General features: G+C 70.4%; 192 protein-coding genes, 1 tRNA gene and 1 pseudogene (1 of these 194 running past the window's edge). 84 read left to right on the forward strand and 110 right to left on the reverse strand.

The window, feature by feature from the left end; all coding sequences use genetic code 11:
* Nucleotides 1–551: 551 nt before the first annotated feature.
* The 5 genes from AC1DCT_RS07995 to tyrS all read right to left on the reverse strand — a co-directional run bounded on the left by AC1DCT_RS07995 (nucleotide 552) and on the right by tyrS (nucleotide 5,104).
* Nucleotides 552–1,352, reverse strand: a complete 801-nt coding sequence (locus tag AC1DCT_RS07995; protein WP_441976790.1) for a DUF4184 family protein — start codon at nucleotides 1,350–1,352, stop codon at nucleotides 552–554.
* Nucleotides 1,353–1,381: 29 nt separating this feature from the next.
* On the reverse strand, nucleotides 1,382–2,170 hold the full coding sequence (locus tag AC1DCT_RS08000; RefSeq protein ID WP_441976791.1) for an amino acid ABC transporter ATP-binding protein: 789 nt from the start codon (nucleotides 2,168–2,170) through the stop codon (nucleotides 1,382–1,384).
* Nucleotides 2,157–2,822: an amino acid ABC transporter permease gene (locus AC1DCT_RS08005; protein WP_440734103.1), complete on the reverse strand. Its 666-nt coding sequence runs from the start codon at nucleotides 2,820–2,822 to the stop codon at nucleotides 2,157–2,159. Before AC1DCT_RS08005 ends, AC1DCT_RS08000 begins: the two co-directional genes overlap by 14 nt.
* Before the next feature lie 8 nt (nucleotides 2,823–2,830).
* Entirely contained in the window at nucleotides 2,831–3,655 is an 825-nt protein-coding gene (locus AC1DCT_RS08010; protein WP_477428459.1) for a transporter substrate-binding domain-containing protein, read from the reverse strand.
* Nucleotides 3,656–3,802: 147 nt separating this feature from the next.
* Entirely contained in the window at nucleotides 3,803–5,104 is a 1,302-nt protein-coding gene (gene tyrS / locus AC1DCT_RS08015) for a tyrosine--tRNA ligase (protein ID WP_477231172.1), read from the reverse strand.
* Between the two features lie 115 nt (nucleotides 5,105–5,219).
* Between tyrS and AC1DCT_RS08020 the strand changes: the two genes are divergently transcribed.
* The 3 genes from AC1DCT_RS08020 (at nucleotide 5,220) to AC1DCT_RS08030 (ending at nucleotide 7,229) form a co-directional block, all read left to right on the forward strand.
* The gene (locus AC1DCT_RS08020) at nucleotides 5,220–5,825 is read left to right on the forward strand and encodes a hypothetical protein (RefSeq protein WP_441976794.1); all 606 of its coding nucleotides are present in this window, start codon (nucleotides 5,220–5,222) and stop codon (nucleotides 5,823–5,825) included.
* A 79-nt stretch (nucleotides 5,826–5,904) separates the two neighbouring features.
* Nucleotides 5,905–6,630 carry a YcnI family copper-binding membrane protein gene (locus AC1DCT_RS08025; RefSeq protein WP_440734107.1) on the forward strand — a complete coding sequence of 242 codons (726 nt, stop codon included), beginning with the start codon at nucleotides 5,905–5,907 and terminating at the stop codon, nucleotides 6,628–6,630.
* A complete protein-coding gene (locus tag AC1DCT_RS08030; RefSeq protein WP_441976795.1) occupies nucleotides 6,627–7,229 on the forward strand; it encodes a copper resistance CopC family protein in 603 nt (200 codons plus the stop codon). The genes AC1DCT_RS08025 and AC1DCT_RS08030 overlap by 4 nt, the downstream gene beginning before the upstream one ends.
* A 78-nt stretch (nucleotides 7,230–7,307) precedes the next feature.
* On the opposite strand, the gene AC1DCT_RS08035 is transcribed toward AC1DCT_RS08030, so the two are convergent.
* The 4 genes from AC1DCT_RS08035 to AC1DCT_RS08050 all read right to left on the reverse strand — a co-directional run bounded on the left by AC1DCT_RS08035 (nucleotide 7,308) and on the right by AC1DCT_RS08050 (nucleotide 11,343).
* Nucleotides 7,308–8,375 carry a hypothetical protein gene (locus tag AC1DCT_RS08035; protein WP_477428460.1) on the reverse strand — a complete coding sequence of 356 codons (1,068 nt, stop codon included), beginning with the start codon at nucleotides 8,373–8,375 and terminating at the stop codon, nucleotides 7,308–7,310.
* 47 nt (nucleotides 8,376–8,422) lie between these two features.
* Nucleotides 8,423–8,644, reverse strand: coding sequence for a hypothetical protein (locus AC1DCT_RS08040; protein WP_440734110.1), 222 nt, complete (start codon nucleotides 8,642–8,644; stop codon nucleotides 8,423–8,425).
* Between the two features lie 128 nt (nucleotides 8,645–8,772).
* Complete coding sequence (locus AC1DCT_RS08045) at nucleotides 8,773–9,597, reverse strand: hypothetical protein (protein ID WP_477428461.1); 825 nt, start codon at nucleotides 9,595–9,597, stop codon at nucleotides 8,773–8,775.
* A 273-nt stretch (nucleotides 9,598–9,870) separates the two neighbouring features.
* On the reverse strand, nucleotides 9,871–11,343 hold the full coding sequence (locus AC1DCT_RS08050; protein ID WP_440734112.1) for an APC family permease: 1,473 nt from the start codon (nucleotides 11,341–11,343) through the stop codon (nucleotides 9,871–9,873).
* Nucleotides 11,344–11,626: 283 nt separating this feature from the next.
* Here AC1DCT_RS08050 and AC1DCT_RS08055 point away from each other — a divergent pair, with 283 nt between their 5' ends.
* On the forward strand, nucleotides 11,627–12,442 hold the full coding sequence (locus AC1DCT_RS08055) for a nuclease-related domain-containing protein (RefSeq protein WP_477428463.1): 816 nt from the start codon (nucleotides 11,627–11,629) through the stop codon (nucleotides 12,440–12,442).
* Between the two features lie 25 nt (nucleotides 12,443–12,467).
* On the opposite strand, the gene AC1DCT_RS08060 is transcribed toward AC1DCT_RS08055, so the two are convergent.
* The 12 genes from AC1DCT_RS08060 to AC1DCT_RS08115 form a co-directional block, all read right to left on the reverse strand.
* Nucleotides 12,468–13,103 (reverse strand): LysE family translocator, encoded by a 636-nt coding sequence (locus AC1DCT_RS08060; RefSeq protein ID WP_477428465.1) that lies wholly within the window; start codon nucleotides 13,101–13,103, stop codon nucleotides 12,468–12,470.
* Between the two features lie 77 nt (nucleotides 13,104–13,180).
* Nucleotides 13,181–14,386: a multiple monosaccharide ABC transporter permease gene (mmsB, locus tag AC1DCT_RS08065; protein WP_477428467.1), complete on the reverse strand. Its 1,206-nt coding sequence runs from the start codon at nucleotides 14,384–14,386 to the stop codon at nucleotides 13,181–13,183.
* Complete coding sequence (gene mmsA / locus AC1DCT_RS08070; protein ID WP_477428469.1) at nucleotides 14,383–15,924, reverse strand: multiple monosaccharide ABC transporter ATP-binding protein; 1,542 nt, start codon at nucleotides 15,922–15,924, stop codon at nucleotides 14,383–14,385. Before mmsA ends, mmsB (AC1DCT_RS08065) begins: the two co-directional genes overlap by 4 nt.
* A 68-nt stretch (nucleotides 15,925–15,992) precedes the next feature.
* Nucleotides 15,993–17,120 carry a multiple monosaccharide ABC transporter substrate-binding protein gene (gene chvE / locus AC1DCT_RS08075; RefSeq protein ID WP_440734117.1) on the reverse strand — a complete coding sequence of 376 codons (1,128 nt, stop codon included), beginning with the start codon at nucleotides 17,118–17,120 and terminating at the stop codon, nucleotides 15,993–15,995.
* 362 nt (nucleotides 17,121–17,482) lie between these two features.
* On the reverse strand, nucleotides 17,483–18,526 hold the full coding sequence (locus AC1DCT_RS08080; RefSeq protein ID WP_477428471.1) for a LacI family DNA-binding transcriptional regulator: 1,044 nt from the start codon (nucleotides 18,524–18,526) through the stop codon (nucleotides 17,483–17,485).
* Nucleotides 18,527–18,709: 183 nt separating this feature from the next.
* Nucleotides 18,710–20,647: a potassium transporter Kup gene (locus tag AC1DCT_RS08085; protein WP_477428472.1), complete on the reverse strand. Its 1,938-nt coding sequence runs from the start codon at nucleotides 20,645–20,647 to the stop codon at nucleotides 18,710–18,712.
* A 205-nt stretch (nucleotides 20,648–20,852) separates the two neighbouring features.
* Nucleotides 20,853–23,708, reverse strand: coding sequence for an immune inhibitor A domain-containing protein (locus AC1DCT_RS08090; protein WP_477428474.1), 2,856 nt, complete (start codon nucleotides 23,706–23,708; stop codon nucleotides 20,853–20,855).
* 320 nt (nucleotides 23,709–24,028) lie between these two features.
* On the reverse strand, nucleotides 24,029–24,529 hold the full coding sequence (locus AC1DCT_RS08095; protein ID WP_477231163.1) for a hypothetical protein: 501 nt from the start codon (nucleotides 24,527–24,529) through the stop codon (nucleotides 24,029–24,031).
* A 197-nt stretch (nucleotides 24,530–24,726) separates the two neighbouring features.
* Complete coding sequence (locus AC1DCT_RS08100) at nucleotides 24,727–25,425, reverse strand: alpha/beta fold hydrolase (RefSeq protein ID WP_477231162.1); 699 nt, start codon at nucleotides 25,423–25,425, stop codon at nucleotides 24,727–24,729.
* Nucleotides 25,426–25,507: 82 nt separating this feature from the next.
* Nucleotides 25,508–25,598 (reverse strand) — tRNA-Ser (locus AC1DCT_RS08105).
* Nucleotides 25,599–25,676: 78 nt separating this feature from the next.
* The gene (locus AC1DCT_RS08110; RefSeq protein ID WP_477428476.1) at nucleotides 25,677–26,729 is read right to left on the reverse strand and encodes a hypothetical protein; all 1,053 of its coding nucleotides are present in this window, start codon (nucleotides 26,727–26,729) and stop codon (nucleotides 25,677–25,679) included.
* A gap of 123 nt (nucleotides 26,730–26,852) precedes the next feature.
* Nucleotides 26,853–27,608 carry a DeoR/GlpR family DNA-binding transcription regulator gene (locus tag AC1DCT_RS08115; protein WP_441976812.1) on the reverse strand — a complete coding sequence of 252 codons (756 nt, stop codon included), beginning with the start codon at nucleotides 27,606–27,608 and terminating at the stop codon, nucleotides 26,853–26,855.
* Nucleotides 27,609–27,655: 47 nt separating this feature from the next.
* On the opposite strand from AC1DCT_RS08115, the gene AC1DCT_RS08120 reads away from it, so the two are divergent.
* Entirely contained in the window at nucleotides 27,656–28,027 is a 372-nt protein-coding gene (locus AC1DCT_RS08120) for a DUF4406 domain-containing protein (protein WP_477428478.1), read from the forward strand.
* Nucleotides 28,028–28,082: 55 nt separating this feature from the next.
* Here the strand turns inward: AC1DCT_RS08120 and cydC are convergent, their stop codons facing one another.
* From cydC to AC1DCT_RS08160, 8 genes and pseudogenes are all read right to left on the reverse strand, one after another.
* Nucleotides 28,083–29,753, reverse strand: coding sequence for a thiol reductant ABC exporter subunit CydC (gene cydC, locus AC1DCT_RS08125; protein WP_477429633.1), 1,671 nt, complete (start codon nucleotides 29,751–29,753; stop codon nucleotides 28,083–28,085).
* Nucleotides 29,754–30,044: 291 nt separating this feature from the next.
* Nucleotides 30,045–31,721: pseudogene (cydD, locus tag AC1DCT_RS08130) on the reverse strand (thiol reductant ABC exporter subunit CydD); the annotation flags it as partial.
* Nucleotides 31,722–31,860: 139 nt separating this feature from the next.
* Nucleotides 31,861–32,892 carry a cytochrome d ubiquinol oxidase subunit II gene (cydB, locus tag AC1DCT_RS08135; RefSeq protein ID WP_477231159.1) on the reverse strand — a complete coding sequence of 344 codons (1,032 nt, stop codon included), beginning with the start codon at nucleotides 32,890–32,892 and terminating at the stop codon, nucleotides 31,861–31,863.
* 14 nt (nucleotides 32,893–32,906) lie between these two features.
* Nucleotides 32,907–34,319, reverse strand: a complete 1,413-nt coding sequence (locus AC1DCT_RS08140) for a cytochrome ubiquinol oxidase subunit I (RefSeq protein WP_477428480.1) — start codon at nucleotides 34,317–34,319, stop codon at nucleotides 32,907–32,909.
* Nucleotides 34,306–35,046 carry a helix-turn-helix transcriptional regulator gene (locus AC1DCT_RS08145; protein ID WP_477428482.1) on the reverse strand — a complete coding sequence of 247 codons (741 nt, stop codon included), beginning with the start codon at nucleotides 35,044–35,046 and terminating at the stop codon, nucleotides 34,306–34,308. Before AC1DCT_RS08145 ends, AC1DCT_RS08140 begins: the two co-directional genes overlap by 14 nt.
* Before the next feature lie 191 nt (nucleotides 35,047–35,237).
* A complete protein-coding gene (locus AC1DCT_RS08150) occupies nucleotides 35,238–35,510 on the reverse strand; it encodes a DUF6457 domain-containing protein (RefSeq protein ID WP_477428484.1) in 273 nt (90 codons plus the stop codon).
* Nucleotides 35,510–36,325: a molybdenum cofactor guanylyltransferase gene (mobA, locus tag AC1DCT_RS08155; RefSeq protein WP_477428485.1), complete on the reverse strand. Its 816-nt coding sequence runs from the start codon at nucleotides 36,323–36,325 to the stop codon at nucleotides 35,510–35,512. Before mobA ends, AC1DCT_RS08150 begins: the two co-directional genes overlap by 1 nt.
* A 5-nt stretch (nucleotides 36,326–36,330) precedes the next feature.
* Nucleotides 36,331–37,563 (reverse strand): molybdopterin molybdotransferase MoeA, encoded by a 1,233-nt coding sequence (locus AC1DCT_RS08160; RefSeq protein WP_477231155.1) that lies wholly within the window; start codon nucleotides 37,561–37,563, stop codon nucleotides 36,331–36,333.
* Between the two features lie 117 nt (nucleotides 37,564–37,680).
* Here AC1DCT_RS08160 and radA point away from each other — a divergent pair, with 117 nt between their 5' ends.
* Entirely contained in the window at nucleotides 37,681–39,048 is a 1,368-nt protein-coding gene (gene radA / locus AC1DCT_RS08165; RefSeq protein ID WP_477428487.1) for a DNA repair protein RadA, read from the forward strand.
* A gap of 67 nt (nucleotides 39,049–39,115) precedes the next feature.
* On the opposite strand, the gene AC1DCT_RS08170 is transcribed toward radA, so the two are convergent.
* From AC1DCT_RS08170 to AC1DCT_RS08180, 3 genes are all read right to left on the reverse strand, one after another.
* Complete coding sequence (locus tag AC1DCT_RS08170) at nucleotides 39,116–39,526, reverse strand: dehydrogenase (RefSeq protein WP_477428489.1); 411 nt, start codon at nucleotides 39,524–39,526, stop codon at nucleotides 39,116–39,118.
* 229 nt (nucleotides 39,527–39,755) lie between these two features.
* Entirely contained in the window at nucleotides 39,756–40,430 is a 675-nt protein-coding gene (locus tag AC1DCT_RS08175) for a hypothetical protein (RefSeq protein WP_441976820.1), read from the reverse strand.
* A 9-nt stretch (nucleotides 40,431–40,439) separates the two neighbouring features.
* Complete coding sequence (locus AC1DCT_RS08180) at nucleotides 40,440–40,943, reverse strand: amino-acid N-acetyltransferase (RefSeq protein ID WP_441976821.1); 504 nt, start codon at nucleotides 40,941–40,943, stop codon at nucleotides 40,440–40,442.
* Between the two features lie 291 nt (nucleotides 40,944–41,234).
* Between AC1DCT_RS08180 and AC1DCT_RS08185 the strand changes: the two genes are divergently transcribed.
* The gene (locus AC1DCT_RS08185) at nucleotides 41,235–41,492 is read left to right on the forward strand and encodes a hypothetical protein (protein WP_440734141.1); all 258 of its coding nucleotides are present in this window, start codon (nucleotides 41,235–41,237) and stop codon (nucleotides 41,490–41,492) included.
* Nucleotides 41,493–41,579: 87 nt separating this feature from the next.
* On the opposite strand, the gene AC1DCT_RS08190 is transcribed toward AC1DCT_RS08185, so the two are convergent.
* Both AC1DCT_RS08190 and AC1DCT_RS08195 read right to left on the reverse strand, forming a co-directional pair.
* Entirely contained in the window at nucleotides 41,580–44,108 is a 2,529-nt protein-coding gene (locus tag AC1DCT_RS08190; protein WP_477231134.1) for an ATP-dependent Clp protease ATP-binding subunit, read from the reverse strand.
* Between the two features lie 223 nt (nucleotides 44,109–44,331).
* Nucleotides 44,332–45,513 (reverse strand): low temperature requirement protein A, encoded by a 1,182-nt coding sequence (locus AC1DCT_RS08195; RefSeq protein ID WP_477428491.1) that lies wholly within the window; start codon nucleotides 45,511–45,513, stop codon nucleotides 44,332–44,334.
* 180 nt (nucleotides 45,514–45,693) lie between these two features.
* Here AC1DCT_RS08195 and AC1DCT_RS08200 point away from each other — a divergent pair, with 180 nt between their 5' ends.
* Nucleotides 45,694–46,335 carry a hypothetical protein gene (locus tag AC1DCT_RS08200; protein WP_477428492.1) on the forward strand — a complete coding sequence of 214 codons (642 nt, stop codon included), beginning with the start codon at nucleotides 45,694–45,696 and terminating at the stop codon, nucleotides 46,333–46,335.
* Nucleotides 46,332–46,571, forward strand: a complete 240-nt coding sequence (locus AC1DCT_RS08205; RefSeq protein ID WP_441976825.1) for a helix-turn-helix domain-containing protein — start codon at nucleotides 46,332–46,334, stop codon at nucleotides 46,569–46,571. Before AC1DCT_RS08200 ends, AC1DCT_RS08205 begins: the two co-directional genes overlap by 4 nt.
* Nucleotides 46,572–46,674: 103 nt before the next feature.
* Here AC1DCT_RS08205 and AC1DCT_RS08210 read toward each other — a convergent pair whose 3' ends face one another.
* The gene (locus AC1DCT_RS08210; RefSeq protein WP_441976826.1) at nucleotides 46,675–47,079 is read right to left on the reverse strand and encodes a YbjQ family protein; all 405 of its coding nucleotides are present in this window, start codon (nucleotides 47,077–47,079) and stop codon (nucleotides 46,675–46,677) included.
* Nucleotides 47,080–47,259: 180 nt separating this feature from the next.
* Between AC1DCT_RS08210 and AC1DCT_RS08215 the strand changes: the two genes are divergently transcribed.
* From AC1DCT_RS08215 to AC1DCT_RS08230, 4 genes are all read left to right on the forward strand, one after another.
* Nucleotides 47,260–48,516 carry an LCP family protein gene (locus tag AC1DCT_RS08215; RefSeq protein ID WP_477231131.1) on the forward strand — a complete coding sequence of 419 codons (1,257 nt, stop codon included), beginning with the start codon at nucleotides 47,260–47,262 and terminating at the stop codon, nucleotides 48,514–48,516.
* A gap of 421 nt (nucleotides 48,517–48,937) precedes the next feature.
* A complete protein-coding gene (locus AC1DCT_RS08220) occupies nucleotides 48,938–49,621 on the forward strand; it encodes a hypothetical protein (protein WP_477231130.1) in 684 nt (227 codons plus the stop codon).
* Between the two features lie 174 nt (nucleotides 49,622–49,795).
* Nucleotides 49,796–50,416, forward strand: a complete 621-nt coding sequence (locus AC1DCT_RS08225; RefSeq protein ID WP_477231129.1) for a VOC family protein — start codon at nucleotides 49,796–49,798, stop codon at nucleotides 50,414–50,416.
* Between the two features lie 282 nt (nucleotides 50,417–50,698).
* The gene (locus AC1DCT_RS08230) at nucleotides 50,699–52,135 is read left to right on the forward strand and encodes a dicarboxylate/amino acid:cation symporter (RefSeq protein WP_477428494.1); all 1,437 of its coding nucleotides are present in this window, start codon (nucleotides 50,699–50,701) and stop codon (nucleotides 52,133–52,135) included.
* A gap of 121 nt (nucleotides 52,136–52,256) precedes the next feature.
* Here AC1DCT_RS08230 and AC1DCT_RS08235 read toward each other — a convergent pair whose 3' ends face one another.
* Complete coding sequence (locus AC1DCT_RS08235) at nucleotides 52,257–52,598, reverse strand: MerR family transcriptional regulator (RefSeq protein WP_441976831.1); 342 nt, start codon at nucleotides 52,596–52,598, stop codon at nucleotides 52,257–52,259.
* 117 nt (nucleotides 52,599–52,715) lie between these two features.
* Between AC1DCT_RS08235 and AC1DCT_RS08240 the strand changes: the two genes are divergently transcribed.
* Nucleotides 52,716–53,138, forward strand: a complete 423-nt coding sequence (locus tag AC1DCT_RS08240) for an Hsp20/alpha crystallin family protein (protein WP_440734160.1) — start codon at nucleotides 52,716–52,718, stop codon at nucleotides 53,136–53,138.
* A 28-nt stretch (nucleotides 53,139–53,166) separates the two neighbouring features.
* Entirely contained in the window at nucleotides 53,167–53,382 is a 216-nt protein-coding gene (locus AC1DCT_RS08245) for a DUF2795 domain-containing protein (protein WP_477231127.1), read from the forward strand.
* Nucleotides 53,383–53,453: 71 nt separating this feature from the next.
* Here the strand turns inward: AC1DCT_RS08245 and AC1DCT_RS08250 are convergent, their stop codons facing one another.
* Nucleotides 53,454–55,193, reverse strand: a complete 1,740-nt coding sequence (locus tag AC1DCT_RS08250) for a cation:proton antiporter (protein ID WP_477428496.1) — start codon at nucleotides 55,191–55,193, stop codon at nucleotides 53,454–53,456.
* Between the two features lie 67 nt (nucleotides 55,194–55,260).
* Complete coding sequence (locus AC1DCT_RS08255; protein ID WP_477231126.1) at nucleotides 55,261–55,908, reverse strand: phosphoribosyltransferase; 648 nt, start codon at nucleotides 55,906–55,908, stop codon at nucleotides 55,261–55,263.
* A 224-nt stretch (nucleotides 55,909–56,132) separates the two neighbouring features.
* Between AC1DCT_RS08255 and AC1DCT_RS08260 the strand changes: the two genes are divergently transcribed.
* Entirely contained in the window at nucleotides 56,133–57,176 is a 1,044-nt protein-coding gene (locus AC1DCT_RS08260) for an LLM class flavin-dependent oxidoreductase (RefSeq protein ID WP_477428498.1), read from the forward strand.
* A gap of 374 nt (nucleotides 57,177–57,550) precedes the next feature.
* On the opposite strand, the gene pheA is transcribed toward AC1DCT_RS08260, so the two are convergent.
* Complete coding sequence (gene pheA / locus AC1DCT_RS08265) at nucleotides 57,551–58,528, reverse strand: prephenate dehydratase (RefSeq protein ID WP_477428500.1); 978 nt, start codon at nucleotides 58,526–58,528, stop codon at nucleotides 57,551–57,553.
* Between the two features lie 81 nt (nucleotides 58,529–58,609).
* On the opposite strand from pheA, the gene pgm reads away from it, so the two are divergent.
* Nucleotides 58,610–60,253 carry a phosphoglucomutase (alpha-D-glucose-1,6-bisphosphate-dependent) gene (gene pgm, locus AC1DCT_RS08270; RefSeq protein ID WP_477428502.1) on the forward strand — a complete coding sequence of 548 codons (1,644 nt, stop codon included), beginning with the start codon at nucleotides 58,610–58,612 and terminating at the stop codon, nucleotides 60,251–60,253.
* A 129-nt stretch (nucleotides 60,254–60,382) separates the two neighbouring features.
* Here the strand turns inward: pgm and AC1DCT_RS08275 are convergent, their stop codons facing one another.
* The 3 genes from AC1DCT_RS08275 to AC1DCT_RS08285 form a co-directional block, all read right to left on the reverse strand.
* A complete protein-coding gene (locus tag AC1DCT_RS08275) occupies nucleotides 60,383–60,919 on the reverse strand; it encodes a gluconokinase (protein ID WP_477231122.1) in 537 nt (178 codons plus the stop codon).
* Nucleotides 60,909–62,147, reverse strand: coding sequence for a D-mannonate dehydratase ManD (manD, locus tag AC1DCT_RS08280; RefSeq protein ID WP_441976838.1), 1,239 nt, complete (start codon nucleotides 62,145–62,147; stop codon nucleotides 60,909–60,911). The genes AC1DCT_RS08275 and manD overlap by 11 nt, the downstream gene beginning before the upstream one ends.
* Before the next feature lie 182 nt (nucleotides 62,148–62,329).
* Nucleotides 62,330–63,376: a LacI family DNA-binding transcriptional regulator gene (locus AC1DCT_RS08285; RefSeq protein ID WP_440734168.1), complete on the reverse strand. Its 1,047-nt coding sequence runs from the start codon at nucleotides 63,374–63,376 to the stop codon at nucleotides 62,330–62,332.
* 289 nt (nucleotides 63,377–63,665) lie between these two features.
* Here AC1DCT_RS08285 and uxaC point away from each other — a divergent pair, with 289 nt between their 5' ends.
* Nucleotides 63,666–65,078, forward strand: a complete 1,413-nt coding sequence (gene uxaC, locus AC1DCT_RS08290; protein ID WP_441976937.1) for a glucuronate isomerase — start codon at nucleotides 63,666–63,668, stop codon at nucleotides 65,076–65,078.
* Complete coding sequence (locus tag AC1DCT_RS08295) at nucleotides 65,075–66,439, forward strand: mannitol dehydrogenase family protein (protein WP_477428505.1); 1,365 nt, start codon at nucleotides 65,075–65,077, stop codon at nucleotides 66,437–66,439. The genes uxaC and AC1DCT_RS08295 overlap by 4 nt, the downstream gene beginning before the upstream one ends.
* 24 nt (nucleotides 66,440–66,463) lie before the next feature.
* Here AC1DCT_RS08295 and AC1DCT_RS08300 read toward each other — a convergent pair whose 3' ends face one another.
* Together AC1DCT_RS08300 and AC1DCT_RS08305 are read right to left on the reverse strand one after the other, a co-directional pair.
* Nucleotides 66,464–67,570, reverse strand: a complete 1,107-nt coding sequence (locus AC1DCT_RS08300) for a LacI family DNA-binding transcriptional regulator (protein WP_477428507.1) — start codon at nucleotides 67,568–67,570, stop codon at nucleotides 66,464–66,466.
* Between the two features lie 130 nt (nucleotides 67,571–67,700).
* Nucleotides 67,701–68,702, reverse strand: a complete 1,002-nt coding sequence (locus AC1DCT_RS08305; protein WP_477428508.1) for a hydroxyacid dehydrogenase — start codon at nucleotides 68,700–68,702, stop codon at nucleotides 67,701–67,703.
* A gap of 130 nt (nucleotides 68,703–68,832) precedes the next feature.
* Between AC1DCT_RS08305 and AC1DCT_RS08310 the strand changes: the two genes are divergently transcribed.
* The 5 genes from AC1DCT_RS08310 to AC1DCT_RS08330 all read left to right on the forward strand — a co-directional run bounded on the left by AC1DCT_RS08310 (nucleotide 68,833) and on the right by AC1DCT_RS08330 (nucleotide 75,672).
* Complete coding sequence (locus tag AC1DCT_RS08310; protein ID WP_477428510.1) at nucleotides 68,833–70,170, forward strand: sugar ABC transporter substrate-binding protein; 1,338 nt, start codon at nucleotides 68,833–68,835, stop codon at nucleotides 70,168–70,170.
* Nucleotides 70,167–71,135, forward strand: coding sequence for a carbohydrate ABC transporter permease (locus tag AC1DCT_RS08315; protein ID WP_440734173.1), 969 nt, complete (start codon nucleotides 70,167–70,169; stop codon nucleotides 71,133–71,135). The genes AC1DCT_RS08310 and AC1DCT_RS08315 overlap by 4 nt, the downstream gene beginning before the upstream one ends.
* Nucleotides 71,132–71,998: a carbohydrate ABC transporter permease gene (locus tag AC1DCT_RS08320; RefSeq protein ID WP_440734174.1), complete on the forward strand. Its 867-nt coding sequence runs from the start codon at nucleotides 71,132–71,134 to the stop codon at nucleotides 71,996–71,998. Before AC1DCT_RS08315 ends, AC1DCT_RS08320 begins: the two co-directional genes overlap by 4 nt.
* Before the next feature lie 2 nt (nucleotides 71,999–72,000).
* The gene (locus AC1DCT_RS08325; RefSeq protein ID WP_477428512.1) at nucleotides 72,001–74,091 is read left to right on the forward strand and encodes an alpha-L-fucosidase; all 2,091 of its coding nucleotides are present in this window, start codon (nucleotides 72,001–72,003) and stop codon (nucleotides 74,089–74,091) included.
* 114 nt (nucleotides 74,092–74,205) lie between these two features.
* Nucleotides 74,206–75,672, forward strand: a complete 1,467-nt coding sequence (locus AC1DCT_RS08330) for a chondroitinase-B domain-containing protein (RefSeq protein WP_477230344.1) — start codon at nucleotides 74,206–74,208, stop codon at nucleotides 75,670–75,672.
* A 215-nt stretch (nucleotides 75,673–75,887) separates the two neighbouring features.
* Here the strand turns inward: AC1DCT_RS08330 and AC1DCT_RS08335 are convergent, their stop codons facing one another.
* From AC1DCT_RS08335 to AC1DCT_RS08360, 6 genes are all read right to left on the reverse strand, one after another.
* A complete protein-coding gene (locus AC1DCT_RS08335) occupies nucleotides 75,888–77,420 on the reverse strand; it encodes a polysaccharide lyase 6 family protein (protein ID WP_477428514.1) in 1,533 nt (510 codons plus the stop codon).
* 220 nt (nucleotides 77,421–77,640) lie between these two features.
* Nucleotides 77,641–78,393: a sugar phosphate isomerase/epimerase family protein gene (locus AC1DCT_RS08340; RefSeq protein WP_477428516.1), complete on the reverse strand. Its 753-nt coding sequence runs from the start codon at nucleotides 78,391–78,393 to the stop codon at nucleotides 77,641–77,643.
* A 257-nt stretch (nucleotides 78,394–78,650) separates the two neighbouring features.
* Nucleotides 78,651–79,517 (reverse strand): sugar phosphate isomerase/epimerase family protein, encoded by an 867-nt coding sequence (locus tag AC1DCT_RS08345; protein WP_477428518.1) that lies wholly within the window; start codon nucleotides 79,515–79,517, stop codon nucleotides 78,651–78,653.
* A complete protein-coding gene (locus AC1DCT_RS08350; protein WP_477428520.1) occupies nucleotides 79,514–80,836 on the reverse strand; it encodes a dihydrodipicolinate synthase family protein in 1,323 nt (440 codons plus the stop codon). Before AC1DCT_RS08350 ends, AC1DCT_RS08345 begins: the two co-directional genes overlap by 4 nt.
* A gap of 8 nt (nucleotides 80,837–80,844) precedes the next feature.
* Nucleotides 80,845–81,987, reverse strand: a complete 1,143-nt coding sequence (locus tag AC1DCT_RS08355; RefSeq protein WP_477429635.1) for a Gfo/Idh/MocA family protein — start codon at nucleotides 81,985–81,987, stop codon at nucleotides 80,845–80,847.
* Nucleotides 81,988–82,746: 759 nt separating this feature from the next.
* Entirely contained in the window at nucleotides 82,747–83,703 is a 957-nt protein-coding gene (locus AC1DCT_RS08360; RefSeq protein WP_477429637.1) for a LacI family DNA-binding transcriptional regulator, read from the reverse strand.
* Between the two features lie 187 nt (nucleotides 83,704–83,890).
* Between AC1DCT_RS08360 and galT the strand changes: the two genes are divergently transcribed.
* From galT to galE, 3 genes are all read left to right on the forward strand, one after another.
* Nucleotides 83,891–85,171 (forward strand): galactose-1-phosphate uridylyltransferase, encoded by a 1,281-nt coding sequence (galT, locus tag AC1DCT_RS08365; RefSeq protein ID WP_477428521.1) that lies wholly within the window; start codon nucleotides 83,891–83,893, stop codon nucleotides 85,169–85,171.
* 182 nt (nucleotides 85,172–85,353) lie between these two features.
* Nucleotides 85,354–86,499 (forward strand): galactokinase, encoded by a 1,146-nt coding sequence (galK, locus tag AC1DCT_RS08370; RefSeq protein ID WP_441976940.1) that lies wholly within the window; start codon nucleotides 85,354–85,356, stop codon nucleotides 86,497–86,499.
* A gap of 247 nt (nucleotides 86,500–86,746) precedes the next feature.
* A complete protein-coding gene (gene galE / locus AC1DCT_RS08375; protein WP_441976851.1) occupies nucleotides 86,747–87,724 on the forward strand; it encodes a UDP-glucose 4-epimerase GalE in 978 nt (325 codons plus the stop codon).
* Nucleotides 87,725–87,946: 222 nt separating this feature from the next.
* On the opposite strand, the gene AC1DCT_RS08380 is transcribed toward galE, so the two are convergent.
* Entirely contained in the window at nucleotides 87,947–90,214 is a 2,268-nt protein-coding gene (locus tag AC1DCT_RS08380; protein WP_477428523.1) for a glycoside hydrolase family 3 C-terminal domain-containing protein, read from the reverse strand.
* Nucleotides 90,215–90,338: 124 nt separating this feature from the next.
* Between AC1DCT_RS08380 and AC1DCT_RS08385 the strand changes: the two genes are divergently transcribed.
* Nucleotides 90,339–90,959: a TetR/AcrR family transcriptional regulator gene (locus tag AC1DCT_RS08385; RefSeq protein WP_477428525.1), complete on the forward strand. Its 621-nt coding sequence runs from the start codon at nucleotides 90,339–90,341 to the stop codon at nucleotides 90,957–90,959.
* On the opposite strand, the gene AC1DCT_RS08390 is transcribed toward AC1DCT_RS08385, so the two are convergent.
* Together AC1DCT_RS08390 and AC1DCT_RS08395 are read right to left on the reverse strand one after the other, a co-directional pair.
* Complete coding sequence (locus AC1DCT_RS08390; RefSeq protein ID WP_477428527.1) at nucleotides 90,913–92,475, reverse strand: carboxylesterase/lipase family protein; 1,563 nt, start codon at nucleotides 92,473–92,475, stop codon at nucleotides 90,913–90,915. The genes AC1DCT_RS08385 and AC1DCT_RS08390 overlap by 47 nt on opposite strands.
* Before the next feature lie 81 nt (nucleotides 92,476–92,556).
* A complete protein-coding gene (locus AC1DCT_RS08395) occupies nucleotides 92,557–93,864 on the reverse strand; it encodes an MFS transporter (RefSeq protein ID WP_477428529.1) in 1,308 nt (435 codons plus the stop codon).
* Nucleotides 93,865–94,030: 166 nt separating this feature from the next.
* On the opposite strand from AC1DCT_RS08395, the gene AC1DCT_RS08400 reads away from it, so the two are divergent.
* Both AC1DCT_RS08400 and AC1DCT_RS08405 read left to right on the forward strand, forming a co-directional pair.
* Nucleotides 94,031–94,597, forward strand: a complete 567-nt coding sequence (locus AC1DCT_RS08400; RefSeq protein WP_477428531.1) for a TetR/AcrR family transcriptional regulator — start codon at nucleotides 94,031–94,033, stop codon at nucleotides 94,595–94,597.
* Nucleotides 94,598–94,764: 167 nt separating this feature from the next.
* Nucleotides 94,765–96,240, forward strand: coding sequence for a carboxylesterase/lipase family protein (locus AC1DCT_RS08405; protein ID WP_477428533.1), 1,476 nt, complete (start codon nucleotides 94,765–94,767; stop codon nucleotides 96,238–96,240).
* A 418-nt stretch (nucleotides 96,241–96,658) separates the two neighbouring features.
* Here the strand turns inward: AC1DCT_RS08405 and AC1DCT_RS08410 are convergent, their stop codons facing one another.
* Nucleotides 96,659–100,135 (reverse strand): bifunctional proline dehydrogenase/L-glutamate gamma-semialdehyde dehydrogenase, encoded by a 3,477-nt coding sequence (locus tag AC1DCT_RS08410; protein WP_477428535.1) that lies wholly within the window; start codon nucleotides 100,133–100,135, stop codon nucleotides 96,659–96,661.
* A 144-nt stretch (nucleotides 100,136–100,279) separates the two neighbouring features.
* Here AC1DCT_RS08410 and AC1DCT_RS08415 point away from each other — a divergent pair, with 144 nt between their 5' ends.
* Complete coding sequence (locus AC1DCT_RS08415) at nucleotides 100,280–101,176, forward strand: LysR family transcriptional regulator (protein ID WP_440734191.1); 897 nt, start codon at nucleotides 100,280–100,282, stop codon at nucleotides 101,174–101,176.
* A 102-nt stretch (nucleotides 101,177–101,278) separates the two neighbouring features.
* Entirely contained in the window at nucleotides 101,279–103,021 is a 1,743-nt protein-coding gene (locus tag AC1DCT_RS08420; RefSeq protein ID WP_477428537.1) for a PHP domain-containing protein, read from the forward strand.
* A 172-nt stretch (nucleotides 103,022–103,193) separates the two neighbouring features.
* Here the strand turns inward: AC1DCT_RS08420 and AC1DCT_RS08425 are convergent, their stop codons facing one another.
* The 8 genes from AC1DCT_RS08425 to AC1DCT_RS08460 form a co-directional block, all read right to left on the reverse strand.
* A complete protein-coding gene (locus AC1DCT_RS08425) occupies nucleotides 103,194–104,684 on the reverse strand; it encodes a sodium:solute symporter family protein (protein ID WP_477429639.1) in 1,491 nt (496 codons plus the stop codon).
* Between the two features lie 105 nt (nucleotides 104,685–104,789).
* Complete coding sequence (locus AC1DCT_RS08430; RefSeq protein ID WP_477428539.1) at nucleotides 104,790–106,457, reverse strand: thiamine pyrophosphate-binding protein; 1,668 nt, start codon at nucleotides 106,455–106,457, stop codon at nucleotides 104,790–104,792.
* The gene (gene speB / locus AC1DCT_RS08435; protein WP_441976861.1) at nucleotides 106,454–107,425 is read right to left on the reverse strand and encodes an agmatinase; all 972 of its coding nucleotides are present in this window, start codon (nucleotides 107,423–107,425) and stop codon (nucleotides 106,454–106,456) included. The genes AC1DCT_RS08430 and speB overlap by 4 nt, the downstream gene beginning before the upstream one ends.
* A 194-nt stretch (nucleotides 107,426–107,619) precedes the next feature.
* Nucleotides 107,620–108,195, reverse strand: coding sequence for a helix-turn-helix domain-containing protein (locus AC1DCT_RS08440; RefSeq protein ID WP_477428541.1), 576 nt, complete (start codon nucleotides 108,193–108,195; stop codon nucleotides 107,620–107,622).
* Between the two features lie 36 nt (nucleotides 108,196–108,231).
* Nucleotides 108,232–109,308, reverse strand: a complete 1,077-nt coding sequence (locus AC1DCT_RS08445; protein WP_477428543.1) for a DNA-methyltransferase — start codon at nucleotides 109,306–109,308, stop codon at nucleotides 108,232–108,234.
* Complete coding sequence (locus tag AC1DCT_RS08450) at nucleotides 109,305–110,354, reverse strand: lipoate--protein ligase family protein (protein WP_440734196.1); 1,050 nt, start codon at nucleotides 110,352–110,354, stop codon at nucleotides 109,305–109,307. The genes AC1DCT_RS08445 and AC1DCT_RS08450 overlap by 4 nt, the downstream gene beginning before the upstream one ends.
* A gap of 41 nt (nucleotides 110,355–110,395) precedes the next feature.
* A complete protein-coding gene (locus AC1DCT_RS08455) occupies nucleotides 110,396–111,265 on the reverse strand; it encodes an alpha/beta fold hydrolase (protein WP_477428545.1) in 870 nt (289 codons plus the stop codon).
* 115 nt (nucleotides 111,266–111,380) lie between these two features.
* The gene (locus tag AC1DCT_RS08460; RefSeq protein WP_477428547.1) at nucleotides 111,381–112,124 is read right to left on the reverse strand and encodes a copper homeostasis protein CutC; all 744 of its coding nucleotides are present in this window, start codon (nucleotides 112,122–112,124) and stop codon (nucleotides 111,381–111,383) included.
* Between the two features lie 118 nt (nucleotides 112,125–112,242).
* On the opposite strand from AC1DCT_RS08460, the gene AC1DCT_RS08465 reads away from it, so the two are divergent.
* The 7 genes from AC1DCT_RS08465 (at nucleotide 112,243) to AC1DCT_RS08495 (ending at nucleotide 120,431) form a co-directional block, all read left to right on the forward strand.
* Complete coding sequence (locus AC1DCT_RS08465; protein WP_440734199.1) at nucleotides 112,243–112,689, forward strand: MarR family winged helix-turn-helix transcriptional regulator; 447 nt, start codon at nucleotides 112,243–112,245, stop codon at nucleotides 112,687–112,689.
* Between the two features lie 5 nt (nucleotides 112,690–112,694).
* Complete coding sequence (locus AC1DCT_RS08470) at nucleotides 112,695–114,083, forward strand: MFS transporter (RefSeq protein ID WP_441976943.1); 1,389 nt, start codon at nucleotides 112,695–112,697, stop codon at nucleotides 114,081–114,083.
* Nucleotides 114,080–115,324 (forward strand): multidrug effflux MFS transporter, encoded by a 1,245-nt coding sequence (locus AC1DCT_RS08475; protein ID WP_440734200.1) that lies wholly within the window; start codon nucleotides 114,080–114,082, stop codon nucleotides 115,322–115,324. The genes AC1DCT_RS08470 and AC1DCT_RS08475 overlap by 4 nt, the downstream gene beginning before the upstream one ends.
* A gap of 177 nt (nucleotides 115,325–115,501) precedes the next feature.
* On the forward strand, nucleotides 115,502–117,151 hold the full coding sequence (locus tag AC1DCT_RS08480; RefSeq protein WP_477428549.1) for a molybdopterin-dependent oxidoreductase: 1,650 nt from the start codon (nucleotides 115,502–115,504) through the stop codon (nucleotides 117,149–117,151).
* Nucleotides 117,152–117,344: 193 nt separating this feature from the next.
* Complete coding sequence (locus tag AC1DCT_RS08485; RefSeq protein WP_477428550.1) at nucleotides 117,345–118,331, forward strand: ABC transporter ATP-binding protein; 987 nt, start codon at nucleotides 117,345–117,347, stop codon at nucleotides 118,329–118,331.
* Nucleotides 118,331–119,941: an ABC transporter permease gene (locus AC1DCT_RS08490; protein WP_477428552.1), complete on the forward strand. Its 1,611-nt coding sequence runs from the start codon at nucleotides 118,331–118,333 to the stop codon at nucleotides 119,939–119,941. The genes AC1DCT_RS08485 and AC1DCT_RS08490 overlap by 1 nt, the downstream gene beginning before the upstream one ends.
* Nucleotides 119,942–119,948: 7 nt before the next feature.
* Nucleotides 119,949–120,431 carry a GbsR/MarR family transcriptional regulator gene (locus AC1DCT_RS08495; protein ID WP_477230321.1) on the forward strand — a complete coding sequence of 161 codons (483 nt, stop codon included), beginning with the start codon at nucleotides 119,949–119,951 and terminating at the stop codon, nucleotides 120,429–120,431.
* A gap of 153 nt (nucleotides 120,432–120,584) precedes the next feature.
* Here the strand turns inward: AC1DCT_RS08495 and rocD are convergent, their stop codons facing one another.
* From rocD to AC1DCT_RS08510, 3 genes are all read right to left on the reverse strand, one after another.
* Nucleotides 120,585–121,826: an ornithine--oxo-acid transaminase gene (gene rocD / locus AC1DCT_RS08500; RefSeq protein ID WP_477428554.1), complete on the reverse strand. Its 1,242-nt coding sequence runs from the start codon at nucleotides 121,824–121,826 to the stop codon at nucleotides 120,585–120,587.
* Nucleotides 121,826–122,698 carry a dimethylargininase gene (ddaH, locus tag AC1DCT_RS08505; protein WP_440734206.1) on the reverse strand — a complete coding sequence of 291 codons (873 nt, stop codon included), beginning with the start codon at nucleotides 122,696–122,698 and terminating at the stop codon, nucleotides 121,826–121,828. The genes rocD and ddaH overlap by 1 nt, the downstream gene beginning before the upstream one ends.
* A 161-nt stretch (nucleotides 122,699–122,859) precedes the next feature.
* Nucleotides 122,860–126,777, reverse strand: coding sequence for a proline dehydrogenase family protein (locus tag AC1DCT_RS08510; protein WP_477428556.1), 3,918 nt, complete (start codon nucleotides 126,775–126,777; stop codon nucleotides 122,860–122,862).
* Nucleotides 126,778–126,898: 121 nt separating this feature from the next.
* Here AC1DCT_RS08510 and AC1DCT_RS08515 point away from each other — a divergent pair, with 121 nt between their 5' ends.
* Genes AC1DCT_RS08515 through AC1DCT_RS08525 form a run of 3 tightly spaced genes read left to right on the forward strand, consistent with a single transcriptional unit; the run spans nucleotide 126,899 to nucleotide 128,765 of the window.
* Entirely contained in the window at nucleotides 126,899–127,588 is a 690-nt protein-coding gene (locus AC1DCT_RS08515) for a hypothetical protein (RefSeq protein WP_477428558.1), read from the forward strand.
* Nucleotides 127,585–128,202 (forward strand): DUF4352 domain-containing protein, encoded by a 618-nt coding sequence (locus tag AC1DCT_RS08520; protein ID WP_477428560.1) that lies wholly within the window; start codon nucleotides 127,585–127,587, stop codon nucleotides 128,200–128,202. Before AC1DCT_RS08515 ends, AC1DCT_RS08520 begins: the two co-directional genes overlap by 4 nt.
* A complete protein-coding gene (locus AC1DCT_RS08525) occupies nucleotides 128,199–128,765 on the forward strand; it encodes a hypothetical protein (RefSeq protein ID WP_477428561.1) in 567 nt (188 codons plus the stop codon). Before AC1DCT_RS08520 ends, AC1DCT_RS08525 begins: the two co-directional genes overlap by 4 nt.
* A gap of 18 nt (nucleotides 128,766–128,783) precedes the next feature.
* Here the strand turns inward: AC1DCT_RS08525 and AC1DCT_RS08530 are convergent, their stop codons facing one another.
* The gene (locus AC1DCT_RS08530) at nucleotides 128,784–130,166 is read right to left on the reverse strand and encodes a hypothetical protein (protein ID WP_441976876.1); all 1,383 of its coding nucleotides are present in this window, start codon (nucleotides 130,164–130,166) and stop codon (nucleotides 128,784–128,786) included.
* A gap of 76 nt (nucleotides 130,167–130,242) precedes the next feature.
* On the reverse strand, nucleotides 130,243–130,806 hold the full coding sequence (locus AC1DCT_RS08535; protein WP_477230314.1) for an acyl-CoA thioesterase: 564 nt from the start codon (nucleotides 130,804–130,806) through the stop codon (nucleotides 130,243–130,245).
* A 141-nt stretch (nucleotides 130,807–130,947) separates the two neighbouring features.
* Between AC1DCT_RS08535 and AC1DCT_RS08540 the strand changes: the two genes are divergently transcribed.
* Nucleotides 130,948–131,454: a GNAT family N-acetyltransferase gene (locus AC1DCT_RS08540; protein ID WP_440734213.1), complete on the forward strand. Its 507-nt coding sequence runs from the start codon at nucleotides 130,948–130,950 to the stop codon at nucleotides 131,452–131,454.
* Between the two features lie 252 nt (nucleotides 131,455–131,706).
* On the opposite strand, the gene AC1DCT_RS08545 is transcribed toward AC1DCT_RS08540, so the two are convergent.
* The 3 genes from AC1DCT_RS08545 to AC1DCT_RS08555 are packed head-to-tail and all read right to left on the reverse strand — an operon-like array spanning nucleotide 131,707 to nucleotide 135,238.
* Nucleotides 131,707–133,476: a cytochrome b/b6 domain-containing protein gene (locus tag AC1DCT_RS08545; RefSeq protein ID WP_477428563.1), complete on the reverse strand. Its 1,770-nt coding sequence runs from the start codon at nucleotides 133,474–133,476 to the stop codon at nucleotides 131,707–131,709.
* 2 nt (nucleotides 133,477–133,478) lie between these two features.
* Nucleotides 133,479–134,459: an electron transfer flavoprotein subunit alpha/FixB family protein gene (locus AC1DCT_RS08550; RefSeq protein WP_441976879.1), complete on the reverse strand. Its 981-nt coding sequence runs from the start codon at nucleotides 134,457–134,459 to the stop codon at nucleotides 133,479–133,481.
* Nucleotides 134,460–134,461: 2 nt separating this feature from the next.
* On the reverse strand, nucleotides 134,462–135,238 hold the full coding sequence (locus AC1DCT_RS08555; protein ID WP_477428565.1) for an electron transfer flavoprotein subunit beta/FixA family protein: 777 nt from the start codon (nucleotides 135,236–135,238) through the stop codon (nucleotides 134,462–134,464).
* Between the two features lie 220 nt (nucleotides 135,239–135,458).
* Here AC1DCT_RS08555 and AC1DCT_RS08560 point away from each other — a divergent pair, with 220 nt between their 5' ends.
* The 5 genes from AC1DCT_RS08560 to AC1DCT_RS08580 all read left to right on the forward strand — a co-directional run bounded on the left by AC1DCT_RS08560 (nucleotide 135,459) and on the right by AC1DCT_RS08580 (nucleotide 138,108).
* Nucleotides 135,459–135,995 (forward strand): MarR family winged helix-turn-helix transcriptional regulator, encoded by a 537-nt coding sequence (locus AC1DCT_RS08560; RefSeq protein ID WP_477230311.1) that lies wholly within the window; start codon nucleotides 135,459–135,461, stop codon nucleotides 135,993–135,995.
* The gene (locus AC1DCT_RS08565; RefSeq protein WP_477230310.1) at nucleotides 135,995–136,483 is read left to right on the forward strand and encodes an SRPBCC family protein; all 489 of its coding nucleotides are present in this window, start codon (nucleotides 135,995–135,997) and stop codon (nucleotides 136,481–136,483) included. The genes AC1DCT_RS08560 and AC1DCT_RS08565 overlap by 1 nt, the downstream gene beginning before the upstream one ends.
* A 10-nt stretch (nucleotides 136,484–136,493) precedes the next feature.
* On the forward strand, nucleotides 136,494–136,934 hold the full coding sequence (locus tag AC1DCT_RS08570; protein WP_477428567.1) for a YdeI/OmpD-associated family protein: 441 nt from the start codon (nucleotides 136,494–136,496) through the stop codon (nucleotides 136,932–136,934).
* Between the two features lie 260 nt (nucleotides 136,935–137,194).
* On the forward strand, nucleotides 137,195–137,644 hold the full coding sequence (locus AC1DCT_RS08575; RefSeq protein WP_441976883.1) for a MarR family winged helix-turn-helix transcriptional regulator: 450 nt from the start codon (nucleotides 137,195–137,197) through the stop codon (nucleotides 137,642–137,644).
* Nucleotides 137,645–137,685: 41 nt separating this feature from the next.
* Nucleotides 137,686–138,108 (forward strand): organic hydroperoxide resistance protein, encoded by a 423-nt coding sequence (locus AC1DCT_RS08580; protein ID WP_440734221.1) that lies wholly within the window; start codon nucleotides 137,686–137,688, stop codon nucleotides 138,106–138,108.
* Between the two features lie 48 nt (nucleotides 138,109–138,156).
* On the opposite strand, the gene AC1DCT_RS08585 is transcribed toward AC1DCT_RS08580, so the two are convergent.
* From AC1DCT_RS08585 to AC1DCT_RS08645, 13 genes are all read right to left on the reverse strand, one after another.
* Nucleotides 138,157–138,693: a putative immunity protein gene (locus AC1DCT_RS08585; protein ID WP_477230307.1), complete on the reverse strand. Its 537-nt coding sequence runs from the start codon at nucleotides 138,691–138,693 to the stop codon at nucleotides 138,157–138,159.
* A 5-nt stretch (nucleotides 138,694–138,698) separates the two neighbouring features.
* The gene (locus tag AC1DCT_RS08590; protein ID WP_477230306.1) at nucleotides 138,699–139,481 is read right to left on the reverse strand and encodes an enoyl-CoA hydratase-related protein; all 783 of its coding nucleotides are present in this window, start codon (nucleotides 139,479–139,481) and stop codon (nucleotides 138,699–138,701) included.
* Nucleotides 139,482–139,665: 184 nt separating this feature from the next.
* Nucleotides 139,666–140,550 carry a 3-hydroxyisobutyrate dehydrogenase gene (gene mmsB / locus AC1DCT_RS08595; RefSeq protein ID WP_477428568.1) on the reverse strand — a complete coding sequence of 295 codons (885 nt, stop codon included), beginning with the start codon at nucleotides 140,548–140,550 and terminating at the stop codon, nucleotides 139,666–139,668.
* A complete protein-coding gene (locus AC1DCT_RS08600; protein ID WP_477428570.1) occupies nucleotides 140,547–141,773 on the reverse strand; it encodes an acyl-CoA dehydrogenase family protein in 1,227 nt (408 codons plus the stop codon). The genes mmsB (AC1DCT_RS08595) and AC1DCT_RS08600 overlap by 4 nt, the downstream gene beginning before the upstream one ends.
* A gap of 68 nt (nucleotides 141,774–141,841) precedes the next feature.
* A complete protein-coding gene (locus AC1DCT_RS08605) occupies nucleotides 141,842–143,344 on the reverse strand; it encodes a CoA-acylating methylmalonate-semialdehyde dehydrogenase (protein WP_477428571.1) in 1,503 nt (500 codons plus the stop codon).
* A gap of 303 nt (nucleotides 143,345–143,647) precedes the next feature.
* Nucleotides 143,648–145,219 carry a hypothetical protein gene (locus tag AC1DCT_RS08610; RefSeq protein ID WP_477428573.1) on the reverse strand — a complete coding sequence of 524 codons (1,572 nt, stop codon included), beginning with the start codon at nucleotides 145,217–145,219 and terminating at the stop codon, nucleotides 143,648–143,650.
* A 97-nt stretch (nucleotides 145,220–145,316) separates the two neighbouring features.
* Nucleotides 145,317–146,273, reverse strand: coding sequence for an aldose 1-epimerase family protein (locus tag AC1DCT_RS08615; RefSeq protein ID WP_441976890.1), 957 nt, complete (start codon nucleotides 146,271–146,273; stop codon nucleotides 145,317–145,319).
* 2 nt (nucleotides 146,274–146,275) lie between these two features.
* A complete protein-coding gene (gene araA / locus AC1DCT_RS08620; RefSeq protein ID WP_477428575.1) occupies nucleotides 146,276–147,793 on the reverse strand; it encodes an L-arabinose isomerase in 1,518 nt (505 codons plus the stop codon).
* A 98-nt stretch (nucleotides 147,794–147,891) separates the two neighbouring features.
* Nucleotides 147,892–149,487: a xylulokinase gene (locus tag AC1DCT_RS08625; RefSeq protein WP_477428577.1), complete on the reverse strand. Its 1,596-nt coding sequence runs from the start codon at nucleotides 149,485–149,487 to the stop codon at nucleotides 147,892–147,894.
* The gene (locus tag AC1DCT_RS08630) at nucleotides 149,484–150,206 is read right to left on the reverse strand and encodes an L-ribulose-5-phosphate 4-epimerase (protein ID WP_440734230.1); all 723 of its coding nucleotides are present in this window, start codon (nucleotides 150,204–150,206) and stop codon (nucleotides 149,484–149,486) included. The genes AC1DCT_RS08625 and AC1DCT_RS08630 overlap by 4 nt, the downstream gene beginning before the upstream one ends.
* Nucleotides 150,207–150,661: 455 nt before the next feature.
* Nucleotides 150,662–151,612 carry a hypothetical protein gene (locus AC1DCT_RS08635; protein WP_477428579.1) on the reverse strand — a complete coding sequence of 317 codons (951 nt, stop codon included), beginning with the start codon at nucleotides 151,610–151,612 and terminating at the stop codon, nucleotides 150,662–150,664.
* 263 nt (nucleotides 151,613–151,875) lie between these two features.
* Entirely contained in the window at nucleotides 151,876–152,928 is a 1,053-nt protein-coding gene (locus AC1DCT_RS08640) for a LacI family DNA-binding transcriptional regulator (RefSeq protein WP_477428580.1), read from the reverse strand.
* A 226-nt stretch (nucleotides 152,929–153,154) separates the two neighbouring features.
* Nucleotides 153,155–154,402 (reverse strand): FAD-binding protein, encoded by a 1,248-nt coding sequence (locus AC1DCT_RS08645; RefSeq protein WP_477428581.1) that lies wholly within the window; start codon nucleotides 154,400–154,402, stop codon nucleotides 153,155–153,157.
* A 79-nt stretch (nucleotides 154,403–154,481) separates the two neighbouring features.
* Between AC1DCT_RS08645 and AC1DCT_RS08650 the strand changes: the two genes are divergently transcribed.
* From AC1DCT_RS08650 to arfA, 5 genes are all read left to right on the forward strand, one after another.
* A complete protein-coding gene (locus AC1DCT_RS08650; protein WP_477428583.1) occupies nucleotides 154,482–155,528 on the forward strand; it encodes a LacI family DNA-binding transcriptional regulator in 1,047 nt (348 codons plus the stop codon).
* A 174-nt stretch (nucleotides 155,529–155,702) separates the two neighbouring features.
* Nucleotides 155,703–157,037, forward strand: a complete 1,335-nt coding sequence (locus tag AC1DCT_RS08655) for an extracellular solute-binding protein (protein WP_477230295.1) — start codon at nucleotides 155,703–155,705, stop codon at nucleotides 157,035–157,037.
* The gene (locus AC1DCT_RS08660) at nucleotides 157,034–157,987 is read left to right on the forward strand and encodes a carbohydrate ABC transporter permease (RefSeq protein WP_440734236.1); all 954 of its coding nucleotides are present in this window, start codon (nucleotides 157,034–157,036) and stop codon (nucleotides 157,985–157,987) included. Before AC1DCT_RS08655 ends, AC1DCT_RS08660 begins: the two co-directional genes overlap by 4 nt.
* Entirely contained in the window at nucleotides 157,984–158,880 is an 897-nt protein-coding gene (locus AC1DCT_RS08665) for a carbohydrate ABC transporter permease (RefSeq protein ID WP_440734237.1), read from the forward strand. The genes AC1DCT_RS08660 and AC1DCT_RS08665 overlap by 4 nt, the downstream gene beginning before the upstream one ends.
* Before the next feature lie 20 nt (nucleotides 158,881–158,900).
* Nucleotides 158,901–160,436, forward strand: coding sequence for an arabinosylfuranosidase ArfA (gene arfA / locus AC1DCT_RS08670; RefSeq protein WP_477230294.1), 1,536 nt, complete (start codon nucleotides 158,901–158,903; stop codon nucleotides 160,434–160,436).
* Between the two features lie 230 nt (nucleotides 160,437–160,666).
* On the opposite strand, the gene AC1DCT_RS08675 is transcribed toward arfA, so the two are convergent.
* Genes AC1DCT_RS08675 through AC1DCT_RS08700 form a run of 6 tightly spaced genes read right to left on the reverse strand, consistent with a single transcriptional unit; the run spans nucleotide 160,667 to nucleotide 169,067 of the window.
* Nucleotides 160,667–161,827 (reverse strand): ROK family transcriptional regulator, encoded by a 1,161-nt coding sequence (locus AC1DCT_RS08675; RefSeq protein ID WP_441976901.1) that lies wholly within the window; start codon nucleotides 161,825–161,827, stop codon nucleotides 160,667–160,669.
* 37 nt (nucleotides 161,828–161,864) lie between these two features.
* Complete coding sequence (locus AC1DCT_RS08680) at nucleotides 161,865–163,433, reverse strand: glycoside hydrolase family 43 protein (RefSeq protein ID WP_477230292.1); 1,569 nt, start codon at nucleotides 163,431–163,433, stop codon at nucleotides 161,865–161,867.
* Complete coding sequence (locus AC1DCT_RS08685; protein ID WP_477428585.1) at nucleotides 163,430–165,868, reverse strand: beta-xylosidase/alpha-l-arabinosidase; 2,439 nt, start codon at nucleotides 165,866–165,868, stop codon at nucleotides 163,430–163,432. The genes AC1DCT_RS08680 and AC1DCT_RS08685 overlap by 4 nt, the downstream gene beginning before the upstream one ends.
* Nucleotides 165,869–165,870: 2 nt before the next feature.
* On the reverse strand, nucleotides 165,871–166,761 hold the full coding sequence (locus AC1DCT_RS08690; RefSeq protein ID WP_440734242.1) for a carbohydrate ABC transporter permease: 891 nt from the start codon (nucleotides 166,759–166,761) through the stop codon (nucleotides 165,871–165,873).
* Nucleotides 166,758–167,747 (reverse strand): carbohydrate ABC transporter permease, encoded by a 990-nt coding sequence (locus tag AC1DCT_RS08695; protein WP_440734432.1) that lies wholly within the window; start codon nucleotides 167,745–167,747, stop codon nucleotides 166,758–166,760. Before AC1DCT_RS08695 ends, AC1DCT_RS08690 begins: the two co-directional genes overlap by 4 nt.
* 27 nt (nucleotides 167,748–167,774) lie before the next feature.
* A complete protein-coding gene (locus tag AC1DCT_RS08700; RefSeq protein ID WP_477428587.1) occupies nucleotides 167,775–169,067 on the reverse strand; it encodes an extracellular solute-binding protein in 1,293 nt (430 codons plus the stop codon).
* Nucleotides 169,068–169,215: 148 nt separating this feature from the next.
* Between AC1DCT_RS08700 and AC1DCT_RS08705 the strand changes: the two genes are divergently transcribed.
* The 5 genes from AC1DCT_RS08705 (at nucleotide 169,216) to AC1DCT_RS08725 (ending at nucleotide 174,764) form a co-directional block, all read left to right on the forward strand.
* Nucleotides 169,216–170,211 carry a LacI family DNA-binding transcriptional regulator gene (locus AC1DCT_RS08705; protein ID WP_441976905.1) on the forward strand — a complete coding sequence of 332 codons (996 nt, stop codon included), beginning with the start codon at nucleotides 169,216–169,218 and terminating at the stop codon, nucleotides 170,209–170,211.
* Between the two features lie 289 nt (nucleotides 170,212–170,500).
* Nucleotides 170,501–171,691 carry a xylose isomerase gene (gene xylA / locus AC1DCT_RS08710; protein ID WP_440734245.1) on the forward strand — a complete coding sequence of 397 codons (1,191 nt, stop codon included), beginning with the start codon at nucleotides 170,501–170,503 and terminating at the stop codon, nucleotides 171,689–171,691.
* Nucleotide 171,692: 1 nt separating this feature from the next.
* Entirely contained in the window at nucleotides 171,693–173,030 is a 1,338-nt protein-coding gene (xylB, locus tag AC1DCT_RS08715) for a xylulokinase (protein ID WP_477428589.1), read from the forward strand.
* A gap of 10 nt (nucleotides 173,031–173,040) precedes the next feature.
* Complete coding sequence (locus AC1DCT_RS08720; protein ID WP_477428591.1) at nucleotides 173,041–174,006, forward strand: acetylxylan esterase; 966 nt, start codon at nucleotides 173,041–173,043, stop codon at nucleotides 174,004–174,006.
* Nucleotides 174,007–174,167: 161 nt separating this feature from the next.
* Entirely contained in the window at nucleotides 174,168–174,764 is a 597-nt protein-coding gene (locus AC1DCT_RS08725) for an antibiotic biosynthesis monooxygenase (protein ID WP_477428593.1), read from the forward strand.
* A gap of 82 nt (nucleotides 174,765–174,846) precedes the next feature.
* Here AC1DCT_RS08725 and AC1DCT_RS08730 read toward each other — a convergent pair whose 3' ends face one another.
* The 5 genes from AC1DCT_RS08730 to AC1DCT_RS08750 form a co-directional block, all read right to left on the reverse strand.
* Entirely contained in the window at nucleotides 174,847–175,980 is a 1,134-nt protein-coding gene (locus AC1DCT_RS08730) for a bifunctional 2-methylcitrate synthase/citrate synthase (RefSeq protein ID WP_477428595.1), read from the reverse strand.
* Nucleotides 175,981–176,098: 118 nt separating this feature from the next.
* Nucleotides 176,099–177,010, reverse strand: coding sequence for a methylisocitrate lyase (gene prpB, locus AC1DCT_RS08735; protein ID WP_477428597.1), 912 nt, complete (start codon nucleotides 177,008–177,010; stop codon nucleotides 176,099–176,101).
* Complete coding sequence (locus tag AC1DCT_RS08740; protein WP_477428599.1) at nucleotides 177,010–178,536, reverse strand: MmgE/PrpD family protein; 1,527 nt, start codon at nucleotides 178,534–178,536, stop codon at nucleotides 177,010–177,012. The genes prpB and AC1DCT_RS08740 overlap by 1 nt, the downstream gene beginning before the upstream one ends.
* Entirely contained in the window at nucleotides 178,533–179,213 is a 681-nt protein-coding gene (locus tag AC1DCT_RS08745; RefSeq protein WP_477429640.1) for a GntR family transcriptional regulator, read from the reverse strand. Before AC1DCT_RS08745 ends, AC1DCT_RS08740 begins: the two co-directional genes overlap by 4 nt.
* A 96-nt stretch (nucleotides 179,214–179,309) precedes the next feature.
* Nucleotides 179,310–180,290 (reverse strand): EamA family transporter, encoded by a 981-nt coding sequence (locus tag AC1DCT_RS08750; protein ID WP_477428601.1) that lies wholly within the window; start codon nucleotides 180,288–180,290, stop codon nucleotides 179,310–179,312.
* A gap of 39 nt (nucleotides 180,291–180,329) precedes the next feature.
* Here AC1DCT_RS08750 and AC1DCT_RS08755 point away from each other — a divergent pair, with 39 nt between their 5' ends.
* The 8 genes from AC1DCT_RS08755 to AC1DCT_RS08790 all read left to right on the forward strand — a co-directional run bounded on the left by AC1DCT_RS08755 (nucleotide 180,330) and on the right by AC1DCT_RS08790 (nucleotide 188,833).
* A complete protein-coding gene (locus AC1DCT_RS08755) occupies nucleotides 180,330–180,866 on the forward strand; it encodes a CGNR zinc finger domain-containing protein (protein ID WP_440734253.1) in 537 nt (178 codons plus the stop codon).
* A 135-nt stretch (nucleotides 180,867–181,001) separates the two neighbouring features.
* Nucleotides 181,002–182,279: an ABC transporter substrate-binding protein gene (locus AC1DCT_RS08760; protein ID WP_477428602.1), complete on the forward strand. Its 1,278-nt coding sequence runs from the start codon at nucleotides 181,002–181,004 to the stop codon at nucleotides 182,277–182,279.
* Nucleotides 182,280–182,376: 97 nt separating this feature from the next.
* Nucleotides 182,377–183,315 (forward strand): carbohydrate ABC transporter permease, encoded by a 939-nt coding sequence (locus AC1DCT_RS08765; RefSeq protein ID WP_477428604.1) that lies wholly within the window; start codon nucleotides 182,377–182,379, stop codon nucleotides 183,313–183,315.
* Nucleotides 183,315–184,229 carry a carbohydrate ABC transporter permease gene (locus AC1DCT_RS08770; protein ID WP_477428606.1) on the forward strand — a complete coding sequence of 305 codons (915 nt, stop codon included), beginning with the start codon at nucleotides 183,315–183,317 and terminating at the stop codon, nucleotides 184,227–184,229. Before AC1DCT_RS08765 ends, AC1DCT_RS08770 begins: the two co-directional genes overlap by 1 nt.
* Nucleotides 184,230–184,231: 2 nt before the next feature.
* Nucleotides 184,232–186,175, forward strand: coding sequence for a DUF8034 domain-containing protein (locus AC1DCT_RS08775; protein ID WP_477428608.1), 1,944 nt, complete (start codon nucleotides 184,232–184,234; stop codon nucleotides 186,173–186,175).
* Entirely contained in the window at nucleotides 186,172–186,954 is a 783-nt protein-coding gene (locus tag AC1DCT_RS08780; RefSeq protein ID WP_477428610.1) for an RraA family protein, read from the forward strand. The genes AC1DCT_RS08775 and AC1DCT_RS08780 overlap by 4 nt, the downstream gene beginning before the upstream one ends.
* Nucleotides 186,924–187,952 (forward strand): aldo/keto reductase, encoded by a 1,029-nt coding sequence (locus AC1DCT_RS08785; RefSeq protein WP_477428612.1) that lies wholly within the window; start codon nucleotides 186,924–186,926, stop codon nucleotides 187,950–187,952. The genes AC1DCT_RS08780 and AC1DCT_RS08785 overlap by 31 nt, the downstream gene beginning before the upstream one ends.
* Nucleotides 187,952–188,833 carry an amidohydrolase family protein gene (locus tag AC1DCT_RS08790; protein ID WP_477428613.1) on the forward strand — a complete coding sequence of 294 codons (882 nt, stop codon included), beginning with the start codon at nucleotides 187,952–187,954 and terminating at the stop codon, nucleotides 188,831–188,833. The genes AC1DCT_RS08785 and AC1DCT_RS08790 overlap by 1 nt, the downstream gene beginning before the upstream one ends.
* 22 nt (nucleotides 188,834–188,855) lie before the next feature.
* Here AC1DCT_RS08790 and AC1DCT_RS08795 read toward each other — a convergent pair whose 3' ends face one another.
* From AC1DCT_RS08795 to AC1DCT_RS08805, 3 genes are read right to left on the reverse strand one after another with little or no spacing between them, the layout of a single operon-like run.
* Complete coding sequence (locus tag AC1DCT_RS08795; RefSeq protein ID WP_477428615.1) at nucleotides 188,856–189,509, reverse strand: GntR family transcriptional regulator; 654 nt, start codon at nucleotides 189,507–189,509, stop codon at nucleotides 188,856–188,858.
* A 19-nt stretch (nucleotides 189,510–189,528) separates the two neighbouring features.
* Nucleotides 189,529–190,134, reverse strand: a complete 606-nt coding sequence (locus AC1DCT_RS08800) for an SGNH/GDSL hydrolase family protein (RefSeq protein ID WP_477428617.1) — start codon at nucleotides 190,132–190,134, stop codon at nucleotides 189,529–189,531.
* A complete protein-coding gene (locus AC1DCT_RS08805; RefSeq protein WP_477428619.1) occupies nucleotides 190,125–194,201 on the reverse strand; it encodes an Ig-like domain-containing protein in 4,077 nt (1,358 codons plus the stop codon). The genes AC1DCT_RS08800 and AC1DCT_RS08805 overlap by 10 nt, the downstream gene beginning before the upstream one ends.
* A gap of 394 nt (nucleotides 194,202–194,595) precedes the next feature.
* Between AC1DCT_RS08805 and AC1DCT_RS08810 the strand changes: the two genes are divergently transcribed.
* The 6 genes from AC1DCT_RS08810 (at nucleotide 194,596) to AC1DCT_RS08835 (ending at nucleotide 202,853) form a co-directional block, all read left to right on the forward strand.
* On the forward strand, nucleotides 194,596–195,450 hold the full coding sequence (locus AC1DCT_RS08810; RefSeq protein WP_477428621.1) for a carbohydrate ABC transporter permease: 855 nt from the start codon (nucleotides 194,596–194,598) through the stop codon (nucleotides 195,448–195,450).
* Nucleotides 195,447–196,346 (forward strand): carbohydrate ABC transporter permease, encoded by a 900-nt coding sequence (locus tag AC1DCT_RS08815; protein ID WP_477428623.1) that lies wholly within the window; start codon nucleotides 195,447–195,449, stop codon nucleotides 196,344–196,346. The genes AC1DCT_RS08810 and AC1DCT_RS08815 overlap by 4 nt, the downstream gene beginning before the upstream one ends.
* Before the next feature lie 45 nt (nucleotides 196,347–196,391).
* Nucleotides 196,392–197,708, forward strand: a complete 1,317-nt coding sequence (locus AC1DCT_RS08820; RefSeq protein WP_477428624.1) for an extracellular solute-binding protein — start codon at nucleotides 196,392–196,394, stop codon at nucleotides 197,706–197,708.
* A gap of 7 nt (nucleotides 197,709–197,715) precedes the next feature.
* On the forward strand, nucleotides 197,716–199,530 hold the full coding sequence (locus AC1DCT_RS08825; protein ID WP_477428626.1) for a BNR-4 repeat-containing protein: 1,815 nt from the start codon (nucleotides 197,716–197,718) through the stop codon (nucleotides 199,528–199,530).
* 84 nt (nucleotides 199,531–199,614) lie between these two features.
* The gene (locus tag AC1DCT_RS08830) at nucleotides 199,615–201,876 is read left to right on the forward strand and encodes an FAD-dependent oxidoreductase (RefSeq protein WP_477428628.1); all 2,262 of its coding nucleotides are present in this window, start codon (nucleotides 199,615–199,617) and stop codon (nucleotides 201,874–201,876) included.
* A 68-nt stretch (nucleotides 201,877–201,944) separates the two neighbouring features.
* A complete protein-coding gene (locus AC1DCT_RS08835) occupies nucleotides 201,945–202,853 on the forward strand; it encodes a LacI family DNA-binding transcriptional regulator (RefSeq protein ID WP_477428630.1) in 909 nt (302 codons plus the stop codon).
* 11 nt (nucleotides 202,854–202,864) lie between these two features.
* Here the strand turns inward: AC1DCT_RS08835 and AC1DCT_RS08840 are convergent, their stop codons facing one another.
* Complete coding sequence (locus tag AC1DCT_RS08840; protein WP_477428632.1) at nucleotides 202,865–203,644, reverse strand: DeoR/GlpR family DNA-binding transcription regulator; 780 nt, start codon at nucleotides 203,642–203,644, stop codon at nucleotides 202,865–202,867.
* Nucleotides 203,645–203,844: 200 nt separating this feature from the next.
* Here AC1DCT_RS08840 and AC1DCT_RS08845 point away from each other — a divergent pair, with 200 nt between their 5' ends.
* Nucleotides 203,845–204,831, forward strand: a complete 987-nt coding sequence (locus AC1DCT_RS08845) for an acetylxylan esterase (protein WP_477428633.1) — start codon at nucleotides 203,845–203,847, stop codon at nucleotides 204,829–204,831.
* A gap of 79 nt (nucleotides 204,832–204,910) precedes the next feature.
* Here AC1DCT_RS08845 and AC1DCT_RS08850 read toward each other — a convergent pair whose 3' ends face one another.
* Nucleotides 204,911–206,029, reverse strand: coding sequence for an ABC-2 transporter permease (locus AC1DCT_RS08850; protein WP_477428635.1), 1,119 nt, complete (start codon nucleotides 206,027–206,029; stop codon nucleotides 204,911–204,913).
* Nucleotides 206,030–206,128: 99 nt separating this feature from the next.
* On the opposite strand from AC1DCT_RS08850, the gene AC1DCT_RS08855 reads away from it, so the two are divergent.
* Entirely contained in the window at nucleotides 206,129–206,599 is a 471-nt protein-coding gene (locus AC1DCT_RS08855) for a MarR family winged helix-turn-helix transcriptional regulator (protein ID WP_477428637.1), read from the forward strand.
* 159 nt (nucleotides 206,600–206,758) lie between these two features.
* On the opposite strand, the gene AC1DCT_RS08860 is transcribed toward AC1DCT_RS08855, so the two are convergent.
* Nucleotides 206,759–207,271, reverse strand: coding sequence for a VOC family protein (locus AC1DCT_RS08860; RefSeq protein WP_477428639.1), 513 nt, complete (start codon nucleotides 207,269–207,271; stop codon nucleotides 206,759–206,761).
* Between the two features lie 117 nt (nucleotides 207,272–207,388).
* Between AC1DCT_RS08860 and cds1 the strand changes: the two genes are divergently transcribed.
* Both cds1 and AC1DCT_RS08870 read left to right on the forward strand, forming a co-directional pair.
* Nucleotides 207,389–208,456, forward strand: coding sequence for an L-cysteine desulfhydrase Cds1 (gene cds1 / locus AC1DCT_RS08865; RefSeq protein WP_441976929.1), 1,068 nt, complete (start codon nucleotides 207,389–207,391; stop codon nucleotides 208,454–208,456).
* Nucleotides 208,457–208,602: 146 nt separating this feature from the next.
* Nucleotides 208,603–209,112 carry a glycine cleavage system transcriptional repressor gene (locus AC1DCT_RS08870; protein ID WP_441976930.1) on the forward strand — a complete coding sequence of 170 codons (510 nt, stop codon included), beginning with the start codon at nucleotides 208,603–208,605 and terminating at the stop codon, nucleotides 209,110–209,112.
* 220 nt (nucleotides 209,113–209,332) lie between these two features.
* Here AC1DCT_RS08870 and AC1DCT_RS08875 read toward each other — a convergent pair whose 3' ends face one another.
* Both AC1DCT_RS08875 and AC1DCT_RS08880 read right to left on the reverse strand, forming a co-directional pair.
* Nucleotides 209,333–210,346 (reverse strand): aldo/keto reductase family protein, encoded by a 1,014-nt coding sequence (locus AC1DCT_RS08875; RefSeq protein WP_440734258.1) that lies wholly within the window; start codon nucleotides 210,344–210,346, stop codon nucleotides 209,333–209,335.
* 80 nt (nucleotides 210,347–210,426) lie between these two features.
* Complete coding sequence (locus tag AC1DCT_RS08880) at nucleotides 210,427–211,104, reverse strand: FadR/GntR family transcriptional regulator (RefSeq protein WP_440734259.1); 678 nt, start codon at nucleotides 211,102–211,104, stop codon at nucleotides 210,427–210,429.
* A gap of 169 nt (nucleotides 211,105–211,273) precedes the next feature.
* Here AC1DCT_RS08880 and AC1DCT_RS08885 point away from each other — a divergent pair, with 169 nt between their 5' ends.
* From AC1DCT_RS08885 to AC1DCT_RS08900, 4 genes are all read left to right on the forward strand, one after another.
* Entirely contained in the window at nucleotides 211,274–212,491 is a 1,218-nt protein-coding gene (locus tag AC1DCT_RS08885; protein WP_477428641.1) for an aminotransferase class V-fold PLP-dependent enzyme, read from the forward strand.
* 76 nt (nucleotides 212,492–212,567) lie between these two features.
* On the forward strand, nucleotides 212,568–213,881 hold the full coding sequence (locus AC1DCT_RS08890) for an ABC transporter substrate-binding protein (protein ID WP_477428643.1): 1,314 nt from the start codon (nucleotides 212,568–212,570) through the stop codon (nucleotides 213,879–213,881).
* Nucleotides 213,882–213,885: 4 nt separating this feature from the next.
* On the forward strand, nucleotides 213,886–214,866 hold the full coding sequence (locus tag AC1DCT_RS08895; protein WP_441976934.1) for a carbohydrate ABC transporter permease: 981 nt from the start codon (nucleotides 213,886–213,888) through the stop codon (nucleotides 214,864–214,866).
* On the forward strand, nucleotides 214,863–215,756 hold the full coding sequence (locus AC1DCT_RS08900) for a carbohydrate ABC transporter permease (RefSeq protein WP_440734263.1): 894 nt from the start codon (nucleotides 214,863–214,865) through the stop codon (nucleotides 215,754–215,756). The genes AC1DCT_RS08895 and AC1DCT_RS08900 overlap by 4 nt, the downstream gene beginning before the upstream one ends.
* Nucleotides 215,757–215,810: 54 nt before the next feature.
* Here AC1DCT_RS08900 and AC1DCT_RS08905 read toward each other — a convergent pair whose 3' ends face one another.
* Together AC1DCT_RS08905 and AC1DCT_RS08910 are read right to left on the reverse strand one after the other, a co-directional pair.
* Nucleotides 215,811–217,739, reverse strand: coding sequence for a DUF4407 domain-containing protein (locus tag AC1DCT_RS08905; RefSeq protein ID WP_477428644.1), 1,929 nt, complete (start codon nucleotides 217,737–217,739; stop codon nucleotides 215,811–215,813).
* A gap of 115 nt (nucleotides 217,740–217,854) precedes the next feature.
* Nucleotides 217,855–218,628: a 3-hydroxybutyrate dehydrogenase gene (locus AC1DCT_RS08910; protein ID WP_441978079.1), complete on the reverse strand. Its 774-nt coding sequence runs from the start codon at nucleotides 218,626–218,628 to the stop codon at nucleotides 217,855–217,857.
* A gap of 62 nt (nucleotides 218,629–218,690) precedes the next feature.
* On the opposite strand from AC1DCT_RS08910, the gene AC1DCT_RS08915 reads away from it, so the two are divergent.
* A complete protein-coding gene (locus AC1DCT_RS08915; protein ID WP_477230278.1) occupies nucleotides 218,691–219,602 on the forward strand; it encodes a LysR family transcriptional regulator in 912 nt (303 codons plus the stop codon).
* 101 nt (nucleotides 219,603–219,703) lie between these two features.
* The gene (locus tag AC1DCT_RS08920; RefSeq protein WP_477428646.1) at nucleotides 219,704–220,180 is read left to right on the forward strand and encodes a SixA phosphatase family protein; all 477 of its coding nucleotides are present in this window, start codon (nucleotides 219,704–219,706) and stop codon (nucleotides 220,178–220,180) included.
* Between the two features lie 106 nt (nucleotides 220,181–220,286).
* Here AC1DCT_RS08920 and rlmN read toward each other — a convergent pair whose 3' ends face one another.
* Nucleotides 220,287–221,540 carry a dual-specificity RNA methyltransferase RlmN gene (rlmN, locus tag AC1DCT_RS08925; RefSeq protein WP_441978076.1) on the reverse strand — a complete coding sequence of 418 codons (1,254 nt, stop codon included), beginning with the start codon at nucleotides 221,538–221,540 and terminating at the stop codon, nucleotides 220,287–220,289.
* Nucleotides 221,541–221,614: 74 nt separating this feature from the next.
* Here rlmN and AC1DCT_RS08930 point away from each other — a divergent pair, with 74 nt between their 5' ends.
* A complete protein-coding gene (locus AC1DCT_RS08930) occupies nucleotides 221,615–222,187 on the forward strand; it encodes a ribosomal protein L7/L12 (protein WP_477428647.1) in 573 nt (190 codons plus the stop codon).
* 34 nt (nucleotides 222,188–222,221) lie between these two features.
* On the opposite strand, the gene AC1DCT_RS08935 is transcribed toward AC1DCT_RS08930, so the two are convergent.
* Nucleotides 222,222–223,610 carry an NAD(P)/FAD-dependent oxidoreductase gene (locus AC1DCT_RS08935; protein WP_477428649.1) on the reverse strand — a complete coding sequence of 463 codons (1,389 nt, stop codon included), beginning with the start codon at nucleotides 223,608–223,610 and terminating at the stop codon, nucleotides 222,222–222,224.
* 232 nt (nucleotides 223,611–223,842) lie between these two features.
* Entirely contained in the window at nucleotides 223,843–224,559 is a 717-nt protein-coding gene (locus tag AC1DCT_RS08940; protein ID WP_477428651.1) for a hypothetical protein, read from the reverse strand.
* Between the two features lie 343 nt (nucleotides 224,560–224,902).
* On the opposite strand from AC1DCT_RS08940, the gene AC1DCT_RS08945 reads away from it, so the two are divergent.
* A complete protein-coding gene (locus AC1DCT_RS08945) occupies nucleotides 224,903–225,493 on the forward strand; it encodes an ankyrin repeat domain-containing protein (RefSeq protein ID WP_441978072.1) in 591 nt (196 codons plus the stop codon).
* Nucleotides 225,494–225,600: 107 nt separating this feature from the next.
* Here AC1DCT_RS08945 and AC1DCT_RS08950 read toward each other — a convergent pair whose 3' ends face one another.
* From AC1DCT_RS08950 to AC1DCT_RS08960, 3 genes are all read right to left on the reverse strand, one after another.
* Complete coding sequence (locus tag AC1DCT_RS08950) at nucleotides 225,601–226,443, reverse strand: SDR family oxidoreductase (RefSeq protein ID WP_477428653.1); 843 nt, start codon at nucleotides 226,441–226,443, stop codon at nucleotides 225,601–225,603.
* 118 nt (nucleotides 226,444–226,561) lie between these two features.
* Nucleotides 226,562–227,323: an SDR family NAD(P)-dependent oxidoreductase gene (locus AC1DCT_RS08955; RefSeq protein ID WP_477428655.1), complete on the reverse strand. Its 762-nt coding sequence runs from the start codon at nucleotides 227,321–227,323 to the stop codon at nucleotides 226,562–226,564.
* A gap of 240 nt (nucleotides 227,324–227,563) precedes the next feature.
* Nucleotides 227,564–227,615, reverse strand: partial view of a DUF7218 family protein gene (locus AC1DCT_RS08960; RefSeq protein ID WP_440734275.1) — the final stretch only. 209 nt of this gene lie beyond the right edge of the window; the window shows 52 of its 261 coding nt (coding positions 210–261); its start codon lies beyond the right edge, outside the window; it ends in the stop codon at nucleotides 227,564–227,566.

A 227,615-nucleotide genomic window follows, 5' to 3' on the forward strand; every position in this document is an offset into this window, starting at 1 on the left:
ATCATTGCTGACTTCATCCGAATGCCAACCCCAAAGGGTTGGTCTTTGATCCAAAGGAATTTCTCAACCAGCCCAAAAAGGACTGGACGAGGAATAAATTGGCATTTGACAAGTGCACGCTGTTGAGTTCTCAAGGATCGGATGCTCCTGCGTTCCGGCCTCTCGGCCTTCCCTTCAGGGCAACTTCTCTATCTTATCCGTGTCACTCAGGCTGTCAAATCGACACGCCGTGAGGTTCAGAACCGGATCCGTTATCTCGTTTCCGAGGCAACTTCTCTAGCTTATCCCTCCCGGCCAGCTTGTCAAATCGACGATCCTGGCGGACGGTCACCCTCTCAAACGCACGCGCTTGAGCCCCGCCGCAGGGAGAACCTGCGAAGAGGAACCGACTTCCGGAGAAGAAGGTGGGTGATGTTCGTCGCTTGGGGAGTCAGGCCTTCCGGCCCTTCGCTCTACCGCTTGGGGCGAACAAGTAATAAGTTACGCGGATCCCCGGGTTCCGGCAAATCGGGGCGCCTTCTCGGGCGTGTCGTCCATCGTTCCGCACCTGTTCACCGCGATTCCACGCCGACGACAGGCGCCGTGTCCCTCGCGCGCACGAGCCTGATCGCCAGAACCAGGGCGAGGGTGAGCACTCCCCAGAGCCCGCACGCGAGCGGAAGCGTGCGATACGCCAGGTGCTGCACGGTGAACTCCTCGGTGAGCGGGCCGTAGACGGCGAGCCCAAGGGCGACCGCAGCGACCAGCATGACCGGAAGCGACAGCCACCAGGTCAGCCGGACTGCGAGCGGCACCGGATCGACGGGGGCCGGCACGCGGCCGCGCAGCCAGAGCGCGCCGGCGACCAGCAGAACGATGACACCGCCCACCCCGGAGACGTACTGCAGCCACTTGTACCCGAGCAGCGGCCCCCAGTGCTCGCCGAGGACGGGAAGCAGTGCAGTACCGGCCCTACCCTCATGCGTGAACGCGTCCCACAGGATGTGCGAAGCCACGCCCAATGCGAGAGCGAGCACGAGAAGGAGCACTCGCGCGACGGATCCGAAGGTCTCCCCGAGAGCAGCGCGCGCTCCCCCGTCCCACTCCTGCGGAAGGCGTGCGCCGAGGAACCGCGGCGCGAGGAGACGGCAGGCCGGCCGCAGCACCAGCCGCCACACGAGGAGCAGCACCAGCGCGAGGAGCACGGTGACCGGCAGCCAGCGCAAGTCGTGCGTCACCGAGTAGTCGACGATCAGGCCACGGGTGAACAGGGGCAGGTCGGGCGCCATCGCGCCGATCGCGATCGCCGCGGGTACCAGCGGCGTGCGGACGAACGGCAGGGCGACGATCGCGTGGCTGGGTGTGAACGGCATGCCCCGACGGTACCCGGCGGGGCGGGGCGTCACTCGTAAGGGCGGAGGATCCGATCCAGGAAGCGGCGCGTGCGCTCGTGCACCGGTGCGGTGAACACCTGGGACGGAGCGCCCCGCTCGACGACGACGCCGCCATCCATGAACAGCACCTGATCGGCGACCTGCCGCGCGAAGCCGAGCTCGTGCGTCACGATGACCATCGTCCAGCCTTCGGCGACGAGCTCCGAGATCACGCTCAGCACCTCGCCGACGAGCTCGGGGTCCAGCGCGCTCGTCGGCTCGTCGAAGAGCAGCAGGTCGGGCTTCAGCGCCAGTGCACGCACGATCCCGACGCGCTGCTGCTGCCCCCCGGAGAGCTGGAACGGGTAGGCATCGCGTTTGTCCGCCAGGCCCACGCGGTCGAGCAGGGCGAGCGCATCCTCCGTGGCCTGCGGCTTCGGCACGCCCTGCACCTGCACCGGGCCCTCCATGACGTTCTGCAGCACCGTCATGTGCGGGAAGAGATTGTGGTGCTGGAACACCATCGCGGAGCGGTCACGCAGCGCGAGCCGCGACCGCTCCGCAGCACGTCGGTCACCCGGGGCGGCGAAATCGACGACCGGACCGCCGTCGAACGCCACCACTCCTGCGTCCGGGGTCTCCAGGCCGTTGAGCGAGCGCAGCACCGTGGTCTTGCCCGAGCCGCTGGGCCCGATGAGCGCCACCACCTCGCCGCGTTGCACCTCGAGGTCGATGCCGGTGAGCACCTCGTGGGCGCCGAACGCCTTGGTCAGGCCGGTCGCGCGCAGGAGAGGCGTGCGTGGATCAGTGTGCGACATAGCGGTCCAGCCTCTTCTCGACCATGCCCTGCGCGCCGGACAGCACGAGGCAGAACAGCCAGTACACGAGCGCCGCCTCCAGATACAGCAGCATGACCTCCTGGCTGGCTGCCGAGATGCGCTGGGCGACGCGGAACAGCTCGGTGACCAGGATCAGCGAGGCCAGCGAGGTGTCCTTCACGAGCGAGATGAATGTGTTGGAGAGCGGAGGCACGGAGACCCGTGCGGCCTGCGGGAGGATGATCCGGCGCAGGGTGCGCCCTCTCGACATCCCGATCGTGTAGCCCGCCTCCCACTGCCCGACCGGCACCGAGAGGATCGCCGCACGGATGATCTCGGCCGCGTATCCGCCGACGTTGAGCGAGAAGGCCGCGATCGCCGACGGCCACGGATCGATCACGATCCCGACCGCTCCCAGACCGTAGAAGATCACGAAGAGCTGCACGAGCAGGGGCGTTCCCCGGATCACCGACACATAGCCTCGGGCGATCCCCGAGAGGACCCGCGACTCGGACAGGCGCATCAGTGCGATGAGCAGCGCGAGCACCAGGCCGATCGCGAACGAGGCGAGGGCCAGCGGAATCGTTCCGCTGATCCCGCCCCAGACGATCGGCCAGAAGGAGGTCAGGAAGAGGTGCAGCCCGTCGGGCATGGCCGGTGCTACTTCGAGACGTCTTCGCCGAAGTACTTCTTGCCGAGCTTCGCGAGCGTGCCGTCGGATGCGAGCTTCGCGAGGGCTCCATCGACGGCCTTCACGAGCGCGTCCTTCTTCTTGGTGAACGCGAATGCGCTCTGGGTCGGATCCGTCTCGGCCGCCACGGCGAGCTTCGCGTCAGGGTGCTGCTTGACGTAGTCGAGGTAGGTGAGCTTGTCGTTGACCGTGGCCTGCACCCGGCCCTGCTCGAGGAGCGCGACGGCCTGAGCCCAGCCTTCGACCGACTCGACGTTCGCGCCCGCGTCCTCAGCGAGCTTGTAGAAGTTGCTCGTCAGCGACTGCGCCGTGGTCTTGCCCTTGAGATCGGCGAAGGTCTTGACCGACGTGTCGCCCTTCTTCACCACCACCACGCTCGGCGAGACGGTGTAGGGCGTGGAGAACAGATACTTCGCCTGACGCTCCGGGTTGATCGAGACCTGGTTGCCGATGACGTCGAAGCGGCCGGCTTCGAGGCCCGCGAAGATCCCGTCCCACTGCGTCTCCTGGAACTCGACCTTGAGGCCGAGCTCCTTGCCGACCGCCTGCGCGACCTCGACGTCGTAGCCGACGAGGTCACCGGATCCGCCATCCGCGTGGTAGGTGAACGGGCTGTAGGTGCCCTCGGTCGCGACCGTCAGCGTGCCGGGCTTGACGAGTCCGTACGACGCGCTGTCCGCGCCGGCGGTCGCCGTGGGCTTCCCGGTCGCGCCGCCCGAGCAGGCGGCGAGCGTCAGGACGAGAGCGGACGCAGCGAGGCCGACGGCGATCCGGGCGATGCGACGGTGAGACATGAGGACTCCGTTTCAGAGTTGACGTGCGTGCGGGAAGGGTGCGCCCGCGGATCCGAGTGGATCACGTTCGTGCGGTCGCCGCGAACTCCATGTCCGCGTGTGTCATGCCACACGGGCGAAGAGCCGCGGCGAACCGGGTGCCGGTGCTCAGGCGGGCAGCAGGCCCGCGAGCGTCTTCTTGCCGCGGCGCAGCACCGAGACGCCGCCGGGCAGTCCGAGCGGCACGGTCGCCTCGTCGGACTCGACCCGCTCGCCGTCGACGGAGACGCCGCCCTGCGCGATGGCCCGGCGCGCCTCGGAGGCGCTGGAGACCAGCCCGGTCGCGACGAGCGCGTCCACGACCGAAGAGCCGGCGGCCACCCGCGCGTTCGGCAGCTCTTCGAGGGCCGTGCGCAGAGTCGCGGCGTCGAGCGCGGAGAGGTCGCCCTGCCCGAACAGCGCCTCGGATGCGGCGATGACCGCGGCGGTCGCGTCGACGCCGTGCACCGTGGCGACGACCTCGAGCGCGAGGCGCTTCTGGGCGGCCCGCCGGAACGGCTCGGCCTCGACCAGAGCCGCGTACTCCTCGATCTCGGCCCGGGTGAGGAACGTGAAGACCTTGAGACGGTCGATCACGTCGGCATCCGCTGTGCTGAGCCAGAACTGGTACATCCGGTAGGGGCTGCACATCTCGGCGTCCAGCCAGATCGCGTTGCCCTCGCTCTTGCCGAACTTGGTGCCGTCGCTGTTCGTGATCAGCGGCGTGCCGATCGCGTGCGCCGAGACTCCCTCCACGCGGTGGATGAGATCCGTGCCGCTGGTGAGGTTGCCCCACTGGTCGCTCCCGCCGGTCTGCAGCACGCAGCCGTACTGGCGGTAGAGCTCGAGGAAGTCGAGGCCCTGCAGGATCTGGTAGCTGAACTCGGTGTAGCTGATGCCGGCGTCGGAGTTCAGGCGCGCGGCGACCGCGTCCTTCTTCAGCATGGTGCCGACGCGGTAGTGCTTGCCGATCTCGCGCAGGAAGTCGATGGCGCTCATCGGCGCCGTCCAGTCGAGGTTGTTCACGATCCGCGCCGCGTTGTCGCCCTCGAAGCTGAGGTAGCGCTCGACCTGCGCACGCAGGCGCCCGACCCACTCCTCGACCGTCTCGCGCGTGTTCAGCGTGCGCTCCGCCGTCGGGCGGGGGTCGCCGATGAGGCCCGTGGATCCGCCCACGAGTCCGAGCGGCTTGTGCCCGGCGAGCTGGATGCGGCGCAACGTGAGCAGCTGCACGAGGTTGCCGAGGTGCAGGCTCGGTGCGGTCGGGTCGAAGCCGCAGTAATACGTGATCGCGGGCCCGGCGAGAAGGGCGCGCAGCGCCTCGGGATCCGTGGACACGTGGACGAGGCCGCGCCAGACCAGCTCATCCCACACGTTCTCGAACGTGGGGTCGATGGCCGGTGCCGCGGTCGTCAGGGATGGGTTCGACACCGGATCAGGGTATCAGCGCGGATCCGCAGGGCTTTCCCGCGGGGTTCCGCAGGGCTTCCCGCTCCGATCTGTAGGGCTTTCCTCATTGACCTGGAGCTCCGGATACGCTGGAGGGGTGTTGGGAACGCGCGCGGGTCGCACGATCCGGGGCCTCATCGCCGCCCTGGTCGCGACGTTCGTCGCCTCCGTCTCCCACTCCACCGCCGACGGCGCGCCCGCTCCCCTGATCGGGATGGTGCTGGCGCTGCTGTTCGCCGCGCCGGTGTGCATCGCCCTCGCCGGCCGCCGACTGAGCTGGATCCGCCTGTCGATCGCGGTCGGGCTGAGCCAGATCGCGTTCCACGGCCTGCTGCTCATCGGCGTCGGATCCGGATCCGGGTCGGTCGCCGCCGGCATCGGCGCGCACGTGCACGGCGCGGAGCTCGCGAACGTCCTCGGCTCGACCGCCGTCGACGCCGGCCACACCCTGCATCTGCAGCCCGCGATGTGGGTCGCTCACGCGATCGCCGCACTGCTCACCGTGCTGGCGCTCGGCCGCGGAGAGCAGGCGCTGCGCGCCCTGCTCGACCTCACCGGCTGGAACCTCATCGCGCGGTTGCTCACCGCGGCGCCGGTACCGGCGCATCGTATTCCGACCGCACCGCGCAGGGTCACCCCGACGCTGCGCTCTCGCTTCGTCCTGACCGTCGTGTCGAGGAGGGGTCCGCCGCTCGCGGCCTGACCTCCCTTCATCCGCACCTCCGACGGGCCGCCCTCCCGCGCGCCCGTGGTGCACTCACGACCTCAGAAAGAACGAATCCATGCGAAACACCACTGCTTCCCGCGTCCTCGTCGGCCTCGCCGCCGGCGCCGTGCTCGCCCTCGCCGCCCCGCTGGCGGCCTCAGCCCATGTGACTGCGACCCCGAACCAGGCCGAGGCCGGATCCTGGACGTATGTCACGTTCCGGGTTCCGAACGAGTCCGCGACAGCCAGCACCGTCAAGATCCAGATCCACCTGCCCGCCGACACCCCGTTCACGAGCGTCAGCTACCAGCCCACCGCGGGGTGGACCGGCGACGCGGCAAAGACCGCGCTGTCCAAGCCGGTGAAGGTCGAGGGCAACACCATCAGCGAGGCCACCACGGAGGTCACGTTCACGGCCGACGCCGGTGGGATCGCGCCCGGGCAGTTCCAGACGTTCACGCTGTCGCTCGGCCCCGTGCCGGACACCGGCCACATCGTGATCCCTGCTACGCAGACCTACTCCGACGGCAAGGTCGTCGAGTGGTCGGCCACACCCGAGCAGGTGAAGAAGGACGACACCCTCGAGCCCGCCCCCGTGGTGTGGGTGAACGACGCTCCCCCGGCCGATCACCACGGCGGGACCGCGGCCGCGACGAACGCACCGGTGGCATCGGCGGAGACACCCGGCGACAGTCAGGGCGGTCTCGCGCTGGGTCTCAGCATCGCCGCGCTCGTGATCGCCGCCGGCGGCGCGCTGCTCGGCGGCTTCGCCCTGGGCCGGCGCAAGAAGGACGCCGCATGAGTCTGCGCCACCGGCTCACCGTGCTCGCGGCCTCGATCGGCGTGGGGCTGGCTCTCGCGACCGCCGGAGCCACGGCGGCGAGCGCGCACGACACGCTCGAGAACACGGATCCGGCCCAGGGGTCGACCGTCAAGAGCCTGTCGTCCCTCTCGCTGACCTTCAGCGCGGATCCGCTCGGCACGGACGGTGCGACGATCATCCAGGTGATCGGGCCCGACAAGAAGTACTACGAGACGGCGTGCCCCGATCTCAACGGTCCGGTGGTCTCGTCACCCGTCGCCCTCGGCGCTGCCGGCACCTACGAGGTGCTCTGGCGCGTGGTGTCCTCCGACGGCCACCCGATCTCGGGAAGCTACACATTCGCGTACGCCCCCGACGGCACGGCGCCCTCTGCGACCGGGCCCTCTGCGACCGGGACTCCCGCGGCGGCGGGGTCCGCGAAGCCGGTCTGCGGTCCCGCCGCATCGGCGACGACCGAGGCTCCCGCGGCCGCCGCGGCGACCGATGCGGGCCTGTGGATCGGACTCGGCATCGGCGCGGTCGTGCTGGTCGGCGTCGGCGTCGGCGCATGGGCACTCGCCCGCGGTCGCAAGGCCTGAGCGAGGACTCCACAGGTCGAACGGAACGCGGCGTCTCTCCGAAGGCGCCGCGTTTCGTCTTCGACCGTCGGAGTAACGTCAGCGCACCCGGGGCGGGGCACCCGTCGTGCGCTCGAAGGCCAGTGCGCGGCCGCCGCGCAGCGTCCGCGATGTGAGGCCCGCCTCCTCCATGAGCCGGACCGCGCGGCGCGACAACGCCGGCAGGACGGTCGCGGTACCACCGGTCTTACGGGCGATCCCGGCGGCGAGCGTCAGGTCGACGCCGGATCCGCATGCCTCGATCCGGGCGAAGTCGCCGTCCGCGCGCCAGACCAGCCGATCGAGGTGGCAGTAGCGGATCCGCTCCTCGACGCCGTCGACCTCGATCCGCAGACGATCCGCATCGAAGCGCACGGCGCAGGACACCGCGCGGCGGCGCAGGAGCCACGACGTCACCAGGTAGGCGGGCAGGCCCGGGATCGCGATGTACAGCAAGAGGAACAGCTTCGGCCCGACGTACAGCACCCGACCGCCGGTCACGATCAGCACGACGACGAGCGCGGCGATCGCCAGGGCGCCGGCGAGGGAGCACCACAGCACGAGCGCTCGCACGGAGAGAGGCACCGCGCGGAACCGCACGAGCGATCCGCGTTCGGAGGGCTCCCACTGCGGAGCGGGGCGCGCCTTCGCCGCATCCCGGGCGCCGATCATCGCCGTGATCCGGCTGATCAGGCCAAGCCACACCCAGCAGGCGGCCGGCACTGCGGCCAGCTGCAGCACGGCGAGGAAGGCACGCGCGGGGTTGGGCTTGGGCGCCAGCAGCGCGGGGACGGCCTCGATCATGAGCCACAGCAGCAGCCCCGCGCCCACCGCGCCGGTGATGTGCACGATCAGTCCGCGGCCGGCCGGCACCCGCAGAGTCGCGTTCACGAAGGAGAGACCGCAGAGCCAGCCGCCGATCAGGGTGAACAGGAACGGCAGGAAGCCGGGATCGCCGGCGAGGTAGCCCGGCACGGCCAGGGCTCCGCACACCAGCGCCCAGAGCAACGGCATGCGGAGGATCCGCGCCCAGAGCGGGCCCGGATCGGGCTCGACCGGCTCGGGATCCGCCGGCGCCACGGCATGAACCGTGTGGTGCGTCGAGCGTGGGACGTGGTGATCGGACATCCCGGTCAGTCTAGGGAGCGGGCGGTTTCAGCCGCGGCCCGACGTTCTCATCCCAGGGCGCGCAGCCTCGCATCGAGCTCTGCGAGGCGCTCCGGCTCGACCGAGCCGAGCCGTGCGGCGCCGTCGGCCAAGGTGATCCCGCGGGCGAGGAACACCAGCGAGTGCGTCGAGACACCGGGCACGACCTCGTCCAGCACGGCGCGCGCCTGCGCGTCGTCGAGGACCTCGCCGAGCGTGCTGTCCAGCGTGAACCGGGGCTTCTCGTTCATGGATCCTCCTGCATGAGACTTCGTGCGACTGCCGGTGCGGAGTCCCAGTGACGGCCCCGTCACCACAAGGATCCTCCGCTTCCAGTCCCCTCGGCAACCCGGCGAGGACGTGCGTTCCGCTGAACGGCTCAGGATCCGGCGCGCGCCGCCCACCACAGCAGCAGCGCACCGCCCAGCGCGACCACCCAGCTGACCAGGCTGCCGACGAGGAAGTATTCCGCCCGCCCGCCGTTCACGCCGTCGCGGGAGATCTCCGGGAAGCGCACGATCCCCTTCGCCGCCAGCATCGCCGCCAGCAGCGGGTATGCCGCGAACAGTGTGAGCAGCAGCACGATCGCGCGCTCGAGCGGGCCGATCAGACGTCCGCCGCGGAAGCCCGGATCGGCGGACGGCGCCGGTGGAGTGGGCTCGGACGCGGTCGGCGCGCCGGGATCGAGCACAGAGGGCGCTACCGGGACGAGGCCCACCACCGCACCCGCCGGCGGCGCATCGCGGTCCGCCGACACATCCGCAGGGATCTCCGCCTGCTCTCCGAGCAGCGCCGCGCGGACGATCACGTTGCCCGTCTCGAGCAGCACCGCGAAGACCCCGAGCGCCAGCACGAGCAGGTCGAACCCGATCGGCCCGAAGGGCGTCGCCAGCCAGCGCCCGGCGAAGATTCCGGTCACCGCGCGGGCCGGCATGAAGGCGACCAGGGCGACCACGAGGACGGCCAGCAGCACCGCCGGCCAGAACGAGAAGCGAGGTCGTCCGTCCAGCGGTAGCAGCCACACCCACAGTGCGGCGAGCGCGAGCCCGACCACGGCGTGGAGGTACGCCCCGCCGAGCGCCGCCAGCACCAGCACCAGCACGCCGGCGACGGCGATTCCGATCCACAGTGCGCGGCGGTGCAGGAACCGGCGCAGCACGTCGGCGAGGCCGATCGCGAGCAGGGTGAACCCGGCGAGGATCATGAGTGCACCGCCTTCCGTACCGGGCGGACGCAGTGCTTCACGCCGCCGCGCGTCCCGCTGGCCGCGTCGCACGCGGACGCGTCCGCGGCGAGGCAGGAGATCGAGGGCATGCCCCCATCCTCCCCCGTGGCGCCGACATTCCGGAAGGGCGCAGCGGCGAGCCCGGACTGGATGGAAGGGGGACGACGCGCGACCGTGGCGGCAGGAGCCGAGGGGCCGCGCGACGCAGGGCGGGACAGACGAGAATCGCCTGCCCCGCCCTGCGAGGGACCGCTATGCCTCGAAGTCCTCCGGCACGTCGAGCGGGCGCCGCGAGAAGTACGCGTCCTTCGCCTTGCGATAGAACAGCGCGAGCGGGATGACACCGATCGCGATGAGGCCGAGGCCGAGGATGTTCACGACCGGCTCGTTGTTCGGGATCGCCGCGAAGAAGATGTACATCATGAACACCGCTCCCACGAACGGCCAGAGACCGATCAGCAGGAAGTTCTTCAGCGATCGGAAGATCACCTTGCGGAACCCGATGATCAGCGCGAAGCCGGCGAGCGAGTAGTAGAACGCGATCTGCAGACCGATCGACGAGATCGCCCAGCCGAGGATCTGGCCGACGCTGTCGCCGAAGACGTTCGCGAGCACGAACAGCAGCAGCGAGACACCCACGACGACCAGCGTCGCGAAGACGGGCGTCTTCCACTTGCGGTTGATCCTGCCGAACGCGAACGGGATGGTGCGGTCGCGGCCCATCGCGAACAGCGTGCGGCTCACCTGCACGAGCGTGGTCTCCAGCGTCGCGATCGTGGACAGTGCTACCGCGACGATGAGGATCTTGCCGCCGATGCCGGGCATGATCGCCTCGCCCAGCACGCTGAGCACGTTGCCGCTGTTGGCTTCGATGGTCTTGCCGGGCAGCATCACCAGGGTGGTCGTCGTGTAGATCTCGAACAGGATGAACACGATGACGATGCCGAGGATCCCGGCGAGGCCGGTGGTCTTGTGCGCGTTCTTGGTCTCTTCGCCCAAGTTGGCCGTGACGTCCCAGCCCCAGTAGTAGAAGGCGGCGATCAGGGCCGCCGCGACGAAGACGCCCGCACCGGTCAGGTGACCGAAGCCGAACCAGTCCCAGGAGAAGGTCTCGCCGTGGTGGTAGGTCGTGATCGCACGCGGGATCGCGATGGCCGCGAACACCACGAGGATCCCGACCTCGATGATCGACATGATCCATTGGGCGCGCTCGGTGGTGTGCACGCCGAAGATCACCGCGGCCGCCATCACCAGGAACCAGAGCGCTCCGACGAGTGTCACCAGCAGCGTGTTCTCGTTGGCGACCTTGTCTCCGGCGAACAGGGCGACCGTCATCTGGCCGGCGGGCAGGGCTCCCGCCACCATGAAGATGGTCGCCGAGATCACGACCGCCCACCCGGCGAGGAATCCGAGGATCGGGTGCAGCCCTCGGGCCACCCAGGAGAACGATGCGCCCGCATGCGTGTCGACCCGCGCGAGGTAGCCGAACGCGAACGCGATGCCGAGCATCGGGATGCCGCACCACAGCAGTGCGGCGGGGGCGCCGACGCCGGCGGCGCCGATCAGAAGCGCGGTGCTGGCCGCGATGGAGTACGCGGGCGCACTGCCCGCGACGGCCATCAGCGTCGAGCCGGCTTTGGACACACCACCGGCCTGCAGCGCGTGCTCCTCATAGTCGATCGCACGTTGCAGAGACGTGTCCGTCTCGAGTGGATTCTGGGTCACTCTGTTCCCCTGTCTCATCGTCGGGTATGGGGGATGACAGAGGGACGTTAGCACCCCGGGCATCCTTGCAACTAGAGGACCAGAGCTTGATTTCGCAGATGTTCCCTGAAGCTATGGACACGCTGAGAATAATCGGGTCACAAATGGGGATTCCGGATGCATTCGCGCGCAGCGCACCGGGATCCGTTGCGGTTCGGCCGGAATCGATTCGAGATGCGCACCTCCCCGTTCGCCCCGGGCCGAGCCCTTCCCGCTCACCCCGCGCGCTGGTACCGTCGGCGCCATGGCTGGGGAGCTGGGACCGCAGGACACGCGCATGCGTCTCCGCTACGCCGGAACGTGCCGGCTGTGCAATCGCGCTCTGCCCGCGGGCACGGACGCCGTGTACGAGCGCGACCGGCGAACAGTGCGATGTCTCGAGTGCACCCTGGATGAGCCGTCCGCCCCCGAGTCCCCCGAGCCCGGCACGGCGGGGGCATCCGCACGCCGCGAATACGAGGGACGCCACAGACGGCGCGAGGAGCGGATCCGCACAGCGCACCCGAAGCTCGGGGGGCTGATTCTTGCGCTCTCCGACGACCCGCAGAGCACGCAGGCGTGGGTCCGCGGCGCGGTGGGCGAGGAGCTGCTCGCCCGGCGGCTCGAGGATCTGCCCGCGTCGGCGCGGGCCCTGCACGATCGCAGGATCCCGCGCACGAGGGCGAACATCGACCACATCGTCGTCTCCCCCGGTGGCGTCTGGGTGATCGACGCCAAGCGGTACAAGGGACGCCGCCCCTCGCGGGAAGCCACAGGAGGCGTGTTCGGGCCGCGCGTCCAGACGCTGCGGATCGGCGGACGCGACGGCACCCCGCTCGTCGACGGCGTACGGAAGCAGGCGGCGCTGGTCACGGCGGTGCTCGGCGACGCCGCCCCGGTGGCCGCAGCACTGTGCTTCCTCGAGGCGGACTGGGGCTTCTTCGGCAGCCCGTTCTCGGTCTCCGAGGTGCTGGTCACCTGGCCCGTCCGCCTCGTGAAGCGGATCGCGGAGTCGGCGGACGTCGGAGTGGACGTCGACGCCGTGGCTGCGCGGCTCGCGGCGGCCTTCCCGGCTGCGTGAGCCGCGAGGCCTTCGCGGCCGACGGTCAGCGCACGTCGAGAGCGAGGCGCGCGCCGAACAGCATCAGGACTCCGCCGGTGATCCGGTCCATCCAGCGGATCACCCGGGTGGAGCGCAGGCGCGGCGCGAGCTGGTTCGCTCCCAGGATGATCGCGCCCAGCCAGACGGTGCCGAGGACGCAGTGCACGAGTGCGAGGAGCAGACCCACCAGGAGCGGGGACTGCCCCGCCGGAACGAACTGCGGGATGGTCGCCATGTAGAACACCCCGACCTTCGGGTTCGTGATGTTCGTGACGAGCCCGAGCAGGAAGCCGCTCCGCGCGCCCCGGCACGAAGGGGCCGCGGCCCCCGCCGACGGATCCGCGCCCCGGCGGAACGTCTTGGCGATCATCGTCGCGCCGAGATAGACGAGGTATGCCGCGCCGGCGTACGACAGCACCCGATATCCGACCTCGCTCGCCGCCAGCAGCGCCGCCGCCCCGGTGGCCGCAGCGGCACCCCAGATCAGAGTGCCGACCTGGATCCCGAGCAGGGCGGCGAACCCATAGGGGCGGCCGCGGGTCACCGTGCCCCGGATCACGAGCGCCGTGTCCAGACCGGGGATGATCGTGAGCAGCCCTACGACGAGCGCGAACGAGAGCAGTGCCTGGCCGAGCGTCATACGACGAACGTAGCGGGTACGCGGACCGTCAAGGGCTCCGACCGCACGAAGCGGCCGGAGCCCGAGACGGATCCGTGTCAGCGCCCGGAGCGGCGCTTGTTGAAGACGTCGAACGCGACGGCGGCGAGCAGCACAAGGCCCTTGATGAGCGCCTGGTACTCCGTGCCGACGCCGAGGATCGACATGCCGTTGTTCAGGATGCCGATGATCAGACCGCCGATAATCGCACCGGTGATCTTGCCGATGCCGCCGGTGACGGCCGCGCCGCCGATGAACACGGCCGCGATGGCATCGAGCTCGAACCCGTCGCCGTTGCGGGGGCTCGCGAGGTTCAGCTGCGACGTGAACACGAGGCCCGCCAGCGCGGACAGCACGCCCATGTTGATGAACAGAGTGAACGTCACGCGCGGGGTCTTCACGCCCGACAGGCTCGCCGCGAGCGGGTTGCCGCCGATCGCGTAGATGTGCCGGCCCCAGACGCTGCGGGCCATGATCGCGGAGTAGACCACGGTCAGCACGCCGAGGATCACCAGCGCGATCGGGGTGCCGTTGTAGCTCGCGAGCAGGTAGGCGACGAGCGCGATGAGCAGGCTCGTGAAGGCGAGCTTGGCGATGAACCACCACAGCGGCTCGTCCTCGACCGCGAACTTGCGCCGGGTCATCCGACCGCGGATCCCGAAGCCGATCATCCCGAGCACGACGAGCACCGCGAGGATGATCGTCAGCGGCTCGACGATCGTCTGGCCGCCGCCGAGGTCGGGCAGGAAGCCCGCGCCGATCGCGCGGAAGCCGTCCGGGAACGGCGAGATCGCGGTGTTCTGCAGGGTGATCTCGGTCAGGCCGCGGAACGTGAGCATGCCTGCCAGAGTCACGATGAACGCCGGGATCTTGAAGTACGCGATCCAGAAGCCCTGCCAGGCGCCGATCAGCGCGCCCAGCACCAGGCACAGCACGACGGCGACCGGCCACGGCACGCCCATCTTGGTGATCAGCACCCCGGCGGCGGCGCCGATGAAGGCGACGACGGATCCCACCGACAGGTCGATGTGCCCGGCGATGATCACCATCACCATGCCGATCGCGAGGATCAGGATGTAGCTGTTCTGGATGATCAGATTCGACACATTGATCGGCGCGAGCGTGATGCCGCCCGTGGTGATCTGGAAGAACAGCACGATCACGATCAGCGCGATGAACAGGCCGATCTGCCGCAGCTGGCCGGTGAGGAAGTCGAACGCGCTGCGCAGCGTGCTCGTCTGGGGGGTGATGGATGAGCCGCTCATGCGGAGCCCACCTCCTTCTCCTGGGTCATGAATCGCATGAGGTTCTCCGCCGTGGCCTCGGCCCGCGGCACGTCCGCGGTGATGCGCCCCTCGGCGAGGGTGTAGATGCGGTCGCAGAGACCGATCAGTTCGGGAAGCTCGCTGGATATGACGATGACGCCTTTGCCCTCACTCGCGAGCTTGTTGATGATGCCGTAGATCTCGTACTTCGCGCCCACATCGATGCCCCGCGTGGGCTCGTCGAGGATCAGCACGTCGGGAGACGTGTTCATCCATTTCGAGAGCACGACCTTCTGCTGGTTGCCGCCGGAGAGCTTGCCGACGACCGCCTCGACAGAGCTGGTCTTGATGTTCATGCTCTTGCGGTACGACTCCGCGACGATCCGCTCGCGGCTCTCGTTGACCCAGCCGACTTTCGCGATCCGGTCGAGGGCGGCGATCGTAATGTTCCGCTCGACGTCGTCGATGAGGTTCAGCCCGAACCGCTTCCGGTCCTCGGTCGCGTAGGCGAGCCCATGGTCGATCGCGTCCGACACGGTCTTGGTGGAGATCTCGGATCCGCGCTTGTAGACGCGGCCGGAGATGTTCACACCGTAACTGCGGCCGAACACGCTCATCGCGAGCTCGGTGCGTCCGGCCCCCATGATCCCGGCGATGCCGACGATCTCGCCCTCGCGGACGAAGAGATTCGCTCCGTCGACGACCTTGCGCTCGTGATCCAGCGGGTGGTGCACCGTCCAGTCCTCGATCCGCAGCAGCTCGTCGCCGATCTTGGGGGTGCGGTCGGGGAAACGACTCGCGAGATCCCGGCCGACCATGCCGCGGATGATCCGGTCCTCGCTCACGTCGTCGGTGCGCATCTCGAGGGTCTCGATGTTGCGCCCGTCGCGGATGACGGTGACCTCGTCGGCGATCGCGCGGATCTCGTTGAGCTTGTGACTGATGATGATCGAGGTGATGCCCTCGTCACGCAGGTGCGTGATGAGCTCGAGCATGTGCGCCGAGTCGTCGTCGTTGAGCGCGGCGGTCGGCTCGTCCAGGATCAGCAGCCGCACGCTCTTGGAGAGCGCCTTCGCGATCTCGACGAGCTGCTGCTTGCCCACGCCGATGTCGGCGATCTTCGTCGCCGGGTTCTCCTTGAGGCCTACGCTCGCCAGCAGCTTCGCGGCCTCCTGGTTGGTGGTGTTCCAATCGATCCAGCCGCCGGACTGCCGCTCGTTGCCGAGGAAGATGTTCTCCGCGATCGACAGGTACGGGCTCAGCGCCAGCTCCTGATGGATGATCACGACGCCCGCGTGCTCGGATTCGTTGATGCTCTTGAACGCGACGGGTTCGCCGTCCAGGAGGATCTCGCCGTCGTAGGATCCGTGCGGATAGACGCCTGAGAGCACCTTCATGAGGGTGGACTTGCCGGCCCCGTTCTCACCGCAGATCGCATGGACGTGGCCGCGCTGCACGGTGATCGACACGTCCTGCAGAGCCTTCACGCCCGGGAACGTCTTCGTGATCCCGCGCATCTCGAGGATGTTGTCGCTCATCTCGCTCTCCTTTCGTCAGAGGGGGGTGGCTGCGGGAGCGTCCGCAGCCACCCCTGTGGAGCCGATGCCTACTTGAGCTGGTCCTCGGTGTAGTAACCCGTGTCGATGACGGCTTCCTTGTAGTTGTCCTTCGTGACCACGATCGGCTCGAACAGGAACGTCGGCACGACCTTGGTCTTGTTGTTGTAGGACTTCGTGTCGTTGACCTCGGGGGTCTTGCCGTTCAGCACGTCATCGGCCATCTTCACGGCCTCGCCCGCGAGCTTGCGGGTGTCCTTGTAGATGGTCGAGTACTGCTGACCCGCGATGATCGACTTCACGGACGGGATCTCTGCGTCCTGACCGGTGATGATCGGGAGCTTGTCGGTCGCGTAGCCGGCGCCGGTGAGGGCGGAGATGATGCCGATGGAGAGGCCGTCGTAGGGCGAGAGCACGCCGTTCACGGTCTGGCCGTTCGAGTAGGTCGAGGCGATGAGGTCCTGCATGCGCTTCTTGGCGACGTCGGCCTGCCAGCCCTGCGTCGCGACCTGAGTGAAGCCCGTCTGGCCGCTGCCGACCTTGACGACGCCCTTGTCGAGGTACGGCTTGAGGGTGTCCATCGCGCCGTTGAAGAAGAACGTGGCGTTGTTGTCGTCCGGGCTTCCGGCGAACAGCTCGATGTTGAACGGTCCCGCGGCACCGGTGTCCTTGCCGCTCTTGTCCAGCACGCCGAGGCCCTCGAGGAGGCTGGTGGCCTGCTGCACGCCGACCTTGTAGTTGTCGAAGGTCGTGTAGTAGTCGACGTTCTTGTTGCCGTTGATCAGCCGGTCGTAGGCGATGACCTTGACGCCCTTGGACGCGGCCTGGTCGAGCTGGCTGGACAGCGCCGTGCCGTCGACGGAGGCGATGATCAGGACTTTCGCGCCCTTGGTGAGCATGTTGGAGATCTGCTGCACCTGGGTGGGGATGTCGTCGTCCGCGTACTCGAGGTCGACCTTGTAGCCGAGCTTCTCCAGCCCCTCCTTGACGGCGTCGCCGTCGTGGATCCATCGGGTCGACGTCTTCGTCGGCATCGCGACGCCCACGAGTGCGCCCTTGTTGGCGCCGGGCTCCGCGGTGGAGGATCCGCCGCCGCCACGGGTTCCCGCGCACGCGGTCAGGCTGAGGGCGATGGTCGCGGCGGCTGCGACGCCGATGACCAGTCTCTTGAACTTCATGTGATTCCTTTCGTCGAGCGGCCGCCATGGCGCGCTCAGGACAGCAGAGAGCGCGCCGATGGAACGATCGGACCGCCCGGTCGCGACCTGCACCTCGCGAACGAGGGCGTGGGTCGGGGTGACGACCGCATCACTGCGGACGTCGGTTCGTGGTGCTGTTCGCACGGGGCCGGTGGCCGCCGACCTCATGCGCTCGGGACGGCGAGGAAGTTCGGAATCCGACCTCATCGTCGCCGCGGCTGTGACCGATCACACCCGCACGAGTGATCTTCTGGCGAACCGGTCACATTTGTCAAGCCTTTGACCGAAGTCGGCGTGATGCGCCCGCCGATCCAAGGGAACGCGAGGCGCCCCGACCGCCTTCAGAGGGCGCGGGGAGCTGCCGTGGAGGCGCGCACGATCAGGCCCGGGACCAGGGGTTCCTGCACCAGGTCATCGCCGCCCAGCTGAGCCAGCAGCATCCGGATCGTCCTGCGACCGAGTTCGACGAAGTCCTGCCGCACCGTGGTGAGCGGCGGGAAGAAGTGCGCCGCCTCGGGGATGTCGTCGAATCCGACGAGGCTGATGTCCTCCGGCACCCTGACGCCGCGTTCGCGGCAGGCGTGCAGGAAGCCGAGGGCCATCGAGTCGTTCCCGGCGAAGACCGCGGTGAAGTCGGGCATGCGCAGCAGGCTCAGGCCCGCCTCGTAGCCGAACTGCGCGGTCCAGTCCCCCAGCAGCGGGGCGCGCACGCGCAGATCGCGCGCGTCGAGCTCGCGCAGATAGCCGGCCATGCGCGCCTCGGCCTCGGTCCAGTTCTGCGGGCCGGCGAGGTGGACGATGTACTCGTGCCCGAGGTCCGCGAGATGCGCGACAGCGGCCCTCGCGCCCGCGATCTGGTCCATCGCCATCGAGTGGCGCTCGCCGCTCGGGCCAAGGGCCATGATCGGCACGTCCACGCTCATCCCACCGACCTCGCTCAGCACCTCCTGCTGCGGAGCGATGACGATGATCGCCTCGACGGCGTGACTGAGCAGATCGTCGATGCTGGCGCGCACGACCCCCGGCTCGCTGGAGCGCAGATTCGCGATGGAGAGCCGGTAGCCGGCGTCGCGCGCGGCGAACTCGATCGCGGTGATCGCCGTCGCAGGTCCGTACAGCGCACTGTGCGCCGTGAGCACGCCGATCGTGCGGGAGCGATTGGTCGACAGCGCCCTCGCGACCGGATTCGGCCGGTAGCCGAGCCGGTCGATCACCGATTGCACATGCTCGCGCGTCTTCTCGCGGATCCGGTCACTGCCGTTCAGCACTCGCGACACGGTCTGGTACGAGACGCCGGCCTCGCGGGCGACGTCGCGGATGTTCAGGGCGCGAGGCGGCTCGCTCTCCACAGCCACGCGCACCTCCTTCAGATCGGTCAGACTCATTATGCGCGAGGCGATGACGGTCGGATGCGCGCCTCCCGTGTTGCCGCCGCCGGCGCGGAGCGCGGGCAGGCAGCCGGCCGTCTCACCGCGCCATTCGGTTCACTGGTCGCGTATTGCGGCTTCGCGGTGCGGATGGCCGCAATATGCGACCACCGAACAGCCTCGGCGCCAGGACCTGCAGACCTACAGCTCGATCTGCGACCCCATCACGATCACGCGGTCGCGCGGCAGGCCGAAGTGGTCGCTCGCATCGGTCGTGATGTGCGAGGCCGCGAGGAAGAGCCGCTTGCGCCACCGCGCCATGCCGCCGCGCCGTCCCTCGCGCAACTCGATCTTCGACAGGAAGTACGTGGCGTTGTCCAGATCCAGCCAGCCCTGCGTCTTGTGCGGCGGGATGCTGCGCAGCGCACGGGGCAGATCCGGATTCTCGGCGTAGCCGAACCTTGCCGAGATGTACAGGATGCCGTCCGTCGGATCCCCGAGGTCGTCGACCGTGCAGCGTTTGGTCTGCGGCACGCGCGGGACGTTCTGGATGTCGACGGACAAGATGATCACGCGGGCGTGGCGCACGTGGTTGTGCTCGACGTTGGCGCGCAGCGCGAGCGGCGTCGTGGATCCGCCCGGGTTGAGGAAGATCGCCGTCCCCGGCACCCGGTCGATGAGCTTCGGGTGTGTGCGCAGGTTGCTCACGAAGTCGGCGAGCGACCCCTCCGCCTCCGTGCGGCGCGCGGTGATGAGGGCGCGCCCGCGCTGCCAGGTCGTCATGACGGTGAACGCGGCGAGGCCGATCGCGAGCGGCAGCCAGGCGCCGTGCGTGAACTTGGTGGCGTTGGCGGCGAAGAACAGCAGGTCGACCGAGAGCAGCACGACGGCGCCGATCACGAGGATCCAGGGCGGGGTCTTCCACCGCCGGCGCGCCAGGTAGAAGAACAGCAGCGTCGTGATCGTGATCGTGCCGATGACCGCCATCCCATAGGCGAACGCGAGCGAGGCCGACGTGCGGAACACGAACACCAGGGTGATCACCGACACCATCAGCAGCCAGTTGATCCACGGCACATAGATCTGCCCGTGGGTCTCGGATGAGGTGTGCGTCACACGCAACCGCGGGAGATAGCCGAGCCCCGAGGCCTGCGCGGCGACGGAGAACGCGCCGGAGATCACCGCCTGCGAGGCGATCACCGTCGCCACGGTGGACAGGACCACGAGCGCGATCCGGCCCCATTCGGGTGCGAGCAGGAAGAACGGCGCCGACATGTTCGCCTTGTCCTCCAACAGCAGTGCGCCCTGGCCGAGGTAGGTGAGCGCCAGGGCAGGGAAGACCAGGAACAGCCACGCGAACGAGATCGGCTTGCGGCCGAAGTGGCCCATGTCGGCGTAGAGCGCCTCGGCGCCGGTGACCGACAGCACCACGGCGGCGAGTGCGAAGAACGCGATGTCGAAGTGTCCCACCATGAACTGGACCGCATAGGTCGGCAGCAGAGCCAGCAGGATCTGCGGGTCGTGCAGGATCCCGCCGATCCCCAGCACGCCGATGACGACGAACCAGACCGCCATGATCGGTCCGAACAACCGGCCGACCACGGAGCTGCCGAGCTTCTGGATGAGGAACAGCACCAGCAGGATAGTGGCGGTGATCGGGACGATCCACTCGTCCAGGCCCGGATTGATGGTCTTCAGACCCTCGACGGCGGAGAGCACCGAGATGGCGGGAGTGATCATGCTGTCGCCGAGGAACAGCGCGGCGCCCAGCACGGCCAGACCCGACAGGATCGCCACCGTGCGCGTGCGTCCCTTCGGCGCCCAGCGCCGGAGCAGCGTCAGCAGCGCCATGATGCCGCCTTCGCCGTCGTTGTCCATCCGCATCGCGAGCAGCACGTACGTGATCGTGACGATCAGGATCACGGACCACACGATGAGCGAGACGACCCCGTACAGATTCTCCGTCGTGAGCGGGATCGGGTGCGGATCCTCGGGGTTGAACACGGTCTGCAGGGCGTAGATCGGGCTCGTGCCGATGTCGCCGAAGACGACGCCCAGGGCACCGATGACGAGGGCGAGGCGGAGCGGGCTCCGTCGGGCGACGGGCGCCTTCTGGTCGATGACGGCCTGGCTGTTCACAGACGAAGCCTAGAGCCCGATTCCCGCGCCACCCGGCGCTCCTCACGGAATCCTCACGCGGCGTGGCGCGTCCGCGCTCACGGGATCCTCACGTCGCGTGGCCGCTTGCGCAGGACTCCCGTCGGGCGATCATCGCGGAGCGGCGGCGCCGCGCAACGCCGAAGCGCCGGCCCCGAGCAACTCGGGACCGGCGCTCCGATTCGGCTCAGCCCTTGCGGGGCGCGGTCACCGAGATGAGTGCTGCCGTGTTGTCCTGCATGGACTTCTTCACCGAGATCACGGTGCCGTAGCCCACGCCGGCATCGGCGGGGTTGCCGGTGCCGAGGGTGGTGAACCCGAGGTCCAGACCGTAGAGGTCCGTCGCGGGGGTGCCGTCGGGGTTGACGACGCGCGTGCTGTACGGCGCGTTGCCGACGGACGGGACGACCACAGAGGCGTCGCGCATGCGGTTGAACAACTGACCGTTGCGGACCTCCAGGCCGGCCACCCAGCCCTTGTCATCGGTGAAGGTGCTCACCGCGGGCTGCGCCGGGATGTCGGTGCAGGCCTCGTTCTGATAGTTCGCGTCGACCAGGCAGTCCTTGAACGGCAGGGTCGGCGTGAGCCCGAACGCGGCGTTGGACGACTGCGCACGGCTGGAGATGTTCTTCAGCACCGACGGATCCAGAGCAGCCTCCGCACCCGTGCGGCGCAGCGGGTCGAAGTGGCTGTCCACGAGCAGCAGGCCGCCCTTGGCGCCGTAGCTCGGCAGGCTCGTCTGGTTGGCGACGACCTGGTTCGACGTGCCGTAGGTGGTGTCGCGGTACCAGATCAGCGCACCCGGCGCGTTGTACGGGACCTTCTCGACCTTCCAGCCGTCAGCGCTGTACACAGTGGTGTAGCCGTACTTCAGGCCGTTGTCGAACCCATCGAAGTTGCGCCACTCGACCAGGTAGTACTGCGCCTTGATCTGGGTGCCGGTGTCACGGGCCCAGCCTGCGCCGGTGCTGTCGGTGAAGGTGCCGTCGACCGCGGTCCAGCCGTTATCGCCGGACTCGACGTCGTCGGTCCAGACGTCGGCGCCGCCGGCGGTCAGGGCGAAGTCGTCCGAGAACCAGCCGCGCTCCTGGAACGCCGCGTCCGTCGCCTGACGCAGGCGGATCTGGATGTTCTGCCCCGCGTACGCCGACAGGTCGACGTGGTCGTGACGCCAGCCGTCCGTGGATCCGGTCAGACCGTACTTCTTGCCGCCGAAGTCGGACATGCGGCCGTTCGGGTCGCTGTAGCCGTCGTCGGTCGACACCAGGGCGCCGGACTCGTCGTAGACCTTCTGCTCGGTCCACGTGGATCCGCCGTCGGTCGAGACCTCGACGAAGCCGTAGTCCCAGTCCTCCTCGATGACGTAGTTGTTCCACATCGAGAAGGTCGCGCCGGCCGGCACGTTGTCGATCGAGCGGGTCAGGGTCGCGTCCGCCCAGCTCTGATCGGCGTTGGAGTACCACATCTCGGATCCACTGTGCGGCTCGGCGAGCACGATTGTCTTGTCCGGCAGGTTGACCTTGATGCCGTCTTCGGTGCCCTTCTTCGGACGTGAGGTCTGACCGACCTTGATCGTCTGGGTGCCGTCGCCCGGGTTCACGACCTTCGGATCCGCCCAGCCGAGCACCCACTTGTCCCAGATGCCCATGTGGGTCGGCTGCGACTGGAAGATGGGGCCGGAGTGAGAGCCGGAGCTCATCAGATCCCAGAAGTCGACGTCGGAGTTGCCGGCGTTCGTGGTGTCGTAGAGATCGGGCAGACCCAGGTCGTGACCGTACTCGTGAGCGAACACGCCGACGCCGGAGTTCTCCGGCTGCACGATGTAGTTCTGGATCTTGAAGTCGGTTCCGGGGATGGTGGCACCGCCCGCGACGTCGGACGAGTGCGCCCAGATCGCGTAGGTGCCCTCCTTGCCGCCGCCGCCGGACTTGTCCTCACCGGCGTGCACGAGCACGACGTGGTCGATGATGCCGTCGGGCTCGTTGACGTTGCCGTCGCCGTCGCGGTCGCCCTGGTCTTCGATGTCGTAGTCGGACCACGGGAAGGAGGGGTCGGACTGTGCGAGCGCCGCCACGGCGTCGATCGGCAGCTGGCCCGCGCCGAGCGGGTTGTCGGGGTGGCCCTGCATGTCCTGCATGGGGCCGGCCTCGTAGGCGCCGGTCTCGGGGTTGAGGTGGCAGACCGTGGCTCCGTAGTACGCCTCGGAGTGCGGCACCTTCACCCACGCGGTGGCCTCACCGGTGAGGGTGTACGCGCCGCGGGACATCTCCTCGTACATGTTCTTCATGGTGTTGCCGGAGATGTCGAAGCCGGGCTTGCCGTCCAGACCCGTCAGGTCGGTGCGCACGCGCTCGGTGACGCCCTGCTTCGAGAAGAGCATCTTGTTGTAAAAGTCGCTCGAGAAGTCGGGCATCCACATCGTGTTGTTGTCGGGCTGCGCCGCGGTGGCGGGGTCCGGGATGTTGTTGTGCAGGGTCGGGCCCTGCACATCGCCCGGCTTGCAGTCGGTCGCACCGAAGGACGTCGGGACCTGCAGGTTCGAGAAGTCCTCCGTGCCGTCGAACTCGACCAGGATCGTGAGGAGCTTCGCCTGCTGCGTGGTCTTGGACTGCTTCAGGTTCTTCGGGCTCTTCCCGGTCTTCACGGCCTTCGCCTCGGTGATCGCCAGCTGCTTGGCCGCCACGGGGTTGCCCTGCGCGTGCTTCTGGTCGTTCTCCTTGGCGCGCTCGAACGCCGCGGCGCCGATCGCCTTGCGGGCGCTCGTGTTGCCGTTCGTGTCGGCGACCGCCTCGTCATCGGACGCGTCCGTGAACGCTTCGGCGCGGGGCGCCACGTAGTTGATGTAGTGATCGGCGGTGCCGCTCTTCGCATCGGTCCCTGCGGAACCGGTGCTCGCAGAGGTCACCGTGCTGGATGGCTGCGTGCTCGACGGCGCCGCGACTGCGGGGCCGGCCCCGAAGGTCGCCACCCCGGCCGCCGCCAACACGAACGCTGACGTCGTCGCCGTCACACGTCGTCGCGTGCGAGCGCTTCTCTCTGACATTGCTTCTCCCTCCAGGCGTCGCCTCAGGGGTTCCCGCGGCGATGCGGATGTCGTGCACCGGTCAGGCGCACAAAAACCAGGATTACCGTGAAAGTCCTATGCAAGGGAAGAGAATCGCCTGAAAGAGGAAGATCCTCCGCCGATATACCGGGGCGAGGTCACATGCCTGCGGAGGGCAGGATCCGGCAGCGAAAGGTCGGGCCGAGCAGCGGAGGAGTTCCTGCACAAGGACGCCGCTGACGCACGAAGGGCGCCACCCGGAATGTCCCCGGTGGCGCCCTCGTTGCGCGGTCGCGGTCCGCGTGCGCAGGAAAGAGCGATCAGCCCTTGTTGCAGATCTCCTGCAGCTTCTTGCCCTGCTCGGTGAGCTTGGCGCTGGCGTCCTGGGCCTTGGTGGAGATCTCCTCGACCTTGGTCTGCGCCTCCTTGAGCTTGTCCATCGCGGCCGGGTCGGTGGCGTCGATGTTCTTCATGTCGGGCATCTCGAAACCGTCGAAGACCTTGACGAAGCCGTTGAACTCGGTCGCGAAGGCCGTGAGCGGCGCCTTCACGGTCTCGTTGGTGACCTTCTTGCCGGCCTCCTCGAGCCCCTTCTGCACGGGGGCGAAGATCTCGGCGAAGTCGACCTTCTCACCGGTGGTGGCCTTCTGCATGGCCGAGCTGACGTCGCTCGAGACACTCGAGGTGGCCTTGGTCATCTCCGTGTTGGCGATCTTGCACGCGTCGGCCACACTCTGGCCGCCCGAGCAGGCGGTCATGGTGGCGGTGAGGGCGATCGCTGCGGCGAGGCCGCCGATGCGGGTCAGGGTTGCCTTGTTCATGTTGAGCTCTCCGGTCTCTCCATAGATGTGGCTGCCGGTCCGGAACGGGCGCGACAGCCATGATTGCCTTCCACCCTATTCCGAGCTGATGCATAGGTTCGGACCAGGTCGGCGGATCCGGCGCGATCGTGACCGCACCGAGATATCGAGGACACGGCACGTTCACCGGGACCGCTGGATTCCTGGATCTTCTTGCGTCAGGACGGCGCTGCGGGGTTCATCGCGCACCGCTCCAGCACATCGGCGAGCGCGGCTGGCCGGCTCAACGCGACGCAGTGACTGCCGTCGATCTCCTCCGGCTCGATGCCCAGACGTTCGCGGACCACCCCGCGGAGGAAGTCCGGAGGCAGCACGCGATCCTGCCGGCACAGCACGAAGCGGGTGGGAACCTCGGGCCAGGCCGCCATCGGCCATGGCTCGGCCAACGCTGTGCTCGATGGGTGCGCCCGTTCGCGGCTGAGGGCCTCGGCCGCCAGCTCCCGGGGAACGTCGTGATAGAAGGCCGCGAACGGATCGGCGCTCCCGGTCAGCCCGCCGTCGCGTTCTGCCTGCTCCGCAACGGCGGATTCGTACCCGAGGTCTTCCCACCACCACTCCGGCGGCTCCCCCGGTGCCGGGACCATGCCGGCGAGCAGCACCAGCACGTCGACGGGCACGCGCTCGGCGACCAGCGGCGCCGTGAAGGCGCCGAAGGAGTGGCCGACGACCACCAGGTCGCGGCGGTCCCCCACTGCTTCGACCACGGCGTCGGCATAGTCGGTGAGCCTCAGGGACTCGTCATCGGCGGGCAGGTCGGGCGCGACGACATCGTGGCCTCTGGCGCGGAGTTCCGCCGCGACCAGATGGAAATGCCATCCGACATCGCCGGCGCCATGGATCAGCACGAACGTCGCCATCAGAGCGCCACCTCCTGCCCTCCATCGGGAAAACAGACACCCCCAGGGTAGACGAAAACCCCCGATCTCTCGGGGGTTTTCTTGGCGGTGACGGTGGGATTTGAACCCACGGTAGGGGGTTACCCTACACAACTTTTCGAGAGTTGCACCTTCGGCCGCTCGGACACGTCACCGCGGAAAAGCATACGCGACACCGGGATCGAGCGCGAATCGAGCGGAGCCGGTCGAGCGCGTTCCGGCCCCACCAGTCGTCACCAGCCCTCGGCGACCTCGGCGTGCGTGCGCAGGATGCCCTCGGTGGATCCCGCCGGGGCGCGGCCGATGCCGCACTCGGTCGCCACCCCGAACGAGGGGGCGTACGCGGCAGCCGCCGCGATGCGGCGCCGAGCACCCTCGGCGCCGTCCTCGCGGTGCACGAGGCCGAGGTACAGCTCGGTACTCTCCCCCACGGCCAGCCCGTCGAGCGGGGCGAAGTACGCGTCGTCGTCACGCTCGATCGGCACCGGCAGATGCAGCCAGGTGAGCGGGCGGCCGGCTGCCGCCGCGATGGCGTTCGCGTAGCGGACCAGGTTCGCCGCGTCGGCGGGCTCGAAGAAGTGCTTCTCGGCGGCGTCGCCGTAGCAGAGGTGCACGCCGGCCTCGACCTCGGCCGGCACGGCGTCGACGAGGGCTGCCAGCCGCTGGACGAGCCCGTCGAACGGGTCGCCGGGCCACCACGCCTCCATGACCTTGCCGTAACCGGCGGCGCGCTCGATGATGCCCATCTCGCTGGCCACGTCCCACTGGATCGCGAGATCCTCATGCGGGATCGCGGCGAGGATCTCGGCGAGCTCGCGACGGATCGCCGTGGTGTAGACCGGCTCGATCGCGACCCGGTCCTCGCCGGAGAAGAAGGACGAGATCACGGCGAGCGGCGTGGGCAGCGACACCTGGAAGCGCACGCCCTGGGCGATCGCGCCCTCCTCGCGCAGTCGGCGGAAGACTTCGTACGAAGCGAGCGCCGCAGCCGCATAGCCGAGCGGAGGCAGCACGATCGCGGCCGCGTCGACACCGTCGCTGATGCGCAGCGGCCGTGCGTCGAGCCCCGCGCCGAACGGGATCCGCTCGGCGCCCACGCGTTCGATGCCCTCCGCCTGGCCCAGCACGTCAGGCTGGAACATGATCCAGTGGAACCGGATTCCGACCTCGCCGTCCGGAATGCGCCGAAGCTGCGGCCCGAGGATCCCGGCGGCGGTGCGCATCGTGGTCTCGGCGTCGTCGTAGTTCACGCTGCCGACCAGCAGCGCTCCGCGTGGGTTCGTCATGCCTGAAAGCGTAGGACGATCACCATCGACGGTTCTGCACGGTTTCGTTGCGCACAGCCCGGAGCCTCCCGCGACGCTCGAGTTGCTCCTGCCCGGATCCCGCCTCAGGGACCCGTAACCGCGTCAGCCCGCTGCGATGAGCCGGACCCCTGCGGCGGCGAGATCTCGGAGGGTCGGATCCGCCGGATCCGCGTCCGCCACCACGCCGGCGATCTCGTCGAGCGACAGCACCCCGTACCGCGACGCCGTCCCGATCTTGTCCTCACTCGCCAGCACGTACGTTTCCGCGGCCCGTGAGGCGAGGGCGCGCTTCATCGCCGCTTCGTCCGCATCCCCCGTGGTGAGGCCTGCCGTCGGATGCACGCCGGTGACGCCGAGGAAGAAGAGATCGGCGCTGATCCGCTGCGCGGCTTCGACGGCCGCCGCCCCGCAGGCCACGGCGGAGTGCTTGAACAGCTGCCCGCCGATGAGGAACACGTCCGCGGCATGGTCGAGCAGCGCAGCGGCGATCGTGGGACTGTGCGTGATGATCGTGCACGGCAGCGCGGTCGGGATCTCGGCGACCATCGCGAGCGTCGTGGTGCCACCGTCGAGGATCACCGTCATTCCCGGGCCGATGAGGGCGGCTGCCGTCGCCGCGACCCTGGCCTTGCTGTCGGGGGCCACGACGGCGCGCCGCCCGTAGTCGACCACCGCGGGCGAGGCCGGGAGCGCCCCGCCGTAGACCCGCACGGCGAGGCCCGCCGCGTCGAGCTCGCGCAGATCGCGGCGGATGCTGTCCTCCGACAGACCCAGTTCGGCGGCGACGTCCTTCGCAACGATCCGGCCGTCACGGTGCAGTCGCTCGAGCAGCATCTCCTTGCGCGCGGCAGCCAGCATTCCGACTCCTTCATGTTTATGCACGTTTCTGCTGTATTGTACCCGATATGACGAAGCCACTCATGATCCTCATCGCCGGCCCCTATGCGTCGGGCACCGGCGGCGACCCCGCACTCATGGCGCAGAACCTCACCCGGCTCGAGGAGGCGGCCTGGCCGATCTTCCGCGCCGGGCACATCCCGATGATCGGCGAGTGGGTCGCCCTCCCCGTGCTGTCCAGTGCCGGCGCGACCGGCCCGGGCGACCCGCTCGCCGCCGAGGTGATGTATCCGACCGCGGAGCGACTGCTGCAGCACTGCGATGCGGTGCTGCGCCTGCCCGGCGAATCCCGTGGAGCAGATCAGGACGTCGCGATCGCGGAGGGTCGGGGGATCCCCGTGTACCGCCGCCTCGAGGAGGTCCCGGGGATCGCCGCCTGATCCCGCACTTCCCGCGCTCTCCGCGCTCGGCGCGGGGCGGCCGGACCCCGAAGGCTCAGGAGCCGACGGGCAGGATCCGTCCCGCGTCGAGCCGGACCGCACGGTCGATCGTGCCGGCCGGCGGCTCCACGTGCGAGATGAGCACGACGGTCTGGGATCCGGCGGCGCCCAGCAGGTCGCGCAGCAGCGCATCGGATGCGTCGGGATCCACCCCGGCTGTGGGCTCGTCGAGCACGAGCACTCCGAATCCGCGCAGGATCGCCCGCGCCAGCGCGATGCGCTGCGCCTGCCCGCCGGACACGAGGGCGCCGTGCTCCCCCACCCGCGCGTCGAGCCCGCCGCGTTCCCGCACCCAGGCGCCGAGGCCGACCCGGTCGAGCACGGCGATCAGCTCGGCATCGGTCGCGGCCTCACGGGCGAACAGCAGGTTCTGCCGGATGTCCTCGTCGAAGAGCATCGGATCCTGCTCGCACAGTCCGACGTGGCGGCGCAGCTCCGGGCCCGCTACCCGGCCCGCGTCCGCTCCACCGATGCGATACGAGCCGCCGAAGCGCAGGAAGCCGACCAGCACGGCGGCGAGCGTGGATTTGCCGGCGCCGCTGGATCCGGTGACGAGGATGCGCTCCCCCGGCGCGACATCGAGATCGAGGTCGCGCAGGGTCGACGCCCCGGCACCCGGCCACGACGCGGTCACGCCGCGCAGGCGCAGCGCACCATTGTCGAGGCGCCCCTCGCCCTCGTCGCCGCGCACCTCGGCGGGCAGCGTCGCGGGCAGCAGCGCATGGATCCGCTCCGCACCGGCACGCACACCGCGCCACGCCGAGGCGGCCTGCGGCACGGCCGAGAACACGTCGAACACCGCCATGGGCAGCAGCACGGCGACCGCGAACCAGGGCGCGTCGACCGCGCCTCCGGGCTGCCCCGGCGCCGCAACCGCGAGCGCCCAGCTCGAGGCGGCGCCCGCCGCCAGTGACACGACCGCCGAGGACAGCGCCTGCGCGACCGCGGCCCGGGTGGTCGCGCGCCGCAGCGCGTCGTCGGCGGCGCGGATCCGATCGCGCGCGATGGCTTCAGCCCCGTAGGCCTGGAGCACGTCGAGGGCGGTGAGCTCGTCGACCAGGGCTGCGGCGAGCTCCGCCCTGTCGCGGCTGAGCGCGCGTTCGGCCCGGCCTCCGGCGATGCCGCCGAGCACGACCGCTCCCGCGACGGCGATGACCAGGCAGACCGCGAGCGCGAGGGCCGCCGCGGGGGCGATGGCGGCGAGGACGCCGATCGAGACGAGGGCGACGACGCCTCCGGTCAGCAGCGGCTGCACGACGCGCAGGGGCAGGTTCTGCAGGTTCTCCACGTCGTCGACGAGCGCGGCGAGCACAGAGCCACGGTCGGTGGATCCGAGTCCCGCGGGGGCCAGCGGGGTGAGTCGGCGCACGACGGCCGCCCGCAGGTCCGCGAGGCGGCCGAGCGCGGCGTCGTGTCCGACGAGGCGCTCCAGATACCGGGTGACGGCGCGGGTCACGGCGAAGAACCGCACCCCGACGATCGCGACCGAGAGCGGCACGAGGTTGTCGACGAGCGACGCGGTGACGATGAGCCACCCGCTCACGAGCAGCAGGCCGACCGCGGCCGCGGCCGACACGATCCCGGCGAGGATCGCGGGCAGGAACCGTCGCGTCCGGGGCATGGCGAGGCGGAGGATCCCCCCGACGGAGGCCGGGAGATCCGGGATCGGATCCGGATCCGCCGCGGACGTTGTCGACGCGGCCGCGGCGTGCGCGGTCGCCTCGAGCGCTGCCGACTCGGGCGCTGGCGGCTCGGGCGCGCCCATGCCGGATGCGGCCGCGCCGTCGACGGATGTGGCCACGCCACCCTGCTCAGGTCGCACTTTCTGCTGTTCCCGGGGGTGCGGAAGAGCAGAAAGTGCGACCTGAGCATTGGTGGAGTCGGCGACGGGTGCATCAGCCGGGTCGATCGAGCCGGCGTGTGCGGCCGCGGGGTCGTCGCCGATCCGCACCACCTGGTCGGCGATGGCGCGGGCCGACTCCCGGTGCGAGACCAGCAGCACCGTCGCCCCGTCGTCGGCGGCACGACGCAGCGCAGCCCACAGCCGCTGCTCGGTCACGGCGTCGAGGGCGCTCGACGGCTCGTCGAGGGCCAGCACGCGCGCACCGGATCCGAGCCGGTACAGCGCACGGGCCACGGCGACGCGTTGCGCCTGGCCACCGGAGAGCCCGGCGCCCTGCACGCCGAGCTCCTGCACCGGATCCAGGTCCGACGCCGCGGCGTCGGCGAGCGCCGACCGCACGCGCGCGAGGTCGGGGACGGAGTCGCCGAGCGCGACGTTCGCGGCGATCGTGCCGCGGATGAGCCCGGGGCGCTGGCCGGCCCAGGCGAGCCACCTGGTCGGATCCGGATCCGCTGCGCCGTCGAGCGTGAACCCGCCGTCGCGCACCAGCACACCCGCGCCGTCGTGCACCGCCGCGGCCTCGACAACGACGGTCCCGTCGTACGCCGCAGCGCCGCGCAGCGCCGCAAGCAGGCTCGACTTGCCGGATCCGCTGCGTCCTTCGAGGAGCGTCACGGTGCCCGGCTCCGCGGTGAAGGAGACCGGCGCGAGTACGTGCGCTCCGTGCCGCACCGCGACCCCATCGACGACCAGCCGGACCGCCGCTTCCGTTTCACAGCGCGCAGATGGCTGTATTCCGGGCCGGTCTGCAGCAAAGTGCGCGCTTCGAACGCCGGATGGGGCCGCCGGATCCGCCTCGAGCACCTCGAAGACGTCCTCGGTCGCGGCGACGCCCTCGGCGGCCGCGTGGAACTGCACGCCGACCTGGCGCAGCGGCAGGAACGCCTCGGGCGCGAGCAGCAGCACGAACAGTCCGACACCGAGGCTCAGCTCGCCGCCCAGCAGCCGCAGCCCCACCGAGACCGCGATGATCGCCACCGCGAGCGACGACAGCAGCTCCAGCGCGAAGCCGGAAAGGAACGAATACCGCAGCACGCGCATGGTCTCGCGGCGGTACTGGTCAGCGGTCTCGCGCATCCGGGCCGCCGCGCGGCGTTCCCGGCCGAACAGGCGCAGCGTGGCGAGGCCCTGCACGGTGTCGGCGAAGCGCGCCGCGAGTGTGTGCAGCACCCGCAGCTGCCTGCGCTGCACGCCGCGGGTGGCGATGCCGATGAGGATGAGGAACAGCGGGATGAGCGGCAGCGTGACGAGCGCCGCGAGACCGCTCGGCCAGTCCTGCCACCACATCACGGCGACGATGATCGGCGTCGCGATCGCGGTGAGCACGAGCTGCGGGATGTACCGGGAGAAGTAGGGATCCAGCGCGTCGAGACCGTGCCCCGCTGTCACCGCGAGCGCGGCGCGGTTGCGCGTGCCGAGCCAGGCCGGCCCTCGCCGGGAGATCGCATCGAGCAGCGCCGCCCGCAGTTCGCGCCCGGCCTGCGCGGCGGCGCGGGCGCCCCACGCCTCCGACACCCACAGCAGCACCGCGCGCGCGAGCACCACGAGCGCGAGCCACGGCACGTGGCCGAGAGGCGAGCGCCCGCCGGCCACGTCCGTGATCCCCGCGGCGAGCAGCCCCGCGAACGCGATCGTGACCGCGGTCTGCAGGAGCGCGATGCCCGCCGAGACCGCGAGGTAGGTCCGCGCGGCGGGCGCCCACCGCAGCAGCCGCGGATCGATCGGCTTCATCGGATCCGCTCCGCGAACACGCGCGACGGATGCAGCACCCGAGCGCGGATGCAGGACGGATCCGCACTTCTGATCGCGCACCCGTCACCGTGTCCTGCAAATGGCGACGTCGCGGGTCGGCGCCGGGACGACAGGGGGCTCATGCGTGCGCGGGGGCGGCCTCGATCGTCGACCGGCGCACCCGCTTGCGGAACACCCAGTAGGTCCACGCCTGGTAGGCGAGGACGAGCGGCATCGCCACGAGCGCGGTCCAGCTCATGATCTGCAGCGTGTACGGCGTGCTGGACGCGTTCTGGATCGTGAGCGAGTTCGCGGCGTCGATCGTGGAGGGCAGCACGTTCGGGAACAGCGCGGAGAACAGCATGAGCACGGCGGTGAGGATCGTGACGACCCCGGCCGCGAAGGCCCAGCCGTCACGACCCCGCAGCGAGAAGACCACCGACACGATGAGGAACACCGCGGCCACGGCGCCGAGCGCGATCACGGCCCAAAGCAGGGACGGGCGACCCGCCGCGATGACGATCGTCCACACCACGGTCCCGGCCGCGACGAGGATTGTCGGCAGCGCAGCCAGGCGCGCCACGCGGCGGGCCCGCTCGTGCACGACGCCGTCGGTCTTGAGCGCCACGAAGTACAGTCCGTGCAGGAAGAACAGCAGCAGCGTGGTGACGCCCACGAGCAGCCCGTACGGGTTCAGCAGGTCGAACACCGATCCGCGGAAGACGTGCTTCTCATCCAGCGCCACGCCCTGCACGATGTTGCCGAACGCGACGCCCCACAGCAGCGCGGGGACAGCGGATCCGATCACGATCATGGTGTCGAAGCGACGCTTCCAGCGCACATCATCGCGCTGGTGCCGGTACTCGAACGACACCCCGCGCAGGATGAGCGCCAGCAGGATCAGCAGCAGCGGCAGGTAGAAGCCGCTGAACAGGGACGCGTACCACTCGGGGAACGACGCGAACAGGCAGGCGCCGGCGACGATCACCCAGGTCTCGTTGAGATCCCAGACCGGGCCGATCGTGTTGATCACCTGACGACGCGAGACGTCGTCACCGTCTTTGCCGAGGAAGGGCAGCGACATCCCGACGCCGAAGTCGAAGCCGTCGAGCACGAAGTAGCCCACGAAGAACAGGGCGACGATCCAGAACCAGAGCGTGGCGAGATCCATGTCCGTCTCCTTCCTCAGTACACGACCGACGGGACGGGAGCGTCCTCGTCGTGCTTCTCGGTGGTGTCGGGCCCCTTCTTGGCGGCGCGGACGATGAGTCCGACCTCCACGACCGCGAGCGCGGCGTAGATCGCGGTGAAGGAGATGAGCGAGATGAGCACTTCGACGCCGCTCACCCCGGGCGAGACGCCGTTCTTCGTCGTCATCAGGCTGAACACGATCCAGGGCTGCCGGCCCATCTCGGTGAAGACCCAGCCGACGATGTTCGCACCCAGCGACAGCGGGAACGAGTAGATTGCGATCTTCCACATCCACTGCGCGGGCTCGCGCTTGGCGTTCTTGCGGGTGATCCACAGGCCCACCAGCGCGACGAACGCGTGCAGCATGCCGAGGCCGATCATCCAGCGGAACGCCCAGTACGTGATCCACAGCACCGGGTTGAACTCGGTGAGCCCCGTCGCGGCGAACTCGTGCGCGTACTGCGCGTTCAGGTCGTTGATCCCCTCCACGCAGCCGTTCAGGTCGTGCGTCGACAGGAACGCGAGCAGATACGGCACGCGCAGGGACCAGATCTCGCCCGTGCCATCGGGCGTACCGATCGAGAACAGCGAGAACGAGGCATCGGCTCCGCAGCTCGAATTGAACATCGCCTCGGCCGCGGCCATCTTCATCGGCTGGGTGCTCACCATCGCGAGTCCCAGCTGATCGCCGGAGAGGAGCACTCCGGCCGTGGCGACGAGGATCCCCCAGAGTCCGAACTTGAGCGACTTCCGCATGGTGTCGACATGCTGCCCGCGGGACAGGTGCCAGGCGGAGACCGAGATCACGACGCCGGTGGCGAGCATGAACGCGCCGAAGATCGTGTGCGGGAACGCGGCGAGCGCGACCTTATTGGTCAGCAGCGCCCAGAAGTCGGTGAGCTCGGCGCGGTTGGCGGCCTCGTTGAAGGTGTACCCGACCGGGTTCTGCATGAACGCGTTCGCGGCGATGATGAAGTACGCCGAGAGGATCGTGCCGATCGCGACGCCCCAGATGGTGGCAAGGTGCACCTTCTTCGGCAGCTTGTCCCAGCCGAAGATCCACAGCCCGATGAAGGTCGCCTCGAGGAAGAACGCGAGCAGTCCCTCGAACGCGAGCGGGGCGCCGAACACGTCACCGACGAAGCGGGAGTAGTCCGACCAGTTCATGCCGAACTGGAACTCCTGGACGATCCCGGTCACCACGCCCATGGCGAAGTTGATGAGGAAGATCTTCGCGAAGAACCGGGTCAGGTGCAGGTACTCGATCCTGCCGGTGCGCACCCACGCGGTCTGGAAGATCGCGGTGACGGTGGCCATGCCGATCGTGAGCGGCACGAACAGGTAGTGGTAGACGGTCGTCAGTCCGAACTGCCAACGGGACAGGACGAGCGGATCAAGCCAATCCATGCGCGGGGCCTCCTGTGTTCGCGGATCCTGCTCTGAGGTCGAATTCTGCCGTGCCTCTCGACCTGTTCCCGGCATTCCCGGCATCAGGGTGGCCGAGCCCGGTGCGATCCAGTTCGACCGTGCACTCCTCCGGCCGCGTCGCCGAGCGCACGCAGCGCGCCGTCAGCGGCCCGCCGGCCTGGGCGAGCACGCCCTGCATGAGGCCGAGGTGCACCTGGCAGAGCACCGGGCGGTGCTCCGGCCGGGCGGCGGCGTGCGGGCACGGGGTGAGTTCGACGGTGAGGCTGTCCTCGTCGATGACGGGTTCGAAGCCGCTCTCCTCGAGGTGCTCGACGAGCGCGTCGAGCTGATACACCGCCTGCTCGCCGAGCATGGAGGGGCCGGTCTGCAGCACGCGGCGCAGCAGGTCACCGCGGCGTGCGGCGTCGTCGGCCTTCTGCTTGGCGACCGGGCTGGAGGCCTCGGGCGCGCCCGTGACCGCGCTGTAGAGCACGCGCGGGCGCCCGCGCGTCGTGCGGTGCTCGGTGGTCGGCACGACGTAGCCGCCCTCGATCAGGCGTTGCAGGTGCTCACGCACGGTGTTGGGGTGCAGCGCGGTGGCCTCGCACAGCTCGCCGATCGTGCGATGCGGACGCGCCTGCGAGCTGCCTGCTTCAAAGAGCAGGTGCAGGATCCGCACGCGCGAATAGCTGGAGATCGGCCCGCAGACGGGCCCGGCGCTGGCCATGGCTCCATACTCGCATCGGCTCCGGCCGGACATGGGGACTTCGGCCGTGAATAATGCCGCGCGCGATAGGAGGTTCGGATCAGGACCATACGAATCCCGGATCCGGCTCCGGCGCTCAGTCCACCGGATCCGGCCCGGGGTCGCCCGGCTCGGCGCTCAGTCCACCGGATCCGGCCCGGAGTCGCCCGAGGTCAGTCAGCGCGGTGGGCGAGGGCGAGTTCGGAGATGACGGCGACCACGGCGCGCACATCACCGGGGCTTCCGCCCGCGCGGCCGGCCACGAGGCCGGCGACGAACGCGCTGAACGGGGCGGCCGGGCGGGCGACGCCGTTCGCGACGTCACGGGCGAGGTCGAGGATCAGGGCGATCGGCAGGTCCTCTTCGGCGAGGTTGAACCGCTCGCGCAGCTCGGCCGCCCACTCGTCGAGCGCCTCCGGCGGGAGGGTGCGGTCGTTCGGGGTCATCAGGGCTCCTCTGATCGTGCGGCGGATCCGGCGGCGTCGGCGCGAGCGCGTTCGAGGTCGGCGGGGGTGTCGATGTCGGCCGTGATCCCATCCTCGTCCGCGAGCCACCGGATCGGAAGACCGCCGAGCACGGCGCGGCAGGAGGCGCCATCCACCCCGCCGAACGCGGCGAGCGCGGCACGCACGGCGGCGACGCGGTACCGCCCGGCGAGCCACTGCGGGTGCTCGCCGGCCCGGAACACGACGGCGTCGGTCGGACGCGGGACGTGCGCGCGCTGCCCTTCTGCTCGCTGGTCGCAGATTGCGGCTCTGCGAGGCTCAGAACCGCAATCCGCGACCAGCGAAGCCTCGGTTTCGGCCTCGGTTTCGGCGGGGTCCGTGACCACGGGGTTCTTTTCCGCCAGGCGGGCGACGACGGCCTCGGGGTGCGCGAGATCTCCCGCGAGGAGCAGGAACTCCGCTGCGTCGTCGAGCTCGGGGCGGGACAGTGCCGCGGCGAGCGCCGCGACGGGGCCTCCGAACGGCGGATCCTCGCGCACCCACGTGACGACGGGCACGGCCGCGGCATCCGCCGGCCGGCCGTCGGCGGGCGCAGGCCCCACCGCGGCATCCGTCAGCCGGCCGTCGGCGGGCGCGGACCCCACCGCGATGATCGGAGAGATCCCGTGCGCCGCCAGCGCGGCGAGCGTGCGGTCCCACGGCGTGGAACCGCCGAGCTCGAGCAGGTGCTTGGCCGCACCGCCCATGCGCCGGGCGCGACCGCCCACGAGCACGACCGCACCGAGGGGCGTCGAGTCGGAGCCGGGCGCCGACATGGCGCTCAGTCCAGCTCCAGCACGTCGACGAGGTCGCCGATCTCCACCTCCGACACCTCGGCCGGCACCACGGCATAGGCCGTCGCGCCGCCAAGACCGACGGTGAGGTGCGAGCCGGACCCGCCGCGCGCCGCCGGCACGACCGTGCCATCGACGATCACGGCGGGCAGGTACTGGCGCCGCCCCGGCGGAGTGCGCCAGGCAGCGCCCGCCGGGATGCGCCGCACAGGACGGAGGACCTCATCCCGACCCTGCAACCGCAACAGCGCCGGGCGCACGAAGGTCTCGAACGACACCGCGGCGCTGACGGGGTTGCCCGGCAGCCCGAACAGCAGCATGCCCTCGGCGGTCACTCCGAACGCCTGCGGCTTGCCGGGCTGCATCGCCACGGCGACGAACTCCATCGCCTCGCCCATGCTCAGTCGCACGGCCTCGTACGCCCCAGCGCTCACCCCGCCGGAGAAGATGACGACATCTGCGCCGAGCGCTGCGGCCCGGGCGGCCGCCTCGGCGGGCCCGTCGCCCTCGTCGCCGACGACCTCGCGCAGCACGATCTCCGCCCCGGCCTGGGCGGCGAGACCGGCCAGCAGCACTCCATTCGACTCGGGGATCTGCCCGCGCTGCAGCGGCGTCCCAGGCGGCACCAGCTCGGATCCGGTCGACACCACGGCCACGCGCGGACGCGGCGCGACCTGCACCTCGGCGATACCGACCGACGCGAGCGCCGACAGCTGGCGAGGCCCGAGCAGCGTACCGGCGGGCAGCACCATCGCTCCCGCCGCAGCATCGCTCCCGGCTCGCCGCACGTGCGCGCCTTCCGCGCGCGGAGCGCGCTGCACGACGGCGGTCTGCAGCGAGTCCGCGAGCCCGCCGGCGGTGTCCTCGAAGGGCACGATCGTGTCGGCCTCGGTGGGCAGCGCGGATCCGGTCATGATGCGCACGGCGCAGCCCGGGGCGAGAGGCGGATCCTCGGGGCTCCCGGCCGGCAGATCCGCCGTGACCTGCAGCGTGACGGGCATGTCCTCCGAGGCGCCCGCGACATCGGCGAAGCGCACGGCGAAGCCGTCCATCGCGGAGTTGTCGAACACGGGCACCGGGTTCACCGCCGTGGCGTCGACGGCGAGCGTGGACCCGCCCGCCCGGTCGACGGCGACCGTCTCGGCAAGGCGGGGACGCACGGCGGCGAGCACCCGTTCCTGCTGCTCCTCGACCGTGCGGAAGGTGGTGCCGTGGCTCATGCGCGCTCCCTCAAGGCGATCGAGTCGGTGTGTGGTTCGAGGCTACCGGTGCCGCCCCTGGGAGGGCGGCGGCTCGAGACGGCGGGCACTGTCTGCACCCCCGGCTAGCCTTGCTGCATGGCCTCCCGGAAACCCACCGCACCCGCGTACGTCTGCACCGAGTGCGGATGGACGACCGCGAAGTGGGTGGGCCGGTGCGGCGAGTGCCAGCAGTGGGGCACCGTGACCGAGCAGGCCGCGCAGACCGGCATCGTGCGCCGGGTCGAGGCCACGACCCCCGCGGCCGCTCGGCGAGCGCGCCCCATCACCTCGCTCACGTCGCAGGAGTCGCCGCGGCGTTCGAGCGGGGTCGCCGAGTTCGACCGCGTGCTCGGCGGCGGCATCGTGCCCGGGGCGGCGATCCTGCTGAGCGGCGAGCCCGGGGTCGGCAAGTCCACGCTGCTGCTCGAGGTGGCCGCCGCGGCCGCCCGCGCCGGCCGGCGGGTGCTCTACGCGAGCGGCGAGGAGTCCACGGCCCAGGTCCGGCTGCGCGCCGAGCGCACCGGTGCCCTCCACGACGAGCTGTATCTCGCGGCCGAGACGGATCTCGGCACGATCCTCGGCCACATCGACGAGGTGTCCCCCGAGCTCGTGATCGTCGACTCGGTGCAGACCGTCGCCTCCGCCCTCTCCGACGGCGCCGCGGGCCAGCCCGCGCAGGTGCGCGAGGTCGCGTCGGCCCTCATCCGGGTGGCGAAGGAGCGGGATCTCCCGATCGTCATCGTCGGGCACGTCACCAAGGACGGGTCGGTCGCCGGCCCCCGCATGCTCGAGCACCTCGTCGACGTCGTCTGCCACTTCGAGGGCGATCGGCAGACCTCACTGCGGTTCATCCGGGCGCTGAAGAACCGGTTCGGCCCGACCGACGAGGTCGGCTGCTTCGAGATGACCGGATCCGGGATCGCCGAGGTGCCGGATCCGTCGAGCCTGTTCCTCTCCCGCGGTCGCCCTGAGCCGGGCACGTGCGTCGCGATCGCGCTGGAGGGCCGGCGTGCGATGCCGGTCGAGGTGCAGGCTCTCACCATCCCCACGCAGGCCCCGAATCCCCGACGCGTCGTGAACGGTCTCGATTCGTCACGCGTGGCGATGGTGCTCGCGGTGCTCGAACGCCGGGCCGGCATCAAGACCAGCGACAAGGACGTGTACGTCTCCACGGTCGGCGGAGTGCGTTTCATCGAGCCCGCAGCAGACCTGGCGATCGCGATCGCGGTGGCCGGATCCCTCACGGAGAACGCCGTGCCGCGCACGCTCGCGGCGGTCGGCGAGCTGAGCCTGGCCGGCGAGGTGCGCCCGGTCACCCAGGCGTCCCAGCGTCGCTCGGAGGCGGCCCGGCTCGGTTATGCGCATGTGATCGACGACCGCTCGGCGACGCTGCGCGGGGCGCTCGGCGACGTCAAGGCGCACCGGGCGCCGCGCCGCCTCGACGACGAGGTCCCCGCGTTCTGACGGCCGTCACACGTTCTGAGGTGCGGTCACGAGCGTTCTGACGGATCGCCCCCTGTTCTGAGGGCGATCACGCCTCCAGCGCGCGCAGCAGTTCCTCAGGCGGCGCCTGCATGGGGTGGGGGCCTGCGATGTCGAGGAACACCGTGGTGATCACGTCGCGATGGGTCGTGAGGAACGAACGCAGCCACACCGGCGAGTAGATGCCGACGCCGGGTGGGAGATTCGCGGGCTTGTTCTTCGCATCGCTGAACAGCAGCAGCGCGACGTCACCCGTGGACGGATCCCGGTAGGTCCACACCTCGCCGCCGTCCCGGGGGTTGTCCCTCGCGCCCGGCCGGATGAGAGGCACGACCGTGTTGCCGTTGCGCAATGCGAGCGCCACTGCGGCCATGTCCTGCTTCTCGAGCGCCTGCGCGAGAGCCTCGGAGCGGAAGTCCGCCGCGGCGGGTGCCTTCTTCTTCGCTTTCTTCACGGCCATCGTTCCAGCTTAGAAGTTCCGGCACAAAGAGGAGGACCTCTTCTCTCATCGCTTGGGGACAGATGAATGAAGAGGCCCTCAAAGTCCTCGACGACGGACGACGATGCGCTGGGGACGCTTGAGATTGTCGAAGCCACTGGGGATGGCAACCGTCAGATCTCGAAGACTTGATCTCTATGGTATCCCAAAGGTTGGACGCGGGCGACATATTCCCACTTTCCGTCCAGGTTCAGTTGAGCAGAAACTGCATCGGGTTCGTGCTCTGGAACCCGCCGATCGACACCGTCAGGCGGTACGCGGCTCCGCCGCCCGGTGCGCGCTGCCGGTCCGTCGCCTCGCAGGTGTCGACGCTGGAGCGCGTGCGATCCCACGTGACCGGGGTGGAGCTGGTGATGGTCGCGCCGGCCTTGATGGTCTGGATCGCGTCACTCGGAGTCTGCTGGCAGTCCGTGGAACGCCACCACGTGTCGTTGCCGCTCGTGATGGTGAACGCCTGCGTCGTGGTGCCGACGTTCATCGTGCAGTCCTTGGTGCTGCTGTTGGTCAGCGAGATCGACAGCTTCGGATTCTCGTCGGCGGAGTAGGTGTCGTGGTCGGTCACGGCCGTCACCTGCACCTCGGCGGCGGTGCACGGCACCGGGCCGGCATCGGCGGTGCTGGTCGGGGCGGGCGTCGTCGCGGACGGGTCGGGGCTCGCGTCCGCGCTCGGATCCGGTGACGCGGGCGGGGTGGACGCCGTCGGCGACGGTGTGGACGACCTCGTGGGGACCGGAGCCGGATCCGCGCCCGTGCGGGCCACGAGCGCCCAGACGAGCCCGATCAGCAGCGCGAGCAGCACGATGATGATGCCGAGGACCACGATCCGCCGGCGACGATAGACGGCGGCGGACTGGCGAGGGCTCATGCCTCCAGGTTAGACAAGGTGTTTGAGCATGCGCGTGTTGCCGAGCGTGTTCGGCTTCACATGCGCGAGGTCGAGGAACTCGGCCACACCCTCGTCACCGCTGCGCAGCAGCTGGGTGTAGACGTCGGGATCCACGACCTGCTCGCCGATCGGCTCGAACCCCCGGCGCTGGAAGAACGGCACCTCGAAGGTCAGGCAGAACAGGCGGCTGAGGCCGAGCCCGACCGCGTGCTCCTCGAGGCGCTCCACGATCGCCCGCCCCACGCCGTGGTGCTTCCATCCCTCTTCGACGAGCAGGGTGCGCACCTCACCGAGGTCCTCCCACATCACGTGCAGCGCGCCGCAGCCGATGAGCCGCCCGTCCGCCTCGGCGACCACGAACTCCTGCACCGCGCCATAGAGCACCGCGATGTCCTTGCCGAGCAGGATCCGTCGCTCCACGAGCGGCTCCAGCAGCGCGTAGATGCCCTGGACGTCACCGGCCCGTGCGGGCCGGACGAGATAGTCGCTCATCTCTCCAGGGTAGAGGCGCGGCGCGGCTGCTGCGGTCATCGGCACGGTTCGAGGTGCACGACATCGCGCAGCCTGCTATGCTGATGGATTGCGCGCCTGGCCCGCCGACGTCTCTTCGGCGCCGCGCCATCCGGTCCTGAGATCAATCCTCGAGATGAATCTGGGACCACCCGTCCGAACGGTCCCTGAGTCTCAGGGTCGCGAATCGCACCGATGCGTTCTCGCGCGTCCGGACAGGATCCGACTTTCCCGGCGGCCGCGCGCCACCGGACAGCACGAAGAAGCACCATCATGAACATCACCTGGAAACAGGCGGACCACGACGTGTACGTGGCGACCACCGACGGCGAGTACGCCGGTTTCGTGGCCGTCGACGGCGCCTCGCATGTCCTGCACGACCGCCACAGCCGCCGCCTGGGCAGCTACCCGTCCCTCTCCGCCGCGCGCAGCGCCCTGGAGTCCTTCGGTGCGCCCGCGTCCGCGGCGCCGCACCGCCCGCGCCGTTCCGCCCGGAGCCGCCGCCGTCCTTCTATCGCACGGAGCCGCTGAGCGCGCGAAGCACCCACCTCGAACACGCGAAAGGGGGACGAGCACCGAAGTGCTCGTCCCCCTTCGTCGTGCGGGAACCGGATCCGATCAGGCTGCGCCGGCCGCGATGTCCGGCGTGGTCGGGATCGTGCCGGCGGTGTTCACACCGACCGAGACCTTCTCGCCGCGCGGACCCGTCGTGAAGACGAACTTCCCGTCCTTCGCGTCCACGTGCACGTGGTCGCCGGGGTTGAGCTCGCCGTGCAGGATCTTCTCCGACAGCTGGTCCTCGACCTCGCGCTGCATCGCACGACGCAGCGGGCGGGCGCCGAGCGTCGGGTCGAACCCGATCTCGATGAGCTGGTCCTTGGCCGCATCCGTCAGCTCCACCGTCATGTCGCGGTCGAGCAGGCGGTCGCTGAGGCGCTTCGTGAACAGGCCGACGATCTGGCGCAGCTCGTCCTTGTTGAGCTGCGGGAACACGATGACGTCGTCGAGACGGTTCAGGAACTCGGGCTTGAAGTTGCGCTTGAGCTCCTCGTCCACCTTGCCCTTCATCCGCTCGTAGGTCGTCTGCGAGTTGCCCTCGATCTGGAAGCCGACCGGACCACCGGCGATCGCCGACGAACCGAGGTTCGTGGTCATGATGATCACGGTGTTCTTGAAGTCGATGACGCGGCCCTGGCCGTCGGTGAGGCGACCTTCCTCGAGGATCTGCAGCAGCGAGTTGAAGATGTCCGGGTGGGCCTTCTCGATCTCGTCGAACAGCACCACGGAGAACGGCTTGCGGCGCACCTTCTCGGTGAGCTGGCCGCCCTCCTCGAAGCCGACGAACCCAGGAGGGGCACCGAACAGCCGCGAGACAGTGTGCTTCTCGCCGAACTCGCTCATGTCGAGCGAGATCAGCGCACCCTCGTCGTCGAACAGGAACTCGGCGAGCGCCTTGGCGAGCTCGGTCTTTCCGACGCCCGTGGGGCCGGCGAAGATGAACGAGCCCGAGGGGCGCTTCGGGTCCTTGAGGCCCGCACGCTGACGGCGGATCGTCTTGGACAGGGCGGCGATCGCCTCCTCCTGGCCGATGACGCGCTGGTGCAGCGCCTTCTCCATGAAGACGAGGCGGCTGGACTCCTCCTCGGTGAGCTTGAACACCGGGATGCCCGTGGCCTGGGCCAGCACCTCGGCGATCAGGCCTTCGTCGACGACCGCGTTGGTCGCGACGTCGCCGCTCCTCCACTGCTTCTCCAGGCGCAGCCGCTCGGCGAGCAGCTCCTTCTCCTGGTCGCGCAGCGAGGCCGCCTTCTCGAAGTCCTGCTCCTCGGAGGCCAGCTCCTTCTCCTCGCGGACCTTGGCGATCTTGTCGTCGAACTCGCGCAGCTCCGGCGGAGAGGACAGGATCGACAGGCGCAGGCGTGCGCCGGCCTCGTCGATCAGGTCGATGGCCTTGTCCGGCAGGAACCGGTCGGCGACGTAGCGGTCGGCGAGGTTCGCGGCGGCCACGAGTGCGCCGTCGGTGATCTGCACCTTGTGGTGCGCCTCGTAGCGGTCGCGCAGACCCTTGAGGATGTTGATCGTGTGGGGCAGGTTCGGCTCCTGCACCTGGATCGGCTGGAACCGGCGCTCGAGCGCCGCATCCTTCTCGAAGTGCTTGCGGTACTCGTCGAGCGTCGTGGCGCCGATCGTCTGCAGCTCACCGCGGGCGAGCAGCGGCTTGAGGATGCTCGCCGCGTCGATCGCGCCCTCGGCGGCGCCCGCACCCACGAGGGTGTGGATCTCGTCGATGAAGACGATGATGTCGCCGCGGGTGCGGATCTCCTTGGTGACCTTCTTCAGGCGCTCCTCGAAGTCTCCGCGGTAGCGGGATCCGGCGATGAGGGATCCGAGGTCGAGCGAGTAGAGCTGCTTGTCCTTCAGCGTCTCGGGGACGTCGCCCTTCACGATCGCCTGGGCGAGGCCCTCGACGACGGCGGTCTTGCCGACGCCGGGCTCGCCGATCAGCACGGGGTTGTTCTTGGAGCGGCGGGAGAGGATCTGCATGACCCGCTCGATCTCCTTCTCGCGCCCGATCACGGGGTCGAGCTTGCCATCGCGCGCGGCCTGGGTGAGGTTGCGACCGAACTGGTCGAGCACCTGCGATCCGCCCTGCGCCTGCTGCTGGCTGCTGTCGTGCGCGGCGCCGGAGACAGCGGCGGGCTCGCGCCCCGGGGATCCGGAGAGCATCTGGATGACCTGCTGGCGCACCTTGTTCAGGTCGGCGCCGAGCTTGACGAGCACCTGAGCGGCGACGCCCTCGCCCTCGCGGATGAGGCCGAGGAGGATGTGCTCGGTGCCGATGTAGTTGTGGCCGAGCTGCAGCGCCTCACGGAGGCTCAGTTCGAGCACCTTCTTCGCGCGAGGCGTGAAGGGGATGTGGCCGGTGGGCTGCTGCTGCCCCTGGCCGATGATGTCCTGCACCTGCTCGCGCACGGACTCGAGGGAGATGCCGAGCGACTCCAGCGCTTTGGCGGCGGCTCCCTCGCCCTCGTGGATGAGGCCGAGGAGGATGTGCTCGGTGCCGATGTAGTTGTGGTTGAGCATCTTCGCCTCTTCCTGGGCGAGGACGACCACACGACGGGCGCGGTCGGTGAATCTCTCGAACATGTCACTCCTTGTTCGTTGCCCAGTGGGGGCTGCCCGGTGAGGGCGATGGCACAGTTCGTGCCGGATACATCGAGAGTAACCACCGGGCGAGGGCCGTATGCCGTTGTTCGCCGTCGGCTAACGCCCGCGACGGACTGTGACGTGCGCGGATCCGCATCCGCATCCCGTCGTCGAGGCGCCGCGATCCGGACCCTTCGACCTCGAACGGCGGATCCGGCGGGACTCAGGCGCGGACGGCGAGGCGCTCAGTGGCCAACGCCGCCACGACGATCGCGAGCACGAGACCGAGGGCTGCGAGTGCGGACAGCCCCGACACGAGAGGGCCCAGTGCGAGCAGCAGCACGGTCGCGGCGATCCGCGGCAGAGACCAGCTCCGCGCGGCTCTGGCGCGCAGCAGCACCGTGGTGAGCAGGAAGACGGCGAGCCCGAGGACGAGCATCCAGGCGGCGAAGCCCCCGATCGCGCGACCCTCCTCGATCGTGGGCATCGAGAGCTCGACGCCGACGGCGACCAGGAGGATCGCGGCGACCAGGACAGGATGCAGGTAGGTGTATACGTCGACGGCGATCACGTAGCGGTCCTGCTCCGGCCGCTCCGTGACCGACTCCTCGACGAGGTCGGCGAGGCGGACGAAGTACGCCCACCACAGCGCGGTCGCGAGACCCAGGGCGAGCACGGCGCCCGCGATGATCCCGACGCCCACGGGCTCCTCTGCGGCGTCCGCGCCGATCGCGACGACCGACTCGCCGAGCGCGAGGAGCACGATGAGGCCGTGCCGTTCGGCGAAGTGGGACGCCGACTTCACGCGCCAGCTGCGTCCCACCCGCGCCGTGACGTACACCACGAGGAAGTCGTAGGCGACGGCCGCCGCCCACCAGCCGAGACGCGCCCCGCCGCCGGCCAGGGCGCCGATCACGAGCAGCACGGCCGCCGGCACGAACGCGGTCGACAGGGTGAACGCCACCTGCTTGCGCAGGGCCCGGTCGGGGCCCGCGATCGTCAGGTAGACGACGCCGTGCACCACGCGGATGAGAAGGTAGGCGATCACGAACACCAGCGGCCCGTCGAGGCCGCCGGGCAGGTCGTGGAAGGCCTCCGGGATGGCGAGTCCCACCACGAACACCAGCATCATGGCGGCGATCATGGCGATCCGGACGATGCCCACGTCGGCGCGGGCCTGATTGCCGAGCCATGCGTACGAGGACCACGACCACCACACCAGCGCGAGCAGCACGAGCGCCTGGCCGAGGCTCTCCAGCGGGTGCTTCCCGTGCGTGATCACGCCGACGCCCTGATGCAGGGCGAACACGAAGACGAGGTCGAAGAACAGTTCGAGCACGGTGACGCGGTCGCCGTCGCGGGAAGTCGCGGCGAGGGGGCGGCGCGGTCGCGGATCGAGCGGCATGCGGGCTCCTGTCGGTCGTGGTCCCTCGACAGCGTAGGGCCCACGGGCCACGGGCGGCTCGGGCTCTCGAGATGACCTTTCGTCTCCCGGGCGAGGAGGAAGGATCCGGCGTTGACACGTTTATCGACTGTCGTTATGTTAACGAACATCGATAACAACGTTTCTCGATAAGGAGCTGCCATGCACGCGAAGGACACCACACCCGCCCACGAGCGGCCGCGCCTGGCCGAGGGCTTCGTGCTCGGACTCATCGCGACCGGCGCCGTGAGCGTCGCGATCGCCGCCGTCATCGCGATCGTGCTGCGCGCGGTCGATCTGTTCGGCCTCGCTCCGACGGTCCTGTTCCCGCTGCGCGACGGCGAGGCGGTGAAGGCGCTGGGGCAGGCGCCGGCCGTGCTGCAGTCGAGCTACGCGAGCGTGCACGTCACGATCGAGGGGCTCCCCTTCTTCGCGCGCTTGCTGCTCGTGCTCGAGGGAGCGCTTCCCGCTCTCGCAACGGTGGGCGTCTGCGCCGTGGCGTGGTGGCTCGGGGTCTCCCTGATCCGCTCGCGCCCGTTCCGGCGGTCGATGTCGATCGCGATCGGGATCGCCGCGATCCTCGTGATGGCGGCGGGTGTGCTCGGCCAGGCAGCAGGGGCCTTCGGCCGGTCGATCGCGGTCAGCCACCTGGCCGAGGGCGACCCGCACGTGGATAAGGTGCTGTGGCCGTTCCTGCTCGAGCTCGATCTCGCCCCCGTCGGCTGGGGCTTCGCTCTCGCACTCATCGCGACGGCGTTCCAGTTGGGCGCGCGCCTGCAGAAGGATGCGCAGGGCCTTGTATGACCCCTGCGGCGCAGGACGAGGAGGACACCGGGATCCACTGCCGCCTCGACGAGCTGCTCGCCGCGCGCGGCATGACCCTCACTCAGCTGAGCGAGGCGGTCGGCGTGAGTATCGTGAACCTGTCGGTGCTCAAGAACGACCGGGCTCGGGCGATCCGCTACTCGACCTTGCGCGCGGTGTGCGACGCGCTGGAGTGCGAGGTGGGTGAGTTGTTGGTGCTCGCCCCTCGGGGCTGAGGCGGGAGTTTCACGTCAGGAATGCAGGACGTTTCCAACTCTGAAGGAGAATCTCACCGGATCCATCCTTCAAAGTTGCAAAGGTCCTTTGCGCTGAATCGCGTCAGGCCACGGGCGGAGCCGGCGGCGCGGCGGGGGCAGGCGGTGCGGCGGGCTGAGCCGGGGCAGCCGGCTGCGCGGGCACGGCGCCGTTGACCGGCTCGATCACCACGGCGGTGCCGTACGCGCACATCTCGCTGAAGCTGCCGAGCGAGCCGGAGTCGAAGCGCATCGCGATCACGGCGTTGGCGCCGCGCTGCACGGCTTCGCCCCACATCCGGTTCATCACCTCGTAGCGGCTCTCGTACATGAGCTGCGTGAACTCGGGGATCTCGCCGCCGCCGAGGGCGCGGAAGCCGGCGGTGAAGCCCTGGCCGAAGTTCGTGGAGCGCACGGTGAGGCCCATGACCTCTCCGAGCACCTGGGTCACGCGATAGCCGGGAACGTCGTTCGTCGTCACCATGAACATGCGCTCATCGTCGCACGGAGACCGGATCCGGCGCATCCGTCTTCTCCGTTCCGGCTCCCGCCTCTCCCAGAGTCCACACAGGCGCTCCCGGAGTCTGCACAGGTGCCCGACGGAGGATCGAAGTCCCGCCAGACCACAGTCCCGCACGACAACTGCCCCCGACAGGAACGGATCCGGACGATGACGATGAGCCCGCAGCACGCCGCCCGGCGCCGCACGTATCGACGACGCCGGTGGGTCGTGGGGATCATCGCTGTGATCGTGCTCGCTTTGATCGCGGCGGCCGCGTTCGTCGCCATCACCTACGCCGACGCGAACAACGGGATCCACCGTTCGTCGATCGCCGGCATGACCGGGCCGAAGCAGAACACCGGCGAGACGAACATCCTGATCATGGGACTGGACAGCCGGGTGGATGAGAACGGCAAGCCGTTCCCGCAGGCCATCTACGACCAGATCCACGCGGAGGATGCGTCGGTCGGCGGGTACAACACGAACGTGCTGATGCTGATCCACATCCCCGCAAACGGCGGGAAGGCGGTGGGGATCTCGATCCCCCGCGACGACTACGTGGACTTCCCCGACTCCCCCGGCGGTGTGGACAAGGGCAAGATCAAGGAGGCGTACGGCGATGCCATGGAGGCCTCGATGACGGCCCTCACCAGCAAGGGCGTCTCGGAGGCCGACGCGTATCAGCAGTCGCGCACGGCAGCGCGTCAGAGCACGATCAAGACGGTGTCGGCGTTTCTCGGTGATGTGCGCATCGACCACTTCGTCGAGGTGACGATGGCCGCGTTCTACGAGGTGGCGCAGGCCGTGCAGCCGATCACGGTGTGCCTGAACCACGCGACCGCGGACACATTCTCGGGCGCCGACTTCCCCGCCGGAGTGCAGGAGCTGAACGCCGCGCAGTCGATGGCGTTCGTGCGACAGCGCCGTGACACGACCTCGAGCGACTTCGACATGACGGATCTGGATCGCACCCGGCGTCAGCAGGCGTTCATGGTGTCGTTGGCGGTGAAGCTCAAGCAGGCGTCGACGTTCACCGACTTCGGCAAGCTGCAGAAGCTCATCGACGTGGCGAAGAAGGATGTCGCGCTCGACGATCAGCTGGATCTGCTGTCGTTCGCGCAGCAGGCGCAGAGCCTGGCCGGCGGCAACATCTCTTTCGTCACGCTGCCGATCGATCACTTCGACACGGTTGACGGGCAGAGCGTGAACATCGTCGACGTGGACGCGATCCGCGCGCAGGTGCACGACCTGCTGAACCCGCCGACCGCTGGGGCATCCGCGTCACCGACACCGTCGTCGTCTGCGGGATCGACGTCCGGATCCGGTTCCGGTTCGTCGGGCTCGTCCGCCCCGGCGACGCCGAACCCGGTCTACAGGGACTCGTCGTCTCCGCTGCAGTCCGGGAACGTGCCCTGCGTGAACTGAGCCGGTCCGGTCCTGCCGGGACCCACCCCTGGGCCCCACACGCTCGCGCACTCCGGCACGCCCGACGGAGGACCTTTCGCGGGCTCGATCAGGCGGCGGGGCGGAACCGTTTCGGAGGTGGATCCACGTCACCCCACAAGTAGCGAAGCGGCAACCGGCGGCTCAGAGCAGTCGCGTGCCCATCCGCTCCGTGCAGGACGAAGTCGCTCTTCCCGTCACGGGTGATCGACCAGCCCGCGCGGTGCAGTTCCCCGTGATGGAACCGGCACAACAGGATCATCCCTCGGTCGATATCGGTGCGTCCCGTGGTCGCGGGGCCGTTCGTTGACGTGATGCGCCTCGCAGTACGACATGTCCCGACGGCAGCATCGGACCGGCGTCGCAGGGCGGGATGACGCCGCGCGAGCGCTATGTTTCAGATATGAACACGCGGGGGAAGATCGGAGCGCTCGCGCTCGTCATGTCAGCGCTCATCATGAGCGGTTGCGCGAGCCCACCCGCGACGGACCCGAGCGCGACCACCGACGCGATGGCAGCGCCCACGTCCTCGACGCCGACGGCAACGCCCACTCCGCCGCCCGCACCCGGGCCGGTGACCGCCGACTGGACCATCCGTCCGGACGGACTCGGGCCGATCCGCGTCGGGCAGAACTTCGCCACGGAGACCACCCCATTGCTCGCACAACGTCCGGAGCTGCAGGTGTCGGACGGTTGCGTCGGCTCGTCTGCTCAGGGATGGATCAAGAACGTGGCGAACCTGCAAGACCCCGCGCCTGGCACCGGCGTCACCGGCGTCTCGGCGGCCGGGTTCATGCTCGGCGTCCCGCTCGACGGCGACCCGCGCGGACCGGGAACCGTGGTGCTGATCATCCCCGGCACTGCTTTCCGGACAGCGGAGGGCATCGGCGCCGGGTCCACTTTCGACGAGGTGCGCGCTGCCTATCCCGATGTCGCGCCGACAGAGTTCCCCTACGGCGACGTGCTCACCCTGCGCGGCCCCGGTGACGCCCGGATGCACTTCGTCACCGGCACCGCCCGCGATGGCGTGATCGAACATATCGAGATCAGCACGAAAGACCGCGCCTACCCGGAGTACTGCGGCTGAGCATGGGCAGCACTCCCGTCTAGACCTGCGAACTGCTCCGTCAGCCTCCGCCGGCGGCGCAGCTCGAGCCTGACGTCGCGTGCGCCACACCGCGCGTCGTGGCCCCGCTGAGTTCTGCCCGCATCGAGCAGGAATCGAGAAGCGGCCTGCGGCGCCGGATCCGAGACTCGAAGCATGAACATTCAGCGCATCATCATCGAGACCAGCTCCGACGCCGTGCAGGCGGCCGAGGCCTTCTACCGCGACGCCCTGGGACTGCCGGACCACGTCGGCGTCCGCGCCACCTCCGAGCCGAGCGCCGGGTTCCGCGGCTTCGCTCCATCGCTCATCTTCGTTCAGCCGGGCGATGTCGACGCGGCCGTCGAGCGGGCGCTGGCCGCCGGCGCCAAGGTCATCAAGCCGGTCGCCAAGAGCCTGTGGGGCTACGGCGGCTCGTTCCTCGCGCCTGACGGCACCGCGTGGCAGATCGCGAGCGCGAACAAGACCGCCACCGCGCCCGCCACCGGCGAGGTCGAGCGGCTCGTGCTGCTGCTCGGCGTCGACAGCGTCAAGGCCAGCAAGCGCTTCTACCAGGAGCAGGGCCTGACCGTCGCGAAGAGCTTCCCCTCCTACGTCGAGTTCGACTCGGGCGCCGTCAAGCTCGCCCTCTACAAGCGCGGCTCCCTCGCGAAGCAGGTCGGCATCGACCCGAGCGGCAGCGGATCCCACCGGCTCGCGGTCGTCGCGGACGGGACCTTCACCGACCCCGACGGCTACGCGTGGATGGCTGCGGAGAGCATCGTCAGCGCGGGGTGATCACCGGGAGGAGCCTCCGGGGATCCGGCCCCTCGACACGCTCAGAGACCGGATCCCGGTGAGCCCGGGAGGGCGCGGCGTTTCGACAAGCTCAAGGACCGGGGCCGCGAGCCGGCACTTCGACAGGCTCAGCGACCGAACGTGTCATCGTTCGTCACACCCGGGCTTGGAATACCAGCGGACTCATAGCGTTGAAGACATCCGGCGCCACGGCGTCGACGTCCCGGCGCAACTCGCGCCCATCCTCCCGGCGCACCCCAGCGCACCGACTTGGAGTCTCTGATGAGTACAACCACCCCCGCGGCACGGCGCCCCAAGGCGCCGGACACGCGCGGCCCCGTCCGCAAGCTGCTGACCTCGTTCGGCTTCCAGATCATCGCCGCGCTCGTGCTCGGCATCGCGGCGGGCCTCATCGGCCGCCAGCTCGGTGCGACGCACGACACCCACACCGTGCTGTCCGACACGCTCGACAAGATCGGCGGCTCGTACGTCACGCTGCTGCGCGCGGCCGTGGTTCCGCTCATCTTCACCGCGATCGTCGCGAGCATCTCCAACCTGCGCCGTGTGCAGAACGCCGCGCGCCTGGCCGGCCAGACCCTCCTCTGGTTCGCGATCACCGCGTTCATCGCCGTCTCGATCGGCATCGTGCTCGGCATCACCATCCAGCCCGGCGCGCACGCCGGCACCGACCTGGCCAAGGGCGCCCCGCCCACGGTCGGCACCTGGTGGAACTTCCTCCTCGGCCTGATCCCGCAGAACTTCCTCGGTCTCGCGGTGAACACCACCACCGGCCCGGCGGAGGGCACGTTCGTCTCCGGCGTGAGCTTCAACATCCTGCAGGTCATCGTCGTCGCGGTGGCGGTCGGAATCGCCGCGCTCAAGGCCGGCCGCAGGGCCGAGCCGTTCCTCGCCTTCACCGAGTCGCTGCTCAAGGTCATCCAGCGCGTGCTGTGGTGGATCATCCGCATCGCCCCGCTCGGCACCTTCGGCCTCATCGGATCCGCCGTCATCAACTACGGCTGGGACAAGCTCACCTCACTCGCCTGGTTCACCGGCGCCATCTACATCGGCCTCGCGCTCGTGCTGTTCGTCGTCTACCCGATCCTGGTGAAGACGCACGGCCTTTCGATCAAGCAGTACTTCTCCGGTGTGTGGCCGGCGGTGCAGCTGGCGTTCGTGAGCCGCAGCTCGATCGGCACGCTCCCCCTCACCGAGCGCGTGACCGAGCGCAACCTGGGTGTGCCCCGCGGCTACGCCTCGTTCGCCGTGCCGCTCGGCGCCACCACCAAGATGGACGGCTGCGCCGCGATCTACCCGGCCCTCGCCGCGATCTTCGTCGCCCAGTTCTTCCACATCGACCTGAGCATCACGCAGTACCTGCTGATCGTCATCGTCTCGGTGGTCGGATCCGCGGCGACCGCGGGCACCACCGGCGCCATCGTCATGCTGACGCTCACGCTGTCGACTCTGGGCCTGCCGCTCGAGGGCGTCGGCCTGCTGCTCGCGATCGACCCGATCCTCGACATGGGCCGCACTGCGGTCAACGTGGCCGGCCAGGCCCTGGTCCCGACGATCGTCGCCAAGCGCGAGGGCATCCTCGACCTGGACCTCTACAACGCTCCGCGGGGCGGCCTGCCGTTCGCCGAGGACGTCGATGACGAGGCGCCCGAGTCGGTCGAGTCCGCCGCCGACGAGGCCGCGGTCGGATCCGCGCGCTGACCTCATCGCATACGAGGCCTTCGGAACCTTCGGGATCCGGGGGCCTCGTCGCGTACGGCCGGCGCTACTGCTCGCGAGAGACCACCTTCAGCACGCGACCCGTCCTCTGAGAGGCTGGGCCTCAGGCTGGATCTGGCTTCCCACGGCGATGAGCCTCGCGGCGACGCAGCTCCGCGCTCTCCGCGCGCTCCGCCTCGAGCTCGTCGCGAAGCCCCTCGTTCTCGTCCTCCAGCGCGAGCACACGCCCGATCCCCGCGATGTTCATGCCCTCGTCCCGCAGGAGCGCGACCCGCTGCAGCCGCGCGACGTCGTCGTCGCTGTACCGGCGGGTTCCACCTTCGCTGCGCGCCGGGGTCAGCAGGCCCTTCTGCTCCAGCAGGCGCAGACTCGCCGCGTTCATGTCCGCCAGCTGCGCAGCCACGGCGATGCCGTACACCGGCGTCGCCGAATCGCGTCCTGCCATGCGTGCACTCCTCGTACTTGCAACTTTCCTGACTTTGATCTATAAAAAATCTACACCACGAGATGCAGATCCTGCATCGACACCACGCCCGAACGGGCCATTGGAAAGGAGTAAGACATGACCCTCAGTTTCGATCCTCTCAGCCAGCTCGATCGCTTCGCCGCAAGCGTGTTCGACTCCCCGCGTGCGCCTCGGCGCATGCCCGTGGACCTCTACCGCGACGGCGACCGATACGTGCTGCACGCCGACCTGCCGGGCATCGACCCCGGCTCGATCGACGTCGACGTGGACGGCGGCCAGCTCTCCATCCGCGCCGAGCGGAGCATGGGCTCGCAGGACGGCGTCCGCTGGTTCGCCCGCGAGCGCGAGTCCGGATCGTTCCTGCGCCAGTTCGCCCTCGGCGACGGCGTCGACATCGACCGCATCAGCGCGTCCTACGACAGCGGAGTGCTCTCGATCATCATCCCGGTGAGCGAGCGCGCCAAGCCGCGTCGGATCGCGGTGGACTCGCCCGAGCGCCGCGAGCAGATCGACGCCTGAGCCAGGCCGGATCCGAGAGGAGAAGATGATGCTGCCCTCGACACTCGACCGGTTCCTCGCCGGCATGGAGTACCCGGCGTCGAAGGACGACCTGCGGCGCGAGGCCGTGCACGACGGCCTCGGCATCGCGGACCGCGACCTGCTGGATCAGCTGCCGGACCGCAGTTACAGCTCTCGCTGGCACGTCCGCCTGTCGCTGACCCGCTCGGGAACCCCGTTCGAGCGGGTCGCCGCCGTGGCCTGACCGGCTGCGAGAGGGGAGGCCCCTGGATCGGTCGATCCCGGGGCCTCCCTCGTTCGCGTCAGGATCCGGCGTCAGCGTTCGACCGGGGCCGTCGCCATCCGGGTATCGAGCGCGAGCTCCTCCGCGTCCATGGCCGTGATGAGCTCGCGCATGACCTCTTCGTTCAGCGTGCCGGCATCGCGCTCGGAGATGAGCACGTCGCGACGCACCTGCAGCCAGCCCTTCGACAGACCGATGAGTTCGTCGCGGCTCGGACGCGGCATGGCATCCTCGTCGCGCTGGCCCTTCTCGGTGTCCCGCTCCACGCGGGTGAACCGCTGCGCGAAGCGGTCGAACCAGCCCAGCGACGCCGCACCGTGCTTCTGCTCCCACGCCGCGCGCTTCTCATCGAGGAAGACCTTGCCCACCTCCCTCGTGCGGGAGCGCACCTGCGCGAGCTGACGGCGGTCCTCCTCCTCTTCATCGGTGACGTCGGCGACGCCGAGCGCCCCGATCAGCAGCGGCAGGGTCAGCCCCTGCAGCAGCAACGTGCCCACCGTCACCAGGAACGCGACGACCACGATCGCGTGCGCCGCCGCCGTGTCGAGCCCGGCGAGGTCCGACGCGGCGAGCGCGGTCGCCAGGGTGACCACGCCGCGCATCCCCGCCCACGAGATCACGGCGTTGTCGCGCCAGCTCAGCTGCGACTCCCGGAAGCGCTCGCGCAGCTCGTCCTCGCTCGGGTTGCGACCGGTCCAGCCCCGCCGCCGCTGCTTCTTGGCGACGGCGTCGACCCGTTTCTGGAACTGTCCCGACGCCAGGCTCGTCTCGAACTGGCGCAGCCGCAGCCGCGACCAGAACGCGCCCCACGCCGACGCCGGATACACGAACAGCGGCCGCACCAGCAGCACCACCACGAACACCGCCGCCGCGAGCCAGAGCACGCCTCCGACATGCGTCGCGCCGAGCTCGCCGATCACGGGCGGCAGCTGCAGCCCGATGTACGCGAACACGAAGGATTCCAGCAGGAAGTCGGCCGACAGCCAGATCGGCGCCTCCTGCATGCGCGTCGCGTAGCTCGTACGGGGCGCGTTGAAGCCGACCACCAGGCCCATCGCGACGACGCCGAGGACACCGGATCCGCCCAGGTGCTCCGTGATCGCGTACACGCCGAACGGCGCGAGCAGTCCGAACGTGCCGATGACCACCGGATCCGAGATGCGCATCCGCAGCTGATGCATGCCGAGACCAGCGACGACGCCGAGCGCGACGCCGACGACGACCGCGACGGCGAACTGCCAGATGCCGTCCCAGACCGTGAGTGTCGCGCCGGCGACGATCGCGGCGAACACCCGGTACAGCGTCAGCGAGGTGGCGTCGTTGATGAGGCTCTCCCCCGACAGCACCGTCATCACCCGCCGCGGCAGGCCCAGCTTGCGGCCGATCGCCGCGGCCGAGACCGCGTCGGGCGGCGCCACGATCGCACCGAGCAGCAGGGCGCCCGGCAGGGTCAGCGACGGCATCAGCAGCCACGCCACGAGCCCGACGGCGGCGGTCGTGACGACGACCAGGCCGATGCCGAGCCGGCGGATCTGCGGCATGCTGCGGCGGAAGCTCACGAACGACACGTCGAGCGACGCCGAGTACAGCAGCGGCGGCAGCACGAGCGTGAGCAGCACGTGCCCATCGATGCGGAGGTTGGGCACCGCCGGGATGAAGGACACGGCGAGCGCCACCACCGTGACGAGCAGCGGAGCAGGCCAGCCGCGCCAGCGCGCGACCGCCGCGACGATGACGGATCCGACCAGCACATAGAAGATCTCGGCGTCCATGCCGCCAGGGTAGCGGTGCGCCGCTGTCGCGCCTCTGTCGCGTGGCTGTCGGGGCGGAACCGCGTCTTCACCGTGCGGCGGCGAGCAGGCGGATGACCTCCTCGTCGGGCGTCTGCCGGAAGTCGACGTAGTGCATGCCGACCGCCATGAAGCCGGCGGGCGCCTCGAGGCAGACCACCTCGTCGGCATCCGGATCCGGCCCGGCCCGCAGGTCGGCGAGCACCTCCGGCGGAGCGACCGGCACCGCCACCACGACCCTCGCGGCGCCCCTGGCTCGTGCGATCGCGCATGCGGCGCGCACGGTCGCGCCCGTGGCGATGCCGTCATCGACGATGACCGCGGTGCGCCCGGCGAGCGGCTCGGGCGCACGCCCGCTGCGGAACAGCGCCGCCCGGCGCTCCACCTCGGCGCGTTCCCGGCGCTCCGCTGCACGCAGGGTCTGCTCGTCCACTCCGGCTGCGCGCACCACGTCGGCGTTGCGGACCGCAGCGCCTTCCTCGCCGACCGCACCCATCGCGAGCTCGGGCTGCCACGGCACCCCGACCTTGCGCACCACGAGCACGTCGAGCGGAGCCCCGAGCGTCCGAGCCACCTCGGCCGCCACCGGAACCCCGCCGCGAGGCAGGCCGAGCACGACCGGATCCCGGGCAGCATCGACCGCCAGCAGCGCGCCGAGCCGCCGGCCGGCCTCGGCGCGATCCGCGAACCCGTGCATGCCTCCGGCCTACGCCGGTGCGGGCGCGCGGTCAAGCCAGGCGGCACGCCCCGGGGAGTCGTTGAGCGAACACCGGCGAAGCCGGAGTGGGACGAAACGCCGTGCTCTTGCATCGCGGCTTCGCGATAGTGCGGCGTTTCGTCTTTGTCGCGCTTCGCGCGTCCTCGCTCAACGACCCCACCGGATCCGGAATGCACGGGGATCCGCTCGCGTTGTCCGAAGCGATGTCTTCTCTCGCGCTCTCCGTCCTCGACCTCGTCCCGGTGCGCACCGGGCAGACCAGCGCCCAGGCGGTGTCGGCGTCGCTCGCCCTCGCCGCGCGCGCCGACGACCTCGGCTATGGGCGGTACTGGTTCGCCGAGCACCACAACATGCCGGCCGTCGCCTCCACCGCTCCGCCCGTGCTGATCGCCGCCGCCGCCGCGCGCACGCAGCGCATCCGGGTCGGATCCGGCGGCGTCATGCTGCCGAACCACGCGCCGCTCATCGTCGCGGAGCAGTTCGCCGCGCTCGAGGCGATCGCCCCCGGCCGCATCGACCTCGGTATCGGCCGTGCCCCCGGCAGCGACCCCGTCATCACCCAGCTGCTGCGCGCCTCGGGCACCGCCGGCGACGTCGAGCGCTTCCCCGAGCACGTGCAGGACATCGCCCTCATGCTGCAGCCCGACGGCGCCACCGTGCAGTTCACCTCGGGCGGGGAGTACGCGGTGCGCTCCACGCCGGCGGCCACCGGCGCCCCTGAGGTGTGGTTGCTGGGGTCGAGCGATTACTCCGCCCAGCTGGCGGCCTCGCTCGGCCTGCCGTACGTGTTCGCCAACCACTTCTCCGGTCAGGGGCTGGACCGCGCCCTCTCGCTCTACCGCGAGGGCTTCCGCCCCTCGGAGGCGCACCCCGCACCGCGCACCTTCCTCACCGCGAACGTCGTGGCGGCGCCCACCGCCGAGGAGGCATCGGACCGGGCGATCCCGCAGCTGCGCATGATGGCGCGGCTGCGCCTGAACCGCCCGCTCACCGCGCTCGAGACCGTGGAGCAGGCACGCGCGGCCCTCGCCGCGAATCCCGATCCGCAGGAGGAGCAGATCCACGCCGCCGCGCTCGCGAACTGGTTCGTCGGCGACGGCGCGACCGTGCGCGGGGCGCTCGAGGCCTTCGCGGAGAAGCACGGCGTCGAGGAGATCATGGTCTCCCCCGTCGCCGGATCCTTCGCCGCCGAGGACCCCGACCGCACGCCCGGCCGGACGCAGACCCTGGAGCTGCTCGCGGGCTGAGGCGACGCTCCTTCTTCTCTCTCGTCTGGCGCTGCCGCCCGATCCGCATCCGGATCCGTTCGTCGTGCCGTCCACTCCCGTTCAGGTCGCAGAAACGGCTCCAAAACACGATCCATTACCGCAGAAAGTGCGACCTGAACCGGGGAAGTGCGACCTGAACCGGGGAAGTGCGACGTGAACGGGAGAAGTGCGACCCGAACAGAAGAAGTACGGCCTGCCCCCGCTCACTGGTCGCGAAGTGCGGTCAAATCCTGCCCTAGACCGCAATCTGCGACCAGTGAGCGGAAAGAGGGTCGCGCGGATTCATCCACGCGACGGACGGATCTCGCCGGATCCCTACGCCTCGGGCTCGGGTCTGCGCCTCGGGCTTGGGCCTACGCCTCGGGCTCCCCCGCGATCAGACCGCGGATCCAGTCCCGGGCCTCGACGAACACGTCGTCCGCGTAGCGCTCGGGGTACTGCACGATGCGGCGGTCGGCGCGGGGGTAGGAGCCGAGGTAGACCACGCGCGGGCTGAACCGGCGGATGCCGAGCAGGGCGTCGGCCATGCGCTCGTCCTGGATGTGGCCGTCCGCGTCGAGCACGAAGCGGTACCTGCCCAGCTCGTCGCCGATCGGACGGGACTGCAGCAGCGACAGGTTGATGCCGCGGGTGGAGAACTGCTCGAGCAGTTCGAGCAGCGCACCGGCGTGGTCCTCGGGCAGCTCGACGATGAGCGAGGTCTTGTCCGCACCGGTCGGCGGGGCCGGCGCCACCGTGCGCGCGACCAGCACGAAGCGCGTGACGGCGTTGTCGTTGTCGCCGATGCTGTCGGCGAGGAGCTCGAGCTCGTGGTGCGCCACGATGCCGGGGGCCGCGATGGCGGCGTCGGCCGGAAGAGAGCCGTCCAGGATCCCCAGTGCCGAGGCGACGTTGCTCGCGGCGGGCACGTGCTGGTGCGTGGGGATGTGCTCGCCGAGCCAGCCGTAGCACTGGGCGTAAGCGACGGGATGCGCGGCGATGACCGTGACGTCCTCGATCCGCGTCCCGGGAGCAGCGACCAGCACGAAGTCGACCTTCACCAGGTATTCGCCGACGATCCGCAGGCCGGGCAGCGTCGCCAGGGCGTCCAGGGTCGTGGTGACCCCACCCTCCACCGAGTTCTCGATCGCGATCATGGCGGCATCGCTGCGTCCCTCGAGCACGTCGGCGAGCGCCTCGCCCACGTTGTGCACCGGTCGCCAGTCGTGTCCGCGCGCTTCGGGCACCTGCTCCAGCGCGGCTTCGGTGAACGTCCCCGCGGGGCCGAGGTAGCTGTAGGTACGGCGGGCGGGGGCGGCTTCGGTCACGGCGTTCAGCCTAGTCCGGGGCATCGGACGCCCCCGCCTTCGTGACCTGACGTTCCATATCGAAACGATGATGCGTTCCGCGGCTCCGCGGGGCAGACTGTCTGCATGACGAGCCGTGCCGGCCTCCCCGCGGAGGAAAGCGACCTGATCGACGTCGACGAGCTGATCGCCGCCTACTACGACCGGATCCCGGATCCGAAGATCTCCACCGAGAGAGTCGTGTTCGGCACGAGCGGGCATCGCGGCTCGTCGCTGAGCGGCAGCTTCAACGAGCAGCACATCCTCGCCACGACCCAGGCGATCGTCGACTACCGCACCGCGCAGGGCATCACGGGCCCGCTGTTCCTCGGCCGCGACACGCACGCCCTCAGCCGCCCGGCCGAACGCAGCGCGATCGAGGTGCTCGTCGCGAACGGCGTCGACGTGCTCGTCGACTCCCGCGACGCCTGGGTGCCCACGCCGGCGCTCAGTCACGCGATCCTCACCTACAACCGCGACCGTGCGGACGACGAGCCCGGCCGCGCCGACGGCATCGTGGTCACCCCGTCGCACAACCCGCCCCGCGACGGCGGCTTCAAGTACAACCCCCCGCACGGCGGCCCCGCGGACACCGACGCGACCGGCTGGATCGCGAACCGCGCGAACGAGCTCATCGAGGCCGGCCTGGAGGGCGTGCAGCGCACCCGCTTCGCCGACATCGACGCCGACGGCCTCGGCACCTACGACTTCCGCGAGGCGTACGTGCGCGACCTGCCCTCGATCATCGACGTCGAGGCGATCAAGAAGGCGGGCATCCGGATCGGCGCGGATCCGCTCGGCGGCGCCTCGGTCGAGTACTGGGCCCTCATCGGCGAGATGCACGGCCTCGACCTCACGGTCGTGAATCCCGAGGTCGACCCGACCTGGCGCTTCATGACGCTGGACTGGGATGAGAAGATCCGAATGGATCCGTCCTCCCCGTCCGCGATGGCGTCGCTGGTCGCGAAGAAGGGCGACTACGACGTGCTCACGGGCAACGACGCCGACGCCGACCGGCACGGCATCGTCACCCCTGACGCGGGCCTGATGAACCCGAACCACTATCTCGCTGTCGCGATCGACTACCTGTTCTCGCACCGCGCGGGCTGGGGCCGCGACGCCGCGATCGGCAAGACGCTGGTGTCGTCGATGATCATCGACCGCGTCGCCGAGTCGCTGGGCCGGCACCTGCTCGAGGTGCCCGTCGGGTTCAAGTGGTTCGTGCCCGGACTGCTCGACGGCTCGGTCGCGTTCGGCGGCGAGGAGTCGGCCGGGGCGTCGTTCCTGCGTAAGGACGGATCCGTGTGGTCGACCGACAAGGACGGCATCCTGCTCTGCCTGCTGGCCGCGGAGATCATCGCCGTCACCGGCAAGACCCCGTCCGAGCGCTATCGCGAGCTCGAGGAGGCGTTCGGCGCCTCCGCCTATCAGCGCGTGGACGCTCCGGCGACCCCGGAGCAGAAGGCCACGCTCGGCAAGCTGTCGCCGGATTCCGTCACGGCCACCGAGCTCGCCGGCGAGCCGATCACCGCCAAGCTCTCGCACGCGCCCGGCAACGGCGCGGCCATCGGCGGCCTCAAGGTGCAGACCGAGCACGCCTGGTTCGCTGCGCGCCCCTCCGGCACGGAGGACGTCTACAAGCTCTACGCCGAGTCGCTGCTGGGCCCCGACCACCTCGCCCGCGTGCAGGAGGAGGCTCGGGCGGTGGTCAGCGCCGCGCTCGGCGGCTGATCGCCTGCGGCCTTTCCCAGGTTCGCTGGTCGCGTATTGCCGTCATCTGAGCCGCGATACCGCAATCTGCGACCAGCGAGCGTCCTGATTCACCGGATCCGCGTGGTCGTCGCGGAGGCTGCCGCGCGCTCAGCGGATCCAGGCGACGGCGGCGGTGACGATCTCGTCGACGGTGCCGGTGACATCGAGCGCGGTTCCGTCCTCGTCCGGTTCCAGCGGCTCGAGCAGGGCGAGCTGCGAGGGCAGCAGCGACGGCGGCATGTAGTGCCCCGCCCTCCCCGCGGCGCGTGCCCGCAGCAGCTCGGGCGTGCCGTGCAGGTGCACGAACCGGGCTTCCGGCACGACCTCACGCAGTCGGTCGCGGTAGACGCGGCGCAGCGCCGAGCACGCCATGACCCGCCCGCCCTCGCCACGACCTCCGGCGAGGGCGGCGCCGACGGCGTCCAGCCACGGCCAGCGGTCCTCGTCGGTCAGCGGCGTTCCCGCGGCCATCTTCGCCACGTTGGCCGCCGAGTGCAGGTCATCGGCGTCCCATCCGCCCACACCGAGGCGCGCGGCGAGCGCGCGGGTGACGCTGGTCTTGCCCGCTGCCGACACCCCCATGACGACGATGAGCGGCGCGGATCCGGTGCCCGCATCGACCGGGGCCGTCGCCTCACCAGTCATGGACGGTGCCGTCCGAGAGCCGGTTGTAGGGCAAGTACGCCTGCTCGTACGGATACCGGCCAGCCTCGTCCACGTCCAGCTCGACCCCCAGGCCGGGGGCGTCGCCGGGGTGCAGCAGGCCGCCGTTCCATCTGAAGGACTGCTGGAACACCCGGTCGGTCCGTTCGCCGTGCTGCATGTACTCCTGGATCCCGAAGTTGTGAATCGCCAGCCCCAGGTGCATCTGCGCGGCCATGCCCACCGGGGAGATGTCCGTCGGCCCGTGGAAGCCCGACTTGATCTGGTGCATCGCGGCGTAGTCGATCGTCTTGCGCAGCGGGGTGATGCCGCCCATGTGCGTGACGGCTCCGCGCACGTAGTCGATGAGCTGATCGCGGATCAGGTCCTTGAAATCCCACACGGTGTTGAAGACCTCGCCGATCGCGAGCGGCGTCGTGGTGTGCTGACGCACCAGGCGCAGCGCCTCCTGGTTCTCAGCGGGCGTGCAGTCCTCGAGCCAGAACAGGTCGTAGGGCTCCAGCGACTTTCCGAGCCGGGCGGCCTGGATCGGCGTCATCCTGTGATGACCGTCGTGCAGCAGCGGGATCTCGGGGCCGAACTCGTTGCGCACGGCATCGAAGACGCCGGGCAGGTGGCGCAGGTAGGCCCGGGTGTCCCAGTCCTCCTGCACGGGCGCCGCCCCGCGCCGGGCGGGCTCGTGGTCGTAGCGCGCCTCGCCGCCGCCGGCGTCGGCCGCTTGCGAGGCGATTCCGTAGATCGCCTTCAGTCCCGGCACGCCGGTCTGGATCCGGATGGCCCGGTAGCCCTGTTCGAGGTGCGCGCGCACGGAGTCGAACAGCTCGGGCAGTTCCTTGCCCGAGGCATGGCCGTAGGCCAGCAGGCCCTCCCGGCTGGCTCCGCCGAGCAGCTGGTACAGGGGCATCCCCGCGGCCTTGGCCTTGATGTCCCAGAGCGCCATGTCCACCGCGGCGATGGCGGCCATCGTGACGGGCCCGCGGCGCCAGTACGCCGAGCGGTACAGGAACTGCCAGGTGTCCTCGATGCGCGAGGCGTCCGCCCCGATCAGCAGCGGCACCACGTGCTCACGCAGGTAGGCGACCACCGCCAGTTCACGGCCGTTGAGGGTCGCATCCCCCAGGCCCGTCGCGCCATCGGACGTCGTGAGCTTCAGCGTGACGAAGTTGCGGTCGGGGCTGGTGACGATCACCTCGGCCTTGTCGATCCTCATCGAGGTGTCCTTTCGGTGTGCGCGGCTGCGGTGCCGGGGCGTCTCCGGGGAGATCCGCGCTCATTGAAGCACGTCGAGTGGCAATCTGGCAAACGCTTGCCATGCATTGCGACGACCGTAGAGGAGATAGGCGGAAGCCGTTCCGCATCCGAGTGATCCCCGGCGCGAGGGCAGCGCGCCCCTCAGACCGCCCTGGCGGGTCCGGTCGAGCCGCGGATCACGAGCTCGGTCTCCAGCGTCGCCGCCTCCACGGCGGCCGCATCGTCGGCCTCGACCGCGCCCGCGAGTTCCAGCGCCTTGCGGACGGCGTATCGTCCCGCCGCCGCGAGCGGTGAGCGCACGGTCGTCAGCGCCGGAGACGTGAAGTCGGATCCGAAGATGTCATCGAAGCCCAGGATGCTGAAGACGCCGGGGACGAGGACGCCGTGCTCACCGGCGGCCCGGAGCAGGCCGATGGCCATGATGTCGTTGTACGCGATGATCGCGGTCGCGCGGGAGGCGATGACCCGGGCGAGCGCGCCGCGGCCGCCGTCGATCGTCGGCTCGACCGGACCGATCGACGCGATCGTCATCCCACGCGCCTCGGCGCCGGTGCGCAGGGCATCCCAGCGCCGCCGGCTCATCCACGACTCGGCCGGCCCTGCGAGGAAGACGAGAGACGTGTGGCCGAGCATCTCCAAGTGCGCCAGCGCCTGGTCGATCCCCGGCTCGAGGTTCGGCGTCACGGTCGAGACCCCCTGGATCTCGCGGTTCAGCACGACGACCGGCTTGACCTCGGCAAGCTCTCGGATCTGCTCGTCCGGGAGGCGAGTGGTGCCCAGCACGAGCGCATCCACCGCCGGCAGGATGCGTTCGGCCGATCGCGCCTCGCGCTCCCCCGATTCCTGCGACTCCGCGAACACGAGGGTGTAGCCGAACTCGCCGGCCGCCTGCTCTGCACCGCGGACGATGCCGAAGATCACCGGGTTGGTGATGTCGGCGATGAGCAGGCCGAGCGTCTTCGTGCGCCCCGTGGGCAGGGCGCGCGCCATCGGATTGGTGCGGTACTTGAGCTGCGCGGCCGCCTCGCGGATCCGCGCCTCGGTGCCGGCGTTGACGCGCCCCGGCTGCGTGAGCGCACGCGACACCGTCGACGGGTTCACACCCGCCAGCTTCGCCACGTCATAGATCGTGGCGGCCGCGCGTGCTCTGGCCCGCGTCGGCCGCGGCTCCGTTGCGTCCGCTGCCACGGTCACACTCCTTCACGACTTCGCACCACCGTACCGCGCGCCGACGACGACGCGCTCATCACGGGACGGATCCCTCCCGGCCGCCGCCGTCCGCGTTCCCCGCGCACGGCCGCCGCGCCGCGCATCCGATTCGATCGAGTTTGGCAATCGGTTGACAAGCCGGAGCGACGCTGGACAGAATACCGGTCAGGCAGCACCGTCCTCGCGGGCCGGAGCGCCCATGATCCAGGCACGAGCGGGGCGAGCCGGCCGTGCGACCACGACCGCCCCCGCGATCCAGAAAGCGCCCATGCACCTCGAAGCCGACCCCGACCGCCTGCTCCCCGTCGATCCGCGCACGCGCGGCATCGCCCGGGAGCTGTACGAGCGGGTCGCGGCGCTGCCCATCCTCTCCCCGCACGGGCACGTCGATCCCCGCCTGCTGCACGATGACGCCGCGTTCCCCGATCCCACCGAACTGCTGCTGCGCCACGACCATTACGTCACGCGTCTGCTGCACGCCTCCGGCATCCCGTTCAACGAGCTCGCGGTCCCCGACCGGACCGGGGCCGCACCGACAGCCTCCGCCCGTGACGCCTGGCGGCGGTTCTGCGAGAACTGGCATCTGTTCGCGGGCACGGCATCCGGCTACTGGCTCACCCATCAGTTCGCCGAGCTGTTCGGTCTGGACGAGCAGCCGGATGCGGCGAACGCCGATGCGCTGTTCGACCGCATCGGCGCCGTGCTGACTCTCCCATCTTTCCGCCCTCGTGCGCTCTTCGACCGATTCGGCATCGAGTTCCTCGCGACGACCGACGATCCGCTCGACGACCTCGGCGTGCACCGTGCTCTCGCCGCGGACCCCGCCTTCCGCGGCCGGGTCGCGCCGACGTTCCGCCCTGACGCCTACCTCGACCCTGCCCATCCTGCCTTCGCCGCGAACGTCGAGCGCCTGGCCGCGTGGAGCGGATCCGCCGTCGACGACTATGCGGGCTACCTCGGCGCACTCGAGGCGCGGCGTGCGCACTTCATCGCGAACGGCGCGGTCTCGGCCGACCACGGGGTGCTGCAACCCCTGGCCGTCGACCTGACGGCGGGCGAGGCGTCCGCCCTGTACGCGCGCGCCGTCCGCGGCGAACTCGATGCGGCAGAGGCCACGGCGTTCCAGGGGCACATGCTGCTGGAGTCGGCGCGGATGTCGGTCGAGGACGGGCTGGTGATGACGGTGCACCCCGGGGTGCTCCGAAACCACAGCACCGCGACGCTCGAGAGGTTCGGCCCTGACTCCGGCCACGACATCCCCGTGCGCACCGGCTACGCCGAGGCGCTGCGCCCGCTGCTGCAGCGCTACGGGAACGCCCCCGACTTCCATCTCGTGCTGTTCGCGGTCGATGAGACCGCCTATTCGCGCGAGATCGCCCCGCTCGCGGGCTTCTATCCGAGCGTGTACATCGGCGCGCCCTGGTGGTTCCTCGACGCCCCGGATGCGGTGCTGCGCTTCCGCGCCGCGGTGACCGAGACGGCGGGCTTCTACCGCGGCGCGGGCTTCGTCGATGACACCCGCGCCTTCCTCTCCATCCCGGCTCGCCACGACATGGCCCGCCGCCTGGATGCGGCCTTCCTGGCGCGACTCGTGGCCGAGGGGCGACTGGACGAGCCGGCGGCGCACCGGATCGCGCACGACCTGGTCGACACGCTGCCCCGGAAGGTGTTCAAGCTGTGACGGGTGCCGCGCTGCGCCGGGGCGCGGTCGGCGGCCCGGCCGCACCGCCGCGCATCGTGCACCTGGGCCTCGGCGCCTTCCATCGCGCGCACCAGGCGTGGTACACCGCGCACGCGGCGGATGCGGCGGAGTGGACGATCGCGGCCTTCACCGGCCGCAGTCCACGCGTCGCCGACGACCTCTCCCGGCAGGGCGGGCTGTACACCCTGATAGAGCGCGGCCCCGAGCACGATCGGGCCGAGATCGTCCCGGCGATCGTCGAGGCGCACCCCGCCGATGACACGATCCGGCTCGAACGCCTGCTCACCGCCCCCGGGACGGCCCTGGTCACGCTCACGATCACCGAGCCCGCGTATCGGCTGCGACGCGACGGATCCCCCGACCTCGACGACCCGGCCGTCACCGCCGACCTCGTCGCGCTGCGCAGCCGTCGACCACCCGCGACCACGCTCGGACGCCTGCTGTCGGGGCTCAGGGCACGGCTCTCAGCCGACGCGGGCCCGATCGCGATCGTGCCCTGCGACAACATCCCGGACAACGGGACCCTCGTACGCACGGGACTGCTCGGCCTCGCCGAGGCGGTGGACCCGGCGCTCGCGGACGGGATCCGCGAACAGGTCTCCTTCGTGTCGACGTCCGTGGACCGGATCACTCCGCGCACGACGGACGCCGACCGGACTGCCGCCGCCGCGCTGACCGGGTTCCACGACACGTCGCCCGTGGTCGCCGAGCCGTTCTCCGACTGGGTGCTGAGCGGCCGCTTCCCGAACGGCCGCCCGCGCTGGGAGACGGCGGGTGCCCGCTTCGTCGACGACATCGAGCCGTGGGAGCGGCGGAAGCTCCTGCTGCTCAATGGCGCGCACAGCCTCCTCGCCGGCATCGGCACCGTGCGCGGGCACGCGACCGTCGCCGATGCGATGGCGGATCCCGACTGCCGGAGTTGGGTGCACGCGTTCTGGGACGAGGCGGAGCGGCAACTACCGGACGGGCTCGACCTCGACGCGTATCGCCGCGCTCTCGCGGACCGTTTCGCCAACGGCCGGATCGCGCATCATCTCGCGCAGATCTCCGAGGAGAGCGCCACCAAGCTCGCCATCCGCGTCGTGCCGGTGCTGCGCGCGGAGCGTGCGGCCGGACGAGAAGGTGCCGCATCTGTCCGCGCCCTCGCGGCCTGGATCCGGCTCGTGTGCTCGGGCGCCGGCGCCCCCGACGCGAGACGGATCGCGATCGACCAGGCACGGCAGGCCGCGGATCCGGTGCGCGCGCTCCTCCGGGTCCTGGATCCCGCCCTCGCGACCGAGGAGATCACCGCGGCCGTGGCCGCCGTACGTCTCGAACCCGCCGCAGTCAGCACCGGCTGAGTCGGGCCGCACCGATGACGCGGCTCAGGCCACGCCGGACGGTCCCGGGGTGCTCGCGCGCACGACCACCTCGACGGGCAGGTCGGACTGCGCCCAGTCGTCGTCGACGACCGCGCGGAACGCCTGATACCCCGCCTCGTTCAGCGGCACCCGCACGGTGGTGAGCGCGGGGGTGACGTCGCCGCTCGCGGAGACGTCGTCGAAGCCGCACACGGCGATGTCCGTGCCGACCTCGCGCCCGGCGGCCCGGATCGCGGACATCGCGCCCAGCGCGACCACGTCGCTCATGCCGAACACCAGAGTGCCGGATGCGACGCCCTCCGCCAGCGCCGCGGTCATGGCCACAGCTCCCGACTCCCGCCGGAAGTCGCCGCGGTGGATGCGCTCCACGCGCCCTCCGCCCGATGCGAACCCGCGGGCGAAGCCGTTCAGCCGGTCATCGGAGGTGCGCACGCCCTCGGCGGCGCCGATGCCGATCGCCGTGCGGTAGCCGAGCTCGGACATGTGCCGCCCGAGCTCCTCAGCGCCGCCCGCGTTGTCGATCACGATCGAGCGCCCGCCGTTGCCGTTCCGGTCGGCGCCTGAGGCATCGCCGAACGTCACGACGCGACCGCCGAAGCGCTCGAAAGCCTCCAGCTCCGAGTTCCCGGATCCGCTGTCGCCCGACTCCGCGCGGGATGCGGCGAGGATCAGTCCCTGCGGGCGCTGTCCGCGCAAGGCCCTCAGGATCCGGTTCTCCCGCTCCTGGTCGCGCTCGGTGATCGAGATCGTCACGACGAGACCGCGCTCGTCGGCGCCCCGGGCGACCCCGGCGGCGATCTGACCGAAGTAGGGGTCGGCGATGTCGGCGACGAGCAGGGCGATGACCGGCGAGCGGCCGCGAGCGGTCGCCTGGGCCGACACGTTCGGGGTGTAGCCGAGCTCCTCCGCCGCACGCTCGACCCGTTCGCGGAAGGCCCCCGCGACCTTGCGTGCGGAGCCGTTCAGCACGCGTGATGCGGTCGCCAGCGACACACCCGCCTCGCGGGCGACGTCCTGCAGCGTCGCCGCGTGCGGCGCCCCGGACCCTGCACCGAACGTGCTCCGCGCCGACGCATCGGCACCCGTCGGGGAAAGGCTTTCCGGGCTCATGCCCCGAGCATAGTGCCCCGAGGGCGCTGCTCCCGCGGGCACGCGGACGACGGAACGACCGTCCGCCGACCTCAACATCCGGGACGGGCAATCGGTTGCCGATCCACCACCGGAACGTGGCCTCCGGACCTCAGGCGATGCGATCGAGCGATGTCGGATCGATCCGGTGCTGCAGTGCCTCGCCGGCAGCCCAGCGCCGCAGCTCGGCAGCGACGAGCCGCCCCATCGCCGCGCGGTCCTCACCCATGGATCCGGCCACGTGCGGCGTCAGCTCGACGTTCTCGAGCGTCCACAGCGGCGAGGACTCCGCGGGCGGCTCCTCCACGGTGACGTCCAGCAGAGCCGTGAGGTCGGGGCGCTCCTGCCAGACCGCCACGAGTCCGTCCTCGTCCACGAGTCCGCCCCGCGCGGTGTTGATGAGCGTCGCGCCCTCCGGCAGCCGGCGGAGCAGCGCGGCGTCGATCATCCCCGTCGTCGCCGGCAGCAGCGGCGCATGCAGGCTCACGACGTCGGCGGTGGCGAACAGCTCCTCGAGACCGACGAGTTCGACGCCGACCTCGGCCGCCGCTGCCGCATCGGCGAACGGATCCGCGGCGAGCAGCCGGAGCCCGCTGCCCTCCAGCCGCTCAGCGACCCTGCGCCCGATCTCGCCGAGCGCCACGAGCCCCACGGTGCGCCCGCGCGCGCCGGACGCCGCGCCCGCCGCGGCGAGCTGCCGTTCCCGGGCGTAGCGGCGCCGCGCGGCCGGCACCCCGCGTGCGGCGAGCACGATCTGTGCGACGGCGATCTCGGCCACGGGGTCGGCGTTCGCGGCGGCGGCCGAGACGACCGCGACCCCGCGCGCCCAGACCTCGGGGGCGATCATGTGCTTGACCGAGCCGGCCGCATGCAGCACGCCGCGCAGGTGCGGAGCGCGCTCCAGCAGAGCGCCGTCCACGACCGGCGCGCCCCAGCCGGTCAGCAGCAGTTCGGTGTCCCGAAGCGCATCCGGCTGATCCGCCAGCTCGTCCGCGGTGAGGAACGGTCGCTCCAGCGTCACGGTAGCGTCGATCATGGCCAGCACCTCGTCCGGGTAGACGTCGTCGCGACGCCGCTCCTCCATGACCAGCCGCGCGCGCATCCGCTCGCCCATTCCGACTCCCCTCTTCGCCGCGACGGGCGAAACATCCGATCAATGATTGACAGCGTCTGCGGACCTACATTAGATTCGCGATCGACGCCTTGCAAAGTGGCAAGCGTTTGCCAAACCGACGGAGAACCCCATGCACAGCAGAATCCTGCGCACCGCCGCCCTGATCGGCGTCGCCACCCTCGCCCTCGCGGGCTGCTCGAGCACAGGCTCGGGCGCTCCGGCCGGCGTGAAGCAGAACGAGAAGTCGACCCTCGAGATCTGGATCCGCACCACCCCGGGCAGCCCGAGCGAGACCGCGCAGAAGGCGATGGTCGCCGCGTTCGAGAAGAAGACCGGCTACAAGGCCGAGCTCACCGCGATCTTCGACGACTTCGAGACCAAGCTCGCCCAGCGCGCGGGGCAGAAGGATCTGCCTGACATCGTCATGAACGACATCAGCCAGCTCGGCACGATGCACACGCAGGGCATCGTCCGCGAGGTGAGCGCCAAGGACGTGCCCCACGCCAAGGATCTCACCCCTCAGGCCGCCACCGCAGGCAAGGCGACCGACGGCAAGACCTACGCGATCCCCTACTCCGCGCAGGCGAACGCCCTGCTGGTCCGCAGCGACTGGCTGCAGAAGCTCGGCCTGCAGGCTCCGAAGACCTGGGACGACCTGGAGGCCGTCGCGAAGGCGTTCACCACCCAGGATCCCGACGGCGACGGGCAGGCCGACACCTATGGTCTCGCCGTTCCCGCCTCGACGAAGCGCGGATACGCCTCCTGGTACTTCTCCAACTTCCTCTGGGCCGCGGGCGGCGACTTCATCAAGAAGTCGGGCGGCGGCTACCTCCCCGCGATGAGCGATCCGGCCTCGGTCAAGGCGATGGAGTGGTTCCGCGGGCTGCAGTGCGACGCCAAGGTCGTGCAGCCCGGCGCGGTCAGCATGGACACCCCGCCCACCAACGAGGCCTTCGAGACCGGAGTGGCCGGGATGTACCTGACCGGGCCGTACATACTGCCGCGGTTCGACAAGTCCCTCGGCGCCGACAAGTACGAGGTCGTCCCCGCACCCGAGGGCCCGAAGGACGCCGCGGTGCTCGCCGAGGGCGGCGCGATCTACCTCATGGCCGGATCCGAGAACCAGAAGGGCCAGAACGCGTTCGCCGACTGGTACATCGGCGCCGACGCGCAGAAGGCCGGCATGGAGGGCACGAACGGGACGTTCAGCGTGCAGCTGCCGGTGAACAAGACCGTGAAGGTGTCCGACGTGCGCGACGACAAGCGCTGGGAGACCTTCGCGACCGCCTACCAGGAGGACGGCCGCTACGCGCCGAACATCCCGAGCTGGACGCCGGTGCGTCAGATGACCGCCGACACCGTGAACGCGCTGCTCGCCGACTGCTCGCTCGACCTGAAGGCGGAGCTCTCCGACCTCGACGGCAAGCTCACCGCCGAACTGCTGACGCAGGGGATCCTCAAGAAGTGACGATCGACATCGTGGACACCGCACGCGCGGGATCCGCGCCGAGCACGGCGACGGAGGCCCTCCTGGTCCCGTCGCCGGCTCGGCGCCGCCGGCGGCGCACGCAGGGGCAGTGGTGGATCCCGTGGGCGTTCCTCACCCCCGCGCTGCTGCTCTTCCTGGTGTTCCGCTACATCCCGATGGTGCAGGCCGTCTCGATGTCGGTGGAGAACGTCCGCCCCTACCTCGGCAACGAGTTCGTCGGGCTCGCGAACTACCAGACGATCCTCTCGTCGGCCGACTTCCGCGACGCGACGATCAACACGCTCGTCCTCGCCTTCGGGCAGACCGCAGGAAGCCTCGGCGTCGGCTTCCTGCTGGCCCTGCTGCTGGAGGGCCAGACCCGCAAGCTCTCGTTCCTGCGCTCCGCCGCGTTCCTGCCCGTTGTCGTGCCCATGGCCGTCATCGCCGAGCTCTGGCGGATCATGTACTACCCGGCGGCGGACGGCTTCCTGAACTCGATCATCGGCCTCGTCGGGCTCGGCCCCAGCGAGTACATCAACGATCCGAGCACCGCGATGGGATCCATCATGGTGATGGGGATCTGGCGCGGCGCGCCGTACGACATGATGATCATCCTGGCCGGGCTCGCCGGCATCGACCGGGGTCTGTACGAGGCGGCGACCGTCGACGGGGCGAACCGCTGGCAGCGGATCCTGCACGTGACCCTGCCGGGCCTGCGCCCCGTGTTCACGATCCTGTTCATCCTCGCCGCCGTACGCGGCTTCCGGGTGTTCACCGAGGTGTTCCTGATGACCAACGGCGGCCCGAACGGCGCGACCGAGGTCGTCATGACCCTGCTCTACAAACTCGGCCTGGAACAGGGCAAGCTCGGCGTCGGCTCCGCCGGTGCGGTGCTGCTGTTCCTCGCGACGCTGGTGCTGACGGTCTTCGTGCAGCTCATCACCCGCAGGAGGAAGGACGCATGAGCGCCGGCACTGACACCGCCCTCGGACTGACCGAGAGCCGCACTCCCCTCGCGATCGCCGTCAAGGTCGTGCTGTACGCCGTCGTCGCGATCCTGTTCGCAGGCCCGCTGATCGCGCTGCTCGTCGGCGCGTTCGGCGAGGTCTCGGATCCGACCGAGCTCAGCGTCATCCCGACGCGGCCGACGCTTTCGAACTTCGGGATCGCGATCGACTACGGCGTGCTGAAGTACCTTGCGAACTCGTTCTTCGTGGTCGGGTTCGGCCTGCTGCTGCAGGTCATCGTCTCGGTGCTCGCCGGGTATGCCCTGGCCCGCAAGCGGTTCCGCTTCTCGGCGCTGGTGATGGTCGCGATCCTCGCGACCATGATGCTGCCGGAGGAGATCCTCGCCCTGCCGCTGTCGATCCTGCTGTCGGATCTGCCGCTCGTGCACATCAACCTGATGGGAACGCTGGCCGGCATGATCGTGCCGCTGGGCGCCTGGGCGTTCTCGATCCTCGTGATGACCGAGTTCATGAAGGACGTGCCGATCGAGCTGGAGGAAGCCGCCCGCATCGACGGCGCCGGGGAGCTCCGCGTGTTCGCGCAGATCATCGTGCCGCTCTGCAAGCCCGCCCTCGGCGTGGTCGGGGTGTTCGGGTTCACGATGATCTGGGATCAGTACCTGCTGCCGCTGCTCGTCTCCACCAGCAACGCCACGTACACGCTGCCGCTCGCGCTGCGCACGCTGCGCATCGATCCCGAGGTCACCCCTGGCGTCATCATGGCGGCCTCGCTGCTGGCGCTCGCCCCGTCGGTGATCGTGTTCCTGCTCTTCCAGCGGTCCTTCGCGCGGGGCCTCACCTCTGGCGCGCTGAAGGGCTGATCGTGACGGTGCTGCAGATCGACGGCGTGGTGGGACTGCGCGACGTGGGCGGGATCCCCGCCGGATCCGCCCGCGTCCGCCCCGGGCGGCTGTACCGCTCCGGCGCGCTGTCGGATGTCGACCGGCGCGGGGCGGAGCAACTGCGCGCCCGGGTCGGCCGGATCGTCGATCTGCGCTCGGACGACGAGGTCGCCGAAGCCCCGACGGTGCTGGCCGATGTGGAGATCGTCCGCCTCCCGCTGTACCACGGGTCGCCGCGCTCGTTCTTCCTGGAGGGTTACGACCTCGCCGGGATCTACCGGCACCTGCTGGCGGAGTCGATGCCCGAGCTCGTCGCCGCGATCCGCGCGATCGCCGAGGGCGAGGCCGTCCTGGTGCACTGCACCGCAGGCAAGGACCGCACCGGACTCGTGATCGCGCTCGCCCTGGCGGCGGTCGGGGCAGACCGCGACGAGGTCGTGGCCGACTACGCCCTCACCTCATCGCTCATCCCCGAGGCCCGCCGCCGCGCCACCTCGGAGCGGCTGCGCCGTGCCTACCCGCAGTCGCCGCACGCCGCCGCGCTCGCCACGGAGTCGCCTGCCGCGGTCATGCGGGACGTGCTCGCCGAGATCGACGCCACGCACGGATCCGTCCGAGCACTGCTCGCCGCACACGGGATGACCGCGGAGGAGCTCTCGGCGCTGGACCGCGCCCTGCTCGATGCCGAGCCGTGCCCGCCGGCACCGGGGCAGACGCCGCTCACCGCCCACCCCCGCGATGCCCAGACCACTCCCGCCGTCGACCCCGCCCCCGGAGACCGCATGCCCGCCCCTGCAGACCTGACCTGGTTCGTCGACGCCCGCCTCGGCATGTTCGTGCACTGGGGGCTGTACTCCCTCGCCGCGCGGCACGAGTGGGTCAAGAGCCGGGAACGGTTGAGCGACGCCGATTACGAGTCCTACCGCGCGCACTTCGACCCCGACCGGTTCGACCCGCGCGCGTGGGCTCGCATCGCGCGCGAGGCAGGGGCCGGCTACGTCGTGCTCACCGCCAAGCACCATGACGGCTTCTGCCTGTGGGACTCGGCCCTGACCGACTACACCACGATGAACACGCCGTTCGGCCGGGATGCGGTGGCCGAGTTCGTCGCAGCGTGCCGGGCCGAGGGCCTGCGCGTGGGTCTGTACTACTCGCTCATCGACTGGCACCACGAGTCCTTCCCCGTCGACGGCACGCATCCGCAGCGCGACGACGAGGAGTTCAAAGCCGCCACCGTCGACCGCGACGTGCGCGACTACCAGCCGTACCTGCACGGCCAGGTGCGCGAACTGCTCACCCGCTACGGTCGGATCGACTACCTGTTCTTCGACTTCTCCTACACGCACCGCCCCGACTACTGGGGCGGCAAGGGCGCGGAGGACTGGGACGCGGAGAACCTCCTCGCCCTGGTCCGGGAGCTGCAGCCGGGGATCATCGTGAACGACCGGCTCGGGATCCCCGGCGACATCGTCACGCCGGAGCAGTACCAGCCGCTCGCGCCGATGACCCGCGACGGCGAAGAGGTGCCCTGGGAGGCGTGCCAGACGCTCAACGGCAGCTGGGGCTACGACCGCGACAACCATGAGTTCAAGACCGCCGAGTCCCTCATCCGCCTCCTCGTCGACGGGGTGTCGAAGAACGGCAACCTGCTGCTGAACATCGGCCCCGACGGCCGCGGCCGGCTCGGCAGGGATGCCGAGGAGATCTTCGGCGGGATCGGCACGTGGATGGACGATCACGCGCGGGCCATCCGCGGTGCCGGGCCCGCGCCGTTCACTCCGCCGGCCGATGTGAGGTACACGCTGCGCGGTGACCGGCTCTACGCCCACCTGTTCGCCTGGCCGTTCAAGCACCTGCATCTGCCGGGCCTCGCGGGGCGGGTGCGCTACGCGCAGCTCATGACCGACGCCTCCGAGCTCGTGCCGCTGCACGTGGATCCGGATCGGGTCGCGCAGAACACCCTCATGGGCGGACTGCCGTCCGGCACCCTCACCCTTCAGCTCCCGATGCAGCGCCCCGACACGGCCGTGCCCGTCGTGGAGCTGTTCCTGACCGACGACGCGATCGCCTGAGGATCCGCCCGCCGCGCCGCCGCCCAGCCCACCCACGGTCCCCGAGCCATCGAGGGGACCGCCGTCGACCCTGCGCCGAAACCAGCGCAGGCGCATCACTCAACGAGGAGGATCATGAAGAGACGCACTTTCATCCTGTCCGCCGCCGGCGCCGCTCTGGCGCTGACGGGCATCCCGGGCGCAGCACAGGCCGTCGGACCCCGCGCGGGCATCGTGCCCGGGTTGGACGGCCGCGGCCCGTACACGTCGGTGTCGGATCTGGCCGCCCTGCAGACCGCGATCGACACGGCCCAGGAGGGCGCGACGATCGTCGTCGCGAACGGCACGTACGCCGTGCCGGACGGATCCCCGATCCGGCTCGCGGGCGTGAGCGGTCGCTGGAACAAGCACCTCACGATCATGGCCGAGAGCGTCGGCGGCGTCACGTTCACGGGCGCGCAGAGCTTCGTGTTCGACGGCGCCCACCACGTGACTCTCAGCGGGTTCGTGTTCACGCAGTCCACCACCTTCGAGATCCCCGCCTCGTGCCAGGCGATCACGCTCAGCCGCAATGAGTTCGTCCTGGCCGACATCGAGGGTCTGCACAACGTGATGGTGCGCGCCGACGACACCGTGATCGAGTACAACCACTTCCACGGCAAGTCGACGCTGGGCATCTACCTCGGCATCGAGGGCGGCCAGCCCACCGACATGGCCCAGAACGTGCACATCCACCACAACTACTTCTCGGACCACACCTTCCCCGGCGACAACGGCGGCGAGCCGATCCGCCTGGGCGTGAGCCCCCGGGCGCTGAGCAGCGCGCACGCGATCGTCGAGTACAACCTGTTCGAGCGGTGCAACGGCGACCCCGAGGCGATCTCGGTGAAGTCGAGCGACAACACGGTGCGGTACAACACCATCCGGGATTCCCTCGGCGGCATCGTGCTGCGGCACGGCAACCGCACCCGGATCGAGTCGAACCACATTCTGAACGGCGAGAACGGCATCCGGATCTACGGCAACGACCACGTGATCGTGAACAATCTCATCACGGGGATCAGCGGCTCGGCGATCGTGATCGGCTGCGGCACGCTGCGCGACCACTACGAGGGCGAGCCCTCCACCTCGCGCACGAAGAACGATGCACCCGACCGGGTGCGGATCGCGCTGAACTCGCTCATCGACGTGGGCGGCGGCATCATCGGCGAGACCGCGCGGCCGATCGAGCCGGACGACTGCGTGATCGTGGACAACCTCGTCGTCTCGGACCGCGGTTCGCTCGCGCTCGTCCCGAAGTCGAAGAACTTCACGTGGTCGGGCAACATCCTCTGGGGTGCGGCGGCGGACGGCGACGCGCCCGCGACCGGATTCACTCGGGTGGATCCGCTCCTGGCACTGGACGACGAGGGCCTGCCTCGCATCGGCGCGGGCAGCCCCGCGATCGATGCCGCGACCCAGGACCACACGGCGTGGGTGAGCGACGACATCCTGGGCCGCCATCGCACTGGGGCCGCCGACATCGGTGCGCACGAGTACTCCGCCGCGCACGCGCGGCGCACGCCGCTGCACACGGGGGATGTCGGCCCGTTGAGCGCTTGAGCGTCTGAGCGTCTGAGCGCCTGAGCACGAAGAGAGGCCGGATCGGGGTGGGCTCCGATCCGGCCTCTCCTCGCGTGCTCCCTGCCGGCTTCTGAGCGGCGGGTTTGGCATTCGGTTGCCGCAGTGGATCCGGCGCGCCTGGCCCTCCCGCAGCCACGGAGAGGGCGCCGGACTCGAAGTCCGGCGCCCTCTCGACTCGGGGGCGCTCGTCCCGGCTACGGGGCGCTGGGGCCGACGTTCGCTGTGGTGAGCGGGGCCCGCGTCGCCGGGCTGCTCGTCACCTCCTGGGCGCCGATGTCGTACACGCCGGTGCGCGCACGCCCGTCGAGATCGTCGGTGACCCAGTCGGCGTGGTTGGCCTGCGTCGCCGCGTTCACGGCCGGGCTGGACGCGGCGATCTTCCAGGTTCCGACGGCATCCTGCGCGAGCTGCGGATCCACCCGCGTGAAGCCGACCTTCGGGATGTTGCCGTTGGCCGCGGCGCCCCAGATGATGTTTCCCCGCCAATAGAAGTCCTGCATGAGCGGGACGTTGCCGAGGTAGCCCGTCTGCCCGCGCACGATGTTGTCCACGATCGTCACGTTGAGCGGTGGAACCGTGCGATTCGTCTCGCCGATGATCCCGCCTCCGTTGTCGACCAGGGTGTTCAGTGCGATCCGGATCCGGTCAGGGGCGTCGTTGCCCTGCCTGTCATCCGCCGGCTCCCCCTCGTAATGGTCGCGCTCGGTACCGGATCCGATCACGATGCCTTCCTTGCTGAGCCCGGCCACGTAGTTGTTCACGATGACGTGGTCGTTGCCGTAGATGCGGATGCCGTTGGCGCCGCCGATGATCCTGTTGCCGACCACCGTGTTGCCGTTGCCGTGCCGCAGCACGATGCCGCCGAAGCTGTCGCGGACGGTGTTGTAGCGGATCGTGTTGCCGCTGGACTTCACCGAGATCGTCTCCGGGTCGCCGTTGGCCCTCTCGAAGAGGTTGTTCTCGACGATCGCTCCGGCGGTGCTGAGCGCGCGGGGGCTGACTCCGAGGCGGATGCACTCGCCGCCGTTCTTACCGGCGAAGCTCTGGTCGGAGAAGTAGTTGTGGTGCACCTTGACGCCGGTGGCCATCTCCGTCGTCCCGGCCCCCTCGATGCCCAGATAGACGCCGATCGTGCTCTTGCCATGGAACCAGCTGTACTCGACGACGGAGTCGTCCGCGCGCACGATCAGGTTGTGCTCGGCGCTCTGCGCGAAGGCGAACTCGTCACGACTGAACGTGATCGCGCGGCTGTCGGCGGGGACCTCGAGCGTCGTGGACTGGGTGAACCGGAAGCCCCGCAGCACGACGTCGTGCGCGCCCGAGAAGGTGAAGCTCGAGGCGCCGGTGAGGGTCACTCCGCCGACCGACTCCGCAGTGATCGTCACCGGGTTCCCCGACGCCCCGCCGCCAGCGACGGCGACAGCGGATCCGACCGCGTAGGTGCCGTTCTTCAGGGTGATCGTGTCGCCGGGCCGTGCGGCCGCGATCGCCGTCTGCAGCTGCGCCAGCGTGCTCACGGTGGACGTCGTCGTCACGGTGGCGCCTCGGGATGCCGCGGCGGCACCAGGGCCCACCCCCGCGGCGGCGGCAGGGCCCACCCCCGCGGCGGCGGCGTGAGCGAGGTCGAGAGAGGAGGCGGGGCGTTCGGCGGCGCTCGCGACGCCCGCGCCGCTGAGCGCGAGGCCCGCGGCCGCAACGACCGCGAGCAGTGTTCGAGTGGTCTTCATCTGGGGTTCCGATCTTCTTCGATGGATCTCCGCCTGCGATGCCGGACGACGGCCGCGACACGCACGTGTCCCGCGACGCAGGACGCCTTCGTGCAGCGCGTGGCGGATCTTGTGGGAAAACTGCCTTCGGTCCGATCATGGCGATATCGCGCCCCGATGGCAAGCGTTTGCCATACATTTGGCGAGCCGTCGTCACCTCGTCGAGGACACGACCTCTCCGTCAGGCGAGGTAGGCGCGCAGTGCCGCTGCTTCGGCCGCGAGGGCCGCCGGGTCATCGTCCGGCACGAACTCGAGAAGGGCGTCGCGCGGCGGCACAGGCGCTGCGGCCGCGGCGGCGAAGAACGCCCGCCACAGCCCGTCGCGGGCGGTGAGGGGCAGCCGCTGGGTCGCGGGCCACCAGGAGAACACGTGCGCGGCCGAGACGTGGTCGGCGATCCGCTCGTACTCGGCCACCGCGACCGCGTCGGACGCCGACACGGTGGGCTGCCAGTACGTCCCGAGATGCGGGCTGCCGACCTCCTCCAGCACGCGGAGCGTCTGCTCGGCATCGTCGGCGAGCGTGCGCCCATGGAACTCCAGCGCGAGCGAGATCCCCCGACTCCCCGCTTGCTCGGCAGCGACGGCAAGGGCGTCGACGGTCGCTGCCCGCTCCGCCGCGGTGGCGTCCGCCGAACCGATGCGGCCGGCCCATACCCGGATCCGGTCCGCGCCGAGCGCCTCGGCCGAATCCAGGACCGGGGCGATGTCCTCCCCGTGTTCCGCGCGGAAGTACGAGCCGTACGAGGCCACGGCCAGCCCGGCATCGGCCGTGATCCGTGCGACCTCGGCGGCGCGCACGGCATCGCCCGGGGGCACGTGCACATCGCCGCCCCATTCGATCGCCTTGAGCCCGGCGCTCGCTGCGAGCGCCGCGATCGCCGCCGGATCCAGCTGCCGGAAGGTCACGGAGCACAGCCCGGGTCGGATGGTCATGGGATCAGCCTTTCATGTGGCGTCGGCGGGATTGGGTGTTCCGGACTCAGTCAAATTCGGCGTTCATGGTCGGGTTCTCGCCCACATGGGTCCGAATCGACTGAGTTTCGAACGCCGCGCCGCGGGCATGGTCCTCTGAGCGACCCTCAGCGCCCTTCGTCTCTCTGCGCGCGCTCAGGGACCACGCACGAAAGTCCCTGGGCGAGGAACCCAGCGACGAGACGAAGGCGCGCGAGCCATGGGCGCATCCAGGCCCCTCAGCCGAGGTAGGGCGAGATCGCCGCGCCGAACGACTCGGCAGTGCGGCGCACGACCTCGGCCGGATCCTCCGCCCAGATGTCGGCGTTGAAGATCTCCACCTCGATGTCGCGGTCGTACCCCGTCGCCACGACGGCCCGGGTGAGCGAGGCGAAGTCGATGACGCCGTCGCCCGGGTAGTGCCGGCTGAGCAGCACATCGGCGGGCAGCGGCGTCTTCCAGTCGCACACCTGGTAAGTCGCGATGCGCCCCTCCCGGCCAGCACGGGCGATCTGGTCGAGAACCTGCGGATCCCACCAGATGTGGAACGTGTCGACCGTCGCACCGACCACCGTCGGGTCGAAGTCGGCCGCGATGTCGAGCGCCTGCCCGAGCGTGGAGACGACGCAGCGGTCGGATCCGAACATCGGGTGCAGCGGCTCGATCGCGAGGGTCACTCCGGCGGCGGCGGCATCGGTCGAGAGCTCGCCGATCGCGTCGCGCACTCGTTCGCGGGCGCCGATCAGGTCGCGGGATCCCTCGGGCAGCCCGCCGGCGACCAGCACCAGGATCGCTGTGGACCCCTCCGCCCCGGCGGCGGCGAGTGTCGCGGTCTCCTCGATCGCGCGGCGGTTGTCGCCGAGCGCGGCGACGCGCTCCGGCCCGGCCGGCAGTGTGAAGAACCCGCCGCGGCAGTGCGTGGTGAAGCGCAGTCCGGAGTCGGCGAGCATCCGCGCCGCCACGTCGAGCCCGACTTCGTTCACAGGCTCGCGCCACAGGCCGATGCCCTGCACACCCGCCTCGGCCGTGACGCGGAGCGCGGTGGCGAGGTCGGCGTACTTGATCGTGGCCTGGTTGATCGACAGGCGAGGGTCGACGGCGGTCATGCGGTCACTCCGTTCAGGGCGAGCATGCCGTGCCACCGCTCGCGCGCGAGCTCCGGATCCTCGAGCGCGAGCGAGGCGTTCGCGAGCTCGACGATGCGGCTGAGGTGCGGCAGGCTGCGCGCGGAGTGCAGGCCGCCCACCATCTGGAACGCGGGCTGGTGGCCGTTCAGCCAGGACAGGAATGCGACGCCGGTCTTGTAGTAGAACGTGGGCGCGGCGAAGACCTGCCGGCTGAGCTCCTCCGTCGGACCGAGGATCTCGAGGTAGCGGTCCGGATCCCCCGCGTCGAGCGCCTGGATCGCGGCCGAGGCGACCGGGGTGATCGCGGCGAAGGCCCCGAGCAGCGCGTCGGAGTGGGCACAGCGGGCGCTGGAGCGAACCTCGTGCTCGCCGACAGCACGTGTTGTCGCCGAGTGCACACCCTGTTCACGCGAAGAAGGTGTGCTCTCGGCGAATTCATGTACACTCGCCGGGCCGAAGCCCGCACCGGCAACACCGTCGCCGCCCGCCGCGCCGTCGACCGGATCCTCGCCGCCGATGAGTCCGACGTAGTTGAAGTCGTCGCCGGTGAACATGCGCACGCCCTCGGGAAGCTGCTCGCGCACCGCGATCTCGGACTCGGCGTTCAGCAGGCTCATCTTGACGCCCGCGACCTTGCCCGGGTTCTCCGCGATGATCCGCAGCAGCGTCCCGGACGCGTCGCGCCAGTCACCGGATCCGAAGTATCCCTCCAGCTGGGGGTCGAACGCGGTGCCGAGCCAGTGCAGCACGACCGGCGTGGTCGCCTTCTGCAGCACCGCGGCGTACACGCGCAGGTAGTCGGTGCGCGACTCCGCCACGCGGGCGAGGTGACGGGAGGCCATCAGCACGGGGCCGGCGCCCTGCTCCTCGGTGAAGTGCAGCTGCTCGACGTAGGCGTCGATCACCTGCGGCAGCGAGATGCGCTCCGCCTCGACGTGGTCGGTGTTGACGCCGACGACGACGGATCCGCCCTCCTCCCGGGCGACCGCGGCGCTGCGGGCGATGAGCTCACGGGTCGCCGCCGCATCGAGGCCCATGTTGCGCTGTGCGGTGTCCATGGCGTCGGCGACGCCCAGACCCCACGAGTACACGTTGCGGCGGAACGCGAGCGTCGCGTCCCAGTCGATGTCGGCCGGCCGGCCGGGGGTGTTGTCGGCGTGCACCTTCGGCACCACGTGCGCCGCGGCGTAGGCCACGCGACTCTGCAGCGGTGCGGTCGGACGCTCGTAGGCGCCGGCGTCGTTGAGCTCGGCCTCGGAGGTCGCACCGTCGGCCGCGAGGAGGCGGATCGTCGTCATCGTGCGCCTCAGCCCTCGTTCGAGCCGGCCAGGCTCAGCGCGGGCAGCGCGATCTTGCGCCCCTCGACGGAGGACTGCAGGCCCGCCTCGGCGAGCTGCACGCCGCGGGCGCCGGCCAGCAGGTCGAAGGCGTAGTCGGTGCCGAGCACGTAGGACTCCAGGTACTCCTCCCACTGCTGACGGAAGCCGTTCAGGAAGACGTCGTTCACCGGCACGTCGGCCCAGTCGGCGTCGTAGTCGTGCGCGTCTGCCAGGTCAGGGTTCCACACCGGCTTCGGGGTGGCGTTGCGGTGCTGGATCTTCGCGCCGAACAGGCCGACGACGGCGGATCCGTGCGTGCCGTCGACCTGGAACTCGACCAGCTCATCCCGGTTCACGCGCACGGTCCAGCTGGAGTTGATCTCGGCGATGACGCCGCCCTCGAGCTCGAAGATCCCGTACGCCGCGTCCTCGGCGGTGGCGGTGTAGTGCTCGCCGTTCTCGTCCCAGCGGTCGGCGATGTGCACCGCGGCCTGAGCGTAGACGCTCTTGACCTCGCCGAACAGGTTCTCCATGACGTAGTTCCAGTGCGGGAACATGTCGCTGATGATTCCGCCGCCGTCCTCGGTGCGGTAGTTCCAGCTCGGACGCTGGGCGGGCTGCCAGTCGCCTTCGAACACCCAGTAGCCGAACTCTCCGCGCACGGACAGGATCCGCCCGAAGAAGCCGGAATCGATGAGGCGCTTGAGCTTCTGCAGACCGGGCAGGTAGAGCTTGTCATGCACGACGCCGGTCTTGACCCCGGCCGCCTGCGCCAGACGGGCGAGCTCGAGTGCCTCCTCAACCGACTCGGCGGTGGGCTTCTCGGTGTAGATCGCCTTGCCCGCGGCGATGGCCTTGCGGATCGCGGTCGCCCGCGCCTTGGTGATGAGGAAGTCGGCGTAAATCTCCCACTGCGGATCCGCGAGCGCGGCGTCGAGGTCGGTCGTCCAGTCTTCGATGCCGTGCTTGGCGGCGAGTTCGGCGAGCTTCTGCGCGCTGCGGCCGACGAGGATCGGCTTCACGGTGACGCGGGTGCCGTCGGGCAGCTCGATGCCGCCCTGCTCGCGGATCGCGAGGATCGAGCGCACCAGGTGCTGGCGGTAGCCCATGCGCCCGGAGACGCCGTTCATGATGATGCCGATCTCGCGGGTGGTGCTCTCAGCCACGGTGCTTCCTTCGTCTCATGCTCGCCCGGCGGTTCATTCGTGGATACCGATTCGGGTAAGCGCTTTCCAGTTGGATCATCTTGACACGGGAACGCGCTTACCGCAAGACGGGCGCCGTGGCTCGAGGGGGCGCCCCGCCCGCCCGTAGCGGCGATCCCGCCACCAGGCCGGGACCGGGACGGGCACCCCAGGACCCCAGCGCCCAAGCATCGGCACCAGCACCAGCACCAGCACCCCAGCACCCCAGCACCCCAGCACCCCAGCACCCCAGCACCCCAGCACCCCAGCACCCCAGCATCGGCATCAGCAGCGCCACCTCCGCCGTCCCGCCACCTTCATCGCGTCATCGTCGACGCTCAGGTCGCACTTTCTGCTCCAAAACGCCACGGGAAGAGCAGAAAGTGCGACCTGAACGGAAGAAGCGGAGCCCGAGGGACGGATCCGGACGACGAAGTCGAAACGCGGACGCGGAGCCGAAGGGCGGCAGCGAATCTCGGATCCGAGGGCTCGCAGGGTGGCAACGAATCTCGGATCCGAGGGTTCGCAGGGCGGCAGCGAATCCCGGATCCGAGGGTTCGCAGGGCGGCAGCGAATCCCGGATCCGAGGGCTCGCAGGGTGGCAACGAATCCCGGATCCGAGGGCTCGCAGGGCGGCGGCGAATCCCGAACCCGGAGGGCGTGCGGGGCCACGCGCTGATGCAGGGATACGCGCTCGTGCGGGGGCTACGCGCTGGTGCGGACGATCAACGCGGGCGTCAGCAGAGCCGGATCCGGCGCATCCCGCCCCTCGACCCGGTCGACGACGAGGCGCACAGCCTGCTCGCCGAGCGCGGCGAAGTCCTGCCGGATCGTGGTCAGCGGCGGGCGGAACTCGGCCGCGTCGGCGATATCGTCGAAACCGAGCACGACGATGTCCTCGGGCACGCGCCGGCCGGCGTCGGCGAGCGCGCGCAGCAGGCCGAGCGCCATCTGGTCATTGGCAGCGAAGACGGCGGTCACCGATGCATCGGCGGCGAGCACTCCGCCACGGTCGTGGCCCGAACCCGCACTCCAATCCCCGCGCACCGGGTCGGGGATCCGGAGCCCACGCGCGGTGAGCTCCTCCCGCCAGCCGCGCTCACGCTCCGCCGCGGCGAACGAGCCTTCGGGCCCCGCCAGGTGGTGCACGGTGGCGGCCCCGCGGCCCAGCAGGTGTGCGGTCGCCGCGCGAGCGCCCGCCGCATGGTCGGTGCCGATGACGGTGAACCGCGGGTCGGCGGGAGAGTCCACGACGACGAGCGCGAGCCCGGCCGGATCCGCGTCACGGGCCAGCGCGGAGGCCTCGTTCAGCACGATCGCCCCGTCGACGCCCTGGTCGTGAAGCCGATCGAAGGCTTCGCCGATGCGCCCCTCGGCCCCGAGGGTGACGACGGCGAGCGCGTAGCCCCGCGCCTCCGCGGCCTCGGCGACGGCCTGCAGGAGCGCGGAGTTGCCGACCGTGGCGAGGGTCTGTGCGACCACGCCGAGAGTCTCGGATCGCCCCGTGCGCAACGCCCGAGCGGCGCGATGCGGACGGTAGCCGAGCTCGGCCATGGCCTCTTCGACCCGTTCCCGCGTGGCCGGATCCACTCGGGGGCTGTCGTTCACGACGCGGGAGACCGTCTGCCCGGACACCCCGGCACGTGCGGCGACCATCGCCATCGAGACGCGCCCGGTCGGTTTCGGACCGCGCCGAGCTGACGCGGACGACTCTCCGCCGGCGATCCGCCGCAGCTCCTCGAGCTCGTCGTCGTGCTTCGGCATCGGCCCGCCTCTCCCCTGCCGGCCCCTGCGCGTGCCGATCTCAGGAGTGTTGACGCTATCACGCCGCGTGCCCTATCGTGTTTACGTGAACATGGAAATCGAGCCTGAGTTCGGCACAGCCACTGGCGCCGCCGCGGCCTTGGGTAGCACGGCCGAAGCTTCCGGCACTGTGGCGGCCTCCGGACCCGGCACCTCCGTCGAGGTCACTGCGCTCGGCGCCGGCGTGGTCAAGCGCGCCACGCGCCTCGCCGACGGCCGCGACCTCATCTACTACGACGACGCCGGATCCGCCCTCACCGCGGATCGCTCGATCGATTCCCGCACCCTGGATCCCCGCCCCGAGACGGCGACGATGCGCCAGGACGTGCTGACCGGCGACTGGATCACGTTCGCCACCAAGCGCCAGACCCGGGTGATGATGCCGAGCGCGGATGCGGATCCGCTCGCACCCCAGTCTCCGACGAACCCCTCCGAGGTGCCGTCGCGCTACGACGTGGCGGTGTTCGAGAACCGCTCCCCGTCGTTCGGCCCGGCACTCGCCGATGCCGCCGGCGCCGCCCCGGCCGCGGTCGACCCGCCCCAGGGCCTCGCCGACCTCGAGGCGATCGGCATCGAGCGCACCCGCACCAGCGTGGGCCGGTGCGAGGTCGTCTGCTTCAGCCCCGAGCATGCGGGGTCCTTCGGCACGCAGTCGGTCGCCCGTGCGCGCACCGTGATCGAGGCCTGGGCCGACCGCACCGCGGCCCTGAGCGCGCTGCCCGGCATCGAGCAGGTGTTCCCGTTCGAGAACCGCGGCGAGGCGATCGGCGTCACCCTCCCCCATCCGCACGGGCAGATCTACGCCTACCCGTACGTGACCCCGCGCACGCAGCGGCTGCGCGAGAGCATCGCCCGCACCGGCTCCGATCTGTTCGACCGGATCCTGGACGCCGAACAGCGATCGGAGCGGGTCGTGCTGCAGGGCGAGCACTGGACCGCGTTCGTGCCGTTCGCCGCGCGCTGGCCGCTCGAGGTGCAGCTGATGCCGCACCGGCACGTGCCCGACTTCACCGCGCTGGACGACGCCGAGCGCGACGAGCTCGCCCCGCTCTACCTGCACCTGCTGCGCGGCGTGGACGCACTCTACGAGACGCCCACCGCGTACATCGCCGCCTGGCACCAGGCGCCCGTGCACGTCGGACGCGACGAGATCCGGATGCGGCTCGAGCTCACCAGTCCCCGTCGCGCCGCGGACAAGCTGAAGTTCCTGGCCGGATCCGAGTCGGCGATGTCGGCATGGACCGCCGAGATCCTGCCAGAGGACGCCGCCGCGCGCCTGCGCGACGCGATCGCATCCGTCCCCCTGCCCGTCGAGGAGACCCGATGACCCCCGCTCGCGCCACCGACCCCGTGGTCGCCACCGAGCCCACCGCCGTCACCGCCGCGGCTCCCGCGTCGCCCGCGGTCGGCGCCGCGCCCACCGCCGCCACCCCCGCGGCCTCCGCCTCCACGCCCCCTGCGGTCGGCGCCGCGACGGAACTGTTCCGCAGCCTGACCGGATCCGAGCCCATGGGCGTCTGGTCGGCCCCTGGGCGCGCGAACCTCATCGGCGAGCACACCGACTACAACGACGGGTTCGTGCTGCCCTTCGCGATCCAGCACCGCACAGCCGCCGCCGTGCGCCTGCGGGTCGACGGGCGGATCCGCGTCGCCTCCACGTTCGCCGAGGAGCCGGTCGAGGTCGCGCTCGACGATCTCGAGACGCTCTTCCCGTCCGATGGCGCCGCGGGGCGAGCCCAGGGACCGACCGTCCCGGAATGGGCGGCCTACCCCCTCGGCGTGGCATGGGCACTGCGCGCCCTGGTTCCCGCCTGGGCTGCGGGAACCTTCGCCGGCATCGACATCGCGATCGCCTCCGAGGTGCCGGTCGGGGCGGGGCTGTCGTCGTCCGCAGCGATCGAGGGCGCGACGGGCGCCGCCCTGAACGAGCTCTGGGGCCTCGGCCTCGATGCGGTGTCGCTCGCCCAGGCGGGCCGCCGCGCCGAGAACGAGGCTGTGGGCGCTCCGACGGGGATCATGGATCAGATGGCGTCGACGCTCGGGCAGGCCGACGCCGCGGTGTTCCTGGACTGCCGCACGCTGGAGACCCGCTCGATCCCGCTCGGTTTCGCGGAGGCCGGGCTCGAGGTGCTCGTGATCGACACGGGCGTGAAGCACGCCCACTCCACGGGCGGCTACCGCGAGCGCCGCGAGTCCTGCGAACGCGGGGCCGCCGCCCTCGGCGTGGCAGCGCTGCGAGACGTGACCGAGGCGGATCTGCCGCGCGCCGCGGAGCTGCTCGACGACGTCGACTTCCGCCGGGTGCGCCACGTCGTGACCGAGGACCAGCGCGTGCTCGACACGGTCGCGGCCCTCGCCGCACACGGACCGCGCGCGATCGGCGACCTGCTCGTCGCCTCGCACGCGTCGATGCGGGACGACTTCGAGATCTCGATCCCCGAGCTCGACACGGCCGTCGACACCGCCCTGGCGCACGGCGCGATCGGGGCTCGCATGACCGGCGGCGGGTTCGGCGGTGCCGCGATCGCCCTCGTCGACCACGACCGCGTGCCGGCCGTCTCGGAGGCCGTGCGCACGGCGTTCGCCGAGGCCGGCTTCGCCGAGCCGCACCTGTTCACGGTCGTCCCCTCGGCCGGCCCGCACCGCGACGTCTGATCCGCCGGATCCCCTGCCTCTTGACCGCGAGACTTCATCTGGGTAACGAGACTGCAGTCCAGATGAGCAGTCTCGTTACCCAGATGGAGTCTCGCGGTCAGCACGGGCCGGTACGTGATCGGGGTGCAGGTTCGAGCCTCGGAGAGTCGCGAGCTCGCGGATCCGGCCATCCGCTCCGCCCCGGCGAACCTCCAGCAAGCCCCCTGCCAGAATGAGACCCGCGCAACCGCGCGACGGAAGGAGACCCATGTCCTGGCTTGTCACCGGCGGCGCCGGCTACATCGGATCGCACGTGGTGCGCGCGCTCGCGGAGGCCGGGCTCACGCCGGTCGTGCTGGACGATCTCTCCAGCGGCGTCGCATCGTTCGTGCCCGAGGGCGTCGCCTTCGTGCAGGGCAGCATCCTCGACCGGGACCTGATCGAGCGGACCCTCCGCGAGCACGCCGTGCAGGGCGTGATCCACGTGGCCGGGTACAAGTACGCCGGGGTCTCGGTGCAGCGCCCGCTGCACACCTACGCGCAGAACGTCGAGGGCACCCGCGTGATCCTCGAGGCGATGGCCGCGGCCGGCGTCGCGAACATCGTGTTCTCCTCGAGCGCCGCGGTGTTCGGCACGCCCGACGTCCCGCTCGTCGTGGAGGAGACCGAGAAGCGCCCGGCCAGCCCCTACGGCGAGTCGAAGCTCATCGGCGAGTGGCTGCTGCGCGACCAGGCCGTCGCGACCGCCGGATCCGAGACACCTCTCGTGCACACGTCGCTGCGCTACTTCAACGTCGTCGGATCCGCGGATCCGTCCGTCTACGACGTGAGCCCGCACAACCTGTTCCCGATCGTGTTCGAGAAGCTGCTCGCGGGCGAGACACCGCGCATCAACGGCGACGACTACGCCACCGAGGACGGCACGAACGTGCGCGACTACGTGCACGTCGGCGACATCGCCGCCGCCCATGTCGCCGCCGCGCAGCGCATGATCGCCGGTGAGCCGATCGAGGCCGCCTACAACCTCGGATCCGGCGACGGCCTCTCGGTGCGCCAGATCATGGACGCGATGGCCCGCGTGACCGGCATCGCCTTCACTCCCGAGATCGGTCCGCGCCGCCCGGGCGACCCCGACCGCATCGTCGCGACGGGAGAGCTCGCCGCGCGCGACCTGGACTGGCGGATGCGTCACACGGTCGACGAGATGGTGCGCTCCGGCTGGGAGGCCCGCCGGCACGCCGGCTGATCCGGGATCAGGGATCCGACTCCGGGATCCGGCTCCGGCCGGCCCTCGGCATCACCGTTCACTGGTCGCGTATTGCCGTTCTCCGCGGTCCATAACGGCATTTCGCGACCAGTGAACGGGATGGGGTCCGCCTGAACGGGAAGGATCCGGCCTCGACGGCCGCCGACATGAGGAACGCGGCCTCCCCGACGGGAGGCCGCGTTCCGTGGGCCGAGCGGCGGACTACGCCTGGGGGGCGTTCGCGGCGGCGATGAGCTGGTCGACGCCCTCGCGATCGAGGCCCCAGCCGAACGCGGGGAGGCGCCCGAGCGGGAACGAACCCATCATCTTCGCCATGGCCTCGCCCGACATGATGCCGTCGCCCTCGCCGCCGAACTGCTCCTGGATCGCGGCGAACGCGCCCGCGACCATCGGACCCGCGACCGGGTGCGCGAACACCGCGGCCAGCGTGGATTCGGGCGTGAGCGGGATCACGACCGCGTCCCCGGCGACGTCGACGGTCGCGGATCCGCGCAGGTCACGGCTCGATGCGCCGGCCTCGATGAGGTAGGCGCCGCCCTCGACGACGAAGCGGTCGACGCGGACGTCCCAGTACGCGAGGTCCTCCCGGCGCACGATCAGCTGCACGTCCGTGGCCGCCCCGGCGGCGATCTCGACCGACGCGAACGCCTTGAGCTCCCGCGGCGCGCGCTCCACAGCGGAGGCGACGGGCGCGACGTAGACCTGCACGACCTCGCGGCCGTCGCGGGATCCGGTGTTCGTGACGGGGACCGTCACCACGATGTCGCCCGACGCCGTGACCTCGGCGGAGACGGCGCCGTAGGCGAAGGACGTGTACGACAGGCCGTGGCCGAACGGGTAGGTCACCGCGATGTCGCGCGCGTCGTACCAGCGGTAGCCCACGAAGATGCCCTCGCCGTAGCGCACGTGCCCGTTCGAGCCGGGGAAGTTGCCGAACGCCGGGGTGTCCTCGATGCGGTGCGGAATCGTCTCGGCGAGCCGGCCCGACGGGTTCACCGCGCCGAGCAGCACGTCGACAGTCGCGGATCCGCCGGCCTGGCCCAGCAGCCACGCCTCGACGATCGCCGGCACGCGGTCGGCGAACGGCAGCGCCACGACGGAGCCGTTCGACAGCACGACGACCGTGCGCGGGTTCGCGGCGACGACGGCGTCGAGCAGGGCGAGCTGGTGCGCGGCGAGGTCGATGTGCTCGCGGTCGAAGCCCTCCGACTCCTCGGCGTCGGTGAGGCCGAGGAAGACCACGGCGACATCGCGGGAGGCGGCGAGCGACACGGCCTCGTCGCGCAGGGCGTCCTGTCCGTCCGCCGCGGCATCGAAGGCGAAGCCCGGCGCGAACGCGACCCGCTCGCCGGCCACGGCGGTGAGGGCGTCGAGCGCGGAGTCGACGCGGGTCGGGTTGATGTGCGAGGAGCCGCCGCCCTGGAACCGCGGGGTGCGGGCGAACTCGCCGATGAGTGCGATCGAGGCGTCCTCGGCGAGCGGCAACAGCGGAGCCCCGTCGACGGCCTCGTTGCGCAGCAGCACGATCGACCGTCCGGCGACCTCGCGGGCGAGGGCGTGGTGGGCCTCGACATCGAGCGGGCCGGCGACGTCCGGGCGCGCCTGGGCGCGACCGACGAGGTCGAGCACACGAGCGGCCGAGGCGTCCAGCGCAGCTGCGACGGCCGGGTCGGATCCTGCGGCGGCGGCCACGGCACGATCGGGGGCGCCGTCGCTGCCGGGCATCTCCAGGTCGAGTCCCGCGACGAGTGCGGCGACGCGGTCGTTCACCGCGCCCCAGTCGGAGACGACGAGACCCTCGAAGCCCCACTCGTCGCGCAGCACCTGCGTGAGCAGCCACGGGTCCTGCGACGCATACACGCCGTTGATCTTGTTGTACGAGCACATCACGGTCCACGGCTGGGCATCGGTGACGACGCGCTCGAAGCCGCGCAGGTAGATCTCCCGCAGCGGTCGGGGATCCACGTCGCTCGAGGCGGTCATCCGCTCGAACTCCTGGTTGTTCGCCGCGAAGTGCTTGAGCGAGCTGCCGACCCCCTGCGACTGGATCCCCTTCACGAGTCCCGCACCGATCACGCCGGACACGATCGGATCCTCCGAGACGTACTCGAAGTTGCGCCCGCACAGCGGCGAGCGCTTGATGTTGATGCCGGGGCCGAGGATCACAGCGACGTCCTCGATCGCCGACTCCACGCCGAGCGCGACTCCGACCCGCTCGGCGAGCTCGGGATCGAAGGCGGATCCGAGTCCGGACGCCGGCGGGAAGCAGGTCGCCGGGACGCTCTGGCTGAGGCCGAGGTGATCGCTCTCCGCGGCCTGCTTGCGGAGGCCGTGCGGGCCGTCGGTGACCATGATCGACGGCACGCCGATGCGTTCGATGGGCTTGAGCGTCCAGAAGTCCTTGCCGCTGGTCAGCGACGCCTTCTCCTCGGTGCTGAGCTGGGGCAGGTGATCGCGGGGCGATGTCATTGTCGACTCCTTCGTGGACGACTCTCGGGTGACGGGCAGGGTCAGTCGATCAGGTTGTGGGATAAAAAGCAAGTATTACTCGGTTTTGAATCCATCGCAGCAGAGGCCGGGATAGTCTCGGGTCATGGCACGACGAGGTTCGTACGCGAAGGGCATCGCGAAGCGCGAGGAGATCCTGCACGCAGCCCTCGCGGTGGTCGCCCGCGAGGGCTATCACGGGGCCTCCGTGAAGGAGCTCGCCGAGGCGGTCGGCCTCAGCCAGGCCGGCCTCCTGCACTACTTCGACAGCAAGGACGAGCTGTTCGTCGAGATCCTGCGCACGCGCGATGAGGTCGACATGGCCGGCCATCTCGGGGCCGCGCGGGCCGCCGACCTCGACGAGATGCGCGACGGCTATCTCGACATCGTCCGCCACAACGCCCGCGTGCCGGGGCTCGTCGAGCTGTTCACCCGCCTCGCGGCCGACGCCGCGAACCCCGAGCACCCCTCCCGCGCCTTCTTCGCCGAACGCGGCGCCGGCCTGCGCGATCGATGGGCCGGGACGATCGCCGACGCTCAGGCCGAGGGCCGGATCCGCAGCGGCATCGATCCGATGCTGGCCGCGCGGCTGCTGCAGGCCGTCTCGGACGGCGCCCAGATGCAGCTGCTCGTCGAACCGGAGCTCGACATGACGGCCCTCATCGAGACGCTGTTCGACCTCATGCAGGCACCCGCGCCGGACTCCGCCGAGCAAGACCAGTGGTGAGCAGCGGCCGCACCGACGCGTAGGCGTCCGCCACGTCTCGCGACGGGGTGTCGTACACACGCGCGATCCCGGTCGCGGCGTCGTAGCGCGACCAGCCCGGGTCCCCGCCCACGATGAACGCGACCGCGGCCTCGTGCACCTCGTCCGCGAGCGTCTGCGGCGGGTTGGGCCCTGCCAGCGGCACCATCGCGGGACCGTCCAGGCAATCGAAGAAGAACGGCACGTCGAGGCAGTGCTCGGCGAAGCCGAAGGTGCCGGACGGCCAGGAGAACCGGTACACCCAGGTGGGGGCCGCACCGCGATCTGCCACGATCCGCAGGATCGCGACACGGAACATCCGATCCGTCAGCACACGCCCGGCCAGGCGCGCCTTGCCCTTCGCGAGCACATCGGCGTTCGCGGCGAGGTAGGGCCTGCGCGCTTCTTTCGGCACCCCGAGCTTGCCGAGCAGGATCCCCTTCGGCACGAGTGCCATAGCCCTGCCGGCATCGGCCGTCGCCATCGTGAACTCGTCATCGGTGGCGCCGAGCACGAGGGGCTTGTCGGATCCGACACCGGCGCGGAACGACTCGGGCGTCGGACGCAGGATGAGGTCGCCGTCGACGGACGGCCCGAGCGGGAGCCCTTTCTCGACGATGTCGCTCATGTCACCGCCGTCGAAGGCGGTGAGCTTCTTCTGCGCCTCGAGGATCCGCTCCTCGCTTAGCACACCGAGGCCCTCCCGGGTCGGGGCGACGCCGAGCTCGGCGGCCAGACGGCGCCCGAACTCCTCCGAGCGCGCGGCCGACACATCGGCGAGCGCGCCCGAGATCGCATACACGCCGTGGAACAGGTGCTGCGCCTTCTCCATGCCGAGCAGGGTCATCACCGCGCCACCGCCGGCGGACTGCCCGGCGATGGTGACACGCCCCGGATCCGCGCCGAAGGCCGCGATGTTGCGCTGCACCCAGTCCAGGGCGAGCAACCAGTCGCGCACGCCGCGGTTCGACGGGGCATCCTCGATCCAGCCGAATCCGTCGAAGCCGAGCCGGTACGAGATCGTCACGGTCACGACGCCGTCGCGGTTGAAGTTGCGCCCGTCGTACCAGGGGCTGGCCGGGGACCCGGCGAAGTAGCCGCCACCGTGGATGTAGACGAGCACGGGCATGCCTGCCGCGTCCCCGGTACCGTCGGCCGGGACCAGCGGGGTGTACACGTTCACGTTGAGCGTGGACTCGCCCTCGACGCTGGGCTCGGGGATGAGCGTCACTCCGGGGTCGCCGCGCTGCGCGGTCGCGCCGAACTCCGCGGCATCGAACACGCCCTCCCAAGGCGCCTTGGGCACCGGGGCTGCGAAGCGGAGCTCGCCGACGGGCGCCTCGGCGAAGGGGATACCGAGGAACGCCGCCGACTGCGGATTGCCCTTGCCACCCGTGGTGGGGCGCCAGCGCCCGCGGACGACGCCTTCTGCGATCCGCACTTCGGGCTGCGCGAGCGCGGCGCCTGCCGCGACGGACGAGGTCTGGGTGTTCTCCATCAGAGTTCCTTTCGTGGAGGAGATTGCTGCCGTTCCCTGCGGCCGCACCGGATCCGATCCGGCCGCAGGGACGGCGGACTGCTACTTGACCGACTTGATCGGTGCGATGGCGATCGCCCCGAGGACCGCGAACACGATCGCGAAGACGAACAGCACCGGATAGCCCCCGAGGGATCCGATGATGACCGCGGCGATCGGCGCACTCAGCGCCTGCGGGATGTTGGTGGCGACATTGAGGATGCCGAGGTCCTTGCCGGCCGAGGTGCCCTCGTTCGGCAGCACCTCGGTCATGAGCGCGGCGTCGACCGACATGTACAGGCCGAAGCCGACGCCGTTGACGATGCTCATGAGGATCATGCCGGTCATGTTCGGCATGATCAGCGGGAACGCGAGCCCCGCGGCCATGACGACGGTCGCGACGTAGATGAACACCTTGCGACGGCCCACCTTGTCGCTCCACCAGCCGGAGAGCGCGATCGCGATCAGCGTCGGCACGAAGGCCACGAGCGTCAGGGTCATCACGGCGCCCTGCGCCTCCTGCAGCGGCAGCTTGATGTAGTCGGTCAGAATGTACAGCTGATACGCCGAGACGACGAAGTAGCCCAGGATCAGCAGGAAGCGGCCGGTGAAGGCCCAGAAGAAGTCGGGGTGCTTGCGCGGGTTGATCCAGAAGCCCTTGAAGAACGGGCCCCAGCGGAACGGCTCGACCTCCGCATCCTTCGAAGACCAGTCCTTGTTGAACAGCGCGAACAGGATCGTGACCACGATCACGGCGATGCCGAAGACTGAATAGCCGAGGCCCAGCTGTGCGCCGAGTCCGACCGCGAGCATGACGCCGACCGTCATGCCGAGCTGCGTGCCGAGACCGATCATGGCGCTCGCGCCGCCGCGCTTCGCACGCGGGAAGCGGTCGGCCGTGATGGTCGTCAGCGGCGCCTGCAGGAAGTTCAGCGCGACCTGGATCACCACCCAGAACACGGTGATCCACATCAGATCGGTGAGCGAGCCCATCCCCAGCAGCAGCACGCCTCCCACCAGCGCGCCGAGCACCATCCACGGCACGCGCCGGCCGAAGCGCGAGCGCGTGCGGTCGCTGAGCGCACCCGCGATCGGCTGCGCGAACAACGTGAAGATGAAGGAGGTCGTCGTGACGATCGCGAGATTGGCGACCTTGTTCTTCTCGTCGAGCAGCAAGATCTGCGTCGGCAGCAGGATCGCGATGAGCCCGCCGTAGGTGGCGAACAGCGTCATCGACGCGATGAGGAGGCTGGGCAGCAGCCGCTTGGTCGCCGGCGGGCTCGCCGCCGGCTCCCCCGCAGCGGGCGCGGCCGCCCGGATGAGCCCCGTGGGGGCGATCTCGGCGGCGGGATCGGGAGGGGTGATGGTCATGGGGCGGCTCCTCGTCGAGCGGATCGGGCTCGGATCCAAATCCCGAACCTTGTTTGGTATTTGGATCCGACTCGTATTGTGACACCGAAACCTGAACGCCGCAAGGGTTTCGGTGTCACAAACCGACCGTCATTCATGTTTCGTGACGGACGGATATCCTGATCCCATGGCCAAACGAGGCGCGTACGCGAAGGGCGTCGTCAAGCGCGAGGAGATCCTCGAGGCCGCGCTCGAGATCGTCGGCAGGCTCGGCTATCGCAACGCCTCGGTGCGCGAGATCGCCGACGCCGTGGGGCTGAGCCCGGCCGGCCTGCTGCACTACTTCGGCACCAAGGAGCAGCTGTTCGTCGAGATCCTGCGCGCGCGGGACGCGCAGGACATCGGCGTCAGCGATGAGATCGAGTTCTTCGACGGCTTCCTGCTGGTGGTGCGTCACAACGCCGACGTGCCGGGGCTCGTGCAGCTGTACACCCAGTTGCAGGCCGAGGCGGCCGACCCGACCCACCCCGCGCACGACTTCTTCCTCGAGCGGACGGCGCGGGTGCATGCCGCGGCTCGTGAGGCCATCGCCGCCGCGCAGACGGAAGGGCGGATGCGCAGCGACCTGGATCCCGAATGGATCATCCGCGCCGGGCACGCCCTCGCCGACGGGTTGCAGAACGCATGGATGCTGGATCCGACGATCGACATGGCCGCGGACATCGAGCGGTTCTTCACCCTGCTGAGGCCCTGAATGACCGCTCCCCGGGGTCGTTGAGCGACACTTCGACTCGCTGCGCTCGCTCAGTGCGGGTCTCCGCGAGACGAAACGCCGCCGGTGAGAGCACCGCGTTTCGTCTCGGTCGCGCAAGCGCGTCCTCGCTCAACGACCCCATCGGGGCGGCCGGATACGCTGATCGGATGACCGCCGACGCACCCCTCGCCCAGACCGACACCGGTCCCGTGCGCGGGTTCTGGCGGGGCGAGCCCGGTACCCCCGGCGCCTCGGCCGCATTCCTCGGAATCCCGTTCGCCGCGGCACCCACCGGCGAGCGCCGGTTCGCCGCCCCGCAGCCTCCCGCGCCGTGGACCGAGGTGCGCGACGCGACCGCCTTCGGCCCCACCGCGCAACGCGGCGACAAGGGCGAGACGCTCATCCCCGAACCGAGCATCCCCGGCGCCGCGACGCTGAACGTGAACGTGTTCACCCCGTCGGTCGGCGGATCCCGCCCGGTCATGGTGTGGATCCACGGCGGCGGCTACGTCGACGGCTCGCCCGCGAGCCCCTGGTACGACGGCGCCGCGTTCAATCGCGACGACGTGGTGACCGTGTCCGTGTCCTACCGGCTCGGCTTCGACGGCTTCGGCCTGATGCCGGGCGCTCCGGCGAATCGCGGCGTGCTGGACTGGATCGCGGGGCTGGAGTGGGTGCAGCGCAACATCGCGGCGTTCGGCGGGGATCCGTCGCGCGTGACGATCGCGGGGCAGTCCGCCGGCGCGGGCGCAGTGCTGACCCTGCTCGGCCTGGAGCGCGCGCAGCACCTGTTCCATGCGGCGATGGCCTTCTCCCCCGCATTGGCGGACATCGACCCCGACCTGGCGGCGCGGCGCACGCGGGCGCTGGGCGTGCTGCTCGGCTGCGCGCCCGATGCCGAAGGCTTCCGCGCCGTGCCGGAGCGCACCCTGCAGCGTGCGCAGCCGAAGGCCGCGCTGCTCGGGGCCACGAAGCTGAAGGCCCTGCTCGCCCCGCTCGCAGACGGGCTGCCCTGGGGCCCGGTGGTCGATGGTGACGTCGTGCCGCGGCCCGCCGTGCAGGCGCTGCGGGACGGGATCGGCGCCGACAAGCCGCTGCTCCTCGGGGCCACCGACGACGAATTCACCATGACGATGGACCGGGCTCCCGGCGTCCTGCGGTTCGTCCCCGCAGCGCTCGCGCTGATGCTGCTGAGCCGCGATCGCAGCGTGCGCCGGGCGTACCTCGCCGCGAACCGCGCCCAGCGCCGGCGCGGCACACCGGCGCTGCTCGGCCGGTTCGTGACGGACCGGGTGTTCCGCTCGCTCGTGGTGCGGGCCGCGCAGGCCCGAGGCGACGCCCCCACCTGGGCCTACCGCTTCGCCTGGGTGTCCCCGGCGAAGGGGTGGTCGTGCCACTGCCTCGACGTGCCCTTCTGGTTCGACGTGCTCGAGGATCCGCTCGTGGAGCGCCTGGCCGGTCCCACCCCGCCGCAGCACCTCGCCACCGAGATGCACGGCGTGGCGGCCCGATTCGTCGAGGAAGGCGATCCGGGCTGGCCGCAGTGGCGCACGGATCCGGGGCTCTCGCGCGTCTTCGGTGCTGGACCGGCAGAGCCGGCGCTGTCCGCGACCGCCTACGACGGGGCCCTGCCGCTGGCGTGAGGGCACTCCCCCACACGGGATCGTTGAGGGCGCAGCGGCGGGTCGCGCAAAGCCACCGGGGTCGTTGAGCGACGCTTCGACTCGCTGCGCTGCGCTCAGTGCGGGTCTCCGCGAGACGAAACGCAGCATCTCGCGAGAGCACCGCGTTTCGTCTCACTCGGCCTTCGGCCGTGTTCGCTCAACGACCCCGGTGGGTGGTGGTCCCCGTGCGTAATTCAGGTTGAGTTCGCTCGTGACCGCCCGAATCGATCCATCCGGGCCCTTTGCGGCAGATCCAGCCTGAATTACGTACCGGCGAAGACGACGAACCCGCCGTCCAGTGGGAGCGGGACGGCGGGTTCGGGTCGATACGGGGCGCGACGCCCCGGGCGGATCCCGACGCCGCGGCACGGCGCGCAGAATCGGGATCCAGATCCGATCAGGCGATCGGATCCAGCAGCGGGATGTCGTAGCGGTGCGGCGTACCGAAGCGGTGCGCGGTGACCGAGACCGCCTGCTCGCGCAGGAAGGTCAGGATCTCGACGCGACCGGCGGCGACCACCGGGTTCGCGTACAGCGCGAGGCTGGGCGACCCGTTCACGGCCTCCGCGGTTGCCGCTGCGGCGGTGCCGATGAGGCGCACCCGGCCGTCGCGCGCGGCGAGGCGCTGAGCGTGTGCGGCCCATGCGGCGGCGTCCTCGGTGGCGACGGTCACATCCTGCGTGCCGAGCCAGGTAGCCACGGATCCCGGCAACGGAGCGAGCGTGCTAACGGTCACCCGCGCGCGGGCCCGGCGGCCGGCGGCGACCACACGGATCAGCTCGGCGACGCGGTCGCCCTCGAAGCGCACCGTGACCGGCACGGCCTGGTAGCGCAGCGCATTCTGCTCGGTGGTGAGGCCGGTGGCGTCGCGCACCACGCCGAACTCTTCGGCCCAGGCGTCGATGTCGGTGGCCAGTGCGCCGCGCAGCCACGCGATGTCGGCGTCCGCGTCGCCCGCGGCGGCGAGCGCGCCGACGGCGCCCGTCGCGAGCGCGTCGAGCTCGCGCGTCGTCGAGACGGGCGCGTCGGTCCACTCGGACAGACCGACGAGGTAGTTCGGGCCGCCGGCCTTGGAGCCGGCGCCGACCGCGGCCTTCTTCCAGCCGCCGAACGGCTGGCGCTGCACGATCGCGCCCGTGGTGCCGCGGTTGACGTACACGTTGCCCGCCTGGATCGCGGCGAGCCAGGTCTGGATCTCGTCCTCGTCGAGGGAGTGCAGCCCCGAGGTGAGGCCGTAATCGATGTCGTTGACGACGTCGATCGCCTCGTCCAGGGAGTCGGCGGTCATGATGCCCAGCACCGGACCGAAGTACTCCACACGGTGGAACTCGGATCCGCGCTTCACGCCGTCGCGGATGCCCGGGCGCCACAGCTGGCCGGCCTCGTCGAGCTTCTCCGGCTTCAGCAGCCAGCTCTCGCCCGCGTGCAGCGTGGTCAGGGCGCCGAGCAGCTTGCCCCCGGCCGGGCCGATGAGCGGGCCGATGCGGTTGGAGCCGTCCTCGGGCGTGCCGACGTCGTAAGCGCGCACGGCGTCGACGAGCTGGCGGCGGAACCGCTCGGAGCGCGCGGCGGATCCGACGAGCACGACGAGCGATGCCGCCGAGCACTTCTGACCGGCGTGGCCGAACGCGGCGTACGCGACGTCCTTCGCCGCGAGGTCCAGGTCGGCGGACGGGGTGACGATGATGGCGTTCTTGCCGCTGGTCTCGGCGAGCAGCGGCAGATCCTGACGGAACCCGCGGAACAGCTCGGCCGTCTCGTAGCCGCCGGTGAGGATGACGCGCCCCACGGCCGGGTCGCTCACGAGCTTGGTGCCCAGGTCGCGGCCGTCGAGCTGCACGTACTGCAGCACCTCGCGCGGCACGCCGGCCTCCCACAGCGCCTCGACCATGACCGCGCCGGAGCGGCGGGCCTGACGGGCGGGCTTGATGATGACCGGGGATCCGGTCGCCAGAGCCGAGAGGGTGGATCCGGCCGGGATCGCGACCGGGAAGTTCCACGGCGGCGTGACGACGGTCAGACCGACCGGCTGCATGGTCGCGCCGTCGACATCGGCGAGCTTCTTGGCGCTCTCCGCGTAGTAGTGCGCGAAGTCGATCGCCTCGGAGACCTCGGGGTCGCCCTGCTCGATGACCTTGCCCGCCTCGGATCCCATGACCTCGAGCAGATCGGCGCGACGCGCCTCGAGCACGTCGCCGGCCTTGTGCAGGATCGCGGCACGCCCCTCGGCGCCGAGTGCGCGCCAGGCCTCGCCCGCGGCGACGGCGGTCGCGATCGCGGTGTCGACCTGCTCCGGGGTGGACAGGGTGTTCGCTTCGACCGTCGCGTTGCCGAGTTCGGACTCCTTCATGCGGGCACGGATCGCGTCGCCCCACACCCGGTTCGCCGCGAGCGACGGGTCGGTGTCGGGGGCGTTCAGGAAGCCGTCGGTGAGACCCGGCGCGGCGGGCGCGGTGCGATCCTGCACGCGGTTGGTGCCGGGCACCTCGGTGGGCATCGAGCGCACGGAGGCGAGGAAGCGCTCCTTCTCGCGCTCGAAGAGCGCCGGGTCCGCGTCGAGGTCGAAGACAGCCGACATGAAGTTCTCCTGCGAGGCCCCCTCCTCGAGGCGGCGGATCAGGTAGGCGATCGCCACGTCGAACTCGTCGGGGTGCACGACCGGCGTGTACAGCAGCAGCGAGCCGACGGTGCGCTTGACGACCTGCGCCTGCGCGGAGGCCATGCCGAGCAGCATCTCGAACTCGATGCCCTCGGTGACGCCGCGCTTCTCGGCGAGCAGCCACGCCAGCGCGATGTCGAAGAGGTTGTGACCGGCGACGCCGATCCGCAGGTTCTTGACGTGCTCGGGGCGCAGCGCGTACTCGAGCACGGCCTTGTACGAGGCGTCGGACTGCTGCTTGGTCGACCAGGTCGCGAGCGGCCAGCCGTGCGACTCGGCGTCGACGGTCTCCATCGGCAGGTTGGCGCCCTTGACGACGCGCACCTTGATCGGAGCACCGCCATCGGCCACGCGCTTCGCCGCCCACTCCTGCAGGCGGATCATGGCGCCGAGCGCATCGGGCAGGTAGGCCTGCAGCACGATGCCGGCCTCGAGGGTGGTGAACTCCGCACGGTCGAGGATGTCCGTGAAGACCGCGATCGTGAGGTCGAGATCCTTGAACTCCTCCATGTCGAGGTTGATGAACTTCGCGGATCCGTCCGGCATGCCCTTGAGCGCGATCCGGTACAGCGGCAACAGCGCCTCGGCGGCATCGGCGACGGCGTCGTCGAAGGCCCACGGGCTGTGCGGGGCGACGGTGGACGAGACCTTGATCGAGACGTAGTCGACATCGTCGCGCTGAAGCAGACGACGGGTGCCCTCGAGACGGCGCGCGGCCTCCTCGCGGCCGAGGATCGCCTCGCCGAGCAGGTTGATGTTGAGCTTCACGCCCTGGGTCTCGCGGATGTGCGCGATGGCCTTGCCGAGTTTCTCGTCGCGGGCGTCCACGATGAGGTGGCGCACCATCTGGCGCAGCACCGTGCGGGCCGCGGGCACGACGATGCCGGGGACCATGCCGGCGGTCGCGCCGCCGAGGCCGATCGCGGCCTTCATCGGCGCGGGCAGGAAGCCGGGGGTCAGCGGCACGAGCTCCTTGAGCTTGGCCGCGGCGACCTTGAGGTCCTCCGGGCGCACGACGCCGTCGACGAAGCCGACCGTGAAGTCGAGGCCGTTGGGGTCGCGCAGCACGCCGGCGAGACGCTGACCGGCGGCATCGACGGGCACCTCGCGGCTCTCCACGAGCCACTTCTTGACGAGGGCGACGGCGTCGTGGGCGAGAGCGGAGAGATCGTCGATGCCGGCTGCGGCGGAGACGGGGCTTTCGGTGGCGGTCATGGTTCCTCGTGGGTTCGGTGCCGGGGGTCGGGATCACGCGCGCACGCGCGGGGACGCTCCCAGCATGGATCCGATCTCCCTGCAGGAAAAGCGATCATTCATGACGGATATCATTCGTATATATCGAATGATCGAGGAGGGTCCATGTTCGAGCTGCGACGGCTGCGACTGCTGCACGAGTTCGCCCTGCGCGGCACGGTCGCCGAGGTCGCGCGCTCCCTGTCGTACAGCCCTTCCACGGTGTCGCAGCAGCTCGCGCTGCTCGAACGCGAGGCCGGAGCCGCGCTGCTCGAACCCGATGGGCGCCGTATCAGGTTGACCCCGGAAGGCAGGGTGCTCGCCGCGCACGCCGCGCGCGCCCTCGAACTCGACGAGCAGGCCCGGCAGGCACTCGCGCACGCCCCGGCCGAGGCCGTGCGGATCAGCGCCATGCCCACCGCCGCCGAGACGATCGTGCCCGCCGCGCTCACGGCGCTCGCGCTCACGCATCCGCACCTGCGCGTCGAGATGACCGAGGCCCCGCCCGAGGAGGGCCTGTTCGAGCTCACCGCGCGCCGATTCGACCTCGTGATCGCCGAGCAGTATCCGGGCCACACGCGCGAGCGGCACCCCGGCAACGTGCACGAGCTCATCGGCGAGGATCCGATCCGCCTCGTCCTGCCTCCCGGCGAGCACGCCGCGTCGCTCGACAGGCTGCGCGATCGCGCCTGGGTCATGGAGCCCACCGGATCCGCCGCGCGCCAGTGGGCGGTGCAGCAGTGCCGCGCCGCGGGCTTCGAGCCCGATGTGCGCTTCGAGGCGGCCGACCTGACCGCGCACGTGCGGCTGATCGAGGCCGGCCACGCAGTCGGCATGCTGCCGGATCTGATCTGGGGCGACACGGCGGCGCGCGTCACGCTGGCCGAGCTGCCCGGATCCCCCGTGCGCGAGGTGTTCACGGCTGTGCGCGAGTCGGCACGAGGCTCGGAGGCGATCGGCGCCGTGCGAGGAACGTTGGCGGAGGCGTTCGCGCAGCACCGGCGCCCGCGGCTGAGGGACTGAGCACCCGGCGCGATTCGCCACGCGCAGGACATCGGATGTTTCCTCGCCGTCCATCCGCAGTGCCTAGGGTCCCAGGGTCCCCGACTCCGAAGGAAGCGCCTGATGCACACCCACGACGCCCCGCGCACCCATGCCCTCGACGCCGACGCCGAACTGAGCGCGCTGGGCTTCTCCCGCCGCGACATCCTCCGCACCGCCGGTATCGCCCTCGCCGCCGGCGGGCTGTCGGCCTTCGGCGGAGCCGGCGCAGCGATGGCGAGCACATCCGCGACGCGCCCCGCCGGCGACCCGCAGCTGGCATGGCTCGTGGGCGACCACCACGTGCACACGCAGTTCAGCCACGACGCGAAGTACCGGATGGCCCAGCAGCTCGACGCCGCACAGCACTACGGCGTCGACTGGCTCGCCTTCACGGAGCACAGCAACTTCGCCCACGCCGACCGCGGACTGCCCACCGCGCGCGACCTCATCCAGCAGGAGCGGGATGCCCGCGGCATGCTGATCTTCCAGGGCCTGGAGTGGTACATCCCGGCCGCCGAGCACGCCACCGTGCTGATCACCCCCGGCACCGACGACATCCGCCTGCTGCGCGCCTTCGAGCTGGCCTGGGACGGCAAGCTCAATCACTGGGACAAGCCGGCGGACGCCGCCCAGATGGCGGACTTCGAGCGCCGTGCGGCCGAAGCGGTCGCCTGGCTCGGCGCGCAGAAGTCCGCCGGCGCCCTCGGCGACGCCGTCGTGCTCGCGAACCATCCGATGCGCCTCGGCATCGACTCCCCCCACGAGCTCCGCGGATGGCGCGACGCGGATCCGGACATCTTCATCGGCATGGAGGGCGCGCCCGGTGCGCAGGGATCGGCGATCAGCCAGAATGCCGGACCCGGTGATCAGCGCGGCGAGTACGTGAACGCGCCGCGGCCGGACAGCTGGGCGGCCTACCCCGCGGACGCCTACCGTCCGTACGGCGGGTTCGACTGGGCCACCGCCACCGTCGGCGGACTCTGGGACGCGATGCTCGCCGAGGGCAAGCCCTTCTGGATCACGTCGAACTCCGACAACCACCTCACCGTGAAAGACACCTGGCGCATCGGGGACTACCCGGCCGGTGAACCGTATGCGAGCCTGCCGAGCGAGTTCGACCGCTGGGCCGTACGCGGGATGCGGCCCGATCCGGTCGACACCGGGATGCCCCAGGGCGGCAGCGACTTCTGGCCCGGACAGTTCTCGCGCCTGCACACGGGCGTCACGACGCGCTCCTACGCCGGCGTGCTCGAGGCGATGCGCCGAGGCCGGATGTGGGTCGATCACGGCCACCTGATCGCGGGGCTCGACGTCCAGGTCGGCGCCACCATGCCCGGCAAGGGCAACGGTCGCGGCAACGGCAACGGCGGCGGCTGGGGCAATGCGTCCGGGACGACGGTCACGCTGGGCGGCCGGCTGACCGCGAAGCGCGGACAGGATGTCGTCGTCACCATCACCGTGACCACCACGGACTACGTGAACGCGGCCGGCATCCTGCCGCAGCTCGCGCACGTCGACGTGATCGCCGGGCCGGTCACGGGCACCACGGCGGACGCCGACGCCATGCGTGCGCCCGAGACGCGCGTGGTGCGCCAGTTCGACACCACGGGCAGTCGCGGCACCTTCACCCTGACGCACGTGTTCGAACGGGTCGACCGGCCGTTCTACGTGCGGTTCCGCGGCAGCGACGGCAACCGGACCGGCGCCGGATACCACGGTGCCGCCGTCGACCCCGCGGGTCCGCAGCGGCACGGCGACGGCGAGGGCGACCCGTGGTCGGACACGTGGTTCTACGCGAACCCGGTGTTCATCGACGTGCGCTGAGGCCCGTGATGGGCGCAGCGTCGCATGCGGATCCGCACCGGTGACGATCTGCACACAGTGCGACGATCAGCACGCGTTTCCGCCGGATCCGCGTGCTGATCGTCGCATCCTGTGCTGATCGTCGCACCCGGCGCAGACGCGTGGACCGCGATCGCGCCGGGTGCGGTCGCGCTCAGTGGTGCTGCGGCTCGACCACGACGACGCCGGTCTCCTCGTCGAAGTTGCCCGCCTTACGGTCCTCCCAGCGCTGCAGCACATCCGCGGGCGTGGGCTTGGTCGCAAGGCTCACCACGACGTACACGACGACGCTGGACAGCAGGCCCCAGTAGATGGGTTCGTTCGCGAGCACACCCGAGAGCGCATCACCGGCGATGATGCCGTAGACCACCATGCTTCCGAGGGTCACGGCGGTGCCGACGATCATCGACGCGATCGCGCCGGCGCCGTTCGCGCGCTTCCAGATCAGGCCGCCGAGGATGGAGACCAGCAGGCCGCCCACCAGCACGTCATAGGCCACAGTGAGTGCGGCGACCACATCATTGAGGACGAGCGCGATGAGGGTAGCGACCACGCCGAGGACGACGATGTAGATCTGGTTCGAGCGGATGTCGTGCTCGGGATTGCCCTGACCGATGTCGTGGCTGTGATCGGTTCCCCGGCCCACCAGACGCCGCAGCAGCGGCATCACGTCGGCGCGGGCCACGGTCGCCGAGGCGATGAGCGCACCCGAGGCCGTCGACATCATCGCGGCCACGGCGGCGGCGAGAACGATGCCGGACAGGCCGACCGGCAGGGCGTGCTCGGCCATGGCGGCGTAGACGTCGTCCTTCACGGCGTCCTTCGGCAGCACCGCCGCGGCCGCCGTGCCGATGAGCGCGCCGGCGATGCCGTACAGCACGCAGTAGATGCCGGCCGCCGTGCCGCCCCAGCGGGCGACCTGCGGAGAGCGGGCCGTGAAGACGCGCTGCCAGATGTCCTGGCCGATCAGCATGCCGAACGTGTAGATCACGAAGTACGTGATGATGGTGTCGCCGCCGATGGCGAACAGGTCGAAGTGCGAGGCGCCGACCGTCTCGCCGAGGCGCTTCACGATGCCGTCGTAGCCGCCGGCCTGCGTCCAGGAGAACGGCAGCAGCAGGAAGAACACGCCGACGGTCTTGATGATGAACTGCACCATGTCGGTGAGCGTGATCGACCACATCCCGCCGATCGACGAGTAGATGATCACGATGGCGGCGCCGATCGTGATCGATGCCCAGCGCTCCGTACCGAACAGCACGTGGAAGATCGTCGAGTACGCGATGGTCGAGGTGACCACGAGCATCAGGGTGTACAGCGCCATCACGATGCCGGAGGCCTGGGTGCCGTTGATGCCGTACCGCAGCTGCAGCATCTGCGCGACCGTGTACACCTTCAGCCGCTGGATGGCCGGGGCGAACAGCAGGCTGAGCAGCAGCAGGCCGACGGCGATGGCGACGACGAGCCACATGCCGGAGATGCCGAACTTGTAGCCGAGGCCGACGCCGCCGACGGTGGACGCACCGCCGAGCACGACCGCGGCCATGGTTCCGGTGTAGAACCCCGGGCCCAGGCGGCGCCCGGCGACCAGGAAGTCCTTGGAGTTCTTGGTCCTGGTCTTGCCCCAGAACCCGAACGCCAGCATGGCGACGAGGTAGATGATGATGATGGCGATATCCACGAGGGCTCCTTTGTCGTGCGTGGAGGGGACGAATGATGATCCGGCGTCTCGGGCGAGGACCGGCGTGCGTCAGGTGAGTTCGAACATGCGCAGCAGCGCAGGCAGCACGACCACGACGGGTCCGGACTGCCGGAAGGTGCCGGCGACGATCTCGCCGAGGGTGTCGAGGGTGGCTTCATAGGCGGGGACGCCGAACGCGGCGGACAGCGCCACGAAATCGGGCCGTGCCAGCTCGGTCGCCGTGGCCTGCCCGAAGGCGCCCTCCATGTACTCGCGGAGGATCCCGTAGCCGCCGTCGTCGACGATCAGCCAGGTCACGTTGGCGCCGTGCTGTCGGGCGGTGGCGAGCTCGGCGATCGAGTACATCGCGCCGCCATCGCCGGACACGGCGAGCGTGCGACGGCCCGTGCCGATCGCGGCGGCGATGGCTGCGGGGAACGCGAAGCCGAGCCCGCCCGCGCCCTGCGCGGAGTGGAACCCGCCGTCCTCCGGATCCCACGCCGACCAGGCCCAGTAGGCCGCGATCGTCATGTCCCAGAAGGTCTGCGCATCGGACGGCACCGCCGCGCGCAGGTCGCGCAGCAGGTTCCGTTCGGTCGCGAGGTCCTGCCCCGCGAGGCGCTCCTCGACCCGGGCGCGCAGTTCGGCCGCGATCCGGGCGCCGCGCAGGTTCGCGTCCTGCCGCGTGGTCTCGACGGTTTCCGGATCCGCGGATCCGTCGGCGGATCCGGATCCCTCCAGCGCGTCCGCGATCGCGCCGAGCGCGAGACCGGCGTCGGCATGGATTCCCAGCACCGGATGGTTCGACCCCAGGGCGCGCGGCTCGGCGTCGATCTGGATCAGCCGCCCGCGGGGCGCGAAGGTGAAGTAGTTGCTGGTGACCTCGCCGATCGTGCTGCCGACCACCAGCAGCACATCCGCGTCCTCCAGGAGGTCGGTCGTGCAGCGGTCTTCGATCCAGCTCGCCGCGGAGAGCGGGTGATCGAAGCGGATCGCACCCTTGCCGCCCGCCGTCGAGACGACCGGCGCGCCGAGCGCCTCGGCCACTCGCAGCAGCTCTGCGGATCCGGTCGCCGACCTGCGCACCCCGCCACCGGCGAGGATCACCGGCCGCTCGGCTCCGGCGAGCAGGCGCGCAGCCTCGTCGACGAGCTCGGCGCGGGCCGGACGGACCGGCACCGCGGCGGAGAGGTCGCGGACCACGGGGATCGTCGCGCGATCCAGCAGCACGTCCTGCGGCACCTCCACCCAGACCGGGCCCGCCGGCACGGTCTGGGCGAGCTCCCAGGCCGCCAGGATCGCGCTCGGAATGTGCGCGGAGTCGCGCACCAGCGCGGTGCTCTTGGTGACGTTCTGCGCGCTGCGCTGCTGATCGTCGAGCTGGTGCAGCAGACCGTTCTTCTGCCCGCCGAGACCTCGGCGGGGGATCTGCGCGCTGATCACGAGCACCGGTACGCCGGTCGCGTACGGCTCCTGCAGCGCACCGAGGGCGGTGAGGGCTCCCGGCCCGGTCGAGACGAACATGACCGCGACCTCGCCGGTCGCGCGGGCATAGCCGTCTGCACCGAAGGCGGAGTTGTTCTCGACGCGTGAGCTGACGAACTCGAGGTCGCTGCGGCGGATCGCGTCGAACAGGCCGAGGGCGTGCTGCCCCGGGATGCCGAAGATGTGCGAGACGCCGAGCGCGGTCAGCGTCTCGACAACCACGTCACCGCCGTTGCGGATGTGCTCCGTCATGCGGAGGCCCTTTCCGCGGCATCGGCCGCGTGCTTGTCCGCGAGCAGCGACACCAGGTCGTACGCGATGTGCGAGGCCGCGACGCCGGTGAGCTCGGCGTGGTCATAGGCCGGCGCGACCTCGACGACGTCGGCGCCGATGATGTTCAGCCCGCGGAAGCCGCGCAGGATCTCGAGGATCTCCCGGCTCGTGATGCCGCCGGCCTCGGGGGTGCCGGTGCCGGGGGCGTGCGCGGGGTCCAGCACGTCGATGTCGATCGAGATGTACAGCGGGCGGTCGCCGATGCGGTCCCGCAGCTTCGCGACGGTCTCGACGACGCCCTGGTAGTAGACGTCGGCGCTCGTGACGATGCCGAACCCGAAGCGACGGTCGTCCTCGAGGTCCTTCTTGCCGTAGAGCGGTCCGCGCGTGCCGACGTGGCTGAGCGCCTCGGTGTCGATGATGCCCTCTTCGAACGCCCGGCGGAACGGCGTGCCGTGCGTGTACTCCGCGCCGAAGTAGGTGTCCCAGGTGTCCAGGTGCGCGTCGAAGTGCAGCAGCGCGACCGGCCCGTGCCGTTTGGCGGCGGCGCGCAGCAGCGGCAGCGCGATCGTGTGATCGCCGCCGAACATCACCAGCCGGGTGTCGTCGGCGGTGAGGTCGAGCGCGGCCTGCTCGATCGTCTCGATCGCCTCGCCGATGTTGAACGGGTTCGCCGCGATGTCGCCGGCGTCGGCGACCTGGGCGAGCTCGAACGGCGAGACGTCGAGCGCAGGGTTGTACGGGCGCAGCAGCCGCGAGGCCTCACGGATGTGATTCGGCCCGAACCGTGCTCCGGAGCGGTAGGAGACCCCGCTGTCGAACGGAACCCCGGCGACCACGATGTCGGCGCGTCCGACCTGGTCCAGACGCGGGAGCCTGGCGAACCCGTCGCGCCCGGCGTACCTCGGGATCAGCGAACTGTCGACAGGACCAATCGGAACCACCACGGCGACCTCCTCGACGCACCATACTCATCCAAGAGTTGTTCTGGATGAATCCTTAGTTGCCTATTTGACAACTTTCGATGTGCGCGAATCTAGCAGCCGCGCAGGACGCACGTCAAGGCCTCGAACCGGATCTCGTCCTCAGCACCGGCGCAGGGCCGGCGATCGGCCTCCGACGGCTCCGCGGGGTCTCGCCGTCAGGCCCAGGCCGCGGGCGCGAAGACCCAGATCAGCTCGGCGCCCTCTTCGCCCTCGGTGCGCCAGCTGTGCGGCTCGCTGCCGCGGAAGGTGACCGTGTCGCCGGGACCGAGTTGCCAGTCCCGATCCGAGAAGCGCACCGAGACCCGCCCGCTCAGCACGTGCAGCACCTCGACCTCGGCAGCGATCGTGTACAGCTGCCCGCCACCGTGTCCGCCGGCGGAGACCGTCGAGCGCATGACCTGCACGCGCGACTCCCCACGGGGCGAGAGCAGCCGCTCCTCGACCCCCGTGCCGCCGAAGTTGATCTGCGGGCCGGTGCCGGCCGGGACCACCCGCACGTCGGGAGCCTCGAACAGCGAGCCGACCGAGATCGAGAGCACGTCGCACAGCGTGATGAGCGACGCCACGCTCGGCGAGGTCAGATCGCGCTCGACGCGCGAGAGGAAGCCCTTGGTCAGGCCGGTGACCTCAGCGACTTCGTCGATCGTGAGGTACTGCGCTTTGCGCGCCGCACGCAACCGCGAACCGATCGCGACCGGTCGGCTGTTCGGATCCACGGGCAGGGAGCGCATGGATCCACACGCTACCCGAGTTCCCGGGCGCCCCGGTCAGCCTTCGCGAAGCGTCGCATGCGGGATCCGCTGCCGCATCACCCGCACCGCCTCCGGGCTGACGTCCACGAGCAGTGCGTCGCGGCCGAGCGCGGACGCGACGGCGCCCGCGGTGCCGGATCCAGCGAACAGGTCCAGGATCCGATCTCCCGGGCGACTCGACGCCTGGATCATGCGGCGCAGGATCCCCTCCGGCTTCTGGGTCGGATACCCGGTCTTCTCCCGCCCCGACGTCGGCACGATCGTGTGCCACCAGACGTCGGTGGGGAGCTTGCCGCGCTCGCGCTTGGCAGCGCTGACCAGGCTCGGCGCCATGTACGGTTCGCGCTCGATGTCGTCGACGTTGAACACGTGCCCGCCCGGCGTCTTCACGTAGACGAGGATCGTGTCATGCTTCGTGGGCCAGCGGGTGCGCGGCTTGGCGCCGTAGTCGTACGCCCAGATGATCTCGTTCAGGAAGCAGTCCCGCCCGAACACCGCGTCGAGCATGACCTTGGCGTAGTGCGCCTCGCGATAATCGAGGTGCAGGTACAGCGTGCCGTCGTCGGCGAGCAGCCGCCAGGCCTCCTCGAGCCGCGGCATCAGGAAGTCGCCGTAGTCGTCGAAGCGGTCGTCGTAGGCGTGCAGCAGCTCGCGCACCCGCTCGTAGCGGTGCCCGTGGAAGCCGTGGTTGACCTCACGAGGGCGCTCCTCGGGGGTGCGCTGTTCCGTTCTCAGGATGGATTTCGCGGATCCGCGGATTTCGGGCACGGAATCGGCCGTTTTTCCGGATCCATCCTGAATTGCGTCCGCGGAGCGGTCGGCACGGCGGCTCGAGACCGCATGCCGCTCCTGCGTGCGGCCGGTGTTGAACGGCGGATCCAGGTAGACGAGCGTGAAGGATCCGTCGGCCAGCGTGCGGGCCACGTCGAGCGCCTCGCCGTGCACGATCTCGACGACGCCGGTTCGCGCGCCCGAGTTCGATCCGGTCCCTGAGCTTGTCGAAGGGACCACGCCGTAGCCGGACGCTTCGACAGGCTCAGCGACCGGAGCTGCCTCGGCGACCTCGGCGACCGGCTCTGGAGCGCCGCTCATGGGACTCGGTGCAGCCACGCCTCGGTGGCGAACTTCGTGCGCACCAGGTCCTCCGCCGCCTCGTATTCGTCGGCGGCGATCGTGCCGTCCTCGGCGCCGGTGACGGCGCGGAAGGTGTCCTTGAACCGCTCGATGATCTCGGCGCGGCTGAGGCCTGTCTGGCTGCGCAGCGGATCCACGCGCTTGGCCGCGGAGGCGGTGCCCTTGTCGCTGAGCTTCTCGCGCCCGATCCGCAGCACCTCGGTCATCATCTGACCGTCGATGTCGTAGGAGAGCGTGGCGTGGTGCAGCACTCCGCCGTTCGCGAGGCGCTTCTGCGCGGCGCCGCCGATCTTGCCGCTGGGGCCGGCGATGTCATTGAGCGGCTGGTAGACGGCGTCGATGCCGAGCGAGCGCAGCGCCTGCAGCACCCAGTCGTCGAGGAAGGCGTAGGAGTCGGCGAACGTCATGCCCTGCACGAGGGTCGCCGGCACGTACAGCGAGTAGGTGATGATCTGACCGGCGGCCATCATCATCGCGCCGCCGCCCGAGATCCGGCGGACGACGTCGAAGCCGTGCTTCGCAGCTCCGGCCGGATCCACCTCGTTGCGATAGGACTGGAAGGATCCGATCACGACCGCGGACTCGTCCCACTCCCAGATCCGCAGCGTGGGACGGCGGCGACCCTCGCCGACACGGGTGGTGAGCACCTCGTCGAGGGCGAGGTTCATGCGCGGCGAGACGGCCTTGTCGTGCACGATCTCCCAGTCGAAGTCGCGCCAGCCCGGCGCCGTCACGAGCGCGCGGCGCACCGCGGTGCCGACGGCTTCGGGGGTGAGTCCGAGCAGTTGCGCCCCTGCCGGCAGCGCGGCGCGCACGGCGGCAGCGATGGCTGAGGCATCGGTCTCGACGGGCAGCCCCGTGACCGCGGCGTTGATGTCGTCGAGCGCGTCGTCCGGCTCGAGGAAGAAGTCCCCCGCCAGCCGGAAGTCGGAGATCGCGCCGTCCGTCACCTCGAAGTCGACGACGACCAGCTTGCCGCCAGGAACCTTGTACTCACCGTGCACCGGTCCAGCCTACGCGGCGCGGGCCCCCGCGGCCCCGCGGCTCAGTCGCGGGAGGGGACGCGCTTGTCGAGCCAGGCGAGCAGGTCGGCGCGCACCTCGGCCTGCTGCAGCTCGTTGAAGATCTCGTGACGCGCGTCGGGGTAGACCAGCGTGGTGACGTCGCTGAGGCCCGAGCGGTTGCGGTAATCGTCGGCGAGGCGGTGCACGCTGCGCGGTCCGCCCACCGGGTCGTCGCGGCCCACCATCAGCAGCACCGGCACGTCGTTCGGATAGTCCTTGCCCGGGCGCCCGTAGAGGCGCGCGGCCTCGATCGGCCCGAACAGCTTCAGCAGCGGCACCTCGGTCGTCAGCGGGTCGGCGCGGAACGCCTCCCACACCGCAGGGTCACGCGTGAGCCACTCCAGTCCGTGCGCGTCCGGCCCCTTCCATCGCGCGTTCAACGGCATCGAGTTGAGGTCGGTCGGGGTGCGGTGGGCGGATCCGGTGAGGATCACGGCGTCGTACGCCTCGGGGTGTGCATTGAGCACCATCTGCGCGAGGAACGACCCCCAGGAGTGGCCGAGCAGGACGAGCGGGAGTCCGGGGTTCTCGCCGCGGATGAGCTCGGTCAGCTGCCATTCGTCGGCGACGACCGCGCGGATGCCGCCGGGGCCCAGCCGGCCCAGCTTCGCCGCGTCGCCGTGCTGCTTCATGCCTGTGCGCCCGTGCCCGCGGTGGTCGTCGGCGTAGACCGTGAACCCGGCGGCGGTGAGCGCTGCGATCAGCGCGCCGTAGCGACCCGCGTGCTCGCCCACCCCGTGCAGCAGTTGCACCACTCCACGCGGGGCGACGCCGGAGGCTGCGGGATGGACGTCGTAGACGATCGCGATGCCGTGTGCGTCAGTGAACTCGGCGGTGCGGGTCTCAGCCATGCCCCGAGTCTACGGATCCGACGCCCGCACGCCGCATCGGGTCGGCAGATGACGCGGTCGGCGCGCTCACCGAGGCCGCATCGCGGGGCGACCCGCGTCGATGCGCCGGCTCGTGTCAGAGCCCGAGCGCGGCGCAGACCGCGCGGGCCTCCTCCAGGTCCGTGACCTCGTGGCCGCCGCCGTCGTCGGCCGCGGATCCCATCCGCACGGATCCGGACGCGGCGACCGTGCGCTTGGCGGAGAAGTGCAGGGCGTCCACCCCGGTCGCGGCGATCTCGGCCGCGTTCGCCGCGGTGACGCCGCTGCCGGCCATCACCTCGATCCGGCCCGCGGCTGCCGCGACCAGAGCGCGCAGCACGTCCACGCCGTCGCATGCGGCCGACGCCCCACCCGAGGTCAGCACGCGCGTGAGGCCCAGGGCGAGCGCGACATCGAGCCCGGCCCGCGGATCCGGGGTGACGTCGATCACCCGATGCAGGGTGACGGCGGCGTCAGGGCTCGCTTCGCGGGCCGCGTCACGCAACCGCGTCAGGGCGTCCGCATCGAGCTCGCCGGCGGCCGTCTGCGCACCGATCACCACACCGGCCGCGCCGTGGGCGAGCATCCAGCGCACGTCGCGCACCGCGGTCGCGATCTCCTCCGCGTCGTAGTGGAACCCGCCCGCACGCGGACGCACCAGCACGTGCACCTCGGGACCGTCATGCGATGCCGCCTCTACCGCGAGCTCGAGCGTCGCCGGCGACGGCGTGAGCCCGCCGAGGGCCAGGGCCTGGGTCAGCTCGACGCGGCGGGCGCCGATCTCGCGGGCGACACGTACTCCGGCAGCGTCCTGAACGGCGACTTCGAGCGCGAGGGGCATTCGTCCATTCTCACCGGTCGCCGATGCGAGCGGAACGGACGCGCTGGCATTTGTTCAGCCTCCTGCCTACTCCGATCCAGCCCCATGCTCTCGAATACTTAGTTAGGCTATCTAAGCAATGACTACCGAGAACCTGCACGAGACCGCCACCGAACTGCGCCTCGCCACGTTCCGACTCGCCCGCCGCCTGCGCTCCGTGCGCGCCGTGGACAGCCGCAACACGGCGATGAGCGACGCCCAGCTCGGCGTGCTCGCCGCGCTCCGCGCGCACGGCCGCCACTCCCTCACCGCGCTCGCCGATCGCGAGCGCGTCACCGCCCCCACGATGAGCGCGGTCGTGACCGGGCTCGAGGAGCAGGGCTACGTCACCCGGATCCCCGATGACCAGGACCGGCGCCGTGTGCACGTGGAGATCACCGCCGCCGGTGAGAAGGTCGTGGTCGAGACGCTGGAGCGGCGCACGGAGCTCCTGGTCGCCGAGATCACCGAACTCGGCCTGACGAGCCGCGAGCTCACCGTGCTCCACGAGGCCAGCATCCTGATGCGGAAGCTGGCCGAGCTGTGAGCCAGATGTTCCGCTCCTTCGGGGTCTTCAACTACCGGATTTGGTTCTTCGGCGCGATCGTCTCGAACATCGGCGGCTGGATGCAGTCGACCGCGCAGGACTGGGTCGTGCTGACCGAGCTCACGCACAACGACGCCACGGCGATGGGCGCGACCATGGCGCTGCAGTTCGGGCCGCCCCTCGTGCTGGTCGGGCTCACCGGACGGGTCGCCGACCGCTTCGACCGGCGCCGGATCCTGCTCGTCACGCAGAGCACCCTGATGGCGCTCGCCATCGCGGTCGCCGTGCTCCTGCTCACGCACGTGATGACCCTGCCGCTCATGCTCGTGTTCGCGGCGTGCTTCGGCGTCGCGAACGCATTCGACGCGCCCGCGAGGCAGGCGTTCGTGTCCGACATGGTCTCGATGGAGAACGCCTCGAACGCCGTCGCGCTGAACTCCGCGTCCTTCAACATGGCGCGCCTGATCGGCCCTGCCGTCGGCGGCCTCGCGATCGTCGCCCTCGGATCCGGCTGGGTGTTCGTCGCGAACGCGGCCACGTTCCTCGCGATGATCGTGGCGCTGCTCCTGATCCGCACCCGCGAGCTCATGCCCCGCCCGAAGAACCGCCGCGCCGGCGGGCTCATCGTGGGCATGCGGTACGTGGGCAGCCGGCCGGATCTCCTGGTCGTCTTCGCGATGGTCTTCCTCATCGGCGCGTTCGGCATGAACTTCCCGATCTTCGCGTCGACCATGGCGCTGGAATTCCACAAGCAGGCAGACGGATACGGCGTGCTCAGCTCGGTGCTCGCGATCGGATCCCTCACCGGGGCCCTGCTGGCCGCACGCCGCGATCGTGCCAGGGTGCGGGTGCTCATGATCGCCGCCGGCGGGTTCGGCGTCGCATCGATCGTCTCGGCGCAGATGCCGAACTACGTCTCCTACGCCGTCACGCTCGTGTTCGTCGGATTCTCCACGGTGACCATGCTCACGACGGCGAACGGATACGTGCAGACGACGACGGATCCGGCCCTGCGCGGCCGCGTGCTCGCGCTGTACATGGCCGTCGTGATGGGCGCGACCCCGATCGGCGCCCCGATCGCGGGCTGGGTGGCCGACGCGTTCGGGCCGCGCGCGGCGATCATGGTCGGCGGCGCCGCGGGACTGCTGTCGTTCGCGATCGGCGCCGGCTGGATGCTCTACTCCGGGCGGCTGCATCGCCGGGAGGAGTCCCGCTTCCTGCTCACCCTCGATGAGACGCGTCCGGTGCGGGTGGTCGAGGCGATGCGGCGCGCCGTGACCCCGCCGATCACGAGCGCGACCACGCCGATCCGGGTCGAGCCGCGCGCGGCGGGCTCGAACGCCGGGGAACGCCCCGACGGAGTCGGCCGCCACGGCTCGGGCGACGACGAGTGAGCGACGCATCCTCGGCCGAGAACGCACGTGCCCGTCGTTCGCTGCTGCCCGCGCTCGGCGCGCTCTCGGCGTTCGGGCCGCTCTCGATGGATCTGTACATTCCGGCGCTGCCCGCGCTCGGCCACGAGCTGCACACGACGGAGGCGCTCGCCCAGGTGACCATGAGCGCGTGCCTCATCGGGCTCGCCCTGGGCCAGCTGCTGTGGGGTCCGATCAGCGACCGCTACGGGCGCCGCCGTCCACTGCTGTGGGCCGTGGCGGGCTTCGCGGTCGCCTCGCTCGTGTGCGCGGTCTCGCCGTCGATCGAGCTGCTGATCCTTGTGCGACTGCTGCAGGGGCTGTGCGGCGCAGCGGGGATGGCGATCGCCCGTGCCGTCGTGCACGACGTGTACGCGGGGGCGGAGGCGACAGCGGCGTTCGCCGCGCTCACGGCGATCGCGGGCGCGGCCCCGGTGCTCGCGCCTCTGCTGGGCGGCGCACTGCTGACCTTCACCGACTGGCGCGGCCTGTTCGTCGCGCTGGGCGCGATCGGCGCATTGCTGCTGCTGACGGCGGCACTGTTCGTGCCGGAGACGCACCCCCGCGCCGAACGCACCACCGGCGGGCTCGGCAACGACCTGCGCGGCATCGGGGCGGCTCTCGGCAACGGGCCGTTCATGGTGTTCGCGCTCACCCTGGGCCTGGCCTCTGCCGGGTTCTTCACCTATCTGCAGATGTCATCGTTCGTGCTGCAGAACCAGTTCGGCGTCGATGCGCAGGGCTTCGCGCTGATCTTCGCCGTGAATGCCGGAGGCATCATGCTGGGCGCCTGGATCAGCCGGCGCCTCGCGCGCCGCCCTTCGAGGACCTCAGGGACCGAGGGCCGCGGCCGCCTCGACGCTCGCCGCGTCGTGCTGATCTCGCTCACCCTCGGCACCGCAGCAGCCGCGGCCGTGCTGCTGAGCGGGCTGCTGCACAGCCCGCTGCCGTGGCTGCTCGCGCCGCTGTTCCTGCTCGTCGGCCTGCACGGCGTGAACAACCCGACGCTGACCGCCCTGGCGCTGGGCCGCATCACCCGCGGGGCCGGATCCGCCTCCGCCGTGCTCGGAACACTCGCCGCGTTGCTGGGCGCGCTGGTGCCGCCACTGCTGTCGCGGGCGGGGGTGTCCGCGACTCTGATGGGCGCCACCATGCTGGTCGCGTTCGCCGCCGCGCTGGCCCTGCTCGCCGCGACCGGGCGCATCACACGCGCACGAGGCTGACCGGATCCGCCCCGCGCCCGATCGCGACCGGCCCACCTCCGCTCACTGGTCGCAAAGTGCGGCCTCGCCCGCGGCAAAGACGCAATTCGCGTCCAGTGAGCAGGGTGGAACTGCGAAGTTCTTACGGATCCGTGATCTCGGCGCCCCTCGAATCCCGGGGATTCGTACGCTGAGTGCATGACCGGATCCGCTTCGCGCGACAGGGCAGGGGCCGCAGCCGCCGGCACCGCCGCGGCCCTGCTCGGGATCGGCGCCGGCGAGCTCATCGCGACGCTGCTGGCGCCCTCGTCCAGCCCGTTCGCCGTGGTCGGCGGCACCCTGATCGACGCCGCCCCGGCCTGGGCGAAGGACACGGCGATCGCGTTGTTCGGCACCGGCGACAAGGCGGCGCTACTCACCGGGATCGCGATCGTGCTGCTCGCTGTGGCGGCCGCGCTTGGACTCTGCGAGCGACGCTGGCGCGGCATCGGCGTCGCCGGATTCGTGGTTCTCGGGGCCGCAGTCTCGCTGCTCGCCCCGCTGCGTGCCGACGCCGCCACCCTGTCGTGGCTGCCGGCGCTGCTGTCCGGGATCGCCGCCGCCCTCGTGCTGCGCATGCTCGTGAAGCGTCTACCCGACCGCGAGACTGCATCTGCGTCGCGAGACAGCAGACGAGAACCGCAGTCTCGGAGCGCAGAAGCAGTCTCGCGACCCTGGGGGGACGCGATCCCGACCGCACCCGACGGGCCGGACGCACTCGTCGCGCGCCCTGCACCGGGCGGTGCCTCGCGCCGCCATTTCCTCGCGTGGACCGTCGGCACCGCCGCGGTCGGGATCCTCGCGGCCGTCGCCGCCACCGCCGGCCGGGCCGGATCCGTCGCCGTCGGCACCGTGCGCGCCGCACTGCACCTGCCGAAGCCGGCCACTCCCGCCGCTCCGATCCCGGCCGGCGCCGCGCTGAAGGTCGACGGCCTGAGCCCGTTGATCACTCCGAACGCCGACTTCTACCGCATCGACACCGCGCTCGTCGTGCCGCAAGTGGATCCCGCGAAATGGCGGCTGCGCATCCACGGCATGGTCGCGCACGAGGTCGAGCTCACCTGGGAACAACTGCTGGCGCTCCCGCTCGTGGAGAACGCCGCGACGCTTTCCTGCGTGTCGAACGAGGTCGGCGGCGACCTCATCGGCAATGCCGTGTGGCTCGGCTACCCGATCCGCGAGCTGCTGGCGAAGGCGCAGCCGTCCGCCGGCGCCGACATGGTGCTCTCCACCTCCGCGGACGGTTTCACCGCGGGTACGCCGCTGGAGGCGCTCACCGACGACCGCGACGCGTTGCTCGCGATCGGCATGAACGGCGAGCCGCTGCCGTTCGAGCACGGCTTCCCGGTGCGCATGGTGGTGCCGGGTCTGTACGGATACGTCTCGGCGACGAAGTGGGTCACGGATCTGGAGGTCACCCGCTTCGACCGCGCCACCGCGTACTGGACGGCGCGCGGCTGGTCGGAGCGCGGCCCGATCAAGCTCGAATCGCGCATCGACGTGCCCCGCGGCCCTGTCTCGGCCGGCGACACGGTGATCGCGGGGGTGGCGTGGCAGCCGCACGCCGGCGTCTCCGCGGTCGAGGTGCAGGTCGACGACGACCCGTGGCAGCGCGCCGAACTCGCCCCGGCGATCTCCGCCGACACCTGGGTGCAGTGGCGGCTGCCGTGGACGGCGACGGCCGGACAGCGCACTCTCCGCTGCCGGGCGATCGGCGCCGACGGCACCGTGCAGACCGCGCAGACCGCTCCCCCGGCGCCGGACGGCGCGACCGGCTGGCACACGATCGGCGTCACGGTGAACGCCTGAGCCGCGGAAATCGCGTCGACAAGCACACCTTCCCCACAGTCGCTGGTCGCAGAATGCGGCTTCCGGGCGACAAGGGCGCAATTCGCGACCAGTGAGCAGTGAGCAGCGACCTCTGAGCCGGCCCAGGATCCTCACGGAATCCAAATGCTTCACTTGCTTCACGAATTTGTGAAATCGGCGTAGCATCACCGCCATGAACACGATCATCCGCACCGACGGCCTCACCAAGCACTACGGCCGCGTGCACGCGCTCGACGGACTGGACCTCAGCGTCGACGAGGGCCAGGTGCACGGCTTCCTCGGCCCGAACGGGGCCGGCAAGTCCACCACGATCCGGATCCTGCTGGGCCTCGCCCGAAAGACCGGCGGATTCGCCACGGTCTTCGGCGAGGACCCCTGGACATCGGCGGTGAGCATCCACCGCCGCGTCGCCTACGTGCCCGGCGACGTCAGCGTGTGGCCGAATCTCTCCGGCGGCGAAGCGATCGACTTCCTCGCGCGCCTGCGGGGAGCTGCGACCAAGGACGCCGCCTACCGCGCGGAGCGGGAGCGCCTGATGACGGCGTTCCAGTTCGACCCGCGCAAGAAGGGCCGCGCCTACTCGAAGGGCAACAGGCAGAAGGTCGCCCTCATCGCCGCCTTCGCGGTCCCCGCCGACCTGTACATCCTCGACGAGCCGACCAGCGGGCTGGATCCGCTGATGGAGGTCGTCTTCCGCAACGAGGTGCAGCGGATCCGCAGCCGCGGGGCGACCGTGCTGCTGTCCAGCCACATCCTGTCGGAGGTCGAGCTGCTCTGCGACCGTGTCAGCATCATCCGCGCCGGACGGATCGTGGAATCGGGCACGCTCTCAGAGCTGCGCCACCTCACCCGCACCGAGGTCTCGTTCGAGGCCGCGGACGACACGGCTCTCGCCGGCATCCCCGGCGCGCACGACGGCACCTTCGACGACGGCCGGGTCCGGTTCACCGTCGACAGCGACGCGGTCCCGTCGGTGCTGCCCGCGCTCGCCCAGCGCAGCGTTGCGGGCCTGCGCATCGAGCCGCCCTCCCTGGAGGAACTGTTCCTGCGCCACTACGGCGACGACCTCGCCGCACTGCGCGCCACCGAAGAGGACCCCTCGACAAGCTCCGGGACCGGCACTCGCGCCTCGCGTCGCGCCGCCATGAAGGAGTCATGATGGGCGCCCTGCTCCGGCAGCGCCTGCGCCGCGACTGGCTGCAGGTGCTCCTCTGGATCCTCGCCACGGTCCTGATGACCGCAGCGGGCTACTCGGGAGTGACCCAGTCCTACGCCACTCACGCCGATCGGGTCGAAGTGCTCGCCGCGGTCATGGCGAATCCCGTCATCATGATGTTCCGCGGCCTGCCGTCCGGCGCCTCGGAGGGACAGTTCCTCTCGTTCGAGGTGCTGCCGTGGCTGACGATGCTCGCCGCGCTGATGAGCACCTTCCTCGCCGTCCGCCACACCCGCGGTGACGAGGAGTCGGGCCGCACCGAGCTCGTCGCCGCCACCCCCGTGGGGCGCGCTCTGCCGACCATCGCCACGATCATCCACGGCGCAAGCGCGAACATCGTGCTCGGCGTGCTGGTGGCGGTGACGCTGATGGGATCCCGACTCGACGCGGCCGGATCCTGGCTCATGGGCGCGACCTCCGGGGCCACGGGCATCGCCTTCCTCGGCATCGGACTTCTGGCCGCCCAGCTCATGCGCACGTCGCGCGGAGCCAACGCGCTCACCGTGTGGATCCTGGTCGGCACGTTCCTCGTGAACGGGATCGGCAACGTCGCAGGCACCCCCAGCGACGACCTCACCCGGATCACGAGTTCCGGTCTCGTCTGGGCCTCGCCGTTCGGCTGGGCCGAGCAGGCGCGCCCGTACGACACGAACGATGGCTGGCCCGTCCTGCTCGGACTCGCGTTCGGACTGGTCCTGGCGATCGTCGCCGTATCGCTGCAGTCGGTGCGCGACATCGGGGAGGGCTTCGTGCCGGCCCGGCCCGGCCGAGTGCATGCCAGGCCCGCCCTGTCGACGCCGCATGCACTTGTGTGGCGACTGACCAACGGCGCCATCGTCGGCTGGGCCATCGGCGGCGCGCTCACCGGGGTGCTCGCGACCAAGCTGTCGGGGCTGGCCGGGCAGATCTCGGGCCAGAATCCCGCGGTGCAGCAGGTCCTCGACAAGATCGGCAAGGCGGGCGATCTCGAGGAGACCGTCGTCTCGGTGTTCTTCACCATGATGGGGATCCTCGCCGCGTGCGCCGCCGTGCAGATCGTCGCGCGAGCCAGGCAGGAGGAGGCGCACGGCACGGCCGAGAACGTGCTCGCGCAGCCGGTCGGGCGCGTGCGCTGGCTGTGCGACTACCTGCTGGTGGCGATGTTCGCGATCGCGATCATCGTCGCGGCGGCGATCCTCGCGGGGTACGCCGGGCTCGCCGGCAACGAGCACGCGTCCTCGCTGATGCAGGTGGTCACCGTGGTCGGGCTCGGTCAGGGCCTCGCCGCCTGCGTGTTCATCGTGCTGACCGGGCTCGTGTTCGTGCTGGTGCCCCGCGGCACGATCGCCGCCGCCTGGGCGCTCCTGCTCCTGGCGACGCTGTTCGGCCTGTTCGGTCCGCTGTTCGGGCTGCCGGAGTGGACCACGCGGTTCTCGCCGTTCTCGGTCACCCCGATCGTGGCGAACGGTGAGGTCGATGCGCGCGGGACGTGGTGGCTCGTGCTGGTGGTCGCGGCCGGCGCGGCGGCCGTGCTGACGCTCATGCGGCGCCGCGAGCTGCGTGCGGCGGGATGATGGGGTCATGAGCATGCAGGAACCGGAGGCGCCGGTGCACCACGGCGTGGATGCGGCGGAGGCGGCCGCGGCGATGATCACCGCGGTCGGCTTCCCGCGCATGCCGGGTCGCGTGATGATGGCGCTCATCGCCGCACCCGCGGAAGGGTACAGCGCCGCGGATCTCGCCGACAGGCTCGGCATCAGCGCCGCGGCCGTGTCGGGCGCCGTGCGCTATCTCCAGACGATCCAGGTCATCCGCCGCGTCTCGCGCCCCGATCGTCGCCGCGACCACTACGTCATCATCCCGGACACCTGGTACGGGTTGATGACGAACAACGGCCCGATCTACGAGCGCCTCGCCGCGCACATCGAGGCGATCGGCGCCGAGCACGACGACGACCACGCCGCGCGGGACCGTGCCGCCGAGATGGCGGAGTTCTTCCGCTTCATGGCGCGCCGGATGCCCGAGCTCGTCGACGAGTGGGAGGCGCATCGCGCCGGGCTGTGAAACACGCGCCGCCTGTCGGAGTGACGCCGAAATGGGGCCGTTGAGCGAGCACGGCCGAAGGCCGAGCGAGACGAAACGCGGTCACCCGCAAGGGCACCCCGTTTCGTCTCCGTCGCTTCGGCGTCGTCGCTCAACGACCCCGTCGGACCGGCGTCAGCTCCCGAGCACAACCCGGAGCTGCTCGAGCGCCCAGTCCAGCTCGGTCGCGCGCACCACGATGGGCGGGGCGATGCGGATGGTCTGACCGTGGGTGTCCTTCACGAGCACCCCCCGGTCCAGCAGCTTCTCCGCGATCTCGCGGCCTGTGCCGCGGGCCGGATCGATGTCGACGCCGGCCCAGAGACCCGCGACGCGCACCTCCGTGACCCCGTGGCCGAGGAGCGTCTCGAGCCCTTCGCGCAGGTGCTGCCCGAGCGCGCGGGCGCGCTCCTGGAACTCCCCCGACTCGAGCATCTCGACCGCGCGCAGTCCGACGGCCGCGGCGAGCGGATTGCCGCCGAAGGTGGATCCGTGCTCGCCCGGGCGGATGACGCCCAGCACGTCCTCGTTGCCGACGACCGCGGAGACGGGGAGGATCCCGCCGCCGAGGGCCTTGCCGAGCAGGTACAGGTCGGGCACGACGCCCTCGCGGTCGCACGCGAAGGTCTCGCCGACACGACCGAGGCCGGACTGGATCTCGTCGGCGATGAACAGCACGTTCCGCTCGGTGCAGATCTCGCGCACGCGGCGCAGGTAGCCCTCGGGCGGGATGACCACGCCGCCCTCGCCCTGGATCGGCTCGATGAGCACGGCGACGGTGTCGTCGGTGATGGCGGCGGCGATCGCCTCCGCGTCGGCGTACGGCACCGCATCGAAGCCGGGCGTGAACGGACCGAACCCGTCGCGCGCCGACTCGTCGTCGCTGAAGCCGACGATGGTCGTCGTGCGGCCGTGGAAGTTGCCGTGCGCGACGACGATGCGCGCCGCATCCGGGCGCACGCCCTTGACGCGGTAGCCCCAGGCGCGCGCGACCTTGATGCCGGTCTCGACGGCCTCGGCGCCGGTGTTCATCGGCAGCACCAGGTCCTTGCCGCACAGTCGCGCGAGCGCGGCGGCGAACGGCTCGAGCCGGTCGTTGCGGAAGGCGCGGCTGGTGAGTGCGACGCGGCCCAGCTGCTCCTCGAGGGCGGAGACGAGTGCGGGGTGACGGTGCCCGAAGTTCACGGCGGAGTACGCCGCGAGCAGGTCGAGGTAGCGCTTGCCCTCGACATCGGTCACCCAGGCGCCCTCGGCGCGGGCGATCGTGACGTCGAGCGGCGCGTAGTTGCGCGCCACGTGCGGCTCGGCGCCGGCATCGGGATCCTGCCCGCCGATCGTCCCGTGCTCTGCGTACTCCCTGACCTGCTCGGGCGTCATCACGCGCCCCGCAGTTCCAGGGTGCAGCACTTGATGCCGCCGCCGCCGAGCAGCAGCTCGCTGAGGTCGACCGTGAGCGGGTTGTAGCCGCGCTCGCGCAGCTGCTTCTCGAAGCCCGTGGCACGCGGCGAGATGATCACGTTGTAGCCGTCGCTCGCCGAGTTGAGGCCGAACACGGCGCCGTCCTCGTCCGAGACCAGGATCGCGTCGGGGAAGCGCTCGGCGAGGATCCGCTGCGAGGCGTCGTCGAAGGCGTGCGGCAGGTAGGCGATGTTGGCGGCCTCGGGCCCACCGTTCTCCTCGCCGATCACGGGGTCGAGCACGGTCAGCGCCGTGTCGAGGTGGTAGAAGCGCGGGTCGACGAGGGTCAGGGTCACGACCTCGCGACCGAAGACCTCGCTCACCTCGCGGTGGCTGTCACCGGCGGAGCGGAAGCCCGTGCCGGCGAGGATCACGTCACCCGCGAGCAGGAAGTCGCCCTCACCCTCGTTGATCTCCTTCGGCATGACGGTGTCGAAGCCGTGGGTGCGGAACCAGTCAGCGAACGCCGGGGACTCGCCCTGGCGCTGCTCGTAGTAGAACGAGGGCACGTAGGCGCGGCCGCCGATGACGAAGCCGCCGTTGGCGGTGTAGACCATGTCGGGGTAGCCGGCGAGCGGCTCGATGAGCTCGACCTCATGGCCCAGCTCGAGGTACAGGTCGTACAGCTTCTGCCACTGCGCGACGGCCTTGGCCGTGTCGGTGGGGTTCGCCGGCTCCATCCACGGGTTGATGCTGTAGTTCACCGTGAAGTGCTCGGGCTTGCACATCAGGTACCGGCGGTGGTGCGCGGTACGGGCCGGCGTGACGGTGGCGGTCTCAGGCGTCGACATGAGGCTCCTTGCGAATCTTCGGTCGCGGCGGACGCTGTCCTGAGGCCCGGCGGTCCTTCGATCCGGTACATCGCGGATGTGCGGAGAAGGTGCGACACGGGCACGCCGTCGACCATTGTCTCATCCGAGCCTGGACGTGTCCGTCACGCCGCGGCTCCGGCTCAGATCACCGCCGCGCTCCAGTCGTCGGGGTTGCCGTAGCGGTGCGCGGTGATCGCGATGGCCTGCTCGTGCAGGAAGGGCAGCAGCTCGATACGGCCGGCCGTGGTCACCTCGCCGGCGAAGATCGCCAGATCCGGATCCCCCTGCACCGCCGCGGCGAGCGCGGCGTGCAGGGCAGCCACGTCATCCGCCGCTCCCACGATCCGCACGCGGTTCGGCCGCTGCGGGGCGCCCTCGACAACGGCCCCCCTCTCGCTCCCGTCGCGATGTCCGCCGCTCTCCGCCCGGCCTTCCGGCAGGTGCTGCGACGCGAGCAGACCGGATCCGAACGGAACGGGTCCGTCCGCCGTCGCTGCAGGTCCCGTGAACCGCTGGATCCACTCCGCGTCGCTCTCCACGAACACGGTGACGCCGGCTTCGCCCAGCACGCGGCGCACCGCGGCGGGCAGGCCGATGGGCGAGGAGAGCGTGAACGCTCCCCCGCCGCGGATCGCCGCGATCGCGACGCGCAACAGCGCGCGCAGAGGCGCCTCTCCGGTGGCGCGCACGGCGACTGGCACCGAGCGGTAACGGAACAGATTGCGCTCCACGCCGAGGCGCGAGACGTCGCGCACCCGCCCGAACTCGCGGTCCCACGCCAGCGCGTCCGCCAGCGCGGCACGACGCAGCCATTCGAACGCGGTGTAGTCCAGCGACGGCTGGGCCGCCTCGATGAGCGCGGTGATGCGCGAGTCCAGTCCGCGCAGGTGCAGGGTCGTGGATCCGGCCCCGCCGGTGTCGCGCCAGGATCCCAGCCCGATCAGGTGGTTCGGCCCGCCCGCCTTCGCGCCGGTGCCGACCGAGGAGCGCTTCCAGCCGCCGAAGGGCTGGCGCTGCACGATGGCGCCGGTGATGCCGCGGTTCACGTACAGGTTGCCGGCCTGCACGCGGTCGAGCCAGAGCGCGAGGTCATCCGGATCCTGCGTGTGCAGTCCCGCCGTGAGGCCGTAGTCCACGGCGTTCTGCAGCTCGACCGCCCGCGCGAGCGTCGGGGCGTGCATGACGCCGAGCACGGGACCGAAGAACTCCTCGCGATGGAAGCGCGACCCCGGCTGCACGCCGAGGCGGATGCCGGGCGTCCACAGCCGCCCCTCGGATCCGGGGATCTCGCGCGGCTTCAGCAGCCACTTCTCGTCCGGACCGAGCTCGGTGAGCGCCCACTGCAGCTTGCCCTGGGGCGGCTCGATGACCGGCCCGACCTCGGCGCGCGGATCCTCGGGCCAGGCGACGTGCAGGGACCGGGTCGCGTCGACCAGCTGGCGGGCGAACCGCTTCGACCGCCCCACGGGGCCGACCAGGATCGCCAGCGATGCGGCGGAGCACTTCTGCCCTGCATGCGCGAACGCGCTCTTCACGAGGTCGGCGACGGCGAGATCCAGATCCGCCGACGGGGCGATCACGATCGCGTTCTTCCCGCTCGTCTCCGCGTGCAACGCCAGGTCGTGCCGCCAGCTGCGGAACAGCGCGGCGGTCTCGAAGGATCCGGTGAGGATCACCCGGTCGACGTCGGCGTGCGCGATGAGTTGCCGGCCGAGTTCGCCCTCGGAGATGTCGACGAAGGCGAGCAGGTCGCGCGGGATCCCCGCATCCCAGAGCGCCGCGGCGATCACCGCCGCCGAGCGCCGCGCCTGCGGAGCCGGCTTGAACACGACGCCGGATCCCGCAGCGAGCGCGGCGAGCACGCCGCCCGCGGGGATCGAGAGCGGGAAGTTCCAGGGCGGAGCGACCACGGTGACCCGGGACGGCACGAACGCGGCTCCGGGGATCGCGTCGAGCTCGCGGGCCTTGGCCGCGTAGTAGCGCGCGAAGTCGACGGCCTCGCTGACCTCGATGTCACCCTCGGAGACCACCTTGCCCGTCTCTGCTGCCGCGACCTCGATGAGCTCGGCACGGCGCGACTCGAGCACCGCGGCGGCCCGCAGCAGCACTTCGCCGCGCTCGGCCGCGGGTCGCGCGCCCCAGGCGCCGGCCGCGGCGCGCACCCTGGACAGGATCCGCTCCAGCTCCGCCTCCTCGGTCACACGCGCACTCCGCACGAGTCCGTCGCCGGCGGTGGAGACGGGGATGCGGGCGAGGATCTCGCGCACCCACTCCCGGTTCGCCGGCAACGCCGGGTCGGTGTCGACGGCGTTGCGGAAGCCGGGAGCGCCTGCCGCGACGGCGGACTCGTCCTCGCGCGCCGCGAACACGGCCGTCTCGACGAAGGTGTCGCCGGGGTCCACGGCCTCGGCGATGCCGAGCACCGCCTGGGTGAGTGCGGCGGATTCCGAATCCGGATCCGTGGTGAGCGCGGCGGACTCGTGGACCGGGGCGAGCCGGTTCTGGCGGCGGCGCGGGCGCGCGGGCAGCGCAGGGTCGGCGGAGCGCTCGAGCGACAGCGCGAACCGGTTGACCTCGCGGTCCAGGGCATCCGGATCCTCATGCAGGCGGAACGCCGCGGACAGGAAGTTCTCCGGGGAGGCGGTCTCCTCGAGGCGCCGCACGAGGTAGCTGATCGCGACGTCGAACTCGCGCGGCTTCACGACCGGCACGTACAGCAGCACATGCCCGACCTCGCGACTCACCGCCTCGACCTGCCCCTGCGCCATGCCGAGCAGCATCTCGAACTCGATCGGGGCGGAGCCGGATCCGGTGCCATCGGTCGTTGAGCGAGCGAAGCGAGACGAAACGTTGTCCGCAGGTGACCCCGTTTCGTCTCGGTCGCCCTGCGGGCGTCCTCGCTTAACGTCCACAGTGGGAGAGGACGGGTCCGGTCGCACCCCGCGGTCGCCCGCGAGCAGCCAGGCGTATGCGATGTCGAAGAGGTTGTGCCCTGCGACGCCGATGCGCACCGCCCGCACCGACTCCGGAGTGAGCGCCGCGTCCAGGCAGCGCAGGTAGTTCGCGTCAGTATCGATCTTGGTGTCGTAGGGCGCGGGCGTCCAGCCGTGCAGCGCCGCCTCGACCCGCTCCATCGCGAGGTTCGCGCCCTTCACGAGGCGCACCTTGATCGGCGCCCCGCCATGGTCGACCCGGTCCTTCGCCCACGCGGTCAGCTCGCGCAGCGCCGGCAGCGCATCGGGCAGGTAGGCCTGCAGCACGATGCCCGCCTCCAGATCCTTCAGCCGCGGATCCTCCAGGATCCGGGTGAACACGGCGATCGTGAGGTCGAGGTCGCGGTACTCCTCCATGTCGAGGTTGATGAATGTCTGACGGCTCTTCGGGCTCGACCAAGGGCCGGTCCCTGAGCCTGTCGAAGGGCCCGCCGCGGTCAGGTACAGCGGCAGCAGCCGCTCGGCGACCTGTTCGACGACCTCGTCGAACGCCCACATCGAGATGCGGCTCACGACCGCCGAGACCTTCACCGACACGTAGTCGACGTCGTCACGGCGGATGAGCTCGTGGATCCCGTCCAGGCGCCGCTGCGCCTCGTCCTCTCCGAGCACCGCCTCGCCGAGCAGGTTCAGGTTCAGGCGCGCACCGGTCGCCCGCAGCTTGGCGATGGTCGGGGTGAGCTTCGCCGGGCGGGCGTCGGCGATGAGGTGGCCGACCATCTCGCGCAGCACGGTGCGGGCGATCGGCACGGTGGGCGCGGGAAGCCCCTGCGCCACCAGGCCGCCCGCGCGGACGGCCGCACGCAGGTACCAGGGCAGGAACCCGGGCACGAGCGGAGCCACCCTGTTCAGCCCGGCGGCTGCCGCGCCCAGGCTCTCCGGGCGCATCACGTCATCCACGAAGCCGAGTGTGAACGGCAGCCCGTTCGGATCCCGCAGCACCCCGGCCAGCCGCTCGGCAGCCGGATCCGCGTGCGAGGCGGCGGCCTCGTCGATCCAGCGCTGGGCGAGGGCGACGGCCCGGCGCGCACGCTCGGTGTCCGCGGCGTTCAGCCACTGCGGCATCGGTTCGTCCTTCCCTCCCCGCGCCGTCGGGATGGGCGCGGAGTGCTCCCCTCCAGCATGGCGCTCCTCACCGTCCACGGCAGGGCGGCACGCCCTCCGCGCCTCTCTATATGCTGTGCTCGTGGGGGAAGAGGACGAGGCGGAGGCCGCGCCGCCGGCCGTCGCGGACGCCGCGACGCGCGCGGCGTCGGAGGCCCGTGCCACAGCGTGGGCGCGGAAGATGGCGGACCGCCTGCCGACGGGCTGGCTGATCAGCGGCGCCGGTGCCGTCCTGCTCGCCTCCACGGCGGCCTTCGGCGGGCTCGCGGAGGTGCCGAAGGCGCCGCCGCCGGAGCTGCAGGTCGGTCAGCACTATGTCGGATCCGACCTCGACATGTCGGTCGTCAGCGCGGCGATCGGCGGCGAGGTGCGTGGCACGAACCTCTACCCGGCAGAGGGGCAGCGCACGCTGGTCGTCGTCCTCGACGTCACGAACACGTTCGACAAGCCCCGCAGCACCTCCGAGAAGGACACGCTCAAGGGGGTCGCTGTGAAGGACGTCAGCCTTCAGGGCTTCAATGCCAACCGGGTCGTCGATGGCAGCAATGTCTCCTACCTCCAGCCAGGTGTCAGCACCCGCGTGCGGGTCGCCTGGGTGGTGGATGAGGCCGAGGTCGCCCGCGGCGACGAGATCCGCGTCGTGCTGCCGGACTCGACGCACTACGTCGGCCAGCTCTTCACGCGCGGCGACTACTGGGCCGACATCCGCACGGGCGCATACGCGACGGTCCCGGTGGACCAGGTACCGGCCGAGGAGGAGGCGACGCCGTGACCGCTCCACCGCTCCCCGCCTCACCCGTGGTCCCACCGTCTCCCCCCACCCCGCCGGCGCGGAATCGCTGGCACATCGCAGGGGTCTGGGCGCTATCGGTCGTCCTGGTCGTCGCGGCATGGGGGCTCACCCAGGTGCAGAAACCTGACGATGCGCCCTACGACAGCTTCGTCAGCACGACGACGGTCGGTGAGCGCGCGACCACCCGGAATCTGGCGGTGACGGTCACCCGCGTCCGCGCAGCGCGCTCGGTGTCCGACGGGGATCGCTGGCATGCGGACGGCACGTGGCTCGTCGTCGACCTCGATGCCGCCACGGTCGTGGATCAGTTCGGCGCAGCGCTGGCCACCTCGAACCTGCACCTCGGCGACCGCACGTACTCCGCCACGGAGCGCGGCGAGAGCGCCCGGAACATGGTGCTGATCACCGGCGTCCCGCGGCACGGGAGCATCGCCTTCGAGGTGCCCCCTGGGTCCCTGGAGGGCACCGCGACCCTGGAGTTCGCGGTGGACTACGACACGGACGCCGACGGCGTGATCGAGGTCGTGGTCGATCTCGATCAGGTCGCGATGCAGAACGAGGTCACCCTCGACCCGGAGGGGTGGGCGCGATGACGGACGACGCGACCCCCGTCCGGCGGGGTTGGTGGCGCAGCAACCTCCTCAGCCTCGGCGTGCTGGTGGTGCTGCTGCCGGCGACGGTGCTCGGCATCGGCTGGTGGAAATGGGATCACGCGTTCCCCGGCTCGGGCCAGCCGGTCTGGGCCGTGGAGCCCGGGAATTCTGGCACCGTGGAGCTGCAGGGCGCGACCTGGGGTCCGGTGCGCTTCAAGGAGGTCGCCGACACCTCCGGACTCGACATGCCCCCGAACGCGAAGCTCATCCTCGTCGGCGTTCCGGTGGATCCGACGGGCGACAAGGGTCCGGGATGCTGGTCGCCCAAGCTGGTCCAGAAGAGCACGGGGCGGGTCTGGCTGACGGCGCGCACCGAGCTCGGGCTGCTGTGGAACGACGACGAGCCCGAGGACTGCGTGCCGACGCTCGAGGGCGAGAAGGCCGAGCGCTACGAGCTGGTCCTCCCCTACGTCGTCCCGGACGATGTGGAGGGCCCGTTCTGGGTCGATGTGGAGCCGCTCTCCGCGAAGTCGAAGTACGTGCGCTTCAGCATCGATCCCTGAGTCCGGTGGCGGCCCCGGTCAGGCCGGTGGCACGGCCGGTGGCACCGGCGCGCCGGGCGGCAGCGCCGTGGTCCGCGACGACGCGGGTTCGCGCGGAGCGGCCGTGGGCAGCACCCCCGCGGCGGCGGTGATCGCCGCGGCGTCGACCTCGTCCTCCGTCGTAGGCGCGGCCGCATCGGTGCGCGCCTGCTGCGCGCGCCGCAGCATCCCGAACGTGGTGTCGTAGGCGCCGGCCACCACGGCGAGGCGGATCGGCTCCATGATCAGCGGCGGGATGAGAAAGATCACCGGCCAGTACACGTTCCAGAAGAGATCGAGGTCGTGCGGCCCGATCCAGCGGCTCACCCCGTAGCGCAGCCACGATTGCGCCACCACGATGACCGTGTGGAGCAGCGCATACGACGCGATGATGAGGGGCCCGGCGCGCCACATCAGCAGGATCGCGCGCCAGATCGGGAGGAAGCGCGAACCGAGTTCGGCGCCGAGGTCGCGCAGCCGCCGCATCACCGGGTTGGGCACCCGCGCGACGCGCTCATGCATCTGCGTGATGAGCCTGTGCTGGATCTGCAGCTTCTCCGCCACGATCGCCTGCCCGTAGACGACTCCGGCGACCGTGAGCCATGCCAGCGGCGCGAGGAGCACCGGCCCCGCCTGGCCGATCAGCCAGCCGACGCCGTCCCCGAGCCAGACGAGGGGAGGCAGCCAGCCTGCGAGCGTCGCGCGCGCCTCTCCGAGCCACGCCATGGCCGCACGCGTGTCGATCCAGGCGGTTACGGCGTCGGTGATGTCCTTCAGCAGCAGCACGGAGAAGAACACCCAGACGACCTCGCAGTACACGGCGAGCAGGGCCAGCACCCGAGGGAGCCTGTTCGCCCAGCGGCCCCAGGCCCAGCGCGCGGCGAAGGCCACGACGATGACGAGCACCGTCCAGACGTTGAACGACAGCTCGAGCACGTTGTCGCCCGGGTCGAAGGTGCGGTCGGTGCCGAGGGTGGCCCCGATCTCCTCGGTGTTCTTCGCGAGTGCGCGCAGTCCGTAGGCCTGGATGTCCTCGCGCAGCAGGCCCTGCGCGGCGTACACCGCGAAGAAGGGCAGGATGCTCGCCAGCAGAGCCGTGAGGAAACTGCGCCGCCGTTCCGCGGCCGTCTCGGGCACCGGCGCGACGCTCTGCAGCGCGCGCAGGCCGTCGCGCATGACGAGCAGCATCCCGACCAGGCTGATGAGGCGCGCGAGCACGGCGATCGGGAGGATCAGCAGTCCGCCGACCGAGGTGTACGCGCCCACGACGCCGGCGACCTCGTTCACCGCGTAGTGCACGAGGATTCCCGCGAGATACCAGGCCAGCAGCGCAGGCCACCGCATCCACAGCACCCGGCCGGTCGTCCGAAGTATCGCCCCCACGCGCTCAGATTAGCGTGCGAGCGCGCCGCCCTCGCGAGGAGGATCCGGCCTCGTGCGCTGGTTCGAGTCGCAGCGCTCAGTCCGCCCAGACGCTCGGCGCCGGGGCCTTCGTCGGAGGCAATGCGGACGCTGCGGCCCAGTCGTGGATCCAGTCCTCGACGCCCGGCACGTCTTCCGGGCGGCCCAGGGCTCCGAAGAACTCCTCGTGCGAGACCGTTCCGCCGGTGCGGCGCAGCATGCGTGCGCGCACGATCACCTTGGCGTAGACCTCGCCGTCGACGACCGCGCGGTGCTCCATGAACAGGGCCTTGTCGTCGTGTCCGATGAACCGGGACTCCACGTCGAAGCGCTGCCACAGTTCGAGCGACTTGCGGAAGGTGATCGTCTCGCTCGAGACCACGGCGTACCAGCCGCGCTCCTTCATGGCGTCGAACAGACCCGTGCGGATCAGCAGGTCCCACCGGCCGAGGTCGAACAGCGACAGATACCGGCCGTTGTTCATGTGCCGCAGGATGTCCAGATCCGTCGGCAGCGTGGTGAGACGGATCCGCCCGACGGCCGTCGCCGCCAGGGCCTGTCCCCGACGGGAGCGCCGGCGGGCGGAGAGGATGACGAGCAGGGTGCGCCAGATCACGTTCACACCGGGAGCGTAGTGAATCCGGCACGGATCCCAGGAATCGATTGTCGGATCCGCACAGTCACGGCACACCGTGTCACGCGGCGAAACGAGCCCGTAACGCCCGATTTCTCCTCAGCGCACGGCGCGCGTAGAGTCACGAACATGAGCGCCGAAGCCCTTCCCACCGTCACCGTCCGGCCTGTTCGCGATGTCGATGCCGAAGCCCTCGGCCGTGTGCACGCGAAGTGCTGGCACGAGACCTACGACCACCTGATCAGCACCGCGACGCTCGAGGCCGTCTCGCCCAAGCGCCTCGCCGAACTGTGGACGCACTGGGCCTCCCAGGGCGAGGAGTACCGCATGAGCGCGGCGCTCGTCGACGGCGAGATCGTGGGCTTCGTCGGATCCGGCCCGGCCCGTGACGAGAACCCGCCGGCCGAGCGCGAGCTCTACTTCATCTACCTGCTGGACGCCTGGCACGGCACCGGCATCGGCCAGCGCCTCTTCGAGGCGGCCGTGGCCGCCGGCGAGCACAGCTACCTCTGGGTGGCCGAGGACAACCCCCGCGCGCACCGCTTCTACGTGCGCAACGGCTTCGTCCTGGACGGCGCGTCGCAGCAGGAGCCGTTCCTCGGCGAGACCATCAAGGAAGTCCGCTTCGTGCGCTGACTCCTCTCAGCGCCTCTGCGTCGAGGCCCCCTCCGAGCATCCGCGCCCCCACAGGGGATCGCTTCTCGGAGGGGGCCTCGATGCTGCGAGGGGCGTCGATGCGGATCCGAGCCCGGCATGCGCCGCCGCGGGGTGCACTGCCCGGGGTACTCCGTCAACGCGTTTACCCCCTCTGAGCGTCTTTACCCCCTCTGGGATGCGGCCGCACGAGGGGGATGAAGACGGACCCGACGCTCCATCGGGTGCTGCCGGTCAGCGGCCTGAGACCTGGCCGAACATCTTCGCGATGGGGGCGAGCACGAGCGGCCGGGCGGCGGCCCACCCGCCGGCGATCACGACGAGCGAGAGCACGAACACCCAGAAGCCGGTCCAGGTCACCGCGTCCTGCGCGGCGAACATGTGGTTCAGGTTCCGCAGCATGCCGGTGAGCAGCACGAGCGCCACGTGCACCACGATGAACGCCGTGAAGAACAGCATCGTCGGGAAGTGCACCGCGCGGGCGATCTCGATCGGATACGCCTTCGACAGGCCCTCCGCCTTCTTCGGCCACAGCCCCGACATCCGGAACCCCGTGGCGATCGCGACGGGTGCGGCGAGGAACACGATCGTGAAGTAGGCGAGCTGCTGCAGGCTGTTGTAGTTCACCCAGCCGTTCTCGGTCGGCCAGTCGAAGGAGACGTACTGGAGCGCGGCGGAGAGCGCGTTCGGGAACACGTCCCAGCTCGTCGGCACGATCCGCATCCACTGCCCCGTGACGAACAGCAGCACCACGAAGATCACGCCGTTGATGATCCAGAGCAGATCGAGACCCTGGTGGAACCACAGCGTGAGGCTGATCTTGCCCTTCGGGTTGCCGCGTGGCGTCCAGAACGCGGTCGGCCGCTTCTCGCTGCGCACGCGCAGACCGGAGCGGATGATCAGCGTCATCAGGAACACGTTGAAGAAGTGCTGCCAGCCGATCCAGCCGGGGATGCCGACGGGCGCGCCCGCGGGCAGGTGGTACTCGCCCGGGTAGGTCGTGAGGAAGTCCTGCATGAACGGCAGGCTGCACAACGCCCGCACGATCGCGATCGCGGCGCCCGCGAGCACGGCGAGTCCCGCTGCAGCGAACAGCCCGCCGATCGCCTGCGGCCAGGTCGGGCGGGGCCTCGACGCCGGCTCTGCCGCGAGGTGGCGCGGGGCGGAGCCGTTCCAGACCGTCCGGGTGAACGGCAGCGGCGCGGACACGTCCGGGCGCGTGGCGACAGCGGCCGTGGGCACTGCCGGTGCCGTGGCCAGTGCCGATGCCGCTGCCGCTGCCGCATCGGATACGAGGTCGGTCGCGATGGCGGCGGTCTCCTCCATCGGGGAGCGGGTGGCCACCGGTTCGACGACTTTCCCGATCACCACAGCCGTCCCTGCCGGGGGCCACGGCTCCCCGCCGGCGACGCGCGGCAATCCGCGGCGCAGGGCGGATCCGGATTCCGTCGCAGACGCGCCCGCGGTCGAGATCGCCGAGGGGGCGTCGAGGGCAGACGCCGGGGGACCGACGGTGGCCGCAGCCGGGGCGACGGCCGGGGAAAGGGTGTGCGGAGCTCCCGCTGCACCCCAAGTATCGTCCTCCCGATCGAGCGTCGCCCGAACAGACGCGTTCGTCGCGCCACTCGACGCTGCGGCGCCCGCCGCCAGGGCACCGGCGGGCGGCCACGGGTCGCCCCCGGTCACCCGCGGGAGTCCCCGGCGGAGCGTGGATCCGCCTGCTGTCGCGCCGGCGCCGGCATCGCGCGCCGGATCTGCAGACGCCGAGATGGATTCCGCTGCCTCTCCGGCCCTCGGAGCGGCGTTTTCCATCCCCGCTGCCGCGCCGTGCGCCAGGGAGATGGATTCCGCAGCTTCGGGGAGGCCCGGAGCAGCGGAATCCATCTCGAGGACGCGCTCATCGCCGGGCGCGGCGGTGCCGAGGGCGCCCGCGACGGCAACCCCGGCGGGAGGCCAGGCCTCGCCGCCACGGGTGCGGGGCAGTCCCCTGCGCAACGTCGCCATCGCTACTTCTTCCGTGCGCGCAGCTGTTCGATCACCTGCGGCACGACCGTGAACAGATCGCCCACGATGCCGAAGTCCGCCACGTCGAAGATCGGCGATTCCGGATCCTTGTTGATCGCGACGATCGTCTTGGCGGTCTGCATGCCGGCACGGTGCTGGATCGCCCCGGAGATGCCGAGCGCGATGTACAGCTGTGGCGAGACCGAGACGCCGGTCTGGCCCACCTGGTGCGCATAAGGGATGTACCCGGCGTCGACCGCGGCGCGGGAGGCGCCGATCGCGCCGCCGAGCTCATCGGCCAGATCCTCGACGAGGGAGAAGTTCTCCTTGGATCCGAGCCCGCGTCCACCCGAGACGACGACCTTGGCGCCGCGCAGCTCAGGCCGGGACGACACCGCCTCGACGGCCTCGATCGGCTCACCCGTGGCCGCCGGGGCTCCCGACGGCTCCACCGCGAGCGCCTCGACACGAGCATCGGCCACGGCCTCCGCACGCGCGTCGATCGCGCCCTGACGCACCGTGATCACGGGGGCGCCGAACGTGGGCGCGGAGTCGGTGAGGAACGCCCCGCCGTAGACCGAGTGGTGCGCCACCACGCCCTCGTCGTCGCGGGAGACCCCGATCGCGTCGACGGACAGCGCCAGGCGCTCGCGCACGGCGAGCCGCGCCGCAGCGTCGCGGCCGGCGATCGAGTTCGACACGAGCACCGCGTCGGGGCCGACCTCGCGGTACGCGGCCTGCAGCGCATCGACCACGGGGACGGTGACGGATCCGGCATCGACGTCCGCAGTCAGCACCACCTGCGCGCCGGCGGCGGTGGCGGCGTCCACCGCCGCCTGCGCGGTGCCGGCGGGAGCGGCCACGAGCGCGACCGGGGAACCCAGTTGCGCCGCAGCGCCGAGCAGGCCCGCGGTCGAGGGCGCTGCCGCACCCGCCGGAGTCACATCCACGAGCACAAGAATCGAGTCGGAGGGGTACGCCATGATCACACCAGCCTGTTCTGCGCGAGGAACTCGACGAGCTGCGCGGCCGCGTCGCCCTCATCCGTGATCTTCACGCCTGCCGCGCGCGGCGGCTTCTCGGCCACGGCTGTGAGAATGGTCTGCGGCGCCTCCGCCGGGTCGGCGCTCACACCGAGGTCGGCCAGCGAGAGCACCTCCAGCGGCTTCTTCTTGGCCGCCATGATGCCCTTGAAGTTGGGGAAGCGCGCGTCGGGCAGCGCCTCGGTGATCGAGATCACGGCGGGCAGCGGCGCGCTCACCTGCTGGGATCCGAAGTCCGTCGCGCGCGTGCCCGTCACGGCGTCGGTCGCGATCGCCACAGCACTGAGCGCGGTCGCCTGCGCGAAGCCGAGATGCTCGGCGAGCATCGCCGGGATCACTCCCCCGGATCCATCCGTGGAGAGATTTCCGGTGATGACCAGGTCGGGCTCGCCGCGCCGGATCGCCGCCGCGAGCACCGCCGCGGTCAGGCCCAGGTCAGCGCCGCGCAGCTCTGCGTCGACGACGTGCACCGCGGATCCGGCACCGATCGCGAGGGCCCGCCGGATCGATGCGGTCGCCGACTCGGGAGCCATCGACAGCGCCACGACCTCGGTCCCGGGGTTCGCGTCGGCGTAGCTCAGTGCGACCTCGAGAGCGCGCTCGGTGATCTCATCGAGCACGACCTCCCCCGCGCCGCGGTCCGCCAGACCCGTCTCCAGGTCGAGCTTGCGATCCCCGTACGTATCGGGAACCTCTTTCACCAGGACGTAGATCTTCATCGAACCTCCGTTTGCGCTTGCGACGAGTCTAGCGGGCGAGAGTTGTGGAATTCGATCTCACACTCGGTGACATTCAGTCTCACCAGGCAAGACAGGCCGGCCACGCTCGCGCCACACGGCGCACCGAGACCGTGGCCACCGCCCTTCGCGCCCTCGACGGCGCCTTTCGGGTGCCAGCGAGCCGACGAGGATCCGTTTCCCGCCCCGGTAACGTAGGGGAATGGCCCGTCCGCATCCGCTGCCCGTCGACCCTCTCGCCGAGGCGAAGAGGCAGTGGCTCGCGCACGGCTGGGACCACGCCGCCGACGGCATGTCGCTGGTCACATCGGTCATGCGGGCCCAGCAGCTGCTGCTCGCCCGGGTGGATGCCACTCTGCGACCGTTCGCACTGTCCTTCGCGCGCTACGAGGTGCTGCGACTGCTCGCCTTCAGCCGCACGGGCACCCTGCCGCTGTCGAGCGTGGTCGCGCGTCTGCAGGTGCATGCGACGAGCGTCTCCAGCACGGCGGACCGCCTGGTCCGCGACGGCCTCATTGCCAGGCACCGCGACCCGCACGACGGCCGCGCCGCCCTGCTGGAGCTCACCGAGACCGGTCGCGAGCTCGTCGAACGGGCCACGACGGCGCTCAACGACGAGGTGTTCGTAGATCCGGGGATCACCCCCGAGGACGGCGCGGATCTCGTCGCGATCGTGGCGCGGATGCGCAAGGCCGCCGGGGACTTCGCGGACCCGCGTCCACAGCCGGATCCGCTCTGATGGGATCGTTCGTCCTGGAGCGGACGATCGCCGCACCCGTCGAGCGGGTGTTCGCCCTCTCCCTCGACGTCGGCGTGCACGTCGACTCGATGGTGACGCACGACGAGCGCATCGCCGACGGCGTGCGCTCCGGCCGGATGACCGAGGGCGACACGGTCACCTGGGACGCCCGGCACTTCGGGATCCGCTTTCGGATGACCTCGCTGGTGTTCGACGTGGACGCGCCGCACACGTTCTCGGACCGGCAGATCCGCGGCCCGTTCGCCGAGTTCCGGCACCGGCACACCTTCGAGCCGGCTCCCGCTCCGACTCCGGGGACTCCCGAACGCCCCGGCGAGCACGCGACCCTCATGCGCGACGAGATCGTGTTCCGCTCGCCGTTCGGCCCGATCGGGCGGATCGTCGACGCGCTCGTCATGAGGCGGTACCTGGTCCGGCTCATCCAGCAGCGGGGCGACACCCTCGCCGCCCTGGCGCTCGCGCCGTAGGCTGACGCGCATGACCGAACTGCGGATCCGTACCACCCTCATGTCCAAGGGATCGGCGGGAGCGATCGTGCTCACCGACGCACAGGTCGCCGAACTCAGCTCGGCGAAGGCGTTCCCCGTCGTGGTGACCATCGGCGGGAACTCTGCGCGGCTGCGGCTCTCGCGGATGGGCGGACAGAACCTCATCGGCTTCAGCAAGGCGAACCGTGCCGCGATAGGCATCGAACTCGACGAAGAGTTCGACGCGGTGATCACGCCGGATGTCGCCGAGCGCACGGTCGACGTGCCCGAGGCCCTGGCGTCCGCCCTCACCGACGCCGGGCTGACCGCCGCCTACGACGCACTCAGCTTCACCCGTCGCAAGGAGATCGCACTCTCCGTCGCCGATGCCAAGCAGGAGGAGACCCGCGACCGCCGCATCGCCAAGGCCCTGGACGAGCTGCGCAGCTGACAGCGGGTCCGCCCGCCCCAAGACCGCTCCTCAAACCCCGAAGCCGCACCCCTCACCCGCAGCCCGTTCAGTGGTCGCGAATTGCGGCTTCCCGCGCTGAAAGCCGCAATTCGCGACCAGCGAACGAACCGGCGAAGCGGGATCGAACCCGTTCGCCGACGGTGCGAACCGTACGAGTCGTCCACGGATGCCGGCGCGACCATCCCGCACGCGCGGCCAGTTAAGTTGTGCACAACTAACTTGTGTGCAATGCTTGCGGCATGGCTGCAACCGACGAGATGGTGTGCTTCGCGCTCTACGCGGCGACCCGCGCGACGACCCAGGCCTATCGCGTCCTGCTCGAACCGTGGGGCCTCACCTATCCGCAGTACCTGGTGCTCGTGACCCTGTGGCTGGACGGCGAGCAGACGGTCTCGTCGCTCGGCGATCGCCTGCAGCTCGACTCCGGCACGCTGTCGCCTCTTCTGCGCCGCATGGAGAGCAACGATCTGATCGAGCGCGAACGACGCTCCCCCGATGAGCGGGTCGTCTCGATCGGCTTGACCGCTCACGGCCTTCGACTGCGCGAGGAGCTCCGCGAGATCCCGCGGCAGATCGCCGAGGGATTCGCCCTCCCCGATCGCACGAGCGCCGAAGACCTCATCCGCAGACTGCACACGATCTCGTCATCCATGCACGCCGTCGCCGCCGGCCGCGCGCCGCAGCCGTGACCCATTCGACCACCCCCACATCGATCCGAAGGAGATCACCCATGGACGTCCTCTACACCGCCGAAGCCATCGCAACCGGAGCCGGCCGCAACGGCCGCGTCGTCACGACCGACCGCCGCGTCGAGCTGGACCTGGCGATCCCCCGCGAGATGGGCGGCTCCGGCGACGGCGCCAACCCCGAGCAGCTCTTCGCCGCCGGATACAGCGCGTGCTTCCACTCCGCGCTCCATTCCGTGGCCCGTGCGCAGAAGGTGTCGATCGCCGATTCCTCCGTCGCCGGCCGCGTGCAGATCGGCCCGAACGGCCAGGGCGGCTATCAGCTCGCGGTGCGCCTCGAGGTCGTCCTCCCCGGGCTCGAGCAGGCCCAGGCCCAGGCTCTCGCCGACGCCGCGCACCAGGTCTGCCCGTACTCGAATGCGACCCGCGGGAACATCGAGGTGACAGTCGTCGTCTCCGAGGATTGACCCGCGGTCACGGATCCTGACCGCCGCCGGCGCTGCCGGGCGGCCGACTCAGTCGCCGTCGTACACGTAGGCGTCGAAGCGGGCCGGGATGTTCATCCGCTGCCAGGCGAGCTCCTCGTCGCGGCGGGAGCGGTCGCCGGGGAATGCCCGGGCCGTGTGCCGCGGCACCTGACGGCTGTGTCCGGCGAGGTGCGCGACGGCCACCGCCTGCCCGCAGACGCGCGCAGCGGCGACGGCACTCGGATCCTGCGCCTGCCGCGCCGCCTCGTGGCAGGCGAACGCCTTCTCCCGCACGGCGTCGATGTCGAGCTCGCCGCGCAGGAACGCCTCTGCGGCGGCGAGCGCCTCCCGGGGGCGGTCGTCGTCGGGACGCTCGGCCTGGAACAGCGGCAGCAGCCGCTCGGCGCAGGCGATCGTCCAGCCGACCAGCTCTCGTCGGTCGTCCTCCGACAGCCGCAGATCGTCGGAGTCGGGCAGTGCGCCGTCCGCGAAGAGGGGCACCACGTTGGAGTCGTCCCGGTCACGCCCGGTTGCATCATCGCCGGACGGATCCGGGAAGGATCCGAGGGAGCGGATGTCGGCCATGTCGATCACCGATTCACGAACTGGGGCGGTCGCTTCTCACGGAAGGCGGCCATGCCCTCCTTCTGGTCGACCGTGTCGAACAGGGAGGCGAAGGCCTCGCGCTCGATGTCGAGTCCGACCGCGAGCGTGGTCTCCATGGCGGCGTCGAGCGTCGCCTTCGCGGCGAGAATCGACGGCAGCGACTTCGACGCGATCGTCTCGGCGAGCGTCGACGCCTCGGCGAGCAGCTCGGCCGTCGGAACCACGCGCGACACCAGGCCCGCGCGCTCGGCCTCCTCGGCACCCATGATCCGCCCGGACAGCACGAGCTCGGCGGCCTTGAAGTAGCCGACCGCGCGGATGAGTCGCTGCGTGCCGCCCATGCCGGGGATCACCCCGAGGTTCACCTCGGGCTGGCCGAACTTGGCGTTGTCCGCGGCGAGGATGATGTCGCACATCATCGCAAGCTCGCATCCCCCACCGAGAGCGAAGCCGGACACGGCGGCGATGACCGGAGTGCGCACGGCGGCGAAGTCGCGCCACACGCCGAAGTGGTCGGTCGCAGTGATCTCGGCCGCGGACATCCCCTCCATCTCCTTGATGTCGGCGCCCGCGGCGAAGGCCTTCTCGGATCCCGTCACGACGATCGCACCGATGCCCTCGTCCGCGTCGAAGGCGGTGGCGGCGGCGGTGACCTCCTCGGCGACCTGCGAGTTCAGCGCGTTGAGTGCCTGCGGCCGGTTCAGGGTGATCCAGCCGACCCGTCCGCGCTGCTCCGTGAGGATCGTCTCGTACTCGCTCGTGGCCATGGTCATCCTTTCGCCGCACCTTCGTGGCGCTTCCAGTATCTCCGATGTCGGTGAACGGAGGGTGTCCCTCTCGTCCGAGCGGGGGGAGAGGATCCGCGAGACTCCATTTGAGCGACGAGACTGCGCCCGAATCGTGGCAGTCTCGTCGCCCAGATGGAGTCTCGCGGTCAGGGAACGGGGCGGCTCAGGACGCGTCGCGGATGTCGGTGATGATCCCGGAGAAGTCGCGGGCGGCACCGGGACCGGCCGCGAACGTCGCGTAGATCTGCTGCGCGAGCCGGCCCATCTGCGCGTCCGTGCCCGTGCCCTCGATCGCCTGCAGCGCGAGCCCCAGGTCCTTCGCCATGAGCGCTCCCGCGAATCCGGGCTGGTAGTCGCGGTTGGCGGGGCTTGTCGGCACCGGGCCGGGCACGGGGCAGTTCGTCGTCATCGACCAGCACTGGCCCGACGCCTGCGACACCACGTCGAACAGGGCCTGATGCTCGAGGCCCAGCCGCTCGCCGAGCACGAACGCCTCGGCCACGGCGATCTGGGAGATGCCGAGGATCATGTTGTTGCACACCTTCGCGGCCTGCCCGAGCCCGGGCCCGCCGCAGTGCACGATGCGCTTGCCCATGGCCTCGAGCAGCGGCAGCGCCGCGGCGAAGTCCTCGTCGGATCCGCCCACCATGAAGGCGAGCGTGCCGTTCTCGGCCCCCACGACGCCGCCCGACACGGGGGCGTCGATGTTGCGGTGCCCGGCCTCGATCGCGAGGGCATGCGCGACGCGCGCCTCGTCGACGGCGATCGTCGAGCTCTCGATGAAAAGCGTGCCGGGGTCGGCGGCGCCCAGCAGTTCGTTCTCGTACGCGGCGATCACGTGTTTGCCCGCCGGGAACATCGTGATGACGACCTCGGCGCCGGCGACCGCGTCCACGCCGAACTGCGCGACCGGCAAGCCCGCGGCTGCGGCGGCGTCGACCGCGGCGGGCACCACGTCGAAGCCGATCACCTCGTGCCCGGCGGCGAGCAGGTTCTTCGCCATGGGCAGACCCATATGGCCGAGGCCGAGGAACGCGATCCGCGTCATGACGCCACCTGCATCTGCGTGTTCTCGCCGCTGCGCTGGAGGCCCTGACGCATGGAGGCGGATCCGGAGGGGCGCAGCATCTCGCGTCCGACGATGAGTCTCATGATCTCGTTCGTCCCTTCCAGGATCTGATGCACCCGCAGATCACGGACGACCCTCTCGATCCCGTAATCCTGAAGGTACCCGTACCCGCCGTGCAGCTGAAGGGCCCTGTTGGCCACATCGAAGCCGGCGTCGGTCGCGAAACGCTTGGCCATCGCGCAGCGCATGGTGGCATCCGGTGCCTTCTCGTCCACGGCCTGCGCACCGTCGCGCACCATGAGCCGTGCCGCCTGCAGATCCGTGCGCATGTCGGCGACGGCGAACAGGATGGACTGCTTCTCGGCAAGGGGCTCGCCGAATGCCTCACGCTCGTGCACGTACTGCACGGCGCGATCCAGCGCCCACTGCGCACCGCCGATCGAGCAGGCCGCAATGTTGAGGCGGCCGCCGTTCAGCGCGCTCATCGCAATCGCGAAGCCCTGCCCCTCGGATCCGAGCATGTTCGTCGCCGGGACCCGCACGCCGTCCAGGATCACCTGGCGGGTGGGCTGCGCATGCCAACCCATCTTCTTCTCCGGCGCCCCGAAGCTGAGACCCTCCGCGTCGCCTGGAACCAGGAAGGCGGAGATGCCGCGTGCTCCCGGGGCTCCGGTGCGGGCCATCACGATGTAGACGGCGGCCTCGCCGGCGCCGGAGATGAACTGCTTCACACCGGTGAGCACGTACTCATCGCCTTCGCGGGTCGCACTCGTCGCGAGCGCCGCGGCGTCGGATCCTGCTCCCGGCTCGGTGAGGCAGTAGCTGCCCAGTCCCTGCATCGTGGTGAGCTCGGGCATCCAGCGCGCGAGCTGTGCGTCGGTCGCATAGCTGTCGATCATCCAGACGACCATGTTGTGGATGGAGATGTAGGCGGCGATCGTCGGGTCGCCCTTGGCGAGCTCCTCGAAGATCGCGACGGTGTCGACGCGCTCGAGCCCGGTGCCCCCGGACTCCTCGCGCACGTAGATGCCGCCGAGGCCCAGCTCGCCCGCCGCGCGCAGGGTCTCGCGGGGGAAGAGGTGCTTCTCGTCGCGCTCGGCGGCGAACGGGGCGAGCTCGGCCTCGGCGAACTCGCGCACGGCGCCGAGGATGGCGGCGCGCTCTTCGCTGGTCATCGTGATCGGGGTGGCGACGGTGGTCATGTGGTTGCTCCTTGTGGGCGGCGTTTCGTCTCGGTCGCTTCGCGTCCTCGCTCAACGACCAGAAAGGATCAGTGCATCGTGGGGATGACGAAGCTGGCGCCTTCGCGGACGCCGGCGGCGGGCCAGCGGCTCGTCACGGTCTTGGTCTTCGTGTAGAAGCGGAAGGCGTCGGCACCGTGCTGGTTGAGGTCGCCGAAGCCGCTGCGCTTCCATCCACCGAAGGTGAAGTAGGCGATCGGCACGGGGATCGGCACGTTCACTCCGACCATGCCGACGTTCACCCGGGCCACGAAGTCGCGAGCCGCGTCGCCGTCGCGAGTGAAGATGCCCACGCCGTTGCCGAACTCGTGCTCGGACGCCATCCGCAGGGCTTCCTCGTAGTCCGCCGCGCGGGCGATCACGAGCACCGGTCCGAAGATCTCCTCCCGGTAGATCGACATGTCCGTCGTGACGCGGTCGAACAGCGTCGGGCCGAGGTAGAACCCCTCCTCGTGACCGTCCACGGCGAAGCCCCGACCGTCGGCGAGCAGCTCGGCACCGGCATCGATGCCCTGCTGGATGTAGTCGGTCACGCGCTCGACGGCCGCGCGGTTCACGAGCGGGCCGTAGTCCATGCCGGGCTCGAGCGAGGGGCCAACCTTGAGCGCGGCCACGCGCTCGGCGAGCTTTGCGGCGAGCGCGTCCGCAGTCTCCTCCCCGACCGGCACCGCGACCGAGATCGCCATGCATCGCTCCCCCGCCGAGCCGTAGCCGGCGCCGATGAGGGCGTCGGCGGCCTGCTCCAGGTCGGCGTCGGGCATGACCACGAGGTGGTTCTTCGCCCCGCCGAAACACTGTGCGCGCTTGCCGTGCGCGTTCGCGGTCGTGTAGATGTACTCCGCGATCGGAGTGGATCCGACGAAGCCGATCGCGCGCACCCGCTCGTCGGTGAGCAGCACGTCGACGGCCTCCTTGTCGCCGTGCACGACATTGAGGATCCCCGCCGGCAGGCCCGCCTTCAGGAACAGTTCGGCGATCCGGACGGGCACCGAGGGGTCGCGTTCGCTGGGCTTGAGGATGAACGCGTTGCCGGCGGCGATCGCCGGGCCCATCTGCCAGAGCGGGATCATCGCGGGGAAGTTGAACGGGGTGATACCGGCGACCACGCCGAGCGGCTGGCGCAGCGAGTACACGTCGATACCGGTGCCGACGCCGGTGGAGTACTCCCCCTTGAGCAGGTGCGGAGCGCCGACGCAGAACTCGATCACCTCGACGCCGCGCTGGATGTCGCCCTTGGCATCGTCCAGCGTCTTGCCGTGCTCGCTGGAGAGCAGGGCGGCCAGGTCGTCCATCTCATCGCGGATCAGCTCGAGGAAGCGCATGAGCACACGCGCTCTCTTCTGCGGGTTGGTCTCCGCCCACGCGGGCTGAGCGGCCTCGGCGTTCGCGATCGCCGCACGCACCTCGTCCGCGCTCGCGAGCGGAACCCGCGCCTGCACGGCACCGGTCGAGGGATCGAAGACCTCCCCCCAGCGTCCCGAGTTGCCGGGGACTTCGGATCCTCCGATGAAGTGAGTGATGTCGCGGACCATCGTGTGCTCCTGGTTCTGCGTCGTCGTCGACGCTGGATCCAGATTACATGGTCACCCATGTAATTAGGAGGTCTCCCATGTAATTCATCGACACCTGGCGCCGAGTTCACCTGCCGGTCACCTTCGGCCCGTACAACGGATCGTGCGCGGGCCGCAGACGCTGACCGGATCGGGTGCTCGTCTCCCCGCGCCACGGGATGCGCCCGGCAATTCCTGCTCGGGCGCCCACGCGGTCACGAACCGCAGAACCCCCGCCGAATCGGGTCGGCGGGGGTTCCCTCGTGTGCGGGTGGAGTCAGTCGCTCATTGCTCCCAGGTGACCTGGGGATCGGCCTTCCCGAAGTCCACCGTCGGGGTGTCCAGGGATCCGCCGAACGTGACGGTGTACGTCTGGCCGTCACTGCCCTGCAGACTCATGTCGACGCTGATGTAGTCGTATGCAGAGACGACCGTCGGCGTGGATCCACCGCTCTCCGGTTGCAGGGCATCGAGTTTCGCACTGCCGTCCGCGGTGAGCGTGCGGGTGACCGTGCCCTCTACCGGGCTCGCCCCGGAGAGGTCGATCGCGGTGATGTCCATGCCGCACGGCGTCGCCAGGGTCTTCATCGCCACGCACGCCTCGACGGCCGTGCGCACGAGCGAACGGAACTCGGTGACGCCGGCATCGTTGAGCTTCGTGTGCACGTCGTACAACGCCGAGGCGTCATCGGACGACGCGATGGCGAAGGTCGAGTCGCCATCGATCGAGAAGTACTTCGAGTCCATCGCGATCTCGTAGGTGCCGGGGAAGACATATGCGTTGCTGATCTCGGCCGTGGGAACGCCGTTGAATGTCGCATCCAGGCCGCGCAGGCTGTCCAGCGAGATCGGCGTCACGCCGTTCGCGATCTTCCAGGTGTCCTTGTCCTTGTACACCTCGTACGTCGTCGACACGGTGCGCCCGCCCACCTCGAACGTCGCCGGGACGGTGGCGGCGTACTTGCTCTCGCCGCCCTTCTGCACCGAGATGTGGCTGAGGCCACCGAGCTTGTCGGAGGCCTTCAGCACCGAGTCGGTGAGCAGCTTCTTGTCGGGGACGCTCTCGAGATAGCCGAGCGCGGCCTTCGCGTCACTCTTGGAGACGGCCGTCAGGTACGCCTTCACCGTGTCTGCCGCCGTCACCGAGGAGCGGGTGAGAGCCGGCACCACGAGCAGGGCGACGACCAGGATCGCGATGATGAGCACGGCGACACCGCCACCGATCAGGCCCCAGAGCAAGCCCTTCGACGACTTCTTCGGCGGCTGCGCACCGCCGGCCTGGCCCGGGTAGGGCTGACCGGACTGCGCGCCATAGGGCTGTCCACCATAGGGCTGGCCCGGCTGGCCCGGCTGGCCTGGATAGGGCTGGCCCGGGTACTGCTGGCCCGGCTGGCTGGGATACTGCTGGCCCGGCTGCGCACCGTACGGCTGGCCGGGGTATGCCTGCCCGGGCTGCGCCCCGTACGGCTGCGCGGGCTGCCCGGGATACGGCTGTCCGGGTTGTGCACCATAGGGCTGACCTGGCTGCCCCGCGTACGGCTGATCGGTCTGCGCGCCGTACGGCTGGCCTGGCTGTGCGCCGTACGACTGATCCGGCTGCCCCACGTACGGCTGATCCGGCTGCGCGCCGTACGGCGGGCCCTGCTCCGCTCCCGGCTGTGCCGGCACGGGCTGACCAGGCGGCGGGAAGGCCTGCTCCGGTGCGGGATGCGACTGCTCCGGAGCGACCGGAGGCACGGATGCGGTGTCCACCGTCTCGCCGTCTGCCGCCGCCGGCGGTGGCGGAGTCGGATCCTGCGACCCGGTTCCGAAATCGAGCTCATGTCCGCCCTGCGGCGGTTCCCCCTCTGTGGCCATGGGTTCAGACTAGCGAGCGGCCCGACCCAGATCGATGGGCAGAACTGCCCCGCTCTCGGTGAACTCCGGCACCGCGCACGTCGCGATGACGCGTCGGCTACAGCGCGTGGATCCGCCAGCTCGCGGCATGCGCCGCACCGGGTTCCAGCACCACGAGGCCGGCACCGGAGTTGAACGCATCGGGCGCGCAGGTCATCGGCTCGACCGCGAGTCCGCGCCGGTGCGTGGCGTGATCGTCCGGGGTGTCCGCGGTGTGGATCTGCACCCACGGGCAGGCCGCATCCCAGGTGAGGGCGACGCCGCGCTCACCGGCGCGCAGCTCGACCGTCGTGGATCCGCCCGTCTGCGACAGCGCCGTGAACGCGTGATCGATGAACGTGGCCCCGATCCGGCGCGGTGTGCGGAAGTCCCAGTCCGGGTACGCCTCGACCGATTCCAGGGCGACCGGACTGAGCCGATCCGGTGTGACGGTGAGCACCGCCGCGGCGGGCAGCAGCAGGGTCCAGCCGTCGACGGGCGGCACAGCGGATCCCGTTCCTCCCGCGGCATCCGCGATCGGGGCCGGCTCCGCCACCAGATACGGGTGCGGACCGGTCCCCCACGGCGCCGCGTCGACGCCGAGGTTGCGCCCGGTCACGGTCTGCGTGAGCCCGTCGGCGCCGAGGCGGTACTCCACCTCGACCTCGACGCGGAACGGATAGCCCGTCTGGGGTTCGATGGTCGTGGCCAGCACGACGCGATCCTGATCCACGGTCCGATCGGCGAACTCGCTCCACGCAACCAGCCCGTGCAGCGCCTGGCCGCGCTCCGGCTCGGTGAGCGGCAGCCGGTGCTCGACCCCTCCGAAGGAGTACCGTCCGTCGACGATGCGGTTCGGCCATGGCGCCAGCGTCGCGCCGCGGTACCCTGGCCGCACCTCGTCGGCGTCGAACGGCACGACGAGATCACGCCCCTCGAACCGCAGCGCGCGCAGGGTCGCCCCGACGGACGCGATGTCGGCCTCGTAGCCGTGCGCCGCGATGCGCAGCTGCCGGCCGGAGCGAGGCTCCGCCACGGTCACAGCCCCTGGGCGAGGCGGTAGTACGCCTGGTTCCAGCGCACCTGTTTCTGGAACTCGCCCAGAGTGGTGCTCTCGTCGATCACGAGAAGCTCGACCTCCGCCATCTCGGCGAAGTCGCGGAACGCCTCGATGCCCACGGCCGTGGACATCACGGTGTGGTGCGCGGCACCAGCGGTCAGCCACGCAGCCGCCGAGGTCGTGAAGTCGGGCTGCGGCTTCCACACGGCGCGGCCGACGGGTAGCTTCGGCAGCGCGGCGCGCGGCGCGACGTTCTCGACGACGTTGGCGGTGAGGCGGAACCGGTCGCGCATGTCGCTGAGCGCGACGACGACCGCGGATCCGGGATCCGCGGTGAAGACCAGACGCACCGGGTCGTCCTTGCCGCCGATGCCGAGCGGATGGATCTCGAGCGTGGGCTTCCGCGTGGTGAGCGAGGGCGAGACCTCCAGCATGTGCGCACCGAGGATGAGCTCGTCGCCGGGGGTCAGATCGTAGGTGTAGTCCTCCATGAGGCTTGCCCCGCCGGGCAGGCCGGCGCCCATGACGTTCGCGATGCGGACGAGCACGGCGGTCTTCCAGTCGCCCTCCGCGCCGAAGCCGTACCCCTCGGCCATGAGCCGCTGCACGGCGAGCCCCGGGAGCTGCTTCAATGCGCCGAGGTCCTCGAACGAGGTGGTGAAGGCGCTGAATCCGCCCTCCTCCAGGAACGCGCGCAGACCAAGCTCGATCGCCGCGCCGTCGCGGAGCGACTGGTGCCGCTCCCCTCCCCGCCTCAGCTCGGGGACGACCTCGTACAGCTCCTCGTACTCGGCGACGAGCGCGTCGATGTCGGTCTCGGCCGCCGCGGCGACGGCTTCGGTGAGCTCGTTCACGCCCCAGGTGTTCACCTGCACGCCGAAGCGCAGCTCGGCCTCGGTCTTGTCCCCCTCCGTCACCGCGACGAAGCGCATGTTGTCGCCGAAGCGGGCGAGCTTGAGGTCGCGGCTCGCGGCGAGACCGGCCGCGGCGCGCTGCCAGGTGCCCAGCTCGCGCTGCACGCGCGGGTCGGACGCGTGCCCGACGATCGTCTTGCGCGGCACACCGAGCCGGGTCTGGATGTATCCGAACTCGCGGTCGCCGTGCGCGGCCTGGTTCAGGTTCATGAAGTCGAAGTCGATGTCGGCCCAGGGCAGCTCCACGTTGGCCTGCGTGTGCAGGTGCGCGAGCGGCTTCTGCAGCGCGTCGAGGCCCGCGATCCACATCTTCGCGGGGCTGAAGGTGTGCATCCAGGCGATCAGGCCGATGACCTTCTCATCGGCATTGGCCTCGAGCGCGGTGCGCTTGATGGCGGCCGCGTCGGTGAGCACCGGCTTCCACACGATCCGCACCGGCACGTCGCCGGCCTCGTCGAGGATCCGCGCGATCTGCTGCGACTGCTCGGCGACCTGCGCGAGAGTCTCGGGGCCGTACAGATGCTGGCTGCCGGTGAGGAACCAGACCTCGTAGCCGTCGAGTGAGGTGGTGAGTTTCGGCATCATTGGCCTTTCTGTGTGCCGGTCGTTGAGCGAGGAGCGAAGCGACGAGACGAAACGCGGTTTCCGCGGGAGGCCGCGTTTCGTCTCGCTCCGCTCGCTCAACGACCGGATGGAAGGGAGTTCACGGCGGCGGCCTCGATGGCGAGGCCGGCGCGGTAGCGGTCGAGGTAGGCGGCGAATCCGGCGACGTCGTCAGGATCCGGATCCGCCACGGCGATGTCCGCCGAGGCGAAAACCTGCCGGTCGAGGTAGTCGCCCAGGCTCCGTTCGCCCGCGTGCGCGAGGTACGACGCGAGGACCGCGATCCCCCACGCTCCGCCTTCGGACGCCGCCTCGCCCACCGCGACGGGCGCGCCCAGGGCACCGGCGAGGAAGCGCTGCGCCACGCCCGCGGTGCGGAACATTCCGCCATGGGCATACATCCGATCGAGCTGCACGCCCTCCGCGGCGAGGGTCTGCATGCCCAACGCGAGCGTGCCGAACACGCCGTAGAGCTGGGCGCGCATGAAATTCGCCAGGGTGAAGGCGCTGTCGGGGGTGCGCACGAGAAGCGGTCGTCCCTCAGTGAGTCCGGCGATCAGCTCCCCCGCGAGGTGGTTGTAGGCGAGCAGTCCGCCCGCGTCGGCCTCACCCGCGAGCGCCTCGCGGAACAGCGCCTCGAAGGCGGTGTCGTCGCTCACGGGCGCGCCGGCCGCGGCGGCGAAGCGGGTGAACAGCCCCGCCCAGGCGGCGAGCTCGCTCGCGCCGTTGTTGCAGTGCACCATGGCGACGGCGTCGCCGGCTGGGGTCGTGACGAGGTCGATCTCGTGGTGCAGGCCTTCGAGCGGTCGTTCGAGCACGACCATCGCGAAGATGCTCGTTCCCGCGCTGACGTTGCCGGAGCGCGGGGTGACCGCGTTCGTGGCGACCATGCCGGTGCCGGCGTCGCCCTCAGGCGGGCAGAGCGGGACGCCGGCCGCGAGGGATCCGGACGGATCCAACAGCAGCGCGCCCTCGGCGGTGAGCGCGCCGGCGTCGGCGCCGGCGGGCAGTACCGCGGGGAGCAGCGCGGTCAAGGATGCGGGGAGCCGGCCGGCGGCGAGGGTGTCGTACGCGGCGACCATGGCGGCGTCGTACTCGCCGGTCTCGGAGTCGATCGGGAACATGCCCGAGGCGTCGCCGACGCCCAGCACCCGGCGGCCGGTCAGGCGCTCGTGCACGTACCCGGCGAGGGTGTTCACGCTCGCGATCCGCGGCACGTGCTCCTCGCCGTCGAGCATGGCCTGGTGCAGGTGCGCGATCGACCATCGCAGCGGGATGTTCACGCCCAGCAGCTCCGTGAGCTCTGCCGCCGCGACCGCGGTGCTGGTGTTGCGCCAGGTGCGGAATGGTACGAGCAGCTCGCGCTCGGCGTCGAAGGCCAGGTAACCGTGCATCATGGCGGAGATGCCGATGGCTCCGACCGTCGTCGGCCGCACGCCGTAGCGGTCGTGCACGTCGGCGACGAGCGTCGCGTAGGCCTCCTGCAGGCCGGCCCAGACCTCGTCGAGACCGTAGGTCCACAGCCCGTTCTCGAGGCGGTTCTCCCAGGATGAGGATCCGCTCGCGAGCACGACGGCCTGATCGGATCCGATCAGGCACGCCTTGATGCGCGTGGATCCCAGCTCGATGCCGAGGCTCGTGCGGCCGGCGAGGATGTCGTCGCGCGCGCTCATCGGCGGGCGTCCGTGTTCTGCCCGTAGACGTTCTGGTACCGGTTGTAGAGGCTATCGATCGCCTCCTGCGGGATCGGGATGAGCGGCCCCGCCTCGCGGGCGAGGTGCACCGTGCGCGCGACGTCCTCGACCATGACGGCGGCCTTGACCGCGTCCTTCGCGTCGACGCCGATCGTGAACGGGCCGTGGTTCTGCATGAGCACCGCACGGCTGCGGTGCCCACGCAGAGTCTGAACGATCCCTCGGCCGATCGAGTCGTCGCCGATGATCGCGAACGGGCCGACCGGGATCGGCCCGCCGAACTCGTCGGCCATCGCGGTGATGACGCAGGGGATCTCCTCACCGCGCGCCGCCCAGGCCACGGCGTAGTCGGAGTGGGTGTGCACGACGCCGCCGATCTCGGGCATGTTCCGGTAGACGTACGCGTGCGCGGCGGTGTCGCTCGACGGGCTGCGGTCGCTGCCCGGGCTGCCCGGAATCGCGGTGCCGTCGAGGTCGCAGAGGATCATGTTCTCCGGAGCGAGGTCGTCGTAGCCGACGCCGGAGGGCTTGATCACGAACAGGTCGCCGCTGCCGTCTTCCGAGAGCCGGACCCGGCCGGAGATGTTGCCCCCGGTCCAGACCACGAGGCCGTAGCGCACGAGCTCGGCGTGCAGCCGGGCCACATCGGCGCGGACGACGTCGATCGCCTGCTCGACGTCGGGGGCGAAGATGGCCATTCGGATCCTCTCGGGTGGCGCCCGGAGTTCCTGGGCTACTGTGACCGGTCACGGCAAGTCTGACATCCCTGCGCTCGGTCCGTCAAGGGCCGCGGGGACCGGGCTCGTTGCACGCTCTCGGAACGACGCGATCCCCTGGCGGTCGCACTCCTGCCGTTCAGGTCGCACTCCTGCTGCTCAGGTCGCACTCCTGCTCAGGTCGCACTCCTGCTGCTCAGTTCGCACTCCTGCTCCCCAGGTCGCACTCCTGCAGTTCAGGTCGCACTTTCGGCTCTATCGAGGCCCTCCAAGCCGCAGAAACTGCGACCTGAACGATGGAAGTGCGACCTGAGCGGGGAACGTGAGCCGGCACACACGCCGAAGCGGACGCCGGGAGCCGGCGCCCGTTCGACCCGGGGTGCACACGCCGACACCGCGGCCGGGGGTCACACGCGAAGCCGTCGCCGGGCTCGGAGTCAGAAGCCGAGCGCGCGCCGTATGCGGCCGAGCAGTTCGGGCGGATCCGCAAGGAGCTCCGCCGTGACCTCGATCACCGTCCACCCGGCCGCGCGAAGTCGTGCCAGCCGCTCCACGTCCGTGCCCCAGCTGCTCGCGTGCACCCGCCCCAGGTACTCGATCGCCACCTTCCGCTCCGGGTAGACCATGTCGACGCAGCCCAAGAACGTCGAGCCGTCGAACAGATCGACGTTCAGCAGCGGCTCGGGCAGCCCTGCGGCGACGATCAGGCAGCGAAGCTCGGACTCCCGCGGCGACCAGGAGTCCTCTCGGATCCACTCGATCGCCTCGCGCAGCATCGGAGCCCCGAGGCGTCGTCCCGCACCGATGTCGGCGCGGAGCTGAGCGACGGTCGCCAGCGGCGGCTTCCCCGCATGCGGACGCCCCACACCGGGCCGCCACATCCGGCAGAAGCAGTCGCCCAGTGCCACCAGCGCGGAGAACGGCAGGTGCCCCATCTGCGTCCAGGTCGAGGCGGGAGACGCGACGGGAATCCCAAGATCGGTGAGCACGCGAACGAGTCTCGGATCCCCGCGATGGCGCTCGACGCCCACCGCGCGCACGAGCGGCCCCTCGCCGAGGGTGCTCACGTGCACGCCGACGACGCGATCCTCACGGACGAGCGGCAGCGGTCCGCCCCACAGCGCCGCAGCCGTCTCGTGACTGAAGTACTGACCAGGCCGCAGCCGCGGTGCGTACGCCAGCGCCTGCTCGACGCGGATCCGTCGTTGTGCGGCGAAAGGATCCTCGTCATGGTCCGGCACGTCGGCGGAGCGGCGAGTGCGCAGGCCGGAGTACGGCCGGAGCAGGTCGGAGCCGCGCAGCCGTCCGGCCCGCACTCCGAGGGCCCGGGCCTCGCCGACAGCGAACGAGGAGCCGAGTGCATCAGGGAGCGGTTGGGAGCGAGACACTCCCCCACCGTGTCAGGATCGTCGCCAGGCGTCAGACGTTATCCACAGGCTCTGTTGGGCGCGGCGACCGCCGTGCTGACTATCGGATGCTTCCGGTCGCACTCCTGCTGCTCAGGTCGCACTTTCGGCTCTATCCGGATCCCCGAGGCCGCAGAAATTGCGACCTGAATATCCGGCGGACAAAAACCGCGACCTGAGCGAACGGGGCCGTCCGCAGATCGAGGGCACTCAGGCCGACGGCGGAACCACCGACTCGAGGGCGCTCAGGCCGAGGGCGGAACCACCGAGTCGCGGGCGACCAGGACGGGGGCGATCGGATCCGTCGAGCCGGACGCCGCGGACGCCGGCGCGCCCGACGCCCCCGCGCTGCCGGCACCGGGAGCACCGGATCCGCTTTGCGCGATCACCTGCGCGACCGCACGCCGCGCGAGCTCCTCGAAGTCTTGTCGCACGGTCGTGAGCGGCGGCCAGGCGTACGCCGCTTCGGGCACGTCGTCGAACCCGACGATGCTGAGCTGCGCCGGAACGTCCACTCCCGCCGCGCGCAGGCCGCCGATCAGGCCGAGCGCCATCTGGTCGTTCGCGGCGAAGACCGCGGTCGCGCCGGAGGCGATCACGGCCGCCGCGGCCTCATGGCCCGAGCGCGGGCTCCAGTCACCCGCGAAGACCGCGCCGGCGGGCAGACCGCGCGCCGCGAGCTCCTCGGCGAAGCCGGCGGCCCGCGCCTCGGCCTCGAGCCAGTCCGCCGGGCCGGCGAGGTGTGCGATCCGCTCGTGTCCGGCGTCGGCGAGGGTCGCCACGGCGAGGCGTGCGCCGGCTCGCTGATCGACCGAGAAGTCGGCACGCTCGGCGGCGTGCAGGATCACGACGGGGGTCCCGATGCGCAGCGCATCGAGCACGTCGAGCGTGCGCGCATGCGGCGCGAACACGATCATCCCGTCCACCGACTGCGCGCGCAGGTGCTCGATCGCGTCGCGGACCGAGGCCTCGTCGCCGGAATCGGCGAACGCCGCGGTGATCCAGTACCCTGCCTCGCGCGCCGACGCCTCGATCGCCGCCATGCTCCGCGAGGGGCCGTACTGCAGGGCATCCGAGGCGAGGACGCCGATCGTGCGCGTGCGGTGCGTGCCGAGCGCCCGCGCGGCGTTGTTCATGCGGTAGCCGAGCTCCTCCATCGCCGCCACGACGCGGGCGTGCGTGTCGGGTGCGACGTCCGGATGATCGTTGAGCACACGCGACACGGTCTGCCGCGAGACGCCCGCGAGCGCAGCGACCTCTCGCACTCCGGCGGCGCGCTGCGGCTTCGACTCACTCACGCCTGCGAGTGTACGGGCCCGGCGCCGCCCGCCGAGGACGAGGCCGGCATGCGGCGTCACGGATCCGGTGCGAGGAGGAACCCTTCCCGGCGAACCGCTTCAGGTCGCGATCCTCGTGTTCGGGTCGCAGTTTCTGCTCCGTCGAGGGGCTCCAGGCAGCAGAAAGTGCGACCTGAACGCCTGGGACCCGATCCCCAGGCGCGCGGCCCCGCGACTCGACCCGGCACTACAGCCCGAGCCGCTCCAGGTACGCGTTGCGGAACCGGCCCGCCGGATCCATCCGTCCCACGAGTTCCCCGAAGTCGGCCCAGCGGGCGTAGCGGCGGCGGACCTCGGCCGATTCGAGCGTGGCCAGCTTGCCCCAGTGCGGACGGGCCGTGTCGGGCAGCGCCGCCTCGATCACCGGCAGCAGCGCCTCGACCGCGGGCTGGTCCCGGCGCCAGGTGAAGTGCAGACCCACCGCGCCCTCGCCGTACGACGAACTCAGCCACAGGTCGTCGGCGGCGACCGTGCGGATCTCGTTCACGAGCAGCAGCGGTGCGATCCGGTCGGCGAGCGCGCGGATCGCCTCGATGGCACGCACGGCGTCGCGCCGCGGCACGAGGTACTCGCTCTGCAGCTCCTCCCCCGCCGAGGGCGTGAAGGCCAGCCGGAAGTGAGGCAGCCGTTCATGCCAGGGTCCGGGCTCGCCGAGCTGCGGAGTGCAGGCCTCGGCCGCGACGCCGAGGATCGGGTGCCGCTCCACAACCGCCGGAGTGGTTCCGAGCTGAGCGAGCAGTTCTTCGTCGAGAGCGACGCCGCCGACCCGGTTCTTCACCCAGAGCTGGTCGGCACGGTCGCGGTCGGTCCAGCGGCTGAACAGGCTGACGCTCGTGCCCAGCGCGGTGACCCGGTCGAAGTCGGCCAGCACGGCGTCCCACGCCGGCCCCTCGTGCACGGTCTGCGCCACGTCGTACGCCGGCTCCACCTCCAGTTCGAGCTCGACGATCACACCGAGCGCGCCGAGCGACACGACCGCTCCATCGAAGTCCGCGTCCCCCCGGCGCAGAGTGCGCTCACCGTCCGGGCCTGCGAACGTGAGCGAGCGCACAGCCGTGGCGAGGGATCCGATGGCATCGCCGGATCCGTGCGTCCCGGTGGACGCGGCGCCGGCCACGGAGATGTGCGGCAACGACGCGAGGTTCGCCAGCGCCAGCCCGCGGCGCTGCAGTTCGGCGCCGAGTTCGCCATAGCGGATACCGCCCGGCACACGCACGGCATCGGGCGCCGTCTGCTGCACCTCGGCGGGCATCGCGGAGAGGTCGATGAGCGTGCCCGCGGTGTCGGCGATCGCGTTGAAGCTGTGCCGGGATCCGAGCGGGCGCAGCGGACCCGGTGCCGCGAGCGCGTCGTGCAGTTCGTCGCGGCTGCGCGGGCGCGCGATCCCCGCCGCGCCGTAGTGCAGGTTGCCGGCCCAGTTCGTCCCGATGCTCATCGCCACATCATAGAACTCGCTTACATCGATAGAACCGTGGCGGATCCGGAAGCCGCATGCGCGGGCATAGGCTGAGCGCATGGCAGGGGGCACGCGCGCGACGATGCGGGACGTCGCATCACTGGCCGGCGTCTCGGCGAAGACGGTATCGAACGTGGTCACCGGCACGGTCTTCGTGCGCGAGGACACGCGCGAGCGCGTCGAAGACGCGATGCGCAAGCTCGACTTCGTGCCCAACCTGAGCGCCCGGAGCCTGCGCAACGGCCGCTCCGGGGTCATCGCCCTCGCCCTCCCCTACCTCGCGACGTCGTTCTCCGCTGAACTGCTCGACCACATCGTCCAGGCCGCCCGGCTGAAGGGCTTCGCTGTGCAGGTCGAGCAGACCGGATCCGAACCGCGCCGCGAACGCGAACTTCTCTCGCGCGCCCGTGCGCACCTCGTCGACGGGCTGATCCTGAACCCCATCCGGCTCGAAGACAGTGCCCTCACCGACGAGGACCGGCAGCTGCCGGTGGTGCTCATCGGCGAGGTCGAGCACCAGCTCGTCGACCACGTGGGGATCGACAGCGTCACCGGGGCTGCCGAGCTGACGCGGCACGTGATCGCCTGTGGCGCGCGCCGGATCGCCGTCGTCGGCGGCGACGACCAGCACGTGATCGCGACCGCCACCAGCCGGCTCCGCCTGCAGGGGGTGCGCCAGGCGCTCGCGGAGGCCGGGCTCCCCGCGGACCCGCGCCTGACGGCGAACCATTCGGACTGGACGATGAGCGGGGGCGCGTCCGCGATGACCGAGCTGCTCGATCGCGGCGTGCCGTTCGACGCCGTCCTGGCTTTCACCGACTCACTCGCCGCCGGCGCACTGCATGTCTTGCACAACCGCGGCATCCGCGTCCCGGAGGACGTGCTCGTCACGGGCTTCGACGACGTGGAGCTCGCCCGCTTCACCGATCCCGCCCTGTCCACGGTGCAGATCGACCGGGCCGCCTTCGCCGCGGCCGCGGTCGACCTGCTCGCCGAGCGGATCGCGGATCCGACCGGAACCCCGCGCACGATCACTGTGCCGCACCGGCTCATCGTGCGCGACAGCACCGGCGCCGCTCCGCGAGGCTGGGCCCCCGCGCACTGATCGCTCCGCGGGCCGGCGGGCCAGAGCCCTACCGAAGCACGGTCGGCGGTCGCCGGAGCGAGACGGATCCTCCCGGTCGCGCGAAGCCGTGACCGGTCTCAGAAGCCTCTTGCGCACTCTATTTCATCGATGTAATGATGTCGGGATCCCCCGATCGTCCACGAAGGAGTGACGATGACACCACCTCTCGATCTGAACCGGCGGCAATTCCTCGGCGCCGCGGGCGTCACCGCGGGCGCCGCCCTGCTCGCCGGATGCGCCCCGTCCTCGGCATCCGCGTCCGACACTCGCACACTGCAGTTCTGGCACCTGCTGTCGGGCGGCGACGGCGTCACGATGTCGGGCCTGCTCGACGGCGTGAACAAGGCGCAGTCGGCCTACCGCATCCGCCCCACCGTGCTGGCCTGGGGCACCCCTTACTACACGAAGCTCGCCATGGCCGCGGCCGGCGGCCGGGCCCCCGACGTCGCGATCATGCACGCCACCCGCGTGCTCGGCTGGGCGCCCGGCGGCCTGCTCGACGCCTGGGACACCGGGCGTCTCGCGGACCTCGGCGTGGACGCCTCCACCTTCTCGGATCCGATCTGGAAGAAGGGCGACGTCGACGGCAGGCGCCTCAGCATCGCGCTCGACGCGCACCCCTTCGTGCTCATGTACAACACCGACGTCTGCGGCAAGGCGGGTGTGCTCGAGGCGGACGGGCGCCTGAAGGAGGCGACCAGCCCCGAGGAGTTCCTCGCGATGGTCGACGCGATCGCCGGCGTCACCGGCGGGCACGGCCTCTCCTACGGCTATCTCGGCGACGGCTCCCAGATGTGGCGGCTGTTCTACACGCTGTACACCCAGCACGGTATCGAGATGGACATGCCGCAGGGCGGCTCCGCCGTGATCGACAGGGACGCCGCCGTCGCGTCGCTCGAGTTCATGCAGAAGCTGCTCGACGGCAAGAGGGCCGCGAAGCAGGCCGACTACGGCACAGCGGTCGCGGAGTTCGCGACGGGCAAGAGCGGAATGTTCCTCAGCGGCGTGTGGGAGCTGCGCACGATGCAGGCCGCGAAGATCCCCTTCGACGTCGCGATGATCCCGCCGCTCTTCGGCACCCGCGCGGTCTACGCCGACTCGCACTCCTTCGTTCTGCCGCACCAGTCGCACCCCGATGCGGCGGGCCGCGATCTCGTGTACCGCTTCGTGGCCGACATGCTGAAGGGCTCCTTCGGCTGGGCCGAGGCCGGGCACGTCCCCGCGTACCTGCCGGTCACCGAGTCCGCGAAGTACGCGAAGCTGCTTCCGCAGGCGCACTACGCGGAGGCCGCGAAGTACGTGCGCTACGACCCGCCCGCGTGGTTCACCGGATCCGGATCCAACTTCCAGGGCCAGTTCGGCGCCGCCGCGCAGCCCGCCCTCCTCGGCGGAGGCAGCCCCGCCGATGCCATCACCCGTTTCGAGGCCGCCGTGAAGCGCTTCCTCGCCCAACCCAATCCCGCCGATCCGGAAGGAGCACGGAGATGACCACGACGGCCCCCACCACCACGACCATCGTCACCGGCCGCGCGGCGACCCGAACCACCCGGCGCCACGCGGGCGGATCCCACCGCGGCGAGCAGCTGATCGGCTGGGTCTTCCTCGCGCCGTTCCTGGTGGCTTTCGCGCTGTTCCTCGCCTGGCCGATCCTGCAGGGGCTCTATCTGAGCTTCACCGACCAGTCCCTCACCGGATCCGGGGGCGGCTTCGTCGGGCTCGCGAACTACGTCGAGGCGCTCAGCGACCCGGTGATGTGGGGAGCATTCGGCAACACGGCGTGGTTCACCCTGCTGTCCACGATCCCGCTCGTCGTCATCGCCCTGCTCATGGCGGTGCTCGTCGACCGGGGCCTGCCCGGCCAGTGGCTGTGGCGGCTGTCGTTCTTCATGCCGTACCTGCTGGCGTCCACGGTCATCTCGCAGATCTGGATCTGGATCTTCAACCCGCAGATCGGTGCGGCGAACAACGTCCTGAAGGCCTTCGGTCTCGAGCCGATCGCCTGGCTGCAGGATCCGAAGATCAACATGCTCGCGATCGTCATCGCGACCGTATGGTGGACAGTCGGCTTCAACTTCCTGCTCTACCTGGCCGCCCTGCAGAACATCCCGCAGCAGCAGTACGAGGCGGCGTCGCTGGACGGCGCCGGCGGCTGGCGGCAGTTCACCTCGATCACGCTCCCCCAGCTGGGACCGGCGACCACGCTCATCGGCCTGCTGCAGATCCTCGCATCGCTCAAGCTGTTCGATCAGGCGTACCAGATGCTCGGCGGCCTCTCCAGCGACACCACCCGATCGATCGTGCAGTACATCTACGAGACCGGCTTCGTCGGATACCGGTTCGGCTACTCTGCCGCCATCTCGTACGTGTTCTTCGCGATCATCATCATCCTCGGCGTCGTGCAGGCGCTGATCACCCGTCGGCGGAAGGACGCCCGATGACCACCGCGACCCGCACTCTCGTCGCTCCGGGCGCTGCGCGCGCTCGCACCCGCCGGCCGATCGGCCGCCGGTTCACCGTTCTCACCGTGCTCGCCTTCGCGGTGCTGCTGATCCTCGCGATCGGGTGGCTGCTGCCGTTCCTGTGGGCGGTCGCGACCGCGTTCAAGACCGAGACCGATGCCGCCTCCGGCGACCCCGGCTGGATCGGCGCGAGCGGTCCGAGCGCCCAGGCGTTCGGCTCGATCCTCTCGCAGGGCAACGTCTACCTCTGGGCGTGGAACAGCCTGTGGACCGCGACCGCGGTCACCGTGCTCACCGTCACGATCTCGGCCCTCGCCGCCTACGCGTTCTCCCGGCTCGACTTCCGCGGCCGCAAGTGGCTGTTCGTCGTCATCGTCGCGGCGATCGTCGTGCCGCCGCAGGTGCTGATCATCCCGCTGTTCTACGAGATGCTCGCCTTCAACCTGGTCGACACGCACTGGGGCCTGATCCTGCCGCAGGTCGTGGCGCCGGCGATGGTCTTCATCCTGAAGCGCTTCTTCGACGCGATCCCGATCGAGCTCGAGGATGCGGCGCGCGTCGACGGCGCGTCGAGGTTCCGGGTGTTCTGGTCGATCGTGCTGCCGCTGTCGCGGCCGATCCTCGCCTCCGTCGCGATCTTCGTGTTCATCGGCGCCTGGAACAACTTCCTGTGGCCGTTCCTCGTGATCAACGACACCGGGCTGATGACCCTGCCGGTCGGCCTACAGACCGTTATCAGCGCCTACGGGGTGCAGTACGCGCAGGTCATGGCCCAGGCCGTGCTCGCCGCCCTCCCCCTCATCGTCGTCTTCCTCATCTTCCAGAAGCAGATCGTCAAGGGAGTCGCCACCAGCGGCTTCGGCGGTCAATGACCCGAACGGATCGAATCTCCATGACCCACGCCCGCATCACCATCGACCGCGACTTCTCGCTCGCCGACGTCCCGCGCCGCCTGTTCGGCCAGTTCGTCGAGCACATGGGCCGCTGCGTCTACACCGGCATCTACGAGCCCGGCCACCCGGCGGCGGACGCCCGCGGCTTCCGCACCGACGTGCTCGAGCTCGTGCGAGAACTCGGACCGACCGTGGTCCGCTATCCCGGCGGCAACTTCGTCTCCGGCTACCGCTGGGAGGACGGCGTCGGCCCCGTCGCCGATCGTCCTGTGCGGATGGACGGCGCCTGGCACACGATCGAGACGAACGCGTTCGGCCTGCACGAGTTCATGGACTGGTCGCGCGAGGCGGAGGTCGAGGTCATGGAGGCCATCAACCTCGGCACGCGCGGCGTCGAGGAGGCGCGCGCGCTGGTCGAGTACGCCAACCACCCCGGTGGTACGTATTGGTCGGATCTGCGCCGCCGCAACGGCGCAGAGGATCCGTTCGGCATCAAGCTGTGGTGCCTCGGCAACGAGCTGGACGGACCGTGGCAGATCGGCCACAAGACCGCGCACGAGTACGGCCGGCTTGCACAGGAGACCGCCAAGGCGATGAAGCTCGTGGATCCGACCATCGAGCTCGTGGCGGTCGGCTCCTCCAACCGGGGGATGCCCACCTTCGGCACCTGGGAGCACACCGTGCTCACGCACGCGTATGACGAGGTCGACTACATCTCGATGCACGCGTACTACCGCGAGAAGAACGGCGATGCGGCGTCGTTCCTCGCCGAGGGCGTGGAGATGGACATGTTCATCGACGGCGTGATCTCGACGATCGACGCGGTCAAGGCCGCCGGCAAGCACAGCAAGCAGGTGGACATCTCCTTCGACGAGTGGAACGTCTGGGACTTCGACCGGTTCAATGACGTCGAGGAGGGCGAGGTGGCCGCGGCCGGCTGGCGCGAGCACCCCCGCCTCATCGAGGACACGTACAACGTCACCGACGCGGTCGTGGTCGGCACGTTCCTGCACAGCCTGCTACGGCACGGCGACCGTGTGAAGATCGCCAACCAGGCCCAGCTCGTGAACGTCATCGCTCCGATCCGCTCCGAGGAGGGCGGGCCCGCCTGGCGGCAGACCATCTTCTGGCCGTTCGCACGGATGGCGCGGATGGCGAAGGGGCGGATCATGCGCCTGGCGATCTCTTCGTCGCAGGGCGCGACCGCGCAGTACGGCGACGTGGACGAAGTGGACGCCGTCGCGACGTGGGATGAGGCGTCGGGACGGCTCGCCCTGTTCGTCGCGAACCGCTCGCTGGACTCGGAGGCGACCGTCGACCTCGCCCTGCACGGACTGCGCGCGACCGCGGTGCGCTCGGCCGAGGTGCTCACCGTGCCCGAGGACGGCGACCGGCTCACCGCGAACCTGGAGCAGACGCCGGACGCGGTCGGCCTGCGCCCGCTCGAGGGCGTGACGCTCGACGACGGCGCGGTGCACCTCACCCTGCCGGCGCTGTCGTGGTCGGCGGTGGAGTTCGAGGTCGCCCGGAGCTGAGCCGGCGCGCCGGGAGGGGGCGACCGCAGGCACGCCTGGCGGTCGTTGAGCGAGCCGACACTCCGGGGTCGTTGAGCGAGCGAAGCGAGACGAAACGCGGTGCCCTCGCGAGAGCGCCGCGTTTCGTCTCGGTCGTCGCTGCGCTCCGTCCTCGCTCAACGACCCCCGGGAGGGAACCACCACCTTCGGCGTCCGCGCTCAACGCCCCCGAAGGCGTCGCAATGGCGGGCTCAGCCCAGGGGGTCCGCCAGCAGTCGTTCGAAGGCGGCGTCGGCAGCCCCGATGAGCAGGCGGTCCGCGCCGAGTGCGGCCGCGGAGATCTCCAGCCCCTCGGCCGACGCGGCGAGCGCACGCCGGCGCACCTCGGCATCGAAGGAGTCCGGATCCAGATCCCGCAGGATCGCGAGGAAGCCGCCCAGCACGATCATCGCCGGGTTCAGCACGTTGACGGCGTTGCCCAGGGTGGCCGTGAGGATGCGGCGCTGCCGTGCGGCCTCGGCGATCGCCGGCCCCTCGTCGGCAGCGCCGAGCGCCGCACGGAGCTCGACGTCGTCGGGCGCGGCGAGGCCCGCGGCCTGGACCAGACGGGCCCGGTTCACCTCGTCCTCCAGCACTCCGCCTTCGGCGCGCCGGTCCGCGGCATCCGCCACGCTCGCAGCGGTCTGCCCCCACTCCCCGGCATACCCGCCGACGCCCCCGATGAGCCGTCCGTGCAGGATCAGCCCGCCGCCGATACCGCTGGCACCGCCGTTCAGGTACACGACGTCCTCGTGCTCCCGTGCCGCGCCGAAGAGCCGCTCGGCCCGCGCGCCGAGCGAGGCGTCATTGCCCACGACCACGTCGATGCCGAGAGCTGCCGCAAGCGGCCCCGCGATGTCGGCATCGCGCCAATCCAGGTGCGGGGCGAACCGCACCAGCCCGTCCGAGGCGCGCACCAGGCCGGGCACCGCGACGCCGATGCCCTCGATGCGGCACCCGCGCAGCGCTCCGTCGCGCCATTCGCGCACGACGTCGGTCACGATCCGGACGACGTCCGCGACCTCGGGCTGGTCGGCGGGGATCCGCACCCGCTCTCGCACCGCGCCGCCCAGCGCGACCGCACCGATCTCGACGGCGTCGATCTCGGGGTTGACGCCGATGGCGACGACGCCGGGGCTCGGTGCGACGACCGGGGAGGGGCGCCCCACCCGGCGCGTGGGATCGGGCTCGTGCTCCTCGACGAGACCCGCCTCCACCAGCCGTCCGACCAGATCCGAGACGGTGGAGCGGTTCAGCCCCGTCTCCGCCGTGATGACGGCCCGCGAGCGCGCACCCGCATGGTGCACGAGGCGCAGCACCTCGGCGAGGTTGGTGCGCCGCACCCCCTCGACGGTCGTGGCGCGTTCGTTCATGCGGCGTCTCGCTTCCTGCACGCGGTGGGACTCCAGGCTACCGATCGCCGTGGTCCACCAGCGCAGGCGCGTACTCGAATCGAGTGATGCGCACCTCGCCGCGCGGCTCGGCACCCGCGCTCGTCGCGTGGATGCCGACCCAGAGCCCCAGGAAGCCGCCCGTGGCGGACGCATCCAGCTCGCGTCCGTCCGCCACGGCGAGTTCGGTCTCTCCGTGCCGGAGCGAGTACGCGTATCCGCGCCCGCTCAGCGCGAGCTCGACCTCGTCCGCCTCGGACAGCGCCCCGAGACCGCGCTGCTGCCGGTCGCCGGCGCGGCACTCCTCGGATGAGAGCCGTAATCCTTCCGCCGTGCGGGTCACCGCGAGTGCCACGTGATCGAGCTCCGACTGCCGCAGCACCAGGCCGGCGCTCTCTCCCTCGGCGAGTCCGCGCACGTCCAGCACGCAGCGCACGTCGACATCCGCGTGCTGCTGCCGCACGCCCAGGAACGCCGGCGACGACGGCTCGTGCAGCGTCGCAGCGCGCACCGGCAGCCTCCAGGCGTCGCCTTCCGCGACCGCGACCTGGGAGGGCAGGGCGCGCAGCGCGGTCCACCGAGGGTCCGATGGCACGACGACGCCGGCGATGCGGTCGTCCGGCTGCCACTCCCCCGGCGTCGGCTCCTCCAGCGCCCAGGGGATCCGCACTGTGGCGGGAAGGCGCCCTTCGCCCGGCGCGAAGACCGGCCAGCCGTCCTCCCACACGACCGGACACAGGAAGGTCTCCCGTCCGAGCGGGTAGTGGTGCCCGTCGTCCGCGCGCATCGCGAGCATGACGGCGAACCACGATCCGTCCGCCGCCTGCACGAGATCCGCATGCCCAGCGCCGATCACCGTGCTGGTCCGCCCCAGATGCCGATGGGTGAAGACCGGGTTGGCCCGGTTGCCGACGTACGGCCCGGTGACCGCGTCGGCGCGCGCCACGCTCACCGCGTGGTGGAACTCGGTGCCGCCCTCGGCTGCGAGCAGGAACCAGCTCCCGTCGATGCGGTACAGATGCGGGCCCTCCGCCCAGACCGCGCCGTGCACGGCACCGCGCCAGATCACGTGCTCCTCGCCCACGAGTGCGCTTCGGTCCGGCGCATACTCCCGCACCCAGACCTCGGTCTGGTCGTGCCACTCCGGATCGGCGGCCAGGCGGGTGCCGTGCAGCCACACGCGCCCTCCGTCGTCGAACGCGATCGACGGGTCGATGCCGGCGACGTCGAGCAGCACGGGATCGCTCCACGGCCCTGCCGGGTCGCTCGCGGTGACGAGGAAGTTCCCGCCCCGGGACGGATCCTCCCGGTCGACGAGCGTGCACACGACCCAGTACAGCCCCAGCCCGTGCCGGATCGTCGGCGCGTACAGTCCGCCGGAGGATCCGATGCCCTCGAAGTCGAGCATGCCGGGGCGGTCGATCACGTGCCCGATCGTCTCCCAGCGCGCCAGGTCGCGCGAACGCAGCACCGGCAGGCCGGGGAGGTACTCGAACGTGGATGTCACGAGGTAATACCACTCGCCCACCCGGCAGATCGACGGGTCCGGATGGCATCCGGGCAGGATCGGATTGGCGACCTCGATCACGCGCTCGACACCGTCACCAGACGGGCGTCTGCGGCGCCGACCTCGTGCACGTCGCCCGTGAGCTGCACCGGCAGCGACGCCGTGGCAGCGCCGGGGAGCACGCGGTGCGCACGAGCGCGCTCGTTCGAGATCGCGCCCCCGGTGACGCCGGCGACTTCTTCGCCGTCGTCGGGCGCTGGAGCGGACGCCTCTGCATGGGCGGCAGCCCACACCCGCACCTCCCCCGGTTCCACGACGCGGGTCAGGGTGCGGTCGGAGAACGCGAAGCGCGCCGCGGGAACCTCGAAGCGCAGCGTGCGGCGCTCGCCCGGATCGAGCTCGACCCGCCCGTAGCCCAGCAGCTGCGCGACCGGACGGGTGACGCTCGCCACCATGTCCCGCCCGTACAGCTGCACGACCTCGGCCCCGCGGCGGGCGCCCGTGTTCGCGACCGTCACGGTCGCGGTGAAGGAGCCGTCCGTGCGGGCCTCGGCGGAGGCGGTGAACTCCTCGTAGGCGAAGCTCGTGTACGACAGCCCGAATCCGAACGGCCGCAGCGGGGTCGGATCCGTGGAGGTGACGTCGGAGGGGCCGCCCAGGATCGGATGCAGGTAGCTGTAGGGCTGGGCCCCCGAGGACCGAGGCAGGCTCAGGGGCAGTCGCCCTGACGGCGAGGACGCGCCGGTGAGCACATCCGCGATCGCCGTGCCGCCTTCCTCGCCGGGGAAGAAGGCCTGCAGCACCGCCCCCGGACGCGCGGCCCCGTCGTCGAGCGCCCAGTCGATCGCGTAGGGACGGCCCGAGAGCACGACCATGACGACGGGCGTTCCCGTCGCGACCACGCGCTCGACGAGCTCGCGCTGCACGCCCGGAAGGTCCAGCGACTCCACGTCGTTGCCCTCGCCGACCGTGCCGCGGCCGAAGAGGCCGGCCTGGTCCCCGACCACGACGATCGCGACGTCGGCGTCCGCGGCGGCCCGCTCGGCCTCGGCGAGCCCGATGCGGTCGGAGCCTTCGACCTCGGATCCGCGCGCGTGCACGATCTGAGCCCTCGGGACGGCGGCGGTCAGCGCCTCGCGAACCGTGGGCATCTCGATGCCGAGCTCGTAGCCCGGGTGGTGCGCCAGCACGTGGTTCGCGAAGGAGTAGCACCCCTGCAGCGCCTCAGAACGATCGGCATTCGGCCCGATGAGCGCGATGCGCCGTGCCGTCACCGCGAGGGGCAGCACGCCGTCGTTCGACAGCAGCACGAGCGATTCCGCGGCCAGCCGGCGGGCGACGTCGCGGTGCCTCGGCGTGTCCAGGTCGACGCCTGCGGGGGGCGCGTCGTCGAAGACATCGGGCTCGAACAGCCCGAGCTGCTCCTTCTGGGCGAGCACCCGGATGACGGCGCGGTCGAGGTACGTCTCGTCGAGCGCACCGCTGCGCACCCGGTCGACGAGGGGTTCGAGATACGCGTCGCCGGAGGGCAGCTCGACGTCGATCCCGGCCCGCAGCGCGAGCTCGGCGGCCTCGCCGCGGTCGGCCGCGACGGCGTGCATGACCTCGAGGAACGCGATCGCGAAATAGTCCGCCACGACGACGCCGTCGAACCCGAGCCGCTCCCGGAGGAGCCCCGTCAGCAGCGCCGGATCCGATGCGACAGGAACGCCGTCGATCTCGGCGTAGCTGTTCATGACGCTGCGCACACGGCCATCCCGGATCGCCATCTCGAACGGCGGCAGGAAGACGTCCGCGACCTCACGCGGCCCGGCGGACACCGGGGCGTGATTGCGCCCGGCACGTGAGCCGGAGTACCCGAGGAAGTGCTTGAGCGTGGCGTGCACGCCGGCGGACTGCAGGCCCTGGACGTAGGCGGTTCCCACGGTGCCCACGAGGTACGGATCCTCGCCGATGCACTCGTCGACACGCCCCCAGCGAGGGTCGCGCACCACGTCGAGCACCGGGGCGAGCCCCTGGTGGATGCCGAGGGTGCGCATCGACTCCCCGATGAGCGCGCCCATCTCGGCGACGAGCTCGGGGTCGAACGAGGCGCCCCAGGCCAGCGGCGTCGGGAAGCTCGCCGCCTTCCACGCGGCAAGCCCGGTCAGACACTCCTCGTGCACGAGCGCCGGGATGCCGAGGCGCGTCTCGCGCTTCAGCCGGCGCTGCTCCGCCCACAGCCAGGCCGCACGCTCAGCGGGCTCGACGGGCCGGGTGCCGTACACGCGGGTGTAGTGGCCGATGCCGTCGCGGGTGATGCCGGCCAGCGTGTCATGGCGCCCCGCGGCCGCCATCTCGTTCTGCAGCGGCGCCACGACCTCACCGCCCTGATCGAGCCAGTATCCGACGAGCTGCGCGGCCTTCTCCTCGAGGGTCATCTGCGCGAGCAGCGCCCCGACCCGCTCGGAGGCGATCGGGAAGGCCGGGACCTCCTCCGTCGCGACAAGGCCCTCCGTGGTCGTGTCCGAAGTCATGCTCAGCCCTTCACCGCGCCGGTCAGGCCGCCGACGATGCGGCGTTCGAAGAGGCTGAAGAAGATGAGCGCGGGCAGCATCGACAGCGAGGTGTAGGCGAGCACGCGGGCGGTGTCGACCGAGTACTGCGAGGAGAAGTTCTGCACGCCCAGCGGCAGGGTGAACAGGCTCGGGTCGTTGAGGATGAACAGCGGCAGCATGTAGCCGTTCCAGGATCCGACGAACGCGAGGATGCCGACCGTGACCACACCCGGCAGGCTCAGCGGGATCACCATCCGCCAGAAGAAGCCGAGGCGGGATGCGCCGTCGATCGCCGCCGCCTCCTCGAGCTCCTTCGGGATCGCCTTCAGGAACGGCACCAGGATGATGATCGTGCCGGGCAGCGCGAACGCGATCTGCGGCACGATGATCCCGGCCAGGCTGTTCACCAGGCCGAGGTTGCGGATCAGCAGGTACAGCGGCGTGATCGCGACGGTGACGGGGAACATCAGCCCTGCGGCGAAGAGCGCGTACATCGCCGGCTTGGCCGCGAACTCGTAGCGGGCGAGCACGTACGCCGCCATCACGCCGAGCAGCACGGCGCCGGCGGTCGTGCCGATCGCCACCACGGTCGAGTTGACCAGGGCGGTCCAGAACTCGGATCCGGCAAGCACGTCGGAGTAGTTGGCGAACTGCCAGGGAGCCGGGAAACCGGACGGGTCCTTCGTGATCTGCGAGTTCGTGCGGAACCCGCCGATGATGATGTAGAGCACGGGCGTGATGCAGATCGTGACGAGCACGATCGCGATCAGATACAGGCCGGGGCTCCCCCAGGGGGCCTTCGGCGAGCGGCGGACGCCCTTGCGATCGCGCGGCTGCACGATGGCGGTGGTGCGGAGGCTTTCGGTGGTCATCTGCGGGCCTTTCCGCTGTCGCCCGTCAGCGCGCCGTCGGTGTCGCGCCGCAGCACGAACCGCTGGTAGATCAGGGCGACGACGAGGGTGATCAGGAAGAGCATCACGGCGACCGCGTTGCCGAAGCCGTAGCTGCCGGCGAGATGCCCGTTCTGGTACATGTACGTCGCCATCGTCGAGGTGCCCGCCGTGGCGGAGATGTACTGCCCCCAGATGATGTTGACGAGGTCGAAGAGCTGGAGGGCGCCGATGATCGAAAGGAACGCCCAGATGCGGATCGTCGGCCCCAGCAGCGGCACCGTGATGTTCCACTGGATCTTCCAGAACCCTGCGCCGTCGATCGCCGCGGCCTCGAAGAGCTCCTCCGGGATGGACTGCATCCCGGCGAGCATGAGGATGACCGCGAAGCCGATGTACTTCCAGGTGATGATGACCATCAGCGTCCACAGCGCGAGCTTCGGATCCGCGAGCCAGGAGTGCTGGAGGAACCCGAGCCCGACCTTGCCGAGCAGCGAGTTCAGCGCGCCGGCGTCCTGCATCATCAGGTTCCATCCGGTGCCGACGATGACCTCGGAGATCACGTACGGCACGAAGATCAGCACGCGGATCAGCGAACGTCCACGGAACTTCTGGTTCAGCAGCAGTGCGAACAGGATCGCGATCGGCCCCTGCAGCACGAGGGAGAGCACGACGATCGCGAAGTTGTGCACGACCGCATCGCGGAACGTGTGGTCCTGCCACATGTGGATGTAGTTGTCGAGGCCGACGAACTGCGTCGGCCACCCGAACCCGTTCCACTTGAAGAACCCGTAGACGGATGCCATCCCCACGGGGAGGATGACGAATCCGACGAACATCAACAGGGCGGGCCCGGAGAGCAGCGCGATCTCGCCGCGCTTGCGCCAGTCGGCGCGTGCTCGCCGCACCGGGGCCGGGGAGGTCCCGGTCCCGGTGCGGCGGTCGCTCTCAGGCACGGCCTCGGCCATCACCTGGGTGCCAGTCATCGCTCTCGCTCAGCCCCTCGCCGCGGCGTCGGTGATCTTCTGGAGGAGCGTCTTCGGGTCGCCCTGCCCCGCGAGCATCTCGACCACGCCGGTGTTCAGCGCGTTGCCGACGTTCTGCCCGAGGGCGGTGTCGAGCCAGAGCGCCACGTACGGCGCCTTGCCGTAGGCCTCCATGAGGGGCTTCAGCGACGCGTTGTCGACCGCGCCCTTCGCGTCCTGGTTGGCCGGGATGGTCTGGAACGCCACGGCGTACTTCTCCTGCTGCGCCTTCGACGCGACGAAGTTGAGGAACTTCTCGCACGAGGACGGGGACTTCTCGGAGCAGGAGTAGCCGTCCAGGCCGCCCATCATCGCGCCGGGCTCGCCCTTGCCTCCGGAGACCTCGGGGAACGGGAACCAGTCGAGGTCGGCCAGCGGCTTCTGATCCGGCGTGAGGCTCGCGACCACGCCCGGCTCCCAGGCTCCCATGAGCTCCATCGCCGCCTTGTGGTTGGCGACCAGGCCCGCCGAGGAGTTCGCACCCTGCTGGGCCGACGTGGTGAGGAAGCCCTCGTTGAACGGCTCGACCTGCGCGAACTTCTGCAGGTTGTTCGCCGCGGTCAGCCAGCACCCGTCCTTGAAGTCCTTCTTGGTGGCGAGGTTCGTGATGAGGTCCTTGCCGCAGGCGCGCACCGCGAAGAAGTAGTACCAGTGCGCGGCCGGCCAGGCGTCCTTCGCACCCAGGGCGATGGGCGGGATGCCGGCGGCCTTGAGCTTGCCGATGGCGGCCTCGAGGTCGTCCATGGTCTTCGGCGTCTCGGTGATGCCGGCCTGCGCGAACAGGTCCTTGCTGTAGAAGAGCCCGCCGGGCAGCACCGCCGTCGGCACGCCGTAGAGCTTGCCGTCGACCGTGAAGGCGCTGAGGGCTGCATCGCCGATCGCCTTCTTCACGTCGGGGTCGATCTTGTCCGTCAGATCCTTGACCTTGCCCGCCGCCACGACGTCGGCCAGCTTGCTGCCGCCGCGCGCCATGAAGACGTCCGGCATGTCGCCCGAATTGACGGCGGTCTGCAGCTTGCCGTCCATGTCCTCGTTCTGGATCGAGGTGACCTTCACCGTGACATCGGGATTGGCCTTGTGGAACGCCTCGGCGGCATCGGTCCAGAACTGCTTGCCGTCGCCGGTGGTCGAGTTCTGCCATACGGTCAGCGTCTGCTTGCCGCCGCTGTCGCCGCTGCCGGACCCTCCCGAGCAGCCGGTGAGGGCGATCGCTCCCACGGCTGCGAGCGCCACGGCTGCCGTCAGCACTTTGCGGATCTTCATGCTGTGTGTCTCCTCATCGTTGAGTCTTCAGCACCCGCGCCGGCATTTGTTGCCAGCAACACCCAATGTGCTGTCGGCCTACTCTGACACTCGGATCGCCCGCATGTCAAACGATATCGATAACGTTTTCGCTCGGTAGATTGGACGAATGAACCGCCGCATCACGATCCACGACGTCGCTCACGCCGCGGGCGTCTCCGTCGCGACCGTCTCGAAGGCGATCAACGGGCGAGACGGCGTCTCCGCCACGACGCTCGAGCACGTGCAGGAGGTCGTGGCGCGGCTCGGATACGAGAGCTCGCTGGTCGCGACCTCGATGCGCCGGCGCAGGACGGATGTCATCGGCGTGCTCGTCGCGGAGTTCGAGCCGTTCGCCGTGCAGCTGCTGCAGGGCGTCTCGGCGGCCCTGCAGGGCACCCGCTTCGACGTGCTCGCCTACGCCGGCAGCGTGTCCGCCGGCGAGCACCTCGGGTGGGAGCGTCGCTCACTGTCCCGGCTGGGCGGGACGCTCATCGACGGCGCCATCCTGGTCACCCCCACGACGATGCCGACCGACGCCACCGTGCCGCTCGTCGCGATCGACCCGCACGAGGGGCCCGACGGGCCGGCTTCGGTGAGCGTGCACAACGCCGAGGGCGGCTTCGCCGCGACCGCGCACCTGATCTCACTGGGGCATCGTCGCATCGCGCACCTGCGCGGCCGGACCGATCTGGAGTCGGCGCACCAGCGCGAGGACGGATACCGCCGAGCCCTGGAGAGCGCCGGTATCCCCTTCGACGCCGCGCTCGTGGTCGACGGCGGGTACCGCGCCGCGAGCTCGACCGCCGGCGCGCACGCCCTGCTCGATCTGGCCGCGCCGCCGACCGCGGTGTTCGCAGCCAATGACCTGTCCGGGATCGAGATGATCCGGGTCGCGGTCGAACGGGGCCTGCGGGTTCCCGAGGACCTGTCGGTCGTGGGATTCGACGACGTGCCGGAAGCCGCCGCGCACGTCCCCCAGCTGACCACCGTGCGCCAGCCGCTCACCGAGATGGGGGCCGAGGCCGTGCGCCTGCTGCTGGCGATGCTCGACGGCGCCCCGCACGAGCACGTGCGGATGCCGGCGGAACTGATCGTGCGCGCCTCGACCGCTGCTCCGCGCTGACCGCCCGCCGCATTGAACCGCCGCCCGGCACGACGGTGCACAGCGCGACGGCCTCATCGCCTCGCCGACTCGCTGCTCCCACCGCCCTCGCCGCTCTCACCGCCTGCACCGTCAGACTGCACTGGCATCACGAGACTGCAGTTCTTGACCGCAGTCTCGTGACGCAGATGCAGTCTCGCGGTACCGGTGCGGCTCACGGAAGGACCCCGCAGGCGCGTTGCGATCAGTCGGATCCACTGATATGTTTGCTGCTACAACATTTCATCGACGTCGCTGAAGGCGGATCATCATGGCACTCACCCCCACCCGCGAGGACAAGTTCTCGTTCGGCCTCTGGACCGTCGGCTACAACGGCGCCGACCCCTTCGGCGGTCCGACCCGGCCGGCCCTGGACGTGGTCCACGCCGTGGAGAAGCTCGCCGAGCTCGGCGCCTACGGCCTGACCTTCCACGACGACGACCTGTTCGCGTTCGGATCCACGGAGGCGGAGCGCCAGACGCAGATCGACCGCCTCAAGGGCGCGCTCGCCGACACCGGGCTCGTGGTGCCGATGGTGACGACGAACCTGTTCAGCGCCCCGGTCTTCAAGGACGGCGGCTTCACCTCGAACGACCGCGGCGTGCGCCGCTTCGCGCTGCGCAAGGTGCTGCGTCAGCTCGACCTCGGCGCCGAGCTGGGGGCGAAGACCTTCGTCATGTGGGGCGGGCGCGAGGGTGCCGAGTACGACTCCGCGAAGGACATCCGTGCGGCGCTGGAGCGCTACCGCGAGGCCGTGAACCTGCTCGGCGACTACGTCACCGACAAGGGCTACGACATCCGCTTCGCGATCGAGCCGAAGCCGAACGAGCCGCGCGGCGACATCCTGCTTCCGACCCTCGGCCACGCCCTCGCCTTCATCGACTCCCTCGAGCGTCCCGAGCTCGTGGGCCTCAACCCCGAGGTCGGCCACGAGCAGATGGCCGGGCTCAACTTCGCCGCCGGCATCGCCCAGGCGCTCTACCACGGCAAGCTCTTCCACATCGACCTCAACGGCCAGCGCGGCATCAAGTACGACCAGGATCTGGTCTTCGGCCACGGCGATCTGCACAACGCGTTCGCCCTCGTCGATCTGCTCGAGAACGGCGGCCCCGGCGGCGTGCCCGCCTACGAAGGCCCACGCCACTTCGACTACAAGCCGTCCCGCACCGAGGACGAGACGGGGGTCTGGGACTCGGCGAGCGCGAACATGCGCACCTACCTGCTGCTCAAGGAGCGCGCGGCGGCCTTCCGCGCCGACCCGGAGGTGCAGGAGGCGCTGGCCGCTTCCCGCGTCGACGAGCTCTCGGCGCCGACCCTGAACGCCGGCGAGAGCTACGACGAGCTCCTCTCCGACCGCTCCGCCTACGAGGACTTCGACACGAACGCGTACTTCGGCGGCAAGGGCTTCGGCTTCGTGCGCCTGCAGCAGCTCGCCACCGAGCACCTCCTCGGCGCCCGCTGACATGACGCTGGTGATGGGCGTGGACTCGTCCACGCAGTCGTGCAAGGTCGTCATCCTCGACGCCGCGTCCGGATCCGTCGTGCGCACCGGCCGTGCGGCGCATCCGGACGGTACGGCCGTCGACCCCGAGGCGTGGTGGCGCGCATTGAACGCCGCGATCGCCGACGCCGGAGGCATCGACGACGTCGAGGCCTGGTCCATCGGCGGCCAGCAGCACGGCATGGTCGCGCTCGATGCGTCCGGATCCGTGATCCGCGACGCGCTGCTGTGGAACGACACCCGCTCGGCCGGCGCCGCGCAGGACCTCATCGCGGAGTTCGGCGCGTCCGTGCTCGCCGCGCGCACGGGTCTCGTCCCGGTCGCATCGTTCACGATCACCAAGCTGCGCTGGCTGCGCGACGCGGAGCCCGAGAACGCGGCGCGCGTGGCCGCCGTCGCCCTGCCGCACGACTGGCTCACCTGGCGGCTGCGCGGCTACGGGCCGGCCGGGGCGTCGCCGCTCGGACCGGTGCTGGACGAGCTCGTCACCGACCGCTCCGACGCGAGCGGCACCGGCTACTGGAATCCCGTGGACGGCGGCTACGACCGCGAACTGCTGGTCGCCGCGCTCGGCCACGATGCGGCCCTGCCGCGGGTGCTGGGCCCGGACGAGTCGGTCGCGGATCCGGCCGGTCGCCGTGTCGCCCCGGGTGCCGGCGACAACGCCGCCGCCGCGCTCGGACTCGGAGCGGAGCCCGGCGACGTCGTGGTGTCGATCGGCACCTCGGGCACGGTGTGCGCCATCAGCCGCGCACCGATCGCGGATCCCTCCGGCACGGTCGCGGGGTTCGCCGACGCGAGTGGGAACTTCCTCCCGCTCGTGGCGACGCTGAACGCGGCGCGCGTGCTCGACGTCACCGCGGCGCTGCTCGGCGTCGGGCATGACGAGCTCAGCGACCTCGCACTGCACGCCGCCGCCGGGGCCGACGGGCTGACCCTGCTGCCCTACTTCGAGGGCGAGCGCACCCCGAATCTCCCCGACGCCACCGCGTCGCTGACCGGCATGACGCTCGCCTCCACCACGCGCGCGAACCTCGCCCGCGCCGCCGTGGAAGGGATGCTGCGCGGCCTGGGCGCGGGGCTCGACGCCCTCCGCGGGCTCGGCATCCCGCTCGAGCGCGCGCTGCTCATCGGCGGCGGCGCGCAGTCCGAGGCGGTGCGCCGGATCGCGCCGGAGATCCTCGGTGTGCCGGTCGTGGTGCCCGAACCGGGCGAGTACGTGGCGCTGGGAGCCGCGCGACAGGCTGCCGCCGTCGCGGCGACCCCGGCGCTCCGGCTCCACGGCGCGGATCGCCCCTAGGCTGACGGGCATGCCGCTGACCGATCTCCCCCTCGCCGACCTGCGAACCTACCTTCCCGAGGTCGCCGAACCCGCCGACTTCGACGCGTTCTGGCAGGACACGCTCGCCGGATCCCGAGAGCTCGCCACCCCTGCCGAGCTGTCACCCGCGACAACCCCGATAAACGAGCTCATCGTCGAGGATCTCGCGTTCTCCGGCTTCGGCGGAGAACGGATCCGCGGCTGGGTCACCCGCCCTCGCCGTGAGGGACGTCTGCCCGTCGTCATCGAATACCTCGGCTATGGCGGTGGCCGGGGCATCCCCGGGGAGCGCCTGCAGTGGGCCGCCTCGGGATACGTGCACGTGCTCATGGACACCCGCGGCCAGGGCGCCGGCTGGGGATCCGGCGGCGCCACCCCGGATCCGCACGGATCGGACGGGGCGACGCCCGGCTTCATGACGCGCGGCATCGCCCGCCCCGAGGACTACTACTACCGCCGGGTGTTCACCGACGGCGCCCTGCTCGTGGATGCCGTGCAGGGCCTCGCGTTCGCCGACCCGGCGCGGATCGCGGTGACCGGCGGCAGCCAGGGCGGCGGCATCAGCCTCGCCGTGGCGGCCCTGCACCCCGGTGTCGCGGCGGTCATGCCCGATGTACCGTTCCTGAGCCATTTCCGGCGCTCGGTGCTGCTGACCCCGGAGCAGCCGTTCCGCGAGATCGAGCGCTATCTCGCGGTGCACCGCGACCGCGTCGAGCAGGTCTTCCAGACCCTGTCGTATTTCGACGGCGTCAACTTCGCACGCCGCATCACGAAGCCCGCGCTGTTCTCGGTGGGGCTCATGGACGACATCGTGCTGCCGTCCAGCGTCTTCGCCGCCTTCAACCAACTGGCGACGGACGACGCGGCGATCGAGGTCTACGAGTTCAACGGCCACGAGGGCGGCGGCTTCGCCCAGTGGCTGCGGCAGACAGCCTGGCTCGCCGAGCGCCTCTGACACTCAGGCGTTCTGGCGCGTCGGATCCGCCTGCCGACACGCGGGGCGTTCAGGTCGCAGCGGGGGCAACGGCAACGGCGCCGGCAACGGCAACATCCGGGAAACACGGGATGCGTACACTCGGGGACGCCACAAGCACGCACTCCCCCGAAGGACCCACCATGTCCGGTACGCCGTCATCCGCGCCCATCACCGTCTCGATCCGCCGCGAGGTCGACCCCGCCCGCATCGCCGAGGCCACGGCCTGGGTGCAGACGGGGGTGAATCTCGCGAGCGGCCACCCCGGCTTCCTCGGATCCGGGTGGGTGCGCGACGGCGAGGACTCGCACCACTGGCACATGCTCTACCGCTTCGCCGATGAGGCGGCCCTCGATGCGTGGGAGGCCTCGAGCAAGCGGGCCTGGTGGCTGTCGATGGGCGAGCAGTTCGTGCGCAGCGAGCGCGTACGCCGCCGCACCGGGATCGAGGGCTGGTTCGACGAGCCGTCGACCGGGACGATCTCGGTGCCGACCTCGACCGGCGCCACCACGGTGACCGTGGCCCCGGCGCCGCCGCGGTGGAAGCAGGCGGTGTCGATCTGGCTCGGCTTCTTCCCGATGAACCTGGTCTTCACCTACCTGATGAGCCCCGTGCCCGGGTGGAACGGCCTACCGATCTGGCTCCGCGTGCTCGCGACCACGATCGTGCTGACGCCGATCATGACCTACTGGGTGCTGCCGTTCGTGACGCGCTCGCTGCGCCGGTGGCTGGCCCGCTGAACCGCCGCCTCCCGTTTCAAAGCGCGCAAATGGCTGCATCTGCGATGCAAAAGGGGCCATTTGCGCGCTGTGAAATCCCGGGTCAGACCTCGACGTGCCGCTCCGCCACGCCGTCGTAGGCGGACAGCGGACGGATCAGCGCGTTCGACGCGGCCTGTTCCATGACGTGCGCGGTCCAGCCGGTGACCCGCGACGCCACGAACAGCGGCGTGAACGTGAGCGTGTCGAAGCCGATGAGGTTGTACGCCGGACCCGACGGGTAGTCGAGGTTCGGATGGATCCCCTTGCGGGCGACGAACTCGTCCGCGAGCGTCGTGTACAGGTCGAGCACCTCGGGGCGGTCGTAGTGCTCCACGAGGGTGTCCAGCGCGGCCTTCATGGTCGGCACGCGCGAGTCGCCGTTCTTGTAGACGCGGTGCCCGAAGCCCATGATCTTGCGCTTCTCCGCAAGTGCGGTGTCGAGCCATGCGTTGACGTTCGCCGCCTCGCCGATCTCGTCGAAGATGTGCAGCACCGCCTCGTTCGCTCCGCCGTGCAGCGGTCCCTTCAGCGCGCCGATCGCGCCGACCACCGCCGAGTACAGGTCGCTCAGGGTCGACGTGATGACACGTGCCGTGAACGTGGAGGCGTTGAACGAGTGCTCCGCGTACAGGATCATCGAGCGGTTGAACGCGTCGACGACGACCGGATCCGGCTCGGTGCCGAACGTCATCCAGAGGAAGTTCGCGGAGTAGTCCAGGTCGTCGCGCGGGGCGACGATGCCCTCGCCACGTCGGCGACGCTGCCCGTAGGCGACGATCGCCGGGAGCGCGGCGAACAACCGGATGCTCCGCTCGAGGTTCTGCTCCGGCGTGCCGCTCGCATCGAGCACGGACCCGGATCCGGCGGCGTCCGAGGCGCCGAGCAGGCTGACCGCCGTGCGGATCTCGTCCATCGGATGCGCCTCGACCGGCACGAGGTCGATCGCGGCCTTGACGTTGGCGGCGAGCGCGCGGTGCTCGCGCTCGGTCGCGCGCAGGTCGGCCAGCTGCTGCGTGGTGGGCAGCTCACCGTTCCAGAGCAGGTAGGCGACGGCCTCGAACGGCTGAGTCGCTGCGAGTTCCTGCACGGGGTATCCGCGGTAGAGCAGGCTGTTGGTCTCGGGGTTGACCTTCGAGATCGCCGTCGTGTCGACGACGACGCCGGCGAGGCCCTTCTTGATGTCGGGGTCGCTCATAATGCTGCTCCTTCGCAATGCCTAGGGGTCGCTGTCTCCGGTCGTTGAGCGAGGAACGAAGTGACGAGACGAAACGCGGTGCCTGCGAGTTCGCTGCGTTTCGTCTCGCTTCGCTCGCTCAACGACCGTTTGTGGTGTCGATGCTGAAGTTGAAGACGTTCGTGTCGAAATGGTTGTACGACTCGTAGTCGATGAGGTCGTACAGATCTGCGCGGTGCTGCATCTCACCGAGCTTCGAGGTCAGGTGCCCCTCCTCGTTCAGGGTATCCAGCGCGCGCCCGGTCGCACCCATCGCGATCCGGAGCATCGAGACCGGCCAGATCACGATGCTCACGCCCGCGTCCTTGAGCTGCGCCGTCGTGAACAGCTCGCTCTTGCCGAACTCCGTCATGTTCGCGAGGATCGGCACGTCGAGCTCGGACGCCATCCGTTCGAACTCGGCGAGCGTGCGCATCGCCTCCGGGAAGATCGCATCCGCACCGGCGTCGACGAGCGCCTTGGCCCGGTCGACCGCGGCGTCCATGCCCTCCACCGCGCGGATGTCGGTGCGCGCCATGATGAGGAAGTTCGGATCCCGACGGGCGTCAACGGCGGCACGGATCCGCTTGGTCGCGGTGGACTCGTCGACCACGGCCTTGCCATCGAGGTGCCCGCAGCGCTTGGGGTTGATCTGGTCCTCGATGTGGGTGCCGGCGAGCCCGGCATCCTCGAGGGTCTGGATCGTGCGAGCCACGTTCATGGGCTCGCCGAAGCCGGTGTCGGCATCGATGATCGCCGGCAGCTCGGTCATCCGGGCGATCTGCTGCCCTCGCCCCGCCACCTCGGTGAGCGTGGTGAGGCCGATGTCGGGCAGACCCAGATCCGCGGACAGCACGGCGCCGGAGATGTAGACCCCGTCGAAGCCCTTCTGCTCGATGAGCCGGGCGGAGAGCGGGTTGAACGCACCGGGGAAGCGCAGCAGCTCCCCCGCCGCGAGCCGCTCCCGCAGGATCCGCCGCTTCTCGGCGGCCGGTGTGGTCGAGTACAGCATCAGAACAGGCCCTTGGGCGCCGGTGCCATCGCGAGCACGCCGGGTGCCGCGACGATCGAGAGCTGGGCGACCTCCTCCGCGGTGAGCTCGGGCAGGCGCTGCACCAGCTCCAGGAAGCGGTCGATCTCGGCCGGCTCGAGCACCGGCTCGGCGAGGATCCGGAACTTGCGGATGTAGTCCTCCCGGGCGAACGGCCTGGCCCCGAGGGGGTGCGCGTCGGCGACCGCGATCTCATCGGTCACGGTCTCGCCGTTCGTCAGGCGGATCTCGACCCGTCCGCCGAACGCCTTCTCGGCCGGGTCGATCGAGTGGTAGCGGCGGGTCCACTCCTCGTCCTCGGCCGTGGTGATCTTGTGCCAGAGCGCCACGGTGTCCTCGCGCTGCGCGCGCTCGGGCGCGTAGGAGTCGACGTGGTGCCAGCTGCCGTCCTGCAGGGCGACCGCGAAGATGTACGGGATCGAGTGATCCAGCGTCTCGCGGGACGCGTGCGGGTCGTACTTCTGCGGATCGTTCGCGCCGGATCCGATCACGTAGTGCGTGTGGTGGCTGGTGTGGATCACGATCGAGTCGACGTTCTCGGGATCCGCGAGCTCCGGGCGCTCGTTGTGCAGCTTCCGGGCGAGGTCGATCCAGGCCTGCGCCTGGTACTCCGCGGAGTGCTCCTTCGTGTACGTGTCGAGGATCGCGCGCTTGGACTCGCCGGTCACGGGCAGCGGCACGTCGTAGGACGCGTCCGGGCCGTCCAGCATCCAGGCGATCACGCCGTCCTCGCCCTCGTAGATCGGGCTCGGCGAGGTCTCGCCGCGCATCGCCCGGTCGACGGCCTCGACCGCCATCTTGCCGGCGAAGGCCGGGGCGTGCGCCTTCCAGGTGGAGATCTCGCCCTTGCGGCTCTGCCGCGTGGCGGTCGTGGTGTGCAGCGCCTGGCCCACCGCCTGGTAGATCGTCTCCACGTCGAGGCCGAGCAGGGTGCCGATACCGGCGGCGGCCGAGGGGCCGAGGTGCGCGACGTGGTCGATCTTGTGCGCGTGCAGGCTGATCGCCTTCACCAGGTCGACCTGGATCTCATACCCCGTCGCGATGCCGCGCACCAGCGCGCGACCGTCGGCGCCGACGTGCTGCGCCACGGCGAGGATCGGCGGGATGTTGTCGCCCGGGTGCGAGTACTCGGCGGCGAGGAAGGTGTCGTGGTAGTCCAGCTCGCGCACGGCGACGCCGTTCGCCCAGGCCGCCCACTCCGGGCTCGTGCGGCGCTCGAGCGCGCAGCCGAACACGGTGGATCCGGATCCGTTCACCGAGACCGGGTGGTCCAGCGCCTGCTGCCGGGCGGCGCTGACGGGGGCGCGGGTGAGCGAGGCAGCCGCGACGGAGGCGTTGTCGATGACGCGGTTGATGATCATGTCGACGACGTCGGCATCGACACCGACCGGGTCGGCGGCGATCTCGGCGATGCGCCAGGCGAGCTGCCCCTCGCGCGGGAGCTGCTCGTCGCTGCGGTGCACGCGGAGGTGGTGGGTGACGGTCATGCTCTGGCCTTCTTTCCGGACGGGGTCGTGGTGTCGGGATCCGCACCGGCGAGCGAGTCGAGGATGCTCGCGAGCGCGTTGTGCAGGTGGACATGGGTGGCGTGCGCGGCCAGGTCGCCGTCTCCGGATCCGATCGCCTCCGCGATCAGGCGGTGCTCGCCGGCGCTCGCGGCGAGGCGGGCGGGCTTGTCCCGTGCCATCCGGCGCACGCGCACCAGGTGGGTGCGCACGGTGCGCAGCGCCGCGGTGAGGTAGTCGTTGCCGACCGCCGCGTCGAGCGCCTCATCGAAGCGGGCGATGAGCGCGTAGTACTGGGCGCGCCCCTCCTCGTCTCCGAGAGAGCGGGCGGCGTGGGCGAAGCGATCGGCGAGATCGGCGAACTCGGCGCGGTCGGTGGCGGCCGCGGCCGCGCGCGCGGTGCTCTCCTCCAGCGCACGGCGCAGCGCGAACAGGTCGCGGATGTCGTCGGCGTCGAGCGCGGCGACCACGGTGATGCGCGGCGAGACCTGCTCGACGAGCCCGTCGGCCGTCAGCCGTCGCAGTGCCTCGCGCAGCGGAGTGCGGCTCACGCCGAGCCGCTCGGCCTGCTCGACCTCGGCGAGCACGGTGCCGGCGGCGAGGGATCCGGACTGGATCTCCTCGAGCAGTGCGCGGTACGCGAACTCCCCCGCGCGCATCCCCTCGGCGACGATGGTCATGCCATCAGTGTATGCACAAACGCGACCCATGAGCGAGCTTCGCCCGAAGTGGAGCTATTTCGTATACATTGAACGTCAGTGCAGTGTGGCGACCGGCTCCGGCATCGCTTCCGGATCCACCTCGTCGACGACGGGCTCCCCGAGCTTCACGAGCACCACGCCGACGAGCACGAGCGCACCGCCGAAGGCCTGCACCAGATCGGGCAGCTGACCCAGGAACAGCCAGCCGAACAGCAGCGCGGCGATCACCTCGGAGAGGGCCACGAACGACGCGAAGCGGGATCCCAGCCTGCGCGTCGAGACGATGCCGAGCACATACGCGAGCGCGGTGGCGATCACCCCGACCGCGATCACGGGAACGAACCAGGGCAGCGTGCCGAATCGGTAGGTGACGTCGTGGGTGTTCCACGTCATCGGCAGGATCCCGGTCGCCCCGGCGACGGTCAGGCCGATCGCCCCGATCAGCAGCCCGAGTCCGGCGAGCGCGATCGGAGGGAGGCCTGTGTCGCCGCGGCCGGAGAGCAGGAAATAGGTGGCCGCTCCGACCATCGCACCGAGCGCCCACAGGATCCCGATCGGATCGACTCGGGATCCGGTGAAGACCTCCAGCATCAGCACGAGTCCGACGAACGCGACGACCGCCCCGACCATGCCACGAGCACCGGGGCGCTCGCCACGGCGGAGCCAGAGCCAGAGCACGACGGCGATCGGCGCGGTGTACTCGACGAGCAGCGCAAGGCCGACGTCCATCAGGGCCACGGCCTGGAAGAAGCACAGCTGCGCCGCGGTGACCGCGAGCAGCCCGTAGACGAAGATCATGCCCGCGTGCTTGCGCACCACGCCCCAGCGACCCCGCAGCGCGAGCAGCGTCGGCACGAGCAGCACGAGCGCGGCCACCCACATGCGTACGGTGACGGCCGCGCCGGGGCTCCAGCCCGCATCCATGAGGCCGCGCGCCCACGCGCCGCTCATCCCGAACGAGAGTGCAGCACCGAGGGCGAAGACCAGTCCGACGCGCACGCCGCCGGCCCGCTTGTCATTTGCCACTGTGCTCATGACATGTGACGCTACTCGGATGAGATGTAAGATGTCAACATGATCTTCACCGATGACACCGAGGAGACTCTCCGGGCCGCCGTGTGGCTCGTGAACTCGGCCGAGGATCCCGACACCCTCGTCTCCCTCAGCGATGAGGCGACCTTCCTCGGAGGGTTCGGGTACACCGGACGGATCGATCGCGACGAAGCGGAGCTGGCGGGATTGCGGGAGCTCCGCCCGCAGCTGCGCACCATGCTGCTGGCCCCGCGCGACGACATGGCCGCAGCCGTCAACGACGCCCTGGCCCACGTCTCCCTGACGCCGCGCCTGGCCCGCCACGGCGACCTGGACTGGCACCTGCATGCGGTGGCCGACGACCACCCCCTCCCCGAGCGCGTGCTGGTCGAGACCGCGATGGCCCTGATCGACGTGATCCGCGCGGAGGAGGGTTCCCGCATCTCGGTCTGCGCGGACGACACCTGCGAGTCCGTCGCCCTGGATCTCTCGCGCAACCGGTCGAAGCGCTACTGCTCCACGGCCTGCGCCAACCGCAACGCCGTCGCCGCCTATCGCGCCCGTCGCGCCGAGGCCTGATCCACCCACCCTGGCGGCGATCAATCAGCGCCCGCGGGAAAACGCTTACTCAGACCCTTCGAAACCCTTCACAAACGATTATCGATTAGTGTATCGTCGCGGGTGCCCCACCACCCGCATCAGGAAGGATCAACGATGATCAAGGGCCGCCTCATACCCGCCGCCGGCATCGCCGCAATCACCGCTGTCGCCCTCGCCGGCTGCAGCGGTGCCGCCACGCCCTCGAGCTCCGACGCCGCCGGCACCGAGAAGGTGTCGCTGCACGTGCTCGTGAACGTCACCCCCAACCTCACCGAGGAGTACTGGAACTCCCTCGTCAAGCCGTTCGAGAAGAAGAACCCGAACATCGACGTCGTCATCCAGAACCCCGGAGCCGAGGGCGTCGCCGCCGCAGTCCCGCGCCTGCTCGCCTCGGGCGATGCTCCCGACGTCGTGCAGTCGCTGGCCCCCACGGCCGAGCTCGCCCCCGAGCTCGTCGACCTGTCGAAGTACGCCTGGGCCAAGAAAGGCCCCCTCGCCGACCAGTACTCGATCGACGGCAAGAACTACATGGCCGGCATCGGGGTCCAGCTGCAGAGCCTGGTCTTCTACAACAAGAAGGCGTTCAGCGACGCCGGCATCACTGCACCGCCGAAGACCGTGGACGAGCTCACCGCGGACCTGGGCAAGATCAAAGCTGCAGGCTGGGACGTGCCGGTCCAGACCGGCGGCGACTGGATGACCAGCCACACGCTCCAGGTGCTGGGTCTGCCGACCATCGTTTCCAAGGATCCGAAGTTCTACCAGGACATCTCCAGCGGCAAGACCACGTTCACCAAGGCCTACGGGTCCGCGGTAGAGACCTACGCGGACTGGGTGTCGAAGGGATACCTCCCCAAGGAGGCCCTGGGCATCAAGTACGCCGACGCCGAGCAGGCCTTCCTGAGCGGCAAGAGCGCGATCTATCCGATGGGCAGCTGGTTCGTGGGCAGCCAGGCGAAGGCGGCGGACTCGGCCGAGATCGGTGTGTTCCGTGCGCCGGCGGAGAAGAGCTCCCAGACCCCGGCGATGGGCGCGAACATCGCGAGCCCGTACTCGATCCTGAACTCGAGCAAGAACCAGGACGCCGCGGCCAAGCTCATCGAGTACCTCACGACCGACAAGGCGGCCGTGGCCTCGCAGCTCAAGGTCGACGGCAACTACCGCGACGGCTACACGTATGAGATGACCGCTCTCGGCGAAGAGCTTCAGAAGATCGTCTCCGACACCAAGGCGTCGTCCTACACCCCCACGGGCGGAGGCTACGGCGAGCGCACGATGCCGACCGGATACTCCGGCGAGATCAACACCCAGACCCAGGCACTGCTGGGCGGCGCACCTGCAGCCGACGTGCTCAAGAGCATGGACGACTGGTTCGCCGCGAACGCCGGCTGACTACCGGAGCACTGAGATCGTGACGATGACACGTTCCCCCGGGGGCAGGACGGCCCCGGCCGCCCGCCCCCGGGGCACCGCATCCGAGGAGGAGCCCATGGGCAGCGCTGCCCGCACCGCGGCGACGACCCCCGCGCACCGCAGGGTGAGCACGGCCCGCCGCCTGCAGCGCGCGCTCCCCGGCTTCCTCATGAGCGCCCCGGCCGTGGCGGTGTTCATCGCGATGTTCGTGATCCCGATGATCCTGGCCTGCGTGCTGAGCTTCACCAACTGGAACGGCTACAGCCTGCGCTTCACGTTCATCGGCTGGGAGAACTACGTCCATGCGTTCCGCAATCCGCGCTCCGCGCAGGCGGCCCTGTTCACGGGCGTGATCGCGGTCACCGGCACGATCCTGTGCAACGGGGTCGGTCTGGCGATCGCGGCGCTGATCTCCGGATCCGGTCGCGCGAACGCGCTCCTGCGCACCGTCTTCTTCTACCCCTACGTGATCAGCGGCCTGATCATCGGGTTCCTCTGGTCGGCGATGCTGGCCCCGCACGGCGCGGTGAACGGCGTCCTCGGGGCGATCGGCCTCGGACCGCTGCCGTTCCTCACGGATCCGACGTTCGCCAAGGCGAGCGTCATCCTCACGATCGTGTGGTCGCACTTCGGCTTCAACATGATCCTGTTCCTCGCCGGCATCAAGTCGGTGCCGGCCGAGTACTACGAGGCGGCGACGGTGGACGGGGCGAGCCGCGGAGAGCAGTTCCGCAGCATCACGTTCCCCCTGATCGCCCCCGTGTTCACCGTGAACCTGGTGCTCACGCTCGTCGGCCTGCTGAAGGCCTACGACGTCGTGCTGGCGCTCACCGACGGCGGGCCCGCGGGGTCGACGCAGACCATCGTCTACCAGATCCTCAAGGACTCGTTCGCCCGCTCGGCGCTCGGCCTGGACGCCGCGCAGTCCGTCATCCTGCTCATCGTCACGGCGGCGGTCGGGCTGGCCGTGACCCTCATCCGCCGCCGAGCCGAGCAGAAGGTCGTGGACGACTGATGAGCACCGCCACCAGCCTCAACCCCGCTGTGCGCCCGCCGTCCTCGCGCGGGCGCGTCTGCCGCGCCGGTCGCACGCGGGCACCGCTCGTCGCCCGCCTTGCCCGGTGGATCGTGCTGACGGTCGTCGCGGTGGTCATGGTCGTGCCGCTGTACACGATGGTGATCAACGCGTTCAAACCGCAGAAGGAGATCATCGAGAGCCCGCTGCTGATCACGCCGCAGAGCTTCACCCCCGAGTTCCTCTGGGCCGCCATCACGAGCAGCAAGTTCAACGTGATCGCCGCCTACGGCGTGACGCTGCTGTTCGTGGTGCTGGTCAACCTGTTCTGCATCCTGCTGTCGGCGCCGGTCGCCTACGTCATCGCCCGCGGACGCTCGAAATGGCACATGGGTCTGCTGCTGCTGTTCGTCTCCGGCCTGTTCATCCCGGGCCAGGTCACCCTGATCCCGGTGGTGTTCGTGCTGCGCGTGCTCGGACTCATCAACACGATCCCCGGATTCATCCTGTTCGAGACGGCGGCCACGCTCCCGGTGACGATCTTCCTGTTCTCCGCCTATCTGCGGTCGGTGCCGCGCGACATCGACGAGGCCGCGGCGCTCGACGGAGCCGGTCGGATCCGCGCGTTCTGGACCTGCATCTTCCCGATCATGCGACCCGTCGTCGCGACGATCGTGGTGCTGAACTCGATCGGGGTGTGGAACGACTTCGTGAGCCCGCAGATCATCCTCGGCCCGGGTTCGGGGATCTACACCGTGACGACCGGGGTGTACGCCGCGGTCGGCGAGTTCTCGACGGACTACACGCAGGTGTTCCCGACGCTGCTGCTGGCGATCGCACCCGCGCTGGTCTTCTTCGTTCTCATGCAGAAGCACATCATCGGCGGCCTCGCCGCCGGAGCCACGAAGGGCTGACGATGACCCATCCGATCACCTCGCCGCTGCGCGCGATCCCCGCCTGGGCCGTGCTGCAGCGCCGCCTGTTCGACGAGGTCGAGGACGCCAGGCGGCTGTTCGCCGAACGGTACACGCTGCCCGACGGACGCCTCCGCGGCGTCGCGGAGTTCGAGGACCGCGACGGCGTGGACGACCTGTACGAGCCGTTCTTCAACTGGCCCGCCTTCTACCTCCTCGGCGGCGACGACGCGGCGCTCGCAGATGCCAAGCGCTGCTGGGAGGGGGTGACCGCACAGCTCTCCGAAGCGGGCATGCTCACCGACGAGTACGAGAACGGGTACGACTGGTTCCACCAGGGCGAGTCGGTCCTGCTGTTCGCGGGCATCCGTGCGGCGGATCCCTCCGACACGGTCTTCGCCGAGCGCGCGCGCCGTTTCGCCGCGCTCTTCACCGATCCCGCGCGCGGCAACTACGACCCGGAGCACAACATCATCCGCGCCCCGCACAACGGTGCGCTCGGCGCCCGCGCAGGCCTGGAGGATCCGCAGCCGGAGGGATCCCCGCTCGCCGGGCGGGTGCGCCCCTACTCCGCCGGGCGCGCGGAGATGCGCCCGTACGGACTGCCGATCCACGGGCTGGACGGGATCTCGGAATGGGACGATCTGGCCGACCCCGGCAACGCGCAGCGCATGGCGGACGAGCTGCAGCGCCGTGCGGCGGGCGACGTGCCTGTGAACCTCGCCGCCACCTCGCTGCCCACGCTGCGCTGGCTCGACGACGGAGACGAGGGATCCGCGGCCTGGATCCGCCGCTACGTCGAGGGTTGGATCGCGCGCGCGGCGGCGAACGACGGCCTCGTGCCCGACAACGTCGGCCCCGACGGGACCGTCGGCGCCCTGCAGGACGGCCGGTGGTGGGGCGGCCACTACGGCTGGGCCTGGCCGCACGGCTTCCATTCGGTCGCCATGAGCGCCCTCATCGGCGCGATCAACCACTCCCTCGTCACCGGTCGCGACGATGCTCTGGAGCTGGTGCGCCCCGCGCTGCAGACCGTGCTGGAGCACGCGGTCACCGGCTCGGTCGAGGACAGCACCTACAGCCTGCGCGGAGGCTGGCGCGCCCGCCTGGGCGAGGCCGCGTCCCGCCCAGGCCTGCTCGTGCCCTACCGCCACGCCATCGACGGCTGGTTCGACTTCGGCCCGCTGCAGCTCGACATCCCGCTATGGCTGTGGTGGTGGAGCCGGACGCCGGCCGATCGCGCGCTGCTCGACCGCGCCCGTGCGGGACTTCCCGTGGGGACCGACCTCGTGGCGCCGTTCCGCGACAAGGAGGAGGCGGGACACGAGGCCGGCTGGATCGCGTTCCTGGACGGAGAGCTGCCCGACTACCCGGAGCGCGCCCTGGAGATGGCGCTCGGCCAGGTGTCGCGCCGGGTGGCGATGATGCTCGGCGACGACGCCGATCCCGACGCCGCGCACCTGCACTTCTGGCAGCGGGTCAACCCCGTGGTCACGGAGGTGCTCACCCAACTCGTCGGCGGCGCTCCGCAGATGCTCTACAACGGCGGGCTCCCCTTCACCGCGCTCCGCTACGAGGACGTCGAGCTCGGCCGCCCCGGACTCCCCCGCGACGTGGCCGCGCTCGTGCACCGCATCGACGACGCGGGCGTCGGGCTGCGCCTGGTCAACACGTCCGTGGTGCGGGCCCGCACCGTGCGGATCCGCGGCGGTCGCTTCGGCGCCGACCGGATCGTGCGGGTCAGCGCGACCGCCGAGGAACCCGGGGCGTTCCCCGGCGCGTCCGGGTCCTATCGCGCCGTCGAGAACCCGACGGTCACCACCACCTGGGAGTGCGACGACGACCTCGTCGTCACCCTGCCGCCGGCGCACGCCGCCGACCTCGACCTGATGATCGCCCGCGGGGCAGGAACGCCCCGACTCGACCCCTCCGGAGGAGACGCATGAGCGCCGACCTGATCCGTCCCGACTTCGCCCTGCCCGTGCGCGGCGCGGCCTACGCCCGTCCGCCACGGGAGCTCGTGGAGGACTTCGGCGGCCTCTCCTCGGCCACCGCCTGCGCCAAGCTGCACGGACTCGGCATCCGGCACAGCTACATCGACGGACCCGAGCCGCTCACCACCGGCAGCCGCGTGGTCGGATCCGCCCTCACCCTGCAGTTCATGCCCCAGCGCGAGGACATGGCCTCCGGGCAGGGCCAGGAGTACGCCGAGCGGCACACCGCGCTCTGGCACGTGCTGGAGGCCGTGCAGCCGGGCGACGTGCTCGTGATCCAGGCGTACGGCAGCCGCTTCTCCGGCTGCATCGGCGACATCCTCGCGCGCTACTTCGCGCGCAAGGGCGGCGCGGGGATCGTCGTCGACGGGCGGATCCGCGACGCCGGCAGGATCCGCGAGCTCGGCATCCCGGTCTGGTCCACCGGCACGACCCCGCACTACGCCTCGCAGTCCGAGCTGGTGCCCTGGGCCTTTGACGTGCCGGTGGCCGTGGGCGGCGCCCTCTGCATGCCGGGCGACCTCGTCGTCGCCGACGACGACGGGCCGGTGGTCGTGCCGCAGGCGATGGCGCCGCAGGTGATCGACTCGGCCCGCGACCACGAGGAATGGGAGGTGTTCAGCCGCGCGCGCCTCGACGACGGCGCCCGCCTGAGCGACTACTACCCCCTCACCCCCGACACCCGCGAGGAGTACGAGGCATGGCGTTCCGTGCAGAGCTCCGTCCGCTGAACCCCGCTCCTCTCCGCGGCGTCGCGTTGCGCGACGACCTCGGCCTCGGCTGCGCGCCCATCGGCAACCTCTACACGCCGGTCGCCGACGACGACGCCGTCGCGACCGTGCGCGCGGCGCTGGACGACGGCGTGCGCTTCTTCGACACCGCGCCGCACTACGGCGCCGGGGAGAGCGAGCGTCGGCTCGGGCTGGCGCTCCAGGGTGTGCCGCGGGACGACTACGTGATCGCGACCAAGGTGGGCCGGCGGATCGTCGATGCGTCGGGGGATCCGGTTCGAGGATCGGCGACCGGCCACGACACGATCGCCGACCTCAGCCGGGACGGCGTGCTGCGCAGCCTGGAAGCGAGCCTCGAACGCCTGCGCACCGACCGGATCGACCTGCTGCACCTGCACGATCCGCTCGACGTCGACGCCGGGCTCGCGGGGGCGATGGGCGCGCTCGCGGAGCTGCGCGAGCAGGGGGTCGTCCGAGCGATCGGCGTAGGGTTGGGCAAGCTGCCGCCCCTGCTCCGCTTCACCGCGGAGGCGCCGGTCGACGTGATCATGGAGGCGGGGCGGCTCACCCTGCTCGACCGCGCGGCGGAGGAGGAGCTCATGCCCCTCGCCGCCGCGCGCGGGATCGGCGTGATCGCCGCCGGCGTCTACAACACCGGGATCCTGGTCGCGCCGGACACCGCGCCCTACTACGAGTACAGGCCGGCCTCGCTCGCGCTCGTGGCGCGCGCCCTCGCGCTGCAGGACGCGTGCCGCGTGCACGGCGTCGAGCTCGCGGCCGCGGCGGCGCGCTTCCCGCTGCGGCACGGCGCGGAGGGCGTCGTGATCGGGGCGCGCACCCCGGCCGAGGTGCACGCGTTCACCCAGGGCCGCGATGTCGCGATCCCCGAGGAGCTGTGGCCGGAGCTGGACCGGATCGCCCTGGATCCGGCTGTGCCTTCGAGCGCCGGTGCTCCGTCTCCCGGGACCGAGTCTCCCGCACCAACAGCCGGACGCTGATGCGGATCCTCGACGCGCACGTGCACCTCTGGGACGTCGACGCCCTCCCGATCCCGTGGTTCCGCGACGACCTGGGCCTGCCCCGACGCGCCCTGCCCGAGACTCTCGGCGCGCTGTTGCGTGCGGCGGGCGTCGCGGGCGCGGTCGCCGTGCAGGCCGCCGACTCCGTCGCGGAGGCCCGGTGGATGAGCGGCATCGCCGCGGCGGATCCGCTCGTGCGCCGCGCGGTGCTGCAGTATGAGCCCGCGCCGGATCGGCCGCTCGGTCTGACCGCGGCGGTGCGGGACGCCCCCTCTTCGATCGCCGGCACGGCCGCCGCGGAGATGCCGCAAAGGGCCATCTCAACGGCCGCCGGCGCAACCGCGGCCGCCGTCGCCGGGATCCGCGCGGCCGTGCCGCAGTTCGCCGCCGACCTCTCCGACGTCGCCGGGCTCGAGGATCTCGCCGCGGCGGCGGGCGATGCCGGGCTCGTCGTCGAACTGCTGCTGCGACCCGAGCAGCTGCGGGGTGCCGCAGCGCTCGCGCATCGGCACCCCGCCACGGCGTTCGTGGTGTGCCATCTGGGACTCGGCGCGGCGGAGCCGGATCCGTCCTGGTTCCGCGACCTGGCGACTCTCGCCGCCGAGCCGAACGCGCACGCCAAGACCTCGGGGCTGGTGCACCCCGACCGCTCCCCGGCTGGGCTGGCGCGGGTCCTCGCCGCCGCCGTCGACGTGTTCGGGGCCGATCGCCTGCTGCACGGCAGCGACTGGCCGATCTCGGCGCGGCACACGCCCTACGCGGACGTCGCCGAACGCATCGCGACGGCGCTTCCCGCCCTCTCCCCCGCCGAAGCCGAGGCGTTCTGGTCGGGGACGGCCGCCCGGTTGTACCGGCTCTGACGCGAGGTCCGCAGAGCCGGTCTCAGTCGTTCAGCAGAGTTCCGGCCGCATGCGCGCGGAACAGCGCCGACGCGGCTTCGGCGTCACCGCCGTCGAGGGCGTCGAGCAGGCCCTTGTGCCAGTCCGCGACCTCATGCCAGTCGCCGGTGAAGGCCGGGTCGCCCAGCACGTGCATCACACGCAGGCTCGGCTCGAGAAGGTCCCACATGCGCGGCAGGTAGACGTTGCCGCTCGCCTCGATCACCGTCCGGTGGAACACGAAGTCGAGCTCGCGGAATCCGGCCAGATCCGATGCCTCGGCGGCCGCGTGCATCCGCTCGATGAGGCCGGTGAGCGCACCGCGGCGCTCGTCGTCGAGAGCTCCGCAGGCGAGTCGTCCGGCGAGAGCCTCCAGCTCGACGCGCGCGATCTTGGCCTGCGCCGCCTCTTCCGGGGAATAGCTCGCCACGAAGCTGCCCAGGTGCCGCACCTGCGACACCAGGCCCTCGTGCGCGAGACGCTTCAGGGCGTCGCGCACGGGCGCCTGGCTGACCTGCAGCTGCCGGGCCAGCTGCGACTCCACCAGCTGCTCGCCGGGAGCCAGCGAGGACTCCTTGATCATCGCCTTGATCATCGAGTAGATCTGATCCGACAGCAGCCCTCGCTGCAGGTTCGTCGAGGCCAGCGCGTCTGTCATGCTGCTCATTCTAGATCCATTATCGACTATCGCTAATGCTCGACGCGGCCGTCCACGCGTCCGCGATCAGGCGAGACCCTGCGGGCGTGGGGTGCACCCCGTCGGGGGCGAGCTCCGCCGGCGCCACGGCGCGTGCGGCCTCGGCGAAGAGCGCGTCCAGCGGTACGAAGGCCGCGCCGTATTCCCCCGCGATCTGCGCCGCCGCGGCGCGCTTCTCGTCGAGATCCTCACGCCAGGCATCCTGCTCGAGGGTCGGCGGCAGGAAGAACGGCTCCATCAGGATCAGCCTCGGCTCGTGCGCGGCCACGACGGCGTCCAGCAGTCGCCGATACGTCGCCGCGTACTGCGCAGTCGGCGTCGGATCCGCGCTGTCATAGCGGCGCAGCATCTCGTTCACCCCCACGAACACGGTCAGCAGATCAGGCGCGGTCGGCATCAGCTCGGCATCCCAGCGCGCGGCGAGGTCCGCGATGCGATCACCGGCGATGCCCAGGTTGCGCACTGCCGCCCCGCTCGCGATCAGCCCGGGCGTCAGCAGCGACACGTACCCGTCGCCGAAAGAGCCGGGATCGGCGCGATCGCGCCCGGCGTCCGTGATGGAGTCTCCGATGAACGTCACGCGCATCGTGGCACCTCTTCCTCGTCCTGCTTGATCTTCGGCCGCACCGAGATGTCGAGCGTCGTGCTCTGCCCCTGATAGGAGATCGTCAGCGTCTGGCGCGGGCGCACCTTGTCACTGTCGAATCCGCTCACCATATCCGCCGCGACCGGCGTGCTCGTGAGCGTGCCGTCGCTCCAGCGCACACCCAGGACCATCCCGGTGACGTCGAGGTCGTCGCCGACCACGTAGCGGGTCTTCGGATCCGCATCGGCGGCCCAGCAGATGCCCGTGATGGTCGCCGGCGGCGGAGTGGGCCGCACCGTCAGGGTGTTGGTCTTCGCGTAGTGGTACAGGTTGAGGAATCCGTCCGCCCCGATGCGCAGGTTCTGCCGTGCGTCGAGGGTGTTCCACACCGTCTTCCCGTCCACCCGCAGCACCACCCGGGTTCCGCCGGTCTCCTTCACCGCGCCCACCTCGATGCGGTGCGTGCTGTTCGGCGCGATCACCGTGTTCGGGATGACGTCGAGCATGGTCTGACCGGGCGACCAGCTCTGGAACTCGAATGTGTCCTGCTTCACGAGGAACAGGTACCCCGTGTTCGAGTTCTGCCAGGCCGGGATCCCGGTCTGGTCGGAGCGCACCTGGAACCCGTACCAGCCGCCGTCGAAGGCCCCGAAGTCCGCGTCGAACTGCAGCAGCCCGTCGCCGAAGCGCTCGGCCTTGTAGCCGTGCACGCCCTGTCCGCTGATCGTCACGCCGGCGTCGCCGACCGAGATCACGTCGGACGCGCTCCAGTTCGCGCCGTCCTTCAGCTGCGCGTCCAGGCGCACGGTCGGATAGGTCGCATCCGCCACGGTCACCGCGACCGCGGCGGTCGCCGTGGGCTCCGCCACGCTGGCGACGGTGATCGTGGTGGATCCGGCGCCGACCGCGGTGAGGCGCCCCGCGGCGTCGACGGTCGCGACGGCCGGATCCGCGCTGGTCCAGCCGACACGCAGGTCGCTCGCGTCCTCCGGGGCGATCTTCGCGGCGACGGTCCGGCGCTCACCGACGTTCATCGACACCGCGGAGGCATCGACGGTCACGCCCGTCACGAGCACGGCGGAGATCGAGAAGCCGATGTCGTCGACGTCGAGCGAGGGGTAGCCCTCGACGTAGAACCCGACGCGTCCCGCCGCGCCCGGGGCCGGATCCGCGCCGTCGAGGACGAGCTTTCCGCCTACGGAGATCCGGACGCGCCCGTCCTGCACCGCGACCCGCACATGCGACGTCTTGCCGTCGGGCAGCGCCTGGTCGGCCGGCAGCACCTTCTCCGCGACGGCCTTCCAGCCGTCGTCGAAGACCGTCCAGGTCGGACCGGCGGCGGCATTGCGGTAGCGGATGTACCCGCCGCCCTTGCCGTTGCGGTCGTAGATCACCAGGCCGGAGCCGGTGGCCGCGGGCCCTGCGGGCGTGGTCACGTCGACGTCGAGCACGAACGACGTGAAGTCCCGCGGGAGCACCGCGTTGGCGCCCTTGACGATGCGGTAGACGTGGTCGCCGGTGCCGTCATCGACGATCTTCCGGTTCGGGTCGGTCGGCCAGCCGTTCGCGCCCGACTCGAAATCGGTGAAATGCAGCACGCCGTCGCCCTCGTCCACCGTCACGGCGATCGTGGCCGTGAACGCCGGGTTCGACGCGGCGGTCGCGGTGACGGTGGTCGCACCCGGAGCGGCACCGGAGATCGTGCCGTCCGCGGCGACCGTCGCGATCGCCGGGTCGACCGAGGCGTAGGTCAGCTTCGCATCGGCCGCGTTCCACGGCAGCGGCACCGCGGCGGCGCGCACATCGTGCCCGACGTCGACCCGCACCGCATCGGCCTGGAAGGCGACGCCCTCGAGTGCCACCTTCTCGGGAGACTGGGACTGCCCGATCCGGCCCTGCACGCCGATCTTGTCGAAGGCGATCGCCTGGAAGCCGGGGATCTGCGAGAACACGGCGGCATCGGGCTTGAGGCGGTAGTCGCCGTGCGCCGCATCCACGAAGCCGGGGTCGGACGCGGCGACCATGTTGGTCTCGTAGTTGAGCAGGTTCTTGCCGTCCTTGGCGCCCTGCGCGTTCAGGCCCGACGGCTTGCGGTTCGGGTTCCAGACCACGTTCTGCGCGAAGGTGCTGTGGTTGGGGAAGTAGTGGTCGTCCTCGAAGAAATGGCCGAGTTCCGGATACTTCTCCAGATACGGGGTGCCGACGAAGTCGTTGTTGTCGGCGAACACCTGCTTCCAGGCGGGCATGTAGTCGCGGTCGACGACGTTGCCCTCCTGGTTGCCCATCCATTGCTCGTAGTTGTCGTAGGGCACGAGGTTGTCGATGAAGACGTTGTTGCGCGCCTCGATGTAGTCGGCGGATCCGCTCTTGATGCCGGAGTTGCCCATGTTCACGAACACGTTCTTCGTGATCTCGAGGTCCCATGTGAAGTTGTCGGCATAGATCCCCTCGACGCCCGCCATGCCCACCCCGATGTCGTGGAAGTAGTTCTCCCGGAACACGTGCCCGCGCTGCTGCGGCGTCTTGCCCGAGTTCATGTAGATCGCACCGAGGTCGTGGAACTGCTTGCAGACGTCGTACACCTCGTTGCGCTCGAACAGGTGGTCGTTGCCGTAGACGATGATCCCGGGATGCGGCGCATCGTGGATCTTGTTGTTCTTCGCGATGTTGCCGACCCCGTCGAACATCACGCCCGGGTTGTAGGCCTTGTGGTAGTACGCGAAGTCCGCGATCTCGGAGTTCTCCACGCGGTTGCGGCCCGGCGCGAGCGTGGTCTTGTCGCCGCCCTGCAGCACCGCTCCGATGCCGCCGATGTGGGTGATCCTGCTGTCGGTCACGGCGTGGTCGGTGCCGCCGCGGTTCACCGGGATGCCGTCGTAGGTGTACCGCCCGGGCGAGTTGATGAGCACTCCGCCATCGGAGAAGTTGCGGATGTCCGCGTGCGACACGGTCACGTGCGAGCCGCCGAGGATGACGGCCGCGGTCGCGCGCCCGTACTCCATCGCGATGTCGTCGAAGGTCACGTACGACGCCCCGTCGGTGCGCAGCATCGGATCCTTCAGCGTGGTCACGGTGATGTCGCCGCGGCCGGCCGCGAACGCCGCGTTCGGCATGAGGTACAGCACGCCCTTGTCGCGGTCGATGTAGTACTCACCGGGGGCGTCGAGCTCCTCGAGCAGGTTCTGCGCGAAATGGAAGTCGGGGAACCAGCTCTTCATGATCCCGCTCATCTCGCCGTAGCGCAGCGTGATCGTCTTCTTCTCGGTGTCGATCGACTGGATCTTGTTGTACGACCATTCCCAGCTGTAGCCGAAGATCCCGTCGAGCCACACGTCGTTCGCCTGGGTCCAGTACTTCGGACGGTCGTATCCGTAGGTGAACGTGCCGCCGCGGTCCTGCAGGTCGGCGTCCTTGCGGGTCGGCCCCGGGTCGATGATGTCGCCCATCTGCACGGTGGGCTTGACCGCGTCGGCGTTGGGCCAGCGCGCGAGCGTCATGCCCTGGCCTTCGATGTAGAGCTCCATGGGGGGCGTGGTGCTGACGTCGTTGGCCTTCCAGTACCCGTGCCGGCTGAGCTGGCCGTAGTCGGTGAGGCCGAGCGCACGCAGGTCGATCTGCTGCACCCTGTCGCGCGCCGACGCCTCGACGATCCGGTCGCGCACGGCCGGGTCGGTGACCGCGGTGAACCCGTCCTTGGGCAGGGTGCGGCCTCCGCTCAGCGTCGCGCGCTCGCCGGGATAGGACCGGTACGTGATCGGCGCCTCCGCGGTGCCGGAGTCCTGGGCGTCGAGCTGGAACGACGCGTCACGCTGGTATGTGCCCTGCCGCAGGTACACGGTCGCGCCTCCGGCGGGAAGGGATCCGGATCCCTTCAGCGCGCGGATCCGATCACGTGCGCCTTCGAGGGTGGCCAGGGGCGCATCGATCGCTCCGGAGGCGGCATCGTCGCCGCCGGGCGCGATGTAGAGCGCGCCGTCGTCGGCGGCCGCCGCGGCGGCCGCGCCTCCGGCGGTGAAGAGGGTGCCGAGCAGGGCGGCCAGGGCGAGTGTCGTCAGTGCACGCTTCATCGCGTCTCCGATATCTGGGGGCGGTGCCTGTCTGGGATGGGGACTGCGCCGTCGCGTCGCCGCGACTGATCGGACACTAGCGCAATCGATAATCGACTATCAAGCATCGATCTGGTCCGGACCCGCGGCGAGGCTCAGTGATTTCAAGGACGGAAAACCCCGATCGCTCAGTTCTAACCGCCTTTGCACAATTAATAACAGCGCTCGCTCGTTACCTTTTCGTGACAGATTCGTGTTGACGTGAACACGATTTGCCATGTTTACTGGGGCAAACGCACGGAGCACCCGATCTGTGCCACTCTCGCCAGCAAGGCCAAGGACGCCCTCGATGACAGAACCGCTCACTTTGTCTCACAAAGAGTCACAGAAAAGACCACGCCGCCTCAGTGATGGGATGTTCGCGTTCCTGCTCACGGTGCCCGGGCTCGCGCTCCTGCTCGCCGTGGTCGTCTACCCGCTCATCACCGCGCTCATCACCGCGTTCTTCAAGCAGAGCCTGGTGATGCCGGGCCGCGAGTTCGTCGGGATGCAGAACATCATCGACGTGCTGCAGGGCGACTTCCTTCGCCTGCTCGGCCAGACGCTCGTCTTCACGCTCGGCACCACGCTGGCCCCGTTCGTCATCGGATTCGGCCTCGCCTTGGCGCTCAGCACGAAGATCCGCGGCACGAAGGTGCTGCGCGGTCTCATGCTCATCCCGTGGCTCATCCCCGGGGTCGTCGTCTCGTTCCTGTGGATGTGGATCTTCAACGCCAACTACGGCGTGATGAACTCCCTGCTGCAGGGTCTCGGGCTCATCGACGAGCCGCAGGCGTGGCTCGCGCATCCGACCACGGCCATGATCGCCGTCATCGTCGCGAAGACGTGGCAGTCCTTCCCCTGGATGATGGTCATGCTGCTGGCCGGTCTGCAGACCGTGCCGCACGAGCTGCACGAGGCGGCCGAGATCGACGGCGCCGGCACCGTGCGCCGGTTCTTCTCGATCACCGTGCCGCAGATGCGCGGGATCATCGGCCTCGTCCTGCTGCTCGAGTTCATCTGGAACTTCCAGCACTTCGACATCATCTACGTGCTCACCGGCGGTGGTCCCGCCGGCGCCACCCAGACGTTCGCGACCGCCGTCTACGAGACGGCGTTCACCGGGTTCGATCTCGGCCACGCCGGTGCGATCGGCCTGCTCTGGATGATCCTGCTGCTCGGCCTCGTCGTCGTCTACGTCCGCTTCTCGGAGAAGGGGGAGAAGAAATGACCGCCGTGCTCGAGCAGTCCGCTCCCACCATCGCGCCCGCCCCCGCGCCCCGGCGGCGCCGCATCCGGCGCGATCATCGCGCGGTCAAGATCGCCGCCTGGGTCTCGATCGTCGTCTTCGGCGGATTCGCGCTGTTGCCGATCTACTGGCTGCTGGCGACCTCGCTCACTCCGCGCACGCAGGTGTTCTCCTATCCGCCGAAGCTCTTCCCCACCGAGATCACCTTCGACGCCTACGCCGCGCTCGCCGGCAACCCGGCGCTCTTCGGCTACCTGCGCAACAGCGTGATCGTCTCGGTGATCACCGCCGTGCTCTCGGTGATCGTGTCGGCCTACATGGGCTACGCGTTCTCGAAGTTCCGCTACCGCGGTCGTCGCAGCCTGATGTACTTCGTGCTCGCGTCGCAGATGTTCCCCCAGGCGCTGCTGCTCATCACTCTGTACGCGGTGTTCAGCGCCTACGGCCTGCTGAACACGTACACCGCGCTCGTGCTGTCGTTCACGACCTTCACGCTGCCGCTGTGCGTGTGGATGCTGAAGGGGTTCTTCGACACGATCCCGGACGAGCTCATCGAGGCCGCCCGGATGGACGGCGCCTCGCGGCCGCGCATCATCCACTCGATCGTCATGCCGCTGGCCGCTCCCGGCCTCGTCGCCGCAGGCCTGTTCGCCTTCGTGCGCGGCTGGAACGACTTCATCTTCGCGCTCACCCTGGCCGGTCCCGACAAGCAGACTCTGCCGCCGGGTCTCGTGAACACGTTCATCGGCGAGGCTTCCACCGCCTGGCCCGAGCTGATGGCCGCTTCCCTGGCGGTCTCGCTCCCCGTCGCCATCGCCTTCATCGCCCTGCAGCGCTTCCTCGTCGGCGGTCTGACCGCCGGCGCGGTCAAGGGCTGACCCCGCACGATCCCATCCACACCCTCGAAGAAGAGAGACCCGCCCATGAACTCCACCCGCCTCACCCGCCGCCAGCTGCTCTCGCTCGCCGGACTCGGCGCCGCCGGCGTCGCCCTCGCCGGCTGCATGCCCTCCGGCGGAGCCGCCGCAGGACCCAGCGCCGCTCCGTCGGGGTTCGCCGCCGGATCCTTCACACCCGCCGACTTCTCGTTCTCGAGCTGGTCGCTCACCGAACAGGCCGCCGCCCCGGCGATCAAGGCGCTGCTCGACGGCTACCGTGCGAAGCAGAAGAAGGTCACCGTCACGGAGGTCTCGTTCCCGTACAACGAGTACTTCAAGCAGCTCATGCTGCAGGTACGCGGCGGGCAGTTCACCGGAGCGGCGCACGTCGACGTCGCCTGGCTCGCCTCGCTCGCAGCCGTCGGCAAGCTGCAGGACGTCTCCCCGCTCACGAAGGGTCGCGACTACACCGACGCCGCCCTCAAGGCGGCCCGGTTCGACGGCGTGCAGTACGGCTTCCCCTGGACGATCGGCGCGATCGGCCTCGTGGGCAACTCCGAGCTGCTGACCAAGGCCGGCATCGATGAGTTCCCGACGACGATCGACGACTACGAGGCGGCGCTGAAGAAACTCAAGGCGCTCGGCAACGGGCTGATCCCGTACGCCGCGTCGACCAAGGCCGCGCAGCTCAAGGACATCCTCATCTGGATGCAGACGTTCGGCAGCCCGCTCGTGAAGGACGGCAAGGTCACGATCGGCGACGACGAGAGCGTCGAGGCGGTGACCTGGTACAAGTCGTTGTACGACCAGGGCCTGATCGCGGCCGATGTCGATCGCTTCGACGCCCGCTCGCTGTTCTCGCAGGGCCGCACCGCGATCTACGACGACGCCCCGGTGGGCCGCAGCGCCGTCACCAAGGATTCGCCCGACAAGGACCTGGACAGCAAGCTGGTCGCCCACGCCCGCCCGGTGCTGAAGAAGGGCGACACCCCGCGCGCACTGGTCTGGGGCGGCGCGATCGTGGTCGTCGGCGATGACAAGGGCGCCCGCACCGCCGCCGATTTCGGTCAGTGGGCCACGAGCGACCTGGACGCCGTGCTCGGCGACTACAAGCAGCGCGGGCTCCCGCCGGTCACGACCAAGGCGCTCGCGTCGGACGTGGTCGCCGCCGACGCGTTCGGCACGCAGTTCGCCGAGCGGATCACCAAGACCGCCACGACCAACCCGTTCTGGGTGTACCCGCAGTATGCGCAGATCGAGACCGTCGTCGCCGAGCGCGTGCAGGCGGTGCTCGTGGGTCAGCAGAGCCCGAAGGATGCCATGGCCCAGGCCGGCGAGGCCGCGCAGAAGCTGATCGGCTGAGACGTCGATGTCCTTGCGCACCTGGGGCGCCGCCGCGGCGGCGGCCGCGACCCTCGCGACGACCCTGCTCGCCGCCCCGGGGGCGGCCGCGGACGCGCCCGTCCCGTCACTCGATACCGTGCCCGTGACGGTCGACGGATCCAACCAATCCGGCTGGTGGAACCCGCTCGCCGTGGTCGGCGACACGACGTACTTCGCCTACAACGTCACCGCCACGACCGGCCGGCACGAGGTGCACCTGGCCGCCCGCGCCGCCGACGGCACCTGGACCACCGGCTGCCTGCGCACGGCCGCCGGCGCCTGTGCGAACTTCCTCGACGACAACGGTCACAATCAGCCCTCGATCGTCGTGGACGGATCCGGCGTCATCCATGCGTTCGTGTCGATGCACCACGAGCCCTGGCACTACTTCCGCTCCACCATCGCGGGGGATGTGACCTCGCTCGTCGACGTGAGCGCGGAGATGCCCGATCAGGGCGCGGCGATCTCCTACCCCGTCACCGCGCGCGGGGAGGACGGCGACGCCTGGCTCATGGTGCGCGTCGGCGCGGATCCGCAGGGACGCCGCGACGGGGTGCTCTACCACTACTCCCTCGCCACCGGCATGTGGACCAGGGAGACGACGATCGCATCGGCCGTGGGCTACTCCTTCTACGCCGATGACCTGACCGTCGACGAGAACGGCCGCGTGCACATCCTCTGGGAATGGGGCCCGTGGCCTGCGGGACCGTACCGCCACCTCGGCTCCTACGTCGTCTACGACCCCGCCACCAAGACCTTCCGCGACGTCGCCGGCACCGAGCTGGCAGGGCCCATCCGCCCGACCGGCCCTGGTGCGACGGTCTGGCGCTCGTTCGCCGCGGGAGAGACGGTGAACACGGTCTCCCCCGACGCTCCCGCCGTGCAGACCGCGAAGATGGCCGTCTCCGACGGACAGCTCGTCGGCGTCACGTATCGATACGCCGAGCAGGGCTCGACGGCGTTCGACGTGCACTGGGCGACGTGGAACGGCACGGGCTGGGCAGATGAGACGCTGATCGACACCCACGCCCTCGGCGGCGGGATCGATACGATCGCGGCCGTCGACGCCACCCGTTCCGGATCCGAGACGCGCGTCTACGCGGTGCTCTCGATGCCGGACTGCGGCACATCGCGCAGCCAGGTGATGATGCTCGCGTCGACCGGGTCGGGGTGGTCGGCGACGACGATCGGCGCCCCGGTGTCCGGCCAGCAGCGCCTGCGCGCCGCCACGGCCGACGACGGCGCCGATGTGCTCTACCTCTCCGCACCGGAGAAGGGCACGCTGACCTACGCCCGGGTGGCGCGCACCGGCACCGCGCCGCCACCCGCGACGGTGGCCGACGTCGTGGCCGGCATCCGCGGTGACTCCGGTGGTCAGAACCTCGCACGCACGGGCACGGCGACCGCGTCGTCGCAGCTGCGCAGCGACACCGGCCCGGAACGCGCGATCGACGGCGTCTGCACCGATGCGAGCCGGTGGATCTCAGCGACGGCGGACGCGCACCCCAGCTACACGGTGGCCTGGGCGCAGGCGCAGGCCCTCGAACTCGTGCGGGTGCGCAGCGGCTATTCGGTGGGGGATCCCGCCCTGTCCGTGCTCAGGGACTTCACCGTCGAGGTGCGCACGGCGGCCGGCTGGACGCAGATCGGATCGTTCGCCGGCAACACCGCCGGCACCGTCACGGTGAACGCCGGCGGGGCGACCGCCGACGCCGTGCGCCTTCTGATCCAGACCCCGTCGGCGTCGACCACGAACGTGGCGCGCGTGTACGAGGTCGAGGCGATCGCCGCCGTGCCCTGAAACTCGGGGCGGGCGCCGTCGCCCGGCGTCCGCCCCCATCCCTCCCCACCGATGCGAAACCCAGAACCCCCAGGAGCAGATCCCATGCGCACCCAGACCGTCGATGCCGACATCGTCGTCGTCGGAGGAGGACTCGCCGGCGTCAGCGCGGCCGTCGCCGCGGCCCGGCTCGGACGCCGCGTGGCGCTCATCAACAACCGCCCGGTGCTGGGCGGCAACTCCTCCTCCGAGGTGCGCGTGTGGGTGTGCGGCGCGACCGCGCACGGCAACCAGCGCTGGGCCCGCGAGACCGGCATCATCGGGGAGCTGTACCGGGAGAACCAGTACCGCAACCCCGAGGGCAACCCGATCTACTGGGACGACGTCGTGCTCGACGCGGTCCGCCGGGAGCCGAACATCGAGCTGTTCCTGAACACCGAGGTGATCGAGGCGCGCGCCGACGGACCCGATGACGCGCGCAGGGTGCGCTCCGTGACCGGCTGGACACTCGGATCCGAGATCCGCACGGTCTTCACCGCGCCGTTCTTCCTCGACTGCAGCGGGGACGGTCTCGTCGGTGCGCTGGTCGGCGCCCGGCACCGGCTCGGCAAGGAGGGTCGTGCCGAGTTCGACGAGGACTGGGCGCCCGCGGAGCCCGAGCGGGAGTTCCTCGGATCGACGCTGCTCTTCTACACGAAGGATGTCGGGCATCCCGTGAAGTACGTGGCGCCCGAGTCCGCGAAGGACATCAGCACGACCCCGATCCCGTCCTCGCGCATCATCCGCTCCGGCGACAGCGGCGCGCACTACTGGTGGATCGAGTGGGGCGGCCGGCTCGACATCGTGCACGACAACGAGCGGATCCGCGACGAGCTGCGCTCGGTGATTCTGGGCATCTGGGATCACATCAAGAACTCCGGCGAGTTCGACGCCGAGAACCTCACCCTGGAGTGGATCGGCAATCTGCCCGGGAAGCGCGAGTACCGCCGGTTCATCGGCGACCACACGCTCACCCAGAACGACGTGATCGGGCAGACCGCCTTCGACGACGGCATCGCCTTCGGGGGCTGGTCGATCGACCTGCACCCGGCCGACGGCATGTACGCCACCGGCGCGGGTGCCCTGCAGCGCTTCAGCGAGGGCGTGTTCGAGATCCCGTTCCGCTCGCTCTACTCGGTGAACGTCGAGAACCTGCTCATGGCCGGGCGCAACATCTCGGCGACGCACATCGCGTTTGGCGCCGCGCGCGTGATGGCGACGTGCGCGGCCATGGGCGAAGCCGCCGGCACCGCCGCCGCGATGTGCGTCGCGCACGATGTCACGCCACGCGAGCTGCACGCGACCCGCCGCGCCGAGCTGCGACAGCTGCTCCTGCGGTCCGACGCGACCCTGATCGGCGTCGCGAACGAGGATCCCGAGGATCTCGCGCGCGCGGCGCGCGTGTCGGCATCCGGCTTCCGCTCCGAGATCGCGACCGAGGGCGCGGATCCCGACGCAAAGTCGCTGACCGACGATCTCGGCCTCGTGATCCCGGTGCACCCTCGGCTCGACACCTTGCAACTGCTGCTCGCCTCTGACCAGGACACCGAGCTCACCGTCGAGGTGCACTCCACCGGCATCCGCCAGAACGTCATCCCCGCGCGCCTCGAGCACACCGCCACCGTCAGGGTGCCTGCGGGAGGACCGTCCTGGATCCGCGTCGACACGCCCTACGCGCCCGCGGTGCCGGAGAACGCGATCGTCGTGCTGCGCGCGAACCCGGCCGTGCGCGTGCACCTGACCGCCGCCGGAACGCCGCTCGCCCCGGGGGTGCTCACCCTCGTGCACCGCGCCGACAACGATGACCAGAATGTGCAGATCAGTCAGGACGAGCTGCTCGTGCAATGGCCCACCAAACCGCTCCGGGGCCGCGCGGTCGTCTTCCGCGCCGAGCCGGAGAGCGCCGCGCTCGCGCCCGAGCGCGCGGTCTCGGGCTTCAACCGCCCGTTCGGGGGGCCGAACATGTGGGCCTCAGCGCCGCTCGCGGACGGACCGGCCTGGCTGCGCCTGGACTGGCCGGATTCGGTCGCCGCGCGCGAGATTCGCGTGGTCTTCGACGACGACGTCGATCTCGAACTGAACACGCTGCATCACCACCGCAGCCCGGACGAGGTCCTCCCGCAGCTGGTCCGCGACTACCGCATCGAGGTGCTGCAGGACGGATCCGGCGCGTGGATCCCGGTGGCCGAGGAGACCGCGAACCGGCACCGCCTCCGCGTGCACCCTGTGCCCGCGCACGTCGGCGCGGTCCGCGCCGTGCGCCTCGTCGTCACGGCGACCAACGGCGCGCCGGAGGCACGTGTCATCGCCCTGCGGGTGCAGTCGTGATCGGCGGCGCTAACGTGAATGGCACCGGTCGATCCCGCCCGGCCCGACGCCTGAGCTCAGGGAGAGCCGTGACCCGCCCCGCTGACCCGCCCCGAGACGAGCCGCGCCGCTCCGCACCGGTCGTGCGGGCCGCGCGCACCGGGCTGGTCGCACTGGCCGTGCCGAACCTGGAGGAGCCCTATTTCGCCGAGCTCACGTCGCTGCTCGTGCGCAGCGCCGACGAGCGCGGGCTGGCGGTGCTCATCGTGCAGACCGAGGGCGACCACGCCCGCGAGATCGCGGTGGCCGACGGCGTGGGCCTGCCGCCCACCGACGGGCTCATCCACATCCCGCGCTCGCTCACGGTGAGCGACCTCACCCGCCGCACGGCGCCGGGCCCGCTCGTGCTGCTCGGCGAGCACATCCAGGCAAGTCCGTTCACGCACATCACGATCGACAACCGCGCTGCCGCTCGTCTGGCCACCGAGCACCTGCTCTCGGGTGGACGGCGTCGCATCGCGTTCATCGGACGCCGCGACTCCCGTCCGTCCGACGCCGTCGACCGCCGCCACACCGGCTATGTCGAGGCGCTCGAGGCCGCACGGATCCCGGCGGATCCGGCGATCGTCGCCCAGGTCACGACCTTCACCTCCGAGGAGGGCGCTCGCGCGACCGCCGAGATGATCGCTGCCGTCGCGGACCTCGATGCGATCGTGTGCGCCAACGACTCGATCGCACTCGGCGCGCTCGCCGCCCTCGATGCGGCCGGCCGCGATGTGCCGGGCGACGTGGCCGTGACGGGCATCGACGACATCCGCGCCGCGCGCTTCGCCGTGCCCGCGCTCACCACCGTCGCCCCCGATCACGCGCAGCTCGTCGAAGCGGCGTTCACCGAGCTGGAGCGCCAGCTGACCGCGCCTCCCGGCACGGATCTGCCGGTGCGCCACGTCACCGTCGGGACTCGCCTGGTCGAACGAGCGAGCACCGCGCGCCGATGATCGCCGCGGACTCAGCTCTCGCGGGGATCCGCGACGAGCAGCTCGCCGACGTGCGCCGCGAGCTGCGCGCGCGCGTCATCGGCAAGGCCGGCGTCGACGACGAGCCGATCGATGTCGTCGAGGTCGGCGACCGTGGTGAGCCCCACGACACCCCAGCGCCCGTGGTCGGCGAGCACCACGACCTCGCGGCCCGCGGCCATGAACGCGCGATCGGTCTCGGCCTCGAGCAGGTTCATCGTGGTCATCCCCGCCTGCACATCCAGGCCGTGCACGTCGAGGAACACGATGTCGCAGTGCAGCTGTTCGAGGGCCCGCACCGCCACAGGGCCGACCATCGCCTGCGCGGGGGTGCGCACGCCGCCGGTCAGCACGACCGTCTGCGTGTACGGCTCATCGGCGCGGTCGGAGCGGGCGAACAGGTCGGACACGGGCAGCGAGTTCGTCACGATCGTCAGCTCGGGGACGCCGACGAGTTCCTCGGCGAGCGCGAGCGAGATCGCACCGCCGGAGATCCCCACCGCCATGCCCGGCTCCACCAGCCCTGCGGCGAGCGCGGCCACGGCTCGACGCTCGGCGGTGACCGCCGCCGGCAACCTCGGTGCGGGCACCTTCGACGGAGCGCGCACGCCGCCGCGCACCTTGCGCACGCCGCCCTCCTCAGCCAGCAGATCGATGTCGCGACGGATGGTCATCGGGCTCACGGAGAGGAGCTGCGCGAGTTCGGGGATGGTCACCGTGCCGTGCTCGCTGACGTGCGCGAGGATGCGCTCTCGTCGCTCCGATACCAGCACCTGCGCTCCTTCCGATCCGGGCTCCAGTCTGCCACGCGGGGCACGGCAGCCCCGCTCATCGCCGGCGCTCGCACCCCCGGGTCGGCACCGCGAGCGTCTGCAGAGGCAGACTCCCGCATCCGATCCGGCCCCGCCGGCCGACGCCGTTCCTCGTCATCCTCCGGCCCTCGCTCGCGTCGGACCCCGGGGAGGATCCGGCCATGATCGACCCGTATGACCATTGGTTCCCGGATGCCGAGATCGACGGCACCTACGGGTACGACCTGGCAGCTTTGCGCGCAGTGGAACCGGTCCCCGCTCCCGAGGACTTCGTCGAGCGCTGGCTCGCGTGGCGGGCGGACGCGGCGCGGCTCGACCCAGCGCCGGCGCTGACCCCCGTCGGGGTGCAGGACGGCCGCCGCGTCTCGATCGTCGAGCACACCGGCGCCGACGGCACACGGCTTCGCGCCTGGTTCGCCGAACCACTCGAGCATCCGGCGCGGATCGGACTCGTGCACAGCCACGGCTACGGAGGGCGCCTGGCGCCGCAGTTCGAGCGTGTGCCCGCCGATGCCGCCGCGATCTTCCCGGTCGCACGGGGTCTCGGCGCGCTCAACAGCCGGATCGGCGCGCCGCCGGTGCGCGACGAGCACGTGATCGCCGGGATCGAGGACGCCGATCGCTTCGTGCTCGGGCTGTGCGCACGCGACCTCTGGCTCGCGGCCGACGCGCTGCAGGCGGTGATCGGATCCCTCCCCCTCGCATACGTCGGCGAGAGCTTCGGCGGCGGGGTGGGGGCGCTGGCCCTGCCCTGGGATCACCGGTACTTCGCCGCGACCCTGATCGTGCCAAGCTTCGGCCAGTACGACCTGCGCCTGGCCGCTCCCTGCCTGGGCAGCGGCGAGGCGATGCGCCGGCACGTGCTCGCCCACCCCGCCGCACGCGAGACGCTGCGGCGGTTCGACGCCTCGACGTCGATGCTGCACGCCCGGGTTCCGGTGCGTGTCGAGGCCGCCCTCTGGGACGCGAACGTGCCACCGCCCGGCCAGTTCGCGGTCGCGAACGCGGTGGAACGGTCGGCCGGATCCCTCGAGCTCGCGGTGCTTCCCGCCGGCCACGCGGACTACCCGGGGCGTCAGGAGGTCATCCGCGCCGCCGAGATCGCGGGCCTGGCGCACGTGACGCGAGCACGCCCACGGACCGGGTGAGTCGATAGGAACGGCGTTCACGCGCGGGCGCACCGAACGCGAGACGCAACGGCCGACCTCCGCGCGATCGCGTGGCGTGTCAGGCGGCGACCAGGTCCGTCTCGGCCTCCTGCGCATCGCGGGCCGACTCGGCGAGTACACGTCGCGAGCGCGTGAAGGCCGCTCCGATCACGACGAGCAGGACGCCCGCGACGGCCCACAGCGCCAGGCGCAGTGCGTCGAAGCCGATGCTCTGATCCGGGAAGTAGGTGAGCGCCCTGGCAGCGTCGAGCCAGGCGGCGCCGTTCCAGAACGAGTGCAGGCCCGCGAAGAACCAGGGCGACAGGCTGGCGGGATAGACACCGCCAGAACTCGTGAAGTTCAGCATCACGAACAGCGCGGTGAGTGCCGGCGTGGTCCACTTGCCGAGGATCGGGTGCAGGCCGATCCCGATCGACAGGATGCCGAAGACATAGAGGGCTCCGAGCAGCCAGATGCTCCACTCGTTGCCGTTCAGCGCCTGATAGACGCCCCCGCCGATGATCACCGCGATCGCGGAGAGGACGAACGACACGACCGCACCGATCCCGAGGCGCCAGCCGGCGCGCAGCCGCGCGGTGGCCGCGGCGATCGCGACCGCACTCGCATAAGCGCCCACGCTCAGAGCCACGAGCAGGAAGAAGAGCGTCTGCCCGCCCGGATCCTGCACGGTGCCGGGGCGGACGTCGACGACGTTGACCGGCAGATGCTGCTGGTAGGCGATCGGCAGGAAGATCGTCTCCGCGGTGGCGGCGCCGGCCTCGGAAGCCGCGCGGGAGACGTAGAGGTTCGCCCCCTCAGGCGTCGCCTCGTAGGCCGCGAGGATCTTCTGATCGACGATCCACCGCTTCGCCTGCGCAGCGTCGGCGACCGTGCGCACGGCGACCTTGCCGTCGCCCTTGTCGTTCAGCGTCTGCGCGAAGACGGCCGCCTGTGGCGTCGTCCCGACGACGGCGACCGGCAGATCGTGTGCGCTGGGGGCGTGGAATGCGCCCAGGTAGGCGAACGCCATGCCGATCGCGAGGAAGAGCGGAATGAGCAGGTGCGCCCCGATCGAGCGCCACGTGGCCGCGGACGGAAGGCCGAGGGCGGGGCCGCGCTGCGCGGAGGCGCGCGTCGGGGCGAGGGACGACGGAGCGGAGGCGGCGGTCAGAGTCGGCGCGGCGGTCACGATGCTCATTTCACGGGGGACGACATCAATGTTGCAAAACGCAACAGGAACGTCATGAACCATACCACGTAAGTTGTGTTAGGCAACACATGGACCTAGACTCCGGGCATGCCCTCCGACCGCATCTCCCCCGCGCCTCCACCGGATGACGCGCGCGACGCGGCGCTGGCGCGGGTGCACACCGGACTGAGCGTCGTCGCGCGCCGCGGCGCCACGCGCAATCGCTCCTCCGGCACCATCTCGCATGTCGACCAGACGCTGCTGAGGATGCTCGCGGACAATCCGGGCGCGCGCGTCGTCGACATCGCCGAGTACTTCGGCTTCAACCGGTCGACCGCTTCACGACAGACCGCCGCGCTGCTCGAGGCTGGGCTCATCGAAGAGTTGCCGGCGGAGGCCTCCAGCAGCTCTCGCCGCGGACAGCCGCTTCAGCTCTCGACACGCGGCCAGGATCTGCTCTCTGCGCAGGCGGGGGCGATGCGCGACGTCACCGACCGCCGCATGCGCGAGTGGACGACCGCGGACGTCGCGCGATTCGCCGAGATCCTCGAGCGCTACAACTCCGGCCCGGAGGCGTGAGCGCCACCGCACGCGGTGCCACCTGAGGCCGGCGCAGCCTGTGATGACTCGACACGACCTGACGCGGCCCGAACTGACACGACCGCGCTACCTCGGCCCAACCCGACCCGGCCGGGTTGGGTTGGGTCGACGCGCTGACGCGCCGTCAGCGTCCTCGCGTCACGCAGATCCTGCACTCGACGAGTTCGCGCGCATGTGCTCGTCCAGGGTCCGGAACACCACGTCGGAGCCCCCTTCCCAGGCAGGCAGCGGATCCGGCTGACCGGGCACCGGCTGATAGAGCCACCACAGATTGCCCCAGGGATCCGAGACCCGGGCGAGCGTCACCGCGCCGTAGAACGGCGTGGGCGGGGTGACGACGACACCGCCGCGCTCGACCGCACGAGCAACCACCGCTTCGGCATCGGCGACCCAGACCTGGAACAACCCCGGTCGCACGTCCCACCCCGGCATCGGATCCGACATGAGAATCGCGGAGTCGCCGAGCCGGATCTCCGCGTGGATCAGCCTGCCGGTCGGTGTGGGAGTGCGCACCTCGACGAGCTCACGCGCATCGAAAACCGCCTCGGCGAAGCGGATGAACCCGTCTGCGTCCTGCAGGATGACGAACGGGCTGAGTGACCGACCATGGCCCGGAACGGCGGCCGGGTCGAGAATCATCGTGCTCTCCATGCGGGCAGACTACGGCGGGGGTCGGACATCGCCGGGCACCGGTGGGCCGGGTACCGCGCCCCCTCGACGGACGGCGACACCCGATCCGCGTCGACGACCCCGGCTACCCTCGTTGTCATGACCTCCGACTGGACCGGATCCGCCATCGCCCTGCTCGAGGCGGACGGGAACCGCAGCGCCGACACCCATCTGCATGTGTTCCCGCTGCCCGCGGAGTGGGGTATCGACCTCTACCTCAAGGACGAGTCGGTGCATCCGACCGGATCCCTGAAGCACCGTCTCGCCCGGTCGCTGATCCTGTACGGACTGGTCAATGGCCGTATCCACGAGGGCACGACGCTCGTGGAGGCGTCGAGCGGATCCACCGCCGTGTCCGAGGCGTACTTCGCACGGATGCTGGGGCTGCCGTTCGTCACGGTCGTGCCGCGCTCGACCAGCCAGGAGAAGATCGACCTCATCGAGTTCTACGGCGGCCGCTGCCACTTCGTGGACTCCGGAGCGGCAATGTACGCCGAGGCCGAGCGCCTCGCCTCCGAGTGCGGCGGGCATTACCTCGACCAGTTCACCTATGCCGAGCGTGCGACCGACTGGCGCGGCAACAACAACATCGCCGAGAGCGTGTTCAGCCAGCTGAGCCGCGAGCGGCACCCGATCCCGAGCTGGATCGTCGTCGGCGCCGGCACCGGTGGCACGAGTGCCACGTTCGGCCGCTACGTGCGCTACCGCCGCCACGACACCCGCATCGCCGTCGTGGATCCCGAGGGCTCGGCCTTCTACGGCGGCTGGCGCAACGGGGATCCGTCGTTCACGACCGGCACCCCGAGCCGGATCGAGGGCATCGGGCGACCGCGCGTCGAGCCCTCGTTCGTGCCCGGCGTCATCGACGAGATGATCCCCGTGCCCGACGCGGCGTCGATCGCCGCGATCCGGCTGCTCAAGCAGCGCACCCTGCACTGGGCGGGCGGATCCACCGGCACGAACCTCGTCGGCGCGTTCCAGCTCATCGCCCGGATGCTGCGCGACGGCGAGCGCGGCAGCGTGGTCACCCTCATCTGCGACGGCGGCGCCCGCTACCTCGACACCTACTACTCCGACGACTGGGTCGCCGCGAAGGGCTGGGATCTCGCCCCGCACCGCGCGCGCCTGGAGCAGTTCCTCGCCACCGGGGAGTGGACCGAGGGCTGAGCCGGGCCTCGGCCCCAGCCGGCCCCGAGGATCCCGCGGCTGACCGCGAGACCGAAACGGCGTCCCGAGACCGACGTTCTTGTCCTCGGTCTCGGGACAGGGGTTCGGTCTCGCGGTCCGGGACTGGGCTCCCCTACGCTGGCGGCATGACCACGCTCATCCTCACCCTCGTCGGATCCGATCGTCCCGGTCTCGTCGCGACCGTCGCGCACATCGTCGACGAGCACGGCGGCAACTGGGAGAACAGCAGCCTCGCCGAGCTCGCAGGCACGTTCGCCGGTGTGGTCCAGGTATCGGTGCCCGTCGAGCGGGTCGAGGAGCTGCGCGCGTCGCTGCACGGGCTCGACGGACTGCTCACGATCGCGGTGCATCCGGGATCCGGATCCGAATCGGCCGAGGCCGCGCAGGAGCTGTCGATCCAGGTGCTCGGCAACGACCGGCCGGGCATCGTGCGCGAGATCTCCAGCGTGCTGAACGAGCACGCCCTGAGCATCGAGAGCATGACCACCGAGACCCGTGATGCGGCGATGGCCGGCGGACGCCTGTTCGAGGCGTCGGTGGTCGCACGTGTGCCGGCGGATGCGGATCCGGAGGCCCTGCGCGCCGCGCTGGAGCGGATCGCGCACGACCTCCAGGTCGACATCACCGTCGGCTGAGTGCCCCATCGGCAAGCGTCGGCACGCAGTTGGCGCGCTGGACTGCACCGTATTCAGGATGGATTCGGTTGCGAGGCCCGTGTTGACGTGCACATAGGCGCCGATTGCAAATCCAGCCTGAATTACGCACGCACGCGTCGGGCGAGACTCCGGTGACGGGCGACGGAGCCACGCAAGACGGCCCGGCCGCACAGGCTCGGGCCGTCTTGCGGGCCGGCCGTCAGACCAGGCGCTCCTTCGGCGACACCTCGTAGGTGTCCTCCGGATCGTCGTTCACGACGCCCGCGAGCGCCTCGTCGATCGCGGCGAGGGTGTCGGCGTCGAGCACCACGCCGGACGCCTTGACCGTGTCCGCGAGCTGCTCCGGGCGGGACGCGCCGACGAGGGCGGCCGCCACGTTCTTGTTCTGCAGCACCCAGGCGATCGCGAGCTGCGGCATCGTGAGGCCCGCCTGCGCCGCGATCGGCTTGAGCCGCTGCACAGCGGTGAGGATGTCGTCCTGCAGGAGGCGCTGGATGAAGTGCGCGCCCGAGTGCGGATCCGTCGCGCGCGACCCCTCCGGCACCGGCTGCCCGGGCAGGTACTTGCCGCTCAGTACGCCCTGCGCCATCGGCGACCAGACGATCTGCGAGATCCCGAGCTCCTCCGACGCCGGCACGACCTTGCCTTCGATCACCCGGTGCAGCATCGAGTACTGCGGCTGGTTCGAGATGAGCTGCACGCCCAGCTGCTTCGCCAGCGCGTGGCCCGCGCGGAGCTGCTCCGCGGTCCACTCGGACACGCCGATGTACAGCGCCTTGCCCTGGCGGACGACATCGGCGAACGCCTGGAACGTCTCCTCCAGTGGCGTCTCGTAGTCGAAGCGGTGCGCCTGGTACAGGTCGACGTAGTCGGTGCCGAGCCGCTTCAGCGATCCGTTGATCGACTCGAGGATGTGCTTGCGGCTGAGGCCGGTGTCGTTCGGGCCCTTGGGGCCGGTCGGGAAGTAGACCTTGGTGAAGATCTCCAGGCTCTCGCGGCGCTGGCCCTCGAGGGCCTTGCCCAGCACGAGCTCCGCCGCCGTGTTCGCGTAGGTGTCGGCAGTGTCGAACGTCGTGATGCCGGCATCGAGCGCGGCGTGCACCGTCTTGACCGCGGCGTCGTCCTCGACCTGCGAGGCATGGGTGACCCAGTTGCCGTAGGTGATCTCGGAGACCTTCAGACCGCTGTTGCCCAGGTATCGGTAGTTGACCATGGCTCCAGCGTAGGCGTGACCGGACACAGCTCGGGCCGGATCCGCCTCGGGATGTCACACGCGGGCGGCCCCGCGACGCGTCACTCGGACATCTGCTTGCGCAGCCAGTACTCGGTCTGCGCGACGTGCCCTGCTGCCGCCGCCGACGCCGCCGCCGGATCGCGTGCGATCAGCCCGCGGACGATCGCACGGTGCCCGGCGTCCGAGAGGATCTTCAACTGCGCCGCGTCCTCGTCGTCGAAGATCCGATACTGGCGCGTGCGCGAACGCAGCACCTCCAACAGACTCGTGAGCGCGGCGTTCCCCGCAAGCTCGGCGATGCGCATGTGGAACTCGTGATCGAGCCGCGAGGCCTCGTCGTGATCGGGGCAGTCGGCGATCCGCTCGACGAGTTCCGTCAGCCCGGCCAGCATGCCGTCGTCGCCGCGAGCCGCCGCGATCGACGCCGCGTGCGCCTCCAGCGGACGGCGTATCTCGACGAGTTCCAGGATCGCGTCCAGAGGCAGAACGTCCACCGTCAGGGACAGTCCGCGGATGAGGTCGGCGGGGCGCAGGCTGCTCACATAACTGCCCGACCCGTGCCTGGTCTCCAGCACACCGAGCGCCGACAGCGTGCGGATCGCCTCGCGCACCGATCCACGCGAGACGCCGAGCTGCTCGCCGAGCTCACCCTCGCTCGGCAGCTTGTCCCCCGGCTTCAGTTCCCCGTCGGCGATGAGCGCCCGCAATCCGTGCAAGGCGGTCTCACGAGCGCTCATGCTTCTCCTTCGATCCGTTCCCTTGAGTGTGCCGTTTCGCACGTTCGAGGGATAGTTGTTCTACGACTATGAGGAAATGAGATCGTAACAGTGGCATTTCCTCGAGATTCATGCCAAAGTTGTGCGACAAGTTAGCCTGCACTCCCACCCGTAAGGATCCACGCGCACCATGCCCGACGCCGACACGACCGTCCGCACCTTCCCCGTGCGCCTGGCCACTTTCGAGCGCGCACGCGACGCGTGGCCCCTCGACCCGGCGATCGTGCACCTGAACCACGGATCCTTCGGCGCCGTGCCGACCGAGGTCGTCGACCTTCAGGACTCCCTGCGCCGCGAGGCAGACCTCAGCCCGATCGGCTGGTTCCCCCGGATCGCGGAGAAAGTCGAGGCCGCGCGCAGCGAGGTCGCCCCGTTCGTGGGCGCCGACCCCGCCGACACCGCCTTCGTACCGAACGCGTCGGCTGCTGCCACGGTCGTGTACAACGCGCTGCAGCTGGATCGGGACGATGAGATCCTCGTCACGGACCACGGCTACGGCGCGGTCACCATGGGCGCGGCACGGCTGGCCCGCCGGTTCGGCGCCCGCCTGCGCACGGTCGCGCTGGGCCTGCTGGACGATGCGGAGACCGTCGTCGCCCGCTTCGCCGAGGAGATCGGGCCGCGCACCCGCCTCATCGTGGTCGACCAGATCACCTCCTCCACCGCCCGTCGCTTCCCCACGGCCGAGATCACCGCCCTCGCACACGAGCGCGGCGTGCGCGTCCTCGTCGACGGCGCCCACGCCCCCGGCCTGATCCCCGACGCGGCGGTCGCGGGCGGCGGCGACTGGTGGTTCGGCAACATGCACAAGTGGCCCTGCGCACCCCGCGGATCGGCCTTGCTCGTCACCCGGGCGCCCGACCGGGACGAGCTCTGGCCGCTCATCGACTCCTGGGCCGCGACGGACGCGTACCCCGTGCGCTTCGACACGCAGGGCACGATCGACGCCACGACCTACCTCGCGACCCCCGCCGCGATCGCCTTCATCGAGCGCGAGCACGGCTGGGAGCGCACGCGCCGCACCATCTCCGAGATCGCCGATGCGGGTGCGCGGATCATCGCGGACGCGTTCGAGCACGCCGCCGACGAGCCGGCCCTGGTGGAGCTTCCGATGCCGGTGCCCTCGATGCGTCTGATCCGGCTGCCTCTCGGCATCGGCCGGACCCGCGAGGAGGCCGACGACCTGCGCATGCGCCTGTTCGACGAGGTCGGTGTGGAGACCGCCTTCACGAGCTTCGCCGGCGCCGGCTACTTCCGCCTCTCTGCCCACCTCTACAACGAGCCCGCCGACTTCGAGGCGTTCGCCGAGCGCTGCGTGCCGCGGATCCTCGAACTCGCCCGACGCTGACCGGCTCCGCCCGGACGCTGGCCGACCGTCCCCTCCCCTGCACCGTCCCCTGCAACACCCAACGAAAGGAAGCCCCATGGTGAAGCGCACCCGACTCGCCTCGATCGCCGGGGTGGGCATCGTCGCCCTCCTCGCGCTCAGCGCCTGCTCCGGCGGAGCGACGAGCGGAAGCGGATCCGCCGACGGCAAGGTCACCCTCCAGATGGTGGAGAGCCTGACCAATCCCGACCGCACCAAGCTCATCCGCGGCCTGCTCGACGACTTCCAGAAGGCCAATCCGAACATCACGGTCAAGCTGGTCTCACCGCCGACCGAGCAGGCCGACACGACCATCCAGCAGATGCTGCAGTCCGGCAAGGGCATCGACGTGCTGGAGACCCGCGACATCACGGTCGGGCCGTTCGCCAACAACCACTGGCTGTACGACATGACCAAGGATCTGAAGAGCTGGGACGGCTGGAGCGCGCTCACCGACAACGCCAAGAAGGCCGGCGTCTCCGACGGCAAGACCTGGTTCGTCCCCTATGGCTTCTACGGCCTCTCGCTGTTCTACCGCACCGATCTCGTGAAGTCCGCGGGCTTCGACGGGCCGCCGAAGTCCTGGAAGGATCTGCTCGAGCAGGCCTCGAAGCTCCAGGATCCGGAGAAGAACCAGTACGGCTACGCATTCCGCGGGGGCAAGAACGCCAACTCGAACGTGGTCGCGGCGATCGAGGCGTACACGATCGACGATCTGGACACCTCGAACGCGTTCCTGCTCAAGGACGGCAAGACGATCTTCTCCTCGCCTGACGCGCAGAAGGGGGTCGACGACTACTTCGCGCTGTTCAAGAAGGCCTCTCCGCCGTCAGCCGTGTCGTGGGGCTACCCGGAGATGGTGGCCGGTTTCACCAACGGCACCACGGCGTTCCTGCTGCAGGATCCGGAGGTCATCGCCACGGTCTCGGCGTCGAGCCTGAAGCAGGACCAGTGGAACACCGCGCCGCTGCTGACCGGCCCGAGCGGCAAGGCGGCGCAGCCGCTGGCCGTCGCCGGCTGGGGCATCGCGCAGTCGAGCGCGCACAAGGACGCGGCCGTCAAGCTCGTCGAGTACCTGTCCTCGGCGAAGCCTGCCACCACCTTCGCGCAGAAGAACAGCCTCGTCCCGATCATCGCGGCTGCCGCCAAGGACCCGTTCTACTCGACCGGCCCGTGGACGAGCTACGTCACCATGACCGAGCACCCCGACACCTACGTCAACGTGCAGCAGCCCCGCGGGGTCTCGTGGTGGACGGAGTGGATCCAGAAGTCCGACCAGGACGTGCAGAGCGTGCTGCTCGGCAACATGAGCACCAAGGAGCTGCTCGCCTCGTGGGACCAGTACTGGACGTCCAAGTACAAGAAGGGCTGATGTCGTGACCTCGACCTCCGCCACCGAGCGCCCGGCCGGTTCGTCCGGCCGGGCGGCCCGGTCCGATCGATCGCGTCCTGCCTCTTCCGGCGCCGGGCGCCGCCGCACCACGTTCCGCGCCCGCCACGCGTTCACGATCCTCGCGTTCCTCGCCCCCGCGACCGTCTTCGTGTGCTGGTTCACCTACCTGCCGATGCTGCAGGGCGCGCGTATGGCGTTCCTCGACTACAACCTCTGGGATCTCACCTCGACGCCGTTCGTCGGCTTCGACAACTTCGTCAAGGTGCTCTCGGATCCGGTCTTCCCGACCGTCGCGGGCAACACGGTGCTGTGGGTGGTCGGATCCCTCGTCCCGCAGTTCGTGATCGGCTTCCTCATCGCGCTGGCGCTGCGCCAGCGGTTCCGCTTCCGCGGCGTCTACCAGGCGCTCGTCTTCTTCCCATGGGCCGTCTCCGGATTCCTCATCGGGATGCTGTTCCGCTGGATGTTCAACGCCGAGTTCGGCGTGATCAACGACCTGCTCATGAAGGCGCACGTCATCTCGGCGCCCCTGCCCTGGCTCGCGGATCCGAAGCTCGCGATGTTCGCGGTGATCGTCGCCAACATCTGGTACGGCGTGACCTTCTTCGCGATCATGATCCTCGCCGCCCTCCAGTCCGTGCCGGACGAGGTGCTCGAGGCGGCGAGCCTGGACGGCGCGGGCAAGGTCCGTCAGCTCTTCTCCATCGTGATCCCGTACATCTCCACGACACTGTTCCTCACGGTGCTGCTGCGCGTGATCTGGATCTTCAACTTCCCCGACATCATCTGGGCGATGACGGGCGGAGGACCGGCGAACCGGACCCACATCATCACGACCTGGATGATCAACTTCACGCAGCAGGGCAACTACGGCACGGCGAGCGCGCTCGGTCTCATCGTCGTCGCGGTGCTCTTCGTGTTCTGCGCGTTCTATCTCTTCGCGATGCGGAAGGCCAGCCGATGACCGCGACCATGACCCTCACGACCGGCCGCGCGGGCTCCTCGCGCCCCGTGCGCTCCTCCCGCTCCCGGATCACCGCGGGCGGCGTCGTCAAGGTGGTGGGGCTCGCCCTCTGGCTGCTGATCACGCTGTTCCCGCTCTACTGGATCGTGCTGACGTCGTTCAAATCGCCGCAGACCGTGAACCGGTTCCCGATCGAGTACTGGCCCTCCGAGCCCTCGGTGCAGAACTACGCGAAGTTGTTCTCGGACGCCAACTTCGGAGTATTCCTCGCGAACTCGGCGGTCGTCGCGCTCATCGCGGGAGCGACATCGACGCTCATCGCGCTGCTCAGCTCGTACGTGATCTCGCGGTTCGAGTTCCGCGGCAAGGGCGCGGTGCTCATCGCGTTCCTGCTGACCCAGATGATCCCCGCGTTCATCGCGCTCGGCCCGCTCTACACGATGATGACCGATCTGGGACTGGTGGACAGCAAGCCCGGGCTGATCCTGGTCTACATCGCCGTGTGCATCCCGTTCTCCACGGTGATGCTGCGCGGCTTCTTCGAGAACGTGCCGGATGCGCTCGAGGAGTCCGCGATGATCGACGGCTGCTCACGGCTCGGCGCGCTGTTCCGGATCCTGGTGCCGGTCATGACGCCCGGCATCATCGCCGCGTTCATCTTCAACTTCGTGAACTGCTGGAACGAGTTGTTCCTGTCGGTGGTGCTCATGCAGTCCGAGGAGAACCGCACGATCCCAGCCGCGCTGAACAGCTTCATCTCGACGTTCAACGTGGACTGGGGCTCGATGTCGGCGGCCGCGGTGCTCACGATCCTGCCGACGATGGTGCTCTTCGCCGTCGCCAGCCGCTGGATCGTGGCGGGACTCACCGCAGGATCCGTCAAGGAGTAGCAGATGCGAAAGGGCCCCCTCCGATTCGACCGGAGGGGGCCCTTTCGCGCCTGCTCAGACTCTGGCCGTCTCGGGCGAGGCGGGGTGAGCGGAAGCCGGAGCCGGGTGCGCGGAAGCCGGAGCGGGATGAGCGGATCCGATGCCCGGGTGTGCGGGCACCGGCCACGAGGGCGCACCGGACGGAACGGGCGGGGTCGGCGCGGGGTGTGCGGGCGGAGTCGTCTCGACGGCGACCGTGGGCGCGGGCTCACCCGCGAAAGCGGTCACAGCGACCGCGGGCGCGGTCGCACCCGCGAAAGTGGGCGCGGCGGGTGCCGGCTCCGTCTCGCTCGCGGACGTCCGACCCGAGTCGGCCGGGTTGGTCGTCTCGGCCTCGTGCGCGTCGGCGAAGGCGCGATGCTGCGCCTCCTCCGCGATGATGGCGGCGCGATCGCGGTAGCCCCTCGACGTGACGCGGTCGAGCTCGACCTGCTTCGCGATCGCCTCGGCCTTCTCGTAGAGCGACGGGTCGCCCCAGCTGGTCAGCACCTTCACGATGACCGGCAGCAGCTCGATCATGAAGAACAGGGCGGCGATCAGCCAGTGCGCGAAGCCCAGCACGGGCTCCTTCGCGGAGAGCCGGTCCAGCGCCGAGATCTGGCTGAGCAGGCCCACCGCACCGGCGTTCGTGCCGGCCACGGATGCCGCCCGTGCGTTGTACGCGTCGAGTGCGGTCTTGTACGCCTGCTCGGCGGCGGGGATCTGATCCTTCGCCTGCTGACGGTTCTGCGTCTCGGAGGCCGAGGTCGCCGACTTCGACGAGCTGTCCGCCGACTCCAGGTCGGTGTTGGCCTGGCGCAGCTGCGCGGCGAGCGCGTCGTAGGTCTGCTGGGCCTGATCGAGCTGCGACTTCGCCGCGTCCGAACTCGCGCCGTCGCCCTGCACGCCGGTGCAGCCGGGCACCGTTCCGGCGCCCTGCCCGGTCAGCTCGCACTGGTACAGCGCACGGGCCTGGTCGATGACCTTCTGCTGGTCGGTCATCTGGCCGGTGATCTTGGTGACGGTGTCCTGGGCGGCCTTCTGCGAGGCGGAGTCGCTGGAGGTGCCCTTCACGATGCCGGTCGAGGCCTGGTTCTGCAGGTCGGCGAGGCGGGTCGAGGCGGCGTCGAGCGCCTTCTTCTCGGGACCGCTGGTCACGGCCTTCTGGTCGGACTGCGCCTGCACCAGGTTGGTCGCGGTGACCTCGCGGGCGATGTCGTTGTGGAACGCCTGCAGCACGATCGGCTCGGCGACGACGAACCCGATGATCGCGGCCATCAGCACACGCGGGATCGCGAGCCCGAGCAGGCGCCAGAAGTTGCGCGTGGAGCGCATGGTCGAGGTGAGGAAGCGGTCGAGATTGAAGATCAGCAGTGCCCAGACGATTGCGAGCGGCACCGCCAGCCAGACCAGCACCTGCACGCCCGTGGTGAGGGCGAACAGCATCGACAGCGCGGAGACCAGCGCGGTGCCCGCCAGCACGAAGAACATCTGCACGAAGCGCGGCTGCTCGCTGGGCACGCGGTCGAGGATCGTGCCGTCGGCGCCGCCGAGGATCGCGAGGCGACGCCAGAACCAGCCCTGCGGACGGGGCTCGCGCGGCGGCTTCGGAGGCCTGGAGGCGACCGGTGCGGGCGCGGCGACGACGGGGGCGGGCTCGACGACGGCCGCCGGCGCCGGCTCCGCAGCCGGCGCGGCGGCCGTGGGGAACAGGTCCTCGATCCGCGGCGCGGGCTCGGGGAGCGGCTCCGGCTCGGCAGCGCGCGGGGTCACGACGGGCTCGATCGGGGCGGTCACGGCCTCCGCGGCGGGATCGGATCCGGTCGGCGTGTAGTCCCGCACGAAGATGAACGGGTCCTCCGCGGTCGGGTCGGAAGGGTTCGAGGGGTCGGTCTGTCCGTCGACGTCGAAGGCGATCCGGCCCTGGGAATCCATGCGGCCAGGGCGGTGGGCGGAATAGGACATCCCTCAACCGTACGAAAACCCGCCTGGGCAACCGATGGGCGAAGCCTGTACGCACGCCGGGCAGAGCGTTGGCGCCGGCTATGGAGGACTCCCCCCGCACACCGAGCCGTCACCGTCACCGCGCGCTCCAGCCGCCGTCCATCGTGTACGAGGCGCCGGTGACCGAGCCCGCCATCGGACCGCACAGCCATCGAGCCAGATCCGCGACCTCGTCGGGCTCGAGCAGGCGCTTGATCGCCGACTCGACGAGCATGACCTTCTCGATCACGTCGGCCTCGGGGATGCCGTGCGTGCGGGCCTGATCCGCTATCTGCTTCTGCACGAGGGGCGTGTTCACATACCCGGGGTTGATGCAGTTGCTCGTGACACCGTGCGGGCCACCCTCGAGCGCGGTCACCTTGGAGAGCCCCTCCAGCGCGTGCTTGGCGGTCACGTAGGCCGACTTGTACTCGCTCGCCCGCAGCCCGTGCACGGAGCCGATGTTGACGATCCGCCCCCACCCGCGGGCGTACATGCCCGGGAGCACCGCCCGGATGAGCAGGAACGGCGCGGTGACCATGATGTCGAGCATCCGGCGGAACATCAGCGGGTCGAAGTCGACGATGGGCGCGACGGTCTGCAGCCCGGCGTTGTTCACGAGGATGTCCGCGTCGAAGCTGCGCTCCGCGAGCGCATCGAGGTCGCCGAGGTCGATCCCAAGAGCCTCGCCGGCGATCTCGGCGGCCACTGCGGCGGCCGCCTCGGCGTCGCGGTCGAGCACGAGCACGTGCGCGCCGTCGCGTGCGAGCGCCCGGGCGCACGCCGCACCGATGCCGCTCCCCGCGCCGGTGACGAGGGCGGTGCGCCCCCGGAGGTCGGTGTCGGGGCCTGGGGATCGCTGCGCTGCCATGCTTGCACGGTAGTTCACTGTCGCGCACGGCGGAAGTGACCCGGCTATGCAAAACTGCACAGATGGACGCGCACTTCCCCGCACCGCCGCTCAGCGCGGACGACCTCCTGGTGCTGCTCGCCGTGGCGCGCAGCGGCCGGTTCACCGCCGCCGGCCAGCAGCTCGGGCTGAACCACACCACGGTCGCGCGCCGCATCGCCGCGCTCGAGGCGCAGCTGGGCGGACGCGTGCTCTCGCGCGAGGGAGCCGGGTGGGAGCTGACTCCGCTCGGATCGCGCGCCCTGGCCGCGGCCGAGGGCGTGGAGCGGGCTCTCGGCCGGCTGGACGGCGGAGACGGCACACGGATCGGCGGCCTGATCCGCCTCTCCGCGACGGACGGTTTCAGCGGGTTCGTGGCCGCTCCCGCCATGGCCGCGCTGCGGCGGGCGCACCCCGACGTGCAGCTGGAGCTCATCACCGGCACCCGTCAGGCCTCGCACCAGCGCACCGGCGCCGACCTGGAGGTCGTGGTCGGTCGCCCGCAGGTGCGGCGGGCGCGCGCGATCCACCTGGCCGACTACGCGCTCGGCTTGTACGCGAGCCGCGACTGGCTGCGCGAGCATCCGGAACCGAGGGATCCGGATGAGCTCGCCGGACAGCCGCTCGTCTACTTCATCGAGTCGATGCTGCACGTCGACTCCCTCGACGACGCGCGACGGGCGGTGCCGGGCATGCTCGACGCCGTCGCGAGCACGAACGTGTACGTGCACGTCGACGCCACCCGTGGTGGTGCCGGATTCGGCCTGCTGCCGGCGTTCCTCGCCGATCAGCACGAGGATCTGGTGCGCGTGCTGCCCGAGGAGATCGACGAACGTCTCCCCTACTGGCTCATCGCCCGTCCGGAGGCGTTGAACCAGCCCGCGATCGCGGCATTCCTGGAGATGCTGCAGGCACGCCTCGCCGAGGTGCGTCCGCAGCTCCTCGGCGAGCGGTAGCTGCGACGCCTGCGGGCGAGCCGCAGGGCGAGCCGCAGGGCGAGCCCCGGATCCAGCCGGCGAGCGTGCGCCGCCGCCTCCGCGGTGGCACGCTGGTGATCATGAAGACCCTGCTGCTGGCGCGCCACGCGAAGTCCGACTGGGACGTGGCGGGCCTGCGCGATCATGACCGGCCATTGAACGCCCGCGGGCACCGCGATGCTCCGGCGATGGCGCAGCGGCTCGTCGACGAGGGCGTCGGCGTGCAACGGATCGTGTCGAGCACGGCGACCCGCGCGCGCAGCACCGCCGACGCGTACGCGGCGACGTTCGGGCTCTCCGTGTCCGAGGATCCAGCCCTCTACGCGGCTTCGGCCCGTGCGATCCTGGGGGTCGCGGCCGCCCTTGCCGACGACGTCGATGTGGCGATGCTGGTGGGGCACAACCCGGGCATGGCGGACGCGGTGGCCGAGCTCACCGGATCCTTCGTGGAGTTCCCGACCTGCGCCGTCGCCGAGTGCGCCATCGAGGTCGGATCCTGGGCGGAGCTGATCGAGGGATCCGGACGACTGCTCCGGCTGCGCACCCCGCGCGACTGACCGGGCCCGTTGCGCAACGCACCCATTTTCCGAGTCGTCCCCCTCAGCAGGACCTATAGACCGTGCTGAGGGGGACGACTCGGAAGAAGGCGAAGATCGCGCGACGTCAGGCCATCGCGGCGGCGGCGGCCTCGTCCTCGGTCGTGGCGACGAGCTGGCCGCAGGCCCCGTCGATCTCCTTGCCGCGGGTGTCGCGGAGGGTCGTCGGGATGCCGGCGTCGTTGAGGCGGCGGACGAACTCGTCCTGCACATCCTTCTCCGACGCGGTCCAGATGGATCCGGGGGTCGGGTTCAGCGGGATCGGGTTGACGTGCACCCAGCCGCGCCCGCGGGCGTTGAGCTTCTCCGCGAGCAGGTCGGCGCGCCAGGCGTGATCGTTCATGTCCTTGATCAGCGCGTACTCGATCGACACGCGGCGACCGGTCTTCGCGTAATAGTCGTACGCGGCGTCGAGCGCCTCATCGACCTTCCACCGCGAGTTGACCGGGATCAGCTCGTCGCGCAGCTTGTCGTCCGGCGCGTGCAGCGAGAGCGCGAACGTGACCGGGATGTGCTCGTCGGCGAGCTTCTTGATCGCGGGAACCAGCCCGACCGTCGACACCGTGATGCCGCGCGCGCTCATGCCGAGCCCCTCCGGCTGCGGGGCGACCATGACGCGCACCGCATCCATCACGCGCTTGTAGTTGGCGAGCGGCTCACCCATCCCCATGAACACGATGTTCGAGACGCGCTCCATGGAGTGGTCGTCGGCCTTCTTGCCGCCGAGGCCACCCTCGGCGATGAGCCGGTTGGCGCGCACGATCTGCTCGACGATCTCGGCCGTCGACATGTTGCGCGTGAGCCCGGCCTGGCCGGTGGCGCAGAACGGGCAGTTCATTCCGCAGCCCGCCTGCGAAGACACGCACAGCGTGATGCGGCCCGGGTAGCGCATGAGCACCGACTCGACGAGCGCACCGTCGTGCAGACGCCACAGGAACTTGATGGTGTCGCCGCGGTCGGTCTCGAGCCGCCGCACCTCGGTGAGCAGCGGCGGCAGCATCCCGGCCACGAGCTCGTCGCGCTGGCCTGAGGGCAGATCCGTCATGTGCGCCGGGTCCGAGGTGTAGTGCGTGAAGTAATGCGTGGCGAGCTGCTTCGCGCGGAATCCGGGCAGGCCCAGCTCCTTGACCTTCTCCACGCGCTCGGTGGGCGTGAGGTCGGCGAGGTGCACGGGCGGCTTGCCCCGCTTCGGGCTGGCGAACTGCAGCAGCGGGCGCCCCTCGGCGTCCTTCTTCTGCGTCCAGCCTTCGGTGGCGGGGCGCACCTGGGCGGCACGCTTCGCGGGCGCGCCGGGGCGGGCGGACGCAGGAGTCTCGGACATGACTTCAAGGGTAGGGCCTGCAAGGTGCGAAGGCGCTGGGCGCGGTCCGGCGGATCCGCCCGTACGCTGACGGAATGGACCTCTGGATCTGGATCCTCCTCGCCGTCGCGATCGTCATCCTGTTCCTCGCCATCGCCGTGACGCTGCGGGCGATCCGGCCGAAGGCCCCGGAGCCGCTCGGCACGGCCTTCGCCGCGCCGTCATCCGCCGCACCGGCCGCGGTCCCGACGTCCCGCGGACCGCGCCCGGCGACATCGGATCCGCTGACCCCTGACGTCATCGCCGAGATCGACGGGCTGGTCGCCGCCGAGCAGAAGATCTCGGCGATCAAGGTGCTGCGCGAGCACTCCGGCCTCTCGCTGCGCGAGGCGAAGGATCAGATCGACGCCTGGGTGCCCTCGACTCCTGGCACGAGAGACGCGACGCCTGTCTCCCTCGCACATTCCGCCCCACGTCCCGCTGGAGCGCCGTCCTATGCCGGCGAGCTGTCCGTCGCCGACGCCGTCGCTCACCTCTCCCCCGAGGTACGGGCGGAGGTCGGCGGTCTCATCACCGCAGATCAGAAGATCGCCGCGATCAAGCTGCTTCGCGAGGCGACCGGGCTCGGCCTCAAGGACTCGAAGGACGCCGTCGAGTCCTGGCGCTGACCAGGGAGCGCCGCCCCTCGAGGCAGGACGCGGGTCAGTGCCGCCCGGTGATCACGTCTGCGAGGTGCGCGACGGGCGAGGTGGTTCCACGCCCGGCAAGCTCGGCCCGATCGGCCATGCCGTACGCCGCGTAGAGGCCCTTCGTCGCGATCCAGCGCAGCGGTTCGGGCTCCCAGCGCCGTACCCGGTGGTTCACCCAGGGCAGACCGGTGATCTCGGTCTCGTTCCCGAGGATGAGATCGGTGATCGTGCGCCCCGCGAGGTTCGTCGAGGTCACACCCGTGCCGACATAGCCGCCGCCCCAGGCGATCCCGGTGCTCGGGTCGAGCCCGACCGTCGCCGACCAGTCGCGCGGCACGCCGAGCACACCCGACCACACGTGATCGATCCCGGCCCCGGCCGTCGCCGGGAAGAACCGGCGCAGGATCTCGGTGAGCGTGCGCACAGTCGACATCGGGGTGCGACCGTCGGTGTCGGTCCTCGAGCCATACTTGTAGGGCACGCCGCGCCCGCCAATCGCGATCCGGTCGTCCGCCGTGCGCTGCGCGTACATGTAGACGTGGGCGAGATCGCCCAGCACCTCGCCCTCGCTCCAGTGCAGTTCGTCCCACACCTCCCGCGACAGCGGTTCCGTGGCGATGAGCGACGAGTTCATCGGCAGCCACAGCCGGTGCAGTCCCTTCAGGTTCGCGGTGAACCCCTCGGTCGCGCGCACGATGTATTCGGCGGAGACCGTGCCGTGATCGGTGCGCAGTCGGTGCGGGGCGATCTCGGCGACCGTGGTGCGCTCGTAGATCTCGACGCCGAGTCGTTCGACCGCCGCAGCCAGCCCCGCCACAAGCTTGGCGGGCTGGATCCGTGCCGCATGCGGATGCCAGACCGCAGCCCTGGTACCGCGCACATTGATCTTGGCGGTCGCCTCGGCCGCCTCGAGCAGGGCGAGGTCGGTGTGCGCCCAGGTCTGCTCGGCGGCGGCGAAGGCCCTGAGGCGCCCCTCCTGTGCGGCTGTGTACGCGACGCCGAACTCGCCGCCCTTCTTGATGTCGGCGTCGATGCCCTCGGCCGCGGCGACCGTGATCACCTCGTCGACGGTGTCGTTCATCGCCCGCTGGAAGCGCGTGGCGGCGTCGCGTCCGTGCGTGCGCACGTACTGCTCGCGCCCGCCGGTCACCGAGTTGGTGAGCCAACCTCCGTTTCGGCCGGACGCACCGTAGCCCGCATGTCGCTGCTCGATGACCGCGATCCGCAGCGCGGGCTGCGCTCTCTTCAGGTAGTAGGCCGTCCACAGCCCCGTGTATCCGGCGCCGACGATGGCGACGTCGACGCTGAGGTCGCCGGGCAGTTCGGGCCGATGCGCCGGGGCGCCGAGCTGCTGCCACCAGTGCGAGACATTGCCGTTGATCGGCGGGGCCACGGCGGCCATGCTGCTCCTTCTCCCATCAGCCCGGGGAAGCGCACCGTCGCGGATCCGTGCGCGTCGGGTTCGCGCGGGCTGTCGGAATGCATCGAACCACACTTCTGCCGCGCGTGCCGGTCGGCTCGCGCCTGCGCGCCGCGCCTCGTCGCTGCAGCGCACGTGTCGTGCGCCAGCCTCGGCGCGGCTGGGCCACTGCTGACCGGTTGCACGGCGAGCCGGACGGGTGCGGCCGGTGTTCTCAGGCCCGCCGACGGATCACGATCTTGTTCTGGTCCGACGGGTCCTGACGGTCGAACCAGACGTCGACCTCCTCGCCCTTCACCAGCGGATCGCGCACATGGATGGTCGAGGGTTTCGTGACCCAGCGCTGCACACCGGATCCATCGCGGAAGGTGTAGGTCACCGCGGTGATGACCTGGCTCGCCTCATCGAAGTCCGTGTAACCCTGATTCGTCACCGAGCCGGTGACGGGCGACGTGGTGCGCATCAGTTCCTCCGCCGCATCGAGTCGACGCGCCCTGCCCGCGCGTGCCATCGTCGCCAGCACCAGCAGCACGCCGGCGGTGGCGGCGAGACTGACGGCGACGAGGTCGAAGACCGGCTCTTGCAGCCACCTCGGTGGCAGCGCGACGACGGCGTGGCCCGCGGTCGCGCCGAGCACCGCGACGCCGATCCCGGCCAGCCAGCCGGGGAGGCGCGGATTGCGCGAAGCCGCAATGCTCCACGCTCCGAGCGCGATCAGGAGCACGAAGGACGAGCAGATCGCCGCGATGATCGCGGGAACGTCCTGATCCGCCGCGTCATCGGAGAAGCCGGTGGCCGCGCCCCGCGTCAGTCCCCATGCCAGGACGCCGCCGGCGCCCAACAGGAACAGTCCCGGCATGAGAAGGCTCGCTGCGGTGGTCCGTCGCAGGGGTCGCTCTCGCCGCGCGGCGTCAGGATCGATGGTGCTCATGCCACGATCCCACCACAACGCGGCTCTCATCCGCTCAGCGTTCTTCGCGTGCGATGGCGCGTGGTCACCGCTCCATGCAGGGAGGTCTCAGGAGGCACCCCCTCTCGCGTGGTATACCATTTCTATGCCCTCGGCCCTTCGCCCTCCCGACACTGCTCGCTCATGGAGCGCAGCCCCACGCCGCACGCGCGTCGTCGGCGCACTCGCCGGGCTCGGGGTGGCGGCAATGCTGGCTGGTTGCACAGCGAGCGCGACGGATGCGGCCGGCGTCCCGACCGTCACCACGACCCCGCCGTCCACCGCCGGCGCCCCCTCCTCCCCTGCACCGAGAACCGAGGCCGAGATGACCGCTCTGAACTCCCTCCTGTTCGAGGCCGCGACCTCTGGAGACGCCGACGGCGTGCGCGCCGCGATCACCGAGGGCGCCGACCTCGAGGCCCGTGGATCCGGCGGCATGACCGCATTGATCGCCGCCACGAAGGGCAACCGGATCGACGCGGCCCTCGCGCTCATCGACGCCGGCGCCGACGTGAACGCCAAGGACGACATCGTCGACTCGGCCTACCTCTACGCGGGGGCGCGCGGCCAGAACGAGATCCTCCAGGCGACGCTCGCGCACGGCGCCGACCTGCGCAGCACCAACCGCTACGGCGGCACGGCCCTGATCCCCGCGTCCGAGCGCGGCCACCTCAGCACCGTGAAGATCCTGCTCGCCGCGGGCGTGGATCCGAACCACATCAACAACTTGCACTGGACCGCGCTGCATGAGGCGATCGTGCTCGGCGACGGCTCGAAGACCTACGTCGACATCGTGCGCACCCTCATCGCGGGCGGCGCCGACGTCACCATCCGCGATGGAGACGGCGTGCTGCCCCGCGACCTCGCGGTGACGCGGGGCTATCGCGACATCGTGGCCGCGATCGACAAGGCCTGAGCGCGACCCCGCCGGATCCGAGCCCTTCAACAGGCTCAGGGATCCGGGCCCGGCCGGGACCGGGCCCAGCCGGGGCCCCGGGAAATCGGACCCGGATCCGCTCCGGATCAGTCCAGGAAGATGTCCGGGAACAGCTGGTCGTCGGGCGTGCCGGGCACGGCCGCGTATCCCGAGAAGTCGGTGATCCCGGCGGCCTCGAGCACGTCCTCCACGATGAGCGTCTGCCCGGTGTACCCGCGCGCCGACTGGGTGAGCACCGCGTAGGCGGCGTCGGCGTAGACCTCGGGCGTGCGGCTGACCTTCATCATGCGGTCGCCGCCGAGTGCGAACTGCACCGCGGCCGTGGCGATCGTGGTGCGCGGCCAGAGCGTGTTGGCGGCGATGCCGTCCTTGGCGAACTCGGCCGCGAGCCCGAGCGTCGCCATCGTCATGCCGTACTTCGCGAGCGTGTAGCCGGTGTGCGCACCGAGCCAGCGCGGGGTGATGTTCAGGGGCGGCGAGAGCGACAGGATGTGCGGGTTCGGGGCGTCCTTCAGCACGGGGACAGCGGCGCGGGACAGCATGAACGTGCCGCGCACGTTGACGTCCTGCATGAGGTCGTACTTCTTCGCGGCGAGGTCGAGGGATCCGGACAGGTCGATCACGCTCGCGTTGTTGACGACGATGTCGATGCCGCCGAACTCGCCCTGCGTCTTCATGACCGCGTCGATCACGCTCTCGTCGTCGCGCACGTCGCCGAGGATGGGCAGGGCGCGGCCGCCCGCCGCACGGATCTGCTCGGCCGCGGTGTGGATCGTGCCCTCGAGCTTCGGGTGCGGGGTGTCGGTCTTCGCGAGCAGCGCGATGTTGGCGCCGTCGGCCGCCGCGCGCAGGGCGATCGCGAGGCCGATGCCGCGGCTGCCGCCGGACATCAGGATGGTCTTGCCGGCCAGGGGCTTGTTCTCGGTCATGTGGTCCTCGGTTCGTGGGGGCGATGGAACGTCGTCATTCAGGTCGCACTATCTGCGCGAAAGACCCTCCCGGAAGAGCCGAAATCGCGACCTGAGCGCGGTCGGGATCCGGATCCGCTTACTTCGGCGCCATCCGGATGGCGCCGTCGAGGCGGATCGTCTCGCCGTTCAGGTAGCCGTTCTCGACGATCTGCTGCACGAGCGAGGCGTACTCGTCGGGGCGGCCGAGACGGGCGGGGTACGGCACCTGTTCGCCGAGCGAGTCCTGCGCGGCCTGCGGCAGGCCGGCGAGCATCGGGGTCTCCATGATCCCGGGCGCGATCGTGCACACGCGGATCCCGTAGCGGGCGAGCTCGCGCGCGATCGGAAGGGTCATCGCATGCACGCCGCCCTTCGACGCCGAGTACGCGGGCTGTCCGATCTGCCCGTCGAATGCGGCGACGCTCGCCGTGTTCACGATGACTCCGCGGTCGCCGTCGGCGGCGGGGTCGTTCTTCGCGATGACGGCCGAGGCCTGGGAGATGACGTTGAAGGTGCCGACCAGGTTGATCCGGATGATCCGCTCGAATGCGGCGAGGTCGGCGGGGTTGCCGTCGCGGTCGAGCACCTTGGCGGGCGGGGCGATGCCGGCGCAGTTCACCACGATGCGCAGCGGCGCGGCGGCCTGTGCAGCGGCGACGGCCGCGGCGACCTCGTCGGGGTTCGTCACGTCGGCCGAGGCGAAGACGCCGCCCAGCTCCTGCGCGACCTCGGCACCCTTCGAGCTCGGCAAGTCGATGATCGTGACGGTCGCACCGGCCGCGGCGAGACGGCGCGCGGTGGCGAGGCCGAGCCCCGAGGCGCCGCCGGTGACAAGGGCTCCGGATCCTGCGATCTGCATGAGTGTTCTCCTTCGAACCTGCAACTGAGTGCCAGCTTACGTGAGTCTGAGTCTCACCCTGCACGTCATGCACGCACGTGCGGATCCGGGATCCGGCGGCGCCGACGGGCGGGATCGTCGTCGAAGCGAGCCTACGGCTCGCGCCGGCACCGTCACAGCGTGGGACCCCGTCTGAATGACGGGGTCCCACGAGCTCAGCGAACCGCGTGGCCGGACTCCGAGGATCCGGCGATGCGGTCGTCAGTGGTCGCGCAGCATGTGGATGAGTTCCTGCTTCTTCTTGCCCGAGTAT

It is taken from the genome of Microbacterium sp. 10L49 (genome assembly GCF_056395125.1).

Excerpts from the sequence above, each read along its gene's own strand:
- AC1DCT_RS07995 (WP_441976790.1), bottom strand. The coding sequence starts at position 1,352 with ATGCCGTTCACACCCAGCCACGCGATCGTCGCCCTGCCGTTCGTCCGC.
- AC1DCT_RS08000 (WP_441976791.1), bottom strand. The coding sequence starts at position 2,170 with ATGTCGCACACTGATCCACGCACGCCTCTCCTGCGCGCGACCGGCCTG.
- AC1DCT_RS08005 (WP_440734103.1), bottom strand. The coding sequence starts at position 2,822 with ATGCCCGACGGGCTGCACCTCTTCCTGACCTCCTTCTGGCCGATCGTC.
- AC1DCT_RS08010 (WP_477428459.1), bottom strand. The coding sequence starts at position 3,655 with ATGTCTCACCGTCGCATCGCCCGGATCGCCGTCGGCCTCGCTGCGTCC.
- AC1DCT_RS08025 (WP_440734107.1), top strand. The coding sequence starts at position 5,905 with ATGCGAAACACCACTGCTTCCCGCGTCCTCGTCGGCCTCGCCGCCGGC.
- AC1DCT_RS08030 (WP_441976795.1), top strand. The coding sequence starts at position 6,627 with ATGAGTCTGCGCCACCGGCTCACCGTGCTCGCGGCCTCGATCGGCGTG.
- AC1DCT_RS08035 (WP_477428460.1), bottom strand. The coding sequence starts at position 8,375 with ATGTCCGATCACCACGTCCCACGCTCGACGCACCACACGGTTCATGCC.
- AC1DCT_RS08040 (WP_440734110.1), bottom strand. The coding sequence starts at position 8,644 with ATGAACGAGAAGCCCCGGTTCACGCTGGACAGCACGCTCGGCGAGGTC.
- AC1DCT_RS08045 (WP_477428461.1), bottom strand. The coding sequence starts at position 9,597 with ATGATCCTCGCCGGGTTCACCCTGCTCGCGATCGGCCTCGCCGACGTG.
- AC1DCT_RS08055 (WP_477428463.1), top strand. The coding sequence starts at position 11,627 with ATGGCTGGGGAGCTGGGACCGCAGGACACGCGCATGCGTCTCCGCTAC.
- AC1DCT_RS08060 (WP_477428465.1), bottom strand. The coding sequence starts at position 13,103 with ATGACGCTCGGCCAGGCACTGCTCTCGTTCGCGCTCGTCGTAGGGCTG.
- mmsB (WP_477428467.1), bottom strand. The coding sequence starts at position 14,386 with ATGAGCGGCTCATCCATCACCCCCCAGACGAGCACGCTGCGCAGCGCG.
- mmsA (WP_477428469.1), bottom strand. The coding sequence starts at position 15,924 with ATGAGCGACAACATCCTCGAGATGCGCGGGATCACGAAGACGTTCCCG.
- chvE (WP_440734117.1), bottom strand. The coding sequence starts at position 17,120 with ATGAAGTTCAAGAGACTGGTCATCGGCGTCGCAGCCGCCGCGACCATC.
- AC1DCT_RS08080 (WP_477428471.1), bottom strand. The coding sequence starts at position 18,526 with ATGAGTCTGACCGATCTGAAGGAGGTGCGCGTGGCTGTGGAGAGCGAG.
- AC1DCT_RS08090 (WP_477428474.1), bottom strand. The coding sequence starts at position 23,708 with ATGTCAGAGAGAAGCGCTCGCACGCGACGACGTGTGACGGCGACGACG.
- AC1DCT_RS08095 (WP_477231163.1), bottom strand. The coding sequence starts at position 24,529 with ATGAACAAGGCAACCCTGACCCGCATCGGCGGCCTCGCCGCAGCGATC.
- AC1DCT_RS08100 (WP_477231162.1), bottom strand. The coding sequence starts at position 25,425 with ATGGCGACGTTCGTGCTGATCCATGGCGCCGGCGATGTCGGATGGCAT.
- AC1DCT_RS08110 (WP_477428476.1), bottom strand. The coding sequence starts at position 26,729 with ATGACGAACCCACGCGGAGCGCTGCTGGTCGGCAGCGTGAACTACGAC.
- AC1DCT_RS08115 (WP_441976812.1), bottom strand. The coding sequence starts at position 27,608 with ATGCTGGCTGCCGCGCGCAAGGAGATGCTGCTCGAGCGACTGCACCGT.
- AC1DCT_RS08120 (WP_477428478.1), top strand. The coding sequence starts at position 27,656 with ATGACGAAGCCACTCATGATCCTCATCGCCGGCCCCTATGCGTCGGGC.
- cydB (WP_477231159.1), bottom strand. The coding sequence starts at position 32,892 with ATGGATCTCGCCACGCTCTGGTTCTGGATCGTCGCCCTGTTCTTCGTG.
- AC1DCT_RS08140 (WP_477428480.1), bottom strand. The coding sequence starts at position 34,319 with ATGGATTGGCTTGATCCGCTCGTCCTGTCCCGTTGGCAGTTCGGACTG.
- AC1DCT_RS08145 (WP_477428482.1), bottom strand. The coding sequence starts at position 35,046 with ATGGCCAGCGCCGGGCCCGTCTGCGGGCCGATCTCCAGCTATTCGCGC.
- AC1DCT_RS08150 (WP_477428484.1), bottom strand. The coding sequence starts at position 35,510 with ATGACCCCGAACGACCGCACCCTCCCGCCGGAGGCGCTCGACGAGTGG.
- mobA (WP_477428485.1), bottom strand. The coding sequence starts at position 36,325 with ATGTCGGCGCCCGGCTCCGACTCGACGCCCCTCGGTGCGGTCGTGCTC.
- AC1DCT_RS08160 (WP_477231155.1), bottom strand. The coding sequence starts at position 37,563 with ATGAGCCACGGCACCACCTTCCGCACGGTCGAGGAGCAGCAGGAACGG.
- radA (WP_477428487.1), top strand. The coding sequence starts at position 37,681 with ATGGCCTCCCGGAAACCCACCGCACCCGCGTACGTCTGCACCGAGTGC.
- AC1DCT_RS08170 (WP_477428489.1), bottom strand. The coding sequence starts at position 39,526 with ATGGCCGTGAAGAAAGCGAAGAAGAAGGCACCCGCCGCGGCGGACTTC.
- AC1DCT_RS08175 (WP_441976820.1), bottom strand. The coding sequence starts at position 40,430 with ATGAGCCCTCGCCAGTCCGCCGCCGTCTATCGTCGCCGGCGGATCGTG.
- AC1DCT_RS08180 (WP_441976821.1), bottom strand. The coding sequence starts at position 40,943 with ATGAGCGACTATCTCGTCCGGCCCGCACGGGCCGGTGACGTCCAGGGC.
- AC1DCT_RS08185 (WP_440734141.1), top strand. The coding sequence starts at position 41,235 with ATGAACATCACCTGGAAACAGGCGGACCACGACGTGTACGTGGCGACC.
- AC1DCT_RS08190 (WP_477231134.1), bottom strand. The coding sequence starts at position 44,108 with ATGTTCGAGAGATTCACCGACCGCGCCCGTCGTGTGGTCGTCCTCGCC.
- AC1DCT_RS08195 (WP_477428491.1), bottom strand. The coding sequence starts at position 45,513 with ATGCCGCTCGATCCGCGACCGCGCCGCCCCCTCGCCGCGACTTCCCGC.
- AC1DCT_RS08200 (WP_477428492.1), top strand. The coding sequence starts at position 45,694 with ATGCACGCGAAGGACACCACACCCGCCCACGAGCGGCCGCGCCTGGCC.
- AC1DCT_RS08205 (WP_441976825.1), top strand. The coding sequence starts at position 46,332 with ATGACCCCTGCGGCGCAGGACGAGGAGGACACCGGGATCCACTGCCGC.
- AC1DCT_RS08210 (WP_441976826.1), bottom strand. The coding sequence starts at position 47,079 with ATGTTCATGGTGACGACGAACGACGTTCCCGGCTATCGCGTGACCCAG.
- AC1DCT_RS08215 (WP_477231131.1), top strand. The coding sequence starts at position 47,260 with ATGACGATGAGCCCGCAGCACGCCGCCCGGCGCCGCACGTATCGACGA.
- AC1DCT_RS08220 (WP_477231130.1), top strand. The coding sequence starts at position 48,938 with ATGAACACGCGGGGGAAGATCGGAGCGCTCGCGCTCGTCATGTCAGCG.
- AC1DCT_RS08225 (WP_477231129.1), top strand. The coding sequence starts at position 49,796 with ATGAACATTCAGCGCATCATCATCGAGACCAGCTCCGACGCCGTGCAG.
- AC1DCT_RS08230 (WP_477428494.1), top strand. The coding sequence starts at position 50,699 with ATGAGTACAACCACCCCCGCGGCACGGCGCCCCAAGGCGCCGGACACG.
- AC1DCT_RS08235 (WP_441976831.1), bottom strand. The coding sequence starts at position 52,598 with ATGGCAGGACGCGATTCGGCGACGCCGGTGTACGGCATCGCCGTGGCT.
- AC1DCT_RS08240 (WP_440734160.1), top strand. The coding sequence starts at position 52,716 with ATGACCCTCAGTTTCGATCCTCTCAGCCAGCTCGATCGCTTCGCCGCA.
- AC1DCT_RS08245 (WP_477231127.1), top strand. The coding sequence starts at position 53,167 with ATGCTGCCCTCGACACTCGACCGGTTCCTCGCCGGCATGGAGTACCCG.
- AC1DCT_RS08250 (WP_477428496.1), bottom strand. The coding sequence starts at position 55,193 with ATGGACGCCGAGATCTTCTATGTGCTGGTCGGATCCGTCATCGTCGCG.
- AC1DCT_RS08255 (WP_477231126.1), bottom strand. The coding sequence starts at position 55,908 with ATGCACGGGTTCGCGGATCGCGCCGAGGCCGGCCGGCGGCTCGGCGCG.
- AC1DCT_RS08260 (WP_477428498.1), top strand. The coding sequence starts at position 56,133 with ATGTCTTCTCTCGCGCTCTCCGTCCTCGACCTCGTCCCGGTGCGCACC.
- pheA (WP_477428500.1), bottom strand. The coding sequence starts at position 58,528 with ATGCCCCGGACTAGGCTGAACGCCGTGACCGAAGCCGCCCCCGCCCGC.
- pgm (WP_477428502.1), top strand. The coding sequence starts at position 58,610 with ATGACGAGCCGTGCCGGCCTCCCCGCGGAGGAAAGCGACCTGATCGAC.
- AC1DCT_RS08275 (WP_477231122.1), bottom strand. The coding sequence starts at position 60,919 with ATGACTGGTGAGGCGACGGCCCCGGTCGATGCGGGCACCGGATCCGCG.
- manD (WP_441976838.1), bottom strand. The coding sequence starts at position 62,147 with ATGAGGATCGACAAGGCCGAGGTGATCGTCACCAGCCCCGACCGCAAC.
- uxaC (WP_441976937.1), top strand. The coding sequence starts at position 63,666 with ATGCACCTCGAAGCCGACCCCGACCGCCTGCTCCCCGTCGATCCGCGC.
- AC1DCT_RS08300 (WP_477428507.1), bottom strand. The coding sequence starts at position 67,570 with ATGAGCCCGGAAAGCCTTTCCCCGACGGGTGCCGATGCGTCGGCGCGG.
- AC1DCT_RS08305 (WP_477428508.1), bottom strand. The coding sequence starts at position 68,702 with ATGGGCGAGCGGATGCGCGCGCGGCTGGTCATGGAGGAGCGGCGTCGC.
- AC1DCT_RS08310 (WP_477428510.1), top strand. The coding sequence starts at position 68,833 with ATGCACAGCAGAATCCTGCGCACCGCCGCCCTGATCGGCGTCGCCACC.
- AC1DCT_RS08320 (WP_440734174.1), top strand. The coding sequence starts at position 71,132 with ATGAGCGCCGGCACTGACACCGCCCTCGGACTGACCGAGAGCCGCACT.
- AC1DCT_RS08330 (WP_477230344.1), top strand. The coding sequence starts at position 74,206 with ATGAAGAGACGCACTTTCATCCTGTCCGCCGCCGGCGCCGCTCTGGCG.
- AC1DCT_RS08335 (WP_477428514.1), bottom strand. The coding sequence starts at position 77,420 with ATGAAGACCACTCGAACACTGCTCGCGGTCGTTGCGGCCGCGGGCCTC.
- AC1DCT_RS08340 (WP_477428516.1), bottom strand. The coding sequence starts at position 78,393 with ATGACCATCCGACCCGGGCTGTGCTCCGTGACCTTCCGGCAGCTGGAT.
- AC1DCT_RS08345 (WP_477428518.1), bottom strand. The coding sequence starts at position 79,517 with ATGACCGCCGTCGACCCTCGCCTGTCGATCAACCAGGCCACGATCAAG.
- AC1DCT_RS08350 (WP_477428520.1), bottom strand. The coding sequence starts at position 80,836 with ATGACGACGATCCGCCTCCTCGCGGCCGACGGTGCGACCTCCGAGGCC.
- AC1DCT_RS08355 (WP_477429635.1), bottom strand. The coding sequence starts at position 81,987 with ATGAACGGCGTCTCCGGGCGCATGGGCTACCGCCAGCACCTGGTGCGC.
- AC1DCT_RS08360 (WP_477429637.1), bottom strand. The coding sequence starts at position 83,703 with ATGGCGATGGTCGCCGCACGTGCCGGGGTGTCCGGGCAGACGGTCTCC.
- galK (WP_441976940.1), top strand. The coding sequence starts at position 85,354 with ATGGGCGTCTGGTCGGCCCCTGGGCGCGCGAACCTCATCGGCGAGCAC.
- galE (WP_441976851.1), top strand. The coding sequence starts at position 86,747 with ATGTCCTGGCTTGTCACCGGCGGCGCCGGCTACATCGGATCGCACGTG.
- AC1DCT_RS08380 (WP_477428523.1), bottom strand. The coding sequence starts at position 90,214 with ATGACATCGCCCCGCGATCACCTGCCCCAGCTCAGCACCGAGGAGAAG.
- AC1DCT_RS08385 (WP_477428525.1), top strand. The coding sequence starts at position 90,339 with ATGGCACGACGAGGTTCGTACGCGAAGGGCATCGCGAAGCGCGAGGAG.
- AC1DCT_RS08390 (WP_477428527.1), bottom strand. The coding sequence starts at position 92,475 with ATGGAGAACACCCAGACCTCGTCCGTCGCGGCAGGCGCCGCGCTCGCG.
- AC1DCT_RS08395 (WP_477428529.1), bottom strand. The coding sequence starts at position 93,864 with ATGACCATCACCCCTCCCGATCCCGCCGCCGAGATCGCCCCCACGGGG.
- AC1DCT_RS08400 (WP_477428531.1), top strand. The coding sequence starts at position 94,031 with ATGGCCAAACGAGGCGCGTACGCGAAGGGCGTCGTCAAGCGCGAGGAG.
- AC1DCT_RS08405 (WP_477428533.1), top strand. The coding sequence starts at position 94,765 with ATGACCGCCGACGCACCCCTCGCCCAGACCGACACCGGTCCCGTGCGC.
- AC1DCT_RS08410 (WP_477428535.1), bottom strand. The coding sequence starts at position 100,135 with ATGACCGCCACCGAAAGCCCCGTCTCCGCCGCAGCCGGCATCGACGAT.
- AC1DCT_RS08415 (WP_440734191.1), top strand. The coding sequence starts at position 100,280 with ATGTTCGAGCTGCGACGGCTGCGACTGCTGCACGAGTTCGCCCTGCGC.
- AC1DCT_RS08420 (WP_477428537.1), top strand. The coding sequence starts at position 101,279 with ATGCACACCCACGACGCCCCGCGCACCCATGCCCTCGACGCCGACGCC.
- AC1DCT_RS08425 (WP_477429639.1), bottom strand. The coding sequence starts at position 104,684 with ATGCTGGCGTTCGGGTTCTGGGGCAAGACCAGGACCAAGAACTCCAAG.
- AC1DCT_RS08430 (WP_477428539.1), bottom strand. The coding sequence starts at position 106,457 with ATGACGGAGCACATCCGCAACGGCGGTGACGTGGTTGTCGAGACGCTG.
- AC1DCT_RS08440 (WP_477428541.1), bottom strand. The coding sequence starts at position 108,195 with ATGCGCTCCCTGCCCGTGGATCCGAACAGCCGACCGGTCGCGATCGGT.
- AC1DCT_RS08445 (WP_477428543.1), bottom strand. The coding sequence starts at position 109,308 with ATGAGCGGCGCTCCAGAGCCGGTCGCCGAGGTCGCCGAGGCAGCTCCG.
- AC1DCT_RS08455 (WP_477428545.1), bottom strand. The coding sequence starts at position 111,265 with ATGGCTGAGACCCGCACCGCCGAGTTCACTGACGCACACGGCATCGCG.
- AC1DCT_RS08460 (WP_477428547.1), bottom strand. The coding sequence starts at position 112,124 with ATGCCCCTCGCGCTCGAAGTCGCCGTTCAGGACGCTGCCGGAGTACGT.
- AC1DCT_RS08465 (WP_440734199.1), top strand. The coding sequence starts at position 112,243 with ATGACTACCGAGAACCTGCACGAGACCGCCACCGAACTGCGCCTCGCC.
- AC1DCT_RS08470 (WP_441976943.1), top strand. The coding sequence starts at position 112,695 with ATGTTCCGCTCCTTCGGGGTCTTCAACTACCGGATTTGGTTCTTCGGC.
- AC1DCT_RS08480 (WP_477428549.1), top strand. The coding sequence starts at position 115,502 with ATGACCGGATCCGCTTCGCGCGACAGGGCAGGGGCCGCAGCCGCCGGC.
- AC1DCT_RS08485 (WP_477428550.1), top strand. The coding sequence starts at position 117,345 with ATGAACACGATCATCCGCACCGACGGCCTCACCAAGCACTACGGCCGC.
- AC1DCT_RS08490 (WP_477428552.1), top strand. The coding sequence starts at position 118,331 with ATGGGCGCCCTGCTCCGGCAGCGCCTGCGCCGCGACTGGCTGCAGGTG.
- AC1DCT_RS08495 (WP_477230321.1), top strand. The coding sequence starts at position 119,949 with ATGAGCATGCAGGAACCGGAGGCGCCGGTGCACCACGGCGTGGATGCG.
- rocD (WP_477428554.1), bottom strand. The coding sequence starts at position 121,826 with ATGACGCCCGAGCAGGTCAGGGAGTACGCAGAGCACGGGACGATCGGC.
- ddaH (WP_440734206.1), bottom strand. The coding sequence starts at position 122,698 with ATGTCGACGCCTGAGACCGCCACCGTCACGCCGGCCCGTACCGCGCAC.
- AC1DCT_RS08510 (WP_477428556.1), bottom strand. The coding sequence starts at position 126,777 with ATGCCGCAGTGGCTGAACGCCGCGGACACCGAGCGTGCGCGCCGGGCC.
- AC1DCT_RS08525 (WP_477428561.1), top strand. The coding sequence starts at position 128,199 with ATGACGGACGACGCGACCCCCGTCCGGCGGGGTTGGTGGCGCAGCAAC.
- AC1DCT_RS08540 (WP_440734213.1), top strand. The coding sequence starts at position 130,948 with ATGAGCGCCGAAGCCCTTCCCACCGTCACCGTCCGGCCTGTTCGCGAT.
- AC1DCT_RS08545 (WP_477428563.1), bottom strand. The coding sequence starts at position 133,476 with ATGGCGACGTTGCGCAGGGGACTGCCCCGCACCCGTGGCGGCGAGGCC.
- AC1DCT_RS08550 (WP_441976879.1), bottom strand. The coding sequence starts at position 134,459 with ATGGCGTACCCCTCCGACTCGATTCTTGTGCTCGTGGATGTGACTCCG.
- AC1DCT_RS08555 (WP_477428565.1), bottom strand. The coding sequence starts at position 135,238 with ATGAAGATCTACGTCCTGGTGAAAGAGGTTCCCGATACGTACGGGGAT.
- AC1DCT_RS08560 (WP_477230311.1), top strand. The coding sequence starts at position 135,459 with ATGGCCCGTCCGCATCCGCTGCCCGTCGACCCTCTCGCCGAGGCGAAG.
- AC1DCT_RS08565 (WP_477230310.1), top strand. The coding sequence starts at position 135,995 with ATGGGATCGTTCGTCCTGGAGCGGACGATCGCCGCACCCGTCGAGCGG.
- AC1DCT_RS08570 (WP_477428567.1), top strand. The coding sequence starts at position 136,494 with ATGACCGAACTGCGGATCCGTACCACCCTCATGTCCAAGGGATCGGCG.
- AC1DCT_RS08575 (WP_441976883.1), top strand. The coding sequence starts at position 137,195 with ATGGCTGCAACCGACGAGATGGTGTGCTTCGCGCTCTACGCGGCGACC.
- AC1DCT_RS08580 (WP_440734221.1), top strand. The coding sequence starts at position 137,686 with ATGGACGTCCTCTACACCGCCGAAGCCATCGCAACCGGAGCCGGCCGC.
- AC1DCT_RS08585 (WP_477230307.1), bottom strand. The coding sequence starts at position 138,693 with ATGGCCGACATCCGCTCCCTCGGATCCTTCCCGGATCCGTCCGGCGAT.
- AC1DCT_RS08590 (WP_477230306.1), bottom strand. The coding sequence starts at position 139,481 with ATGGCCACGAGCGAGTACGAGACGATCCTCACGGAGCAGCGCGGACGG.
- mmsB (WP_477428568.1), bottom strand. The coding sequence starts at position 140,550 with ATGACGCGGATCGCGTTCCTCGGCCTCGGCCATATGGGTCTGCCCATG.
- AC1DCT_RS08600 (WP_477428570.1), bottom strand. The coding sequence starts at position 141,773 with ATGACCACCGTCGCCACCCCGATCACGATGACCAGCGAAGAGCGCGCC.
- AC1DCT_RS08605 (WP_477428571.1), bottom strand. The coding sequence starts at position 143,344 with ATGGTCCGCGACATCACTCACTTCATCGGAGGATCCGAAGTCCCCGGC.
- AC1DCT_RS08610 (WP_477428573.1), bottom strand. The coding sequence starts at position 145,219 with ATGGCCACAGAGGGGGAACCGCCGCAGGGCGGACATGAGCTCGATTTC.
- araA (WP_477428575.1), bottom strand. The coding sequence starts at position 147,793 with ATGCCGAAACTCACCACCTCACTCGACGGCTACGAGGTCTGGTTCCTC.
- AC1DCT_RS08625 (WP_477428577.1), bottom strand. The coding sequence starts at position 149,487 with ATGAGCGCGCGCGACGACATCCTCGCCGGCCGCACGAGCCTCGGCATC.
- AC1DCT_RS08630 (WP_440734230.1), bottom strand. The coding sequence starts at position 150,206 with ATGGCCATCTTCGCCCCCGACGTCGAGCAGGCGATCGACGTCGTCCGC.
- AC1DCT_RS08645 (WP_477428581.1), bottom strand. The coding sequence starts at position 154,402 with ATGAGCATCGGGACGAACTGGGCCGGCAACCTGCACTACGGCGCGGCG.
- AC1DCT_RS08650 (WP_477428583.1), top strand. The coding sequence starts at position 154,482 with ATGGCAGGGGGCACGCGCGCGACGATGCGGGACGTCGCATCACTGGCC.
- AC1DCT_RS08655 (WP_477230295.1), top strand. The coding sequence starts at position 155,703 with ATGACACCACCTCTCGATCTGAACCGGCGGCAATTCCTCGGCGCCGCG.
- AC1DCT_RS08660 (WP_440734236.1), top strand. The coding sequence starts at position 157,034 with ATGACCACGACGGCCCCCACCACCACGACCATCGTCACCGGCCGCGCG.
- AC1DCT_RS08665 (WP_440734237.1), top strand. The coding sequence starts at position 157,984 with ATGACCACCGCGACCCGCACTCTCGTCGCTCCGGGCGCTGCGCGCGCT.
- arfA (WP_477230294.1), top strand. The coding sequence starts at position 158,901 with ATGACCCACGCCCGCATCACCATCGACCGCGACTTCTCGCTCGCCGAC.
- AC1DCT_RS08675 (WP_441976901.1), bottom strand. The coding sequence starts at position 161,827 with ATGAACGAACGCGCCACGACCGTCGAGGGGGTGCGGCGCACCAACCTC.
- AC1DCT_RS08685 (WP_477428585.1), bottom strand. The coding sequence starts at position 165,868 with ATGACTTCGGACACGACCACGGAGGGCCTTGTCGCGACGGAGGAGGTC.
- AC1DCT_RS08690 (WP_440734242.1), bottom strand. The coding sequence starts at position 166,761 with ATGACCACCGAAAGCCTCCGCACCACCGCCATCGTGCAGCCGCGCGAT.
- AC1DCT_RS08695 (WP_440734432.1), bottom strand. The coding sequence starts at position 167,747 with ATGGCCGAGGCCGTGCCTGAGAGCGACCGCCGCACCGGGACCGGGACC.
- AC1DCT_RS08700 (WP_477428587.1), bottom strand. The coding sequence starts at position 169,067 with ATGAAGATCCGCAAAGTGCTGACGGCAGCCGTGGCGCTCGCAGCCGTG.
- AC1DCT_RS08705 (WP_441976905.1), top strand. The coding sequence starts at position 169,216 with ATGAACCGCCGCATCACGATCCACGACGTCGCTCACGCCGCGGGCGTC.
- xylA (WP_440734245.1), top strand. The coding sequence starts at position 170,501 with ATGGCACTCACCCCCACCCGCGAGGACAAGTTCTCGTTCGGCCTCTGG.
- xylB (WP_477428589.1), top strand. The coding sequence starts at position 171,693 with ATGACGCTGGTGATGGGCGTGGACTCGTCCACGCAGTCGTGCAAGGTC.
- AC1DCT_RS08720 (WP_477428591.1), top strand. The coding sequence starts at position 173,041 with ATGCCGCTGACCGATCTCCCCCTCGCCGACCTGCGAACCTACCTTCCC.
- AC1DCT_RS08725 (WP_477428593.1), top strand. The coding sequence starts at position 174,168 with ATGTCCGGTACGCCGTCATCCGCGCCCATCACCGTCTCGATCCGCCGC.
- AC1DCT_RS08730 (WP_477428595.1), bottom strand. The coding sequence starts at position 175,980 with ATGAGCGACCCCGACATCAAGAAGGGCCTCGCCGGCGTCGTCGTCGAC.
- prpB (WP_477428597.1), bottom strand. The coding sequence starts at position 177,010 with ATGCTGTACTCGACCACACCGGCCGCCGAGAAGCGGCGGATCCTGCGG.
- AC1DCT_RS08740 (WP_477428599.1), bottom strand. The coding sequence starts at position 178,536 with ATGACCGTCACCCACCACCTCCGCGTGCACCGCAGCGACGAGCAGCTC.
- AC1DCT_RS08745 (WP_477429640.1), bottom strand. The coding sequence starts at position 179,213 with ATGCGCGCGGGGGAGTTCGCGTACCGCGCACTGCTCGAGGAGATCCAG.
- AC1DCT_RS08750 (WP_477428601.1), bottom strand. The coding sequence starts at position 180,290 with ATGAGCACAGTGGCAAATGACAAGCGGGCCGGCGGCGTGCGCGTCGGA.
- AC1DCT_RS08755 (WP_440734253.1), top strand. The coding sequence starts at position 180,330 with ATGATCTTCACCGATGACACCGAGGAGACTCTCCGGGCCGCCGTGTGG.
- AC1DCT_RS08760 (WP_477428602.1), top strand. The coding sequence starts at position 181,002 with ATGATCAAGGGCCGCCTCATACCCGCCGCCGGCATCGCCGCAATCACC.
- AC1DCT_RS08765 (WP_477428604.1), top strand. The coding sequence starts at position 182,377 with ATGGGCAGCGCTGCCCGCACCGCGGCGACGACCCCCGCGCACCGCAGG.
- AC1DCT_RS08770 (WP_477428606.1), top strand. The coding sequence starts at position 183,315 with ATGAGCACCGCCACCAGCCTCAACCCCGCTGTGCGCCCGCCGTCCTCG.
- AC1DCT_RS08775 (WP_477428608.1), top strand. The coding sequence starts at position 184,232 with ATGACCCATCCGATCACCTCGCCGCTGCGCGCGATCCCCGCCTGGGCC.
- AC1DCT_RS08780 (WP_477428610.1), top strand. The coding sequence starts at position 186,172 with ATGAGCGCCGACCTGATCCGTCCCGACTTCGCCCTGCCCGTGCGCGGC.
- AC1DCT_RS08785 (WP_477428612.1), top strand. The coding sequence starts at position 186,924 with ATGGCGTTCCGTGCAGAGCTCCGTCCGCTGAACCCCGCTCCTCTCCGC.
- AC1DCT_RS08790 (WP_477428613.1), top strand. The coding sequence starts at position 187,952 with ATGCGGATCCTCGACGCGCACGTGCACCTCTGGGACGTCGACGCCCTC.
- AC1DCT_RS08795 (WP_477428615.1), bottom strand. The coding sequence starts at position 189,509 with ATGACAGACGCGCTGGCCTCGACGAACCTGCAGCGAGGGCTGCTGTCG.
- AC1DCT_RS08800 (WP_477428617.1), bottom strand. The coding sequence starts at position 190,134 with ATGCGCGTGACGTTCATCGGAGACTCCATCACGGACGCCGGGCGCGAT.
- AC1DCT_RS08805 (WP_477428619.1), bottom strand. The coding sequence starts at position 194,201 with ATGAAGCGTGCACTGACGACACTCGCCCTGGCCGCCCTGCTCGGCACC.
- AC1DCT_RS08810 (WP_477428621.1), top strand. The coding sequence starts at position 194,596 with ATGTTCGCGTTCCTGCTCACGGTGCCCGGGCTCGCGCTCCTGCTCGCC.
- AC1DCT_RS08815 (WP_477428623.1), top strand. The coding sequence starts at position 195,447 with ATGACCGCCGTGCTCGAGCAGTCCGCTCCCACCATCGCGCCCGCCCCC.
- AC1DCT_RS08820 (WP_477428624.1), top strand. The coding sequence starts at position 196,392 with ATGAACTCCACCCGCCTCACCCGCCGCCAGCTGCTCTCGCTCGCCGGA.
- AC1DCT_RS08825 (WP_477428626.1), top strand. The coding sequence starts at position 197,716 with ATGTCCTTGCGCACCTGGGGCGCCGCCGCGGCGGCGGCCGCGACCCTC.
- AC1DCT_RS08830 (WP_477428628.1), top strand. The coding sequence starts at position 199,615 with ATGCGCACCCAGACCGTCGATGCCGACATCGTCGTCGTCGGAGGAGGA.
- AC1DCT_RS08845 (WP_477428633.1), top strand. The coding sequence starts at position 203,845 with ATGATCGACCCGTATGACCATTGGTTCCCGGATGCCGAGATCGACGGC.
- AC1DCT_RS08850 (WP_477428635.1), bottom strand. The coding sequence starts at position 206,029 with ATGAGCATCGTGACCGCCGCGCCGACTCTGACCGCCGCCTCCGCTCCG.
- AC1DCT_RS08855 (WP_477428637.1), top strand. The coding sequence starts at position 206,129 with ATGCCCTCCGACCGCATCTCCCCCGCGCCTCCACCGGATGACGCGCGC.
- AC1DCT_RS08860 (WP_477428639.1), bottom strand. The coding sequence starts at position 207,271 with ATGGAGAGCACGATGATTCTCGACCCGGCCGCCGTTCCGGGCCATGGT.
- cds1 (WP_441976929.1), top strand. The coding sequence starts at position 207,389 with ATGACCTCCGACTGGACCGGATCCGCCATCGCCCTGCTCGAGGCGGAC.
- AC1DCT_RS08870 (WP_441976930.1), top strand. The coding sequence starts at position 208,603 with ATGACCACGCTCATCCTCACCCTCGTCGGATCCGATCGTCCCGGTCTC.
- AC1DCT_RS08875 (WP_440734258.1), bottom strand. The coding sequence starts at position 210,346 with ATGGTCAACTACCGATACCTGGGCAACAGCGGTCTGAAGGTCTCCGAG.
- AC1DCT_RS08880 (WP_440734259.1), bottom strand. The coding sequence starts at position 211,104 with ATGAGCGCTCGTGAGACCGCCTTGCACGGATTGCGGGCGCTCATCGCC.
- AC1DCT_RS08885 (WP_477428641.1), top strand. The coding sequence starts at position 211,274 with ATGCCCGACGCCGACACGACCGTCCGCACCTTCCCCGTGCGCCTGGCC.
- AC1DCT_RS08890 (WP_477428643.1), top strand. The coding sequence starts at position 212,568 with ATGGTGAAGCGCACCCGACTCGCCTCGATCGCCGGGGTGGGCATCGTC.
- AC1DCT_RS08900 (WP_440734263.1), top strand. The coding sequence starts at position 214,863 with ATGACCGCGACCATGACCCTCACGACCGGCCGCGCGGGCTCCTCGCGC.
- AC1DCT_RS08905 (WP_477428644.1), bottom strand. The coding sequence starts at position 217,739 with ATGTCCTATTCCGCCCACCGCCCTGGCCGCATGGATTCCCAGGGCCGG.
- AC1DCT_RS08910 (WP_441978079.1), bottom strand. The coding sequence starts at position 218,628 with ATGGCAGCGCAGCGATCCCCAGGCCCCGACACCGACCTCCGGGGGCGC.
- AC1DCT_RS08915 (WP_477230278.1), top strand. The coding sequence starts at position 218,691 with ATGGACGCGCACTTCCCCGCACCGCCGCTCAGCGCGGACGACCTCCTG.
- AC1DCT_RS08920 (WP_477428646.1), top strand. The coding sequence starts at position 219,704 with ATGAAGACCCTGCTGCTGGCGCGCCACGCGAAGTCCGACTGGGACGTG.
- rlmN (WP_441978076.1), bottom strand. The coding sequence starts at position 221,540 with ATGTCCGAGACTCCTGCGTCCGCCCGCCCCGGCGCGCCCGCGAAGCGT.
- AC1DCT_RS08930 (WP_477428647.1), top strand. The coding sequence starts at position 221,615 with ATGGACCTCTGGATCTGGATCCTCCTCGCCGTCGCGATCGTCATCCTG.
- AC1DCT_RS08935 (WP_477428649.1), bottom strand. The coding sequence starts at position 223,610 with ATGGCCGCCGTGGCCCCGCCGATCAACGGCAATGTCTCGCACTGGTGG.
- AC1DCT_RS08940 (WP_477428651.1), bottom strand. The coding sequence starts at position 224,559 with ATGAGCACCATCGATCCTGACGCCGCGCGGCGAGAGCGACCCCTGCGA.
- AC1DCT_RS08945 (WP_441978072.1), top strand. The coding sequence starts at position 224,903 with ATGACCGCTCTGAACTCCCTCCTGTTCGAGGCCGCGACCTCTGGAGAC.
- AC1DCT_RS08950 (WP_477428653.1), bottom strand. The coding sequence starts at position 226,443 with ATGACCGAGAACAAGCCCCTGGCCGGCAAGACCATCCTGATGTCCGGC.
- AC1DCT_RS08955 (WP_477428655.1), bottom strand. The coding sequence starts at position 227,323 with ATGCAGATCGCAGGATCCGGAGCCCTTGTCACCGGCGGCGCCTCGGGG.